A 222,070-nucleotide genomic window follows, 5' to 3' on the forward strand; every position below is an offset into this window, starting at 1 on the left:
TCTCAAGCATGACACGCCCGTTAGCATCGAGAATATAAAATGCAACATCCGGGTTCTGATACGTTTTAACGATTTTGATATCACCCAGCAGGGCCAAGTCAGCATACATTCGGCCGTTTTCGTCCCACTGCGCATATTCCAGATCGCCTACGTATTGGCCTGCAAGATTCCATGATGCAAAAACTTTATTCAGGGCATCTTTAAATCCGATCAGCAAGTCAGGATTGCTGCCATCAAAATGCCGGGCCAGCGCATCAACCGCCTCCTGAGAGGGCATTGCTCGCCCTGTAGGTTCAAGCACTCCGCCATTGTTCATTGCTTCTAATGCCAGGGCTTTTTCGCTAGGACTTCTTATATAGGTCGTCGACCCCTCCGGGATATTAGCGATATCCGCCTGCGCCGCCGCCAGCGTCGCATACTGGCGGCTGAGAGGAATCAGATTCTGTCGTGTCTCCTCTGTAAGGGCTTCATTTTTCGCCATCATTCCGCGCCAGGTATCCAGCTCAACGCCAGCGCGATCTGGCTCAGTCAGCTCGGGCCCATTGACCAGCTTATCCAGACGCTCGGCGTTATCGAGCAACACAGCGGGAGACGTGCTCCCCAGCTCCGGGTTAAAGGCCATGTTTTTTGCTCCAAAAAGAGGCTTCGCCCAAACGAGGGTTTGAGCGAAAAGAGTTAATTAGGGGTTGTTATGGGGTATTACGCGACGTCGCCGGGGTATGTGGCGTCGTCGTACTGGTAGAAAATTTCTTTATATTCAGGTGCAGTAATCTGACAGTTGCTGTCACCTGATGGGGCAACCTCCTGGACTATCCCATGCCGCACCCCCTTTTCACTGTCGCAGAACAATAACTTCGGCAGATCAATATCTGGGTCGTCCATAATCCAGTCGTCGGGATGCAGGTCGTCGTTGTACGGCACCGTGAGCGTGAAATCATCCACCCGCTGCGGCGTAAGCATTCGCGATGATGGACGACCGTTCTGAAACTGTATCCAGCAGCGGGGATTCGCGTAGCTCCAGTCCAGTGGCTCCGTGACGTGCAGCGTGATTTCCTGGAAGTCGTAAATCATCGCGTCAATCAGGCAGCTTTGGGTTTTCCCGGTTGGAATATCGTCTGACAAAATAATGTGATCACCGAAGTCATGACACCATCCCAGCATTGAAGTCGTAGCCGTATACGTTCGGCGTTGGTGGAGATATTTCATTAACCGACGCATCCCGATACGCCAGGCGCGATCTGCAGTCATGGCAACATCAATGGTGTATGCCTCCGTTTTGCGCGGAAAAGGATTTTCCGGCGTCCGGCACTGTACGGTTTCCTCCGCCCAGGTCACAGGGTTGATATATTTCACATCCACGCCATCAAAATCATCCTCCGACGGGACCCTGAATGACGTCTGCATTTCCTCGACGGTATCCTGGGGAGTAATGATTCCGGTCCAGCTTTTGACGCCCTCTCTCCCGACAGAAAGCAACCCGTCAGACAGCATAAAATACCCCATGCCAGCCTCTGCAATTTTGTCGAAAATATCCTTTGCTGACGTGCTGTCACTGCTTGCCTGGTGATCAAAATATTCTCCCCTTGGCGTCCAGTAGGTAGCCTCCAGCGTACTGAGCGCCGCAATGTCGATCTGGTCGTCGCGATATCCCAGACTGCGGGCAAGATGCAGGAACGCACCGCTGATTGTTCTGTCACCACCGCCATCATAGTTTCGCGTGGCGACAACACTCACACGCTTGTCTGACTGCGCCGCCAGCTGGCCGCCGGTTTCAACCGTGATCCCTATTGTTGATATCCCTGCGTAGGAGGTTGGATGGGAAAGCAAACGACCTCTGAGCGCCAGCCAGAACATCGAATCCCTGGCATTGTTTGAGCCCTGCTCATTGCGCCGACGGCAGCGAACCTCCACCAGCCCGGGAGAGGACAGATCAAAACGCTCTGTAAAACCGAGGCCATTAATGTTTTTAAGCGCGTAAACCCCTGGCTTACTCGTCCACCCTGATCCGGAACCATAAACGCGATACTGGATTTCATACTCGACATGGCGGACCCGCTTATTCCCGTTGTTCTGGAACCCGCAAATTCCGTTTGGGAACGCAAAGTTGACCTCGAAGGCATCCACAACTTCATTTTGCGGACAGGCCAGAAAGGGGCCGAGCCAGGTTTCATTATCGTTAATACCAGACGCGGCAAAATCCACGACGGTACGGATCAGAAAGCCTGACCAGGTACTGTCAACGACACCGTTCACCACACGCTGTACGGTCGCAGAAGGGCCATCGGTAGACGCTATCTGGTATTCGTTGCCACGGTGCGCCAGGGAAATCCGCTGAGTACCTTCCGGCAGTCCTGAAAAGGCGGTGCCAGAATCGTAAGCCAGCGTGACGCTGGCTGTTACCGCAGGGCTTCCGCCGCTGGATGCTGTACCAGCTGTAAATACCGGGCTGTCGCCAAATACTGACGCAGGCAGAAATGATGACGTAATGGAACCGCCACGCCAGGGGCTGGAGATCTCGACGATACGTACCACGCCGCCATCATCCTGAGCAATGAGCCCCGAACCATTCAACCCGCCATTAATCGCTGCGAGCAAGCCAGACATTGTGCCGTAGTTGGCGACCAGAGATATGGTATAGGTGATACCCTGCCAGGTCAGAGAAAAGGTCTGGCTGGTTGTCGTAAAGTCATACGTTGACGGCGACGCACTGGCGCGTAATACCGCAGTCGCTCCTCCTGTTCCCGGAACGGCGTCCTGGTGAGGGGTATGCGTGGAGATCTGCAGATCATAGTCAGTACCGTTAAACGTTAGGGTGACAGGCATTCCGCTGAATGGCGCAATCTCTGACACGACGTCGCCTGTCAGCACGTTAAAGCCGCCCTCGATGGATACCTGATAATTCACTGGCGCTTTCAGGGTGACAATTGCACCGGCGATCCAGCCAGGAGGAAGTTTGTTCTCATCCTCGTCTTCATCATTATCATCATCGACATCGAGGCCAGAAAACGAGACAGAGGCACCGCTGACGGTCATGGCATCAGCAACGATATCACTGGCTTCAGGGGCAGTCTGAGCCATATCGAGGCCGCTGCCGCTCGACGTTCCCCCAACTTCCGTTGAGTTGAACCATATCTCACTGCGACGATCCCCGGCCACATTATCGCCAGGCCCATAGCTGGTATATGAAAATCCGGCGCCCAAGGTCAGCGCTGGAGTTTCACCTACCCGAAAATCTCCGCCGGTATAGGAGAAACGCCCATATCCAAGGCAGACAAACATTTCGACCGTCATTCTGGTGGGATCAGCAGGGTCGAATCGCGTTACCGGCTGCACCAGGTAATCCGGGTAAATCCGGTTTCGCCCGAAAGCCTCCCTAACGGGATCGCCAAGCTTCGCTGTATTGGCTTTAGCCGGATTCAGATCCAGCGATGAAGCGTTACTGGATGAAAAGCCGCCCAACTCTGGTTTAGGGGCAAAGAATAATGCATAGGCCGTAGACGCAATGGATACGGCCACCGAAACCCACGCGGCAATTTCAAGACCCGTGCCATACGGAATGGGATATATCCGCACGTCGCTGTCTGGCCGCAACAAACATAACGGCCATTCCGCCGGGGGGACTGCCTGGCCGTTCAGCTCGATCACGACAGGATGAGTTTTATCCTGTGAATAGCTCGGGACATTTCTGCTCATCCACTCATGCAGCGTCAGCACACCATGCTCGTGCGTTTCAAGGGGTTCACCCGGTAGCCGGGACGGGTAAAACTTTATCGTCATTGCCAGAACTCCACGCGGTTAAAGCGACGGATAAATCGCGACAGTGGCAGAAACGTAACCCCCGAGCCTGGATTGCATTCCGCGACCTGCAGCTGGTTATCGAGCATTACAACGATCCCGACATGGGAAACTGTTGAGCCCGAATAGCAAGCCACTCCGGCACCTTCACAGGGTTCACAACGTTTCAGCGAAAGCATCAGCTTTCTCGCTTCCCGGTCGAGGCCCCCGCCGTCTTTGGTCACACCAGCAAAATCCGGCCATTCAGGTAGCCCCAGGTCGCTGCGTATTTCATTCACAATGCCGAAGCAGTCGAGTAGCGGGTAGGCTCTACCGCCCTTCTGCCATTTAACAGAACGGTATTTATCAGGATTAAACATATTTGCCTCAGATTAGTAACGTAAGCCCGGATGCTCGGCGAGGTTGTAACGTTTACGGGGCCAGGCTGTTTTGAGGACATTCATATAGCCTGCCGTGACCTGAACTGCTGTCGGCGTCCAGGAGCCGGATTTGATATCGAGCGTATACGGTGATGATGCCGGAGCAGACAGATCGGATGAAATGTACCGCCGGAATGTCAGCGTGGCTGATTTCATTTCATCCAGGATTTTATCGATCGCCTCAGAAACCCTTCCGTCAATATTGCTGATAGCAAACTTTAAATCCTGTGTCCCGTCGGCGTTCCTGGCTGGTAAGGCGATATCTATCGCGCTGGCTTCAAACGTCGCCGGCTGACCATTTTCCAGCATCACGGAAACGTCATCCCAGCCACTGGTTAGCCAGTAGTTATCATCGCCTGCCGATATCTGCAACGTGTCGTGAATAACCTCCGATCCGCTGCTGGCATATAGTCGCTCAAGAATTGTCATGCTTCGGCCACTCTCTGTTAAGCGCAATATCCAGTAACGACTGGCCCGCCAGCCATTCCGGGTAATTTCCCCAACCAGAAGGCGGTAATGGGCGCTCCCATAATTCCAGCGTTGCGCTGTACTGCCAGTATTTTGGCGCGACCAGCGTCGGCCCTTCGTAAATATCCACGAACCTGGCTTTATAGGGCTTTACCCCGACTGGAGTCTGGAGTTTAAGATAGAACCAGGACTGGCCATCTTTAAGCGCATCCCTGAAAAACGCCTCAAACACCTGCGCCAGAGCATCAGTTTTAAAAATCCATTTAACTGATGCCTGGGTGGGTGTTGAGGTATATCGCCTTCGTTGTTGAGCGCGACCGGACGTCATCTCCGTTCGCACTAAAGGTGATATGGGCTTAAACCCGTACCCGTCCATAAGCGGCATGGGCAGGTATTCATCCGGGTAGAAAATATCTGCCATGAATATTCCCTCCGGGCAGGTCTATCTTGGTTTTTTAGATTGGAGATTTGAATAAATAGCCCGACCGAATTTCTTCTGGGGGTTATTTACTTCGGCGGTTAAGGTGTTAACTATCCGCTGTTCCAGAGCGTCATTCCTTCGCTCAATTGCCTGCATCGTTATGTCATCCGGTTTACCGGTGAACGTACTTCGGGCATCTACGCTGACAGCAATTCGTGGCTGTGCCTGGATCTGCTTCGCAGCGTTCTGTACCGCCGGTGATTCCCGCCCAACAGCTCTGACCCCCAGCGAACCATCAGCGCCACGGGTAAGCGGCATGATGGCTTCCGGCCCGGCCTCGCCGAATACACCTGCCCCTTTCGCAAACGCAAAATATTGGGGAGTGCTGTACACGCCGTTGCTGTAGGCAGAAAGTGACGGAGAATCGTAAACGCCTCCGAGAGCGTTGAATGAAAAATTAGCGCCCGCGCTTTGAATAGCGGTACCACTACTTGCCGCACCGCTGGCACCGCCAAAAAGACTACCGAACAACCCACCCGCTCCGCCGCCGAATGACGCCATAATCGCTTTGGTGATTAATGCCTGTGTTGCCATCTGGATCAGCGTCTTAATCACCGTTTCGCCAAGGGAGGAGAAAATATTCGACATCCCATCTTTAAAAGAAGCAGCGCCTGTCAGGACGTTTGTCAGGTTGTTGGAGATAGAGTTAGTGGTGGCATCCAGAATTTCGCTGGTAGCAGTGGCAGCCATTGAACTCAGATCAGAAGCCTGATCGGCATAGTTCATCAGGGAATCGCTGATCCCTGCCCGCCAGTCTGACTGCTGTTCATCGGTTTTTTTGTAATACTCCTCCTGAATATCCAGGCGTTCGGCAAGCGCTGTTTTAAGCGCTTCCGTTTGCTTTTTATACAGGTCTTCGGAAATCTGCCCACGACTGAAATCACGCTGTAAGTCACGCTGCTGCCTGAGAAAATCAGCGCGAATATCCGCCATTTCCTTCATTCGGTCACGGGCTTTATCCCCCTGTCCTGCGCCGAGGAAATCGATATTCCCCCTTTCCCGGGCGGCAGCATTACTGTCGGCCAGACCTTCGCGGAATGTTTTTAACTGTTCAGCGATATTTTTCTGTTCAATAAGCGCCGCATTGTGCAGCAACGTTTCCTTTTTGGATTTTTCAAGCGAAGATAATTCCCCCTGAGTAACCTGATATTTCATCTTTGCCAGTTCAGTGTTTTGGCTGGAAAGAGCAATTTGCTCCCGTTGCTGTTTAATCAGCCGGGTATAGGTATCTTCGGTTTTCTCCGCCTCGGTTTTCCCATGCCTTCCTTTTGGCTTGGGTTTATTTTCCTGGTTGTTTCTCCATTCATTCAGGCCGTTATTAATCAACTCCTGCCGTCCGGTCTGAAACTGTGGGTCGTTAGTTAACCCCAGGTCATCCGCAGCATAACCCAGTCGTGCGCGCTCTTTGTCCTCACCTTTGAGTTTTGAAAGCGCCAGATCACGACGGCTTTTTTCAAGTGCAGCCGTTTGCTGGGTTGTCAGGTCTACCTGTGGTAAGCGTACTGGTGCGTTTACCAGCCCCTGCCGGGCCATGAGGAGATTATTTCCGAGACCCAGAAGACGGTTAAATTCCGTATGCTCACCGTTCATCATTATTAACGATTGATAAGCCGAATTCTGTTCTGCAGCCTGCTGCCGGATTAATGCTATTCGCCTGTTCTCTATCCCCTCCAGTACCGACTGGATCGACTCAGACTTAGCCTGCATCTGAGCTAACCTCTCCTGTTCAACGGCCAGAGCGGAAGTCGCATCTTCCAGACCACGGGTGACCGCTTCGACCGAGGTCAGGTGGTTTATCATGAAACCGCCACTGGTTGTTGGTCCGGGGTTAGACAGGACATACTGATAGCCCGCGATCTCTTCCTTCAGGCTTTTTACTTTTGATGCCTGTGCATCAACAAGACGGTTTTGCTCCTCCAGCGCCTGACGGGTTTTGGTCTCATTATCAGAAACTTCGGGCAGGGACATTGATTTTGTCTTTTCACGGACTGCATCAATGGTATTTGCATATTCCTGAGCGGATAATCTGGCCTGCTCCTGATTCTGGTACATCGTGTACCAGGCACCGGCACCAAGCAAAACCAGCCCTGGAATACCACCAACGAGGCCTAATGCCCCACCCATGAGCCGGGAACCTACAGCAGTAACCGAGTTCAGTGCAGTCTGAGCGGATACTCTGGCCTGAATATTACGGTTAAGTGACTCCTGCGCCAGTGAGAGCCGTTTTTCTGCGGCGGCCTGCGCATCTGTACCCCGCGCCGCTGCCAGTGCCTGCTGGGCACGATAAACTGCAGCACGCGCACGAGCTGTCGAAACCTGCGTCCCTCTGACCTGGGCTTCAGCTAAAGCTACTTCGCTTTTTGCGGCGTTAATAATCCCAGCCGTTGCAGAGCTGGCACCAAGAGCCATATTTCCCAAATATCGGGCTGCACCAACGGCAACAAGCGCTCCGGCAGCAGTGGCGGCCTGATCAATATTGTTGGCTACGCCATCAAGTAATCCGGTCAGGGTACTTGTCGCGCCACTAGCTTCATTAGCTCCACCGACCCATTGCATAAACGCGTTTTCAACTTTTGTTGCCGACGATGAAACAGTCTGCGGCAATTCACCATATTCATTCCGTAGCTTACCAAGCTGGCTGATGAGGGCTGGCACTACTTTATCAATGGTTAACTGCCCCTGATCCGCCATAGATTTAAGGTCTTTACGCGCAACCCCCATCCCTGCCGCAAGCGCCCGTATAACCCTGTCGCCGCTCTCGTTGACGGCATTGAATTCTTCGCCTCTCAGCACGCCCTGGGCCAGGGCCTGGCTAAACTGAGTGATGACCGAACTGGACTCCTGAGCATTCGCGCCAGAAAGTTTTAAACCAGTAGAAATAGCCTCAGTAATATCCAGCACCTGGCTGGAGCTGTAACCATATTCCCGCATTGAGGCTGCTGAACGGGAAAATAAATTAGCATTGTCAGAAAAAGATGTACCGGTTTTCTGACTGATATCCATCAGCTGTTTTTGAGAGCTGGTAAAATCATCAGTTGATTGAGATGCCTGTTTTAGGCGGGCGTTTACTGAATTCCATTCATCAGCCAGGGATATCAAATGCCCCGTAGCAAAAGCACCAGCAAATGCCCCGGTTAATCCCAGTGCGGTAGCCTTTGCTGACTCCATCTGGTCAGTTAGCTCAGCAACAGAACGGCGAGTTTCCCGAACTGAAGCCGCAGCCTGCCTGCCGCCATTCTGCATTGTCTTATAATAATCAGCCCCCATACGTGACGCGCGGGCTATCTCGGTCTGGAATGACTGAGAGTTAGCAGAAACTTTAATGATAAGTTCACGCAGGGTTGCCATTTCATTTCCTCAGAAACAAAAAGCCCCACAATGTGGGGCTTTTTTATGATTTCAACATTATTAAATTAAACCAGCTTTTTTCCTTGCTTCTTCCAGATAATCTTTTTCTGGTTCCTCTTTTTTATGAGCAAGTGCAATCAGAAGATCAATTTGAGCACTTTGCTTTTCAGAGATTTCTTTAAGCATAGCGATCTGATCATTAGCTCTTACGCTTCCTCTGTTCAGGAAATACCAGATAACAAGATCAATAAGGCGAGCAAAAACAAATAATAATATCCAGCCAGTAGTAGTCATTTAAAGCACTCCGTGTGTCAAAAAAAACAACATAACACCTGTTATGAGTGGCATCCACACGAATTATTACTGGCTATGCTGACGCAGCCAGCAGCGCCGCTTCCAGCCCTGCAAAGGGATCTCCGCCGTCGTTTACCTCAATCTCTTCTGTGCTCCACTGAAGCTGAGCATCTTCAATGGTGACTTTAACGCCCTGCGCTCCGTAAACCGCAGATACCAGCTGAGCATTGAGGATATCGCCGCGAATATCGCCGATTGGGCTGATACGGTCGTACTCAGCCCACATCCTGAATTCGCCAACCGTCATGGCTTGTCGCAGTTCGCCCAGCGTGCGGCCCATCCGGAGCGCCAGCGCCATCAGGAACTGCATGCCAGGCATTTTTACTTTGCTTTAGCATCATCCGCGTCACGAATGAGATCAAGTGCCTGCTTCAACAGCCGGGAATGCACAGGGCCATAGATCGCTTCAACCTGTTCGGTGTCATCGACAGTAAAGACGGGCTGCAGGTCGGTATCCAGCAAAATATCGATGAAAAGCGTGACGTCGGCCCGCATCGTGCGGAAGGCTCGTTCTGAAGGGGTCAGTTCTGGTGCCTCCTGGGGCTCCTGCCCTTCCGGTAGTTTGGGTGGTTCCGGGCTGGCAATGCCCTGCCAGCGAATCCAGGCTTCTGCTGATGGCTCACGAATGATGACTTTGGCGTTATCCCACTCCGGAACGGAGACTTCTTTTTTACGAAAGCCCGCCATCGGTGCCAGTGCCAGTGCTTTAAGACTCGGTTTTGACATTAATTTTATCGCCGGTCTCCCGGCGCTCCGTTAATTGATGGTGACGGTGCAATCAGAAGAAGTGATCACAGTGCCATCGGCATCAGTAACCACGCAGGAATAAACCCCGGCATCACCGGATACAGCGCTGGCTTTCGTAAACGTTGCGCTGGTCTGGCCGCTGACCGTCGAGGTGCCCTTTTTCCAGGCGTAGGTATAAGGTGCCGTACCGCCCTGGACGACCACGCCCATGGTCAGGGCGCTTCCTGCCGCGACCGTTTGGGACGCCGGAAGGTCAGTAGCAAACGACAGAACTCCTGGGGCGTTAATATTGGTGGGTTTACCTTTCAGACGCAGCGAGAACGTTGCAGCAACCACGCCATTGGTTTGAGAATCCCAGGTGTGCTGACGTACCTCAGCACGCATCAGGAATCCATTACCAGACGGGAAAATAACCTTAAACCCATAAACCCCGTCGTTATCATATGCTTCACGAAGTGCATCCTGCGCCGGGTTGCGGTAGAAGTTACCGGAAAGTGACATTTCAGACGGAGCAGGAAGGCCGTTGATATTTTCCGTTTCATCCGAACAGAGCGTTGTCACGTCAATATCGTTTTTCTGACCAGCGGTAAAGCTTGCCTGTTTGATAGTGCAACTCAGGTTTAACCAGGTTGCGGTATCCAGCTCTGCCGCGGTGACCGGCACAGAGGTAATCATTACTACCGTTTTTTGGGCACGTTCAAATTGTGCTGACATCGCAGCCTCCATAAATGAAAAAACCGCCAGCGGCGGTCGGATTGGAATGGTTTTTGTCAGGCAATGACCGTTATTTCGAGGGTTGCCCGATGAAGATGGGTTGTCGTGTCGTAGCCAGGAATTTTTGTCACCTCGACAGGTGAAAGAACCTGCAGGCGAGCCAGGGCGTCCAGGCGTAACGCCCGGGCTTCGTCATTCGTTTCAGCCCATACATCAACCTGAATACGCAACGTTGACTCTGCCTGACCGCAGAAAACATCCCCGGATACATCAGTCGGTATCGAGAAAATGATGTAAGGAGCGGCCACCGCGGGTAAATCGTCGCTGCCAAGCGGCACCACATACGGATAAACCCGCCCGTCTGCCAGCGACGACAGCAGGTCATAGAGATCATCTTCTGTCATTTAGCCAGCACCTCATCAATAGCCTGATTCATCCGCTGCATCGCCACCTGCGCAGCCTCTTCCATGCGGGTATCAAAGGCAGGACGAACAAACGGATGTGCTGGCGCCGTAGATGTTCCCAGCTCCACGAAGCGCCAGTAGAAAGCATTCCGAGTGTTACTTGCCTTCATGGTGTTATCGCTGTTCCCCGTTCGCGGGTTAACGCCACGAATATGCACCCCGGATGCGATTTCCCCACGGCGGCGGCTTTTCTGGGTGACGACAACAACGTTTTTCTTCAGCTTACCGGTCTGTTCGGGAGCACGATCAATCACTTCCTGCCGGAGAACTTCAGCCCCGGCGCGGGTCGAATCCCGGAGGACTTTATTGTTTTCGGCTTTGCTGAGGGTTTGCAGGTCTCGGGCGATATCCTGCAAACCGGAAAAATCCAGATTCACATCAATCATTTTTCGGTCCCCTGTTTGCAGAGAATTTCCAGCCGGGTACCTTTGATATCCGGAACCGGAGGGCCGGTAACGTTAAGAACGGCACCTTTAAACGGGCCGATGCGTACTTTCAGGCGGGAAGAAGCTGAGATATCTGTACGAAAACGCACCCAGACTCGAATGGTGGCATCGGCACGCTCAGCGCCAGCGGCTAAAAGTTCACGACCGCTTATACCCTTAACCTCGGCCCAGATGGTTTTCCCATCTTCCCATTTTTCAACCGGCTGACCTGAAGGCGTTCTGGAGGTTGTGAAGTTTTGGATGGTGACCCGGTGCCGTAATCGTCCTGCCTGCATAATTCCCCCGCTTAAATACCATAAATTTTGTAAGGCTGGAGAAGTGCCTCGACAGTAAACGGAATATCTGTAGCAGCCTGACCGACAGAGACCGTTTCACGGTTTTCGTACCAGTGACTGATAAGCAGAAGCATTGCTGCTTTCACATCATCGCCAGGGAGAATTGAATCAGGATCATCTGCATACCCCTCGCTGGTTTCGGACTCATAAATTTTGCGACGAGTCCATGTTTCGACGTAACGAGAAGCAGCTCCGATGTAGAGGGTCAATAGTGAGTCTTCATCGGTAAAGTCAGGCTCAATGCGACAGTGCTCTTTAACCACTTCAAGTTCTAACATTATTTTTTAGCCTTCTTCTCTGGCACGGTTTCCGGCTGTTCCGGCTGTTCCGGCTGTTCCGGCTGCGCAGAATTATCAACATCCACCAGCCGTGCATAACCTTTTTGAACCAGCTCACGTCCATGCTGTTCCAGCGTCTCCAGTGACTCGCCTTCCGTCACCACTACCCCGCCAAAATAAATCGGTTTCACCGCGATAAGTTTCATCGTATTACCCCGAAAATTGCGGCCCGGAGGCCGCCAGAGAAATTACTGACCGCCGGAAGCCGGTACAGTAAAGGAGCCATAAATAAATGCCTCAGGCCGTTTTACCGCTAATGCCAGTCGTTCTTCGCAGCGGATCGAGATCATGTTTTTCTCGAAGTCGTCGGCGTTCTCAGTGGAAATAACCACGTTGGCATCTTCACGATCGAAGAGTTGTGCCGCTGCGTTGAATGCACCTGTCAGGAACTTGCCCTGGAATGCCGGAGCTTCGGTCGCTACCACCGGAAGCCCCCACAAGGTGGGTCCGGTCAGCGCCGCCGGGTTAGCCAGGATATAGCGGCCCAGCGTGTCCTTGGTGAGCTCAATTTTCGCCCAGTCGATAAAGTGCAGAACGTGACCGGATGCCGGGAAGCGCGCCAGTTGCGCCTGAAGCATGGCGAGACGCAGATCATCAATGCCGTTCTGCTGCTCGACTTCAAAAGCGCCAGCAAAGGCAGTGGCCTGGGGAACAATACCGTGCAAATGAACGCCGGTACCGTCACCGAACAGAATTTCCTGTTCTTCAACATACTTCAGGCCGTAGCGCATTTCCGCGTCGACCGTCGACTGCAACTGGGCAAAGTCATCCAAGATCTGCTTGGACGCCTTGAACATGTGCGCGATGGTGGTGACTGGGGTAATTTTGGTGGCAAACTGAATATCGCTGTACGACTTGGTGGTCCCCTCAGCGACAACTTTTGCCGCATTAGTAAACCCGGTTTGCTGCACCCAGAAAATTGCAGGCGCGCCGGTACGACCTGGAGCAATCAGATCACGGATAAACAGTCGCTGTTTGGGCGTGGTATCGATACCCGGCAAACGCTGAGGTTCAACAACACCATCAGCAACGCCTGTTGAGAGCAGGGCTGCGTTAACCGGAATACTGAGGCGCTTTCCGCCTTCAACGCTCGCCGAGAAAGTTTTCAGAGCTTCGGAGTTAATCACCACCTGGCCAACGGTTTCGACCACTTTTGCAGCATTTGACAGCGGCATCTGAGCTACGTGCTGCTCCAGTTCTCCGAGTGCGGCTTTGAGGGACTTTTCTGCTTCGCGCATGGCGTTCAGTTCAGTCGCCATCTTATCCACTGAAGCCTTTGTCTCTTCAGAAAGCTTGCCGGATTTCTGCGCTTCCTTCAGCGCATCCTCAGCCTTGGCGTTGAATTTGCTAGTCGCATCTTCAATGGAGGCTGTAACTTTTTTCAAAATCTCGTTTACATCAGACATAAAAGGTCCTTATTTGACTAACGCCGCAAGGGCGCTTTCAAGTGAATTGAGGGTTTCAGGTTTGATATCTTCGGCAGCGCCCGGCGTACCGTCTTTGGTGGTGACAGCGCCAGGCATGCCACCTGATAAGGCTTTAATGAGTTTTCTGCGCTCAGCGCGTGGGGTGTTGGTCTTGGCCAGCAATGCATCAAGTTTGCGAAGCGCAGCTGCAGGTGATTCGTCGCCGTCGCTGACCGCATCAGCAGAAAGCAGGCTGTCTGCCAGTCCCTTCGCCACAGCATCGCTGCCACCGATATAACTTTCGCCGTCCATTAGTTTCTGAACGGCGGCAATATCAAGGCCGGATCGCGCCGCGTAAATATCAGCCATTGCGGTATCGAATGGCTCCAGTGACTGCGCCAGTTCAGCGAAGTCATGGCGGTTTCCCATCGCGTACACCCAGCAGTTGTGGATCATCAGAAAGGCACCGCGGCCAATCTGAATATCATCCCCGGCCATCGCAATTATTGAGGCGGCACTGGCGGCAATGCCCAGCACCTTCACCGTTACATGGCCTTCGTATTCGCGGAGAAGGTTATAAATAGCCAGGCCTTCGAACATGTCGCCGCCCGGGGAGTTGATATTCACCGTAACGTCGGCACCGTTCATCGCCCGAAGCGCACCGGCAATACGTTTGGCTGTTATCCCTTCGCCCCAGTAGTCCTGACCGATAACATCAAAAACAGAAATGCTGTTATCGTCAGTAGCCGCCGCTTTGATACCACCGTCCCAGCGGTCCAGTGCGGACGGTAATGTTTCACAGGTAACGCGCGCGCAGGGGCGACCCGCCGGCGCTACCGGAAGTTGTTTTTTGCTCATCAGGAAAGTGCTCCTAAGCGGCCTGTTTCAGCGGAGATTGCTCAAAGGAAATATCGGGGAATACGTGGTTATGCAGCTCTCGCAGAGCCAGCGCCTGAACAGCAGGGTTGCTGCTTTCGAGATTTTTCAGTTGGGTCAGGTTGAGCTGAACGGTGTAAATATCGCCCCCTTCAATCGGCGGCATGTTCTCAAGACGGCGAACGTCATTGCGAGACATCCAGCCATTCTGCAGTGCGCTGGTATAGTAAGCAGCACGACCCGCGCTATCGGCGCGCAGAAGCCCTTCAACGGAGAACTCAGCAAACAAGTCCTCATCACTGTTCAGAAGACAACGCGATATTTCCTGCTCAATATTGACCAGGAGAGGGCGCAGGGTATGAGTCAGGAACAGCATGTTCATTCCTTCAAGACTCGATGCCCAGCTGGATTGTTTTGTTGTATGGCCGACCATAAATGGCGGTACACGAAACCAGCGACAAATTTCCTCAATACTGAATGAACGGCTTTCAAGGAGCTGCGCGGCCTCCGGGTTCATAGTGACATTCTGGTAAGTCAGTTCATTTTCCAGAACCATCAGTTTCCCGGCGTTTTTAGAACCAATAAAAGACTGAAGGTTTTGACGCAATCTTTCTCGCTGTTCCTTATTAAGCGCCGTTTTTGAAGACAGGAAACCAGTACTTTGCAGGCCATTTTCGAAGATTTTTGCCGCGGCTTCATCAACCGACATAGCAGCGCCGAAAACGTCAACCCCGGCCATTGTCGGCATCATGCCGCACACGCCATCGAGACCAAACCCACGAATATGCATCATCCTGTCTACAGGAATGATCCGCGGAACGCCATTTTCCGTGTAGGTGTACTGTAATTTTCCGCTATCGAGTCGCTTTACAACCATTTTCTGAGGAAGAAGCGGAACCATTGATACCAGCTTGTTACCAATGAAAAACTTTTCGACAAAAGCGTTACCACGCAGACAAATACTGGCCACGATCATCAGCATGAAACGGGAAGGTGTCATTTCCGGGTTAGGGCGCCTGCATAATATCTGGTATGCAAGATTATTCTGGGCCAGCTTTCGCGATCCATCAGCCTGCCGCTCGTAAATTTTTAGCGGAAGTGTGGATACCGACTCACTCAATAGCCTCACGCACGCCCAGACGGTAGAAAGCCTGATAATTTTGTCAGCGGTGACCACTTTTCCGCTACTGCTGGTCCCGAACCACTCCTGCCAGAATTCACCGGTAGTCAGGCCTATGGGAACACCAAGCCAGTTTAAAAGGGCGCTCTTAACGCGCCCTGGTTGCTGTTTATTCTTAGCCATCAGATACCCACTATGATCGGATCGTCAAAAAAGCCCTCAATATCACCATCATCAGGCTCGTAACCTTCCGCAGCACCAATTGCCATCGCTGACGCAACCACACCATCTATTCGACCAGTACTCTTTTTCTTGGCGAATATGCGGTTTTCTTTTTGGTCGGCTTCGGTTACGGCGGAAGCAGCGTTCCATCGGAGGCAGGGGTTAGTTTTAATAATGATTACGCCATCATCCAGCATCTGTTCAAAGAGTTCGATGGAATGAGGCATCCACAGTCCTGAATCCTGCGCCTTGTAGTATCCCTGCCCGTGAGGAATAAGCGGTACTGATACAGAAGCGTTTTCCAGTTCCGGTTCAAGATATTTGATGCGGTACTGGTCGAAGGCGATCGCCTTGATATCGAACAACATGGAAAGATCAGCAATGCGCTCGGCAACAAAGCCATATTTCACCGCCTTTCCGGGAGTGGTATGAATATGGCCTCCCCGTTCCCATGCGTCATAAGGTACGCGGTCTGTTTTCGCTCTATCCAGCAAAGTATCTTTTGGTGTCCAGAACTCCACCAGCAGCTTTCTTTTTTTAGGGAAAAAGAGCGCCAGAGACGTAAGGTCGCGAGTTCCTGAAAGGTCCAGGCCGCCATAACATTCTTCTCCCTGCAGCTCCTGCAGGTCAAAGTCCTCTTCGCACCCCATCCACACATCGCTACTCATCCAGGGGTTATCGGCATCCACCCACTGACAGAAGTTTAACCGCCGAACAATGCTTTCTTTCGACGGCATCCCCCGAGCCTGAGTAACCTGCTCACGCAGGTAGCGATCGGTAAAAGTATGACCAAGAGAGGGGTTTGCTTTTTTCCAGCAGGACTCGTCCTTGAATGGGTCTTCTCCTTCGTCCAGGGAGCAAATGAAAGAAAAGAAACTGTCATCCTCAATCGAGCCTTCGGCAACTTTACGCCCATACTCGTGATAGTCGTAGCAGACGCTGGTTTTGTCGTGGCCGCTGTTAGTGATCATGAAAATCAACGCCTGGCGACGACCTTTCGTCCCGGCGCGCATCATTTCCACAACCTGGTTGTTTTTGTGCTCGTGAATTTCGTCAATCAGTGCACAGTGTGGGCGTGGCCCTGACTGCCCATCATCCGAACTGATAGGCCGGAAAAATGAGCCGGTCTGAAGAAACGCAAGGTTCCACTCTTTCCCGGCGCCGCCTGATTTATTTATTCGCTGTGCTAACGCAGGGGACTGATCCACCATCGCGACAGCATCACGAAAAAGGATCATGGCCTGGTCTTTTTTCGTTGCTGCTGCATATATCTCGGCACGAGGCTCCTTATCTGCTGTTAGACAGTAAAGCCCCACTCCGCCAGCCAGTGGTGATTTGCCGGAACCCTTACCAGATTCAACGTACACCATGCGAAATCTACGATAACCATCCGAGTTCTTCCAGCCGAATATCGACCCTACAATAAAGCACTGCCACGGTAGCAGGTTGAAGGGTTTTCCCTCATGCTCACCGCCGTTGAGCTTCAGTACCTTGGCAAAAAAGTCGATGGCGCGCTGCGCCGCTGCAACATCCCATACCAACCCGCGAGCATGGCAGGATTCCAAATCTTTGAGATGTCGCTTACAGGAATTCCTGATGTCAGGCCCGGCGATTTCTTTGCCGGAGTCTACATCCCGCGCATATTGCGTGGCGGGATCAACCGAAGAACTGGTTGAGCGGGTCTTCTTCTTTTTCTCCACCATCCACTTTCACCTTCGTTCTGGCGGCCGGAGTCAGACCGAATTCAACCAGGTAACTTTTAAAACGTCGATCAGCATCCGCCAACATTGCTACTGCCGGGTTAGCCTTAATCAAAAAACCGCCCTCGGTCTGCACGGTGTAAGTTCGCCCCTCGTCAGCAATAGTCAGGCGAAGCTGCAGAATGTCGGCGTAAATATCGCAGAGTCGTTCGAGCGCCAGCGTATCGGCAATGGTTAAAATGCCCATGCCATCCAGCAGCACGGTCAGCTTCCCCCACGCCACCTTTCCCCAGTCAGTGAGGTGCTCTGGAGGGCTTGGTATTTCTCGCGCTGGCGATGGTTCTTTGTCGTTAAGTTTGCGTTTGCCCGGGTTGCCGGTAACCACTTTGAGGTGGGTCGGTTTCGGGCGTCGTCCTGCCATCGGAACCTCCCGGAAAAAAACTTTTCATTTCGCGGTTGTGCACAAAAAGGACTGGCGGCGGTCATTTGGGTTCGAGGTTCTGAACTTTTGACCCGCCCCTCCCACTCAGATGAGAATCGATATCATTTGAATGCTAATGATTTCAAATGACAATCAATTTTGAGATGTATTGATAATGGTTATCACTTAAACCAATGAGAAGCCGGGTCCAGTGGCATCCCGTTTTCATCGCAGCCGATCACGGTGCCACGCTTCTCCATTCGCTGCTTCGTTGAGTCGTGGTGCTGCTTACACAGCCCTTGCCAGTTCTTCCGGCTCCAGAAAAGCTTTTGTGCCTTCGCTATTGCCTGGCTGTCAGCAGAGCGCAGAGCCTCTTTCAGTTTGTGCGGGATGATATGGTCAACCACCGTTGCAGCTGTCACCCTGCCTTGCTCCTGGCACATGACGCATAAGGGGTGCGCACGCAGGAAGATAAGACGCTCTCGGTCCCACTTGCTGCCGTAGATGCGGGGCTCTTTGTTCACGTAATCGCTCCTTGAGCATTATCACAGGCGCTCAACGAGTGCCTGCTGTAATGCCTTAGCTGGCCTGCTCAGCGCCGGTATCAAAAAGCGCTAACGCTTCCGTCGACTCCTGAAGCGCTTTGATAGTCCGTGCCACCACTTCAGTTTCAGTTACCACGCGGTTGTACTGCTGGATGAACAGCTGATATTTGAGCGGGCTATCCTGGACGAACTCAATAGCCTTAGCAGCGGCTGCGGTGTCGTAGTTCAGGGTGGAAAGCAGATTCAGTCGAATCTGTTCTGCTGGTGTAATCTCTGACATGTCTTACCTCTGTGCGATGTGGGGAGCATTATTGAAGCCACTCGGCAGAATGGCTCCTGTAATGCCTTACTTAACTGTTTCGATGGTCGCGCCGTGGCTGTTGGTGATGTAAATCTGATCGCCTTTGTAAAGAAATTGGTATCCAACACCACCAAGCTCATGTATGTCCGGGAAAGCTGGCGAAGGAATCCCTGAACAAATAATGGCAATGCAATCAGCCCGGTTTGCTCCAGTACGCTCGACCGTTAATTGATGCTCATCGCCAACTGGTTTCGTCATATCTTGGTCCTCATAGGACATCGGGATATGCTCAATGATGTCAGGCGCCATAACATCCAGTTCATCAGCAAGAGCAAAAGCCTGACGCCATTGCTCAGAGCCAGGGCGAGCAACGGTGATTTCTTTTGCCTCATACAATGAGGTGGCGTTGTTAATAATCTGCTTAACGGTAAACATTGTCTTCTCCTGCTTCTGGTAATAAAAAGCCCCGCTATTGCGAGGCATCGTATTTACTTGTATTTGATATTCATTGCCAACGAATCAACCTGGTAATCCGTCGATGTAGCTAAATATAAAACTGGCATCCATCATATTACTTTGATTAAAGCGGCTTCTTTTTATTGCCTCAAACCCTTCCTGCTTACTAGGCCAATTATTGCAACAATCATTCATATTGTTGTTTTTTTCAAACCACAGTTTTTTGAAACTGAACTCTTCAGCAACCTTTTCAAAAGCAACAACTGTTTTCTTCTGAGTTCGTGTAGCAGTGATGATCACGTTGCATCCCATCTCAGCTAACTCTTTGGTAGATTTTTCAACCTGAGAGCCCAAATCCCCCAAAGTGGATATCCCAATCTTAAGTCCATCACGCTCAAATACAGCTATAAGATCCTTTTCTCCACCAGGGTGGGGTTTTGCTGCCATAAAGGATGCATAGCGATCACTTTGCTCAAACAGTTTTATCAGAAATATTAGCGTTTCACTTTTTCCCCTGTTGCTGGAACCGAATACACCCATCATTAAGTTCATCTTGCAGCACTCCTTACTGTGTCGTCTTCCCTGATATAATGCTCATGCTGTGTTGATGCAACAGTTTTTATTAGATATTAGTAGCCTTGTCGGTTTGTTGCGGGCAGCTCACCAGCACTGATTTGTTGTGCGCCAGAATGTCGCGCTTGGTCTGCTTATCCAGCACGTCGATATCGTGGTCGGTCAGGTAGATGATCCGCACCCAGCTGCAGCCGGTATCAACGGATGCCGATAGCTCAAGATATCCTCCGGCATTTTCATGAACCGATTGTTACCGTCCTTCGCTGTTACAAAAAAGCTATGAATGCCGCATACGTCCGTTTTGATTTTGTCGTTATACTCAAACAGCAGATCTGCTTTCTAACCTTGCCACACTGCAGGCATGGCCTCCATGAAAACGCAGGGCATCACGCAGAAGCTTGCATACGACAAACCAAACCACAATTGTAGGTCTTTACGTGAATTATCATTCATCGTCTTAGCTCTTCCTTTGGGTTATGATAGTCTTGCAAAACAGACATGATTTTTTGTTTTCATCAAAATTAATGAGGCATGAAAATGGAAGAAAAATTCGAACCTGGTACCCTTGTGCAGTTGAAGTCTGGTGGTCCAATAATGACAGTGGAAAGATTCGATAAAAGTCTTGATAAATATTGTTGCGAATGGTTCTCTAATGGAAAAAGAAATAGCGAAATGTTTAAAGGAACATCAATTCAAAAATTTAAACCATCTGTTGGTATCTTGTAATTTCGCCAAGGGAGCTCTGCTCCCTATTTCAGGCACTGGTTTCTGATGTATTCTTGCAAAACCCTTAAGGATGACTGGTCTTGTTTGATTCCGGATCGGATACCGAGAACGTTTCGTCCAGCAACTGCAGAGAGTTCGACGGTGACATCATCGCCCATGCTGGCGGCGCCGGGGGCTTGGGTTGTGGCTGACACTGGACACTTGCCTTTGACGAGCACCCGACCACCATTATCAAGCTTGCGCTGCAGAGCATCATTTTCAGCTTTTGCATCGGCTAATTCCTTCGTGTATTTGGCATCGAGCGCTGCGACGTCTCTCTGCCTTACATGCATGTCAGCGATGGTGTCTTTCGCCAGGCTGAGCTGCTCGGTCGCTTTATCGCGCTGCCTTTTGAACTCTGTGGCGTTGTCGTGGTAGTGACTGACCAGCCAGCCGAGGCTGACTATCAGGCAGATCACAACAGCGATGATAATGGCGGTTAATCGGCTCATTGTTTTATCCGCCTGTCGAAATAGATTCCCACGTAGCCAGCGCCCCAGCGGGTGTACATCCACAGACGCAGCCCATATGAGGGGCTGCAAACTGCGATCGGCACTAGCCCGAAGGAAACCCAGCGCCACCACGGCCATTTCTGGGGGCCATGCGTCGGTCTCAGGTCTTTGGCGAAATGCGCAACAGAATGCTCAAGCTTTATCTTCATTTTTGCCCCCAAAGACAAACTTCGCGCTCAATCTCTCGGCGAGTTACCAGGCCTTTCCACTGCCTGCCTTTGGCGTAGGTCCAGCGGCGCAACTGGTCGCATGCACCTTTCTGGTCGCCCTGGTTGATTTTGCGCAGCAGAGTGGAGGTCTGGAAGTTTCCGGCGCCGACGTTATAAGCGAACGAGTACAGAGCCCCGCGCATTGTTTCGGGGATCGGCTTCTGGATGTACGGGTTGATCTGGCGAGCGACGGTGTTCAGATCTTTGTTGAGCAGCGCGCGGCATTCAGCCTCGGTGTACTTCTTGCCGAGCATGATGTCTTTGCCAGTGTGGCCATAACAGACAGTCCAGACCCCTACCACATCCTGATAGGGGTCGTATCGCACACCCTCAAGGCCATCGTTACCGGTCGGGCCGGTGATGAGCGCTGAAGCAATGGCAATCGCCCCACCACCCACAGCGGATAAAACATATTTTCGCAGTGCAGGACTCATCATTCACCTGCCTTTTGCAGCGCCTTCACTACCACCATCGCGGCAGCCGGGCGCTCATCGTGAGGTTTATCGCTAACACCCTCCAGATAGTCATTGACCATTTTTGTGCGCTTCTCATCTTCTTTGCGCTTACGCCTGGCATCTACACGGCCGTTGATGTACGAGGCCAACGAGAGAATCAGCCCAGCAGCACCAAAGAGCATGTAAATGAGATCCTGCGTGGTAAAACCAAATGCCGCAGCGAAGGCCGCCACCCACGCAAAAAATTGCGTAAAAATGTTCCCTTGCTGATCGTGCATTTTCATAGTCTCCACCTCCGTTTATCGCGGGGTGCTGTGTTTGAAAAGGGTCAGGCCCGTCGGGCTGGATTTAACAACGAAACGTGTCGATGATGATTCTCGCGGGCCTGAAAATAGAAAAAGCCAGCACGGCGACTGGCAGAGGGTAAGCAAGAGGCGCTTAGAAATTGGCGCACCATTCAGGACTCGAACCTGAAACCGATAGCTTAGAAGGCTATCGCTCTTTCCGGTTGAGCTAATGGCGCAGAATGAAAAAGGCCACGCTAATGCGCAGCCTGTAATTGTCGTGGGTAATATTTTTACGTCACTTAAGGAAAGCTACCACTGAAATAGCCAGCATGTAGGTTCCCTTCCCGATTACTTACCAAGTGCTTTTTTTACCTCTTCTGGCATGGAATCACGAAGTTTTATCGCTTCCAATAAATATGATGTCAGCATTTTGGTTACATCCAATTCCAGCATGCTTTCTTCACCGCCTCGTCGAACCCTGGCAATAATCTCCTTTACCTGGGCCATTGGGGGAAACACCGGAGCCAGATGTTTAACCATTGCTTCTGCTGCTATCTTTGCAGTTTGATTCGGATCTGATGGTTTATTTTCCATAACTGATATCTCCTGATCTGGGAGAGTTTGTTATAGCGCGTAATCTGTCCCCAGAAAAGAAAAAACCCCGCCGGTTGGCAGGGTTCAGAATCAGTTTCATTTGGATGTAAGTGTCAATGATTAGAAGCATACAGGACACTATTATGCAAAGTCAACTCTATCGTGCAAAGATTTGCCGCCATTTGCTCCGATCACTTTAGTAAGTTGTTGCCTTCTCGAATTCTACCGCTGCTTGTCGCTCACCCTGACGCAGCATATCCACCAGCACCTCATAGAACGGTTTCCAGTTGCGTGACCACGAAGACTGATGAAGATCCGGGAGACGCTTCAGTATGGTGCGATGTACCGTCGCTGAGGGTACTACAGAGAAGCCATTACCAGAGCAGCGTTCACATGTTTTGAAAACCGGCGCGCCAAGTTCTTTGGTCGCTTTACGATCTAACACCTCCCCTTTACCACCACACCTGCATCGCGCATGGATAACTTTCTTTCCTCCGCACACTCCACAGACCCTTTTTACCAGTTCATTTTTAATTTTTGGGGCCTTCACTTCGACACCGTCAGCATCGAAAATACCCGGGTGCTTAATTACATCTTCATGCCGGGAAATAAACCCGGTTCCGCTGCAGCTGTGACACGTTGCGCTGGTGGCCGCCGAACGTGAGTATTCCGCAAAGGCAAATTGCGCCAGCGTCGACATGCAGGCTCCGAGCTTGTCACCAGCAGCTTTGCGGACATTTTTAGGAGCGTTTTTGATGGCGAACTGCGCCAGCGCCTGAACCGCCAACTGCTCATCTGTCTTACTGATGCCAGCCTTACCGAAGAACGCCGCCAGCCCGAACCGTGCCCGGCTGCTGGTCACCCCGATCCCGGTCATAACGTCGGTACCGTTCAGGCGATTCGGCGATGTGCTTTTCACGTCGTCGCTGATATGCATGCCCTGCGGGCTGAAATGCTTTAACGATGCTTCAAGTTTCATGCAGCCACTTCTCCGATATCAGAAATTAAAATTTGTCCGTATTCACCCCAGATTTTTGTGACACGAAAGTCCCAGATATGTGCATCATCAGTAAACAGAGCATCCATCAGCGCTTTAATCATGTTATCGGCGTCTGGTTTCTGCTGGTGTGCCTGCCCATTCATCGTTACTCGCTTCTTCTGGCTCCAGCTCTTTGGCATGGGAACTACGAAGGTTATGTGTCCGCCCTGCTCCGGCATAGCAACGTTCTTCAGGCGGATCTCATCGCAGAATGCCCGGTAGCGCATGACCACTTCCCGCTGTTTCCATTTGTCTGCCCGGGTCATCCTCGGTTTGCCCATTGGTGTAATGTTAAAAATCTTCATGACCAGCCCGGCTCCCTTTCGTGTAACGGCGTTGATGTGCCTTTGGTTGCGGCGTCGATCGCTGGCGAGCTTCCTCCTGATCAATTGGCAGGAAATGACCGTTGTAGAACCGACGGTAGATAGTCCCCAGCTCCCCATTCCGCTGTTTTGTCACGTTAATTTCAGCAATTCCCTTTGCTGGCGATTCAGGGTTATAAACCTCGTCGCGGTACAACATCAGGATCAAGTCAGCATCAGCCTCAATTTCTCCCGAGTTTTTCATATCGGAGTTCATTGGCCTCTTATTGGGTCTGGATTCCACACCGCGCGACAACTGGCTCAGCGCGAGTACGGGGGTTTTATTGGCTTTAGCCAGGCTTTTAAGCCCCTTGGATACTTCGCCAACGGCCAGGTCGTACCGCGCAGCACTCTGAATTTTGATAAGCGCCAGGTAGTCGATGACCACCAGCGCGATTTCAGGATGCGCTATCTGATAGTGTGTTGCGGTTTGCTGGATCTGGTCGATAGTTAGGCCGGTGGCGTCGGTGATCCAGATATTGCGGGTAGCCATTCGCTCCATGCCGTTAAAAAATCGAGCCCAGTCTTCGTCCTCGAATTTATCCACTGCTTTCAGGCGGGACATCGGCATGCCCCCTGCGGCGGATACCATACGTTTGGCAATCTGGGTATCAGACATCTCCATGCTGAAAAACAGCACCCCATGCCCCTGAGCGGATACTTTGTCGATGATATCCAGTGCCAGTTCGGTTTTGCCCATCGATGGCCGCGCGGCAATAAACACCAGATCAGTGGATTCAATACCGCCGGTCTTGGCATCAAGCTCCTCAATTCCGGTAAGCAGGCTTAGGGTCTCTTCTTTCCCCTGGCTACGGGATTCCGCTTCATCGGCCACCGCGGTGAGTAGTTCAGAGATGTGAACGGGCTGAACGGTATCCGCTGAAATATCGATAGCCGATACAGCCTGTTTAGCGGCTTCCAGTGCCACCAGGGCTGCATCGCCGTTGTTAGCGTTTCTGATTTGTTCCAGCACTTTTTCCAGTGCTGCTTCAGCATCACGAACGCCAGCATTGCGACGCAGAACATCAACGTAAGATAACAACGCGGATTTCGCCCAGCTGATACGGGTGGCTGCAAGAATTGTGGTTTGAAGCGCGGGCAGCGATTCGCACAACAGCAGTGGATCAATCACGCCACTACTGCGAGCCTGTCGGCAGATACCAGTGTAAATCTCCCGATACTGGCGAACTGAGAAGGTGCCCGCAGGCAGCCGGGAGAGAACATCCAGCACCTCAGGATCAGCTCCGCGCAAAAACAATGCGCCGATAACCGCCTCTTCAAGTTCGTCGTTACGCCAGACTGGTGTCATGCATGCCCCCGTTATTCCCACGAAAACTCGTCCAGTTGAAAACCAGGTAGTTGCGCCCACCATCAGTAACTCGGTCAAAAATGCGGTCGCTGATAAACTCTTTCAGTTGCTCACGCGGCAGGTTGCTAATCAGGATCGTTGGCAGAACACTTTCATAGCGGGCGTTAATGATCTCATGCAGGATTGTCATCTCTGTCGGGCTACCAAACTGCACACCCACCTCATCGATAATCAGCAGATCCAGCGAAGCGTAGTGATCCAGTACGCTCTCTTCGGTTGTGTCCGCATTGTGGCGCCAGGTGCTTTTCACCGCGCGAGTCAGACGCATCACGTCGGTCAGTTCCACACTGGCGAGATGGTTGCGGATGATGTTTTTAGCCAGTGATACCGCCAGATGGTTTTTCCCCGTCCCGCAGCTCCCTGTTAGCACAAGGCTTTTCCCGGCCTCCAGAACAGCTGGCCAGTTGTTTGCGTAGCGCTTGCAGGCTGCGAGGTTGCGTGAGGCTTCCTGATTGATCTCCAGGTAATTATCAAACTCGCAATCACCAAAGCGTCGAGTGATACCTGCGTCGTCCAGCAAGCTGCTAACGCGAAGCTCTCTCAGTCCAGACTCAACACTTGCCTGCTCCGACCGGATGCACGCAGGGCAGCGGGAATGCTTGAATGTCTCCCTACCGCGAAAATCCTTACCCACCAGCGTGAATCGCTCGTAGTCTCCATGCTCCGGACATGAAGCCATGCTGGTGTGGTTCGAGTTCCAGCCCCCGAACCCCCAGGGAAGTGTATGCACTTCGGCGAAAGCGAGTTCATCGCCGAGTTTTGCCTGCTGCGCCATCAGGTCTTCACGCTCTTTGAGCTGATTTAAATTCAACATATCCACCTCACTCAAAAATTCAGGTTCTCACCAGATTCGCCAAAATCGTCAGACATGCGCCCCAGTCCAGACAGGCGGGCAATAGTGCCGTTGTGCCCACCTCCGGGAGCGGATGGCGCCTGCCAGGATTCTTCGAAATGGCGATCTGGCCCAAAGAACGACGCGGCCTGCTTGACGTACTGGGTGCCAACACTGCCGGTTGCACGTGCGTAGGCTGCGTAGCGTTTAACACCCGCCAGCATGACCTCAGGTTTAACCCCTTCTTTCAGACGAGTCTTCCACGCCTTGAAGGCCGCAGCCTTGGAATTACCACCGGCGCGTTTTGGGTATGCCTGCCAGGCTGTCTCAAACTCAGGGGAATAATCCTGTTTTGCAGAACGAGCCGCTGCAGAGGCGGTAGCCGAAGCGCCGGTATGTTTTATAGGTTCATTGACTGGTTCATTGACTGGTTCAAAAGAGTGACTGATTCTGGGTGCAGCTCCTGCACTACCCCCTGGTGAATCTCCTGCACCAGGTAGTGAATCTGTTGCACCAGGTAGTGAACGATTTGCACCCCCCCTTGGTGAATCTCCTGCACTACGTAAATTGAGCTGATACACGTTGCTGGAATTCCCCTTTGGTCCCGTCCGTAGCTCTTTTTTTATCAGGCCGCACTCACATAGCGCCTCGATGTGATTCATCACCGAACGCTTGCTAATTTCACACTGGTCAGCAATGTGCTGGTAACTAGGCCAGCACTCACCGAGATCACTGGCGTTATCCGCCAGCTTAAGAAGAACCAATTTGCGCAAAGGGTTTCCGACCTTAATTTTCATAGCCTGAACCATCAGATCCATGCTCATACCAAAACCCTCGTGAAGTACTGTTGAAACTTCCAGACCGGCTGCATGCATTCATGCGGATAATCCGGCCTGGTAAAATAAACTTGCTGCTTTTCGCGATCCCAGCCGGTGACATGCACGACAACACCTCGCGGATCGTGATACAGCCTGTCCAACGCCTTAATGCTGCCAGTTTCTGGAAACACTTGGCTCACCTGCGCTTGATTTGTAATCAAATTGTCTGCTAAGGTCTTTCATGAAATCTCCCTCCAGGTCATTTCAAATCAAATGCTGTGTTGGAAGTCAGAACAGGCCGGGAGAAGTGCCACCACCTTTTCCCGGCTTTTTCTTTGCAGCTTTCCGCTCTGCCGTTGTTGTCTGCCCAAGAGCCCACTGACGGGCACGATACAAACAGTCATCAAAACAACTCCCTTTTTTGGTTGACTGCGACATGCAGCGGTAATGTTCCAGCCCCTTTGCTACCCCCCCCCCCTGAACCACCGACGGTGAGAAGCCTTCAGCTGTCAGAGCGGCTGTGATGTGCTTACGGATAAAATCAGTCGGGTTCACAGTGATCCTCCAGTTGGTGCCGAACCTTCCCCCGGTATATCCTCATGGTTCCTACACCTTAGGGCCGAGGAGGTTCGACATGTCTGAAAAAGCCATTCCCCTGTTTTGCTACAGAGATGAAAGCCAGTACGAAGAATTTCTGTCAGTTTTTGCCGACGCACACGCGCTGCCAGTGACCTTTGAGGTCTGGAAAAGAAACGCCGAAATAACTATTCAGGTGCTCCAGCACCAGGGAATTGTCGTTAATCGCGCGTATGCAGACAGCAAAGAGGAATTCATCGAATTTTGTCGGATCTTTGGGTACGTCCCCGATAGCAAGGCCCGATTCAATTTCGCTTTCCTCAAGTCCCAGCAATAACTGACTCGAAGCAGCAAACGTCACCGGGGAGACAATTAACAACTCCCCGCCACACTTCCCGAAGTAGCTAATCGTTACTTCTCCGCTCATGTGGGCTCCTGTTGTTTGGCTTTAGGGATCAGGTAATACACCCTACTTATCGGGTCGTACCTGATGCTGCGTGGCAGCAGCGGCTGGAAGTAGCGCGGATCAGGCATAGCGGTTGACTGTTGTGACATGTCACACCCTTTTATTTCGTTACAGCCCTGGGTGGCTGTAGGGAATGTCCTCGTCAAGATGGCAAAGGATTGCGACATCTTCCGGAACCCCGCGACTTTCCCATTTCCCAACCGCCTGACTACTCCTTGGTTTGCCCTTGCGAGGGAACCTTCTTCCGATTGCAGTGTTTGTTTTGAATTTCTGCTTGAGGATTTCAAACAAAGTCATATTCATTTTCCGTTAGCGAAACTATTGTATCAATAGATACTAGCAAATAGAATCCAAAGTATCAAAAGTAAATGTTACTTTAGTTTCTTTCGGGAGGGACTATTCATGAGCTCGTTAGCAGACCGTTTGATAAGCCGACGTGAATTGTTGGGTTTAACGCAAGAAGCTCTCGCCAAGAAGGCTGGCGTTACGAGAGTGGCCATCAGTAAGGCTGAATTGGGGCTAACCAAAAATTTTAACAGCAATACTCTCTTCAAGATCTCGTCAGCACTTGGGTGTGAACCAGAGTGGCTTTCGACAGGCAAGGGAACACAAGAGAAACTGCCAAGAGCCCCACAGCAACAGAAGCCTGTTAGTGATACGTCTTGGATTAACAATGTAGCTGAGACCGTGCAGCCGCAGCGCAGATATAGCTATCCGAAGTTGAATTGGGTTCAGGCCGGACAGTTTGCGCAATGTGGTGATAACTATAATATGTATGACATTGAAAATTGGATTGATTCTGTAAAATACGCGGGCGAGAGAGGTTTTTGGCTGGAAGTAAAGGGCGATTCAATGACCTCTCACACTGGCATTACCTTCCCTGAAGGTATGTCCATACTCATCGATCCGGAAAAAGAGCCATACCCTAACTGCTATGTCATCGCACAAAAGAGAAGCAGCAAGGATGTCACATTTAAAAAATTCGTAACTGACATGGGGTCTGGTTATCTGAAACCACTTAACCCCCAATATCCAATGATCCCCCTTGACGATGAATGCGAAATTATCGGTGTAGTGGTCGATGCGAGATGGGATATCTTTTAATTATTTATCAAATACATGCCGGGCCTACCGGCTTTTTTTTGGCTCATGAGCGAAAATAAAGTATCAAAAAGACTTGCACGCATATGATACTTTAGTTACCTTTAATTCACCGATTAAACACACTCGTGGTGAATATGAAGATGATCACAGAAACCGAAAAGGTAATTTGCTGCTCGGAAGGCTTGAGTAAACTTGGACATATTTTGTCGATGCTGTGTCATGCTGTAAAAGATAACAGCTGTGATCCCGATGATATTGAGGGGTGTCTTTGTATCGCATGGGATATAGTGAACTCAATGCAGCAAACTATTAAAAACGAAAATAAAGAGGTGGCAGAATGAAAGCTAATACCACCAACCACCCCAACATCATTAGCGCAATGGAGTTCACTAATAACGTATGCGCCCTTCTTGTGGCAATTGAGTTAAGCGCTGAGCAACTCGATACGGATACAATTAAAGACGCGTCTAATGGTATTCGTTACCTGGCTTCGCGTGCATATGAAGAACTCGAACACCTTAAGAATTTAGGGACGGAAAAATGAAGACTCCATTCCCAATTGAAATACTTGAGACTATCGCAGCGGGTATTGCAGAAAACACCGTGCTTCTTGAACTGATTTATAAAAACAGCAATGAAGATCACGAAACTGATTGTGCAATAGCTTGCTTAATTCGCTCAATGAAAAAGACACTAGACACAACTAACGAATATATCAAATCATTAAGCGACGCACCTGCCCCCCCCCAACGGGAACATGGTGAAAGCGATATTACTGATGACATTTTTCACGCGACCATCACAGCCAGAAAGCTCGAAGAGCTTGCGCATGTTTATAACGAGGTTTACTTCACAGATGGCGATAATGGTAAACCCGCCATGTATATGGCCTCTGCAATTTTCGACTATGCGATTAAGGTTTGCAGTGAACTGAAAAACATCGAAGCAAAACTGAATTAATCAAAGCAAGTTTAATTAACACCATAATCGGTGGGGAACCTTACATTCTAAATTTATCGAGAGGTCTATTATGAGCTTCATCGTCGACCGTAATGCATATAAAACAGCCCTGCTTTTTGCAGCCAATTGACACGAAATCATAGCAGGACTTTATCTGCGCAAAGCCTATGGGTGGTAATTATGTGGGACCCTGAAAAAGATACAGGCATTGAGGAGGCGGTAACTCAAGCCAATAGCCTGAACGAACTGTTGGATTTGATGCATCTTTGCTTTAGAAAAATGAATTCGTGTCAAACCGAGGCATTAATCGGTCTTGCGCTGAATATGTCGTCTGACATTTTCACCTGGATTAGCGAAGAGGAAAAGCGGCGTGAAAATAAATCTGATTGAAACACGCCGCCGTCACCTTGTGCGGGCAAAGCTCGATTCAATGATGCGAAGGACTGGGAGTTACTTTCAGATAGTAGAACTGGAAGATGGCGCAACGTTACCAGTCGAACTCGATGAAGATATTTTAACGAAAGCATTAATCAAGCTGTTTGAAACAATGATTTATGACAACCACAAGCGCGAACAGGCAGAGCATTTAATTGCTGAGCATTATTCGAATTGTATGGGTGTTAATAAATTAACACCTGACGGTGTGGATTTTATGAATGCGCTTATTGCAACACTGGCTGAGCAGTCATTAAAAGCGGAGGAATCAATTAATGGCTAATTTACCCCCCCCCCATTACACACGAAAAAGTGCAGGTCGTTATGACGATTGAAAACGGCCAGGTAATAGATACCCGCAAAGTTCGCGATAACGAACTGATCGCCAGTATGGATACGTTCTTCTGGATGGCAAAGAAAGCAGGTTATCAGGTAATTGCCCCTCACCAGGAGGAAATCAGTGGCACTAACAGCAATACGCATTCCTGAGCGGGTACACCTGCAGGCGCTGCAGGTCCTGCTGCGGTACCGGAGGAAGCGCGTCTACGCACGCCGCATGCGCCGCACCGGCTACCTCAGCCTGAAGGTTAACCCACGCTGGCGGCTGTTATCGAAAGACGACGGCCGGAACTGGGAAGTTATGAGTCATGAAACCTATAACCGGGAGAAAGACAAATGATCGACAACCGCACTGCCAGCGCTATTGATCTGGCGTTACAGAAGCACCACACGCCAGTCGGCGACCTTTTCGTCGCTATTCGTCACGGCCGAATGAAGCGCTGCTTCAGCCGCGGTACCGCTATTAGCTGGCTGGCCCACTTTCTGACGTCGCATGCTTTCGCCCGATCCGGCTTTACGCAACGTCATCCGGATGTACAGGTAGTCCATCCGCTGAAACCTGAGTTGACTCACTGGCAACGTGGCGCCGTCACCCTGGAATATTTTAACGCCCACCAGCGCACCGTTCGCCGGGTGCGCCGCATCCTCGCCCGCAAACGAGAAATGCAGAAGTGGTGCGAAAAGTGGGATGCCATGCACGACCGCTACGTGAAAGAGCGCGAAGAACTTAAAGCCAGCAAACCAGTAGAGGTGCGCAATGCTTCACAACTTTCTTAACCCGGAACCAACCTCAAAAGGGATCCGTTCTGGAAACCGGATGATTGGTTACTCTGCTGCCATTCGCCTGCTGGATAACGGTCGCTATGACAAACACCTCGCCAAAGGAATGGAGATTCTGGCCTGCATCATGGAAGCGGTAGAAAGCAGCTGGATCACGCTTAATATCGAGAAGCAAATCATCGTCTGGCGCTGGTTGCTTGCCGCAGTATTCATCACTGAGGAGCGGGAGAAGAATGGGAATGTCGACGTTCCGAACGACGAGGGCGGTGTTGACACTGCTGTTATCTATTCCGGCGAGCATGGTGCCATTAGCGTTTACCCAGGGCCGGAACGCTTTGCGCTCGCAAACCACATTGAGGCTGGCGCCATTGAGAAGTACGGGCCTGATGTTGGCCTGCAGCTGGCGCTGCGGATGTATCAGGACATGGTTGTTGCTGATGAAGAACACGGCTTCAGGTTGTCGGCCATGGGTCGGGAAGGTTTCAACATGCTACACGATGGCTTTATCGAGCAAATCCAGACCGAAGGTGTGCCAGAAGCACCAATTATACATTGAGGGTAATGATTGATGACTGCAAACGATGAGTAACGTGGTCGGCTGGAACTGGAACTACCGGGAATTAGTTATGAAGTCTGGTGCCACTGTTGTGGCCTGAAAGTGGTGTGAGGTTGATATGATTTATCTGGATGTCGTACCGATTACAAAGTACTGCGAAGAGATGGGTGAGACGCTGGATGCCGTTAACAAACGGTTACAACGTGGAGTGTGGCAGGAAGGTGTTCATGTTTTAAAAGTCGATGGTTCCAAAGAACGTTGGATCGACTTAAAGGAGATTGCAAATTGGGCAAGACAAAACAAGTATCACTATCTCTCCCGAGAGGGGTAACAATCCGTCAGCATAAAACCGGTGCCACGCTGGTCATCACCTTCACGTACAAAGGGGTTCTCTGTCGAGAGCCCCTATCCCGGATGGAAGCCAATGCGCGCGGCATTAAATATGCCGAGCGCCTGTTGGGGGAGATACATAACCAGATCGCCAGCGGCACATTCGATTATGCGAAATACTTCCCCACCTCCAAAAAACTGGAGCTGTTCGGGGTAGTGAAGAAAACTAAAAATATTAAGTCCTACCTGGACGAGTACCTGAAAATCTGCCAGAACCGCAACCTGTCCCCGTCGACTATCAACGGTTATGAAAAATGCCTGTCGGCGCTGTCAGCTCTGCATAAACTCCACGTGTCAGAATTGACGCCAGCGGTTCTAAAAAACTGGATAGCCAGCCGGAAAACAAAGCTGAAAACGACCCGGAATAACCTTTCGTTTCTGCGCAGCGCCATAGATGAAGCGGTGACAGACGGCCTGCTGACCATTAACCCGGTAAGCCTCGTCAGCGCCAGCCGGTACCACGTGATCGACAGCAGCCCGAGCGCCGACGATTACGAGGTTGACCCGTTCACGCCAGCGGAAACACTCGCTATTTACCAGTGCTGCAGGTACCCGGAATGGGAAAACCTGTTCCGCTTTGCCTTCAATACCGGTCTACGGAGCTCAGAACTGTGCGCGCTGCGCTGGCCTGATCTCGACACCATAGGGAACACTGCTCACGTTCAGGCGGCCAGTGTCGTAGGGGTACTCAAAGGCACAAAGACAAAAGCCGGTACCCGCAAGGTTGAGCTGAACAGTGAGGCGCTGGCAGCCCTGCAGGCGCAGAAACAATACACCTTTATGAAAAGTGAGTTCATATTCAGCGATCCGAAAACGGGGGAACCCTGGGCGAACGCCGACGCTATCCGTAAAAAAGCATGGGTGCCGACCCTGACAAAAGCTGGCGTGCGCTACCGTAACCCTTACCAGACACGGCACACATTCGCCACCAAGCATATCAGCCAGGGTGTTAACCTATTCTGGCTTGCCGGACAGATGGGCCACAAAGGGCCGGAAATGTTGTTCCGCAATTATGGTAAATACCTTGCAGTATATGATGGAAAGACGTCTATAAAGGTAGTGTCAACCTGAGTAATACTGCCTGCGTCTGAAGAAAATTAAGAATGAGGCTACCATTGCTTTTTGTGAAATGAGCTATCATCTATGTAATTGATAGTTGTACTATTGCGTTTACATAAACGTAAGTGTTTTAAAAACAACAAGTTAGGCCATAGCAATAAACGCAACGCAAATATTTACCTTGACAATATATAACATATTGATTTTTGTGTAGTTAAAATTTCATTAGGACAGCGCAGGGATACTGATAGTACTTGAAGAGTTACGGTACAAACTGTTATCCTGTGCTCCACTAATACAAGAAATTTTATGTTTTTTTAATTTTCAATAGCTTAACGTAGGTACTGGCGCAGTATTACAACTGGAGTGACCACTATGAAAAACACACTAACTGTAGGTTTCGGTGAAGGTTAACTACGACCTAAATTTGTAACACAAACCTCCATTAGCACAATAAGGCCTCCCTTGCGGAGGTCTTTTGTTATAGGAATCAATAAGATGGCGAGAACACTTGTAAACGTCAGCGCTACAATTTTTGCTCTCATGTTGATTGTCAGAGCACTATTTACTTATATCTACCCTGGAAGACTCCCCTTTAACCTGGCCATAATTGATTGGCTGGTAGTCATTGCTGGATCTGGCGCTGCCATTTCTTCTATCTTCTGCTTTATCAAAAAGCGCTACCCAGACACTGCAGAATTTCTTCCAATGTTCAGTACTGTTTGTTATGTGATAGTCCTGATCGGGTATGCAATCCTGAGATACACTCCTGCTTATCAAACATCTCTTTCGATTATGGTTACAGGTATGCTCGTTGGGATGGGGTGGTGGATCCAGTGCATAACGTCAGCAGCGAATACGCGCAGGTCACATACCCTTAACATGATCATTAACACGCGCACCAGTCCCGAATACCAAAAACAGTTACGGAACAGCACAAAATTTTATCGGGGTATGCGTTATGTGCCGCAAGAACTCTCTGAGTGGCGCTGCAACCCGGATAAAGAAGAATACAAGAACATGAAGGTACCCGACGAGTATAGAGATGCCATTAACGGACTTCTGTACATTCTTAATTATTTCGAGTTTCTTGCGCAGGGAATCAAGTTCAAGGATTTGGATGACGAGTTGCTGAAGGAGTGTTTTTCCAGCTTCTTACGCGGAATAGAACGCCGTGGATTCCACATGATTTTAGAATCTCAGAAACAGGATCCAGCGGCCTTTGAAGGAATTATTTATCTTTCGAAAAAATGGAACGGAACCTCGTTTGTTGAAACCCACCGTTCAAACCCAAACACAGTAGAACTCGGGGTTCCATATCCTTCAAACGAAACTGTAGAAAAAATGGTTCAAGGTCAGCCGTTAATTGATAGCGACACGGGTCCAGAGCTTCAAGTGGCCACTTAACATTGATGCATGGACTTGGAGCGGACAACAAAATGCACTTAAAATGCACGCGCTGGAAAGTAAAATATACATAACAATATTTTTCAGTAAGTTATATCGTTTTCGGACGCGAGTTCAACTCCCGCCAGCTCCACCAAAATTCTCCATCGATGATTACCAGAGTCATCCGATGAAGTCCTAAGAGCCCGCACGGCGCAAGCCCTGCGGGCTTTTTTGTGCCTGTTGTTGTTCGAGAACATCCGGCTAAATCCTGTGATTATTGGTATACGATTTCACAAAGGAGTGTCTGTCGATCACGGCTGCTTTCGGTATTTCAGGTGTTCAGGTCACGCATATTCTGGACAGCATCGCACTATTTCGGGGCTACCCGGCGACAATAAGAACCGATCAGGGCCCGGAATTTACCTGCAGCGAACTGGATCAATGGGCCTTTGAACATAGTGTTGAGTTACGCTTAATCCAGCCGGGCAAGCCAACTCAGAACGGATTTATTGAGAGTTTCAACGGTCGCTTTCGGGATGAATACCTGAATGAGAACTGGTTCAGCGAAGTTCTTCATGCCCGGAAAATAATTCATGACTGGCGGCATGACTATAACGAGTCCAATCCTCATTCATCGCTGAATTACCAGACGCCAGCTGAATTTGCAGCAGGCTGGCGAAACAGGAAACATGAAGAAAAATCAACCTGAAGGTTATATCTAATACTGGAGGCAGATCAATAAAACGAAACACCAGCAGGCAGATGATTTCCCAGATAAAAGCAACAGCCATTCAGGTTACAGCCTGGAATTGCGATCATTTATCCCCAGAGATATCTATAGATTTAATTTTTTCAATAGCAACAACATTTCCAGACATCGCTTCATTGAGAACTTGTACAGCAGAACTAGCATCGCGGTTCTTAATGGACATGTAGACCTTAATATGAGCCTCCACGCTCTCAAGAGTAATACCCAGTGCACGGTTGAGCTCTTCAAGATAATAGTAATAGATATCTTTAATTGAGCTCATAACATTGTAAAAGACACTATTATGAGAGGCCTTGACAATGGCCAGATGGAACTCGTAATCCGCTTCTGAATACTTTTTATAGTCACCCTTGTTGATCAGCATATTGTTCAATGCTTCTTCGAGCTGACGAATATCGTCTTCGGTAGCGTTCAAGACCGCGAGTTCCACACATTTAAATTCCACGGTTTGGCGGAAAATCATCATATCGTGAAATTCTTCGCGACTCAGGTGCATGATTGGGCGGGGCTCGTTACTCAACATGTGTGGAGTGAAGTTTTCGCTCACGTAGCTGCCGCTACCCTGCCGTGTCACCACTATCCCAAGATCACGAAAACGCTGTACCGCACTACGTACACTGACACGGCTAACGTTAAATGAGGCAGTTAGCTCCGCTTCCGAAGGTAAACGACTACCTGGCGCCCAGCTGCCGTCCAGCAGCTTGCTGCATATCTGATCATAAATTTCATTTACAACATTTTGTTTTTGAATGGATTTTATGCTCAAGATGGGTATCCGTAATCTGTTCAGGAACTCTATACAATATAACATTTTTAAAATTAAAGCGCCCCGAAAGGCGCCCTAACTTAGCAAGTTTGTGCTTTCGCTTGCCTGGATTCTTTACTACTAAACGAAGTAAGGGAGGTGAGCAGCACTGCCAGCACCAGTGAGATTCCCATAAAGGCATAAGAAGCACCTGGGCCGCCAGTTATACCATTCAGATAACCCACTATCCATGAACCTACAAATGACCCCAACGCGCCAAAACTCACGATAAATGCCATCGCGCCAGCCACAACATTACGCGGGATCATATCTGGAATGGCCGCAAAGAATGGTCCATAAGGGGTATACATCGCGCCGCCAGCAATCATCAGCAGAACATATGAGAGCCAGAAGTTTGATGCTCCAATGGTAAACGAGCCAATAAAGCAGATAGCACCAAGTCCTAAAAACAACAGAACAATAATTTTACGGTTAAGAAATTTATCTGAATACCATGACGCAGCTAGCATCAGTGGAACGGCTAATAAATAGGGTGCTGCTGATAGCCAACCTGTTGCGACTATGCCCAGCCCAGAAGCCGATTTCAAAATAGAGGGTAACCACATGATGAAACCATACATCCCAATATTCCAGAAAAAATGAACAAATGAAAGGGACAAAACTTTACCGGAGCGAAATGCTTCAGTGTAGTTTTTTATTTCTTTAATATTGGTTTGTTCTGCTGCCAACGCTGCTTCAATATCTTCTTTTTCTTGCGCTGTTAACCATGTTGCATCTTTAGGTCGGTCAACAAATATCACCCACCAGATAATTGCCCAGATAATCGCAGGTACGCCTTCGATAATAAACATACCACGCCAGCCAAAAGCATCCACGAGATACCCTGATAATACCGACATCCAGAGTACCGTGATGGGGTTACCCAGAAAAAGGAATGTATTGGCTTTGGACCTTTCTTTCTTGGTGAACCAATGACTTAAGAAAACAAGCATAGCGGGCATTACCACACTCTCGGCAACACCAAGCAAGAATCTGATGACTGCCAGGGTTTTAACATCATGAACCATACCGGTTGCCGTGGCTAATATCCCCCAAAGAATTAAACTCCAAAAAATAAGTTGTTTAGCACTTCTTTTTTCAGCGTAAATCCCGCCAGGCACCTGAAAGAAAAAATATCCTAGGAAAAACAATGCACCTAATAATGAGGAAATCCCTGGCGTGATATTAAGATCTTCAGCCAGACCGGCAGCAGCACCAAATCCGTAATTGGCACGATCGAGATAGGCAAGGCTATAGGTAATGAAAGCCAGTGGAATCAGTTTCTTCCAGCGAATCGGAGCTAATTTTTTTTGCATACTATGAATCATAATTTTTTCCCGTGTATTTACTGCTGGGCAAAAAAAAGGATAGTAAAAAATATTAATTACAGCACGGCGAGCCAGCCACCATCGACGTAAATAATCTGCCCGTTGATATAATCGGATGCTCTGGATGATAAGAAGACGGCCGTGCCGATAAGCTCATCCGGACGACCCCAGCGCTGAGAGGGGTTGCTGCTTTTCACCCAGGCGTCGAACTGTTTGTCTTCGATAAGTGCAGTGTTCATATCCGTCAGAATGTAGCCCGGCCCAATGGCGTTGGTCTGGATATTAAACTGCGCCCATTCTGCGGCCATCGAGCAGGTAAGCATTTTGATACCGCCTTTTGCCGCCGTGTACGGGGCAACGGTCGGTCGTGCAGCCTGGCTGGTAAGCGAGCCAATATTTATGATTTTGCCGCCACTGTTGCGGGCCATCATCCGTTTTGCCGCCGCGCGGGACACCAGAAATGCGCTGGTCAGGTTAGTGTCGATCACCTTCTGCCACTTTTCCAGCTCCAGTTCGACCATCGGTTTACGGTACTGAATACCGGCGTTATTGATCAGGATATCCACACTGATCCCTTCTGCATCGAGTTTGCTAAAAGCCGCCTCAATCGCCTGTTCATCGGTGACGTCAAAAGCCACGCCTTGTGCGTCGTAACCCTTGCTTGTCAGTGTATCCACGGATTCGGCCAGCAGTGTGTCGCGAATATCATTCAGGATGACCCGTGCGCCTGCAGCGGCAAGGCCCTCAGCGTAGGCAAAGCCCAGTCCGCGTGCAGAACCCGTCACCAGCGCCGTTTTCCCGGTTAAATCAAATAAAGCGTTCATGTTGTTTCCTCATTCGTTTAATTTGTATGACGACTGTCTTTTTTAAGGTTGAATTTTCGTCCTGATAAAATCAACAGTTCACCTATGAATTTGCAACAAGGATCACAAACAGCTCCACTTCGCGATCATATTATTACGATTAACAAATTGAATTATAAGTGTTTGTTTAATTTTCATTGAACGCAATTTGATCGCTATCACAGAATGGCACTCTAAGCGATCCTTTGTAAAAGAAGCGTGATATAACAGCACCAAGTTGTAGGACAACTTACAAATATGCACCATGTCATCCACAACGGTATGACATGCGGTAAATTCGCTGAGTTGAGGAGAGAAAGTGAGTAACCTGAAAATCACCAATGTGAAAACGATTCTGACGGCGCCGGGCGGCATTGATTTGGCGGTCGTTAAGATAGAAACCAATGAGCCGGGGTTGTATGGGCTGGGATGCGCGACCTTTACGCAGCGTATCTTCGCGGTAAAAAACGCGATCGATGAGTACATGGCGCCTTTTCTGATTGGCAAAGATCCGACCCGTATTGAGGACATCTGGCAGTCAGGCGCGGTGAGCGGTTACTGGCGCAATGGCCCGATCATGAACAATGCATTGTCCGGCGTGGACATGGCGCTGTGGGATATCAAAGGTAAGCTGGCGGGGATGCCGGTTTATGATCTGCTGGGCGGCAAATGCCGTGATGGGATCCCATTGTACTGTCACACTGACGGTGGCGATGAAGTTGAAGTGGAAGATAACATCCGCGCCAGAATGGAAGAAGGCTACCAGTACGTTCGCTGCCAGATGGGAATGTATGGTGGTGCGGGGACCGATGACCTCAAACTGATCGCCACGCAGCTGGCACGTGCGAAGAACATTCAGCCGAAACGTTCACCGCGCAGCAAAACGCCTGGCATCTACTTTGACCCGGATGCCTACGCCAAAAGCGTTCCGCGTCTGTTCGACCACCTGCGTAACAAGCTCGGTTTTGGCATCGAATTTATTCATGATGTCCATGAGCGCGTCACCCCGGTGGCCGCCATTAACCTTGCAAAGACACTGGAACAATATCAATTGTTTTATCTCGAAGACCCAGTCGCACCGGAAAATATCGACTGGTTGAAAATGCTGCGCCAGCAGTCTTCCACGCCAATATCCATGGGCGAACTGTTTGTCAATGTTAATGAGTGGAAGCCGCTCATCGACAACAAACTGATCGACTACATTCGTTGTCATGTGAGCACCATCGGCGGTATCACGCCGGCGAAGAAACTCGCTGTCTATAGCGAACTGAACGGCGTGCGTACCGCGTGGCACGGTCCTGGTGATATTTCACCAGTCGGGGTCTGCGCCAATATGCATCTGGATCTGAGTTCACCGAACTTCGGCATTCAGGAATACACGCCCATGAACGACGCGCTGCGTGATGTCTTCCCGGGTTGCCCGGAGATTGACCTCGGCTATGCCTACCTGAACGATAAGCCTGGCTTGGGTATCGACATTGATGAAGCCGAGGCGGCGAAATACCCGTGCGAGGGGGGGATCCCTTCCTGGACAATGGCGCGCACACCTGACGGCACGGCTTCAAGACCGTAAATAATAAAGACCCGGCTTAAATCTGCCGGGTCTTTATTAGAGCTAGCCACTCACAATAATGAGTCCGACGAATCACCATAAAAATCCAACGCATAAATACGCTTTTCCCTATCAATACCGTCACCACTCTTTTTGCGCCTTCCCTTCTAAGCAACCTATAAACATCCCCAACAGAATTGATCTACTCCTGCACTAATTACGCCGCTGCCAGCCCATCGGTGATTACCAGAGTCATCCGATGAAGTCCTAAGAGCCCGCACGGCGCAAGCCCTGCGGGCTTTTTTGTTACCTGTGCGGTCATATTCTCTGTATAAATCTCGAGCATCATCTATGCTTGTTTTGCACTACGATGCCATATCGTAAAAAACCATGGTGCAAAAAGATACCTAACCAATTGAAATACCAAACTAATACCGAGTAGCAACTACGCGATGGCGACGGGCTGGCGTTGTTGATTAAGCCATTCGGCAGAAAGATCTGGTTCTTCAAATACACTCCCCCGGCGCTGAAAAAAAGGGCCACCATCAGCATTGGCCCCCACCCCGCTTGGTGCCAAATGCCAACGCTGCAGCCATAATGTCAACATGGCGTGATGTAACAGATGCGACTGATGGTTATCTTCGTCAGGTACGTGCTGGTTCTAAAGACAAAGAAAGGCGAATCATGGGCAGATTTCAAGGTAAACGCATCCTTATCACTGGCGGTACCAGCGGTATGGGATTTGCAGGCGCACTGCGCATTGTTAGTGAGGGCGGCAATGTTGCCATTACGGGCCTCAATGATGAAAGGCTGAAGCGCGCCCGTAGTCTACTGCCTGAATCATCTCTCATTCTGAAGAACGATGCAGCCAGCGAAGCAGATATAAGCGTTCTTCAGGCAGCGATAAGCGGCTGGGGTTCACTCGACGGACTATGGCTTAATGCTGGCTTCGCAGAAGTAGGTGCTCCGGAATCGGTGACAGCGGATGCTTTTAACCGCATGATGAATGCTAACGTCCGCGGCCCGATGCTGCAGCTTGCCGCTCTTTCTGGATCCCTCAATTCAGGCGCATCTGTTCTTGTCACCTCATCTTCATCTGTATATGAAGGTGCGGCAATGACCAGCCTCTATGCAGCAACGAAAGGCGCAGTTGTCGCAATGGTTAAAAGCTGGGCCTCTGCGCTGGCTGTGCGGGGTATTCGCGCCAATACGCTGGTACCGGGTCCGATCGAAACGAACTTTAGACATTTCATGCCGGAAGAGTCGCGTCAGCAGTTTGAAGATTTTGTTGTCAGCCAGGTCCCCCTCGGCCGGGCAGGAACCGCGGAAGAAGCCTCTGCTGTCGCACTTTTCCTGCTTTCTGATGATGCATCCTATGTCACCGGCAGTCAGTACGCGGTAGATGGCGGGCTGGTGCATTACTAGATATGGCAACACCGGCATCATTTCCTGATACAGATCCTCAAACCCCCACTGTAGAAGTGGGGAAAATAACGGCCCCTGCATACATCAATAAACAATCCGTTACTCCAGAATCGTCCATTTTTCGCTTAAAACAGCCCGGCAACATCCGAACGCAACGAACAGATTCAATGTGCAATATCTCCCGTTACCCAGACAGCCCATCAAACCGGGAAACACCAAAATGATTCATTTGAAAGGATAAACGTGGTATTCAGGCATGGCGGGCGCGTGAAGAATCACTGACTGTTGATGCAGCGATGACATATCAGGCCAGCGACAGCAGTGTTATGTCCCTACCGCAATCTCAACTGGGCGGGGCGTTTATTCGGATGAGAAGGACTCACTCGGGGAGGGAGGCAATAATGGCAGATTCAGAACGCGATAAACCAGCTGCGTTGTCATTAAACATCGGCAGTAAAATAAGACGACTACGGCAGTCCCGGGGGATTTCGTTAAACGATCTGTCTAAATTGTCAGGGGTTTCAAAGGGAGCGTTATCCAAACTGGAATCAGGATCTTCCAGTCCCCGAGTTGATACGCTGGACGCTATCGCCACCGCGTTACGTTTACCGGTCGGTGATTTGCTAAGCGGCAGCAGGATGTATCCCCGCTTTGAAAAATATCGCCCTGTGCCGGGCGAGTATTCGCAAATGATGAAATTCCGCATCGGCCCCGGCAATACCTCCGAGATATGGTTGCTGCAAATGGAACCGCGGGTCACCATCCACAGCCCCGGACATTCAGAGGGGGCGCATGAACATATTCTGGTACACAGCGGAACTCTGCGCCTGCGCTTGAGCCAGTATGAAGTCATCACCCTGGAGCCCGGGGATTTTTATGCCTTCTCTGCGGAGATTGCGCACACGTACAGCGCAACGGAAACGGCGGTTAGCGCGACGGTGGTGATGACTCACCTCGAGCCCGGTTAACTCCGCCGCGCCATTATCGAACCTGGAGACCTGAGATATGGCGCCGGCGTTTCGGGCATCTGTTCACTTAAAGAAACAAAAACGGTCCGCTGAATGCCTGAGGGAAAATTATTTTAAAAATAAAATTAATTAAATTCAGTCGATTGATTGCGAACTGATCAATATCTTCCCCCGTCATAGGGAAACCCGTTGTTCAGTTTGCGGGTTAACTGTATTGTTATTTCGAACAGCAGAACCGGCCTGCTTGCGCTGTATTTTCCCACAAAGCAAAGCAGGCGTAATAGCCGGAAAGCTGGCCATAATACGGTCACTTTCCTGATGATCCTGGCGTCTTTTTATTAGCGATCAATATCGCCTAACCCGGCTGTGCGCCGTGCGGCCCAATGCCTGCTCTTTTTTTATGACGAAATCAACCCACCCGCATTAAATATGTGTGACGGAGAAGATGAATGCGTAAAGTTAATTTAAAAGACAGTTTTGCTCTGTTCAGCGATTACTGGAGCCCGAAAATTGTCGGCGAAATGAATAACGAATATGTCAAACTGGCTAAATTATCCGGAAAATTTGACTGGCATCATCATGAACAGGAGGACGAGCTTTTTCTTGTGGTCAGCGGCCGCTTGCGAATGGGCTTAAGAACAGGCGATATCATTCTTGATGCCGGTGAGTTTATTATTGTGCCGAAAGGAACTGAGCATTGTCCTGAAGCGTTAACCGAAGAGTGCTGCGTCGTTTTACTGGAGCCAAAATCGACCCTGAATACGGGTAATATCGTCAATGAACGTACGGTGCGTGAACTGGATAAACTCTAATCGTCTGGCGGTGCGGAGCAAACCGGGCCAGGGGAAGTTTTAGCGTTACCGGTTACCCGGCCCCCTCTCAGGATAAGCCCCCCCACGACATCTCGCGCCCCCCCTTACACACTCCGGCCGCGTCAGCGGCCGGAGGGATAGATTTACTCCTTGTCAGAATAGGCGTCCAGCATGGCAAAGACCGCCCACCGCGCCGCATCGTCTGCAATATTGTCAGGCAGCGCATCAGCCCGCAGATTGACATAAGCGTCGGCAGCCCTTCGGATGGCAATCCAGACAGAGTGACGATCGTGCGTTGCCAGAGTGGAAGTCAGCAGGCCATCGGGATCAATGCCGAGGGCTTCTATTCGGCGAACCCCGCGTTGCGGTAGATTGGCGCGACGGAACAGCATCGGTCCCAGCACTTGTTCGCGGAAGAAGGACAGCATCCCCAGCGCTTCGAAGAGTTCGCCCCGGCCCAGTTTAACCCCGGCATAATGCAGCCAGATCCAGGCTCGGGACTCAAACCACTCCGGCGTCATGTTCGGCCAGTAAGCGCTAAATTTTGCCAGCTGGCGCTTGAGAGCATCGCTATCACGGGTAAATAGCACGGCAGGCTCCTCAACGCGCTGAGTGAGCATGTCCAGGGTGATAAATTTGAGATCGACATGCAGAAGTTGCGGGCCAAACAGACAGATCAGCAGGCGAGGCTCGCCGACGTGTTCCCCGGTGAAAGCATGTAGCAGATGGCCGAGGGTTCCGGCGAACGCCATACGCTGAGCCATGATTTCGTCATAATAGAGAGGGTCGACCACCACCACGAAATCGAGATCGGAGTATTGATCAAACCCGCCATGGATAAACGAGCCGCCGGCGAGAAGGGCGAGGATCCGCGGGTCAGACTGTAATTTAAGCTTCAGTTGCTCTGCAAAACTTCTGTGTAAATCGGGGAGCGTATTAAACATACTTTTTCCTGTTCACAAAAAAGACAAAGCATTACAGAATATCGAGTGATTGATCGGCAGACCAGATATTTCTACAGGAGCCCTGCGCTCCCATGAGGGGCTCCCGAAACGATAATCCCCTCAAACCACCTCGCTCATCCACTCAGCAAACGCCCGCACGGCGGGAGAGAGAAAGCGCTGGTGCGGATAGAGCAAAGTGACGGGTACCGGGGGCGGCTGCCAGTCCGCCAGCACTTCCACCAGCCTCCCCTCCCGCAGGTGGTCAGCCACGATATTCTCCGCCAGCTGCGCCAGCCCAAATCCTGCCAGGCACATTTTTATATAAAGCCCCGTTTCATTCACCGCGGCGGTGCCGCTGACGGGTACAGAAAAAGTCTCGCCGTGGCGAAGGAAGCGGAACTCATCGGCCCGCCTCGCCTGGCCGGAGAAATAATGCACGGCCCGGTGCTGAGAGAGCGCCTCCGGTGATGGCGGCACGCCATATTCCCTGAGATAGTCCGGTGACCCGCAGGTGACCCAGCGAAAGCGGCCCAGAGGCCGGGCCACCAGGCTGGAGTTGTTCAGCTCTCCCGTGCGTATCACGCAGTCGACGCCTTCCTGAATGAGATCGACCTGCCGATCGCTGACCCCGATCATCAGGTAGATATCAGGGTAACGTCGGTAAAAGTCTTGCAGATGGGGCATGACGATGAAATGCGCGATGCCCGCGGGCATATCAACCCGCAGGCGCCCCTGAGGCCGCGCGACAGACTCGCTCAGGCTGGATTCGCTATGTTCGATGAGGGCGAGAATTCCCCGGCACTGCGCCAGATACTGCATCCCTTCCGGAGTCAGGCTCACCCGCCTTGTGGTCCGGTTCAACAGTCGCACCTTCAGGTATTTCTCAAGGTTTTTAATGGTACTGGTGACAGTGGAGGCCGGCAGGGAAAGGGTTTCCGCGGCACGCACGAAGCTCCCTGCCTCCGCGACGCGCATAAACATCTGCATAGCCTGGATACGATCCACCTTCTTTCTCCCCTGTAGCGAGCAGCCTACCGACAGGCGGCATGATTATTCGTTGATTATGAATAATGAAAACAATTTACGCATCTTTTTGCGCTTAATCGCCTGGCGTATCGTTGCGCTGTGGATATCGCGTGAGGGGCCAAAGATGACCATGCCCTCAATAAATATCCATAGAATCAACACGTTAAATAACACGCATAAAGGAAAAATAATGTCCGTTCAGCCTGTCGAATTACGTAAGGCGTATCGTTTATTGCAGGTCGGGTCCACCACCATGATTTCCGCAAAATATGATGGCGTCGAAAATGTCATGTCAGCCGCCTGGGTTGGGCTGGCAGGCGAGCGAAAAGTGGTGGCCTATATCGGCCCCCAGGCCTTCACTCGTCAGCTGGTGGAAAAGAGCGGCTATTTCGTCGTGCAGATCCCCGTAGTCAGCCAGATGGCAACCGTCCTCTACGCTGGCGGGCGCAGCTATGCCGACGCGCCGGATAAAAATGACACTATCCCCTTCTTTTATCAGCCGGGGTTCGATCTCCCCCTTGTCGCCGGCTGCGCGGGCTGGCTGGTGTGCAAAGTGATGCCTTACCCGGACATCCAGCAACAGCACAATCTGTTTATGGGCGACATCGTCGCCGCCTGGAGCGATGACCGGGTATTCCGCAACGGACACTGGATCTTTGATGATGCGCCGGACGAGCTGCGGACCGTTCACTATGTCGCAGGCGGGCAGTTCTATGCCATCGGCAAAGGCAGCAAATTCGATCATGGACCGGGTAAGGACTGACCCTCCCCGGTCATGAGCATCACTGACGAGATGTCTGCGCGGCAGAGCGGCTGATACTCCGGCGCCAGACGCCGGGCGCCTGGCCAAACTGGCGCTTGAAGCTGCGGTTGAAGGACTGCTGGGAGTCAAAGCCGAGGGCGATCGCCACGTTGAGGATCGGCTCGTTGCTGTGGGCTAAGCGTTCGACCGATTTTTGCAGCTTTTGCGCCCGGATATACTCCCCGAGGGGGTGCCCGGTATGTTCTTTGAAGATCCGCTGCAGGTGCCACTTCGAATAGCCGGCTCGCCGGGCAACGGTATCAATATCCAGACGGCTATCAAGATGGTTGTCGATCCAGTCGATCAGATCCTGAATGATGGCGCCAGTGTTCATCATATTTCCCCCTCGCGGCCGGTTAAAAGCATCTTTAGCAGTTGCATTAAAAGGTGGCCTGGTTTTACACAAAATGCAAGTTTTATTGTTGCATTTAAAACCCTGCCAGGATCGCGCCTTTTTTCTCCGGTGAGGATCGCACATAAAGTGCAACAATTATTCTTGCACTTAGTTAAGCGCCTTCCTACAATCGCCGCGATAGTGTATTCGAAATTGTTACAATTTTGTGGCGATGATCGACACAAATGGCCTTAAGCCAGCCCGGACAAAGGAAGTGGCGCAGCCTCTCAGGCTGCGTCTTGCCCGGCGGCTACAATGACTGGAATAAAAATAATGAGCCTGCAAAAAACCTGGGGAAACATTCACCGGACCGCGCTCGGCGCGATGATGCTCTCCTTTCTGCTCGTCGGCTGCGACGACAGCGTCGCGCAAAACGCCGCGCCGCCCGCGCCGGCCGTCAGCGCCGCTAAGGTGTTGGTGAAGTCGATCAGTCAGTGGGATAGTTTCAACGGTCGCATTGAAGCGGTGGAGAGCGTTCAGCTCCGTCCCCGCGTCTCGGGATATATAGATAAAGTGAATTATACCGACGGCCAGGAGGTGAAAAAGGGCCAGGTGCTGTTCACGATAGACGACAGAACCTATCGCGCCGCGCTGGAGCAGGCGCAGGCGACGCTGGCGAGAGCCAAAACGCAGGCCAGCCTGGCGCAAAGCGAGGCGAACCGCACCGATAAATTAGTCCATACCAACCTCGTCTCCCGTGAAGAGTGGGAGCAGCGCCGGTCAGCCGCGGTACAGGCGCAGGCCGATATTCGCGCCGCGCAGGCGGCGGTGGATGCCGCGCAGCTTAACCTCGACTTCACCAAAGTGACCGCCCCTATCGACGGCCGCGCCAGCCGCGCGCTGATCACCAGCGGCAACCTGGTCACGGCGGGCGACACCGCCAGCGTGCTCACCACCCTGGTCTCGCAGAAGACGGTGTACGTCTACTTTGACGTCGACGAGTCAACCTACCTCCACTATCAAAATCTCGCCCGCCGCGGGCAAGGCGCGTCCAGCGATAATCAGGCGCTCCCGGTGGAGATTGGCCTGGTTGGCGAAGAGGGCTACCCCCATCAGGGCAAAGTGGATTTTCTCGATAATCAGTTAACACCGAGCACCGGCACCATCCGCATGCGCGCCCTGCTGGATAACTCGCAGCGGCTGTTCACGCCGGGTCTGTTTGCCCGCGTGCGTCTGCCGGGCAGCGCGGCGTTCCAGGCTACGCTTATCGACGACAAAGCGGTGCTCACCGATCAGGATCGTAAATATGTCTATATCGTTGATAAAGATGGCAAAGCGCAGCGACGTGATATCACGCCGGGGCGGCTGGCCGACGGTTTACGCGTCGTGAAGCAGGGTCTGAAGCCTGGGGATAGCGTCATCGTCGACGGCTTACAAAAAGTGTTTATGCCGGGTATGCCGGTTAACGCCAAAACCGTTGCCATGACCCCCAGCGCCGCCCTCAACTGATCCCTAATCAGAGAATCCAAGACATGGACTTTTCCCGCTTTTTTATCGACAGGCCAATTTTCGCCGCGGTGCTGTCGATTTTAATTTTTATCACCGGGTTAATCGCCATCCCGCTGCTGCCGGTGAGCGAATATCCTGACGTCGTTCCCCCCAGCGTGCAGGTGCGCGCGGAGTATCCCGGCGCCAACCCGAAAGTGATTGCCGAGACCGTGGCGACGCCGCTGGAGGAAGCGATCAACGGCGTTGAAAACATGATGTACATGAAATCGGTCGCCGGCTCCGACGGCGTGCTGGTGACCACCGTGACCTTCCGCCCGGGTACCGACCCGGATCAGGCGCAGGTTCAGGTGCAGAACCGGGTCGCGCAGGCGGAGGCGCGTCTGCCGGAGGATGTGCGCCGTCTGGGGATCACCACCCAGAAACAGTCCCCGACGCTGACCCTGGTGGTGCATCTGTTTTCGCCAAACGGTAAGTACGACTCGCTGTATATGCGCAACTACGCCACGCTGAAGGTGAAGGATGAGCTGGCGCGCCTGCCCGGCGTCGGCCAGATCCAGATATTTGGTTCCGGCGAATATGCGATGCGCGTCTGGTTGGATCCCAATAAGGTGGCGGCGCGCGGGCTGACCGCCTCGGACGTGGTCACGGCGATGCAGGAGCAAAACGTCCAGGTCTCCGCCGGGCAGCTTGGCGCCGAGCCGCTGCCGCAGGAGAGCGACTTCCTGATCTCCATTAACGCCCAGGGCCGTCTGCATACCGAAGAAGAGTTTGGCAATATCATTCTGAAAACAGCGCAGGACGGCTCGCTGGTCCGCCTGCGCGACGTGGCGCGCATCGAGATGGGTTCCGGTAGCTATGCGCTGCGCTCCCAGCTCAACAACAAGGACGCGGTCGGGATCGGTATCTTCCAGTCCCCGGGGGCTAACGCCATCGATTTGTCGAACGCCGTGCGCGCCAAAATGGCCGAGCTGGCCACCCGCTTCCCGGAAGATATGAAGTGGGCGGCGCCGTACGACCCGACGGTGTTCGTGCGCGACTCCATCCGCGCGGTGGTGCAGACGCTGCTGGAGGCGGTGGTGCTGGTGGTGCTGGTGGTGATCCTGTTCCTGCAGACCTGGCGCGCGTCGATTATCCCGTTGATCGCGGTGCCGGTATCGGTGGTCGGTACCTTCAGCATTCTCTATCTGCTGGGCTTCTCGCTGAATACCCTGAGCCTGTTCGGGCTGGTACTGGCGATTGGTATCGTGGTGGATGACGCCATCGTGGTGGTGGAAAACGTCGAGCGCAATATCGAAGAGGGGCTTGCGCCGCTTGCCGCGGCGCATCAGGCGATGCGAGAGGTCTCCGGGCCGATTATCGCTATTGCGCTGGTGCTGTGCGCGGTGTTCGTGCCGATGGCGTTTCTCTCGGGCGTGACCGGTCAGTTCTACAAGCAGTTTGCGGTGACCATCGCCATCTCCACGGTGATCTCGGCCATCAACTCGCTGACGCTCTCCCCGGCGCTGGCGGCCCTGCTGTTAAAGCCGCACGGCGCGAAAAAAGACCTCCCTACCCGGCTGATCGATCGTCTGTTCGGCTGGATTTTCCGTCCGTTTAACCGCTTTTTCCTGCGCAGTTCGAACGGCTATCAGGGGCTGGTGAGTAAAACCCTCGGCCGCCGTGGCGCGGTGTTTGTGGTGTACCTGCTGCTGCTCTGCGCCGCAGGGGTGATGTTTAAAGTCGTCCCCGGCGGGTTTATTCCCACCCAGGACAAACTGTACCTGATTGGCGGCGTGAAGATGCCGGAAGGTTCGTCGCTGGCGCGCACCGATGCAGTGATCCGCAAAATGAGCGAGATCGGGATGAATACCGAAGGGGTCGATTATGCGGTCGCCTTCCCCGGTCTTAACGCGCTGCAGTTCACCAACACGCCGAATACCGGGACGGTCTTTTTTGGCCTGAAACCGTTCGACCAGCGCAAACACTCGGCGGCGGAAATCAACGCGGAGATCAACGCCAAAATTGCGCAAATCCAGCAGGGATTTGGCTTCTCCATCCTGCCGCCGCCGATTTTAGGATTGGGTCAGGGCTCCGGCTACTCCCTTTACATCCAGGATCGCGGTGGGCTGGGCTATGGCGCGCTGCAAAGCGCGGTGAATGCCATGTCCGGGACGATTATGCAGACGCCGGGGATGCACTTCCCGATCTCGACCTACCAGGCTAACGTGCCGCAGCTGGATGTCCAGGTCGATCGCGATAAGGCGAAAGCGCAGGGGGTATCGCTGACCGATCTGTTCGGCACGCTGCAGACCTATCTCGGCTCGTCTTATGTCAATGACTTTAACCAGTTCGGGCGTACCTGGCGCGTGATGGCCCAGGCTGACGGGCCGTACCGCGAGAGCGTGGAAGATATCGCCAATCTGCGCACCCGCAATAATCAGGGCGAAATGGTGCCGATCGGCAGTATGGTGAATATCAGTACCACCTACGGGCCGGATCCAGTGATCCGCTACAACGGTTATCCGGCGGCGGACCTGATTGGCGATGCCGATCCGCGCGTCCTCTCCTCCTCGCAGGCGATGACGCTGCTGGATGCCATGTCTAAACAGGTGTTGCCGAATGGGATGAATATTGAGTGGACGGATCTGAGCTTCCAGCAAGCCACCCAGGGCAATACGGCGCTGATCGTCTTCCCGGTGGCGGTGCTGCTGGCGTTCCTCGTGCTGGCGGCGCTGTATGAAAGCTGGACCCTGCCGCTGGCGGTGATCCTTATCGTGCCGATGACGATGCTCTCCGCGCTGTTTGGCGTCTGGCTGACCGGGGGCGATAACAACGTCTTCGTGCAGGTGGGGCTGGTGGTCCTGATGGGCCTGGCCTGTAAAAACGCCATTCTGATCGTCGAGTTTGCCCGCGAGCTGGAGATTCAGGGCAAAGGCATCATGGAAGCCGCGCTGGAGGCGTGCCGCCTGCGACTGCGCCCGATTGTCATGACCTCCATCGCCTTTATCGCCGGGACCATTCCGCTGATCCTCGGCCACGGCGCAGGGGCGGAAGTCCGCGGCGTCACCGGGATCACGGTGTTCTCCGGGATGCTGGGGGTGACGCTGTTCGGTCTGTTCCTGACGCCGGTGTTTTACGTGACGCTACGGAAACTGGTGACCCGCAGTAAGCCGGTCGAGGAGGATCTGCCCGCCTAGCCTGCGGCAAATAACAAAAAACCGTCTTCAAGCTGAAGGCGGTTTTTTTTCGTCAGGACCAGGATTAATGCGCTTTTTTAAAGCGGGCGATCATTTCCGGTACCGGGTCGCAGCCGCTGGTATCGGCGTTTTTAAGCGCCTCCAGCGCGCTGGCCACGGTATGGCGAGCGAGGACGTTTAGCGAAGCCTGCTCCGCTTCGTCAGCGACCGATTTGAAGTACCAGCAGGCGTTGGCGCTGACCACGCAGCGGGCCGGGACGTCAGGGCGCGACGCCCACAGTTTTTTATCTTCGATAACGGAAAGATAGATATCACGCAGAGTGATTTTGTCCGCCGGGCGGCCAAGATGAATAGAGCCGTTGCGGCCAAGCGTGGAGACAATGATGCCGTCACGGGTGAGCGGAACCATTAATTTGCGGATAAAGCTCGGGTTGGCTTCCAGGCCGTAGGCCAGAATCGCACTCGTCGAACGTTCACCCATCTGCTCCGCCATTGCTACGCTGAGAACCATCTGCAAAGCTGTCGGGAAGCGGTAATCTAACATGGTATTGTCCTGGGTTGCGGTGAATCTTGTTCTTTTTGGCACCGCAGAGGTGAGTAATCAATGAACAACAATATAACAAATACGGGAATTTTTTTGAAGCAATCTGCGGTTAGCCTGCGAAGTAAATTTTCCTATTTCGTCTGCACAGGCGGGCTGGGAAACCGCGCTCTTCCGAAGCGGTTTGACTGGACGGCAATCTCCTCAGCGCTGCCCGGTGGCTGCCCGGTGGTATAGAAATCCGCTGCCATAACGGCAGCGGATCTGCGGGAGGTTACGCCGTTAACTCCAGCTCGGTTTCAAAGGTGGTCACCGGCACAAACGGCAGATAGGAGATCCGCAGCCTCTCGGCCACCTTCAGGCGATGCCAGCCGGCCGGCAGGCCGCCGGGTTTGAGCACCGTGATGGTCGCCTTTTCACCGAAGTTCCACCGGTCGTCGTAGACGCTCTCCAGCTCGTCGAGCGTCCACTCCCGGCCGCGCAGCGCCAGGCGGATCGCCTGCCGCGGGATGGCTTCGCCGTTGAGGGTCACGGCAATATCTTCCACCATCGACAGACCCAGACCGCGGTAGTAAGGCAGACGGGCCAAAAAGCGCACGCCGATAATTTCCCCGTCGCGGGTGACGTTGCCGAAACCTTCGCGGCAGATAATATGCTGATCAAACATGATAATGCTCCTTACTGACCCAGCAGCGCCGGGGGTGGGGTTTCATCTAACAGGCGACAGAACATCAGCTGCTGGCGGCGGACCTGCTCCAGGCTGTCCACCTCCTGCGCATCTTCCACCCAGCGGTTGCCTTCATACTCGGAGCACACATACCCCTCATAGCCGCCCTTCTGCAGCACGCGGAAGATCTCATCGTAGGGAATTGACCATTCGCTTATCTCGTCGGTCATTTCGTAGAATTTGGCATGAATGTTGTGGATCCGCGGCATAAAATCGAGCATCCGCTTCGGCTCGAACGCCGCGTTGTGGCGCAGCGTTTCCGCCATCGCCAGCTGCGGGCCCGGCCCCCATTTTTGCATCACATCCAGGATCACGTATTCGCTGAGCGTCCGCTCCTCATAGGCTTTCTCGATAAAATCCGCCGCCGCCTGCGGGCAACCATTACGAATAAAGCGCTCTTTCCACACCCGCGGGAAGCGGGCTAAAAACATCCCCATATCCGGCAGGAAGCCCAGCGCCCGGGTGTTGGCTTTTTCATAGGCTTCGGCATGGCGAATAATCCACGGATGGTCGAAATGCAGCGGGGCGTGCACCTCCAGCAGAATGGTGATCCCTTTGTCTTCCGCATAAGGCGCCGCCGCCACCAGCACCTCCGGCGCCACGGAAACCAGAGAGCGGATAAAGCGCATGCCCAGCCGGGCGGCAAAATCGATGTCGTTTTGCACGCTGCGCACCTGCTCGTCAAACGGCATCGGCCGGTCTTTATAGCGTTTATAGTCGAGCATAAAGTCATGGCACACCGGCACCGTGTCATGGCGCTGCATCAGACGGTGCCAGTCGGCGATCGCCGCCTCCGGCATGCCGCACTCCGGCCAGCCGGCGAAGGTCTGTTCGCCGACGACTTCAATGCCGCGGGCGCCGAACGCCGCGCAGTGACCGATCGCCTGATCGAGGGACATCTTGCCGAGATAGGTCTCATTCTGAAAGCTGTACAGACTGACGCCGCGTTTTATTTTCTGAGTCATAAAAGTACCAGGTAAGTTGGTTAACAGGATAAGCCGGTCGCTTCGCGGGCGCGGGCCACCGAGGCCGCTGCGGGCAGCGACGGTTTATACTCCAGGCCAATGGCCCCGTTGTAGCCCAGGCGTTGCAGCCGGGCGATCACTTCTGGCCACTCGCCGCTGCGCGGATCCGGTTCGTTACGTTCCGGCGCCTGCGCTATCTGCACGTGTCCCACCCGGTGCATTCTGCCGCCGAGCACCTCCTCCATCTCCTCTTCCATCACCAGCGAGTGATAGACGTCAAACAGCAGCTGCAGCCGCGGGCTGTCGACCGCCTCGATAATGTCCAGCGCCAGCCGGGTGTCGTTTAAGAACATCCCCGGATGATCGATGCGGGTGTTGAGCGGCTCCAGCAGCAGAGTGACCCCGGCGGCTTCCGCCAGCGTCGCCGCCTGGCGCAGGATGTGGATCGCCTGCGCCTGCTGTTCGGCGATCGCCACCCCTTCGCGGCTGAAGCCGGAGGCCACCACCAGCGGCGGCGACCCCAGCTGGCGCGAGGCCGCCAGGCTGTCGCTCACTGCCGCCAGAAACTGCTCATGCTCCGCCGGATCCACCAGGCTGCGCCGGGGCTCCACCACGAAGCTCGACAGCCTCACGCCGGTCTCCTCCAGCGCCTGCGCCAGCGCCGTCAGCGGTTTATCACGCCAGAGATGAAACTCAACGTGGCTGAATCCCTGCGCTTTCGCCGCCCGGACCCGATCGCTGAAATCGGGATACTCTTCACGAAACAGCCATTCAATACATGCGGACAAATACATCCGACCCCCTTCTCTACTTGCCAGATCAAAACAAACAAAATTAGAATAAGAATTCTTATTCTGTTTCGGAGCGGCAGTGTGACGCCTTCCCTTCTGGCTTCGCGGTCAACAGCAGGATCTGACGCGGCATAACCAGAATGAGTGCTCTAATTCTAATCTCTGGTTGCTATAAATTGTCAATATTATTTAACAAGTTTTTAACCAAATCTGAAGGTACATCATGCTCAATAACGCTTCGGCGGCCGCGGTTCAGGCGCCTCCCTATACCAGCGAGCGGCAGCGCACGCTGGCCACGCTGGTGGTTTCGATAGCGCTGGTGCTGGAGATCATCGACGTCTCGATCATTAATGTCGCCATCCCGGTGGTACAGCGGGATCTGCTCGCCAGCCCGCGGCAAATTGAATGGGTGGTCACCGGCTACCTGTTCTTTTTCTCCATTCTGCTGCTCACCGGCGGTCGGCTCGGCGATCTGTATGGCTACCGGCGGCTGTTTATCAGCGGACTGCTGGCGTTTGGCGCTGCGTCGGCCGGCTGCGGGCTGGCCGCCAGCCCGGAGATGCTGGTGGCGATGCGTATTGCGCAGGGGGCCAGCGGGGCGATGATGGGCCCGCAAATCCTCTCCCTGATGCAGGTTCTGTATCGCCCGCACGAACGTTTCCGGGTGATGAGTATTTTCGGCCTGCTCGGCGGCGCCGCCGGGATCCTCGGCCCGGTGCTCGGCGGGATCATCATCGAAAGCAATATTTTCGGCCTCAGCTGGCGGCCGATCTTTTTGATCAACGTGCCAGTGATCGTCGTCGCCGTGATACTGGCCTGGCGGGCGCTGCCGGCGGTGCGCAGCCCGGCGGCCAAAGGTATCGATCCGCTGGGTACCCTGCTGGCGGTGGTGGGCGGCGGCGCGCTGCTGCTCACTCTGATCGAAGGCCCCGCCCTGCGCTGGCCGCTATGGATGGCGCTGCCGCCGCTGCTGTCGCTCATCACGGTGGCCCTCCTCTGGCGTCATCTGCTGGGCCGTGAACGCCGGGGCGGCACGCTGTTGTTACCCCCCGCGGTGCTGCGCGACCGCTTCTTTCGCGCCGGGATCGTCATCACCCTGCTCTATCAACTGACCACCGCCTCGCTGCTGCTGGCCACCGCGCTGGTGCTGCAGAGCGGGCTGGGCTTCAGCCCGTTCCATACCGCCCTGCTGCACATCCCCTTCGCCCTCGGGGCGATGTTTTCCATCGCCGTCGCCGGCCGCCGGCTATCGCCTCGTCTTGGGCGTAACGTGACGCTGGTCGGGGTGGCCGTGCAGATGAGCGGCCTGCTGCTGATGGGCTACGGGATCGCCGCGGCGCCGGGGACGCTGCTGCTGACCGCGCTGGGTCTCGGGTTCGGCCTGTGCGGCTGTGGGATGGGGCTTATCTCCGCCCCGCTGCCGGCCTTTGCCATGGCGGCGATCCCGGTGGCCCACGCCGGCGCGGCGTCGGGATTATTTCGCACCGGCCAGCAGTTTGGCGCCGCCCTCGGCATGGCGACCCTTGGCGGTTTCTATCTGGCGCAAAGCGCCTCCGCGCCGGACGCCTGGCGCGGGGCATTTATCACCCTGCTGACCCTTGGCGCCCTGATCCTGCTGGCGATTGCCGCCCTCAGCCGCCTGCTGCCCGTCTCGGTGCTTCCCCCGCCAGGGAAGCCATGACCTATCGCGTCCGGCAATGGCTGCTATCATGAGGAACCATTTATCAGGACGCACAAAGCTGTAGTACCTATTTTCTGTACACCTGCAACGGGCATGCGCCCGGAGAACAACAAAGGCAAGGACTGATATGGATGAGAACATCGATGTACTGATTATTGGCAGCGGCCCGGTAGGCGCCGCTTTCGCGCGGCGGATTGCCGACCGCCGCGCCGCGCGGACCCTGGTGGTGGAAGCCGGCGAAGCGCTGACGCCCGCCACCGGGGTTAATATCCGCAACCTGGCGCCAGCGCAGCGGGAAACGGCCTACGACCGCGCCCGGGCGTTTCCGCTGGCCGCCCTGCCGGAAAACCTGCCGGCAGACGCCCTGCAGGCGCGGCCCGGCACCCATCTTCTCGACCCGACGGCGCCCCACAGCGGCATGCCAGCCGCCGCGCTCTCCACTAACCTCGGCGGCATGGGCGTCCACTGGACCTGCGCCTGTCCGCGACCGGGCGGCAGCGAAGTCATTCCCTTTCTCGATCCCCGGGAGATGGCCGACGCCTGGGAGTCGGCAGAGCATTATCTGCAGGTGACCCGCGAAGGATTTCCGGCCACCGCCATCGGCCGGCAAATCGTCGATGCCCTTAATCAGCACTTCGCCAGCGACCGTCCGCCGGCGCGGCTGGCGCAGCCCATGCCGCTGGCCTGCGCCGCGACGCCGGAGGGCAAGCCGCGCTGGTCCGGCGTCGACGCGGTGCTCGGCGAGCTGGCAGAGGAAGAGACCCGCCGCCAGCGCGGGGTGGAGATCCGCACCGCCACCCTTTGCACGCGGATCCTCAGCGAGGACGGCGTCGCCCGCGGGGCGGAGCTGCGCGATCTGCGTACCGGCGAGCAGTATGTGGTGATGGCCAAAGCGGTAGTGGTCGCCGCCGATGCGCTGCGTACGCCGCAGCTGCTGTACGCCTCGGGCATCCGTCCGCGGGCGCTGGGGCGCTGGCTCAACGATCAGCCGCAGGTGATCGCCCTGATTGAAGTGGACGCCCCGCCGGCCGCCGTCGCGCCGACCTCCCCGGTGCGCGACGGACGGGACAATGTCTCCGGCGTCACCTGGCTGCCGTTCCATGAGCCCGATTTTCCGTTCCACGGTCAGCTGATGCAGATGGATACTTCGCCGATCGCCTTTGCCCAGCCGTCGGGTACCCCGGCGAAGCCGGTGGTGGGCCTGGGGCTGTTCCTCGCCAAGGAGCTGCGCGAGGAGGATCGGATCGTCTTCAGTGATGACACCGACGCCGTAGGGCTGCCGAAAATGCAGCTGAACTATCAGTTAACCGACGGCGATCGCCGCCGTTTACAGCAGGCGGTGGCAGTGACTGAACGCGTCGGCGCCGCGCTGGGCCGCGTGGCGCCCGGCGGGGAGGCCATGATCCTGCCGGCGGGCACCTCGCTGCATTACCAGGGAACCTGTCGCCTGGGAGAAGCGAACGACGGCAACAGCGTGGCCGACCGCCGCTCGCGGGTCTGGGGTTTTCACAATCTGTACGTCGGCGGCAACGGGGCGATCCCCACCTCAACCGCCTGCAACCCGACGCTGACCAGCGTCGCGCTGGCGATCCTCGCCGCTGACGATATCGTGACGCGGCTGCTGTAGCGCCTCTGGCTCACCGGGGCACAAGCGGCCCCGCTCCCCGCGAAAGGCGACACCGGTCGCCTTTTTATTGCCGCAATAACCACATAAAACCAATGGTATTTTTGTTTGTGATGGATCACATACGTAATCACAATTTTTCCCCGCGCCGTTCCTGCTCCTACTCTTAAATCCGCGGCTATTCCCGCCGCCACCTGTATCCCTGACCTGCATACTAAAAAACCGCGCCGCCGCCAACGACAGGCGACCCGCGCGATAAAAGGAGAACGTCGTGAGCCATAGTCTGAATCCGCCCCACGCGCCGCAAGCCGGCGCGATCCAGGGCATCATCATCGCCCTGACCGCCTTTCTGCCCATCCTGGCGATCGTTTCCCTGGCGCCGGCGGTCCCGACGCTGATCCAGCACTTTGCCGGCGTGCCTTATGTCGAAACCCTGGTGCCGCTGATGCTCACCGCGCCCGGTCTGGTGATCGCCATCGCCGGGCCCTGCACCGGCTGGCTGGCGGATAAATTTGGCCGCCGCAAACTGCTGCTCAGCGCCACGCTGCTGTATGGCATCTGCGGCACAATGCCGCTGTACATCACCTCCCTGACCGGCATCTTTTGCAGCCGCCTCGGCGTCGGACTGGCGGAGGCGGTGGTATTGACCATCGCCAACACCATGCTGATCGATTACTTTGACGACAAACAGCGCCGCTTCTGGCTGACGGTGCAGGGGGTGATTGGCCCGGCGCTGGCGGTGCTGGTGCTGGCCAGCTCCGGCTATCTGACCGCCCTGCGCTGGAACGGCGCCTTTATGATCTACTTTGTCGCCATCCTGCTGTTTCTGGCGATGTACTTCTGGATGTTCGAACCCGCTCAGGCGGCCCGTCCGCAGCACGCCGCCCAGGCGGCGCAGCATAATCCGTTTCCGTGGCCGCGAGTGATCGCCCTCAGCGTGCTCACCTTTGTCTGCGCCATCATTTATTACGTGTACACCATCAACGGCGCCAACGCCTTTCATACTCTGCAAAACACCAGCCCGCAGCGTATCGGCCTGATTATGTCGCTGGTCAGCCTCGCCGTGCCGGTCGGTTCGCTGCTGTTCGGTCTGGTCTCCCGCCGCTTTACGCCGGAGCGCGTGCTCGCCATCATGCTCTGCCTGATGGGGATCGGAATGCTGGTGGTGGGCGAATCGCGGACGCTGATCGCCATGGGGATCGGCTCCGCCATCCAGCAGCTGGGTGCCGGCATGGCGATTAATGCGATGATTTACTGGGTAGGATCGTTGATTCCGCCCGCCTACTGCGGCCGGGCGATGGGCGCCTGGTCCGGGGCCTTCTTCGCGGGCATGTTCGTCAGCCCGATTATCGTCGGCGCGATCCGCCTGCGGGCCGGGAACGATGTGCTGAGCGCCTTCCTGACGCTCGGCATCGCGGCGCTGGTGCTGGCCGCCGCGATATTTCTTTATACCTTCTCCCGCCATAGCCAGCGCCTGCGTCAGCACAAGCAGGCCAGCGCCTGGCAGTTAGCGAAGTAAAATCCCGCGGCTTAGCCGGCCTCGACGGGGGTAACCAGATAGCTCAGACACATCATGCCCAGATGGCGTTTGAGCTGTTCCCAGTCGCCCTCGCCGGCGGCTTCTGCCGCCGACCCCAGGCCGAGGAAGCGCGCCAGCACGGCATACGAAACCGTAAAGCAGAAGCGGGCGGCCTGCTCTGGCTCCGGGTGGCGGATCTCCGCCGCGGCGTCGAGCAGCTGATCGATAAAGGTCTGCTCATTTTTCTGGTAAGCGGCTTTACCAATCCCCGCCACGCGCTCATCATCCGCCCGCGCCATAAACGGCCGCAGGATCCCGGCATGGCGACGCAGATACTCCGCCTGGACATCCATCAGCGCCGGAAGCCGCTGGCGCAGCGGCAGATTGCGCGCGTGCAGCTGCTGGATCAGCTGCTGCCATTCGGCGTCCAGCTCCTGCATCACCTCCATCATGACGGCGATAAACAGATCTTCTTTGCCGCCGAAGCGGGCATAGATCGAGCCGACAGAAACGCCCGAGCGTTTACTGATTTCAGCAATGGTCAGCAGCTCAAAGGTGCCTTCATGCAGGATTTCACGGCTGGCGGCCATCAGCCGCTCCAGCGCCACCCGGCTCCGGTCCTGTTTCGGCTGGCGCATCGCGGGAAGATCGGTCATCGCAGTTCTCACCTCTTTATCCATAGAAAACCCCCGCAGTGTATTGCAGTTAGCGACCACGCTGCAAATTGCCCACCCGACTCCCCCGTCGGCGATGTGACAAAAGTGTGATGGCGGTCATTTTCATTCTTTGATAAACAACTAGAATCATAATTCTAGTTCTATTTAATAATAACAACCACCACACAACCCAGGAGTTGCTATGCGTTTCTCTGTTTTCCTCGTCGGCCGTTCCACCGCCCCCGAGCAGGATCGTTTTGTCATGCAGTCGCTGATCGATCATGCGCGCCAGGCCGAAGATCGCGGCTTCGATGCGGTCTTTATGCCAGACCATCACTTCACCGGCTATGCGCCGATGTCCAGCGATCCGTTTGTCTTCGCCGCCTACCTGGCCGGCCAGCTGAAAAAGATCCACTTCGGCATGTCGGTGACCACCGTCCCGCTGCACCACCCGGTGCGCTTCGCCGAGCGCGTTAACCTGCTGGATCAACTCACCGAAGGCCGCCTGCTGGTGGGCATCGGCAGCGGCACCACGCCGGAAGAGATGATCGGCTTTGGCGTGAACTACAAGGACGCCTCCAGCTTGCTGCAGGAGAACCTCGATCTGGTCCAGCGGCTGTGGGAGAAAAATATTGAAGACGATCCGATCATTTTCGAAACCGGTCACTATAAGGGCGCGGTAGTCCAGCGCATCGTTCCTGCCCCCTGGCAAAAACCGTTCAACCGCATTATGCCGGTGGCGCTGCGTGAAACCAGCATGCAGCGCGCCGCCGATAACGGCTGGCCGGCCTTTATCCCCGCGTTTACTCCGCCGATCCCGGCCAGCAACGATCCGTTTGGCCAGCTGACCCACTATTTCACCCGCTACCGCGATGCCCTGCTCAACGCCGGCCATAGCGACGAGGTGGTGAACCACTGCCTCTCGTGGACCACCCACACCTGGCAGTGCGTCCATATTGCCCCCACCGACGAGCAGGCCCGCGAAGAGATGCTGCAGATCATGGGCTGGTACCAGCAGGCCATCGACCGGGAATATGAGTACAACAAGCGGGCGGAAGAGTTCAGCGGCGTTACGCTGCACCGCCATCCGGACTGTTTCAGCGAAGAGTGGATCAAAACCTGGTGCCTGTACGGCAGCCCGGAGACCGTCGCCGAGGAGCTGGAACGCCATCAGCAGCTGGGCATCGGCAACGTGCTGCTCGGCTTCACCAACGGCCCGCTGACCGAGGAACGCCTGCGCCTGAGCCAGCAGTCGATCTCGTTGTTTGCGGACCAGATCCTGCCGCGCTTTCGCTAATCCGACCGGGAGATCCTGCTATGAATAAACCTGCTTTCTCACGCCCGCCGCTGCTGATCGGCATCGGCGGCACCACCCGCCCGGGCTCCAGCACCGAGCGCGCCCTCGCCGCCGCGCTGGCCCACGCCCGCACGCTCGGCGCGCAGACCCAGCTGTTCGGCGGCGCTGAACTGGCGGCCCTGCCGCCGTTTAACCCGGAAGTCACCACCCGCACGCCGCAGGAAACGGCGTTTGTCGACGCCGTGCGCCAGGCCGACGGCATTCTGCTGGCCTCGCCGGGCTACCACGGCGGGGTGTCTGGTCTGGTGAAGAACGCCATCGACCTGCTGGAAGATTTGCGCGGCGACAGCCGGGTCTATCTTGATGGCCGGGCGGTGGGCTGCATCGTCACCGCCGCCGGCTGGCAGGGTTGCAACACCACCCTCGGCGCCATGCGCGGGATCGTTCACGCCCTGCGCGGCTGGCCGACTCCGCTGGGGGTGACCCTCAACACCGCCGGCGTGTCGCTGTTCGACAGCGAGGGCCGCTGCACCGACGACGCGGTCCAGCGCGCACTGGCCACCGTAGCCGAACAAGCGCTGGCCTTCGCCCCCGCCGCCCCCTTACGGAGACATGCCGATGCCTGCGCTCAGTCTGTCGCTTAGCGTTGCCGAAAAAGCGCGGCTCACCGCCGGGATGGGGATGTGGTCCACCCACCCTATCCCCCACTCCACGCTGGGTTCAGTCACCCTGTCCGACGGCCCGATGGGGATCACCGGCGGCCGGGTTGACGAGCGGGATATTGCCCTGCTCAGCCCCTGCGGGCTGGCGCTTGGCTCCAGCTGGGACCGCCAGCTGGTCAGCCGGGTTGGCGGCGTCATCGGCGAGGAGGCGCTGCGCACCGGAACGCAGGCGCTGCTGGCGCCTAACCTGAACCTGTTGCGCAGCCCCCTTGCCGGCCGCGCGTTTGAGCTTTTCGGCGAAGACCCGCGGCATATCGCCGAGCTCGGCGCGGCGTGGATCGACGGCGTCCAGCGCCAGGGGGTAGGCTGCATCGTCAAGCATATGGTCTGCAACGATTCGGAAACCGATCGGCGGACCATGAACGTGGTCGTCGATGAAGCCACCCTGCGCGAAGTCTATTTCTGGCCGTTCGAAGTGGCGGCCAGCCGCGGCGTCTGGGGCATGCTGACCGCCTATAACCGGGTGAACGGGATCTATTGCGCCGAGCAGCATCAGGCCATCAGCCAGTGGCTGAAGCGCGATCTCGGCTGGGACGGGCTGGTGATGTCCGACTGGTTCGGCACCCAGAACGGCCCGGCCAGCTTCCGCGCCGGGCTGGATCTGGAGATGCCGGGCCCGGCCCGCCATATGGGCGAGCGCCTGCTGCCCGCGCTGATGGACACCGACAGCGACGCCCGGCGGCTGGACGATGCCGCCGTCCGGCTGGCACGGCTGGCCGAACGGGTCAGCCATCCCCTGCCCTGGGATGGCTCTGCCGCCGCCGAGGCGCAGCGGCGTCACACCCTCGAAGAGGCGGCGGCGGCGGGGTTTGTCCTGCTACACAATCGCCAGCGGCTGCTGCCCCTCGCCGCGCAGGCGGGACAGCGGCTGGCGGTGATTGGCCCCAACGCCACGACGCCCTGCTTCCAGGGCGGGACCTTTGCCAGAGTGGCGCTGATGCCGGGGCTGATCTCTCCTCTGGAGGCCATTCGCCAGCGCTTTTCCGCCGCCGGGGTCGAAATAAGCTATGCCCAGGGGGTGGAGAGCGATTACCGCATCCCGCCTCTGCATCATCTGCCGCTGCGCACCGCCACCGGCGAGCGCGGCCTGGACGTTGCCTACGCCACCGCCGACGGGGGCGTGGTTCATCAGGAGGTGCGCGACGCCTCCTCGCTGATCTGGTTCCGCGATATGCCGGGCGTCGGCGACATGCTGCGCCTGACCGAACGCGCCACCGTGACGGTAAGCTGCCATTTCACCGCGCCGGTGAGCGGCCGCTACGGCTTCTGGATCGGCGGCACCGGGGAGATCGCCCTGCAGCTGAACGGCGAGCGCATGGCGACCTTTAACGGCGAGGCGCTGGAGGGGGATATCATGGGCAAGCTGATGCAAGCCCCGCATACCCGTCTCGACTTCCCGCTGCAGGCGGGGGAAACCCTGACCTTCCGGGCCGAGATGGCGCTGGGCAGCAGTATCGCCCACGGCATCTGGTTCGGCTGCCAGCCCCCGCAAACCATCGATCTGCTGCAGCAGGCGGTCGACCATGCCCGGGCGGCCGACAGCGTGGTGCTGGTGATCGGCGAAACGGCCGATGCCGGTCTGGAGAGCATCGACCGGGACGCTACCGCGCTGCCGGCGCATCAGGTCGCCCTGATCCGCGCCGTCTGCGCGGCGAATCCGCGGACGGTGGTGGTGCTCAACGTCGCCCATCCGGTGGATACCGGGTGTCTCGCCGACGCGGCGGCGGTCATGGTCGTCTGGTATCCGGGCCAGGAGTTTGGCCCGGCGCTGGCCTCGGTGCTGGCCGGGGATCGTGAGCCTGGCGGTCGCCTACCGGTGACCTTCGCCCAGCGTCTGGACGACTATCCGGTGCGCAGCCTGACGCCGGACGCCGCAGGGGACCTCTGGTACCACGAGCGCCAGCAGGTGGGCTATCGCTGGTTTAACGCCCGCGAACGCCCCGCCGCCTGGGCCTTTGGTCACGGTCTGGGGTATGCCGATATCACCCTGAGCGCCGCCGCGCTGACAGGCGACGAGGTGGATGCTATGCAGCTGCGCTGCCGGCTGGAAAACCGCGCCGCCCGCGCCGGAAAAGCAGTGGTCCAGCTCTACCTGCGGGGGCCGGAGACGGCCTGGTCGGCGCTGGCGGAGTTTGCGGCGGTCAGCGTCCCGGCGCACGAGGAAGCCTCCCTGACCCTTGCCCTGCCGCGTCACGCGCTGCAGCGCTGGCAGGTGCCAGCCCAGGAATGGCGCCTGGCCAGCGGCCCCTGGCAGCTGGCGGTGGGTTTCGCCAGCGACGATATCCGGGCAACCTTCGATTTCGTGCTGACTCCCGACGGGAAAATCAGCCACCGGGGCTAAGCCCGGATCGATGTCAAAGAGGGTCGGCAACATGCCGGCCCTCTTTTTTTATTCCTGCGCCAGCCGATTCGCGAAAAAAAACCGCCCGGCGGCAGCGTACCGGCGGGCGGGGTTAAAAGCCTGAGGCGATCGGTGTCAGAAGTTCCAGTACATCGAGGACTGCCAGAGGACCGCCGACTCATGCTTCGGCACCAGCGTCGGGTTATCCTGCCAGGTGATACCGTTGATCCAGTAAATACCTTTCGTCACGCGCAGGGCGTGCGACAGGGAGATGGCGTTGATGCTCTGCGGCGCTTCCATCCCCGCCTCGCCGACATAATCGCGGAACTTTTTACTGATAAAGGAGCGGGTGTAGCCCAGCGAGGTCATATCCTGCTCGCGGCCGGGAAACAGGCCGATGTCAAAGAAGGTCACCTGAAAGTCGCTGGTGTAAGCATTGCGATCGTCCGGCGCGTAGTCCGCTTTCACATCGAGATACAGCCCCAGCGGAAGCCCTTTTTTCGGCTGGGTCAGCTGCATGGTGTTGGCGACGTAGAACGCATAGTTACTACTGCTGTCGCCGGGCTGGTCAAAATACTGGTAGTGCGAGGTGTTATAGATAGCCCCGGCGCGGAACCACAGCGATCGCTGCGACTCGCCCGCCGCCTGCTTAAAGCCAAACTCATTCACCAGGATCGGGTTGGCGCCATCGACGTGCCATTTCAGCCCCGAGGGGTTCTGCTCCACGTCGTCGAGATGTCCGGCAGGCGACATACTGCGGCTGACGGCAAAGTTGTTATAGAACTTCTTATCGCTGTCGCGGACGATGGCGGTGAAGGTCGGCGTCGGCGCGTTGAGGCTGATCCCCACCTGCACCGGGATCACGCTGGTCGGCCCCAGCGCGGCGGAGGAGGAGTTCCCCCCCAGCACCATGCCGTAAAACTGACGAATTAACGGATAAAAACCATACTGCAGTTCCAGCTGGCCGTTTAATAAGGGCTGGTTCACCGCCAGCACCGCAATATTATGCAGTTCCGGATAGCTATCATGATAATTCGAGGTCGCCCACTGGGGAGAAAAGGTAAATTGCGCGTCTTTGCTAAAACCAATTCGGCTTAAATCGTAGGTGACGTTCAGCGACATATTTTGCGACCAGGTAAAATTCTGCCCGGCATATTGTTGCGGGTCAGCGGACTGGCCTTTCAGATCGTACATCACCATCGGGTTCCAGCTTAACTGGACGCCCCACCCGCGGTCGGCCAGCGCGCTGCGAAAGCCGCCAATATCGCCGATGAGCGATTCGCAGGTCGACGGAGGGCTGACGACCTGCGCGGAGCGGGTATTCAGTTTATCCAGTTGCTCACAGGTCCAGGTATCGGCCAGCGCGGTGCTGGAGAATATCGCCAGCGTCAGCGCCGAAAGTGGAAACACTATTTTCTTACTTACGTCGGTACAGCAGAGACTCATAATAAACCCTCATTTTTATTTTTTGCAGGTAAGATGCGCCATATCGTGAAAAATAAATTAGTCACAATACGTTTATTTACAGGGATTAATTAGGCTGAAAGTTAACGCTAAATAAGGTGTACGCTTTTTCTAAATAATGGCCTCCCCTTCCCGCCGGGAGACCGGCGGGCGTGTGGTAATCATGTCGTCAGGTGAAATTAACGAGCCAGCGCGCGGCGGCCCCCCATCCGGGCGCTGGCGATACCCGTCGCGCCGGCGATAGCCAGCGTCAGCAGCGCAAACAGCAGCAGGCTGTCCTGCATGCTGCCGGTCATGCCGTTCAGCAAGGTCATCAGAACCGGGCTGATGAACATGCCGAGGAAAAAGAAGGTGTGCCAGATGCCGATCCCCGTCGCCCGGTGCGGCGCCGGCAGGGCTTCCAACATCCAGGCCAGCATCAGAGGGATCAGCATTCCGTTACCAACCTGCGCGACGAACGCTGCCGCCACGCCGGCCAGCGGATTGTGGGCCACGGCGATAAACAGCAGACCGAGGCCAAAAATGGCGTAAAAAAGGAAAAACTGCCTGTCGACACGCTGCCTGGCGCTACGGCCATACAACCAGGCGCCCAGCGGCACGCCAATGCCCGCAACGGCGGTGGCGATGCCGATCTGGCTGCTGGAGGTCAGCCCGAGCTGACTGAACACCTGGCTTATCTGCAGCGGCTCGAGAAAGTAGAGGATCGCGCTGGCGAGGGTAATCAGGCCGATCGTCGCCATTTTGCGCCGTGGAAAAGCGACAGGCTCCTCGTCAGCGACGCTGTCCGCGCGACGGCGGGTCGCCGGCTCAGCGGTGAACAGGCACAGGCCGATAAAGACCGGGATCGCCAGCGCATACAGGTAGATCGGGCCATACCAGCCCAGGGTGCCCAGCAGGCCAGCGCCCAGCACGATCAGCGTCGACAGTATCGAACCGATGCCGCTCTGCACCGCCAGCCATTTGCTGCGCGCCTCGCCGGCAAAGTAGTCGCCAATCAGCGCATTGGCGGTGGTAAAAATAAAGGCGTCGGCGATGCCCATCACCAGTCGCGCCAGCAGAATGGCATACAGATCGTCGAGCATCACCGGCAGCAGGCCAAACCCCGCGTACAGAGCGGTGGCGGCAATCAGCAGGCGACGACGGCTCAGGCGATCGCCCACCCGCCCCGCCAGCGGAGCCAGCAGCGCCATGCTCACCGCCGGTATGGTGATGATCATCGGCACCAGCAGCTGGGCGTGCGGCTGCGCGGCAAAATGGCCGAACAGGAGCGGCATCACCGGCAGCATGGTCAAGGTCCCCATGATCGGTAACAGGGCCGCCAACATCAGTAAAATCGCCTGTACGGCCCCCGCCTCGCGCGGGGTTGCTGAAACCTTGTGCATCACCATCTTCCGCTCTCCGTCACTGCTTTTTATTTAGAATATGAATTACAGTTCTATTTTTTATCGATAAAGAAAGGCGCTCTGTCGCCCCGGTATCCTGGCTGAACACGCCGCAGCGAACTCAGCACACATACCGTTCTACCCTACCGGATGCAGGTGGCATGGACTGCGATTGCTATCACAATTAATACAATGCATTCACATTAAATTAACATAACCATCGACTCCCTCAGGCGTCGACAATCGCCACCGCGCGGATAAAACCGGCCGAGCCGCGGCGGATCTTGTAGGGAAAACAGCTCACCCAGAAGCCGTGGTCGGGAAGCTGCTCCAGATTGCTCAACTTCTCCATTTGCCCATAGGCGATCTCCCTGCCGGCTTTATGTCCTTCCCAGATCAGCCCGGCGTCGCCGCTGGCCTGAAAGCGTTCGCGGGTAAAGTGGAAGGGCGCATCCCAGCTCCAGGCGTCGGTGCCGACCACCCGTACCCCCTGCTCCAGCAGCCACAGCGTTGCCGCCCGGCCAATGCCGCAGCCGCGCTGCAGATAATCCGGCTGGCCGTAGCGGGCGCCGGCGGCGGTATTGATTAACACGATATCCAGCGGCGACAGGCGATAATCGATCCGCGCCAGCTCGCGCTGCAGATCCTCCGGCTGCAGGATCGCCCCGTCGGCGACATGGCGAAAATCCAGCCGGACGCCGGGGCGCAGGCACCACTCCAGCGGCAGCTCATCGATGCCAAACGCCGGTTCGCCGCCGTTGGTGGTTGAGCTGTAGTGCCAGGGAGCATCCATATGGGTGCCATTGTGCGGCGTCACGGTCAGGCGCTCCGAGGCCCAGGCCTCCTCTCCCGGCATCTGCGTTTTTTCCAGTCCCGGAAACATCGCCGCCATTTCCGGCCATCCCTGCTGATGATCCTGATACTCAATGTTCGGCAGCAGCGGCGGCGGGTCGGTCCAGGGATTGTTATCCAGGGTGACGGAGAGGTCGATCAGCCGACGCCCCTGTAAAAGATTGATCATGGTTTACTCCGTTAACATCACAACATGTTGATCCAGCACGCCAAACAGCGGCCGGCCATCGGGGGCGTGGGCTTCCATCGTCACCCGCTCCCCCGGGGACAAAAACGGCGTGCGCGGCTCGCCGAAGGCCAGCATCTCTATGGCCCGCACCTCGGCGATACAGCTGGCGCCGCGGCTGGCGTCCGGCCCGGACACCGTACCGGAACCCACCACCGTCCCGGCGCGCAGGCGGCGGGTCTGCGCCGCATGGGCAATCAGTTCGCCAAAATGGAAATGCATCTCGCTGCCCGACTGGCAGCCAAACGGCTCGCCATTGCGGGTCACCTGCAGCGTCAGCGCCGCCCGCCCGTGCTGCCAGGCCTCTCCCAGTTCATCCGGGGTAAGGGCCACCGGCGCAAAGGCCGAGGCGGGTTTGGCGTGAATAAAACCAAACCCGGTCTGCATCTCGCGCGGCGCCAGCGCCCGCAGACTGATATCGTTGAGCAAGACGATCAGGCGGATACAGCTCAGCGCCTGCTGCGGCGAGCACCCCTGCGGCACCTCGTCCACCACCACCGCGAACTCGCCCTCAAAGTCGAGACCGTCCTCGACCCGGCGGCAGACTATCCCGGCGTGGGGAGCAAGAAAGTCGTCCCCGCTGCCCTGATACATCAGCGGCGTCTGGTCGGCGCCGGCAATCGGCGGCAGATGAAAGGCCCGCTGCATGCGCTCGCCATGGCTGAGGAAGGCCGAACCGTCCAGCCACTGCCAGGCGCGGGGCAGCGGCGCCAGCAGGCGCCGGGGATCATAGGGCTGCGCCGCCGGGTATCGGCGCGCATTGAGCGCCTGATAGCGCGCCTGCAGCGCAGGCCAGACCCGCGCGGCCTGCTCCAGCGCCTGCTGAAGCGTCGGTGCGATATCCGCCGCATCGGCCATCAGCGTCAAATCGCCCGAGACCACCACCAGGCAGCCGTCGCGTTCACCGTTATCTCGTGTTGCCAGTTTCATAACCTGCCTCCTCCAGCAGACAGAGCCAGCCGTCGGCGTCCACCTCGCCAGCCAGCGGACTCAGACGTTGGCCTACGCAGGCGCCCTGCACGCAGAGGCCGCTGTCCGGCATAAAAATCGCCCCGTGGGCGAAGCAGACCAGCCGGTCGCCCCGGGCGTTGAAAAAAGCGTCCTGCCGCCAGTTCATCGGGGTATCCAGATGCGGACAGCGGTTACGCCACAGATAGAGCGTTCCCTGATAGCGGCAGGCAATCACCGTCGCCTGCCCGCTGCCCGTAGGGTCAAATCCCCGCGCCTGGCCCTCGGCCAGGCTGTCGGCACGGCACAGGCGAACCATCAGCGGGCGTTATCCGGACCGGGGGCCCACTTCTCGCGATACCCCAGCAGGAAATATTGCGAGTTATCGGCTCCCGGCAGCGCTTCGCGCGGCTGCCAGTGGTCATCGTGCTGATCCATATCGGCGTCGTATTCGATGTGACACCCGAGCGGGCTGTTGAAGTACCAGAACCAGTTCGATCCCAGCTGATGGCGCCCCGGCCCCCAGAAGGTCTGATACCCCTTCTGCTGAAAGCGGCTGCCGGCCATCATCAGCTCGGTGGGGCCGCCGAGATGAAAGGTAAAGTGTTCAATACCGGTCATAAACGGCGGGGCCTGGATCAGAAACAGGGTATGGTGATCCTGGGTGCCGGCGGGCCGCAGGAAGGGGCCGACGTGGGTGAAGCGATCGGTACAGACAAAGCCCAGCCGTTGATAGAAGGCTTCCGCGCGCGCGGCGTCCGGCACAAAATAGACCACATGGGAGAGCGAGCGCGGCTCTGCCGCCATGTCAGCGCTGGCCCCGGTCTGGTTGACCGGCCGCCCGGCGCGATCCCCCGGGGCGTTGATTTTCTCCCCTTCCCGCTGCAGCGGCTGGCGCTGGCTGACGCGAAACCCGAGGGCAAAGCCGGCATCATCGACGCAGCGCAGCACGCCGTCGGCGCCGAGCTTCACCTCGCGATCGCGGCGCAGCGTCTCGGCGATCGCCTCAAGGGTGGCGCTATCCGCCACGCCATAGACGGTTTCCCGCAGCTGGCTGCCGCTGGGCAGCGCCGCGGGCAGCGACGGATCGTCACGCTCCCGCAGCAGCACCCCGGTGCCATCCAGCGCGCTAAAGAAACCGTTCTCCTGCTCCCGTAAACCGTAGTCGAGAAGAAACTGTCGGCAGCCCGCCAGGTCATCGACGCCAAATACCAGATAATCCGGACCAAGAATATTCATCGCGGTTGTTCCTTATGCGTGTTCAGGCCACCCGGCCGCCGAGGGCTTCCGCCACCCAGTCAGCGATGTAGTGCCCGGCGTTAATCGAGTTGTCGAAGCTGGAGTGCTGCACACCGCCCTCGCGGTCAGTAAAAATTTTCAGCTCGCGGCGTGGACTGTTCACCAGCTGGTCGTAGGTGCGCTGCGCCCATTTCACCGGGATCTGCGAGTCCTTTTCACCATGGGTGACGAGGAAAGGCACCCGTATGCGGTCGAGAATGCCGTCGAGATGGACGTTCTCCGCGATGCGCATAAAAGCGTCGATATCCTCGCCCCCCCACACCCAGCGCACATGCTGCCAGTAGTGCGGTACCGGAAAATCGCCTTCGCGTTCGCGGCGGCGCTGCTGTACCTCCCGCCAGTCGTGATTGGCGCCCCACACCACGCCGCAGGCGAAGCGCGGCTCAAACGCCACCGCCCGCGGGCAGTAATAGCCGCCCAGCGAGACCCCTTCCATGCCGATACGCCCGGCATCCACCTCCGGGTGCTGTTCCAGCCAGTCAACGATCCGGCTGGCCCAGTGCTCGCTGTCATAGCGGGCCTGCATGCCGTGAAGACGCAGCGCTTCGCCGGTTCCCGGCTGGTCGACCACCAGCGAGGAGACCCCGCGCCGCGCCAGCCACTGCGGCAGCCCCACCAGATATTTCATCTCTTTGGTGGAGTCGAGACCGTTGACCTGCACCAGCAGCGGCGCGCGGCCGGTCGCCCCTTCGGCGCGGACGTAAAGCGCCGACAGGGTTTTGCCCTCGTAGGGAATAGTCACCCGCTGACAGTTGGCATGGGTATGGTGCAGCCCGGCGGCAAAGACATCGAGAAAGCGGCGGTACAGCGCATCGCGGTCCGGCGCGCCATGCGCCTGCAGGCGCTCGCAGGTCAGGTAATAGTTGGCCGCCCGAAGATATTTCTCTCCTGCCGACAGCCGCCGCCCCCGCGCCTCATCTTCGCCGGCCAGCGCGCATAATTTATCGGCCATGCGGGACCAGGTTTCCCGGAACGCGCGGGTGCCTTCGGCGTCGGGATGCTCGGACGCGGCCAATAGCGGCGCGCACATCTCTTCGATCTCACCGATGCGGGCGCCCATCTCGATGGAGAGATCCACCGACAGGTTCCAGACATAGTTTTTAGGGAAATAGCGAAACATAGGGTCATCCTTCAACATTCAGTCGCAATCGCTGTAGCGCAGGCACTGTCACATAAAGCACCTGCGGGCGACCAATCATGTCTCAGGATGTCAGGTATCGACGGGAGCAATACCAGTGGGTTAGCGTGCGCTGGCGACGATTTTCGCTTTCAGCCAGCCGAAGATAGGATCGTTATCCAGCGAGCGGTGCCAGCCGATAAATTCGCGCATGACCGGCAGCGTCACCGGGACCGGGAAAAGACGCAGCGGCAGCATCGCCGCGTACTGCTCCGCCAGCCGCCGGTGCAGCGTGGCGATCCGCGAGGTGCCGATCAGCAGCTGCGGAACGCAGTGGTAGCTGTGGGTCACCACCTCGATACGGCGGCTCAGCCCCGACTCGGCAAACAGATTGCCCTCCAGCCCCGGCTGCCGCTCGCGGCCAAAGACCACCGACACATGCCCCAGCTGTTGCCAGGCTTCAAGGGTCAGCGCCTCGCCGGTGTGGGGATTGTCCGCCCAGGCCAGGCAGACAAACTCTTCGTCAAACAGCGCTTCGGCGGGATGGTCGGCGGCCATAAAACGCTCCGGCGCCACGATGATATCCAGCTCGCCGCGGTTGAGCATGCCGGTGGACTGGGCGTCCGGCGAGAAAAACTCAAAGGTCATATTCGGCGCCTGCAGATGTACCGCCTGCAGCGCATCCTTCAGCATCACGTTGATAACGTAATCCGAGGCCATAATGCGGAAATGGCGCTTACTGGTTGCCGGCTCATCCACCGGCCGGCGGGCAATGGAGGTCTGAATTTTCATCAGCACGTCGCGGACCGGCTCCCGCAGCTCTTCCGCCAGCGGCGTGGGCCGCATCTTTCTGCCCACCTGGGTGAGCAGATCGTCCTCAAAGTAGGTGCGTAGCCGGTTGAGCACCCCGCTGGTGGCAGACTGGGTCATATGCAACCGGCCCGCGGCGCGGGTGATGTTCTGTTCATCGAGTAACACATCCAGTGCCACCAGTAAGTTCAGATCAAGATGTTGGTAACGCATGGGTCCCCCGGCGAGAAATGGCGTGCTTATCCTGTGGCTTAATTTAACTTTTCTGCAACTTTTTGTTTTCAATTTCCACGGCGATATCGTTTTTTGCGATAGCGATCATTCTTTATCGCGATTAGTCAGCGCGCCGCTGGCCTGGTTAACGTCCTCTACTCTGTACCCTGGAGAAAACAGCTACGATGAACATCAATAACGTATTAATCGTTGGCGGCGGCATCGGCGGTCTGTGCACCGCCATCGCCCTCCGCCAGGCCGGCGTCGCCGTCGACGTGGTGGAGATCCAGCCGCAGTGGCGGGTCTACGGCGTCGGTATCATTCAGCAGAACAATGTCGTGCGGGAAATGCAGCGGCTTGGGGTGCTGGAACGCTATCTGGACGCCGCCTGGCCGTTTGACAGCGTCTCAGTGCACACCCTGAGCGGCCACCAGCTGGCCAGCTTTCCCGGCCAGCGGCTGGCGGGTGAACAGTTCCCGGCCAACGTCGGCATCTCCCGCCTGGCCCTGCACAACGTCCTCTGTTCCACCGCCCGGGAGCTGGGGGTCCGACTGACCACTGGCGAGAGTATTGACGCCATCCGTCAGGTTGACGATGCCGTGGAGGTGAGCTTCAGCCGCGGCGGCCAGGGGCGCTACGATCTGCTGGTAGGCGCCGACGGGATCTACTCCCGGGTGCGCGGCATGCTGTATGGCGAGCGCTATCGTCCCCGCTTTACCGGTCAGGGCGTTTGGCGCTACAACTTTCCGCGTCCGCCGGAGGTGGACCATCTGATGTGCTTTATGGGCGAGAGCTGCAACTGCGGGCTGGTGCCGCTGGGGGAAGATCTGATGTATCTGTTTATCACCTCCCACGAAGCGGATAACCCCCGCTACGCCCGCTACCAGCTGGCGGCGGAGATGCGCCGCCGTCTGCCGCCCGGCGCGGGGTTACCGGGGAGCCTGCGGGAGCATATCGTTAACAACGACGAGGTCGTCTATAAGCCGCTGGAGGAGCTGTTCGTCGACGATCCCTGGTATCAGGGACGAGTCGTACTGGTGGGCGACGCGGTTCACGCTACCACCCCACATCTCGGTCAGGGGGCGGGCATGGCAATTGAGGATGCCATCGTGCTGCGCGAAGCGCTGCAGCAGACCGACAGCGTCGCAGCCGCGCTGGCGCATTTTGACGCCCGCCGTCGGCCGCGCTGTCAGCAGATCTGGGCCGCCTCGCTGCAGGTGGGCGAGAGCGAGATCCACCGCGATCGCCATTTTGACCGTCAGCGGGCGATCGGCGATATGATGACCCTGACGGCGAGACCGATATAAACGACGCCCCCTCCGCCGGCCAGGCCGGCGGAGTATTCTCTTGTTCATTCGTCGACACGACCGCCCTCTCCCCTCTTTCACCAGACGCTCACCTTTCGCCATGGAAAATATACCGGCGTGCCTCGTGATATTTGACACCCCTCCATCATGATGGCTAAGGTATATTTCAGCCCGCCTTTATCATGGATAAGGAAAATACGGAGATGAATATTATTCCGACTGTGATCTTAAAATATGCTATCGCTATTATCCCGCTGATTATTCAAATTTTTGCCGTGCGTTCTGGCTGGGTATTCCCTAAAGATAAAATATTCACCTCGCGCAAAAACATCAGTGAGTTCGCCGCTGCGCTGCATAAAAACAGCGACGACCCCGATCTGCAACGGATCGCGTACGAATATGGTATCGCCGCGCTGACCAAAGATAAAAACCTGACCATGGAACAACGAAAAATACTGTTGAAATGCAAAAATCCGGTCAGCGATATTGATAATTACAGCAAGTGCCAGCATTTAATTTCCGTCAATAATGAAAAGCGGATATTCAAATGGAAAAAGCGGGGCTATCGCTTCTGGCTCTATCGCAAATGCGTCGAAGTCATCAGTCTGGCGCTCTATTTTATTGGCGGCTTCTTAACGGCTCTGCCTTTCCTCTATGAAGGCCTCGCCAGCCCGGCGGTGATTGAGCGGATTAATCATTTATCCCGTCTGCAAAAATTCTGTATGGCAAGTTATCTGTTCGCCTGCGGGGTTTGTCTGGCGCTGATCTGCCTGCATAAACTCTCCACCCTCTCGATCGCGGAAAAAACCATCAAAGCGAATCGCTAACCCGCCCACCGCCCGGCGACCTGTCCACATCAGCGGCCCCTAACCCTGTGGATAACCTGGAGGCAGTTGCCCGGCAGCCCCAGCACAAGCGGGCTACCGGCCACCGTTCGTTTTTTGAACAGGAAAACACCCCCGCCGGACCGCGCGCTGAGCGCGAACCCCGCCACCACGGCGGAGGGAAGCGTCCGCCCCGCTTAATAATTCCACTTCGGCCGCGCCACCGTGTTTTTCTTCAGCAGATCGCGGAACGCTTTCAGATAGGGTTCATTACTGCGCCCGCGCTTACAGATGGCCGAGAACGGCGACTGAAAGCCAAACTCGTTGGGCAACAGCACCCGCAGGCGGTTCTCTTTGATCCACGGCCAGGCGTAATGCTCCGGCAGATAGCCAATATATTTCCCCGAGAGGATCAGCAGCAGCTGGGCGTCGACGGTCTCAACGGTGGCGCTGCCTTTGCTGAAGCCCCGGCGGCGGAGATCGCTGGTGTTCCAGTAGCTGCGGGTCACCAGCGGACACTGGCTGATCTGCTCTTTATCGAGCTGGCGGCTGAAGAACATCGGGTGCAGATCGCTGCAATAGAGCCAGTGCTGCTCGCGATACAGTGGCTCGCTGATGATGTTATGCACCTGCGAGTTGTAGCTGCCGATGGCCAGGTCGATATGGTTGTTCAGCACCCCGTTCAGTTGCTCCGCCGGGGTGCGAATAATCAGTTTGATATGCACATGGGGAAATTTGTCGCTGAAGCTGCGCAAGACCACCGGCAGCGAGAGCGCCGTTTCGGTCTCGATGGAGTCGAGCGTCGAAATGCACAGGGTGCCGCTGTGCTCCCCTTTGAGCAGGGCCGACTGCCGCTCCAGCTCATTGAGTTCGCTCAGCACGCGGATCGCCTGCTGTAAAAACTGCTGTCCTTTTTCCGTTAAGGAAAAGCCGCCGCGCCCGCGCTGACAGAGGGTGAAGCCGAGCTGCCCCTCCAGTTGCGACATCGCATTGCTGATGGCGGAGACGGAAATGCCCAGCTTCTGCTGGGCCCGGCTGTAGCTCTCCAGGCGGGCCACCGCCTCGAAAACCTGCAGCTGGCGAATATTGAGGCTGGCGTCGTGATGCATCGTATTTAGTTCACCAATAAATGAACTGAGTATTTACGCCAGACGATGTAAAGTCCAGCGCGGCTTGCGCACTATCTCTCCTGTTACGTTTCATCCGTCAGATTCAGGAGCAGACATGGATAACCTCTTTCACCAACCGCAGGGTGGCAATGAGATGCCACGCTTCGCCGGCCGCGCCACGATGATGCGCCTGCCGTTTATCGAAGATTTACAGGGACTTGATGCGGCATTTGTCGGCATTCCGCTGGATATCGGCACCTCGCAGCGCTCAGGCACGCGCTACGGACCGCGCTATATTCGCGCCGAATCGGTGATGATCCGTCCGTACAATATGGCGACCGGCGCCGCGCCGTTCGACTCGCTGTCGGTAGCCGACATCGGCGATGTGCCGATCAATACCTACAGTTTGCTCAAATCGGTGCAAATTATTGAAGATTACTACACCGGTTTGAATAGTTATACGCTGATCCCCCTCACCCTCGGCGGGGACCACACCATTACCCTGCCCATCCTGCGGGCGCTGACCAAAAAACATGGGCCGGTGGGGCTCATCCACGTCGACGCCCATACCGACACCAATGATGAGATGTTCGGTGAGAAAATCGCCCACGGCACCACCTTCCGCCGCGCCGTTGAGGAGGGACTACTCGACCTCAAGCGGGTGGTGCAGATTGGCCAGCGCGCCCAGGGCTATGCCGCCGGGGACTTCCAGTGGGGCGTCGACCAGGGCTTTCGCCTGGTGCAGGCGGAGCAGTGCTGGCATACCTCGCTGGCACCGCTGATGGCCGAAGTCCGCCAGCAGATGGGCGACGGGCCGGTGTATCTCAGCTTTGATATCGACAGCCTCGATCCTATCTGGGCCCCGGGAACCGGGACGCCGGAAGTCGGCGGCCTGACCTCCATTCAGGCGCTGGAGATCGTCCGCGGCTGCCGCGGCCTGAACCTGATTGGCGCCGATCTGGTTGAAGTCTCGCCCCCCTATGACGTGAGCGGTAATACCTCCCAGCTGGCGGCCAACCTGCTGTACGAGATGCTCTGCGTCCTGCCCGGCGTGAAGTACGCCTGAGGAAGCCGCCATGGAGCTGAAATGCTTTCGCACCCTCTGGGGAGTGACGACCCCCTGGCCGCAAACGCTGGATGAACTGCAGCGCGTCGGCTGCTGCGGTATCGAAGCCCGCGTCCCGTTAACGGCGGAGGAGCGGCGGCAGCTCGCCGACCGCCTGCAGGCGTCGGGGCTGGAGTATGTCGCCATTCTCTTCAGCGGCGGCGGGGTGCTCCCCGCTCAGCATGAAACGCCGGAGCAGCATCTGGCACGCCTGCGGATCCGCTTCGCCGAGGCCAGCGGCCTCAACCCGCGCTTTGTCAATCTGCTGGCGGGCAACGATCGCTGGCCGCTGGCGCAGCAGGTCGATTTTCTCGGCAAGGCGCACGAGCTGGCCGCCGGGTTTGGGTTGACCTGCAGCTTTGAAACCCATCGCGCCACCTCGCTGTACAGCCCGTGGCTCACCCTGGAGATCATTCAGCAGCTCCCCCAGCTGCGCTTTACCGCCGACATCAGCCACTGGGTGGTGGTCAGCGAGCGCCTGCTGGATGACCCCTGCGATGACTTCAGCGCCTTTATCGACCGCGTGCATCACGTGCAGGCCCGGGTGGGCTACGACCAGGGGCCGCAGGTGCCGCACCCGGCGGCGCCGGAGTATCAGCCGGCGCTGTCCTTTGCCGAGCGCTTCTGGGAGCAAATCTGGCATTCGCAGCGCCGGCGCGGCTACCCGCAGACCACCCTGACGCCGGAGTTTGGCGCCGACGGCTATCTGCACCATCTGCCGTTCACCAACGTTCCGGTGGCCGACCTATGGTCGCTCAACGCCTGGATGGCCGCGCGCCAGCAGGCCCACTTTCAGCAGTTTTTAACGCTCACTGAACAGGAACCGCAGCCATGACCGCCGTGAAGCACGCTTTTACTGAACTCCCGACCATCGATATCCGCGATCTGGCCGGCGACGATCTCGCCAGGCGCCAGGCGGTGGCCGACGCCATCGGCCGCGCGGCGCGCGAGGTGGGCTTTTTCTACATCACCGGCCACGGCATCGACCCGGCGCTGATCGCCGGCGTCCGCGAGGCGGCGAAGCAGATCTTCGCCCTGCCGATGGCGGAGAAGATGAACTATTACATCGGCCGCTCCAAAAGCCATAAGGGCTACGTCCCGGAAGGAGAAGAGATCTACGGCGCCGGCAAGCCGGACCATAAAGAGGCCTTCGATATTGGCTTCCAGGCGGCAGACGACCATCCGCTGGTGCTCGCCGGTACGCCGCTGATCGGCGCCAACGAGTGGCCCGACCTGCCGGATTTCCGCGCGCGTGTGCTGGCCTACTACGACGCGGTCTTCGCCCTCGGCCACCGCCTGTTCGACGCTTTCGCCCTCGCGCTCGGTCTGCCGGAAGGGTATTTCAAACCGATGGTGACCTGCCCGCCGGCCAAGCTGCGGCTCATCCATTACCCGTTCGACGCCAGCGTCGAAGATGTTCCCGGAATTGGTGCACACACCGACTATGAGTGCTTCACCCTGCTGCTCGCCGACCAGCCCGGGCTTGAAGTCCTCAATGAAGAAAGCGTGTGGATCGACGCGCCTCCCGTCACGAACGCCGCCGGAGAAGAGGCGTTCGTGATCAATATCGGCGACATGCTGGAAGTGCTCAGCGCTGGCACATTTGTTGCTACAGCCCACCGGGTGCGCAAAGTGCCGCAGGAGCGGTACTCCTTCCCGCTGTTTTTCGCCTGCGATTACCACACGCTGATCCGCCCGCTGCCGACCTTTCTCGCCGCCGGCGAAGCCAGCGAATATCAGGAGCTGAGCATCGGCGAGCATATGTGGAGCCAGGCGCTGCAAACCTATCGCTATCTGCGCGAGAAGGTCAATCGCGGCGAGCTCCAGCTGCCGGCGCGCGCGCGCGGCACCCATACCTTTGGCCATCTGAAAAAACAGGCACAGCAAAAAAAACCCTAACCACCCGTGAGGATCCATGATGACTAGCACCCTGAAAAAAATCTCGCGCCGCGTCGCGCTTACCCTCGCCGTCAGCGCCTGTTTCTCCTCTGTCACCCAGGCGGCGGAACTGCTGACCGAGGGCGTCTTTAAGGTGGGGATGGAGGTCACCTACCCGCCGTTTGAGTCCTATGACAGCAATAACAATATCGTCGGTCTCGACCCGGAGTTCGCGACGCTGATTGCCGAGCATCTGCAGGCCAAACCGCAGCTGATCGACACCAAGTTCACCAGTCTGATCCTCGGCATCGGCAAGAAATATGATGCGGTGATCTCCGGGATGTACGTGACGCCGGAGCGCCAGAAGCAGGCCGACGCCATCCCTTACGCCCTCTCCGGCGCGTCGATCATTGCCCTGAAGGGCGGCGCGGCGCAGCCGAAAACCGAAGATGAGCTGTGCGGCGTGAAGGTCGGCCTGCAGGCAGGCACCACCTGGGTGACCAGCCTGAAAAAACACTCCGATGAGTGGTGCCTGAAAAACGGCAAACCGGCCATCACTATTCAGGAGTTCCCGACGGCGCCGGAAGCCTCCCAGGCGCTGCTGTCGAAGAACATCGACGCCCAGCTTGAGATAGCCCCGGCGGCGCAGATTATCGTCGATAAGAGCCGCGGTCGCCTGGGGATAAGCTCGACGCGCCTCGTCTACCCGCTGCCGCTGGGGATCTATGTCGCCAAAGGCAACACCGAGCTGGCGGAGGCGATCAAGGCCACCCTCGCCACGCTCAAAGCCAACGGCAAATATGCCGCGCTGATCAAAAAATACAACTTAGAAAGCATCGATTAAGACAATAAGCACTGCGCAACAGGAGTCAGTATGGCGTTCGATTGGGGATACTTTTTTTCATTATTTAGCATTGGGGCATTCTGGCAGGCGTGCGTGACGGTTATCGTGATCAGCACCTTGTCCTGGGGGATCGGCCTGGTGGTCGGTTTTCTGCTAGCCTGCGCGAAGCTCTCGGCGCCGCGCTGGATCAAGATCCCCGTCGAACTCTATATCTGGTTTTTCCGCAGCGTGCCGCTGATGGTGCTGCTGGTGTTTGTCTACAACCTGCCGCAGCTGTTTCCGCTGACCCAGCCGCTGCTCGGGGTGCCGTTTATCGCCGGGCTGGTGTCGATGACCGTCACCGAAGCGGCCTATATGGCGGAGATCCACCGCGGCGGGCTGTTGTCGGTGGCCAAAGGGCAAAGCGAGGCGGGCCATGCGCTGAGCTTCAGCTTTATCGGCATCCAGCGGCTGATTGTTATTCCTCAGGCGTTTCGCATCTCGTTGCCGACGCTGATCAATGAATACATCACCATCATTAAGCTGAGCTCGATTTTATCGGTGGTCTCCTTACCCGAGCTGCTGCTCACCGGCCAGCGCTTGTATGCGCAAAATTTCCTCGTGATGGAGACGCTGCTGGCGGTGGCGGTGTACTACGTCATGGTGGTTACCGTCTTCACCTGGCTGTTCCGGGCGCTGGAGAATAGCCTCGATATTCAGCGCAAGCGTCCGCAAACGCTCAGCGAGGCGGAATGCCAGGCGCAGCGCCAGAGCCTGCCGGCGCTGACGGAAGCGATCAACACCCCGGCCGTCAACGGCGCGCCGCCGGCGCTGGATCTGCGGGGCATCCGCAAATCCTGGGGCCAGCATGAGGTGCTGAAAGGCATCGACCTGCAGGTAGATAACGGGGAGGTGATCAGCATCATCGGCCCGTCCGGCTCCGGCAAAACAACCCTGATCCGCACCATCAACGCCCTCGAAAGCATTGATGGCGGGGAGATCATTCTCTACGGCGAGGACTATCTGAAAGGCGGAGCCATCGTCGATAAGCGCCAGATGCGCGCCGGGGTGCGGCGCATCGGCATGGTCTTCCAGAGCTTCAACCTGTTCCCCCACCGCACGGTGCTCGACAACGTGATGCTGGCCCCGCGCTACCACCAGCTACTGGATCAGCCGGTCGCCCGCGAGCAGGCCCTGGCGCTGCTCGACCGCGTCGGTCTGCTGGCCCATGCCCACAAGTACCCCGGACAGCTCTCCGGCGGCCAGCAGCAGCGCGTGGCGATCGCCCGGGCGCTGGCGCTGAAGCCGGACATCATGCTGTTTGACGAACCGACCTCGGCGCTGGATCCCGAGCTGGTGGGCGAGGTGCTGAAGGTTATTCAGTCGCTGGCCCGCGAAGGTATGACCATGCTGATTGTCACCCACGAGATGGACTTCGCCCTGTCGATTTCCGACCGCGTGGTGCTGATGGAGAACGGCGTGGTGCAGGCCGACATCGCCCCGCAGGTGATCCGCAGCCCGCTGGAGGCCCCTTCTCTGCAACGAATCCGTGAATTTATGGGAGTGCACTAAATGGCAACTGAGCAACACCTGCGCCAGCAGCTGGCCGCCGCCTACCGTCTGGCGGCGCTGTTCGGCTGGGAGGATACCCTCTACACCCACTTCTCCGTGCGCCTGCCCGGCGACGGCGAGCCGCGCTTTTTAATTAATCCCTTCGGCATGATGTTTGATGAGGTCACCGCCAGCAATCTGATCGTGGTGGATATGCAGGGCAAGGTCGTAGAGGGCGAGGCGCCGGCTAACTCGGCGGGCTTCACCATCCACAGCGCGGTGCATATGGCCCGGGAAGACGCCCACTGCGTGATCCACACCCACACCCTGCCGGGGATGGCGGTGGCCGCCTGCGAGGACGGCCTGCTGCAGCTCAACCAGATCAGCACTGAGTTTTACCAGCGCGTCGGCTACCACCCCTATGAAGGGGTGGCCTTTGACCTCGACGAACGGGCGCGCATTCAGCGCTCGCTGGGGAATAATATCGCCATGATCCTGCAGAGCCACGGCCTGCTGTCGGTGGGCCGTACCGTGGCTGACGCCTTTTACATCATGTTCTACCTCAATCGTGCCTGCGAGATCCAGATGGCCGCCGCCCAGCTGGCGGCCCTCAGCCCGATCCACACCATCGCCCCGCACCTCAGCCAGCACGCCTGCGAGCAGCTGATGGGCGTGGAGCATGAACGTCAACAGGTCTGGCAGGCGTGGTTGCGCCGTCTTGACCGTCTCGATACTTCTTACAAAGACTAACGCCTATGTCCGATATCACTATCGTGGTGGATTGTAACGACGCGGATTTCGCCCGCGATATCTGCGCCGCCCTGCAGCAGTTTCCCGACGTCACCGCGCTCCTGCCCCATCACCAGGCGGCGCGCGACGCGCAGTACGCCAGCTGCTGGTTCCCTAGCCCGCAGCTGTTGACCCGCTCGCCGGGGCTGAAGCTGATCCAGGCCGCGTCCGCCGGGGTCGATCATCTGCCGCCCGCGCTGTTCGCCAGCGATATCCCGCTGTGCCGGGTGATCGATGAGGACTTTCGTCACGGCATGTTCGAATATGCCCTGTGGGGCGTGCTGTGGTTCCAGCGTTATTTTGACCGGGCGCTGGCCCACCAGCGGACCCAAACCTGGAAGCTCTATCCCCAGCGCGCCGCCGCCGACTTCCATATCGGCATTATGGGCCTCGGCGAAATTGGCGGCTATATCGCCGACCAGCTGGCCCGCCTTGGCTATCGGGTCTCCGGCTGGTCGCGCAGTGAGAAGCAGCTGGCTGGCGTCACCTGCTACCGCGGCGAGGAGGCGCTCGACAGCTTCCTCGGGTCGCTTGACGGGCTGATTAACCTCCTGCCGCTCACCGCGCAGACCCGGGGTATTCTCGCCGCGCCGCTCTTCAGCCGGCTTCCCGCCGGGGCGGTGTTAATCAACTGCGGGCGTGGAGAGCATATGGTCAATGAGGATGTGCTGGCGGCGCTGGAGAGCGGCCAGCTCGCCGGAGCGGTGCTCGACGTCTTCCCGCAGGAGCCATTGCCGGCGGACGATCCGCTGTGGCGCCATCCGCAGGTGGTGATCACCCCGCATATGGCCTCTGCGGCCCCCGCCGAGGTGATCGCCCGCCAGCTGCTGGAGAACATTCAGCGCCAGCGTCGCGGGCTGCCGCTCAAAAACCTGGTCAATAAGTACGCCGGTTACTGATCCCCACCGATACCGCCGCTGCTACGCTTAATGGGAGATCCACAACCAGAAGGCAGGAACATGAAGATTGATTTATCGGGGAAAGTCGCGCTGGTCACCGCCTCCACGGCGGGTATTGGCTTTGCTATCGCCAAAGGCCTGGCGGAGAGCGGCGCAGAGATTATCCTTAACGGGCGCAGCGAGCAGAGTGTGAACGCCGCGATCGCCCGCTTGCAAAATGAGGTGCCGGGGGCGAAAGCGCGCCCCGCCGTCGCCGACCTCAGCGGCGCCGACGGCGCGGCACAGCTGCTGCAGGCCGTGACCGGCGTCGATATTCTGGTCAATAACGCCGGGATCTACGGCCCGCAGGATTTTTACGCCACCGATGACGCGACCTGGGAAAACTACTGGCAGACCAACGTCATGTCCGGCGTGCGCCTGTCGCGAGGGCTGCTGCCGGCGATGGTCAGTAAAGGCTGGGGGCGGGTGGTGTTTATCTCCTCGGAATCGGCGCGCAATATCCCGGCGGACATGATCCACTATGGCGTCACCAAGACCGCCCAGCTGTCGCTGGCCCGCGGCCTGGCGAAATATGTCGCCGGCAGCGGAGTGACCGTTAACAGCGTGCTGCCGGGGCCGACGATTTCCGACGGCTTTGCCGAAATGCTGAAAGACGAAGTGGCGAAAACCGGCCAGTCGCTGGAGGAACTGGCGAAAGCGTTTGTCATGACCCATCGTCCGAGTTCGGTGATCCAGCGGGCGGCCTCGGTGGAAGAGGTCGCCAATATGGTGGTTTACGTCTGCTCGCCGCAGGCGTCGGCCACCTCCGGCGCCGCGCTGCGCGTTGACGGCGGCGTGGTGGATGATATTCTCTGACGTCCTCTCATTCAGGGGAGTCCCCCTCCCCTGTCGTCTTTCCCGGCGCTAAAAAGCGCAAAACGTTAAAAAACAGCCGCAAAGTCGCACAAAGTGAACAGGAACATGTATTCCCAAAACTTATGATATTTGTTTTAAAAATAAGTTGTGGTGTTAATGTCTCTGTTACGAAGCTTGCTTTTCTTTCTCGGCGCGGCGGTCGCGGCCGCCATCGCGGTACTCTGCCTGTGGGTGGATATTCGGGTATTTGGCAACGACATCCCGGAGGTGTCGCTCACCGAAGTGGTTCAGGAGAGCGTGCTGGCCGTCATCGTGCTGGTTCATCTTCTGCTGGCGCGCAAATATGCCCACCTGCGCTATAGCAATATCCTCATCGGCGGCTTCTTCCTCGCCATGCTGATCCGCGAACTGGATGGCCTGTTTGATTTACTCTCCCATGGCAGCTGGGTGTGGTTTGCCCTGCTGGCTACCGCAGGGTCCCTGCTGATGCCGCTGCGCCATTTGCGCCAGACCCTGTCGCAGCTGGCGGATTATACCCGCACCCCGTATTACGGGATGATGATCAGCGGCCTGCTGGCGATTCTGGTCTTCTCGCGGCTGTTCGGTATGCACGGCCTGTGGTACGCCGTGCTGGATGAGAACTACGCACGGGTGGTGAAAAATACGGTGGAGGAAGGCAGCGAGTCGTTTGGCTATATGCTGTGCCTGACCGCCACCCTCGGCTACGCCTGCTACTTCCGCGACCTGGCGCGACAGACGCTGTCGCCGCAGCGCTGACCGCGGCTGACAACCACCGCCGGACGCGCCCGTCGGCGGTGGGTGCCTCAGCGCTTAACCGCGAATTTTCCACTTCCGTTTGAGAACCTCTTTATCCTGGCTATCCAGCCACTGGTTCACTTTCTCCAGCAGCGCCGGATTATCTTTACTCATCATATACACCTTGTCGCTGGCGGTGCCGGCGAACGGCGTCTCGTTGGCGACGCAGAACACGCCGGGCTCTTTGCTCTGGTAATAGTCGCCTTCGATCAGATCGGTCACCATCATATCGGCCGTTTTCTGCCGCAGCGCCTCCAAGTTATCGACGTTGTTCTTCACGCGAATGATCTGCGCCTGCTTAATATGCTCATCGACAAAGCTCTGGTTGGTGCCGCCAGGGTTGACGACCACCTTCACCTCCGGACGGTCTATCTTCGCCAGCGATCCAAGCCGGGGGGCGGCCTGACAGTTGGCTAAGGCGATTTTACCGTTCGCCACCACCGGGTGGCTGAGGGCGAAGTCCTTCGCCCGCGCCGGGGTCTGCGTCACGCCGCCCATCGCAATATCAAACTTGTCCGCCTGCAGATCGGCGGCGAGCGCCGGCCAGCTGGTGTAGACGAAGCTCACCTTCAGCCCCAGCGTGCGCCCGAGATCGCGGGCCATGTCCACGTCATAGCCCTGCAGCTCGCCGGCGGTATTGCGAAACGCCAGCGGGGCGTAGTCGCCCGGCACGCCGACCTTCAGTTCACCGCTGCGCTCAATGGTTTGCATATCGCGCGCCTGGGCGCCGCAGGTCATTATCGCCAGCGTCAGCGCCAGCCCCACCGTCAGTTTCATCTCGCCATCCTTATTGTTATCGGGTTTTCGCGCCGGGGTGGCCGGCCGCTTCTCAGTCAACATCATCCGCAGCGCGTAACAGGGAATTCATCCTATTTTTAAACATCGGGACATACAACCCGACGATCGGGTTGCCGATCGCAAATCTGACAACGAAACAGGGCTATCGCCCGGTGAATGATTTCTCATCCGCCGGGCGTAGCTTTACGCCAGCGATCGTATTTTCCAGACTGACATCGTGCCGAATTAAGCACAAAAAACAGCAGCAAGAGAGAAGTAACTAATTGAATTAATGAATAATTTATTTAAATGCACGATATTTCGCGTTCAGACACCGATAACTACCGTCTTATTTACTCCAGCATTCCTCCACAGTACTATCCCGGAAAACGCAGGTAATAAATAACAAGCATATATTAATTCCAGGCGACAATATATTTGCCAAATAAATGAATTAATAAAAAACATGCCCGATTAAAATCATTTTGTGCCGTATCTGACCCGTAAAATAATGACCCTGGCGCCAGGTTTACCGGCACGACAGGAGGAATGAACATGAAAATAACCACCCTGGGTCTGGCAATGCTCTTCGTCGGACTGGCCGTCGGCCCGGTTTACGCGGCAGACGGTACGCTAAATTTCATCGGCAGGGTCGTGAACGGCGCCTGCAAACTCGAAGGGGCGGGCAATAACGGAGCCATCGACATCAGCATGGGCAATATTCCGCTGTCGAGACTGAAAAATAGCCAGTCGGGTACCGGGCCAGCGGTCGGCGTCGATATTCGCGTCAAAGATTGCGAGAAAGGCACCTACTACATTGTGGTGGATGGCCCCTCTCCCACCGCCACGCCTGAAAATCATGTGCTGGCCCTCAACGATAGCGGTAAGCCGGCCGGCAGCGTGGGTATTCTGCTCACCGACCGTACGGGGACGCCGCTCGGCCTTGATGCACACCTCGATCCGCAGCACGATCCCCGCATCGAGATCCCGGTGGACGGCGGCTCCGGCACCTTCAGGCTGAAAGCCTTCTATTATACCTGGGATAAAGCCCACGTCCTCCCCGGCGACGGCAACGCAACGGCCCGGTTCACCATTATGCAAGAATAGCTTCCCGGTCAGGGATGAGACGCAAAGGGAGCGAAGATGAAAATACAGCTGGCTGTTCTGTTTAGCGTCATGACCTTTCAGGCCTGCGCCGGGATCTCCATCGATGCCACGCGGGTGGTCTACTCAGGAAAAGACAAAGCCGCCACCCTGAACATTCATAACCGCAGCCGCACACCTTATAAAGTGCAGATCTGGCTGGACGCCGGGCTCAACAGGTCGCGCGTCGACCTGCCGATGGTGGCGACCCCGCCGCTGGTCTATTTATCCCCCCAGCAAAGCGCCCAGCTGCGCTTTATCTATCACGGCGGCGGGCTCCCCGCCGATCAGGAAAGCCTGTACTGGGTCAATATTCAGGAGAATCCGCCGCCGTCAGACGCTAACCATACGCTGCAGTTTATCGTCCGCACCCGCCTGAAGCTGTTTTATCGTCCTCCTGCCATCGCCACCACCCTCGCCAGAGAGGTGCAAAAGCTGCAGTGGCAGCAGAGCGGCAATAACCTGCGCTTGACTAACTCAGGCCCACTGCATATCACCCTGGTCAACGGGGCGCTGATCGATAATAAAGGCCACATTTCGCCAATGAGAAACGTGATGCTCCGGCCGTACAGCAGCTATACCGTGTCAACGACCGACAGCGCTCGCCTGTACAAGCTGAACTATATCGACGATGACGGCGCGGTGGTGGCGATCCCCCTTCTGGCGGCCTATGCTCCGGCCCCACGCTAGTTATACTCGAGGGCGAAGGTCACCATGCTGTCGGCTGTGCCCGCCGTCACCGTGGCGTCAGTTTGCACATACTGGGCGTTAAAATTAATGGCCTCAGCCGTGCCGGCGTTACTGCCGGTTACCCTTTTCAGGATCGGCAAGTTGCTGGCCTCATTGATTTTAACGCTGGCGCCATCGGACACGGCCGCGCCGGGGTTATTGCCGTAGGTCAGCTTCACGCCGACGCCGCTGGCGCTGTTGCTGGCCTTGCTTAGCGCCAGGGTATCACTCTCCACGCTGACGCCGAAAAAGCCGATGCGCACATCGGTCGGCGTCGGACAGAACACCGGGATCGAAAAGCGCTTCGCCTGGCCGCCGGTGCTCCCTTTACCGTGAAACTCCGCCCGATTTACCGTGCCCAGACTGACCTGGATCGTTGAGGTCGCCACCTGGCAGCTGCCGCTGCTGCCAATGTCCACGTTCAGGGCGGCGATATCAATGCTGACCGGCGCGCTGGCGACAAAGCCGGTGTTCCCGTTGGCCTGCTGTTCAATGGTCACCTCCCCCACCTGCGGCAGCGGCGGCGAGTTGGTATGCGTCCCGTCAGCCAGCTGTACCGTACCGGTCTTATAGAAGGTTACCGCGATCCTGACCGTCGTCTGCTGCTGCGTCATGAGCGCCGGGAGCATCGTGCTGTCGCAGACCACCACCGACTCGCCGCCAGCGGAGTGGCTGCCGTCGATAGCGCGCATCGGGCCGCCGGCGCACTGGAAGCTAAGCGCGTAGCCGATGCCGTCGATGGCGCTGGGGTAGACGTGCTGTCCGTTAATCACCACAGGCGAGCCGCCGGTTTTCAGTTGTTTGTAGACAATGCGTTTGGCACTCGCCGTCGGCAGCTGCAGGTCGCAGGAAAAGGGGATCCCGCTGCCGTTATCCGCCATCGCGCTGGTCATCTGGGTATTGACCGGCAGCGTGGGCAAATACTTGATATTGGGAATATTGACGGTGGTCTGGCCGATATTCGCGCGGCAGTTTTCAGCCCGCGCGCCGGGAAGATAGCCGCTCAGCGCCAGCAAAAAGAGAAAAGGAAGTAGACGAAAAACAGATTTCATAGCCGCCTCAGCGTGACTGGCACAGCCCGGAGACGGTTTTCACCGTATTCAGACTCTGCTGTGGGTTATCCGCAAGATGAAAATGCATCGTGCAACTCTGCGACTGGTTATTGACGACCCAGCTCACCGCCAGGGTTCCCTCCTGCGGCACGCCGCTGAGGTACACCTGACCGCCGTCGGCTACCATGCCGCCCGGCGCATTGCCGCTCTCCTCCGTCCCGACCAACCGTGCGCTGGCGCCAAAGGGTAACGGCCCCTGCGCGTTGCGCAGGGTAAATAGCACCCGGTTGCCTATGCGGGTCCGGTAGTTGGCCATCACCACCGCGCCGCCGCCGGGGATCACCGTCTGACCCTGCTGGTCGACGTCGGTATCATCCGCCATCGACTCCGTGTCGAGGGTAATGACATTTTTCCGGTAGGTGGTCAGAGACGGCACCACGGCATAACCGCGCCAGTCGGTGTGCACATTGTTGCCGTTTTGCACCGCCACGCCGGCAGCCCCCGGCGCGCGGACGATGGCGAAGCTCTCGCCCACCGTCTGACCGAAGGTCACGCCGTGCGGATGCGCGACCACCGAGCCGGCGCCTCCCCAGGTCAGCTGATTACTGGCGGCGTCATGGCGATAGCCGAGCTGCGCGTTGCCGAAGCCGCCGTGGTAGTCCAGGGCGACGCTGCTGTTGGTGCCCCGCCCCTGGTTGCCGTAGCCCTGCTGAACCGAGTAGAACAGATTCGGCCGCGTCGGCACCGCGCCATACAGCGACACCTGCTGCGAGGTATAGCCATTGCTGTCCGAGGTGGTGTTGTAGCTCACCGCGCTGTCGGACAGCGGACCGCCCAGCGGAATATTGATATTGAATGACCAGGAGCGGTCATTTTTTTGCTGGCCGCTGGCGCGAGTGTAGTAATAGCCCACGCCCCAGGAGATCCCTTTCCAGGCGCTGTAGAACCCGAGATGCACCGTCTCATCCCGACTCTGCCGGTGCCAGTATTCCTGCGACCAGGCGGAAACCGCCAGACTGCCCAGACCGCCGAGGCGTTGTGACACCGACACTTCCTCCCGGCGGCGCCGGTTGTCCACCTGCCCCTGCGCGCTTTCGAGGGCGCTGGCTTCGGCAAAATCGTAATAGCCGCTGGAGGAGTAGCGATAGCTGGCGAGGCTGAACGTGGTGCCCGAGCTGACGAAATCTTTCTGATACTGAGCGCGCAGCGAATGGCCCGCATAGCGCTTGCCCGACGGCGTACGGGTGACGGCCTGGGTGACGTCGCCCCCCAGCGAACCGAACTCGCCAAAGCCGCGGCCCAGGCCCAGCGCCCACGACTGATAGTCCTGGGCCAGCTGCGTGCCGCCGTAGAGGGTAAATCCCGCCGACAGACCATAGAACAGGGTGCCCTGCAGGAATTCCGGCGAGCGCACCGAATCCGCCCCGGAGTGGTAGCGACCGGCGCTGAGGCTGAATTTGCCGCGCCCTTCGCGCAGCATATACGGCACGGCGGAATAGGGCTGGGTAAAGGTGCGCACCGAACCATTGCTCTCGGTCACCTTCACCTCCAGATCGCCGCTCTGCGAGGTGGGATAAAGATCGCTGATGGCGAACGCCCCCGGCGACACGAAGGTTTCGTAGATCACATACCCGTGCTGGGAGACGGTCACTTTGGCATTGCTGTGCGCCACGCCGCGGATGGTAGGGGCAAAGCCGCGCTGGCTGTCCGGGAGCATCTCATCGTCAGACATCAGCTGGACGCCGCGAAACGGGATGCTGTCAAACACATCGCCGGTGGTGTAAGTATCGCCGATCCGCAGCAGACTCTTCAGCGAGCGGACGTCGCGCTGCAGCCAGGTGCTCTGTGAATCCCAGTGCCGGCGCTGCTGGTCGTACTGCATTGAGGAGATATTGCGCAGCCGCCAGGCGCCCAGGTTCACGCCGCTGCGTAAATTGAGATAGTTTGAGCGGCTGCTCTCCCCTTCATCGGCATTCTTTATTTGCGCGCCGGAAAAATAGTAATCGACAAACGCGGCCGGCACGCCATCGTCCCAGCGCGAGGGATCGACATAGCCGCGGCTTTGCACGTTCATCGCCGCCTGGGGAATGCTCAGCGTCAGGCGCTGGTTAGCGAAGGTGAAGCGGCTGCTGGCGTCGGGAATAAACTTCTCGATCCGGGTGAAGGTCTCACCTTCATGCAGCGTTTGAAAAGCCGGAAACGCGCTGACGTTGACCCCATAATCCGCCAGCTGCCCGGGCGTCAGCACAGGCTGCAGCTGCCCGCCATCGTCAACAAAGGTGATATTGGCCTGGCCCAGCTCCTGGTCGTTAACCACCACGGTGACAGGATAAGTCCCCGGCTGCTGCCCGCCGGGTTTGGCGAAGTAGTGCAGATCGGAGGTTTGCTGCTGCGGGTCGGCAAACTCCAGCGCCGCCGGATCAAAATAGTCGTCGGCCAGCGCCCGGCTCAGCGGGCTGAGACAGCACATCATCGTCGGCAGCGTCGCCAGCGCCAGCGCCCGTCCGGCGGTGACGGGCAACGCGGCATACTCCCGCACCCTGGCTGTTGTTATTCTTTTCATGCTGGCGCCGTCCGGTAAGCTCATCACAAAGGGGAATTACTGCTGGGCGTAATCGCTGACGCCGCCGTAGTCGTTAATCGCCCGCCATTTGACGGTGCCGTGCCCGCTCACCGGCCACGTTTTCTCGCCAAAGGGGGCCACCATGCCAGGCTCGTCGATTGCCTGCCCGCCCACCTCGACGGCGTAAAAAGAGACAAAATAGGGAGTGGGGTTTGCCACCGTCAGATGGCCGCCGGACTGGCTAAACTTCAGCTGCTGCCAGGCTTTAGCCGGGTCGCCCACCAGGCCGTTGGGGCGATAAAAGATTTTGAATTTCGACTTAATATTGACCTGCAGCTTGTTCACCTCGCCCTTGGGCGTCGGGGCGATACTTTTGACGTTCAGCCAGTAGACCGATTCACGGTCGCTGGGCAGCGAGGCGCCAATAAAGTTAATGCGCAGGACGTTATTTTGCTCCGGATCGAGACGGAATAAGGGCGGCGTAACAATAAAGGGCACCTTGGCCTTATCGTTTTCCGCGTAATTTTCCACCCACGACTGCACCAGATAGGGCGTATGGGTATCGGCATTAGTGACTGAAATAGCGGCTTCACGCTTCCCTTCCTGATAAATCACACGGGTTCCACCCATGACAATACCGGCCTGCGCTGCCGTGGAGCACAGCAGAAAGGCCGCAACGGCAATTATTTTCTTCATCATGACTTACCATCAGGTAAAGGTTGAACAAACAGTAAAATAAAGCAGGGATTATCAGAGCCAGTACCCGTCGGGATAATTAGCAAAAACAACTATACCGTCACGAATATATTTCGTGACTTTATGACAGTTATCACTTTAGCTATCTGCAATTAATCAGGACGCAGTGGACTGACTCTGAATAGCGCGCAATATGATTAGTTATAAATCATATTGAAATTAGCCGTACCGTTGGCATTGCCAGCCTTCACCGCACCGGTGGAGATATAGTTGGCGAAAAACTCGAGGTCGGCAGTGCCGGTGCCGGCAGTCGCGCCCGCAACGACATTTTTGGCTTTCGACACGCTGCCGAGGCTGACCGCCGTAGACTTGTCATCTTCATACAGCTTGATCGCCACGCCAGCGGCGCCGCCGGTGGTCGCCAACAGCGTGTTATCAGACTGATCGCGCGCGCCGTCAAACAGCACCGCGACATTTGTCACGCTGGCAGGGCAATCTTTTACTTTGATATGGAAAGGCGTTTTGGTGGTTTCAAAACCTGTGCTGGTAAAATAGGTGCTGGCCCATTTGCCCAGATCCACCGTCTGGCTGGTGGATGCGCTGTCGATATTGCAGGAGCTGTCGGTGATTGATCCATTGAAGATAACCTGTCCGCCGGTACCCTGGGTACCCGCGTTGGAGCCAGGGTTAACGTTAATGGTTGGCGTAGTAACAGAAATTGCAGCGCCAGAAACCAGCGCTCCCATGAGAATTGCCATAATACGAAGTTGCGTTTTCATTATTTATCTCATCGTTAACGAATATATTTTCCCGTGATCGACAATAGCCCCATGGCTATCGCGAAACGGCTCGTCCGTTCCTCCCTGTAAATGTTCATTGCGTTCCTTCCGCAGGATAATCGGCACACGTCCTTTAACTCCGCTTTATTTCGCCGAAAGGTGGCCATGAATAACAAGCAGAAGAAAAAGAGTTATTTTGATGTGCGAAATAAATATATTACCCGATGTAAAAAAAGGCAACCTGATGAAATGTTACATACAGGTTAACGACTATACTCGGCATAAAGTTATTTTTTGAAATGGCATTTCAATGTTAATTTACATATCTATACAAAAGAAAATTAAATACCTCTCAATAACAACACGTCCATTTTATTAACAAATTTAAAGGTAATTGCTCAAAAAAGCGTCTTGTTTTATTGTGCCCAAACCCGTTGCCACTAAAAAATTAGGAATTTTCCTGGTATTAATCTTCATCATTTCTACACAAATTAAGGCAAAGCGCTCCTGACCCGCGCTGTAATTTCTTGTTCTGGAAGTGTTTTTGTTTTCAAATGAAAACCATTACTTCATTAACCCAAATGTATTGCCGTTATCCGCCACCGTAACCGCTCGCTTTCACAGGGTTATTTTGACGCAAAAAAAATCCGCAACCCGAACGGATTGCGGACTGAGGATCAATCAGTAATGAGATGGGCTTCAGAACAGGCCCAGCGGCGCGGTGCCGTAGCTCACCAGCAGGTTTTTGGTTTGCTGATAGGCATCCAGCGCCATCTTATGCGTTTCCCGCCCGACGCCGGACTGTTTATAGCCGCCGAACGCCGCATGTGCCGGGTAGACATGATAACAGTTGGTCCATACGCGACCGGCCTGAATACCGCGCCCCATGCGATAGGCGAGATTGGTATCGCGCGTCCACACCCCAGCGCCGAGGCCAAACTGGGTCTCATTGGCGATAGCCAGCGCTTCCGCTTCGTCCTTAAAGGTGGTCACCCCGATCACCGGCCCAAAGATCTCCTCCTGGAAGGAGCGCATATCGTTGCGACCTTTAATCAGCGTGGGCTGAATATAAAAACCATTATCCAGCGCCGGCGCGATCGCCGCCCGCTCGCCGCCGGTGAGGATTTGTCCGCCCTCTTCCCGGGCAATCTGAATATAGGAGAGGATCTTGTCGAACTGCTGGCGGGAAGCCTGGGCGCCGATCATGGTGTCGGTATCTAACGGATCGCCGCGACGGATCTGCGCCACCTTCTCCATGACCCGCGCCATAAAGGGCTCATAAATGGATTCATGGATCAGCGCCCGCGACGGGCAAGTACAGACCTCACCCTGGTTGAAGAAACCGAGCACCAGCCCCTCCACCGCCTTCTCAATAAACTCCTCTTCCCCCTCCATCACGTCGGCGAAGTAAATATTGGGCGATTTGCCCCCCAGCTCGACGGTGCAGGGGATAATATTCTCCGCCGCGCAGGCGAGAATATGTCGCCCGACCGGCGTGGAGCCGGTAAACGCCAGCTTGGCGATACGCTTGCTGGTGGCCAGCGCCTCGCCCGCCTCTTTGCCGAAGCCCTGCACCACGTTCAGCACCCCCGCCGGGAACAGATCGCCGATCAGCTCCAGCAGCAGGGTAATACTCAGCGGCGTCTGTTCCGCCGGCTTGAGCACCACGCAGTTACCCGCCGCCAGGGCCGGAGCCAGCTTCCACGCGGCCATCAGCAGCGGGAAGTTCCACGGGATAATCTGACCAACCACCCCCAGCGGTTCATGGAAATGGTAGGCCACCGTAGTTTCGTCAATTTCGGCAGTGCTTCCCTCCTGGGCGCGCAGGCAGCCGGCGAAGTAGCGAAAATGATCCACCGCCAGCGGCAGGTCGGCATTCAGCGTTTCGCGGATCGGTTTGCCGTTGTCCCAGCTCTCCGCCACCGCCAGATATTCCAGATGCTGTTCAATACGGTCGGCGACCTGCAGCAGCAGCCTGGAGCGCTGTTGCACCGAGGTTTTGCCCCACGCCGGCGCCGCACGGTGGGCGGCGTCGAGGGCGAAGTCAATGTCTCTGGCATCCGACCGGGGAAACTGCGCAATGTTGCTGCCGTCTACCGGGGAGGTATTCATAAAGAATTCACCGCTCAGCGGCTCGACAAATTTACCGTCAATAAAGTTGCCGTAAGCGGATTTCAATGAAACCAGGGCGCCGGGCTGGCCAGGGTGTGCATAACGCATCGCAAATCTCCTTCTGTAGGGTTGAGACGCAGCGGCATATTGATTTTTTAAACTTGCCGCCGAACGCTTCTCACTTTGCAGGGGTTATGCCAGTTTTTCATTTTCTCTAAATAGGTTTATTTATTAACAGGTTGTATTCACTGGCTGGGCAGATGGTCAGCCACTGTCGCACGGGTTTCCACTTATGTGTTGCAAATCGCAACACCAAATAAACCAAATAGCTACAATATTGCAACACAGCAACATCGACCCAGAGGTGCCCTGTGCCAGGCAATCCCTTTCTTCTCGCCCCAGAGGTTAACGCCAATCCCCTGCTGAGCGATTCATGGTCTCGCTGCCAACGCTACGGTCTGGATCCCGCCACCGAGGATTTTCCCCGCCTCGACGCCGGCGAGCTGGCGGACCGGCTCGCCAGCCACCGCAGCCTGCAGCAGCTGGCGCAGCCGGTGGTGGAAGCCCTGTCGCGCCAGGTAGCGGACCTGCAGTCGGTGGTGATCCTCTCCGACCCCGGCGGCCTGGTGCTCCATACCGTCGGCGATACCCAGGCGATGCAGAAGGCTCAGCGCGCCGCGCTGGCGCCGGGCAATCTGTGGAGCGAAAGCGGACGCGGGACCAACGCCATCGGCACCGCGCTGGCGATTGACGACGGCTGCGAAATCGATGGGCGTCAGCACTTTCTCACCCGCAACCAGAATTTGTACTGCGCGGCGATGCCGCTCCAGCGGCCGGACGGAAGCATCGCCGGCGTGCTGGATATCTCCGGCCCGGCGGATTTACCCCACCAGCACACCTTTGGCTGGGTGAAAGCGGCGGCAAAGCAGATTGAGTATCTGTGGGTGAAGCAGAGCCTGCATCCTGAGCAGTGGCTGATGAGCCTCCACCGGCAGGTGGACAAACTCGACAGCGTGGAGGAACTGCTGTTGGTCTTTTCCGACAACGTCCTTACCGCTGGCAACCGGCTGGCGATGCGCGAGTTCGGCCTGAGCGCGGCGCAGTTTGGCCAGCTCACCTTTGCGTCGCTTTTTCCGACGCTGACGCAAACGGCGGTCAGCGTTCCCCTGCCCCTGACCACCCCGCAGGGCCGCTATCACTATCGCCTGCGCGAGCCCACCCGCCGCCGGGTGGCGGTGAGTGCCCCGCCGGCCATGCAGCTCCCCTTCACCAGCCCGCGGGAAGGCGAAAAGCTGCTCCGGCTGCTTAACGCCGGCATCGCGCTCTGTATTGAGGGGGAAACCGGCAGCGGCAAAGAGTATGTCAGCCGCACGCTGCACCAGCACAGCCGCTGGCGCAGCGGTAAATTCGTCGCCATTAACTGCGCCGCCATTCCGGAATCGCTGATCGAGTCCGAGCTTTTCGGCTACCAGCCAGGGGCGTTTACCGGCGCCAGCAAAAACGGCTATATCGGCAAAATCCGCGAGGCCGAGGGCGGGGTGCTGTTTCTTGATGAGATCGGCGATATGCCGCTGGCGCTGCAGACCCGCCTTCTGCGAGTACTGCAGGAGAAAGAGGTCGCCCCGCTCGGCGCCAGCCGCAGCGTGCCGGTGAACTTCGCCCTGATCTGCGCCACGCACCGCAACCTGACCCAGCGGGTCAGCGCCGGCGAATTTCGCGAAGATCTGCTGTGGCGCCTGCGGGAGTACGCCCTGGCGCTGCCTCCGCTACGCGAGTGGCCGGCGCTGGAAACCTTTATCGCCACCCTGTGGCGCGACCTGGGCGGCGCTTCGCGCCGGGTGACGCTGTCCACCGCGCTGCTGACCCACCTCAGCCAGCTGCCGTGGCCGGGAAACGTGCGCCAGCTGCAGAGCGTCCTGAAGGTGATGCTGGCTCTGGCCGATGAGGGCGACACGCTGACGCCCGATGCGCTGCCGGACGCATACCGCGCTGCGCCTGCGCCGCTGCCGCGCGGGGGGTTACAGGCCCATGACGAGCAGTTGATTGTCGATACCCTCGCCAGGGTCAACGGCAACGTCAGCCGGGCGGCGCAGATGCTGGGCATCGCCCGCAGCACGCTATACCGCCGCGCCGCCCGTGCCGGACGGCCACGCCGCTGAGGCGATGGCGTAAAGCGCGCCGGGCGCGGACGCTACGCCAGACCCAGCCCCGCCCGCAGGGCATCGATCATCACCCGCGTTTTTTGCGGCAGCCACGGCCCTTCCGGCCACACCGCGTGGATGGCGAAACGCACACGGTCGCTGGGCGCCAGAACCTGCTGCAGCGTCCCGTCGGCGAGCGCCTGCGCCACCAGCCAGTCCGGCAGCCAGGCGATGCCCATTCCCTGCTGCGCCGCCGCGGCGATGGCGGCAAAGTCATCCTGCACCAGCCACGCCTCCGGGGTGAAGCGCACTTCGCCCTGCTGCGGGTCGTAAAGTTGCCATTTTTGCAGCTGACCGTTATGCAGATAGCCGAGGGTGCGGTGCTCGCTCAGCCCGGCGATGGTCCCCGGCGCCGGCTGGCGACGCAGGTACTCCGCCGCCGCGCACAGCACCATGCCATGCTCCCCCAGCGCCCGCGCCCGTAGCGACCCGGTGTCGGCCAGGCTCCCGATACGCACCGCGAGATCAAACCCCTCTTCCAGCAGATTGACCTGCCGGTCGCTGTAGTGGAGCTCGAGCTTCAGCAATGGATAGCGCTGGCTCAGGCGGAACAGCAGCGGCGCCACGCAGCGCTGGCCAAACAGCACCGGCAGCGAAATCCGCAGCCGTCCCTGCACCTCGCCTTTGCCGCGCTGCAGCGCTTCTTCGGCCTCGCGAATGCGTCCCAGCGCCTCCCGACACTGGTGATAAAATTGCTCTCCCTCTTCCGTCAGCAGTTGCCTGCGGGTGGTGCGCTGGAATAACGCCACGCCGAGACGCGCTTCCAGCCGGGCAATGGTTTTTCCCACCGCCGATCGCGTCACGTGGAGGATCGTCGCCGCGCTGGCAAAGTTACCGCTCTCGACCACAGTGACAAACACCGGGATCGCGTTCAGATCGTCGCGCACAGATTGGTTCCTTACGGGATACAATAGAGGAAAATAATGTCACTCCAGAGAGAAAAAAGACAGTGTTAGTCTCTGCTTCTATCCTTCACTTGAGGCACTCATCATGGCTAACGTTCTGGTATTAAAGTCCAGCATTAATGGCGAAACTTCCCTGACCAATCAGCTGATTAACGAATTTATCGCAGCGCGCCAGGCGGCGGGCCGCCACGATCGGATCCGCGAACACGATCTCAGCGCTATGGCGCTGCCGACGCTGGATGGCGCGCTGTTTGCCGCCCTGCGCGGGGCGGCGGATCCGCGGCCGGCCATCCGCGCGGCGGTAGCGCTCTCCGACCAGTTTATCGCCGAGTTAAAAGCCAGCGACCTGCTGGTGATCGGCGCCCCGATGTATAACCTCAACGTCCCGACCGATCTGAAGAAATGGTTCGACCTCGTGGCGCGGGCGCGGGAAACCTTTCGCTACACCGACAACTGGCCGCAGGGGCTGGTCGAGGGCGTCCGGGCGGTGGTCGTCAGCAGCCGCGGCGGTGTTCACCAGGGAGAAACCACCGACGCCGTTACCCCCTATCTGCGCGCGGTGCTGGGGCTGATGGGGATCCATGAGGTGGAATTTATCTATGCCGAAGGGCTGGATAACCGCCCGCACGGTCGCGACGCCGGGATCGCCAGCGCCCGGGCGCAGATAGCCGATCTCGCCGTTCCGGCCTGAGTCGCGGGGAAAAAGGGCTGGCGCTGGCGGCTTTTTTATTTTAGAGTTATCTAAATTTAGAAAAAGCTAAAATACATGACCACACCCGAAGACCTGCAGGCCCGCGCCGGCGAAGCCGCCGCGCTGATGAAAGCGATGAGCAACCCTCACCGCTTGCTGATCCTGTGCATGCTATGCGACGCGCCGCGGGCCAGCGCCGGTGAACTGGCCCGCGCTACCGGCCTGAGCCCTTCCGCCACCTCGCAGCACCTCGCGCGGATGCGTGACGAGGGGCTGATCGACAGCGAACGCGACGCTCAGCGCATCCACTATTTCATCACCCATCCTGCGGTACAGCAGGTGATCAACACGCTGAAAACGCTCTATTGCCCGTGAGGATCCTATGACCATCGCCACCTTAACCCCTGCCGAAGCCCGGGTGCAGATTGCCCAGGGCGCCAGACTGATAGATATCCGCGATGCGGATGAATACGCGCGCGAACATATTCCCGATGCCGAGCTGGTGCCGCTCGCCACCCTGAACGGCGGCGCGACCCTAAACGCCCGGGCCGGCGAGCGCGTGATCTTCCACTGCCAGGCCGGCTCCCGGACGCAGAATAACGCCATTCGTCTGGCCGCCGCTGCCGCGCCGGCGCAGGTCAGCCTGCTGGCGGGGGGGATTCAGGCATGGAAAGCCGCGGGGCTCCCGGTTGAGGAAGATAAATCGCAACCGCTGCCGCTGATGCGCCAGGTGCAAATCGCCGCTGGCGTTCTGATTTTACTGGGGGTGCTGCTGGGCTATACCGTGAACGGCGGCTTTTTCCTGCTCAGCGGCGCGGTCGGCGCCGGGCTCACTTTCGCCGGGATGACCGGCTTTTGCGGCATGGCGCGCCTGCTGGCGATCATGCCGTGGAACCGGCGCCAGGGGAGTTAAAACGCACTCCAGATAAGCCAGGCAATGCCGCCGAAAAGCAGCCATTTGACGACGTAATAGACCGTCTTATTCCATTTTTTCAGCCGCTTGCCGACAATGCGGATCTGGTAAATATAGCGAAACGCCCGGTTAATTCCGCCGGTGCGATCGCTGGCGTCGTTGGGCGCCGAGGCGGCGCTCATCAGATAGCGCCCCAGCCAGTGGTTGACCTTCTGCGCCCAGCGGTAGCGCATCGGCCGTTCAATATCACAGAACAGAATCAGCCGATTCTCACCGCTGGTATTTTCCGCATAGTGGATATAGGTCTCGTCAAACAGCACCCCTTCCCCGTCGCGCCAGCTGTAGCGCTGACCATCCACCTCGATAAAGCAGCGGTCATCGTTCGGCGTCGCCAGGCCAAGATGAAAGCGCAGGGAACCGGCGTAGGGGTCGCGATGGCGCGGCAGACGGCTGCCGTCCGGCAGGGTGGCGAACATGGCCGCTTTCACCGACGGAATATCCCGCAGCAGCGCGGTAGTTTGTGGGCAAAGCTGGCTGGCGGAGGGATGGGCATCCTCATACCATTTCAGATAAAAGCGTTTCCAGCCGGTTTTAAAAAATGAGTTAAATCCGGCATCGTTATATTTATCGGCCGCTTTAATCTGCTCCAGCTGCTGGAGGCGGATGCCTTCCTCGCGAATAACCAGCCAGTTTTGTTGCAATATCGCCAGCTCGGGAAACATCTCCGGGCGCAGATAAGGCGTATTCGGCACGCGGGAAAATAAATACATAAATCCATTCAACGGCGCGGTAAATGTGGAATGGTCGGAGAGCTGTCGCCAGAAACGATAGCGCACCCGTCCGCGGTAATGGACATACAGCACAGCAATAACAATGATAAACAGAATGATATACTTCATGGTGTCTTTCCTGACCTGATTGATGGTAACCCTACCCTCGCCGTCCCCCTTGTCAGCAGCGGTATGGCGCCAGCAAAACATTAACAACATTAATACATATACCTCCAAATTGTTTTAACAAAAAAGAGCACACCCGGTGTTCAGTGCGCGGGCGTTGAGCTATGGTTTAGGTTCATCCGTGGTATTAACAGTGAGGAGTGAATGATGTTTTCTGTCGGCGATCTGGTACAACCGCGTGCGGGCGGGCCAAAACTGAAAGTGGTCGAAGTGCAGGGCGAGGCTCTGGTGGTGGTTCAGGCCGCGCAGGAGCAGGGAGAACGCTATACGCTGAAGTCAGACGAGGTGACGTCCTATCAGGAAGAGGGGGACTTCGGCGTCTGCTGAAGCCCCTCGCTGCAGGTCATAAGGCCAGGCCGGGCGGTGGGTCTCCCCGCCGTCGTGGCGCTGGCCGCATCGGTTTTAAATCAAAAAGCTGTCCAGCGATTTCCCCTCGGCGACCGCCTGGGCAATCGGCTTCGGCATTCTTCCCTGGCCGGTCCAGGTTTTCTCGGCGCCGGTATGATCGGTATAACGATATTTCGCCGGGCGCGGTTTCCGCTTTTTACCGCCCGCCATCGGCGGCTGAATATCGGCCACCAGCTCGTCAGGAGAAATACCGTCGGCGCGCATCAGCTCAAGCCAGGTATTCACTTTTTCCTGATATTCCGCCTGCTGCTGCGCCGTCAGCTGCTGTTGCGTACGTATTTCTTCAGTGACGATCCTGAGCTTTTCCAGCATCTCTTCAAGCACGTCAATGGAGAATTCACGGGACAGCGCGCGCAGTGAACGGATATTATTCAGTTTGTGTAACATTGAAGACATAAAATTAAAAATTTCCAAATAGCAAATTAAAAGACACAACGCGGCAAGTGTAATAGAAACGTTTATTTATTTCCAGCCTTCGGTTATCCAGATAAATATATTATGCAGAGAGTAAACCTTTTCCACTTACTTTATATCGGGAAATCCCCGGTTCTTTTTCGCCAGCACAGGCCAATAAGACCCTGAATAAATAAAAGCGGCGGATGGTGAGATAGGAAAATATATCAAGAAGGCGATATTACCTTTATAGTCAGCGGGTTATCCTCTTATCGTCAGTGAAGGCGCAGGCCCTCTCCGCGTGGCCGAATGAATAGTTACTCAGTCATTAAGAATAAAACGCCACATACCATTTTAGAATTTTTCACCACAAAAACCGGCATAATGGCATAAAAACATCTAAACATGACACTAATCACAGACTAACGCGATTTTGCGCCACAGCGGGCGGTCAGATGCCGACCCCCTGGTCAGATACCATGGCGAAAAACAACACAACCATTTGAAATTAAAGGAATTTAACAAATCCAGCAATAAATGTAGCGTAACGGGCAAAAAACCGACCTTCGCAGAGTATTTTATCGACAAAAAGGCAATAAATAAAAATTTATAGCTAGTTGCCACTTTTAATGCAGAGATATACTCTACGCACATCAAAACAGGCAGCCCAAAAACGCTATACCAACGCGCATTTTTCGGCGTTATTGACTTCATTTTCGAGGAGCACTCCGATGTTCTCTGCGCACTCCCGCTTGCGGCATGCGGTTGCAGACACCTTTGCGATGGTGGTTTACTGCACCGTCGTCAACATGATGATCGAAATTTTTCTCTCTGGTATGACGTTTGAGCAGTCGTTATCGTCGCGCCTGGTGGCGATCCCGGTCAACATTATTATCGCTGTCCCTTACGGGATTTATCGCGACTTCGCGATGCGTCAGGCCCGGCGCATCACTCCGGCCGGCTGGATGAAAAATATGGCCGACGTGCTGGCCTACGTGACCTTTCAGTCGCCGGTTTATGTCGCCATTCTGTGGAGCGTGGGTGCGGACTGGCACCAGATTGTCGCTGCGGTGAGCTCGAACCTGGCGGTTTCAATGATGATGGGCGCCGCTTACGGCTACTTCCTCGACTATTGCCGCCGCCTGTTCCGCGTGGCGCCCTACCAGCAGGCAAAAGCCTGACCGACACGTTAACAGCGACTGGCTCTGCCAGTCGCTTCCTCCCGCCAGCCAGCTTCGCCCGGGTCTTTATCCAGCGAATTAATTCGTCGACATGGCCGGCTGGGCTTCGCCAAACAGTCCATTAAGAAAACGCTCAAGCGCCATGCGTGAGCTAAAGCCGTGCGGAATACCATAATGCTGCTGCGCATCCCCGGCTAAATACAGCGGAAACTGTTCATAATGGTCGCAGGTTTTGATATCTGAAGCCGGTTCAGCCAGCATATTGCTGCGCTCTTTTAACGCTGGATGAATAACTAACGCTGTTCGCCCCATGCGCGCTTCGCGGTTCACATAAACATAATTATCGCCGCGGCGATAGCCGTACGCTTTTTGCGTCACAACATCCATGGTGAAGCCGGCTTTTTCAAGAACACGCGCCACCTCATCGGGTCTTAAATACATACTGATTCCTCGTTATCTTTTACCGCACATTGACCTTACCTTATTCATTAAGGGCAGTGCTTTCGGAATATTCCAGAAACCACAGCAGTAAGCATAATTCAAAATCTTGTCCTACACTTACTCACTCGATGGAATTAAGGGAGATAACGATGGCTAACCATGTGAACCGCAACAATTTTGACGAGAACGCCGAAGATATTCATAACGATGTCAGCCAATTAGCGGACACGCTGGAAGAGGTGCTGAAATCGTGGGGCAGTGACGCGAAAGAGGAAGCGGAAGCGGCGCGTGCCAAAGCGCAGTCGCTGTTAAAAGAGACCCGCGCCCGCCTTAATGGCCACAACCGGGTGCAGCAGGCGGCGCTGGATGCGCGCCAGGCAGCGTGCGATGCGCTGGGCTGCGCCGACACCTACGTGCGCAATAAACCGTGGCACAGCGTGGGCGCCGCCGCCGCCGTCGGGGTATTTATTGGCGTATTGCTCAATTTACGTCGATAATAGCTATAGCGTTTGCTGCCGCCGCGCGATAAGCGCGCGGAAGCCCGCCAGCTTCACGGAAAGCAATGAAGATAACAAATACGCGTCAGCCCCTGCGCGCCTCTGGCCGCAGGGGTTTTTTATGCGCCAGCGGGCGTGACGCCGCCGACGCCGATCGCCTCCCTCAGCCGCCGGGCCAGCGCGCCAGCCATTGCCGGCGAGCGAATATTGGTAAAACTCATCAGTAATCCCCCCTCGCCGGTATGGCGCATCCGCCAGTCGCTCAACGCCTGTACCGCCAGCCCGGCCGCCACCGCCCGTTGGGCCAGCAGGCGATCGTCGCCGTTGACCGGCATGACCAGCTGAATCCCCCCCTGCTGCGGCGTGACCTGAAAGCCCTGCGCCTGCAGAGCCGACTCCAGCCACTCCCTGCGCTGGCTGTAGCTGGCGCGCATTTTTTTCAGATGACGCCAGAAATGGCCCTGCTGGATAAAATCCGCCAGCGTCTGCTGCCACAGGGTGGGAACGGTGCAGGGCTGGCGCTCCACGGTCTGGTGAAAGCGCGCCGCCAGCGCGGTCGGCACCACCAGCCAGGCGGTGCGCAGCGCCGGAAACATCGACTTACTGAAGGTGCCCGCGTAGATGACCCGCTGTGGCGCATCAAGGCTTTTCAGCGGCGGCAGCGGTTTGCCGCGATAGCGAAACTCGCTATCGTAATCATCCTCAATTATCCAGGCGTCACGCTCTGCGGCCCATGCCAACAGCTGGCGACGCCGGGGCAGCGAGAGCGCCACTCCCAGCGGACTCTGATGCGCCGGGGTGAGCAGGGCAAACCGCGCCTGCGGGTGATGGCGCTGGCCCCAGGCGATATCCATCCCTTCGTCGTCCACCGGGATCGCATCCACCACCAGCTGCCCGGCCTCGACCACCGGGCGGATAAAGGGATATCCCGGATCCTCCATCCACATATGCTGCCCCGGCTGCGCCAGGGTACGCAGGATCAGGTTCATGGCGGTGGCATAGTTGCCGGCGATCAGGACCTGCTCCGGCTGGCAGTCGATACTGCGCGACAGGCGCAGATAGTCGACGATCGCCTGACGCAGAAGCGGGTCGCCGCCGGGATCGCCGGGCGCCAGATCGAACCGCGACTGCGTCCGCAGCCGGCGCCCCATCACCCGCGCCCACAGCCCGCGCGGAAAGAGATCCAGCGCCGGGAGCCCCATCTGAAACGGCAACGGCTCCGCCGGCGCGGCAGGCTGCGCTGGCGGCACAGGCGCCAGCTGGCGCGGACTGAGCCGCTCGCTAACAAAGGTTCCCGCCTGCCCGCGTCGCTCGAGCCAGCCCTGGGCGACCAGTTCGCCCCAGGCGTTTTCGATGGTCGCCCGGGAGACGCCCTGCTCCTGGGCAAACACCCGGCTGGCGGGCAGACGGCTGCCCGGAGCCAGTTCGCCACGTTCAATGGCGGATTTCAGCTGGCGGGCGATGCGTTGATAAAGAGGGAGGTGGCTGGCTTCCATTATGGTCTGCTTTTTTCATCACAATATGGCTATCTTTTGCAGTCCATTATAGTGCTATTTTGGCTGCCGTATTAGAGAGGAGAACACCATGAGCCAATTACGTCAGCCATTCAGTGAACTGAGCCCGGAAGTCTATAAAGGGCTGGTGCAGGCCAGCCTCGCGATGGAGAAAAGCGAGCTGGGCAGCGCCCTGGTGGAGCTGGTCTATTTACGCGTGTCGCAGATCAACGGCTGCGCCTTCTGCCTTGAGAAGCACAGCCAGGCGCTGCGCAAAGGCGGCATGGCGCAGAGCAAGCTGGATGCCCTGGCCGGCTGGCGGGTGAGCGACCATTTTACCCCTGGCGAACGCGCGGCGCTTGCCTGGGCCGAGTCGGTCACCGACATCGCCGCCAGCCATGCGGAAGATGAGGTTTACCTGCCGCTGCGCGAACATTTTACCCCACGTCAGATAAGCGATCTCACCTTCGCCATCAGCCTGATGAACGCCTTTAACCGCCTCGCCGTCGCCATGCGTCTGTAGTTTCGCGCAGCCTTCCCCCTCCTCCGCCTGGCCACCCCGGCGGGGGAATACTTTGCTAAAAACGCTATATATTGAGTGGTTGAAGTTTTAAATTACTACATCTAGTATTTCCTTATCGAATGGCCCACAACGTTCGACGCTACGTTTAGCGCCGTGTTGTTATCTTAAATGGAAATACGAATCATGCGCATTATTATTTACACTCGAAATGACTGCGTGCAGTGCCATGCCACCCGACGAGCCATGGAGAGCCGGGGACTGGCCTTTGAAATGGTCAACGTCGACCAGCAGCCGGATGCCGCCGACACCCTGCGCGAGCAGGGGTTTCGCCAGCTGCCGGTGGTGATCGCCGGCGACCTGCGCTGGAGCGGCTTCCGCCCGGATATGATCAATCGCCTGCGCCCCTCCGTCGCGGCGGCCAGCGCATGAGCCTCATCGTCTACTTCTCCAGCCGTTCGGAGAACACCCATCGCTTTGTGCAGCGCCTGGGGCTGCCGGCGGTGCGCATCCCGCTGAACGAGCGTGAACCTCTGCAGGTAGACGAGCCCTATATTCTCATCGTTCCCAGCTATGGCGGCGGCGGTACCGCCGGCGCCGTGCCGCGTCAGGCGATCCGCTTTTTAAACGACGTACATAACCGTCGGCTGATCCGCGGGGTGATTGCCGCCGGCAATCGCAACTTTGGCGACGCCTGGGGGCGCGCCGGGGATGTCATCGCGCAGAAATGCGCCGTGCCCTATCTCTACCGCTTCGAGCTGATGGGAACCCCCGACGATATCGATAACGTGCGTAAAGGAGTCAGCGAATTTTGGCAACGACAACCGCAGAACGTATAACCGCCGCCGTGGATTTTCACGCCCTCAATGCGATGCTGAATTTGTACGACAGCGAGGGCCGCATCCCGTTTGAAAAAGATCGCCAGGCGGTTGAGGCTTTTATGGCGACCCAGGTTCAGCCCAACACCCTCGCCTTTGCCAGCCAGGAGGATAAACTCAGCTGGCTCGTCCGCGAGGGGTATTACGATCCCCAGCTGCTGGCCGGCTATGATCGCGGGTTTGTGCTGGCGCTGTTCGCCCATGCCCGGCGCGCCGCGTTTCGCTTCCAGACCTTCCTCGGCGCCTGGAAGTTCTATACCAGCTACGCGCTGAAGAGCTTTGACGGCAAGCACTACCTCGAGGATTTCGCGGAACGCAGCGTAATGGTGGCCCTGACGCTGGCCCGGGGCGATGAACAGCAGGCGCTGCAGCTGACGGAGGAGATACTCAGCGGCCGCTTCCAGCCGGCTACGCCCACCTTCCTTAACGCCGGCAAACAGCAGCGCGGGGAGCTGATCTCCTGCTTCCTGCTGCGCATTGAAGATAATATGGAGTCCATCGGCCGGGCGGTGAACTCGGCGCTGCAGTTGTCGAAGCGCGGCGGCGGCGTGGCCTTTTTACTCTCCAATCTGCGCGAGGCCGGGGCGCCGATCAAGCGCATCGAAAATCAGTCCTCCGGCGTGGTGCCGGTGATGAAGATGCTGGAGGACGCCTTCTCCTATGCCAACCAGCTCGGCGCCCGCCAGGGGGCGGGGGCGGTCTGGCTGCACGCTCACCATCCCGATATTTTGCGCTTCCTTGATACCCGGCGTGAAAATGCCGATGAGAAAATCCGCATCAAAACCCTGTCGCTGGGGGTGGTGATCCCTGACATCACCTTCCAGCTGGCGAAAGAAGACGCGCAGATGGCGCTCTTCTCGCCGTATGATGTCGAACGGCTGTACGGCAAACCCTTCGCCGACTGCGCCATCGGCGACCTCTATCCACAGCTGGTAGCCGACGATCGGGTTCGCAAACGCTGGATCCGCGCCCGCGACCTGTTCCAGCGCCTGGCGGAGATCCAGTTTGAATCCGGCTACCCGTACATCATGTTTGAAGACACGGTGAACCGCGCCAGTCCGGTGGCCGGGCGGGTCACCATGAGCAATCTGTGTTCCGAGATCCTGCAGGTCAGTACGCCGTCCGCCTATAATGAAGACCTTAGCTATGCCCATATCGGGGAAGATATCTCCTGCAACCTCGGCTCGCTGAACATCGCCCACACCATGGACTCGCCGGATTTCGGCCTCACTATCGCCACCGCAGTGCGCGCCCTGACCGCCGTGTCCGACATGAGCCACATTCAGTCGGTCCCCTCCGTGGCGGCTGGCAACGCCGCCTCCCACGCCATCGGCCTGGGGCAGATGAATCTTCACGGCTACCTGGCGCGGGAAGGCATTGCCTACGGCAGCCCGGAGGGGCTGGACTTCACCAATATCTACTTCTACACCGTGACCTGGCACGCGCTGCACACCTCGATGCTGTTGGCCCGCGAGCGCGGCCAGCGCTTCGCCGGCTTCGGGCAGTCGCGCTACGCCAGCGGGGAATACTTCGACAAATATCTGCAGGAGTCGTGGCAGCCGAAAACCGAACGGGTCCGCGCGCTGTTCGCCCGCGCCGGCATCTCCCTGCCCGACCGGGAAAGCTGGCGCCAGCTGCGCGACGACGTCATGCGCTATGGCATTTACAACCGCTATCTGCAGGCGGTGCCGCCCACCGGCTCGATCTCGTACATCAACCATGCTACCTCCAGCATTCACCCGATCGTCTCGAAGATTGAGATCCGCAAAGAGGGGAAAACCGGACGGGTGTACTACCCCGCGCCGTTTATGAATAACGATAATCTGGCCCTCTACCAGGATGCGTACGAGATAGGCCCCCGGAAGATCATCGACACCTACGCCGAGGCGACGCGCCACGTCGATCAGGGGCTGTCGCTGACCCTGTTCTTCCCGGATACCGCCACCACCCGCGATATCAACAAGGCGCAAATCTACGCCTGGAAGAAAGGCATTAAGACGCTGTACTACATCCGACTGCGCCAGCTGGCGCTGGAAGGCACTGAAATTGAAGGCTGCGTGTCCTGCGCGCTGTAAGGAGAACAGGATGACCCATTTAACGCGCGTCAGCGCGATCAACTGGAACCGTATCGATGACGATAAAGATCTGGAGGTGTGGAATCGTCTCACCAGCAACTTCTGGCTGCCGGAGAAAGTGCCGCTGTCGAACGACATTCCCGCCTGGCAAACCCTCAGCGCGGCGGAGCAGCAGTTGACCATTCGCGTTTTTACCGGGCTGACCCTGCTCGACACCATTCAGAACACCATCGGCGCGCCGGCGCTGATGGCGGACGCTCTGACCCCGCATGAGGAGGCGGTGCTGTCGAACATCAGCTTTATGGAAGCGGTTCATGCCCGCTCTTACAGCTCCATCTTTTCCACGCTGTGCCACAGCAAAGAGGTGGATGCCGCCTTCGCCTGGAGCGAAAGCTGCGAACCCCTGCAGCGCAAAGCGCAGCTGATGCTGGGCTACTATCAGGCCGACGAGCCGCTGAAGAAAAAAATCGCCAGCGTGTTCCTCGAATCCTTTCTCTTCTATTCCGGCTTCTGGCTGCCGATGCACTTCTCCAGTCGGGGAAAACTGACCAACACCGCGGATCTGATCCGCCTGATCATTCGCGATGAAGCGGTGCATGGCTATTACATCGGCTACAAGTATCAGAAAGGACTGGAGATCGTCAGCCCCGGTAAGCGCGAAGAATTGAAAAACTTCGCCCTCGATCTGCTGATGGATCTGTACGACAACGAGCTGGCCTACAGCCGGGAACTGTACGGCGAGAGCGGCTGGTTCGACGACGTCAGCGCCTTCCTGTGCTACAACGCCAACAAAGCGCTGATGAACCTCGGCTACGAGGCGCTGTTCCCGGCGGAGATGGCGGCGGTTAACCCGGCGATCCTCGCGGCGCTGTCACCCAACGCCGATGAAAACCACGACTTTTTCTCCGGCTCCGGCTCCTCCTACGTGATAGGAAAAATGGAAGAGACCGCCGACGACGACTGGGACTTTTAACCGTACTTTCATCAGGAATATCGCCCGCATATTCCTGGTGATCAATTTCACAGAATCGCGATTAATCCACCAAATATTCTCTCCATGGTCTAACCGTCATCACTTCGTCATATTTAGCAGAAAACCGGTCCATTTCAGTCGAATTATCCAAAGATAATCAAAAAATATTACCCACAACAAATTACCGCTCAGCCCTTATATCACGGGGGCTGTGCCGCCATGTCCCTCACTCCATTTTGCCGAGAGTTCGCCATTGAGGGTTGTCACAGAATCTGAGTATGTTAGGGTGTAAAAAGATCATTATCACCATTGGGTACCATATCGCAATAAACAAATAACAGGAACTTCTCTATTGCATGGCAATTAAATTAGAAATCAAAAATCTTTATAAGATATTTGGCGAGCACCCTCATCGTGCTTTCAAATATATTGAGAAAGGACTCAACAAAGCGCAAATACTGGAAAAAACGGGGCTGTCGCTTGGCGTCAAAGACGCCAGTCTGGCCATTGAAGAAGGCGAGATATTCGTCATCATGGGGCTCTCGGGCTCGGGGAAATCCACCATGGTTCGCCTTCTCAATCGCCTGATTGAACCCACCCGCGGCCAGGTGCTGATTGACGGGGTCGATATCGCCAAAATGTCGGACGCCGAGCTGCGCGAGGTGCGTCGTAAAAAAATTGCGATGGTTTTTCAGTCCTTTGCGCTAATGCCGCACATGAGCGTGCTCGACAATACGGCGTTTGGCATGGCGCTTGCCGGCGTCCCGGCCGCTGAGCGAGAGCAAAAAGCGCGGGAAGCGCTGCGTCAGGTGGGGCTGGAGAATTATGCCCACGCCTGGCCGGATGAACTCTCCGGCGGGATGCGTCAGCGCGTCGGTTTAGCCCGCGCCCTGGCGATTAATCCCGATATTCTGTTAATGGATGAAGCCTTCTCCGCGCTCGATCCGCTCATTCGCACCGAAATGCAGGATGAGCTGATCAAATTACAGGCTAAGCATCAGCGTACTATTGTCTTTATTTCCCATGACCTTGATGAAGCCATGCGAATTGGCGATCGTATCGCCATTATGCAAAATGGCGAAGTGGTTCAGGTCGGCACTCCGGATGAAATATTGAATAATCCGGCCAATGATTATGTCCGCACCTTCTTCCGCGGCGTCGATATTAGCCAGGTCTTCAGCGCAAAAGATATTGCCCGTCGTAGCCCGGTCGGCCTGATTCGTAAAACGCCAGGTTTTGGCCCCCGCTCTGCGCTGAAATTATTACAGGATGAAGACCGGGAATATGGTTATGTCATTGAGCGCGGTAATCGCTTTGTCGGGATTGTCTCGATCGATTCTCTGAAAACCGCGCTCAGCGCCGGCCAGGGGATCGAGGCGGCGCTGATCGACGCCCCGCTGGCGGTGGAGGCGCAAACGCCGCTCAGCGATCTGCTCTCCCACGTCGGCCACGCCCCGTGCGCCGTCCCGGTGGTGGATGAAGAACAACAATATATTGGCATCATTTCCAAACGAATGTTGCTCCAGGCTTTAGATCGCGAGGGGGTGAATCATGGCTGATCAAACCAATCCGTGGGACAGCGCCCCGGCAACCGACAGCGCCGCTCAGGCTGCAGACGCCTGGGGTGGCGCCTCAACTGCCGCGCCGACTAATGGCGGCGGCGCCGACTGGCTGCACAGCGCCCCGGCGCCGCAGCCGGAACAGTTCAATATCATGGATCCGTTCCATAAGACCCTGATCCCGCTCGACAGCTGGGTGACCCACGCCATCGACTGGATCGTGCTGCACTTCCGCCCGCTGTTCCAGGGGATCCGCGTGCCGATCGACTACATCCTCAGCGCCTTCCAGCAGCTGCTGTTGGGGATGCCGGCGCCGGTGGCGATTATCGTCTTCGCGCTGATCGCCTGGCAGATCTCCAGCCTCGGCATGGGGGTCGCCACCCTGGTCTCGCTGATTGCCATCGGCGCCATCGGCGCGTGGTCGCAGGCGATGGTCACCCTGGCGCTGGTCCTCACCGCCCTGCTGTTCTGCATGATCATCGGCCTGCCGCTGGGGATCTGGCTGGCGCGCAGTCCGCGAGCGGCGAAAATTATCCGCCCGCTGCTGGATGCCATGCAGACCACGCCGGCCTTCGTCTACCTGGTGCCGATCGTGATGCTGTTCGGCATCGGCAACGTGCCCGGCGTGGTGGTGACGATTATCTTCGCCCTGCCGCCGATCGTCCGTCTGACCATCCTCGGGATAAACCAGGTGCCTGCGGATCTGATCGAAGCGTCGCGCTCGTTTGGCGCCAGCCCGCGCCAGCTGCTGTTTAAAGTTCAGCTGCCGCTGGCGATGCCCACCATTATGGCCGGGGTTAACCAGACGCTAATGCTGGCCCTGTCGATGGTGGTGATCGCCTCGATGATCGCCGTCGGCGGTCTTGGCCAGATGGTGCTGCGCGGCATTGGCCGCCTGGATATGGGCCTGGCCACCGTCGGCGGCGTGGGGATCGTGATCCTGGCGATTATTCTTGACCGCCTCACCCAGGCCGTCGGCCGCGACGCCCGCAGTCGCGGCAACCGCCGCTGGTACACCACCGGCCCGCTGGGGCTTCTTACTCGCCCTTTCTGTCGATAAGTCGATAACAGCGCCGCACCCCGGCACCAGCCGATGCCGGGGTGCCGCCTTCCCGTTAAACAATAAGAGGAACCACCATGCGACATAGCACGATGATGGCCACCGCCGCCTTTGCCACCCTGATCGCCACCAGCGCCTTCGCCGCCGACCTGCCGGGCAAAGGAATTACCGTCAAGCCGGCGCAGAGCACTATCTCCGAAGAGAGCTTCCAGACCCTGCTGGTCAGCCGCGCGCTGGAGAAGCTTGGCTACACCGTCGAAAAACCGAGCGAAGTGGACTATAACGTCGCCTATACCTCGATTGCCGCCGGGGATACTACCTTTATCGCCACCAACTGGCAGCCGCTGCACGATGACATGTACGCCGCGGCGGGCGGTGATAACAAATTTTACCGCAAGGGGGTGTACGTCTCAGGCGCCGCCCAGGGCTATCTGATCGATAAAAAAACCGCCGAGCAGTACCACATCACCTCTATCGATCAGCTCAAAGATCCGCAGATCGCCAAACTGTTTGATACTAACAACGACGGTAAAGCGGACCTCACCGGCTGCACCCCGGGCTGGGGCTGCGAAGCGGTGATTAACCACCAGATTGACGCCTATGGCCTGAGCAAAACCGTCACCCATAACCAGGGCAACTACGCGGCGATGATGGCCGACACCATCGCCCGCTATAAAGAGGGTAAACCGGTGCTCTACTACACCTGGACGCCGTACTGGGTTAGCGACGTGCTGAAGCCTGGCAAAGACGTCGTCTGGCTGCAGGTGCCGTTCTCCTCCCTGCCGGGCGAGCAGAAAAACATCGATACCAAACTGGCCAACGGCGCCAACTATGGCTTCCCGGTCAACACCATGCACATTGTCGCCAACAAAGCCTGGGCGGAGAAAAATCCGGCCGCCGCCACTCTGTTTAGCGTCATGAAGCTGCCGATCGCCGACATCAACGCCGAGAATGCGATGATGCACGAAGGCCATGCTTCCGAAGCCGACATTAACGGTCATGTTGATGGTTGGATCAAAGCCCACCAGCCGCTGTTCGACAGCTGGGTGAAAGCCGCACTCGCCGCGCAGCAGTAACCCGCCCCCGGATAAGGCCCGGCGCCTTATCCGGGCCCCTTCCCCGCCTTTCATCCCGTCAGGGTCATGGAAAAGCGGATTGCGGGCATTTTCATAGTGTTAAGGCGCGTCGCGCTCTGTTAAGGTGGGGACATCGGTCAATTTGCCACCTTCACATGGATCCAGCGATAAGTTATTCATATGGAAAACCCCGCGCCCTTAACCTGTGCCTTATCTGAACGTGTCGCTACCGTCGGCGAAGGCATTAAAGACAGTCTCCCCATCGTCATCAGCTACCTTCCGGTGGCATTCGCCTTCGGACTGAACGCCACCCGGCTGGGTTTCACCCCGCTGGAAAGCCTGTTTTTCTCCTGCATTATTTACGCCGGCGCCAGCCAGTTTGTGATCACCGCCATGCTGGCCGCCGGCAGTTCGCTGTGGGTCGCCGCCCTGACGGTGATGGCGATGGACGTCCGCCACGTGCTATATGGCCCCTCGCTGCGCAGCCGCATTCATACCGCGTTGGACAAAAAGAAGACCGCCCTCTGGGCCTTCGGCCTGACCGATGAGGTTTTCGCCGCCGCCACCGCCAGGCTGGTTCGCGACAACCGACGCTGGAGCGAAAACTGGATGCTCGGTCTCGCGTTTACCTCGTGGGCATCGTGGGTGTGCGGCACGCTGGCCGGCGCCTGGTCCGGCAACGGCCTGCTGGTGGATTATCCGGCGGTGGAAGCCGCGCTCGGCTTTATGCTGCCGGCGCTGTTTATGAGCTTCCTGCTGGCCTCTTTCCAGCGCCAGCAATCGCTGTGCGTCACGGCGGCGCTGGCGGGCGCGCTGGGCGGCATTCTGTTATTTTCCATTCCGGCGGCGATCCTCGCCGGGATTGTCTGCGGGTGTCTGACGGCGCTGGTCCAGGCCATGCTGAAGGGGATGCCGGATGAACAGTGAGGTCCTTCTGCTCGGAGTGATTGTCGGCGGCGTGAACTATCTGTTTCGTTATCTTCCCCTGCGTCTGCGCGCGGGTCATGCCCGGCCTGCCCGTCGTGGCCCGGTCAGCGTGCTGCTGGATACCATCGGCATCGCCTCGATTTGCGCGCTGCTGGTGGTCTCCAGCGTGCCGGAGATCCTCGCCGATGCCCATCGCCTGGCGCCGACGCTGATCGGCTTCCTGGTGCTGGGGGGCGCCTTCTGGAAAACCCGCAGCATTATTATCCCGACCCTGCTGTCGGCGTTGGCCTACGGTCTGGCCTGGAAAATCGCCAGCGGGCTCTAAGCTTTGCGTATCAATTTTGGTCAATAATTCATTTGATTTATTTGTCACAATAGTTATTATATCGGCTGTAATTAATGAGGTCATACCCAAATGGATAGTTCGTTTACTCCCATTGAGCAAATGCTCAAGTTCCGCGCCAGCCGCCATGAAGATTTCCCGTTCCAGGAGATTCTGTTAACTCGTCTTTGCATGCATATGCAAGGTAAGCTGCTGGAAAATCGCAATAAAATGCTTAAAGCGCAGGGAATTAACGAGACATTATTTATGGCGCTGATTACGCTGGAGTCGCAGGAAAACCACAGCATTCAGCCGTCCGAGCTGAGCTGTGCGCTGGGCTCGTCGCGTACCAACGCCACCCGTATCGCTGATGAACTGGAAAAACGCGGCTGGATTGAACGCCGCGAGAGCGATAACGATCGTCGCTGTCTGCATCTGCAGCTGACCGAAAAGGGCCATCAGTTTTTGCGTGAAGTCCTGCCGCCGCAGCATAACTGCCTGCACCAGCTGTGGTCTTCACTCAGCACCAGCGAAAAAGATCAGCTCGAACATATTACCCGCAAACTCCTGAGCCGCCTTGACCAGATGGAAGAAGAAGGCGTGCTGGCGGACTCTCTACGCTAAGGGCGGCGTCGCTCAGCCCATTTTTACGTTGCAAGGAAAACAGCCAGGCCAGCAGATCTCTGCTGGCCTTTCTGATAAACAGGTCGGCTCAGCCGATGTGAAATAATAAGATCGTGGAGAATAACATGAGCGCAAATGCGGAGAGCCAAACCCCGCAGCAACCAGGCAGCAAAAAAGGGAAGCGTAAAGGCGCCCTTCTGTTGCTGACATTGCTCTTCATTATTATTGCCGTGGCATATGGGATTTACTGGTTTCTGGTACTGCGTCACTACGAAGAGACCGACGATGCCTACGTGGCAGGGAACCAGGTACAAATTATGGCCCAGGTCTCGGGCAGCGTGACCAAAGTCTGGGCAGACAACACGGACTATGTGCAGAAAGGCGATCCGCTGGTCACTCTCGATCAGACCGATGCCCAACAGGCGTTTGAGAAAGCCAAAACGCAGCTGGCCGCCAGCGTGCGTCAAACCCGTCAGCAGATGATCAACAGCAAGCAGCTGCAGGCGAATATTGACGTCAAAAAGACCGCCCTCGCCCAGGCGCAGGCTGACCTGAACCGCCGCATCCCGCTGGGCGCTGCGAACCTCATCGGCCGCGAAGAGCTGCAGCACGCCCGCGACACCGTCGCCAGCGCGCAGGCCGAGCTTGACGTGGCGATCCAGCAGTACAACGCTAACCAGGCGATCGTGCTGGGTACCAAACTGGAACAGCAGCCGGCGGTGCTGCAGGCGGCGACCGAAGTGCGTAACGCCTGGCTGGCCCTGCAGCGTACGCAGATCGTCAGCCCGATTAGCGGCTACGTTTCCCGCCGCTCGGTACAGCCTGGGGCGCAGATCGGCACCACCACGCCGCTGATGGCGGTGGTTCCGGCGACCAACCTGTGGATCGACGCTAACTTTAAAGAGACCCAGCTGGCGCATATGCGCATCGGCCAGCCGGCCACCGTAATCAGCGACATCTATGGCGATGACGTGAAATACACCGGCAAGGTGGTTGGTCTGGATATGGGAACCGGGAGCGCCTTCTCCCTGCTGCCGGCGCAGAACGCCACCGGCAACTGGATCAAAGTGGTACAGCGCTTGCCGGTCCGCATCGAGCTGGATGAAAAACAGCTGGCGGAACACCCGCTGCGCATCGGCCTCTCGACGCTGGTGGAAGTTAACACCACCGATCGCGATGGCGAAATGCTGGCAAGCCAGGTGCGGAGCTCCCCGGTCTACGAGAGCAATGCCCGTGAAATCGCTCTCGATCCGGTCAATAAACTGATAGACGAGATCATTCAGGCCAACGCCGGATAATTCGGGGTGAGTGTAATGCAACAGCAAAAACCGCTGGAAGGCGCGCAACTGGTCATCATGACCATTGCGCTGTCGCTCGCGACGTTCATGCAGGTGCTGGATTCCACTATCGCCAACGTGGCGATCCCGACCATCGCCGGTAACCTTGGCTCATCGCTGAGCCAGGGGACCTGGGTCATCACCTCGTTCGGGGTCGCTAACGCCATCTCCATTCCGATCACCGGGTGGCTGGCCAAGCGCGTGGGCGAGGTGAAGCTGTTCCTGTGGTCCACCACCGCTTTCGCCATCGCCTCCTGGGCCTGCGGCGTCTCCAACAGCCTGACGATGCTGATCTTCTTCCGCGTCATTCAGGGGATTGTTGCCGGGCCGCTGATCCCGTTGTCGCAAAGTCTGTTGCTCAGCAACTATCCGCCGGCGAAACGCTCTATCGCCCTGGCGCTGTGGTCGATGACGGTGATCGTCGCTCCCATCTGCGGCCCGATCCTCGGCGGCTATATCAGCGATAACTACCACTGGGGATGGATCTTCTTTATCAACGTGCCCATTGGCGTGGCGGTGGTGCTGATGACCCTGCAGACCCTGCGTAACCGGGAAACCAAAACCGAACAGCGGCGTATCGACGGCGTCGGCCTGGCGCTGCTGATCATCGGTATCGGTAGCCTGCAGGTGATGCTGGACCGGGGTAAAGAGCTGGACTGGTTCTCCTCCAATGAAATTATCATTCTGACCATCGTGGCGGTGGTGGCGATAAGCTTCCTGATCGTCTGGGAGCTGACCGACGATAACCCGATTGTCGATCTGTCGCTGTTTAAGTCGCGCAACTTCACCATCGGCTGCCTCTGTATCAGCCTGGCCTACATGCTCTACTTCGGGGCCATCGTGCTGCTGCCGCAGCTGTTGCAGGAGGTCTACGGCTACACTGCGACCTGGGCCGGCCTGGCGTCAGCGCCGGTGGGGGTGATCCCGGTCATCCTGTCGCCGATTATCGGCCGCTTTGCGCATAAGCTCGATATGCGACGGCTGGTCACCTTCAGCTTTATCATGTACGCCGTCTGCTTCTACTGGCGCGCCTGGACCTTCGAACCGGGGATGGACTTTGGCGCCTCGGCGTGGCCGCAGTTTATCCAGGGCTTCGCGGTAGCCTGCTTCTTCATGCCGTTGACCACCATCACCCTCTCCGGCCTGCCGCCGGAACGGCTGGCGGCGGCGTCGAGCTTGTCGAACTTCACCCGTACCCTTGCCGGCTCCATCGGGACCTCGATCACCACCACCCTGTGGACCAACCGCGAGGCGCTGCACCATGCGCAGCTCACCGAATCGGTGACGCCGTTCAACCCCAACGCGCAGCAGATCTACGATCAGCTGCAGGGGATGGGAATGACGCAGCAGCAGGCGTCCGGCTGGATAGCGCAGCAGATAACCAACCAGGGGCTGATTATCTCCGCCAACGAAATCTTCTGGATCTCAGCGGCCATTTTCATCCTGCTGTTGGGACTGGTGTGGTTCGCCAGACCCCCGTTCAGCGCCGGCGGCGGCGGCGGCGGCGCGCACTAAGCCTCACATTAAGGGACCTGCGGGTCCCTTTTTTACGGCGTCAGGTTGTCCAGTTCTCGCTAGTTTCTGTCTTGTTTGCGAAAGCCCGCCAGCCGGCGCTCGGGCAGGATAGAGGCTGACTATTAAGGAGAACACTATGCTGAGCCATCCTGCTGAAAAGTACCGTCCCTATCCGCCGATTACCCTGCCCGACCGCCGCTGGCCGGACCGGCAAATCAGCCACGCCCCGCGCTGGCTGTCGACCGACCTGCGCGACGGCAACCAGGCGCTGGCGGAGCCCATGGACAGCGCCCGCAAACTGCAGTTCTGGGATCTGCTGCTGGAGTGCGGCTTTAAAGAGATTGAGGTCGCCTTCCCTTCCGCCTCGCAAACCGATTTCAACTTTGTCCGCCGGCTGATTGACGAACAGCGCATCCCGGAGGAGGTCACCATCCAGGTGCTGACCCAGGCACGGGACCCGCTGATCCTGCGTACCTTTGAAGCGCTGCGCGGCGCCCGCCGGGCCACCGTCCACCTCTACAACGCCACCGCGCCGCTGTTCCGCGAACTGGTTTTCGGCATGGACAAGGCCGAGGTGATCGCCCTCGCGACCCGCGCCACCCGGCTTATCCGCCAGCAGTGCGAACAACAGCCGGAGACCCGCTGGCAATATGAATATTCGCCTGAAACCTTCTGCTTCACCGAACCGGCGTTTGCGCTCGAGATTTGCGAAGCGGTGGCGGACGTCTGGCAGCCCTGCGCCGAGCGACCGATGATCGTCAATCTGCCGGCGACGGTGGAGGTCAACACCCCCAACGTCTATGCCGATCAGATCGAGTACTTTTGCCGCCACTTCTCCCGCCGCGGCGAGGTCTGCATCAGCGTGCATCCTCACAATGACCGCGGTACCGGCGTCGCCAGCGCCGAGCTGGCGGTGATGGCCGGCGCCGACCGGGTGGAAGGCTGCCTGTTCGGCAACGGCGAACGCACCGGCAACGTCTGCCTGGTGACGCTGGCGATGAACCTCTACAGCCAGGGCGTCGACCCTGAGCTTCGCTTCGAGCAGATGAACCGGGTGGTGGAAGTGGTGGAAAACTGCAATCAGATCCCCGTGCACCCGCGCCACCCGTGGGCGGGAAGTCTGGCCTACACCGCCTTCTCCGGTTCCCATCAGGATGCGATCAAAAAAGGGTTTGATGCCCGTCAGCCTGGCGACCCATGGCGAATGCCCTACCTGCCCATTGACCCGCAGGATATTGGCTGCAGTTATGAGGCGGTGATCCGCGTCAACAGCCAGTCGGGGAAAAGCGGCAGCGCCTGGCTTATCGAACAAAATCATGGTCTGAAGCTGCCCCGCGGGCTGCAGCAGGACTTCAGCCAGCACGTTCAGCAGGCCACCGATAGCGACGGCAAAGAGATGACCCACCATGCGCTGTGGCAGCTGTTCCGCACGCGCTACGGGCTGCAGGCGCAGCCTGCGCTGACGCTGGTCGATTATCAGAGCGCCAGCCAGCAGGATGGCCAGCTGTCCCTGCAGGCGACGCTGCGTCACCACGGCGAAACCCGACGCCTGCAGGGCCAGGGCAACGGCCTGCTCTCCGCCGCCGCCAGCGGCCTCAGCGCGCTGTTTCGGCAGCCGTTTATGATCAAGGACTATCATGAGCATACCCTCGGCGCGCGCAGCGACAGCCGGTCGGTGGCCTATATCCGCTGCGTTTTTCCGCAAGGAGAAAGCTACTGGGGCGTGGGTATCGATAATGACGTGGCGCGCGCCTCGCTGCAGGCGCTGTGCAATGCGCTCAGCGCCGCCGATCAGGCCGGCGGACGAAAATAGTCGCTGGGGGCGACGCCCATTACCCGACGAAACATGGCGCTGAAGGCGCTGTGGCTGCCGTAGCCCAGCTCCAGCGCCACCCGCAGGACGGAGTGGCCCTGCGCCAGGCGAATCAGCGCTTCCATTAGCTTCGCCCGTCGCACCCACTCGCGCCACGTCAGGCTAGTCTGCTGCTGAAAATGGCGGTTCAGGGTTCGCTCGCTCATGCTGCACGCCTTCGCCGCCTGGCTGCTGCTCCAGACGTCGCCCGGCGCCTCGCGCACCTGCTGACACAGCCGGCGCAGCGTTTCGCTTTGCGGCTCCGGCAGGCCAAACGGCAGGATCGCCATCCCGCGGATCTCATCGAGGATCAGCTCATAAATCCGTTCGTCGCGGCTGGCGGGGGCATAGCGCTCGGCCAGCGCCAGCGAAGAGACGATCAGTTCCCGCAGCAGCGGCGTGATCTGTACGATCTGGCAGCCCGCCGGAAGATCGGCGCGCGCCAGCGGATCGATAAACAACGTGCGCGCCGCGACGTTGCCGGTCATGCGCAGCGCGTGGGGCGTTCCCGCCGGCAGCCAGACGCCGCGCCCGGGCGGCACCACCCAGTAGCCTGCCGGCGTCGCCACCCGCACCACGCCGCTTAAAATATGCAGCAGTTGGGCGCAGTCATGCTGATGCCAGTCTTCCTGGTCACCGTGAGCGTAATCATGGGCAAAGGGCACCAGCGGGCGGTGCTGAAAGGAGAAGGTGGTGGTGGTCGTCATGGCGGCGTCGGGAGAGCGGCCCGGCGACAGGCGTCGGGCCGCGGCGGAAGCACTAGATGTGCAGTTCCTGCAGTTTTTCTTTCGGCAACGCCAGTTCGTCGTTGCTGTTGATGCGCACATCGCGCTCAATGATATGACGAGCGATCTCCTGCGCCTCTTCCAGCGAGTGCATGGTATAGGTCCCGCACTGGTAGACGTTCAGCTCCGGGATCTGGTTCTGATCTTGCACCTTCAGCACGTCGGCCATCGCCGCTTTCCAGGCGTCGGCGACGCGCTGCTCGTCCGGCGTACCAATCAGGCTCATATAGAACCCGGTGCGGCAGCCCATCGGCGAAATGTCGATAATTTCCACGCCATTCCCGTTCAGGTGATCGCGCATAAAGCCGGCGAACAGGTGCTCCAGGGTGTGGATACCGCGCTCCGGCATCACTTCCTGGTTCGGCACGCAGAAGCGCAGATCGAATACGGTGATTTCATCGCCATGCGGCGTGTTCATTTTCTTCGCGACACGCACCGCTGGGGCTTCCATTCGGGTATGGTCGACTGTGAAACTATCTAACAACGGCATTCGTCACCTCCGGGAGTGAATTTTTTTAAAATAAAATGAACTCTTTGTTCAGCCGCGAGTCTCAGTATATGAAATACGCGCATTTATTATCATCATCATCCCTGAATCAGAGATGAAAGTTTGGCCACAGTGATGTGGCCTTTTTCTTTTCCAGCGCTACGCGTGCCGCGCCAACAGCGCCTCAAACGGCTCGCTGTCTTCCGCTTCTACTTTCTTCTGTCGCGCCACCGACGCGTCGCGCTCGGCGATGAAATCTTCTTCGCTCAGAATCTCCAGCGGCTCTTCACGCAGCTGGGTCCGGTAACGATCGGCCAGCGCACGGCCGGTTCCGCCAATCCCTTCTTCAATCATAGAACGCAGAATGCGGGCTGAGAAGGTTAATTCCGGATCGTCAAAACAGGCCAGCAGCTCATCGCAGACCTGTTGATAGGCCTCGCCGCCGTGAATGCTGTCCAGCGTCTGCGCCACGCGGCGTAAATCGCGGAACAGATCTTTACCTACCTGCGCCAGCGGGAACTGCGCGCTTTCGCAGCCGATGCCCAACGTTAAGCCCGGCTTACGGCCTTCCAGAATCACCCGATTCCAGTTGGTGCGGGTGCACAGCAGCTCATCGCTGCTCATCTCCGGCGCGTCGGCCAGCGCGCACCAAACCATAAACAGATCGAGGAAACGCACCTGCTGGGCGTCAACGCCGATCGGCGAGAACGGGTTGATATCCAGCGAACGCACTTCAATGTACTCAATGCCGCCGCGCAGCAGCGCATCGGACGGGGTTTCGCCCCGACGGGTGACGCGTTTCGGGCGGATCGGCGCATAGAGTTCGTTTTCAATCTGCAGGATATTGCTGTTGATCTGCAGATACTTACCGTCTTTTTCCAGCCCGATTTTGGCGTACTCTTCCGACGGCGTTTTAATCGCGCGCTTCAATCCTGCCACATACTCGTGCAGATCGTTAAACGTAATTCCGAGATTGCTTTGCGACTTATTGGTATAACCGAGGTCGCTGAGGCGCAGCGAGGTGGCGTACGGCAGGTAGTACATGCCGTTGCCCGTCTCCTCAAAGGGCAGCGTCGTCGGCTTTCCTTGCAGGAATGAAGAGCAAATCGCCGGCGAGGCGCCGAACAGATACGGGATCACCCAGCCAAAGCGATAGTAGTTACGAATCGTGCGGAAATAGCCTGCCGAAATGGCCTCTTTCCCGCTTTCAGCGTCTTCCACACCGCACTTCGCCTGCCAGAACGTCATCGGCAGCGAGAAGTTATAGTGCACGCCGGAGATAGTCTGCATCAGCGCGCCGTAGCGGTTCTTCAGCCCCTCGCGATACAGCGTTTTCAGGCGTCCCACGTTAGAGGTGCCGTACTGCGCCAGCTCAATATCCTGACCGGGGGCGATATAGCAGGGCATGCTCAGCGGCCACATCCGCTCGTCACCAAGCTGACGCGCAGTATAGCGATGGACATCGCGCATAAAGGTCAGCATATGCTCAATATCGCCGTCCACCGGCGTAATAAACTCGAGTAAAGCTTCGGCAAAATCGGTGGTAATCCATTTATGCGTCAGCGCTGAGCCTAACGCCAGAGGGTGACCGGTCGTCGCCAGCGTACCGTCTGCGTTCACGCGCAGCGTCTCCCGCTCCAGACCACGTTGAATACCCTGCAGGGCCTGCGGATGTTTTTCCAGCCAGGCCAGCGCCTGTGATACGTCCGGGATCAATTTGACCTCCCGCCTGTCGAAATCGTTTGAATAAGCATAATTGTAATGGATGAACTATCAGTCCAATTAGTGCCACCACGTCATGCCCTGAAGCGTCGCTGCCGCAATGACCATATAGCGCAGCGCCTTTCCAAGGCATAAGAAAAAGAGTACCGGTCCCCAGGAAATGCGCATCCATCCCGCCAGCAAACACAGTAAATCGCCGACAACCGGCGCCCAGCTTAGCAACAGCGTCACCGCGCCGTAGCGCTTAAGCCAGCCGGCCGCCCGCTCCTGCCAGCGCGAGGTTTTACGCAGCGGAAACAGGCGCCCCAGAATAACGTTAGTTACCCCTCCAAGGCTATTGCCGATTGTTGCTATTAATACTAACCACCACGGATGACTAACCCCCGTAAGAAGCATCGCAACCAGCACAACCTCCGAATTGCCGGGAAGCAGCGTGGCGCTTAAAAAGCTACTGGCAAACAGCGAGAGGAGTGACAGCGCGTCACTCACAGCAAACGCACGTCTACAGCGTCCATTCCCGCGCGCTTCGCCGCCTGCAGACCAAAGTCGGCATCTTCGAAGACCACGCATTTTTCCGGCGCGACGCCCATGCGCTCGGCGCACAGCAGGAAGGTATCGGGCGCGGGTTTATGGTTGACCACATGATCGGCCGCCACCACCGCGGAGAAGTAATGACGCAGGCCCAGGTGCGCCAGCAGCGCTTCGGCGACGGCGCTTTCACTACCGGTGCCGACCGACATCGGGCGACGGCCGTGCCACGTTTTGACCACCTCGATCAGCGGCAATGGGCGTACGCTATCCAGCAGCATCGCCTTAACGGCCAGGGTTTTTTCCTGCGCCAGGCGATGTGGATCGAGATCCGCCTGGTTGAGTTCAATAATCGCTTGGGCAATCCGCCAGGTCGGTGAGCCATTGAGGGCGACCATCGCCTGTTCGTCGAAACGCATACCGTAGCGGCCCAGCACCTCGTTCCATGCCTGACGGTGGGTCGGCTCGGTATCGAGGATGGTGCCATCCATATCAAAGATCAGTCCTGCGTAACCTTCGTACATCGTCTTCTCACCAACCGGTTAATGAATGGTTACTGTAACGCAAAAGCCGGTCGTTGTCGCGGCCAGCGGCGCAGACGACAAAGGCGCCCACAGGCGCCTTCAGGCATCAGACCGGATAGCCGGCCTTATTTAATACGCAGATCGTTTTCGACCATTCGCACACCCTGCACCCGACGGGTGACTTCCACCGCCCGTTTAGCGCTTTCCGCGGAGGAGACAAATCCGCTCAGCTGGACGCGGCCTTTAAAGGTCTGGACGCTGATTTCAGAGGACTTGATGTCTTTATCGTTAAAGAGCGCCGTTTTCACCTTAGTGGTCACCACGGTATCGTCAATGTAACCGCCGGTACTTTCTTTGGTGGACGAACCGGCACAGCCAGCGAGGACCGTCGCCACCAGCAGCGTCGCGCAAAAAGCAGGTATTGCTTTGAACCATTTCATGGATTTCTCTCCTTGCATTTATCTCAGCCTGATAACGCTGATATACAAGGATAAATTATAGTGGAAAGCGCGGCTTGCCAATAAAAAAAGTCGGATGAAACTGGGATGGAAAACGCGGTTATCGGGATGGTGAGAGAAGAGTGAAGATGATGCATTCAGAACGGGTGCTGCGATAATTTCGCAGCCTATGTAACAACATCGTCGCTGTTATTAAGGAGAATATGGTGCATCCGGGAGGATTCGAACCTCCGACCGCTCGGTTCGTAGCCGAGTACTCTATCCAGCTGAGCTACGGATGCATCGGGAAAGCTATTTTACTGCGGGGTTACTCTCCTGGCACTTACGATGGTTTCGCAAACCAGATAACAACAATGTTGCTGTTACTAAGGAGAATATGGTGCATCCGGGAGGATTCGAACCTCCGACCGCTCGGTTCGTAGCCGAGTACTCTATCCAGCTGAGCTACGGATGCATCGGGATTACTGCTGTAATTCTGATATCAAATTTCGCGATTTGCCATTCTTATTAAAGAATGGTGCATCCGGGAGGATTCGAACCTCCGACCGCTCGGTTCGTAGCCGAGTACTCTATCCAGCTGAGCTACGGATGCATCGGGAAACTTGCTTTACTACGCGTCAGTGTCACAACTAACACATGCCACACTGAGTATGACGGCCTAATCGGTAGAGTGACTCGATTATGCCTCGCACTGCGGGCCGCTGCTTTCACAGCGCTCTTCTCTCTTCATTCAGAAAGAAGATGGTGCATCCGGGAGGATTCGAACCTCCGACCGCTCGGTTCGTAGCCGAGTACTCTATCCAGCTGAGCTACGGATGCAAAATGGCGGTGAGGCGGGGATTCGAACCCCGGATGCAGCTTTTGACCGCATACTCCCTTAGCAGGGGAGCGCCTTCAGCCTCTCGGCCACCTCACCACACACGCCTCTTTCGAGTGCTTCGAAGAACTTGTTTCTGCTCTTCGTCGCTGCGATGGCGCACATATTACTTTCTGGTACTTATAAGTCAAACACTTTTTCGAGACCTTTTTTCGTTTGCACACTTCGCACGCAATTCGCGTGCAAAAACGGCAAAAAGGGCAATTTATCAACAGGAAATCCGCCCTGAAGCAGGCATAACGCCAAACGACCAAAGCAGCAAAGGGTGATGAAAAGCGGTATGGCGCAGGGGAAAAACAGAAAAAGGGAAAAAGCGGCGGTAAGTGATGCGCCTCACTGAACAGCGAGGCGCGGAAACCTTAGTAACTGGACTGCTGGGATTTTTCAGCCTGAATACGCTGGTAGATCTCTTCACGGTGAACAGATACTTCTTTAGGGGCGTTTACGCCAATACGAACCTGGTTACCCTTCACCCCTAAAACTGTCACAGTGACCTCATCTCCAATCATGAGGGTCTCACCAACTCGACGAGTCAGAATCAGCATTCTTTGCTCCTTGAAAGATTAAAAGAGTCGGGTCTCTCGTATCCCGGCATTATCCATCATATAACGCCAAAAAGTAAGCGATGACAAATACCTTGCGGTATAAGCAGTCATGGCATCACATTCTGTTAAACCTAAGTTTAGCCGATATACACAATTTCAACCCGACTTTATCGTTATCGGTGTTTCTCGCGCAAGGTGCCATTTCCCTGAGGTTACGGCACCTATACCCGTTATACTTCAGGTTGCATGTGTGTTGGCTTTCCTCGCTCCCCCCAGTCACTTACTTGAGTAAGCTCCTGGGGATTCGCTGCGTCGCCGCCTTCCTGCAACTCGAATTATTTAGGGTATATGCGCTTATAGTTATTACAGTTTTGCGCTGACCCAGCCTTTCACACTGGCTAACGCTGCAGGGAGAGCAGACGCATCGGTACCACCGGCCTGCGCCATATCCGGACGACCGCCCCCTTTACCGCCCACCTGCTGAGCGACCATACCAACCAGCTCCCCAGCCTTCACGCGATCTGTCACATCCTTAGACACACCGGCAATCAGGGAAACTTTACCGTCTGCGACCGTAGCCAACACCACAACCGTCGAACCCAGCTGGTTCTTCAGGTCGTCAACCATGGTACGCAGCATCTTCGGCTCCACGCCGGCCAGTTCGCTGACCAGCAGCTTAACGCCGTTAATCTCTTCCGCTTTGCTGGAGAGGTTTGCGCTCTCCTGCGCCGCAGCCTGCTCTTTCAGCTGCTGCAGCTCTTTTTCCAGCTGACGGGTACGCTCCAGCGCGGCGCGAACTTTCTCTCCGAGATTGTGGCTGTCGCCCTTCAGCAGTTGTGCGATATCGCTGAGCTGATCGCTCTGCGCGTGCAGCATGGCTATCGCGCCCTCACCAGTCACCGCTTCGATACGGCGCACGCCAGCGGCGGTACCGGACTCAGACGTGATGCGGAACAGGCCGATATCACCGGTACGCGCCGCGTGAGTCCCGCCGCACAGTTCAGTGGAGAAGTCGCCCATCTGCAGCACGCGGACGCGGTCATCGTATTTCTCGCCGAACAGCGCCATGGCGCCGGATGCGCGCGCGGCATCGATATCCATAATGTTGGTTTCGATAGCCAGGTTACGACGGATCTGCGCGTTGACCAGATCTTCCACTGCACGAATCTCTTCCGGCTTCATCGCTTCGAAATGCGAGAAATCAAAGCGCAGCGCTTTATCGTTGACCAGCGAGCCTTTCTGCGCCACATGGGTGCCGAGCACCTGGCGCAGCGCCGCGTGCATCAGGTGCGTCGCGGAGTGGTTCAGACGGATACGCTGACGGCGAGCCTCGTCCACATCGGCCTGCACCGCGTCGCCCACTTTCAGGGAGCCGCTGGCGACTTTACCGATATGACCAATGGCCTGGCCGTACTTCTGCGTGTCGCTGACCGCGAAGGAGAAGCCCGCGCCTTTCAGTTCGCCTTTATCGCCCACCTGGCCGCCGGACTCCGCATAGAACGGGGTCTGGTCGAGGATCACCACGGCTTCCTGACCCGCGCTGACGCTATCCACCGCTTTGCCGTCGATAAACAGCGCCGTCACTTTGCCGTTCAGCTCCAGACGATCGTAACCTTTAAATTCAGAGGCGCTGTCAACGCGGATCATCGCGTTGTAGTCCGCGCCGAAACCGCTGGACTCGCGCGCGCGGCGGCGCTGCTCTTCCATGGCGGCCTCAAAGCCGGCTTCGTCAACCTTGATGTTGCGCTCGCGGCAGACGTCCGCGGTCAGGTCGACCGGGAAGCCGTAGGTGTCGTACAGACGGAAGGCGGTTTCGCCATCCAGGGTGTCGCCTTTCAGCTTCGACAGCTCTTCATCCAGCAGCGCCAGTCCGCGCTCCAGAGTACGGGCGAACTGCTCTTCTTCGGTTTTCAGCACCTGCTCAACCTGAGCCTGCTGCTGCTTCAGCTCTTCGCCGGCGGAGCCCATCACGGCAATCAGCGGGGCAACCAGTTTCCAGAAGAAAGTGTCCTTCGCGCCCAGCATGTTGCCGTGACGGATCGCGCGGCGAATGATGCGACGCAGCACGTAGCCGCGGTTTTCATTCGACGGGATAACGCCGTCAGCGATCAGGAAGGCGCAGGAGCGAATGTGGTCGGCGATAACGCGCAGCGACTTGTTCGTCAGATCGGTGGCGCCGGTGACTTTCGCCACGCTGGCGATCAGATCGCGGAACAGGTCGATGTCATAGTTGGAGTTAACGTGCTGCAGCACCGCGGCAATACGCTCCAGGCCCATACCGGTGTCGACGGACGGCTTCGGCAGCGGCTCCATGGTGCCGTCAGCCTGACGGTTGAACTGCATGAAGACGATGTTCCAGATCTCAATGTAGCGGTCGCCGTCTTCTTCCGGGCTTCCCGGAGGGCCGCCCCAGATGTGATCGCCGTGGTCAAAGAAGATTTCGGTGCACGGGCCGCACGGACCGGTGTCGCCCATCTGCCAGAAGTTGTCTGAAGCAAACGGCGCGCCTTTGTTGTCGCCGATGCGGATGATTCGCTCGCGCGGGACGCCTACTTCATTGGCCCAGATGTCGAATGCTTCGTCATCGGTCTCGTAAACGGTGACCCACAGCTTCTCTTTCGGCAGCGCGAACCAGTTCTCACCGGTCAGCAGTTCCCACGCGTATTTGATGGCATCCTGCTTGAAGTAGTCGCCGAAGCTAAAGTTGCCCAGCATTTCAAAGAAGGTGTGGTGACGCGCGGTGTAACCGACGTTTTCCAGATCGTTGTGTTTACCACCCGCACGCACGCAACGCTGCGCGGTGGTCGCACGCGAATAATTACGTTTGTCGAGACCAAGGAAGACATCCTTGAACTGGTTCATCCCTGCGTTGGTAAACAGCAGGGTCGGATCGTTGTGCGGCACCAGGGAGCTGCTGGCAACTACCTGATGTCCCTTGCTATGGAAAAAGTCGAGAAACGCCTGACGGATCTCAGCGGTGCTCTTGCTCATAATTATCCTGAAATCAAGCTACACGTCATCCTTCAAGTCGCCTCTGTCCTGGCTGCGCTTGCTCTTCCGGCACCGAACTGACGTGCGCTGCGGAAGATAGTCTCTCTTGCCGCCCTGATGCAGCTTGAATGATTTTGTGTAAAGGAATAATCGCCCAGGACGCTGCCTGCACTGTCACAACCAGCGGCCCGACGGAATAAAGTGGGAATAAGATAAGTTTTCTTTACGGCGAAGTAAAATCCCGGATGGGTCAATCTGCAAAATTTCGCCAGATTTCCTGGATATCTTCCATCAGGTAGCCACGGTACAGCAGGAATCGCTGGATTTTCACTTTTTCAGTAAAGGCGGATGGTAACGGTTCACCGTATTTACGCTGCGCCTGCGCCCTGGCAAGGCTCACCCAGTCGATATCGCATTCGCGCATCGCCTGTTCAACGGCCTGGCGCGCAATGCCTTTCTGGCTGAGCTCCTGACGAATGCGCGCGGGGCCATAGCCTTTGCGGCTCCGGCTGGCGATGAACTGGCCGACAAAACGATTATCGTCGAGATAGCGGTTTTCGATACACCAGGCCACCACCTGCTCCAGCTCTTCAGGGGTGACGTCCAGCGCCTCGGGGCCGTTTTTGCTCATCACCGGAGCGGCCAGTTTGCGCCGCAGCTCCTGTTCGCTGTGGTCGCGCATCGCCAGGATACGGATAGCGCGGTCCAGCAGACGAGCATAGCCGGATCGGCGTGATGAAGGTTCAGTCACAGGCACCTCAATAATCTAAGAAAAGCAAAAGGGCCGCATAAGCAGCCCTTTATCACTCTGTTAGACGATATCAGAAATCTTGTTCCGTTTCTTCTGCGTCGTTGCCGTCAACGGCGAAGTCCGGCGTAGAGTCCTGGTTGTTGAGCAGCAGTTCGCGCACTTTCTTCTCAATCTCTTTCGCCGCCGCCGGGTTCTCTTTCAGCCAGGTGATAGCGTTCGCTTTACCCTGACCAATTTTGTCGCCGTTGTAGCTGTACCAGGCGCCCGCTTTCTCAATCAGCTTCTCTTTCACGCCGAGGTCAACCAGCTCGCCGAAGAAGTTGATGCCTTCGCCGTAGAGGATCTGGAATTCAGCCTGTTTGAACGGCGCCGCAATCTTGTTCTTCACTACTTTGACGCGGGTTTCGCTGCCGACGACGTTATCGCCCTCTTTCACCGCGCCGATGCGACGGATATCCAGACGCACGGAGGCATAGAACTTCAGCGCGTTACCGCCGGTGGTGGTTTCCGGGTTACCGAACATCACGCCGATTTTCATACGGATCTGGTTGATAAAGATCAGCAGCGTGTTGGACTGCTTCAGGTTACCCGCCAGTTTACGCATCGCCTGGCTCATCATACGCGCCGCGAGGCCCATGTGAGAGTCGCCGATTTCGCCTTCGATTTCCGCTTTCGGCGTCAGCGCCGCGACGGAGTCGACGACAATAACGTCAACCGCGCCGGAGCGCGCCAGCGCGTCACAGATTTCCAACGCCTGCTCGCCGGTATCCGGCTGAGAACACAGCAGGTTGTCGATATCCACGCCCAGTTTGCGCGCATAGACCGGATCCAGCGCGTGTTCCGCATCGATGAACGCACAGGTTTTACCTTCGCGCTGCGCTGCGGCGATAACCTGCAGCGTCAGGGTGGTTTTACCGGAGGATTCCGGCCCGTAGATCTCGACGATACGGCCCATTGGCAGACCGCCGGCGCCCAGCGCGATATCCAGAGAAAGCGAGCCGGTGGAGATGGTTTCTACGTCCATAGAACGGTCTTCACCCAGGCGCATGATGGAGCCTTTACCGAATTGCTTTTCGATCTGGCCCAGTGCAGCCGCCAACGCTTTCTGTTTGTTTTCGTCGATCGCCATTGTTACTCCTAATCATGCAGGGTGAAGCCTGTTCGCTTCGCCGTTAATATTTGTTCAGTTGAGGCAATTATACTGTATAGTCATACAGTATCAAGTCTTTTGTAGAAATTGTTGCCAGAGCAGATTGAGCGCGTAGGCCGTCGCCTGACGACGCACCGCTTCGCGGTCTCCGGCAAAGCATTCCCGCCGCGTCACCCCTTGCCCGCTGACGCTGGCGACGCCAAACCACACCGTCCCGACCGGCTTTTCGTCGCTGCCGCCATCCGGCCCGGCGACGCCGCTTACCGAGATGGCATAGTCCGCGCGCGCGGCGCGCAACGCGCCGATCGCCATCTCCACCACCACCGGTTCACTCACCGCGCCGTTGTCCCGCAGCGTCGCTTCGCTGACGCCGATCATTTGCGATTTGGCCTCGTTGCTGTAGGTCACAAAACCGCGTTCAAACCACGCTGAGCTGCCGGCAATATCGGTGATGGCTTTCGCTATCCAGCCGCCGGTGCAGGATTCCGCCGTGGTCACCGTCGCGCCCTGCGCCTTCAGCGCCCGGCCGACCTCCTCGCTTAGCTGCATTAATTCTGAATCGGTCATTATCGCCCCGCTTTGCTCCGGATAAAGAGGCCATCAAAGATAGCACTTTCCACAGAGATATGGGGACGAGGTGTGGAATTTACGAGGGGACATCCAAAATGAATCATCCCGGCGGCGCCGGGATGAGAAATCGCAAAACTACTTCATGCTGGCGGCGATCAGCGCCACGTTATGACGCATCATTTTGACATAGCTATCCGCGACGCCACCCGGGGCGGAGAGCGCCTCAGGATAGAGTTCTCCGCCGGGCTGCGCGCCGGTGGCGCTGGCGATCTGCTTCACCAGTCGCGGGTCAAGCTGGTTCTCCATAAACCAGGTATGGACGCCGTCCGCGTTGATTTGCTTAATCAGCGCCGCCACCTGCGCCGCGCTGGCCTCGCTCTCTGAAGAGAGCCCCTGCGGCGCGAGGAAGGTCACGTGATAAGCGCGGCCAAAATAGCCGAAGGCGTCATGGCTGGTGAGAACTTTGCGCTTTGCCTGCGGAATGGCGCTGAACTGCCCTTTCGCCCAGCCGTCGAGGGCCGTCAGTTGCTCGATATAACGCTTGCCGCTGTTCGTCAGCGCCGCTTGATCTTCCGGGTCGGCTTTCACCAGTCCATCGAGGATATTCTGCGCATACAACGCGCCGTTCGCCGCGCTGTTCCAGGCGTGGGGATCGGTCACCGTTTTGCCATCTTCATCGAGGGTATGGGTCTTGACGCCCTTCGACGCCACCACCAGCTCGCCCTTAAAACCAGAGGCCTTAATCAGGCGATCCAGCCACCCTTCCAGTCCCAGACCGTTAACCACCACCACGTCGGCCTTGCTGAGCAGCGCGCTGTCCTTCGGCGACGGCTCGAAGGTGTGCGGATCGCCATCCGGGCCGACCAGGGTGTCCACATGAACATGCTCCCCGCCGACCTGCTGCACCATATCACCCAGCACCGAAAAACTGCTTACCACATTCAGCGTTTTCGCCATCGCCCCCTGCGCCATCAGGCCGAAGGCCAGCGCGACCACTATTGCACTACGTTTCATCATTTCCTTACCCCATCAATTTGCGCCAGCCGACCAGCAGCCGGCTGCGCGTGCCAAAAAACAGCGAAATAAAAAACAGCGCGCTGGCGGTCAGCACGATGGCGGGCCCGGCGGGAAGACTGGCCGCCCAGGAGAGACTCAAACCCAGCCAGGCGCAGAGCGCGCCGGAGAGCGCCGCCAGCAGCAGGATGCCCGGCAGCGTTCGCGCCCAGCAGCGCGCGGCGACCGCCGGCAGCATCATCACCCCTACCGCCATCAGCGTGCCGAGCACCTGAAACCCCGCCACCAGGTTAAGCACCAGCAGCGCCAGAAAAAGCCCATGCAGCAGCGCCGGCAGCCGGCGGTGGTTCACCTGCAGCCAGGCGCTGTCGAACGCCTCGCTGACCAGACCGCGGTAGCACAGCGCGATGCACAGCAGCGTCAGGCTGGCGACGCCGCTGACAAACAGCGCCGCGTCACGGTCCACCGCCAGAATGGAGCCAAACAGCAGATGCAGCAGGTCGACGCTGGAGCCGCGCAGCGACACCAGGGTGACGCCCAGCGCCAGCGATCCCAGATAAAATCCGGCAAAGCTGGCGTCCTCTTTTAACGGCGTCCGCCGGCTCACCCATCCCGCCACCAGCGCGACCGCGATGCCGGCGACAAAGCCGCCCAGGGTCATGGCCAGCAGCGACATGCCGCTCAGCAGATAGCCCACCGCCACGCCGGGGAGAATGGCGTGCGACAGCGCGTCGCCCATCAGGCTCATGCGCCGCAGCAGCAGGAAGACGCCCAGCATGGTGGTGCTTAGCGACAGCGCCAGACAGACCACCAGCGCCCGGCGCATAAAGCCGAATTCAATAAAAGGCTGAAAGAAGGTGTGCCAGATCATGCCGACCTCGCCTGGCTGAAGGCCGGGAGAACCGCCCGGGTGGCGCCCCAGCAGGCGCGCCGGGGGGTCAGCAGCAGCGTCTCCGGGAAAAAGTCGGCTACCCGCTGGTTATCATGCAGCACCGCCAGGATGGTCTGCCCCTGCCGGTGCATGTCGAGGATCAAATCCATCAGTTCGCGACTGGTCGCTTCATCAATGCCAGTGAAGGGCTCGTCGAGCATCACCAGCGGCGCCTGCTGCACCAGCACCCGGGCAAACAGCATGCGCTGAAACTGGCCGCCGGAGAGCGCTTCGATCGGGGTTTTCGCCAGGCTCGCCAGCCCGACCCGCTCCAGCGCCGCGCCGATGCGTCGCCGGGTATCGCCGCCTAGACCGCGCAGCAGCGACACGCCGGGCCATGCGCCCTGGCTCACCACATCCTGCACGTTGAGAGGAAACTGCGACTCGAGGGCATGGCGCTGCGCCAGCCAGCCAATCACCGGCCGCTTTCCCTGCCAGCGCAGACAGCCACTGACCGGCGGAAGAAACCCGGCGAGGGTTTTCAGCAGGGTCGATTTTCCGCAGCCATTGAGGCCAACGATTGCCGTCAGGCTGCCGGGGCATATCATCCCGCTCAGCGGAGGGGTGATCGCCACCCCGCCATAGCCGGTTACCAGTTGTTCCAGTTCAATCATGGTAGCGTCACCGCCCACCAGGTCGCCAGCCATAGCGCCGCCAGCAGCGTTCCCGCGATGGCCAGGCGCGCCGCGCCGGATGCCATAAAAACCGATGTGAACATATCCCACCTCTATTGAATGTTATAACATAACAATACAGAGGCGGAATAAGATTGTAAATCAGCGTCGGGAGCGGAAATGTAACAAAGGTCGACAAGCGGCAGGCAAACGGGAAAAAGCAGGAGGATAAACGAGAAGTCCACCGGTCGCGCTGCGCTTACCGGGGCTGCCAGCCGGATAACAGACCATAGCCCGGATAAGGCGCTACGCGCCGCTATCCGGGGAGGCTCGGGATCGGTCAGCCGGATGACAGTATTAATAACCGCCGCGGGCCTGAGAAACCGCCAGGCCAAGCTGCCAGACGGCCATGGCGTAGTGGGTGCTGTGGTTGTAGCGGGTGATGGTATAGAAGTTAGGCAACCCGTACCAGTACTCATAGCCGGTGCCGACGTCCAGGCGCAGCAGGCTGGCCTGCTGATGGTTGCCCAGCGGCTGGGTCGGGGTTAATCCCGCCGCCGACAGCTGCGAAACGCTGTATTTGGTTTTGAAACCATTCTCCAGCCCCGGCGCCTGGCCCAGCGCCTGCACCGCCACCAGATCGCCGCTCACCCAGCCGTGCTGTTTGAAGTAGTTGGCCACGCTGCCGATCGCATCCACCGGGTCCCACAGGTTGATATGGCCGTCGCCGTTAAAGTCCACCGCGTATTGCTTATAGGAGGACGGCATAAACTGGCCGTAACCCATCGCCCCGGCGAAAGAGCCTTTCAGATCCAGCGGGTCGTCGCTTTCGCTGCGCGCCATCAGCAGGAAGGTTTCCAGCTCGGAGGAGAAGTACTCAGCACGGCGCGGATAGTTAAACGACAGGGTCGCCAGCGCGTCGAGGATGCGGGTTTTGCCCATCACCCGGCCCCAACGGGTCTCCACGCCGATAATGCCGACAATGATTTCCGGCGGTACGCCGTAGACCTGATAAGCGCGGTTGAGCGCGTCCTGATACTGATTCCAGAACACCACGCCGTTCTGCACGTTATCCGGGGTAATAAACTGTTTCTTGTAGCGCAGCCAGGCGCCGGTCGGCCCGGTCGGCGGCAGGCCGGTCGGCGCCTGACGATCCATCAGCCGCAGAACGTAGTCCAGACGCTTCGCCTGCGACAGGATCTCCTGCAGCTGCTGCCTGTCGAAGCCGTGCTTCGCCACCATCTTATCGATGAACTGCGCCGCTGCCGGGTTGTTGGCGAAGTCGCCGCCCATCTGCATCACGTTATGCTGCGGTTCCAGCAAAAAGCCGCCGGTTCCACTCGCCATCTCCGTTTCCGCGGGAGTCTTGGGTTTGCTGCTGCAGGCAGCGAGGAGCACACAAAGGGGAAGTACAGCCAGAGAGCGACGCTTCAACATGGGAATTCCGTTTAACAAATTCAGCAAGGGATAATTATGGTAAAGCATGCGACGACCAACAAGAAAGCGACAATCTGTTTGTAGACAAAATAGTCCTTCACCGCCCCCCTTCCTGGATGCTGTCATGCGCCTCGTGATTTCATCCTCTCAACGCCAATCTTTCGAAATAAAATATTTATCTTTCATTTTGCGATCTATTTAACACTTTAAAACCTTTCAAAGTGATTAAAATCAGCCTGCAGTTAGCAAGAAAAATAACATGCTGAAGGAGAGAACAATGATTGACGTCGTGACCCACGGCGCAGAGTGGTTTATCGGCCTGTTTCAGAAAGGCGGCGAGGTATTTACCGGAATGGTGACCGGGATCCTCCCCTTGCTGATCAGTCTGCTGGTGATCATGAACGCGCTGATCAACTTTATCGGCCAGCAGCGGATCGAAAAACTGGCGCAGCGCTGCGCCGGGAACCCGATCTCCCGCTACCTGCTGTTGCCCTGCATCGGCACCTTTGTGTTTTGTAATCCGATGACCCTGAGCCTGGGCCGCTTTATGCCAGAGAAGTACAAGCCCAGCTATTACGCGGCGGCGTCCTACAGCTGCCACTCGATGAACGGCCTGTTTCCGCATATCAACCCCGGCGAGCTGTTCGTCTATCTCGGCATCGCCAACGGCCTCACCACCCTCGGCCTGCCGCTTGGGCCGCTGGCGGTGAGCTATCTGCTGGTCGGGCTGGTGACCAACTTCTTCCGCGGCTGGGTCACCGACCTGACCACCTCGATTTTCGAACGAAAAATGGCGATTCAGCTGGCTCAGAAAGTGCATCTGTCAGGAGCGACATCATGACCCGGATTCGTATTGAGAAAGGTACCGGCGGCTGGGGCGGCCCCCTTGAGCTCGACGTCGTCGAGGGCAAAAAGATCGTCTATATCACCGCCGGCACCCGCCCGGCGATCGTTGACCGCATCGCCAGCCTGACCGGCTGGCAGGCGGTGGACGGTTTTAAAGAGGGCGAACCGGCGGAAAGCGACATCGGCGTGGCGATTATCGACTGCGGAGGCACCCTGCGCTGCGGGCTCTACCCCAAGCGTCGCATCCCGACGGTGAATATCCATGCCACCGGCAAATCGGGGCCGCTGGCCCAGTACATCACAGAAGATATCTACGTCTCCGGCGTAAAAGAGGAGAACATTCAGCGCATCGCGACCGACAGCGCGGTAGCTCCCGAGCCGCCGGCGGAGAACAACCGCGCGGGTCGTGATTACGACGCCAGCAAAAAGATCACTGAACAGAGCGATGGCCTGCTGGCGAAGGTCGGGATGGGGATGGGCTCGGTGGTGGCGGTGCTGTTCCAGGCCGGGCGCGACACCATCGATACGGTGCTGAAGACCATCCTGCCGTTTATGGCCTTCGTCTCGGCGCTGATCGGCATCATCATGGCCTCCGGCATCGGCGACTGGATCGCCCATGGCCTGGCGCCGCTGGCCAGCCATCCGCTGGGTCTGGTGACCCTGGCGCTGATCTGCTCCTTCCCGCTGCTGTCGCCATTTCTCGGCCCCGGCGCGGTTATCGCCCAGGTGATTGGCGTACTGATCGGCGTGCAGATCGGCCTCGGCAATATTCCCCCGCACCTCGCCCTGCCGGCGCTGTTCGCCATTAACGCCCAGGCCGCCTGCGATTTTATCCCGGTAGGCCTGTCGCTGGCTGAAGCCCGCCAGGATACCGTGCGCGTCGGCGTGCCGTCGGTGCTGGTCAGCCGCTTTTTGACCGGCGCGCCAACGGTGCTGATCGCGTGGTTCGTTTCCGGATTTATTTACCAGTAAGAGGGGCCAGAAGATGACCGTGATTTACCAGACCACCATTACGCACATCGGCGCCTGCGCGACGATGGCGCTGGAAGAGCAGATGCTGATCACCTTCCGCGAAGGCGCCCCTGCCGATATCGAAGCGTACTGCTTTATTCACAACCACGGCGAGCTTGCCGGCGCGCTGCAGCCGGGCGCAGAGCTGCAGCTTGGCGAGCTGCGCTACCCGGTGACCGCCGTCGGCGAGGTCGCCGAACAAAACCTGCGCGAGCTGGGCCACATCACCCTGCGCTTTGACGGCCATCGTGAAGCGGAGTTCCCGGGTACCGTCCATGTGGCGGGCCCGGTGCCGGACGCCATCGCGCCCGGCTGCGTACTGAAATTTGTTGCTTAACAGGAGAGAAAGATGAATCAGGTTGCTGTTGTCATTGGCGGTGGACAAACCTTAGGAGAGTTTCTGTGCCGCGGGCTGGCCGCCGAGGGCTACCGCGTGGCGGTGGTCGATATTCAGAGCGAAAAAGCCAGCCGCGTCGCCCAGGAGATTAACGCTGAATATGGCGAAGGTATGGCGTATGGCTTCGGCGCCGACGCCACCAGCGAGGCCAGCGTCACCGCGCTGGCCCACGGAGTGGATGAGATTTTCTCGCGTGTCGACCTGCTGGTGTACAGCGCCGGCATCGCTAAAGCGGCGTTTATTAGCGACTTTGCGCTGGGGGATTTCGACCGCTCGCTGCAGGTCAATCTGGTGGGCTACTTCCTCTGCGCCCGCGAGTTTTCCCGGCTGATGATCCGCGACGGCATTAAGGGACGCATCATTCAGATCAACTCGAAATCCGGCAAAGTGGGCAGCAAGCACAACTCCGGCTACAGCGCGGCGAAGTTCGGCGGCGTCGGCCTGACCCAGTCGCTGGCGCTGGATTTGGCGGAGTACGGCATTACCGTACACTCACTGATGCTCGGCAATCTGCTGAAGTCGCCGATGTTCCAGTCGCTGCTGCCGCAGTACGCCACCAAGCTCGGTATCGATGAGAGCGAGGTCGAGCAGTACTACATCGACAAGGTGCCCCTGAAGCGCGGTTGCGAATATCAGGATGTGCTGAACGTCCTGATGTTTTACGCCAGCCCGCAGGCGTCGTACTGCACCGGTCAGTCGATCAACGTTACCGGCGGCCAGGTGATGTTTTAAAGGGATCCCGGATGGCGCCGCGCTTATCCGGGCTACAAAACGGTAGGTCGGGTAAGGCGTTAGCCGCCACCCGACAAAAATACGGCACCGCGGGTCGCTCGGGTTAGGCGCTCGCGCCGCGACCCGGGTTGTTCCCGGCCCCCTTAAGGAGACACCTATGGTTACCGCACTCATCACCGTCGCCGCCATCGCCTGGCTTACCCAACTGGCCTTCGGCGGCTGGCAGATCCGCCGCTTCAATCGCGCCTTCGACAGCCTGTGCCAGCAGGGTCGGGTGGGGGTCGGCCGCTCCGCCGGGCGCTTTCAACCGCGCGCCATCGTCGCTATCGCCGTTGATGATGACAACCGCATCTGCGACACGCTGCTGATGAAAGGCTTCACCATTTTCGCCCGACCGCAAAAAATCCCCGCGCTGGATGGCAAACATATCGGGGAATTGCAGCCTGATGTGATCTTTCCCCATGATCCGCGCTGTCAGAATGCACTATCATTAGCGCTTAATCCGAAACATGGATAATTTCGTTGTAAAAGTAAATATCTTGCGAAATTATCACTTCGAAACTTAAACGCAGGATAGACGCCTATGAAACCACGTCAGCGCCAGGCAGCCATTCTCGAGTTCCTGCAGTCGCAGGGAAAATGCTCGGTCGAAGAGCTGGCGCAACACTTCGATACTACCGGCACCACCATCCGCAAGGATCTGGTCACGCTGGAAAACGCCGGCACCGTCATTCGCACCTACGGTGGCGTGGTACTCAACAAAGATGAAGCCGATCCGCCGATCGATCATAAAACGCTGATCAACACCCATAAGAAAGCGCGCATCGCCGAAGCGGCGGTGCGCTTTATTCATGATGGCGACTCCCTCATCCTCGATGCCGGCAGCACGGTGCTGCAGATGGTCCCACTGCTCAGCCGCTTCAATAACATCACGGTGATGACCAACAGCCTGCATATCGTCAACGCTCTGGCCGAACTGGATAATGAACAGACTATCCTGATGCCCGGCGGCACCTTCCGCAAAAAATCGGCCTCCTTTCACGGCCAGCTGGCGGAAAACGCTTTCGAACAGTTCAGTTTCGACAAGCTGTTTATGGGCACCGACGGCATCGATCTGAACGCCGGCGTCACCACCTTCAATGAGGTGTATACCGTCAGCAAGGCGATGTGTAACGCCGCCCGCGAAGTGATCCTGATGGCCGACTCGTCAAAGTTTGGCCGTAAAAGCCCCAATATCGTCTGCGGCCTGGAGCGCGTGGATAAATTGATTACCGATGCCGATATTGACCCTGCATTCCAGCGGGCGCTGGAAGCCAAAGGCATAGAAGTCATCATTACTGGAGAACATCATGAGTAACTTTTTGTTAGAGGCCGGACGCCAGACCCTGATGCTGGAGGTACAGGAGGCGAGCCGCCTGCCGGAACGCCTGGGCGACGACTTCATCCGCGCGGCGGAAACCATCATCCACTGCGAGGGCAAACTGATTGTCTCCGGTATCGGTAAATCCGGTCATATCGGCAAAAAGCTGGCGGCGACCTTCGCCAGCACCGGCACCCCGGCCTTTTTTGTCCATCCGGCGGAAGCCCTGCACGGCGATCTTGGCATGCTCGACGGCCGCGACGTGATGCTGTTTATCTCCTACTCCGGCAGCGCGAAAGAGCTGGATCTGATCGTGCCGCGGCTGGAGGAAAAAGGTATCCCGCTGCTGGCGATGACCGGCAAATCCACCTCGCCGCTGGCGCTGGCGGCGAAAGCGGTGCTGGATATCGCCGTCGAGCGAGAGGCCTGTCCGATGCACCTGGCGCCGACCTCCAGCACCGTCAACACCCTGATGCTTGGCGATGCGCTGGCGATGGCGGTCATGCAGGCCCGCGGCTTCAATGAAGAGGATTTTGCCCGCTCCCACCCGGCAGGGGCGCTCGGCGCGCGTCTGCTGAACAAAGTGCATCACCTGATGCGCCGCGACGACGAAGTGCCGCGCGTCGGCACGGACGCCAACGTCATGAACGCAATGCTCGAGCTAAGCCGCACCGGGCTCGGCCTGGTGGCGGTCTGCGATGAGGCCAACCGCGTGCAGGGGGTCTTCACCGACGGCGACCTGCGCCGCTGGCTGGTGGGCGGCGGCACCTTAAACGACGGCGTCGCGCAGGCGATGACCCGCAACGGCGTGACGCTGCAGGCGGAGAGCCGCGCGGTGGAAGCCAAAGAGCGGCTGATGAAGCACAAAATCAGCGCCGCGCCGGTAGTCGATGAAAACGGCCAACTGGTCGGCGCCATCAACCTGCAGAACTTTTACCAGGCCGGGATCCTTTAAGCCCCAGACGTTTCGCCAGCCGGTGCAGGTTGGCGACGTCGAGTTCCAGCGCGCGGGCGGTCGCCGCCCAGTTGCCCTGATGTGCCGCCAGCGCGCGGGCAATCGCCTCGCGCTGGAAATTATCCGTGGCTTCGCGCAGATTCACGTTGCCCATTGCCGGCGCCGCTGCCGCCGCCTCGGTCGGCAACGTCGGCGCAGTCGCCGTAAACTCGAAATGCTGCGGCTCCAGTACTACGTCATCGCCAGCCTGAGTAGCCCGCGCCAGCACCACCGCGCGGTGAATGGCATGCTCCAGTTCGCGCACGTTGCCCGGCCACGACCACTGCTGCAGCCTGTTTCGCGTTGCCTCACTTAAAATTACCCGCGCCAGCCCCATCCGCAGGCGGCACTGCTCGCAAAAATAGCCAGCCAGCAGCACCACGTCATTTTCCCGCTCGCGCAGCGCCGGAATCGACAGCGGGAAGACGCTCAGCCGGTGATAGAGGTCGGCGCGAAAGCGCCCTTCCACCACCTCCTGGCGCAGATCGCGGTTGGTGGCCGCCAGCACCCGCACATCGACCCGCAGGCTGCGGTCATCACCGACACGCTGAATATCGCCATACTGCAGGACGCGCAGCAGCTTCGCCTGCAGCGCCAGCGACAGCTCGCCGATTTCGTCGAGGAACAGCGTGCCGTTATCGGCCATCTCAAATTTGCCGCTGCGATTGCTGATAGCCCCGGTAAACGCCCCTTTCACGTGACCGAACAGCTCGCTCTCCGCCACGCTCTCCGGCAGCGCCGCGCAGTTGAGGTACACCAGCGGGTTAGCCGCACGCGGCGATCCCTGATGCACCGCCTTCGCCACCAGCTCCTTACCGGTCCCCGTTTCGCCGCTGATCAGCACGTTCAAATCCGAGGCGGCGACAATCTCGATCTCTTTTTTCAGCTGCAGCATCGGCGCCGACAGGCCGATGATCTCCTGACGCTCCGGCTGCGGGTAATTCACCACCTGCGCGGGCAGGACGTTTTGCGCTTCAAGGCGGGCGATAAGCAGCGCGTTATTCAGCGCCCCGGCCACCAGCGCGGCAATCAGTCGCAGCTCTTCATCGCTGAAGCTGTCGAAGCGGTCGGCATCCATACCGTCAAGAGTTAGCGCGCCGATCAGCGTTTGCCCGGCAAACAGCGGCAACCCCACGCAGGCGTGAACCTTGAGGCTCTCCTGGCCGGGGATCAGGCCGTCATAGGGGTCCGGCAGGTCGCTGTCCGCCGGGAAGCGCACCACATCGCCGGCGCGGGCGATCGCCTCCAGCCGCGGATGCCCATCCAGTGCAAAGCGCCGGCCAAGCACATCCTGCGCCAGACCATCGATCGCCAGCGGCACAAACTGATGGGCCTCATAGCGCAGCAGCGCCGAGGCGTCGCAGCCAAGGATCTGCCGCAGGGTGGCGATCAGGCGCGAAAAGCGGTCGACGTGGCCGATATCGCTTTGTAAATCAATGGCGATTCTCGCCAGCGCCTCGACGGAAAAACTCATCATCGCTCCATTGTCATTTTGACAGCCAATATAGTCATATCGACTATTTTAATCATTGTCATTTTGACAGCAACTAAAATCATGAAAATTTAAAAAATGATTTTATTCAATAAGTTAAAAAACTGGCACGCAACTTGTAATACATCAATCAACTGACTTTGAACACACTGTATTAATTGAGGTTGCTATGTCTATTGTGGTGAAAAATAACATTCTTTGGGTTGGCCAACGTGACTGGGAAGTGCGTGATTTCCACGGCACCGAATATAAAACGCTGCGCGGCAGCAGCTATAACAGCTATCTCATCCGCGAAGAGAAAAACGTGCTGATCGATACCGTCGATCATAAATTCAGCCGCGAGTTCGTGCAGAATCTGCGCCGCGAAATCGACCTCGCCGACCTCGACTACATCGTTATTAACCACGCCGAAGAGGACCACGCCGGCGCGTTGACTGAGCTGATGATGCAGATCCCGGATACGCCGATCTACTGCACCGCCAACGCCATCGACTCCATCAACGGCCACCACCACCATCCGGAGTGGAACTTCCACGTGGTGAAAACGGGCGACACCCTCGATATCGGCAACGGTAAGCAGCTGATCTTTGTGGAAACGCCAATGCTGCACTGGCCGGACAGCATGATGACTTACCTGACCGGCGACGCGGTGCTGTTCAGCAATGACGCCTTCGGCCAGCACTACTGCGACGAACATCTGTTCAACGATGAAGTGGACCAGACTGAACTGTACGAACAGTGCCAGCGCTACTACGCCAACATCCTGACGCCCTTCAGCCGCCTGGTGACGCCGAAAATTAACGAAATTCTCGGCTTCAACCTGCCGGTAGCGATGATTGCCACCTCCCACGGCGTGGTCTGGCGCGATAACCCGACGCAAATCGTCGAGAAATACCTCGAATGGGCGGCGGATTATCAGGAAGATCGCATCACGATTTTCTACGACACCATGTCCAACAACACCCGCATGATGGCGGACGCCATTGCCCAGGGGATCACCGAGGTCGACCCACGGGTGGCGGTGAAAATCTTTAACGTCGCCCGCAGCGACAAAAACGACATTCTGACCAACATTTTCCGCTCAAAAGGCGTGCTGGTGGGCACCTCCACCATGAACAACGTCATGATGCCGAAAATTGCCGGGCTGGTGGAAGAGATGACCGGGCTGCGTTTTCGCAACAAACGCGCCAGCGCCTTTGGCTCCCACGGCTGGAGCGGCGGCGCGGTAGACCGCCTGTCCACCCGACTGCAGGATGCCGGGTTTGAAATGTCCCTGAGTCTGAAGGCCAAATGGCGCCCGGATATCGACGCGCTCGAACTGTGCCGCCAACACGGGCGCGACATCGCCCGCCAGTGGGCGCTCGCTCCATTGCCGGTTGCTGAAGCGACAGTCACGCCGGAACAACAGGAGTGCGCCTGTGCCGCCGCCGCGGCCGCCGATCTCGGTCCCATGATGCAGTGCGGCGTCTGCCAGTGGGTGTATGACCCGGCGAAGGGCGAACCTAACCAGGATGTGCAGCCGGGTACGCCGTGGAGCGACGTGCCGGATAACTTCCTCTGCCCTGAATGTTCGCTGGGTAAAGATGTGTTTGATGTTCTGGCGACGGAGGCAAAATGAGTGATGGCATCGTCATCATCGGCTCGGGCTTCGCGGCCCGCCAGCTGGTGAAAAATATTCGTAAGCAGGATGCCGAGATCCCGCTGACCCTCATCGCCGCCGACAGCATGGATGAGTATAACAAGCCCGATCTCAGCCACGTCATCAGCCGCGGACAGCACGCCGACGATCTGACTCTGCAAAGCGCCGGCGAGTTCGCCGAACAGTACCACCTGCGCTTGTTTCCCCATACCTGGGTGAGCGATATCGACGCTGAAAACCATCGGGTGAAAAGCCTGGATAAGCAGTGGCGCTACGACAAACTGGTGCTGGCCACCGGCGCCACGCCGTTTATCCCCCCGGTGCCGGGCCGCGAGCTAATGCTAACGCTGAACAGCCAGCGCGAATATGGCGCGGCGCAGAGCCAGCTCCGCGACGCCAGGCGGGTGCTGATCGTCGGCGGCGGCCTGATTGGCTGCGAGCTGGCGATGGATTTCTGTCGCGCCGGTAAAGCGGTAACGGTGGTCGATAATGCCGCCAGCGTGCTGGCGGCGCTGATGCCGCCGGAGGTCAGCAGCCGTCTGCAGCATCGCCTCACCGGGATGGGCGTCCATCTGATGTTAAAAACGCAGCTGGAAGGGCTTGAACACACCGCCGACGGCATCCGCGTCAGTCTCGACCGCCAGCGCGCGATAACCGTCGATGCGGTGGTGGCCGCCGCCGGCCTGCGCCCGGAAACCTCGCTGGCGCGCCACGCCGGACTGCAGATTAACCGCGGGGTGGTGGTCAATAGCCAGCTGCAAACCAGCGACCCGGCGATTTACGCCCTCGGCGACTGTGCGGAAATCAACGGTACGGTAATGCCGTTCCTGCAGCCGATTTTGCTCAGCGCCATGTGCCTGAGTAAAAACCTGCTGGCGCAGGCAGGCGAACTCAAGCTGCCGCCAATGCTGGTGAAGGTGAAGACCCCGGATCTGCCGCTGCATCTGGCCGGCGACACCCGCCGCGAGGATCTGACATGGAACATCGTAGCCGCCAAAGAGGGGCTGGTGGCAAAAGGGCTGGATGCGGCGAATCAACTGCGCGCCTTTGTGGTCAGCGAAGACAAGATGAAAGACGCCTTCGCGCTGCTCAAACAGCTGGTGAGTGAATGACCTTCCAGGCAGCCCTGTTTTGCCGTTAGTTTGCCGGGTGGCGGCTGCACCTTACCCGGCCTACGGATGTAGCCCGTAAGCTCAGATACGGTAGGCCCGCGCAAGCGCAGCGCCGCCGGGCACGCGTTGATTACCTCCAAGGCAACCCTGTTGCACGGTTAGTTTGCCGGGTGGCGGCTGCGCCTTACCCGGCCTACGGATCGTGCGACCTGTCGTTGATTTACCCACTTGCGCGACTGAAACTGCCGGTGCTGACGGCCTCAAAATCGCTGAGACGTTCCCGGAAGGCCGGGGCAGCCCGCATGGATGCGGGCTGAGGGCCGTGTTTTGCACGGACGCTGCCTCGGCCCGACCCGAAGCCTGCAGGGATAAGTCGAAGGTACCGCGTAGCGGCGATTTTGCTGGCCGGAGCCCGGGGGTACAGGGGGCGGCGGCGACTGGCCGCCCCCTGTGCGCTCCCTGCGCCATGCCAGGCATAACGCAGACGATTAACCGGGAGCGCAATGTACGCTGAAATCACACGCGACAGACGCTTTTTGCCGGAGTGAGAAAATGGCAATCCAATAACCGTATCTGCAATACACGCATCCCTGTTGCGCCGCCATTTTGCCGGGTGGCGCTACGCTTACCCGGCCTACGGATGTAGCCCGTAAGCTCAGATATGGTAGGCCCGCGCAAGCGCAGCGCCGCCGGGCACGCGTTCATTACCTCCCACGCAGCCCTGTTGCGCCGCCAGTTTGCCGGGTGGCGCTACGCTCACCCGGCCTGCGGATGCCGCCCGTAAGCTCATCAGGGCGAAATAATTAACCGGAAGCGCAGGTTCGATTAACACTTAATACGTTGTTTCTGTCTGAGCCGACTCCTGCAGCGCCTGCAGAATATTGGCCGCGGCAGCGGTCCCCATTTTCACGTAAGAGGCATCGCTTACGCCGCCCACATGCGGAGACAGAATCACATTATCGATCGCCTGCCAGATGTGGGGCGTGGTTAATGGTTCACTGTTAAAGCTGTCGAGCGCCGCCCAGCGCAAGGTCCCCGCTTTTAATGCCGCGGCCAGCGCCGCATCGTCAATCAACCCGCCGCGCGCGGTATTGACCAGGATGGCGCCCGGCTTACACTGCGCCAGCGTGGCGGCATTGATCATTCCCCTGTTTTGTTGCGTCAAGGGGCAATGAAGGGACAGCACATCGGCCTGCCTGAGCAGATCGTTAAGTTCAGCAACACGTTCACATCCCGGCGGGACCGCTTTCGCATAGGGATCGTAAGCCAGAACCTTCATACCAAAGGCACAGGCAATCTTCGCCACCCGGCTGCCAATGGCGCCCAGGCCGATGAGTCCCAGCGTTCTGCCCTCAAGCTCAAGCGATTTATGCGTGGATTTATCCCAGTGCCCTTCACGCAGGCGGCGGTCGAGCGGAATGACCGACTTAGCACAGGCCAAAATTAATGCCCAGGTATGTTCGGACACCGCGGCGGCATTCGCCCCGATCGCTGCGCGAACCAGAATGCCGCGCGCGGCAGCCGCCTCGGCGTCAATAACATCAATGCCGCTGCCATGTTTGGCAATCACCTTCAATGCCGGGGCCGCATCCATAACGGCGGCAGTAATGTGGCCATAGCGCACCAGGATCGCGACGGGATTGTGCTGCTGGCACAAAGCGATCAGCTGGGCCTCTGTAGGCTGGCGGCCGGCAAAGACAAGTTCGTAATTTTCCAGCATCCCCAGCGCCGCGTCAGCCAAATCGCTGCCGGTAATCAGTACCACGTTTTTAGCACTCATGGCAGCGTCTCCCCTTCGCTCAGCATCCCCGCCTGACGCAGGGCGCCCTCCAGCCAGTGCGGACGTAGATCGCCATCGCGGATAGCAACCAGACGTTTTGCTTCCATCTCCAGTTTGCCTTTCGCCAGTTCGATGATGGTGCGGACTTCCTCGCGTGGGATAACGACCACGCCGTCAATATCCCCGACCACTAAGTCCCCCGCCTGCACCGCGGCGCCGCCGACCGAAATGGCATGATTGACCCGGCCTGGAATGAACTTGGTCGGGCCGCACGGGTTCAGGCCGGCAGCGAACACCGGGAAGCGTTGTTTGCTTAAGGTCTCCGCATCGCGAACGGCGCCATCGATAACGATCCCGGCGATACCGCTGGCCTGCGCCTGCGTGGCCATGATCTCCCCCAGCAGCGCGCAGGAGAGATCGCCTTTCCCGTCGATCACTAATACATCGCCAGGTTTAGCGACAGCCATCGCGGCGTGAATAGCCAGGTTATCCCCCGGGCGGACCTCGACGGTAATCGCCGGCCCGGCGACCGCCATATGCGGCGCCAGCGGCTTGATGCGGCCATGTAATGTGCCACGGCGTCCGGCCACGTCAGCCAGAATGGCGGCCTGAAATTCGGCGGCCTGACGGACTTCTTCCGCGGTAACACGCGCAATAGCAAAATTGATGAGTTTCTGTTGCGAAGCAGGCATGGTGACTCTCCATTTGTTTTACTAGATACAACTCATGTGTACTATATAAAATAACTATACGTGCATTGCTTCGCTTTTCGCCAGTGTTGCGAAGTTGTTTGTGATGTAAACACGAAGTTACTCACAAAATTCAGGTACAATTTTGTTCGGCAAAAAGGAGAACATGATGGGGAATGAAGGCGTAATTGCCGTTGAAAAGGCGCTGGCTTTACTTGATTGCTTCCGTCCCGGTAATGACAGTCTGACGTTAACGGAGCTGGCCCAGCTTTCGGGATATCACAAAACAACCGTTTATCGCCTGATGAATTCGCTTGAGCGAATGAACTACATCATCCGGCACGACGATGGCACCTATACGCTCGGCCACCGTCTGCTCTATCTTGGCAAGCTCTATGAGCAATCATTTGAACTTGCCAGAGTGGTACAGCCGGAATTGCAGGCGCTGTCACAGGCCTCCAGCGAAAGCGCAAGCTGGTATGTGATTGAGGGGGGGCAACGCCTGTGTCTGTTCCGCGCCGAAGCCTCCCAGGGATTGCGCCACAGCAACCTGCCTGGCAGCCAGTTCCCGCTGGATGGTTCCGCTATCAGCAAGGTTTTACGCCGCTGGGGATTGGGTGAATCGTTGCCGGAAGACGAACCGACGCTGCCGTTCTATACCTCCGGCGCGCGCGACCCGCACACCGCGGCCTTCGCCATGCCAGTGTTTGGCGTCCACGATAAACTGATCGCGGCGCTGGCCCTGACCGGGCCGGCATCGCGTCTGACGGAAGATCGTAAAGCGAGCGGCATCAGCCAGCTCATGCAGGAGACAGCCAACCGCCTGTCGCTCAAGCTAGGCGCCAGCAAGACATTCTGCGAAACGTTTTACGGTGTGAAAGAGTAAGCTTTGCTGAGAAGGCGGGAAAAATCCCGCCTTTGCTTATTAATGGGTCATCTGTTTTTCCTGCCTGGCCGTCTGCGAGTAACGGCGCCCCATGGCCAGCACCGCAATGCCGCCTGCCAGACACAAGCCTGCCAGCGGGAGCATCGCCAGCGTATGGCTTCCTGTCCGTTCGCTAATCATGCCGTAGGCATTCACCATCACCGCGCCGCCAATCAGGTTGGCGATCGCCCCGATGGCCGCCAGCCCGGCGGCGGCTGAGGTGCTGCTCATCCAGCCCGACGCCAGCGCCCAGAAAGGCCCCTTCATCGCATAAGCGCCAATCAGAATGGTGCTGAGGATCGCAATGGTGGCCGGCAGCGACAGATTGATAAACGCCGCAAACACACCGCCCGCGATCATAAAGAGGGTGAGCGCCGTGTGCCAGCGGCGTTCATTACTTCGATCCGAACTGCGCCCCCAGACAATCATCAGCACCGAGGCCAGACCATAGGGGATGGCATTAAGCAGCCCGGTGGTCAGGTTATCCAGATGGAACGACTTCAGCAGCTGGGGAGACCAGACGCTAAGGGTCGTGCCGGCAGAAGAGGCGCCGGCGTAAATCAGCGCCATGAGCCAGATTTGACGATGCTTCAACAGTTGCCAGGTGGAGGTGTGGCCGATCTGTTTCTGCTGTTGGCGCTCCGCCTGAAGCGTGTTTTCCAGCCATGCTTTCTGACGATCGTTTAACCAGCCAGCCTGGTGTGGACGGTCCCGCAAGATGAAAAACGCGGCTATCCCCAGCAGGACCGCCGGCAGCCCTTCAATAATGAATAACAGATGCCAGCCGCGCAGGCCTAACCACCCATCCATCATCAGTATCAACCCGGAAAGCGGGGAGCCGATAAAGTTAGCCAGCGGAATGGCCACCATAAACGAGGCGATGATCCGCGCCCGGTAGCGCGACGGGATCCACCAGGTAAGATAGAGCACCACGCCCGGGAAAAAGCCCGCTTCGGCAGCCCCCAGCAAAAAGCGTACGATGTAAAGGGAGGTGGAATTTTGCACCAGCGCCATACACATCGATACCACTCCCCAGCTGATCATAATGCGCGGGATCCACAATCGTGCCCCCACCTTCTGCATCGCCAGGTTGCTGGGTACTTCAAAGATAAAGTAGGCCACAAAATACAAGCTGCTGGCGAAGCCGAAAGCCGCCTTACTCAGGCCCAAATCCTGATTCATCTGCAGCGCCGCCATGCCTATGTTGCCGCGGTCAATAATCGATACCAGGTAGCTCACCACCAGGAAAGGCAGGATGCGCCAGATAACCCGTCGCATGGTTTCTTTTTCCAGCGCGTCGTTATCGCTCGCGCGGTGCGGTAATTGATCGGTCATGGTTTCCTCGCAGGGTTTCATTATGTTTATCAGGAAAACGATGTAGAGAAGAAATAAGTTACTTCAGCTTGATGCCTCTGGTTTCCGGCGCTCGCCACACCACCAGCATCGCCGCAAGGAACGCAACCACGGTCGTCGCCAGTCCCGCGGTGAAACCGCCAGCGTTGGCGACAGCGCCAATTAGTAGCGGCGCAATAAATCCGCCCAGACGGCCTCCGTTATAGGCGAGCCCCATCAGGAAGCCCCGGGATGAGGTGTCCCCGATGATTTCCGCCAGGAAGGGTCCCGAGCCCGCAAAAATACCGTTAACCCCGAAACCGGCCATGAAAATCGCCACCATCAGAATGAAGGGTTGCGTGGTCACAAGGTACAGCGCGACGGCAATGGCGCCGGTTAACAGATAAATCAGGAACATCGGACGGCGTCCCCACTTATCCGCCAGCACCGAAAACACCAGAAAACCCGCGATGGCCCCAGCCTGCAGCGCAAGTACAAACTTCAGGCTGTGCAAAAAATCCAGATGTTTGACTTCCCGCAGATAGGTGGGTGTCCAGGTAAATACGCCCCAGAACAGATACTGAATAAAAAAGATAAAGACAAAGGCCAACAGCAGACCTCGCAGATTCTGTTTACCCAGCTTTACGGCAGGTTGACGACTCGTCGCCTTCGCCTGTTGACGAGCAAGCCAAACCTGCGATTCCGGTGTGAACCAGGCGACCACACTCATAATGAATACCGGCAGCGCGCCGATCATAAACAGATAGCGCCATGCACCCTGCTCCAGGCCGCCGTTGACCGAGCTGACGATTGCCGTCAGGCTGATAGCCAGAATCGCGCCAACAGGTAAGCCCATTTGCATCAACGCGCCGCCGCGCGCGCGCCGTTCAGGTCGCCAGGTTTCAGCAATCAGCGCCGCGCCCGAGGTCCACATTCCGCCCATACCCAGCGCGCCGCAAAAACGTAAAAGCGCGAAATGTTGTTGATCGTGCGTAAAGGCTAACAGGCCGGAAAAGAGTGAATAGATGGCGATACAGATCAGCGCCGTTTTCACACGCCCAATTTTGTCGGCGATAAAACCAAACAGGATCCCGCCAATAATCTGCCCCCCGGCCGTGACGCTGATAAACAGCCCAAGCTCGGCTTTATTAATACCGAACACCACGCCCAGCACTGGTAACAGCAATGAAAGGAGAAAGGAGTCGTAGCTTTCAAATGTCCAGCCAAGGCCGCCCAGCGCCAGCGTACGCCTCTCAGCGACGCGTTGTGGCAATGCGTCAGGCGTCGCTTTAGTCGCAGTAAATTGATTTAGCTCGCTTTTACTGGTCATTGATATTCTCCACAGAGGTTAACCGATAACAGGTTGCGGCGGTACGCCAGAACAACTGCGCCTGTTCGTCAGGGGACGCCTGTTGCGCCAGGCGTTTGCAGGCGTTCCAGAAAACGCCGTAGCTGAACATGCCTTTATCGACGGGAAAGTTGCTGGCGAACATGCAGCGTTCGGCACCGAAAAGAGAAACGATGGTCTCAAACCACGGCATCCATGCCTGTGCCAGCATTTGCGAATCCGGCGGCGTCTCTGCCGCTGCGAAGTGAAACCCCCTGACCGTCATCCCAAAGCCGCTAATTTTTACGCATACGTTCGGCAGTTCCGCCAGACGTCGCATACCGTTTCGCCACTGCTGAAACATGTCCGGATCCCGTTCTGAACAGGGTCCAACGCCGACCGGCCCGCCGCAGTGATCGATCACAATCTGTAACGTTGGTATTTCCCGCGCCAGATCGGCAATCTCCTCCAGCTGCGTGTGGTAAACCCATACATCGAGCGACAATGCATGCCTCGCGAGACAGGCAGCGCCCCGGCGGAACGGAGCGGTCTGCGCCAGGCCTGCCGGTGGCGTAACCGGGCTGGAGGTTACCCGCGGATCGGGATGCCAGGCCAACGGATTGCGCATCCCACGCAGCCGCCCGCCGGATAACGCTATCGCGCGCTCAATGGCAGGCTGCATCGCGTCCCCCGCCAGTAAACTGAGCCCGCCGATGATGGCTTCGCATCCGAGCGCGTTTGCATAATGTCCGCTGGCGAACATCGCGGCGATACCGCTGGCAAACTCGATTTCACCAAGCGGTTTAAGCGTCTCCGGCCCGTCGCGACGCAACATAGAGCGGCATTGCACATAGACCGATGAGACAACGCGATGCCCTGAGGTCTGGATATCGTCGCTGAACTCATGGGTGAGATAGCGGCCGGTTTGCCGATCCCAAAGATGATGATGCGCATCAATGATGGGCAGCTCGGGTTGTAATGGCGCTTCACGATGTAACGCAAGCCACTCGTTTCTGACCGCAAGGTGCGGCGCGGTAACGATCTCCATGAACACCTCGTTTTGTTTTACCTTGTACAACAGTGTTTTATTTTACAAAACTACTATAACGAGGCTGCCGTGTTTTTATCCAGTTAACGATTGGTTTAAATGATGTAAATAAGAGGTGAATCACAGATGTATAAGGTCGTTAAAAGCGGGGGAAGGGAGGGGCTAACAGAAATTAATATGTTTTCAAGAAGTTAAAAATCAGCCTGAGAGACACCGATACAATGCCTCACCACGAGCAGCAGGCTCCTGCGTAAAACAGTGCGGGCAGCATACGCCACGCAGGCCCACGTAGCGCCGCCGGACAGTTGTTGTCGCCCGGCTTAGCGCAGCGCAAGCCGGGAAAATGCTGAACCTAACGCGCCAGATTATCGTAGCCGCGCCAGCGATAGTTGAGCACCGACAGCGCCCAACAGGCGACAAACAGCCCGACCACCACAAACCCGGCGTCGCCGAGGTTGTCGTTTAACACCCCGACCCAGCGCCATATTCCGCCGCTGAGCGCAAACTTATCCATCAGCAGACCCAGCGCTTCCAGGCCGCCGATAAACAGCGCCACCACCACCGAAGTGCCGGTGATGGTCATGTTGTAGTAAAGCTTGCGCTGCGGCTTGCTGAACGCCCAGCCGTAGGCGCCGACCATCAGCACGTTATCGAGGGTGTCCACCAGCGCCATGCCGCTGGCGAACAGCGCCGGGAAGACCATAATCGACCAGACGGAAATCCCGCTCGACGCGCCGGCGGCGGAGATGCCCAGCACGCCGATTTCGGTGGCGGTATCAAACCCGAGGCCGAACAGGAAACCGACCAGGTACATCTGCCAGCTGCGGCTGACCAGACGAAAGGTTTTGCCAAACAGCCAGCTCATCACCCCGCCGCCGCTGACGATCTCGTCGCTCACCGGCTCACCGCGCTTCCACGCCCGAAAGCTGCGCCAGACGCTGCGCAATATCACCAGGTTGATAAAGGCCATCGCCAGCAGAAACAGCGCCGACACCGCGGTGCCGATGACGCTGCCGGTGTCGTGCAGCCAGCTCATCTGCGCGCTGAAGGCCGTGGCGGTCGCGGCAATCGCCGCCGAGGCCAGCACCACAATCGACGAGTGGCCCAGCGAGAACCAGGCCCCGACGGCGAAAGGCCGCCGCCCCTGCTGCATCATCTTGCGGGTGACGTTATCAATCGCCGCGATATGGTCGGCGTCCACCGCGTGGCGCAGACCGTAGCCCCAGGCCAGCAGGCTGGCGGCCATCAGCGCGCCGCTGTCGCCAAAGGCCTGCAGCGCCCAGCTCCAGGCCAATAGGTTCGCCGCGATCAACCCCAGCACCAGTCCCGCAGCGCGCGGCTGCTGGCGTAAAACTGTCATTATCATTGTTGTGTTCCTTGAGCCTGTCCGCGGGCGGCGGCGATCACCGCCTGACCATAGGCGATTGCGCCGTCGCCGGCCGGCAACTGCTGCGCAAACAGCAGAGTAAAATCCGCCAGATAAAAGGTCAATCGCGCCGCCAGCAGGCGGTTATGCAGCACTCCGCCGCTGCAGACCATCGTGTCGATGCCGCGGGCGGTGGCGCAGTCGCGGGCCATCGCCGCCAGTCCGCTGGCCAGGGCGTCATGGAATGCCCAGGCTTTTTGCGCCGGGGTCGCCTGCCAGCGCAGCCACTGTCGCCAGAAGGTGGCTAAGTCCAGCGCATTGCCGCGCCACGGCAGCGTGACCGGATGGCAGACGCCGGAGCAGCTGGCGGCCAGCGCCTCCAGCCGACAGGCCGCCTCGCCCTCATAGCTCAGGCTCTCCGGGGCGCAGTCCAGCGCGCAGGCGACGGCATCAAACAGCCGTCCGCAGGACGAGGCGCGCGGCGCGTTAATGCCGCGATCGATGGCCTGCGCCAGCAGCGGCCAGTTGCGCTGGCGCAGCGTACCGGTCTGCGGGTAATCCTGCCAGTCAGGGATAAAGGCCAGGCACTGAGCCAGCAGATTACGCCACGGCTGACGCGCCGCCAGGTCGCCGCCCGGCAGCGCGACGGCCGGCAGCCCGCCGAGATGTTCGCACTGGCGATAGTTAACCCGCAGGCACTCCCCGCCCCATAGCGCGCCGTTCTCCCCCATGCCGATTCCGTCGAGGATCAGGGCGATGACGTCTCCGCCGTCGAGCGGCCAGCGGTGCTCCGCCAGGCACGCCGCGGCGTGAGCATGGTGATGTAGCACTGTCTCTATCGGCAGCGGCAGAGTCGCCGCCCACTGCGTCGAGCGATAGCCGGGATGGGCGTCAACCACCACCCGCTGCGGCATAAAGGCGTAGATGTTCTGCATCAGCTGTAGCGCGCTGCGCCACTGCTGCTCGACGCCCTCCTCGCCAAGATCGCCAAAGTGCTGGCTGAGAACCGCTTCGCCCCCGCGCGCCAGGCAGAAGGTGTTTTTCATGTCCGCGCCCAGCGCCAGCAGCGGCGGAACCTTCTCCAGACCCGGCGGCAGCGGTAGCGCATCCGGGACATAGCCCCGGGCGCGGCGCAGCATTTCTCCGCTCGAGCGCACCAGCGAATCATCCATCCGCTGCACGATGTCGCGGTTATGGAGCAAAAAGCCGTCGGCGATGTCGGCTAAGTCGTTGAGCGCCTGAGTATTACTTAACGCCGGCGGGCGGCCGCTAAGGTTGCCGGAGGTCATCACGATAGGGCGCGCCAGCGCCTGCAGAAGCAAATGCTGCAGCGGATTAGACGGCAGCATCACCCCAACTTCCGCAAGCCCTGGCGCAATCTCGTCGCACAGGCCGGAGACCTGCGCTTTGCTAATCAGTACGATGGGCGCCGCCGGGGAGCCCATCAGCACCGCGGCGTCGGCAGGTAACCCCGCCGCAGAGGGCAGCATCACCGCCAGCGGTTTCGCCGGACGGTGTTTCCTCGCCCGCAGCGTGGCAACGGCAGCGGGGTTGCCGGCGTCGCAGGCCAGATGAAAGCCGCCGACGCCTTTTATCGCCACGATGTCGCCTGCCGCCAGCCGGGCGATAGCCGACTGCAGCGCCGCCTCGCCGTCCAGCGTTTCCCCTTGCGCCCGCCATTCCAGTCGCGGCCCGCAGTCGGGGCAGGCCACCGGCTGGGCGTGAAACCGGCGATCGGCAGGAGCGCAGTATTCCGCCTCGCAGGGCGGACAGAGCGGAAACGGCGCCATCGCGGTAAATGGCCGGTCGTAAGGCATCGCGCGAATAATGGTTAACCGCGGCCCGCAGTGGGTGCAGTTGATAAAGGGGTAGCGGTAGCGGCGCGCCCGGGGATCATTCATCTCCGCGAGGCACGCCGGGCAGGTCGCGGCATCGGGCACGATCTGGGTGCGCATCCGTCCCGCCCCGCTCTCGCGGATGGTGAAATCCTGCGGCGGAGCCGCCCAGCGATAAGGGGCGCAGACGACGCTGTCGATCCGCGCCAGCGGCGGGCAGTGGGCAGCGAGGGCGGCAGTAAAACCATCATCGTCCCCGGCCAACCGCACCAGCACGCCGTCGCCGTCGTTACAGACATCGCCGCAGCGCGCCTGCCCCTGAGCCAGCTGCCAGACAAAGGGGCGGAACCCCACCCCCTGCACTTTACCGCGAATGCGGATTTGCACCCCGTTCATGCCTGAGCTTACCAGGCCAGCGCCGTGCGGCGACGTTTTTCCTGGTTCATCTGCTCCAGCTTGTTGCGGTCTACGCAGACCAGGGCGTGCGTCGGGCAGACCTCCATGCAGGCCGGGCCGCTGTCGCGGTGGAAGCAGAGATCGCACTTGTTGGCTTCGGCTTTTTCCGCCACGACGTTCAGTCCGGCGCCGCTATGGCGGATCACCGGCCGCACCACTACCTCCATCGCCCCGTACGGGCAGGCGACGACGCAGGTTTTGCAGCCGATGCAGCGCTCCTGCATCACATGAACAAAGCCTTTATCGCGGCTGATGGCGCCGTTCGGGCAGACGTTGGCGCACGGGGCGTCCTCACACTGACGGCAGGCGGTGGCCGTGGAGACATTGACCCCTTTGATGACGTGAATACGCGGCTGAAAGGTGTGCGGCGTCAGGGAGGCGCAGTCCTGATGTTCCTGATGGGAGACCACGCAGGCTACTTCGCAAGTGCGACAGCCGATGCATTTGCTCGCATCGGCGATAATGAAACGGTTCATCCATTTCTCCAGCAGTAAGAGGGTTAGGCGCCGGAGTATGCATAATACGTTCCAGTTTTTATCTTATTGATAATAAGTAAAATTTAATGGTTAGCGCGCTGTCATCGTCAGTAGTGACGATGACAGCTGACGACGTCAGGCGCAGGGACCTGACACCAGCGACTCACGCTCGATCAGCGCCCCGGGGAAACTCTGCTGAACATTGAATTCCCCGCCATCGAGCATAAATATCAGGCGATTAATGCTCTCTTTAATCATCTCCGTCACCGGCACCCGGACGCTGGCGAGCGACGGCACCATGTACGGCGCCAGCACAATATCGTCAAACCCCACCACCGAGACCTGCTCCGGCACCTTAACGCCCAGCTGGTGAAGCTGCTTCATCGCCCCGATGGCCATATCGTCATTGCTCGCCACCAGCGCGCTGTAGGTCACCCCGCGCTGACGCAGGCTCTCCACCGCCGCCGCGCCGGTTTCCGGCGTCCAGCGCCCTTCGGCGATGAGCGCCTCGTTGAGGGTAATGCCGTGGCCAGCCAGCGCGTCTTTATAGCCAGCAAGGCGCTCGACGCCGGTGGGCGAGTCAAGGGAGCCGGTAATAAAGGCGATATCGCGGTGACCCAGGGCAATCAGCCGCTCCAGCACCCGCATCGCCGACGCTTTTTGATCGGACCAGACGCAATGGCTGGCGTGGCGGCGCAGCCGGCGGTTCAGCACCATGATCGGCTGCGAGTGGTTCTCAACGATCTCGTCCATCTCGTCGACGGTGAGAAAGCGCGGGTAGATGATGATCGCATCGCAGCGCAGATCCAGCAGATACTGGATCGCTTCCCGCTCCTCTTGCGCGCTGTGCTTGCCGTCGGCGAGGATCAGCTGCCGCCCTTTATCCTCCGTCATCCGCGCCACGTGGTACAGCAGCTCGCTGAAATAGACGCCGTGGTAGAGGGTGTTGGTCACCACCAGGCCAAGGGTTTGCGTGGTTTTGGTCGCCAGGTTGCGCGCCAGCAGATTCGGTCGGTAGCCGCTCTCCGCCACCGCCTTAAACACCCGGTCTTTGGTCTCCTGGCTGACATAGCCGTTGCCCGACAGCACCCGCGACACGGTCGCCTTCGATACCCCCGCGCGCTTTGCGACCTCCAGCATCGTTGCCATGTGATTCTTCCTGTTGCAAAAGTTGCAGGCAGTGTACTGCACGTTTCTGGCTTTTACAGCATCCCCCGCTCACCACCGCGATCCTGCTCGCCGCGACGCTTCGCGATCAAAATCACAAAAATGAGATCATCTTTTTTTATTTCTTGTGCAATCAAATGAAACTCACCATGATTTTGTGGAACCGGTTTCCTATAAAGCATGGTATCGCCCGACGATGCGGCGCGGTAACAGATCAGTACCCTATTGATAAACAGGATAAAATCCGATGTCGAAAAATTATGCAGCCCTGGCGCAACAGATAGTCGCGGCATTAGGCGGAGTCGATAACGTCGTCGCCGTGACCCACTGCATGACGCGTCTGCGCTTCGTGGTCAAAGACAACGAACAGGTCGATAGCCCTACCCTGAAAGGCCTGACCGGGGTGCTCGGCGTCGTGCGCAGCGATAACCAGTGCCAGGTGATCATCGGCAACACGGTCTCTCAGGCCTATCGCGAGGTAGTGAATCTGCTGCCTGGCGACCTGCGCCCGGTCGAGCCGCAGGGCAAAGCGCCGATCACCCTGAAACGCATCGGCGCCGGGATCCTCGACGCGCTGATCGGCACCATGTCGCCGCTGATCCCGGCGATTATCGGCGGATCGATGGTCAAGCTGCTGGCGATGATCCTTGAGATGAGCGGCGCGTTGCCGAAAGGCTCGCCGACGCTGACCCTCCTGACGCTTATCGGCGACGGCGCGTTTTTCTTCCTGCCGCTGATGGTGGCCGCCTCCGCGGCGGTGAAATTCAAAACCAATATGTCGCTGGCCATCGCTATCGCCGGGGTGCTGGTACATCCCGGGTTTATCGAATTAATGGCCAAAGCCGCCCAGGGCGAACACGTCGAATTTGCCCTTATTCCGGTGACCGCGGTGAAATACACCTACACGGTGATCCCGGCGCTGGTGATGACCTGGTGCCTGTCGTATATCGAACGCTGGGTGGATCGCATTACCCCGGCGGTGACGAAAAACTTCCTTAAGCCGATGCTGATCGTGCTGATCGCCGCCCCGCTGGCGATCCTGCTGATTGGCCCGCTCGGCATCTGGATCGGCAGCGCCATTTCCGCGCTGGTCTATACGATCCACAGCTATCTCGGCTGGCTGTCGGTGGCGATCATGGGCGGGCTGTGGCCGCTGCTGGTGATGACCGGCATGCACCGGGTCTTTACGCCGACAATCATTCAGACCATCGCCGAAACCGGCAAAGAGGGCATGGTAATGCCGTCGGAGATCGGCGCCAACCTGTCGCTCGGCGGCTCGTCGCTGGCGGTGGCGTGGAAAACGAAAAACCCGGAATTGCGCCAGACGGCGCTGGCCGCCGCGGCATCGGCGATTCTGGCCGGGATTTCCGAACCGGCGCTGTACGGCGTGGCGGTGCGCCTGAAACGCCCGCTGATCGCCAGCTTAATCAGCGGCTTTATCTGCGGCGCGGTGGCGGGAATCGCCGGTCTGGCCAGCCATTCAATGGCGGCGCCAGGGCTGTTTACCAGCGTGCAGTTTTTCGATCCAGCCAATCCAATGACCATCGTCTGGGTGTTTGGCGTGATGGCGCTGTCGGTAGTGCTGTCGTTTGCCCTGACGCTGATCCTCGGCTTTGAAGATATTCCCGTTGAACAGGCCGCCGCCGACGCCCGAGCGCGCCAGGCCCAGGCCCAGGCAACCCACGCCTGAACACACCATTGATAACGAGGTAACGCATGGCGAGTTTCCCACAGGGATTTTTATGGGGCGGCGCACTGGCCGCCAACCAGTCAGAAGGCGCATGGCGCGAAGGGGGGAAAGGGATGGCCACCGTGGATACCCTCCCCCACGGCGCCCACCGTCTGCCGGTAAAATTAGGCCTGGAGAAGCGCTTCACGCTTCGCGAAGACGAATTCTACCCCAGCCACGAGGCGATCGATTTCTACCACCGCTACAAGGAAGATATCGCCCTGATGGCGGAGATGGGGTTCAGCGTCTTTCGCACCTCCATCGCCTGGAGCCGCCTGTTCCCGCGCGGCGACGAGCAGCAGCCGAATCCGCAGGGCATCGCCTTCTATCGTTCGCTGTTCGAGGAGTGCAAAAAGCACGGTATCGAGCCGCTGGTGACGTTGTGCCATTTTGACGTGCCGATGCACCTGGTGATGGAGTACGGCTCCTGGCGCAACCGCAAAATGGTCGATTTCTTCAGCCACTACGCCCGCACCTGCTTTGAAGCTTTTGACGGTCTGGTGAAATACTGGCTCACCTTCAATGAAATCAACATTATGCTGCACAGCCCCTACTCCGGCGCCGGGCTGGTGTTTGAAGAGGGAGAAAATCAGGAGCAGGTGAAGTACCAGGCGGCGCATCACGAGCTGGTGGCCAGCGCGCTGGCGACAAAAATCGCCCACGAGATAAACCCGCAGAATCAGGTCGGCTGCATGCTGGCGGGCGGTAATTTCTACCCATACTCCTGCAAGCCGGAAGATGTATGGATGGCGCTGGAGAAGGACCGCGAAAACCTGTTCTTTATTGACGTCCAGGCGCGCGGCGCCTACCCGGTATGGGCCGCGCGGGTATTCCGGGAAAAGGGGGTCACCATTGTGAAGCAGCCGGGCGATGATGAGATCCTCAAAAACACCGTCGATTTCGTCTCCTTTAGCTACTACGCCTCGCGCTGCGCCTCGGCGGAGATGAACGCCAGCAACACCAATGCCGCCAACATCGTCAAGTCGCTGAAGAACCCGCACATTCCGGCCAGCGAATGGGGCTGGGGCATCGACCCGCTGGGCCTGCGCATCACCATGAACATGATGTACGACCGCTATCAGAAACCGCTGTTCCTGGTGGAAAACGGGCTCGGCGCCCGGGACGAGATTGACGCCAGGGGGGAGATCAATGACGACTATCGCATCAGCTACCTGCGCGAGCACATCAAGGCGATGCGCGACGCCATCGGCGATGGTATTCCGGTGCTGGGCTATACCAGCTGGGGCTGCATCGATCTGGTCTCGGCGTCAACCGGCGAGATGAGCAAGCGCTACGGCTTTGTCTATGTCGATCGCGACGACGCCGGCAACGGCACGCTGGCGCGCAAGCGTAAAAAGTCGTTCTTCTGGTACCAGAAGGTGATAGCCAGCAACGGCGCCGACCTCGACTAAGCGCGTCTCCCGCGCTCGCCCGTCTCTCCGCGCTAACCGGGGGACGGGCGCTGCTTTCTGTTGCATCTATTACATGTTTTTTTCTCGAGCCTGATTCCAGTTTCTGGTTTGCCTCCCGTTCACAACAACTGGTATTTTATCCAGTATATTTTCAGGGGTATCTTCAGCAAGGAGCACATCATGAACGCACAGCACACCACCGCAGCCGGAGGGATCGCCAGGGCCATTCGCCAGTTAACCGTGGGATATGTCAGAAAACGCCATGAGAACCGCAAAACGCGGGAGACGCGGCGCTACACCCGCCATGCGGCGCTGAGCCTGAACGGCGACTGGCTGGAGCAGGCGGGATTCCCGGTCGGCACGCAGGTCAGAGTCTCGGTGTCGCCCGGTAAATTAGTGATAGAGAATCTTGAGCTGGCGCCGCCGGTAACGGGGCTCCCGGCCGGTCAGTCGCGCGCCGTCGGGGAGCCCTGAGCACCGCTGGGTTAATCGTCTGCGGCGTCCAGCCGGGCAAAGCCGCCGTGGCCCTGCCAGCCTGCCAACTGCTGGTACACCCGGGCAACGGCCTCTTTCACCGGCTGGGTCATCGGATAATAAAAACCGACAATATCCGGCTGAATGCCGAGGAAGATCACTTCGCCGACGTCCTCTTTCAGCTGATCGACCAGATAGTTGAGCGGCATGTTATGGGTGGTCATCATAAACATCTCGGCGATGTCGTCGGGGTCGATGACGCGAATGTCGCCGGGGTTTAGGCCCATATCGGTGGCATCGACGATCAGCAGGCGTTCGGGGCGTAATTCGCGGATCGCCACGATGTCGTTTTCCGGCGCGCTGCCGCCGTCGATGACTACCCACTGGCCGGCCGGGTTCGCCGCACACATCTCCGCCAGCAGCGGGCCGGCGCCGTCGTCGCCCATCATACTGTTGCCGACACAGAGTAAAACGTCAGTCACGTAATCTCCTCACCATCAGGTAGATGGCGCTTTCCTGGTGAATATCATGCAGCATGCTGAGCATTGTTTTGCTCCACGCCTGCTGCTGCGGGGTCTGCGCGGACTGCGCTTTATCAAAGGCGTTGGCCAGCATTGCCACATGGCTGCTGTCGATGACGATTTCGCCATACTTCGGCACCCCCTCCATTTTGCGTCGCGCGACGCTGCCGGCCTCAAGGGTGGCGATCCATGCCAGATACGCGTCCCACGGGCAGCTCAGCGCCGCCTCAAGACAGTCGATAACGCCGAGGTGGTGGCCAATCGCCAGGCTGTAATAGACCACCTGCTGCGCCTGATCCGGCGTGGCGTCGTTCTCATCAATAAATTTACGGCTCAGCTGACTGAACACCACCGTCTCGCTCATCGGATACGCGCCCCCTCGACCACCTGGTTGAGATGGGTGACGATCTCGGTCAGACGCGGATCTTTCTCCGCCTCCAGCCAGCGCAGCACCTGGCTGTCGCCCTGGCCGAGCAGACGCATATAGTCGTCGGCAATCTGCCGACCATAGCGATAGCCCGCCAGACGGCGCGCTTCACGATCGATGCGCACCCGCAGGGGTTGCACCATATCGGCGTGCAGCAGCTCGGTCGGCTGTTCGTCAAGCTCGCCCGGCAGGCGGGCGTGAATTTTCTGCTCCAGCAGGCCGAGGGCCATGGCGAAGCCGTACAGGGTGGCGGCGGGCGTCGGCGGGCAGCCCGGGATATAGACATCGACCGGTACGATTTTATCGGTACCGCCCCAGACGCAGTACAGATCGTGGAAGATGCCGCCGCTGTTGCCGCAGGCGCCGTAGGAGATACAAATCTTTGGATCCGGCGCCGACTGCCAGGCGCGCAGCGCCGGGGAGCGCATCGCGCGGGTCACCGCCCCGGTAAACAGCAGGATATCGGCATGGCGCGGCGAAGGCACCACCTTAATCCCGAAGCGTTCCGCGTCGAACAGCGGCGAAAGGGTAGCGAAAATTTCGATTTCGCAGCCGTTACAGCCGCCGCAGTCGACGCGATAAACGTAGGCGGAGCGTTTGATTTTCTTCAGCAGCGAGGCCTTCATGCTGGCGATGGATTCATCCACCGTCATCGGCACCGGAATGCCGTTTTCATCGCGTGGGCCAAGTAAAGTGCTCATCAGCTGGCCTCCCTCATGTGGCGGGTCAGTTCAATACGATCGGACGGCACCAGGCATTTCTGGCGCTTGCATTCCGGGCAGGTTTCGAAGCTTTCGCGGTGCAGCTCGGCGCGGGTGTCGCCGTTATGCTTGAGCAGCGCGATGGCGTAGTCGATCTCCTTCTGCACCGCGAACGGCCGCTGGCACTCCCGGCAGTGGCAGATAGCGAAGCGCGACTGCTGGAGGAAATCCTCTTTCTTCCACACCGCCAGCTCATACTCCGGCGACAGCTTAATCGCCGCCGTCGGGCAGACCTCTTCACAGCGGCCGCAGAAGATGCAGCGCCCGAGGTTGAACTGCCACGCCAGCTGGTTAGTGGCCAGATCGGTCTCTACCGTCAGGGCGTTCGACGGGCAGGCGTTCACGCAGGCCGCGCAGCCGATACACTGCTGCGGGTTATGCTCCGGCTTGCCGCGGAAGTTTTTATCTACCGGCATCGGCTCCAGCGGATAGGCGTGCGTCGCGGTGCCGGTCTTAATCACTTTTTTAATAAAGGTAAACATGGCGATTCCTTATTTCAGCGGCGAGTTTTTACGCTCGATGCTATAGCGCTCCAGCTCTTTGTACGGCACCACTTTGCTCTTCTTCTTGCGGACATCGACCACGGTCATGCGGTCGGTACAGGAGTAGCACGGGTCAAGGCTGCCGATGATCAGCGGCGCATCGGAAACGGTATTGCCGCGCAGCATATAGCGCAGAGTCGGCCAGTTGGCGTAGGTCGCCGCCCGGCAGCGCCAGCGGTACAGCTTCTGGTTGTCGCCGGTCATGCTCCAGTGGATATCATCCCCACGCGGCGCTTCTGAGAAGCCCAGCGCGAAGCGGTGCGGAATATAGGTGAAGCCCTCCACCATCAGCGGACCGCCCGGCAGATTATCGAGGCCAAAGTCGATCATGTTCAGCGCGGTATAAACCTCGTTGATCCGCACCTTGAGGCGGGAGATCACGTCGCAGCCCTGCTCGCTGTGGACTTCCATCGGCAGCAGGCCGTAGCCGACGAACGGATGGTCGGCGCGGGTGTCGCGGGCGTGGCCGCTGGCGCGCACCATCGGGCCGACGTTGCTGAAGTCGCGGGCGATTTCCGGGTCCAGACGGCCAATGCCGACAGTACGCTGCTCCATGTTCGGGGTGCTGAGCAGCATATCCACCAGCTCCTGCACGTCGCGACGCATCTGCTGCGCCAGCTGGCGGGTCTGGATCATGTCCTCTTTCAGCAGGTCGCGGCGGATCCCGCCGATCAGGTTCAGACCGTAGGTTTTCCGCGCGCCGGTGAGGATCTCGGCCATCTTCATCGAGGTTTCGCGCACGCGGAAGAACTGCATAAAGCCGGAGTCGAAGCCGGTGAAGTGGCAGGCCAGACCGAGGTTCAGGAGGTGCGAATGCAGGCGTTCCACCTCCAGCAGAATGGCGCGGATCATCTGCGCCCGCTCCGGCACCACGATGCCCATCGCATTCTCCACCGAGGTGGTATAAGCGGTGCTGTGGGCGAAGCCGCAGATGCCGCACACCCGGTCCGACAGGAAGGTGACTTCGTTATAACCCATGCGGGTTTCCGCCAGCTTCTCCATCCCGCGATGGACATAGAACAGACGGTAATCGGCATCGATAATATTCTCGCCGTCAACGAACAGGCGGAAGTGGCCGGGCTCATCGGAAGTGACGTGCAGCGGGCCGATCGGCACCACGTTGTTTTTCTTGCTGCCCAGCTCGTTGATGAACTCGTAGGTTTCGGCGTCGGTGGTCGGCGCCGGACGCTGGCGATAGTCCATGCTGTCTTTACGCAGCGGATAGAGTTCGTCCGGCCAGTCGTCCGGCAGCACCAGACGGCGTTCGTCAGGCAGGCCAACCGGCACGAGGCCGTACATATCGCGCACTTCGCGCTCGCCCCACACCGCCGCCGGCACGCGCGGCGTCACCGATGGGTATTCCGGTTTGTTGGCATCCACTTCCACACGCACGGTGATCCAGCATTTGGTGCCCTGCTCCATCGACAGCACGTAATAGACCGCGTAGTGGCCGTTCAGCTTACGTTCATCGTTACCGAACAGCACCGACAGCCAGCCGCCCTGCTGGTAGTAGAGAAACTCCACGACTTCCGGCAGGTAATTGACCTTCACGGTGATGGTTAACTGGTCTTTGGTCTGCCAGGCTTCGTCCAGCACCACGCCCGGAAAGGCCTGGTGCAGCGCCGCAAGATAGTGTTGACCGATTTTTTCTTCAGACATGCTCAAACTCTCTTAATCACGCCACCAGCAAGGAGACGAAAGCTAAAAAGGCGAAACCAAACCCGGCCCAGGTGACGCGGGAGGTGGCACAGAAGCGCAGACGCGCCATGCTGTTTTCAAACAGCGCGATGATCAGCACGCCAACCACCAGCTTGACGACGGCCACCACCAGCGCCAGCAGCAGGCCGCCGACGCTGAAGCTAGTCATCTGGCCCCACGGGAAAAAGACCCCGACAAACATCTGCAGCACCACCAGCTGTTTGAGGCTGATGCCCCACTTCAGGATGCCAAAGCCGCTGCCGCTGTACTCGGAAAGCGGCCCCTCCTGCAGCTCTTGCTCCGCTTCCGCCAGATCGAACGGCAGTTTGCCCATCTCGATAAAGGTGGCGAAGGCGCAGGCGCACAGCGCCAGAATTAGTGGAATGCTGCGCGCTGCCGGCCAGTGATAAAGGGTGTCGGTGATACTGCTGATATGGGTGGAGCCCGCCACCTGCGCGGCGACCCACAGGCCCAGCAGCAGGATCGGTTCCACCAGCACGCCGAGCATCGCTTCGCGGCTGCTGCCCAGCGCGGTAAACGGGCTGCCGGTGTCCAGACCGGAAATCGCGAAGAAGAAACGGGCGATGGCGAACAGGTAGATCAGGGTGATGAGATCCCCAAGCACCGGCAGCGGAGAGTCCACCGTCACCACCGGCAAGGCGGTGGCGATGGTCAGCATCACGCCCACCATGACGTACGGCGTCAGGCGGAACACCCAGCCCGAGGCGTCGGGACCGACGCTCTGGCGGCCCAGCAATTTCAGGATATCCCGATACTCCTGCAGCACGCCCGGTCCGCGGCGGTTATGCAGCCGCGCGCGGGCGACGCGGACGATCCCGGATAACAGCGGCGCGACGGCAAACAGCGCCAGCGCCTGTAGCAATGCAATTAACAGACTCATTCTCAGGCTCCTCGGGAAATGACAATCACCACCAGCACCGCCAGCTCAACCAGCGCCATTCCGCGCAGCAGCGCCGGCGCCGAGGCCGATTGCCAGCCCGGCACCAGACGCACCGGATTCAGCCAGTGACGCAGCTTCAGCAGCGGCGCAAAGGCCTCTTTCACCGGCATGGCGAAACCGTGGGCGGTGACCACCATCGACTGTTCGTGATCGTAGCCGCAGACCCAGGCCGCGCCGCGCGAGCGCGCCGCCAGGCGATCGCCTTTAAAGAAGATCATCAGCAGGAACGGCAGCAGCGGGCAGGCGATAAGCAGCAGCGCGATCATCGGCTGCGACACCACGCTCGACACCTGGGCCTGCAGCGGGAAGGCGCCGCTCACCAGCGGCAGCAGCCACGGCGCGGCAATGCCGCCAACGAGGCAGAAGACCGCCGCCATGACCACGCTCAGGGTCATCAGCCAGGGGGCGCAGGTGGCGTTTTCCGCCTCTTTGCTCCGCGGCGCGCCGAGGAAGGTGACACCATAGACTTTGGCCATACACATCACCGCCAGCGCGCCGGTGATCGCCAGGCCAACCGCCAGCAGCGGCCCCAGCAGACGGCCAATAAACAGGTCACTGGTGCTCATTTTGAAGAAGGACTGGTAGATGACCCACTCGCCGGCGAAGCCGTTCAGCGGCGGCAAGGCCGCCATCGCCATCAGCCCCACCAGCATGGCGAGGGAGATCAGCGGCATTTTTTTACCGATGCCGCCGAGCTTTTCGATATCGCGATGGCCGGTGCGGAACCACACCGCCCCGGCGCCGAGGAACAGCGTAGTTTTGAACAGGCTGTGGTTAATCAGGTGATACATGCCGCCGATGAAGCCCAGCACCATCAGCGTGCTGTTGCGGGTGGCCACGCCGGTGACGAAGGCGCCCAGCCCGAGCAGGATGATGCCGATATTCTCCAGGGTGTGATAGGCCAGCAGGCGCTGAATGTTATGCTCCATCAACGCATACAGCCCGCCGATGAAGGCGGTGATCATCCCCAGCACCAGCAGCATCACGCCCCACCACAGCGGCGGCACGCCGCCGGCCAGCGAAACGGTTAACATGCCGTACAGACCGACCTTCATGACCACAGAGGAAAACAGCGCGGCGGCCGGCGCGCTGGCCCCGGCGTGAGCCTGCGGCGCCCAACCATGCAGCGGGATCGCCCCCGCCAGCAGGGCGAACCCCGCCAGCCCCGGCAGCCACAGCAGCGGGTTCTGCATCATATCCACCGCCCGGAGATTGATCTGCGCCAGCTCGAGGGTGCCGTAGGTCGACCACACCAGCCAGCAGGTCCATGCCATCAACAGCGTGCCGAGACGACCCAGCGCAAACCACAGCTTGCCGGAGGCGGCGCAGCCGGTGAGAAACGCCGCGCAGAGCGCCATGATCTCCGCCATCACCACCAGCGAACCGATGTTGGTCACCACCACCGCGCAGGTGGCGGCGGCCAGCAGCAGGTTGACCAGCAGGCCGTTGGCCTTCACCTGCGGGTGGCGATGCCAGCTAATGTTAAACAGCGACACCGGCAGCGCCGACAGGCCGATGGCCAGCAGCCACAGGGCATTGACGCCGCCCACCCGCATCGTCAGATGGAGAAATTGCAGCATGCCGCCGTGGATCCGATCCGGCATCAGCAGCGCGGCGCCGCCGGCAACCACCAGCATGGCGCTGGCCACCGCGCCGCCGATCCCGGCAATGGCGCCGCTGAGCGGTTTACGCATGGCAAACACAAAGGCCAGCACAGCGCTGGCGGCGTACCATGTCACCGCCTGATTGACTAATCCAATTACACTCATTCCCTCTCCCCCTGTTGCGCCTGGAACAACGACAAGTCGCCAAGGTCGGTATTAAAGGTCAGCTGGCGTTTACGCTTGCTGGCCTGGGCGATATCACGGCTATCCACCAGCATCAGCGCTTTGGTCGGACAGGTCCGCACGCAGGCCGGGCCCTGGTCATCGAAGTGGCAGAGGTCGCATTTCACGGCAATGGCGCGCACGCCCGGCACCCAGTCGAGCAGCGAGCTGACGCGGGCCGGCGCCGGCGGCGCGGGGGGCGCCAGCCGGGTATTGGCATTGGCCGGAATATCCAGCGGACGGCTGCCGGAAAATTCGATCGCGCCAAACGGGCAGGCGATGCCGCACAGTTTGCAGCTTACGCACAGGCTCTCGTTGAGCTGGACGGCGCCATCGACGCGCTGGATGGCGTTTACCGGGCAGACAGCGGCGCAGGGGGCGTCTTCGCAGTGGTGGCACATCTGCGGTGCCGATTCTTTTTCATTACGCATCACCTGCAGCCGCGGCATAGCCTGCAGGCCGTGCTGGCGATGCGTCTCAGAGCAGGCGGCTTCGCAGGTGCGGCAGCCGATACAGACAGTGGAGTCAGCAATTACAAAACGGTTCACCGGGTCATCCTCGGGTGAAAGTCACTTTTGACGAAATCAGGTTGCGCAGGTGTCATTTTCGACACGTGTCGACACCTTGCGATCAGTGGGTCAGGGCCAGATGGCTTAAGTCCACCGGTTGGTCTTGCTCCATGGCGTCGTACAGACGGTCATAGACGGTGGCGATAATCGCCAGATAATGCTCCAGCACCTGGTCGCGGGAGCGGTTGCTGATCCGCCCGTCCACCGTGCCATCCGCGGCGAGCGTGGCCTGAGCAATCAGATACTTATCGCCGCCGCCTTTGTTTTCGACGTAGTATTCAATGGTGTGGCTGTTGAAGCCTTCCGCCAGGGCGACGAACACCTGAAAATGGCCGAACAGCACGAAGCACAGCTCTTTGTCCGGCGCGCAGCTCATCGCGTGATGCAGGCGGGCTTTCGACAGGGTGATCCCCTGAACCAGCGAGTTACAGTAGATATGCCACTGCTCCTGCTGCTGCCGGTGACGGTCGGCGATGTAATCCGCCTTTTCACTTATTTCCCAAATAGTCATATCGGTTTCTCCGTAGCATGAGATGCACCGTCTAAGCATTTTCCGTGCCACATTTTATTTATTTGATTTAATTATATTTTTAAATTTATTCCCTGCCGACGCGACATGTCGATGACAGCCCCGGCGCGTCGTCATCGACATTTCCTGCCACTACGAGTCCGTTCTGGCACCGTTATTGCATAAAAGGCGCATCGCGATACGGAGGCGACTATGCACGAAATCACCCTCAGCCAGCGGGCGCTGGAAATTATTGAACAACAGGCGCAGCAGGCCGGCGCGCGGCGGGTGACCGGCGTGTGGCTTAAGGTGGGAGCGTTTTCCTGCGTGGAAGCCAGCGCCCTGACCTTCTGCTTTGAGCTGGTCTGCCGCGGCACGCTGGCGGAGGGGTGCGAACTGCATATCGCCGAACAACAGGCTGAATGCTGGTGCGAACGCTGTCAGCAGTACGTCCATCTTGTCTCGCAGCACGTCCGCCGCTGCCCGCACTGCAATAACGACCAGCTACAGATCGTGGCGGATGACGGCTTACAGATTCAGCGTTTAGAATTGGAGTAAATTATGTGTACAACATGCGGCTGTGGAGAAGGCAACCTCTATATTGAAGGAGACGAACGAAACCCGCATTCCGCGTTCCGCAGCGCCCCCTTCGCGCCCGCCCCACGCCAGACGATGACCATCACCGGCGTAAAAACCGACCACTTCGCCCCCACCCGCACGACAGAGGGCGATCTGCATTACGGCCATGGCGAAGCGGGGACTCACGCCCCGGGCCAGAGCCAGCGGCGCATGCTGGAAGTGGAAATCGACGTGCTGGATAAAAACAACCGTCTGGCGGCGCGCAACCGCGCGCGCTTTGCGGCTAAGCAGCAGCTGGTGCTGAATCTGGTTTCCAGCCCCGGCTCCGGCAAAACCACCCTGCTCACCGAAACCCTCACCCGGCTGAAAGGGCGTGCCGACTGCGCAGTGATTGAAGGCGACCAGCAAACGGTCAATGACGCCGCCCGCATTCGCGCCACCGGCACCCCGGCGATTCAGGTCAACACCGGGAAAGGCTGCCATCTCGACGCCCAGATGATCGCCGACGCCGCCCCGCGCCTGCCGCTGGCTGACCACGGCATTCTGTTTATTGAAAACGTCGGCAACCTGGTCTGCCCGGCGAGCTTTGATCTCGGCGAACGCCATAAGGTGGCGGTGCTGTCGGTCACGGAAGGCGAAGACAAGCCGCTGAAGTATCCGCATATGTTCGCCGCCGCCAGCCTGATGCTGCTCAACAAGGTCGACCTGCTGCCGTATCTCAATTTCGACGTCGAGAAGTGCCTGGCCTGCGCCCGCGAGGTCAATCCGCATATTGACATTATCCTCCTCTCCGCCACCAGCGGCGAAGGCATGGATCAGTGGCTCACCTGGCTGGAGACGCAGCGATGTGCATAGGCATTCCGGGACAAATTTGCGCCATCGACGGCGTGCTGGCGAAGGTGGAAGTCTGCGGCATTCAGCGCGACGTCGACCTGACGCTGGTGGGCGCCGTTGACGAGCAGGGCCAGCCGCGTCTCGGCCAGTGGGTGCTGGTGCACGTCGGGTTCGCCATGAGCGTGATTAATGAAGCCGAAGCCCGCGACACTCTCGAAGCGCTGCAAAATATGTTTGACGTAGAGCCGGACGTCGGCGCCCTGCTGTACGGCGAGGAGCGATAATGCGTTACGTTGACGAATACCGCGCCCCTGAGCAGGTCATGCAGTTGGTGGCCCATCTTCAGCAGCGTGCCCATCTGCTGCCGCACACCGCCGCGCGACCGCTGCGCATCATGGAGGTCTGCGGCGGTCATACCCATGCCATTTTTAAGTTCGGTCTCGACCAGCTGTTGCCGGAGAATATTGAATTTATTCATGGGCCCGGCTGCCCGGTGTGCGTCCTGCCGATGGGGCGCATCGACGCCTGCATTGAGATTGCCAGTCGTCCGGGGGTTATCTTCTGTACCTTCGGCGACGCCATGCGCGTACCGGGCAAAAACGGCTCACTGCTGCAGGCGAAAGCCCGCGGCGCCGATGTCCGCATCGTTTATTCGCCGATGGACGCCCTGCGGCTGGCGCAGCAAAACCCGCAGCGTGAAGTGGTCTTTTTCGGTCTCGGTTTCGAAACCACCATGCCCGCCACCGCCCTCACCCTGCGTCAGGCGCGGGAGCGCAACGTCGATAATTTCTTCTTTTTCTGCCAGCACATCACCCTGCTGCCGACCCTGCGCAGTCTGCTGGATCAGCCGGACAACGGTATCGACGCCTTTCTCGCCCCCGGCCACGTCAGTATGGTGATCGGCACAGAAGCCTACGGCTTTATCGCCAGCGACTATCATCGCCCGTTAGTGGTCGCCGGTTTCGAACCTCTTGATCTACTGCAAGGCGCGGTGATGCTGGTTGAGCAGACAATAGCGCAGCGTAGCGAGGTGGAAAATCAGTACCGCCGCGTAGTGCCGGATGCCGGCAACCCGCTGGCGCAGGCGGCGATGGCCGACGTGTTTTGCCTTGATGGCGACAGCGAATGGCGCGGTCTGGGGGTCATCAGCGACTCCGGCGTGCACCTCACGCCGGCCTATCAGCGCTTCGATGCCGAGGCCCATTTCCGCCCGGCGCCGCAGCGCGTGTGCGACGACCCGCGCGCCCGCTGCGGCGAGGTGTTGACCGGCCGCTGTAAACCGCACCAGTGCCCGCTCTTCGCCAGCACCTGCAACCCGCAAAGCGCCTTTGGCGCGCTGATGGTCTCCTCGGAAGGGGCCTGCGCCGCCTGGTATCAATATCGCAGTCAGGAATATGAAGCATGAAAAGCGTCCAGTTAGCCCACGGTAGCGGCGGTCAGGCAATGCAGCAGCTGATCGGCGACCTGTTTATGCAGGCTTTCGCCAACCCCTGGCTGGCGGAGCAGGAGGATCAGGCGCGTCTCGATCTGGCGGCGCTTGCCGCCCAGGGGGATCGTCTCGCCTTCTCCACCGACAGCTATGTGATTGACCCGCTGTTCTTTCCCGGCGGCAATATCGGCAAGCTGGCCGTCTGCGGTACCGCCAACGATGTGGCGGTCAGCGGCGCCATCCCCCGCTATCTTTCCTGCGGGTTTATTCTCGAAGAGGGGCTGGAGATGGCTACCCTGGAAGCGGTGGTCGCCAGCATGGCCGATACCGCCCGGGCGGCAGGGATCGCCATCGTTACCGGCGACACCAAAGTGGTGCCGCGCGGCGCGGCGGATAAGCTGTTTATTAACACCGCCGGCATCGGCGCCATCCCGGCAGACGTTCGCTGGGGGACGCAGCAGATCAGCGCCGGCGATGTGCTGCTGGTCAGCGGCACGCTGGGGGATCATGGCGCCACCATCCTTAATCTGCGCGAGCAGATGGGGCTCGACGGCGCGCTGTCCAGCGACTGCGCGGTGCTGACGCCGCTGATCCAAACCCTGCGGCCGCTGCGCGGCGTCAAAGCCCTGCGCGACGCCACCCGCGGCGGCGTCAATGCCGTCGCCCATGAGTTCGCCGCCGCCAGCGGCTGCGGCATTGAACTGCACGAGGCGAAGCTGCCGGTCAACGACACCGTGCGCGGAGTCTGCGAGCTGCTCGGGCTGGACGCCCTGAACTTCGCCAATGAAGGCAAGCTGGTGATCGCCGTCGCCCGCGAAGAAGCGGAAAACGTGCTGGCGCATATACGGTCTCACGCCCTGGGACGCGAGGCGGCGATAATCGGCGAGGTGGTCGCCCGCCCGGGCGTGCGTTCCGTCGGGCTGTACGGCGTGAAGCGGACGCTCGATCTTCCCCACGCCGAGCCGCTGCCGAGAATTTGTTAACCACGGCGTCGGGTCCCGGATAGCGGCTGGCGCCTTATCCAGGCTACAACACGGCGCGCACATGTAGCCCGGCTAAGCGCAGCGCGAGCCGGGAAAAGCCAGCATGATTGTCCCGCCCAAACCAGCGGGCGCCCACGGATGGGTTAAAGCGGCAATAACCGCTTTATTAACATACTATTATTTGTACCATCATTTTCTTATGCGCCGCGTTGCCGGCGCGTTTTGGATGTAAGCCATGTCGTATACACCGATGAGCGATCTCGGCCAGCAGGGTCTGTTTGATATCACCCGGCTTTTATTACAGCAGCCCGATCTGGCTGCGCTGAGCGAAACCCTGACCCGCCTGGTGCAACAGTCCGCACTGGCCGACGAAGCGGCCATTATCCTGTGGAACGCAGGCAACCACCGCGCGGCCAGATACGCCTGCGATGAGGCAGGCCAGCCGGTGAGCTACGAAGATGAAACCGTGCTCGCCCACGGACCGGTGCGCCGCTTACTCTCCCGGCCGGATGCTCTGCATTGCGATCATGAGACCTTTGCCGACACCTGGCCGCAGCTTATCCGCAGCGGGATCTATCGCCCGTTCGGGTACTACTCGCTGCTGCCGCTGGCGGCCGACGGGCGGATCTTCGGCGGTTGCGAATTTCTGCGCCGTGACAACCGGCCATGGAGCGAGAAAGAGTTCCAGCGGCTGCATACCTTCGCGCAGATCGTCGCCGTCGTCAGCGAGCAGATTCAGAACCGGGTCAGCAATAACGTCGATTACGATCTGCTGTGCCACGAGCGCGACAACTTCCGCATCCTGGTGGCGATCACCAACGCGGTCCTCTCACGTCTGGATATCGACGAGCTGGTCAGCGAGGTGGCGAAAGAGATCCATCGCTACTTCCGGATCGACGCCATCAGCGTGGTGCTGCGCAGCAACCGCAAAGGGAAGCTCAACATCTATTCCACACACTATCTCGATGCCAGCCATCCGGTTCACGACCAGAGCGAGGTAGATGAAGCGGGCACCCTCACCGAGCGCGTGTTCAAAAGCAAAGAGATGCTGCTGCTTAATCTGCACGAGCATGACACCCTCGCGCCGTACGAGAAAATGCTCTTCGAAATGTGGGGCAACAAGATCCAGACCCTGTGCCTGCTGCCGCTGATGTCCGGCAACACCCTGCTCGGGGTGCTGAAGCTGGCGCAATGCGACGAACAGGTATTTACCACCACCAATCTCAAGCTGCTGCGGCAGATCGCCGAGCGGGTGTCGATCGCTATCGATAACGCCCTCGCCTACCGTGAAATTCAGCGCCTGAAAGAGCGACTGGTGGATGAGAACCTCGCCCTCACCGAGCAGCTCAACAATGTCGAGAGCGAATTCGGGGAGATCATCGGCCGCAGCGAGGCGATGAACAATGTGCTCAAGCAGGTCGAGATGGTGGCCCATAGCGACAGCACCGTGCTGATCCTCGGTGAAACCGGCACCGGCAAAGAGCTTATCGCCCGCGCCATTCATAACCTCAGCGGACGAAACAGTCGGCGGATGGTGAAGATGAACTGCGCCGCGATGCCCGCCGGTCTGCTGGAGAGCGATCTGTTCGGCCACGAACGCGGAGCCTTCACCGGGGCCAGCGCCCAGCGTATCGGCCGCTTCGAACTGGCGGACAAAAGCTCCCTGTTCCTTGATGAAGTGGGCGATATGCCGCTGGAGCTGCAGCCCAAGCTGCTGCGCGTTCTCCAGGAGCAGGAGTTCGAGCGCCTGGGGAGCAACAAGCTGATCCAGACCGACGTCCGACTGATCGCCGCCACCAACCGCGATCTCAAGCAGATGGTTATCGACAGGGAATTCCGCAGCGATCTCTACTACCGGCTCAACGTGTTCCCGATCCACCTGCCGCCGCTGCGCGAGCGCCCCGACGATATCCCGCTGCTGGTGAAGGCCTTTACCTTCAAAATCGCCCGCCGCATGGGACGCAATATCGACAGCATTCCGGCGGAGACCCTGCGTACCCTGACGCGCATGGAGTGGCCGGGCAACGTGCGCGAGCTGGAAAACGTCATCGAACGGGCGGTGCTGCTGACCCGGGGTAACGTGCTGCAGCTCTCCCTGCCGGAGCGGGATATCGTCGAGCCTCCACGGTCGCCAGAGGTCCTGCCTGAGGAAGGCGAAGATGAATATCAGCTGATCGTCCGGGTGCTGAAGGAGAGCAACGGCGTGGTGGCCGGGCCGAAGGGCGCCGCCCAGCGGCTGGGGCTGAAGCGCACCACGCTCCTGTCGCGCATGAAGCGGCTGGGCATTAATAAAGACGAGCTGGTGTAGCCTCGCCTGCTATTTATTTATCATCGCAGGTGTTGCTGGCCGGGCAAGGCGTCGCCGCACCCAGCACACACGCAGCACTTTCCCCCGAAGGCGCCCGGCTTGCGAGCCGGTAAACCGAATACCGCATGTCACCCGGGTCAGCACAATGCAGCCCGGGTTAATTTAAATCCCCGTGACAAAATCGTTCTCGCTCTAATCATTACCCACGCATGCAAATAAGAATTATTTTCATTTATAAATAGCTTGTGCTATATAACATAGCAATGGCTATAAACGCTGAGAAATTAACCACATCATTGCGAGGGATCCTATGCTGCACCTGACACCGCTGAAATCATGGCTGCTGGCCAGCGCGCTGGCCCTGCTGGCCGCGGCGCCGGCCTCGGCGCAGGAGAAATTCAGGGTTATCACCACCTTCACGGTTATCGCCGATATGGCGCAGAACGTGGCCGGCGATGCCGCCGTCGTCAGCTCCATCACCAAACCGGGCGCGGAGATCCACGACTACCAGCCTACTCCCGGCGATATCAAACGCGCGCAGGGGGCGCAGCTGATCCTCAGCAACGGTCTCAATCTCGAACGGTGGTTTGCCCGCTTTTATCAGCACCTGCAGGGCGTCCCGGAGGTGGTGGTCAGCGAGGGGATCCAGCCGATGGGCATCAGCGCAGGCCCCTATAGCGGGAAGCCCAATCCCCATGCCTGGATGTCGGCAGATAACGCCCTGATCTATGTCGATAATATTCGCGATGCGCTGGTGAAATACGATCCGCCTCACGCCGACACCTATCGCCGCAACGCCGAGGCCTATAAAGAGAAGATCCGCCAGACGATGGCGCCGCTGCAGGCCAGACTGGCGCAACTGCCCGAGGATAAGCGCTGGCTGGTCACCAGCGAGGGGGCCTTCTCCTATCTGGCCCGCGACTATGGTCTGCGCGAACTGTATCTGTGGCCGATTAATGCCGACCAGCAGGGCACTCCGCAACAGGTTCGCAAGGTTATCGACACCATGAAGAAAGAACGCATCCCGACCATCTTCAGCGAAAGCACCATCTCCGATAAACCGGCGCGTCAGGTGGCGCGCGAAGCCGGCGCCCACTACGGCGGCGTGCTGTATGTCGATTCGCTGAGCGCCGCCGACGGCCCGGTGCCGACCTGGCTCGACCTGCTGCGCGTCACCACCGAAACCATCGTCAACGGTATCCAGGACGGGATGAGGAAACAGCCATGAATACAGCGCAAGCGGGTCTGTATGTCGACCAGCTCACCGTTACCTGGCGCAACGGCCACACCGCCCTGCGCGACGCCTCGTTCAGCGTACCGCGCGGCGCCATTGCCGCGCTGGTGGGGGTTAACGGCTCGGGTAAATCCACACTGTTTAAAGCGCTGATGGGCTTTGTGCGCGTCGGTCACGGCGAGATCGCCATCCTCGGCCAGCCGGTCAACCGCGCGCTGCGCCAGAACCTGGTCGCCTATGTCCCACAGTCGGAAGAGGTGGACTGGTCCTTCCCGGTGCTGGTGGAGGATGTGGTGATGATGGGCCGCTACGGCCATATGGGCTGGCTGCGGCGGGCAAAGCCGCGCGATCGCGAGATTGTCGATGCCGCGCTGGCCCGCGTGGGCATGAGCGAGTACCGCCATCGGCAAATTGGCGAGCTCTCCGGCGGGCAGAAAAAGCGCGTCTTCCTTGCCCGCGCCATCGCTCAGCAGGGCCAGGTGATCCTGCTGGATGAGCCTTTTACCGGCGTCGATGTGCAGACCGAAGCGCGGATCATCAGCCTGCTGCGCGAGCTCCGCGATGAGGGCTGTACCATGCTGGTCTCCACCCATAATCTCGGGTCCGTAAGTGAATTTTGCGATTACACGGTGATGGTTAAAGGCACCGTGCTGGCCAGCGGCCCGACAGAAACCACCTTCACCGCCGAGAATCTGGAGCGGGCTTTCAGCGGCGTACTGCGCCACGTCGCGCTCACCGGTGCGGAAGCGCAGATTATCACCGATGACGAGCGGCCGTTTATCAGCCGGCGCGCGGCGGGAGGCCCACGATGAGCTGGCTGCTGGAGCCGTTTGGCTATCACTATATGCTCAATGCGATGTGGGTGGCGGCGCTGGTGGGCGGTGTCTGCGCCTTTCTCTCCTGCTACCTGATGCTCAAAGGCTGGTCGCTGATTGGCGACGCCCTTTCCCACTCGATTGTGCCCGGCGTCGCCGGGGCCTATATGCTCGGCCTGCCGTTTGCCCTCGGCGCGTTTCTCTCGGGCGGCCTGGCGGCGGGCAGTATGCTGTTTTTGCAGCAGCGATCGCGGCTGAAAGAGGATGCGATTATCGGCCTGATCTTCTCCTCCTTCTTCGGTATCGGACTGTTTATGGTGTCGCTGAACCCGACGTCGGTGAATATCCAGACCATTATCCTCGGCAATATTCTGGCCATCGCCCCGGAGGATATTATCCAGCTGGCGGCGATCGGCTTTATCTCGATGGCGATCCTGCTGCTGAAGTGGAAAGATCTGATGGTGACTTTCTTCGATGAAAACCACGCCCGCTCGATTGGTCTGAATACCCGCGGCCTGAAGCTGCTGTTCTTTACCCTGCTGGCGGCCTGCACCGTAGCGGCGCTGCAGACCGTCGGCGCCTTTCTGGTCATCTGCCTGGTGGTCACTCCCGGGGCCACCGCCTGGCTGTTAACCGACCGCTTCCCGCGCCTGCTGGCCATCGCCGTCGCCATCGGCAGCCTGACCAGCTTCTTCGGCGCCTGGCTCAGTTACTACCTCGACGGCGCCACCGGCGGCATTATCGTGGTGGCGCAAACGCTGCTGTTCCTCATCACCTTTATCTTCGCGCCAAAGCATGGCCTGCTGGCCAACCGCCGCCGCGCCGGGGAGGCCGCATGCTGAATCTGTTCCTGGCCCCGTTCCAGTTTCCTTTTATGGTCAACGCGATAACAGTATCGATGGTCGTTGCCGTGCCCTGCGCGCTGCTGTCGGTCTTTCTGGTGCTCAAAGGCTGGGCGCTGATGGGCGACGCCATGAGCCACGCGGTCTTTCCCGGCGTGGTGCTGGCCTACATTATCGGCATCCCCTTCGCCATCGGCGCGTTTATCGCCGGGCTGCTCTGCGCCGTGACGACCGGTTTTCTCGACGATAACAGCCGCCTCAAACGCGATACCATCATGGGGATTGTCTTCTCCGGCATGTTTGGCGCCGGGCTGGTGCTGTACGTAGCGATCCAGTCCGACGTCCATCTCGACCATATTCTGTTCGGCGACATGCTCGGCATCTCCCTCAGCGATATTGGACAAACGGTGGCTATCGCGCTGGTGATTGCGCTGATTATCGGGCTGAAATGGCGGGATTTTTTGTTGCACGCCTTCGATCCGACGCAGGCCAAAGCCAGCGGCCTGCGCGGCGGACTGCTGCACTACGGCATGCTGTGCATGATCGCCCTGACCATCGTCGCGACGCTGCAGTCGGTAGGGATTATTCTGTCGATTTCGCTGCTGATTGCCCCCGGGGCGATTGCGCTCCTGCTGGTACGGCGCTTTATCCACGCCCTGCTGCTGGCGGTGGCGGTAGCGGTCTGCTGCTCGGCGGGAGGGGTGTGGCTGGCGTTTTATCTCGATAGCGCGCCGGCGCCGACTATCGTGGTGCTGTTCAGCGCGCTGTTTGTGTTCGCCTTTGTGACAAGCACGATCCGGGATAGTCAGAAACAGAAGGCTTCAGCAACCATCCCCGGTGGCGGCTAACGCCTTACCGGGGCTGCGCTTGTCCCCCGGCCGCGCGCAGCCCAGGCCGGGGAAAGCCGCTATTTTTTCGGTCGATATTTTTCCGGCAGCGGCGGCACCGGCCGCCTGTCATCCAGCAGATGGCGAAGGGTCAGGATCGGGTGGCGCCAGAGCATTCGTGGCCCGGCCCAGCGCATAATCTGCTTCATCTCTTCGCGCTTCGCCGGCTGATAGCAGTGTACCGGACACTGCTTGCAGGCCGGTTTATTGTCGCCAAACACGCACTTATCAAGCCGCTTGTCGGCATAGGCCTTCAGCGCCTGATAGTGCTCGCCGTCGTCGCGGGCATCCGGACAGCGGCGCTGATAAAGCCCAATCATCCGTCCGATCGTCTGCTTTTCACGTTCGATACGTTTGCCCACCGTCAACTTCCCTCCCCACAAAAAGATGCATCAATAATACACCTTTTAAACGGGCCACGCAGCCGCTTTCCTAACGATTAGGTCGGGTTAGCGGGTTTATCAACATGCCCCAATGCTTTTTCCGGGAAGCAGACATCGCGCACCCGGCGTTTCAGCTCTGCCGCATCCGGAAAGCCGCCATCCTGCTTGCGCTCCCAGATCTGCTGGCCGTCGATATCGATAGTAAAGATCCCGCCGGTGCCCGGCACCAGCGTCACCGAGGCGATATCGGTGCTGAAGGTGTGTAACAGCTCCTGCGCCATCCAGCTGGCGCGCAGCATCCAGTTGCACTGGGAACAATAGGTGATGGTGATAGCCGCTTTTGAATTCATCGTCGTCTCGCTCAGGCTGAAAGGGCAAATTGTAAACAAAGTGCAGTTTAAATGAAGAACACATGATTATTTTGTTGCAAACGATAATACCTATCATTACCATTCGCAATCAACAAATGGAGTAAGACCCCATCCGCAACGGAAAAGACGGAGCAACCTGCAACTCTGGAAGTAACGCGTGAGCCGATACTAATAACGATCAAGGCGTGGCGACTATGTACAAATCGACTCCGTCAGCAGCAGGGTGTAAAAAACGCCTGCTGGTGACCTCTTTGCTTGCAGCAATTTATCAAACTTCTGCCGTCGCGGCAGGCACTTCCGCCGTTAGCGGCGAGGCGGTGGATGACACCTCGGAACAAATGACCGTCACCGCTCCCGCGCCGGCGCAAAAAGCCGGTAACGAGCACAGCATCAGCGCCCGGGATCTGGAGGATAAAGGCGCTAACGATTTCGGCTCGATCATGCGTTATGAGCCGCTCATCAGCGCCACCGGGGCCAGCGGCGGCTCCGGCAACGGCAAAAGCGGCTTCGACCGCGGGGGCTACACCGGCTACAACATTCGCGGCATGGAGAGCAACCGCGTCGGCATCGACGTGGACGGTATCGCCCAGCCCAACGCCACCGGCCGCGGCTACGTCGGCCGCGCCGGACTCAATACCTTCGGCATCGGCCGCGATTATATCGATCCGTATATGTACGGCAGCGTGGATATCCAGTCCGGCGCCACCTCGACGGAAACGGCCAACAGCGCCATCGGAGGGAATGTCTCCTTCCGCCCGAAATCGGCGGATGATTACCTGCGCCCGGGCAAAACCAGCGCCTTCGGCTATCGCAGCGGCTACGACTCCGCGGATCGCAGCTGGCACAACGGGGTGACCGTCGCCGGCGGCGATGAGTTCCTGCGCGGCATTTTGGTCTACAGCCGCCGTGACGGTCAGGAAACCGAAAACAACAGCGGCACCGTCGACGCCTACCCGGCGAACTGGCACTCCGATGCCTTTCTGGCCTCCGGGATCTGGCAGCCCAACGACGAGCACAAGCTAACCAGCACCTTCGACTATTACCATAAAACCAACCACACCCACTACGATACCTGGGACTCCAGCGGCAACAGCACCATCGGCACCGCCAACCAGACCAGCCAGACCCGACGCTGGGGCCTGAGCCTGAAGGATGACTGGACGCCGATGAATGACTACCTCGACAGCGTCTCCAGTAAAATCTATTACCAGCATACCGAAGCCCATGACTGGACGTATATGCCGGACAGCGTCACCCGCAGAATGCAGACGGTGAACTCCAACTACGACACCGACACCTGGGGCCTGCAGACCGCGCTGGCGAAAACCCTGGGCCGCCACGATCTGAGCGCCGGCTTTAACGCCAGCACCAGCAAAACCCAGCGGCCCTTCAGCCAGTCGCCGATCCCCAGCGTTTACAGCGAGATCATGCAGCCGGAGGCGGACAGCCGCAGCTACACTCTCGGCGGCTTTGTCCAGGATAAGATCAACTTCGACCTTGATAGCCACAACTTCGCCATTATTCCCGGCGTGCGCGTGGTGCATCAATCGACGAAGCCGGAAAATCTGTCCGACCTTGCCGCCAACAGCAGTGCGCTGACCGAATCGTCGGTGGCGAATCTGTACGGTAAAAACAGCGATACCCAGGTTCTGCCGTCGTTGACCTTCCAGTACGACCTCACCCCGCGCCTGATGACCTACCTGCAGTACCAGCGCGGCGCGCAGTTCCCCAACGCCAGCCAGCTGTATGGATCCTGGAACCTTGGGTCCAGCTACGCCGGCAGCCAGCAGTATGCCCTGATCGGCAATACCGATCTGAAGACGGAAACCAGCGATAATCTCGAGTGGGGTCTGAAGGGGGAAGTTACCGAAGGCATCACCCTGCGCACAGCGCTGTTCTACAACAGCTATAAGAACTTTATCGCCTATACCCGCTATACCCGGGCGAATAATCCGGGCCAGTTCACTAACGTGCCGTCGAACATCTACACCATTTATCAGGCGGAAAACCGCGATAAAGCCTATATCTACGGCGGTGAGATCAGCACCAAATTTAACTTTGGCACCTGGTTTGAGCAGGTGAACGGCCTGAGCGCCACCCTCGCCTTCGGCTATAGCGAAGGGAAATCGAAATCCAGCTACAGCGGCGATAAATACGTCGACCTCGACAGCGTAGCGCCGATGAAAGCTATCGTCGGCGTGGCGTGGGACGATCCGGCGAAACGCTACGGCACCGCCCTGACGGCGACCTTCGTCAAGGGGAAACAGGCGACCGCCACCAACCGCGAAAGCTACAGCAATAGCGGGTCCGCCATCGCCGATGCCAGCAGCGACTATATGCGCGTGCCGGGCTACGGCATGCTGGACTGGACCGCGTACTGGCAGGTAGCGAAAAACGTGCGCCTCAATGGCGGGGTCTACAACCTCACCGATCGTAAATACTGGGATTACCTGAGCAGCCGCAATATCGAGACCGGCACCAGCCAGGACGCCAATGATAAAGCGCTGGCGGTCATGCCGGGCCGCACCTGGCAGCTTGGGGTCAACGTCGACTTCTGATTGCCCGAATAACAACTCACCTGCCCCGGCCCGCCGGCCGGGGATATTGAACATTGAGAAGGATATGATTATGCCCAATGCCCACCCCGATCTGTGGCAGCGCTACCAGGCCACCAAAGCGTCCAGCACCGCGAAATATGCCCGCGATATCGCCGCGGAAATGGGGATCAGCGAAGCCGAGCTGACCGCCGCCCGCCTCGGTCACGATGCCGTGCGCCTGATCGATGACGCCCGGGCGCTGATTGCCGCCCTGGAGCGCGTCGGTGAAACCAAATGCATCTGTCGCAACGAGTATGCCGTCCATGAGCAGGTGGGCCAGTTCACGCACCAGCACCTCAGCGGCCACGCCGGGCTGGTGCTCAACCCGCGCGCGCTCGATCTGCGTCTGTTCCTCAGCCAGTGGGCCAGCGCCTTCCATTTGAACGATAACGGTCGCCAGAGCATTCAGTTTTTCGACCACCACGGCGACGCCCTGCTGAAAGTCTATGCGACCACGCAGACCGACATGGCGGCCTGGGACACCCTGATCGCGGAACATCGGGTGGCGGCCCCGGCGCCGCTGGCCCTGCGCCCGCTGGAGCCGGTGAAATATGCCGAGAGCGCCGACGGCGCCGCCCTGGAGAACGACTGGCGCGCGATGACCGACGTACACCAGTTCTTCGGTCTGCTGCGTAAATATCAGCTTTCCCGCCAGCAGGCCTTCCGCCTGGTGAGCGACGACCTCGCCTGCCGCGTTGATCGCCATGCGCTGCCAGCGTTACTGGAGACGGTGCGCCAGGAGGGCAATGAAATCATGATCTTCGTCGGCAATCGCGGCTGCGTGCAGATCTTCACCGGCGCCCTGGAAAAGCTGGCGCCGATGCGCGGCTGGCTGAATATCTTCAATACCACCTTTACCCTGCATCTGCGTGAAGAGAGCCTCGATGAAGTGTGGGTGACCCGTAAGCCGACCTCAGACGGACATGTCACCAGCGTCGAGCTGTTCGCCAAAGACGGCACCCAGATCGCCCAGCTCTATGGCCAGCGCAGCGAGGGCCACCCCGAGCAGGCGCAATGGCGCCAGCAGGTGGATCGTCTGACCCGCGAAGGACTGCCCGCATGATGCGCTGGTTACTGCTTCTCATCGCCTTCCCGTTGCTGAGCCACGCCGCCGTGGAGCGGCTCGTCACCCTCGGCGGCGATGTCACTGAGATCGTCTATGCCCTTGGCGCGCAACAGAGCCTGGTCGCCCGGGACAGCACCAGCAGCTGGCCCCCGGCGGCGCAAAAGCTGCCGGATGTCGGCTACCTGCGGCAGCTGAACGCCGAGGGGATCCTCGCATTACGTCCGCAGCTGGTGCTAGCGAGCGCCCAGGCGCAGCCCTCGCTGGTTTTACACAAGGTGCAGGCGAGCGGCGTGAAGGTGGTAAACGTGCCGGGCGGCGAAAGCCTGGCCGCGATCGATAGCAAAGTGGCCGTCATTGCCGAAGCGTTAGGCAAAACCCCGGCAGGCGACGCGCTGCGCCAGCAGCTTCAGCAACAGATCGCCGCCATTCCAACGCAGCCGGTTACTAAGCGGGTGCTGTTTATTCTCAGCCACGGCGGAATGAATACCCTGGTGGCCGGGCAACGCACCGCGGCCGATGGCGCCATTCGCGCCGCCGGTCTGCAGAACGCGATGCAGGGCTTCGACCACTATCGGGCGATGTCGCAGGAGGGGGTGGCCGCCAGCCAGGCGGATCTGGTGGTGATCTCCGCCGATGGTCTCAAAGGGATGGGCGGCGAAGCCGGGCTGTGGAAACTGCCCGGCCTGGCGCAGACCCCGGCGGGGCGTCATAAGCAGCTGCTGACGATCGACGATATGGCCCTGCTCGGTTTTGGGCCGCGCACCCCGCAGGCGATTATCGCGCTGCGTGAAAAAGCGGAGCATCTGCCCTGATGCGCCCTGCCCTCGCCCGCCGTTTGCTGTTGATGACGCTGCTGCTGGTCCTGCTGACGCTGTTCGCCACCACCCTTGGCGCGATGCGTTTGCCGCTGGCCAGCCTGCTGCCCGCCGGGGATGAGATGCTGCGCCACATCTGGCTGACCATCCGTCTGCCGCGGGTGCTGCTGGCCCTGCTGGTAGGCGCGGCGCTGGCCCTCTCCGGCTGCGTGATGCAGGGGTTGTTTCGCAACCCGCTTGCCGACCCGGGCCTGCTGGGCATCAGCAGCGGCGCCGCCCTGGCGGTGGCCTGCTGGCTGGTGCTCCCGCTCTCCGCAACGGGGCTGATCGCCTTGTATATGCCGATGCTGGCGGCGTTTATCGGTAGCCTGGCGGTGATGGTGGTGATTTTTATCCTCAGCCGGGCGGAGGAGGGGTCGCTGTCGCGCCTGCTGCTGGTGGGGATCGCCATCAACGCGCTGTGCGGGGCGCTGGTCGGCGTGCTGGCCTGGCTGAGCAACGACGCCCAGCTGCGCCAGCTGTCGCTGTGGGGCATGGGCAGCCTGGGCCAGGCCGAGTGGCCGACCCTGTTGGTGGCTGCGACCCTGATCATCCCGGCGGCGCTGGCGGTGTGGTGGATGGCCTCCCGCCTCAATCTGCTGCAGCTCGGCGATGAAGAGGCGCACTATCTCGGGGTCAACGTGCGGGCGCTGCAGCGCTGGCTGCTGCTGTGCAGCGCGGTGCTGGTGGCCGCGGCGGTGGCCATCAGCGGCGTCATCGGCTTTATTGGCCTGGTGGTGCCGCACCTGATGCGCCTGTGGCTGGGGCCGGACCATCGCGGGCTGATCCCCGGCTCGCTGCTGGCCGGTGCGATCCTGCTTCTGCTGGCCGACACCCTGGCCCGCACCATGGCGGCGCCGGCGGAGATGCCGGTCGGTCTGCTCACCAGCCTGCTGGGCGCCCCCTGGTTTCTGTGGCTGGTCTTTCGTCGGGAGAACCCCAAACATGGCTAATGAATATTGCGCGCAGGGGCTGGCGCTTCGCCTCGGCCAGCGGCAGATTATCGACAACATCTCCGTCGCGCTGCGCGGCGGCGAGATGACGGCGCTTATCGGGCCGAACGGCGCTGGCAAATCCACCCTGCTGCGGCTGCTGACCGGGTACCTGACCCCGGATAGCGGTACCCGCCGTCTGGCGGGCACGCCGCTGGAGGCGTGGTCACCCGAGGCGCTGGCGCGCCGGCGGGCGGTCATGCTACAGCGCACGGCCCTGCAGGCCGACTGGACGGTGGAAACGGTCATCGCCATGGGGCGCTCGCCGTGGGGCCCGACCGCGGACCCGGCGGAGCTGGCGGCGGTAATGGCCGTCACCGGCTGCGATGACCTTGCCGGCCGCCGCTATCCCGCCCTCTCCGGCGGCGAGCAGCAGCGGGTGCAGCTCGCCCGCTGTCTGGCGCAGCTGTGGCGCGACGGCGCGCCGCAGGGCTGGCTGTTTCTCGATGAGCCCACCTCGGCGCTGGACCTTTACTATCAACAGCATCTGCTGCGCTTGCTCAAACGGCTCACCGCCGGCGGGCAACTGCACGTGTGCGTGGTGCTGCATGACCTTAACCTCGCCGCCCTGTGGGCCGACCGCATCCTGCTGCTTCACCAGGGCCGCCTGGTCGCCCAGGGGACGCCGCAGGAGGTGATCCAGCAGTCGGTTATCCATCGCTGGTACGGGGCGGATGTCCGCCTCGGCCAGCATCCGGACAACGCGGCCCCCCAGGTCTATCTGGCGCCGTAACCCCCGCGCGGCGCAACTGGAATCCGGATCGCGCCGCGCGCGTTCGTCAGTTTCCCTCGCCTGCCCATCTCCGTTATCATGTCTCATCCATGTGATAACGACGAAAACAACAAAATCGCAGCCATTTCAAATCAGGGATCTGGATAACACCCCATGAGCACAATTGACAATCTCGACGCCCATACGCCGATGATGCAGCAGTATCTCAAGCTGAAGGCGCAACATCCTGACATTCTGCTGTTTTACCGGATGGGGGATTTTTACGAGCTGTTTTATGACGATGCGAAACGCGCGTCGCAGCTGCTCGATATCTCGCTGACCAAACGCGGCGCCTCCGCGGGCGAACCCATTCCCATGGCCGGCATCCCCCACCACGCGGTGGAAAACTATCTTGCGAAACTGGTTAATCAGGGCGAGTCGGTAGCTATTTGCGAGCAGATAGGCGACCCGGCCACCACCAAAGGGCCGGTCGAGCGTAAAGTGGTGCGTATCGTCACGCCGGGCACCATCAGCGATGAAGCGCTGCTGCAGGAGCGTCAGGACAACCTGCTGGCCGCCATCTGGCAGGACAGCAAAGGCTTTGGCTACGCAACGCTGGACATCAGCTCCGGCCGCTTCCGCCTGAGCGAACCGGCCGACCGCGAAACCATGGCGGCAGAACTGCAGCGCACTAATCCGGCGGAGCTGCTGTATGCGGAAGATTTTGCCGAATCGTCGCTGATCGAAGGCCGCCGCGGCCTGCGCCGTCGCCCGCTGTGGGAATTTGAAATCGACACCGCGCGCCAGCAGCTTAACCTGCAGTTCGGCACCCGCGATCTGGTCGGCTTCGGCGTGGAAAACGCCCCCCGCGGCCTGTGCGCCGCCGGCTGCCTGCTGCAGTATGTCAAAGACACCCAGCGCACCTCGCTGCCGCATATTCGCTCCATCACCATGGAGCGCCAGCAGGACAGCATCATTATGGATGCCGCCACCCGCCGTAACCTCGAGATCACCCAGAATCTCGCCGGCGGCACCGATAACACTCTGGCCTCGGTACTCGACTGTACGGTGACGCCGATGGGCAGCCGGATGCTCAAGCGCTGGCTGCATATGCCGGTCCGCGATACCGCCGTGCTGGTGGAGCGCCAGCAGACCATCGGCGCGCTGCAGGAGCGTTATACCGAGCTGCAGCCGGTGCTGCGCCAGGTTGGCGATCTGGAACGTATTCTGGCGCGTCTGGCGCTGCGTTCCGCCCGTCCTCGCGATTTAGCCCGCATGCGTCATGCCCTGCAGCAGTTGCCCCTGCTGCGCGAGCAGCTGGCTGACGTTGACAGTCAGCCGGTGCAAAAATTGCGCGAAAAAATGGGCGAGTTTAGCGAACTGCGCGAACTGCTGGAGCGCGCGGTGATCGACGCCCCGCCGGTGCTGGTCCGCGACGGCGGGGTCATCGCTCCAGGCTACAGCGAAGAGCTGGACGAGTGGCGGGCGCTGGCCGATGGCGCCACCGATTATCTCGATAAGCTGGAGATCCGCGAGCGCGAGCGGCTGGGCCTCGACACCCTGAAGGTCGGCTACAACGCCGTCCACGGCTACTACATCCAGATCAGCCGCGGCCAGAGCCACCTCGCGCCGATCCACTACGTGCGACGCCAGACGCTGAAAAACGCCGAACGCTATATTATTCCTGAGCTGAAGGAATACGAAGATAAGGTGCTGACCTCCAAGGGCAAAGCGCTGGCGCTGGAAAAGCAGCTTTATGACGAACTGTTCGACCTGCTGCTGCCGCACCTTGCCGACCTGCAGGCGAGCGCCAGCGCGCTGGCCGAGCTGGACGTGCTGGTCAACCTGGCGGAACGCGCGGAAACCCTCAACTACTGCTGCCCGACCTTTAGCGATAAGCCGGGCATTCGCATCAGCGAAGGCCGCCATCCGGTGGTCGAGCAGGTGCTGAAAGAGCCGTTTATCGCCAACCCGCTGCAGCTGGCGCCGCAGCGGCGGATGCTGATCATCACCGGGCCGAACATGGGCGGTAAAAGTACCTATATGCGCCAGACCGCGCTGATTGCGCTGCTGGCCTATATCGGCAGCTACGTCCCGGCGCAGAAGGTGGAGATAGGCCCCATCGATCGCATCTTTACCCGCGTCGGCGCGGCGGATGACCTGGCCAGCGGCCGCTCGACCTTTATGGTGGAGATGACTGAAACCGCCAATATCCTGCACAACGCCACCGAACACAGCCTGGTGCTGATGGATGAGATTGGCCGCGGCACGTCCACCTACGACGGTCTGTCGCTGGCATGGGCCTGTGCGGAAAATCTCGCCAACAAAATCAAGGCGCTGACGCTGTTCGCCACCCACTACTTCGAGCTCACTCAGCTGCCGGAGAAAATGGAAGGCGTCGCCAACGTCCATCTCGACGCGCTGGAGCATGGCGACACCATCGCCTTTATGCACAGCGTGCAGGATGGCGCGGCCAGCAAGAGCTACGGCCTGGCGGTCGCCGCGCTGGCCGGGGTGCCGAAAGAGGTGATCAAGCGCGCGCGGCAGAAACTGCGCGAGCTGGAGAGTATCTCGCCCAACGCGGCGGCGACCCAGGTCGACGGCACGCAGATGTCGCTGCTCGCCGCTCCGGAAGAGACCTCGCCTGCGGTTGAGGCGCTGGAGAATCTTGATCCGGACTCCCTGACCCCGCGTCAGGCGCTGGAGTGGATCTATCGCCTGAAGAGCCTGGTGTAGGTCTCTTTTAACGTGAAAAAACGGCAGCGCCCTGCGGTGCTGCCGTTTTAACAAATGCAAAATGGGTGCGAGAGGATGCGTCCTGACAACCAATACGCGGGGTTTCCCCCGCGCTGATGCTATTTCTTCGATTCGTAAGCGAGAACAGCTTTAAACTCCATACTACGCTCTTTAATACTGAGTTCGCACAGCGAGCTGCGCACCAAAAGCGTAAATCCCAGTACCGTAATACACAGTACGACGATTGCCACAAGGGCATATTTTGTTAGCATGTCTTGCCTCCCTGCAAAGAAGAGACTAACATCTGAATTGTTCAGGTTCATCCGTCAGCCTCAGTTGATAGAAATATCTCCTGGGGCTTTCGTCTGTCTGGGGTCCTGGTCTTGCTCAAGGCCAGACAGCCTCAAGCACCCGCCGCTATTCTATACTCGTCATGGCGTGAAATTTATCTGCAAGGAATTAATCAGACGGATTTTATATTAATCTGGAAGCCGACTCGCAAAGTCGCCCCATTATATTACCCCTTTACATAATTTCTGGATTTAATGAGTAAATAACTTTTATCATTTTGCGAAATATAAAAAAGCCGACGGAGAGATTATCCCAGTCGGCGTGATGGTCGCAGGCAGTTTGCGCACGACCCAGTTTTAAAATGGCAGGTAAAATAGCCCTAACAGGATAAGCCTTTAGCGGGCTCTTTTCATTAACGCTTATCTTCCGGCAATAGCGGCGGGACGTGCGGCACCTGCGGCGCCTCATCAATATCTTTCTGCGTCATCCGGAACGCTTCGGGATAGTGCTCACGGCTGGTGCGGCGCAGCGGCTCGGTATCCCGCCAGGTATACAGACAGTGCTGGCACTGATACACGGTCCAGACTCCTTTCACCGGCGATTTCGCCATGACGTCAATCTTTTCATCGGCGCAACGTGGACAAATCATCTTCTGCTCCTTATTTACGGTTGGCCAGCATAGCGGTCAGTTTTTCAGCCCAGGCTTTGGTTTCCGGCAGATCCTGCACCGGCTGGCTGTAGTGGCCGCGAAGGTCCGGCGCAACCGGGGTGGTGGCGTCGATAATTAGCTTGTCGGTGATGCCCGCCGGGCTGGAGCCTGGGTCAAGTTCAAGGACCGACATGTTCGGCAACTGCACCAGGTCTCCCGCCGGGTTAACCTTCGAGGAGAGCGCCCACATCACCTGCGGCAGGTTGAACGGGTCGACGTCTTCATCAACCATGATCACCATCTTCACATAGCCGAGGCCGTGGGGAGTGGTCATCGCCCGCAAACCCACCGCGCGGGCAAAACCGCCGTAGCGTTTTTTGGTGGAGATAATCGCCAGCAGACCGTGGGTGTACATGGCGTTGACCGCCTGCACTTCCGGGAACTCTGCCTTCAGCTGCTGATACAGCGGCACGCAGGTGGCCGGGCCCATCAGATAGTCGATTTCGGTCCACGGCATACCGAGATAGAGCGATTCAAAAATCGGTTTGCTGCGATACGAGACTTTGTCGATGCGCACTACCGTCATGTTACGACCGCCGGAGTAGTGGCCGGTAAACTCACCGAACGGCCCCTCTATCTCACGCTTACGGCCTTCAATCACCCCTTCGAGGATCACTTCCGAACCCCAGGGCACGTCAAAGCCGGTCAGCGGCGCGGTGGCGATGGGATACGGGCTCTCGCGCAGCGCGCCGGCCATTTCATATTCTGACTGATCGTATTTCAGCGGCGTGGCGCCCATCAGGGTGATAATCGGGTCGTTACCGAGGGTAATGGCGATCGGCAGGTCTTCCCCGCGCTCTTCCGCTTTATGCAGATGCAGGGCGATATCGTGCATCGGCACCGGCTGCAGGCCGAGCTTACGCTTGCCTTTCACTTCCATACGGTAGATACCGACGTTTTGCTTACCGAAGTTGTCAGGGTCAAGCGGATCGCGCGAAACGACACAGGCTTTGTCGAGGTAGAACCCGCCGTCGCCATCGTTGAGGCGAAACAGCGGCAGAATATCGAACAGGTTGATATCATCGCCATCCACGGTGTTTTCCGCCCATGCCGGGTTGGCGCGGCGCTCTGGCGTCACCGGGAAGTTATCCCAACGGCGGATGAATTCATCAATCTGCTTTTTCACCGGCGTGTTGGGCGGCAGGCCCAGCGAGATGGCATGGTTCTGCCACGAGCCGATGGTGTTCATCGTCACCCGGGCGTCGGTAAAGCCGCGAATATTATCGAACCACAGCGCCGGGGCGCCGTCGCCGATGCGTCCGGTGGCATTGGCTGCCGCCGCCAGGTCTGGCTCAGCGTTCACCTCCTCACTGATTTTCAGCAGTTGTCCCTGGTCATCCAGCGCCTGCAAAAAGCTGCGCAAATCATCAAAAGCCATTATTCGATCTCCTGTGCTAATTGTTCTGCCGTGCGCAAGCCGTTCCAGCGGCGCGCTTTGTGATAGTCGAGGCCAAACTGATCCAGCACCCGGGTCACAATGTGGTTGGTGATATCGTCAACCGTCTCCGGGTGGTTATAGTAAGCCGGCATCGGCGGCACCATCGCCACGCCCATACGGGACAGCGCCAGCATGTTCTCCAGATGGATCGTGCTGAGCGGCATTTCCCGCGGGACCAGCACCAGCTTGCGCCCCTCTTTAAGCACCACGTCCGCCGCGCGTCCCACCAGCCCCTCGGCATAGCCTGCGCGAATACCTGCCAGCGTTTTCATACTGCAGGGAATCACGATCATGCCGTCGGTACGAAATGAACCTGATGAGATGGTGGCGGCCTGGTCGGCCGGGCTGTGGGAAAAGTCCGCCAGCGCGGCCACTTCCCGTGCCGTCCAGGGCGTTTCCAGCTCGATGGTGGTTTTGGCCCACTTCGACATCACCAGATGGGTTTCCACCTCCGGCATATCGCGCAGCGCCTGCAGTAATGCCACCCCAAGCGGAGCCCCGGTGGCCCCCGTCATCCCAACAATCAGTTTCATTCCAGACCTCATTCAATTTGTTCGTACACGAACTTTATGCTTAAATTACCCTCTCCTGAGTCGAATGACAAGATCGTTCGTATACGTGCGCATTTTTAATCAAACAGGGAAATGGTATAAAAAGGCGTACGAACGGCTATCATAGAGGTGACAGTTTTGTTACGGAGTATCCATGGAGTTACGAAACGAAGCATTCCACCTGCTGCGCCAGCTTTTTCAACAACATACCGCCCGCTGGCAGCAGGCGTTACCGGACCTGACTAAGCCTCAGTATGCGGTGATGCGCTCGGTTGCGGAGCAGCCGGGGATCGAACAGGTGGTGCTGATTGAAGCGGCGGTCAGTACGAAGGCCACGCTGGCGGAGATGCTCAGCCGGATGGAAGCGCGCGGCCTGGTGCGCCGGGAGCACGATCCGGCCGATAAACGCCGCCGTTTTGTCTATCTGACCGACGAAGGCGAGGCGCTGCTTAACCGTTCCATTCCGCAAGGCAATGAGGTCGATGACGAGTTTCTTGGCCGCCTGAGCGATGATGAACGCGAACAGTTCTCCCGGCTGGTGCGTAAAATGATGGTTCCCTGAGCAAGCGCCTAGCCGAGCTGCTCGCGCAGGAAGTCGATAAACGTCCGCACCCGGGTCGGCATATGCTGCGCATCGGGATAAAGGGCATACACTCCCTGCGGCGGGAAATGGTATTCCGGCAGGACAGCCACCAGCTCCCGCTGCGCCAGTTTACCGGCCACCAGCCAGGCTGGCAGCAAAGCGATGCCGCATCCGGCCAGAGCAAAGCTCATCAGCGCCGTGGCGCTGTCGGCTGAAAACCGTGGCGCGTTGACTATCGTAAAATCCACCTCTGCCTGTTCATCCGTTCGCAGCTGCCAGCGCAGCGGGGCCGGCAGACGCTCGTGAATAATCCAGTCAGCTTGCGCCAGATCGGACAGCGTCAGCACCGGATGGCTCGCCAGCCAGGCCGGGGAGGCGACGGGCAGGATCGCGAAACTGGCTATCCGCGTCGCCCGATAGCGGGAATCGGCCAGCGTACCGAGGCGTATCGCCACGTCAAATCGTTCGGAGATAAGATCCGCATGATGGGAGGACGAGACGTGCCGCACCCGTAGCGCCGGATGATGACGGGAAAACGCCGCCAGCGCCGGGATGATGACCTGCGCGCCATACTCCGGCGTGGTGGTGATCCGCAGCTCTCCGCTTAAACCGCTATGGCTGGCCCTGACCTCATCCTGCAGATTTTCCGCCGCTTTGAGCAGCGCCACCCCACGCTGATAGAACAGCGCCCCGGCGTCAGTGAGCCGCAGACGGCGCGTCGAGCGCAGCAGCAGCGTCACCCCCAGCTCATTTTCCAGTTGCCGTACGTTAAAGCTGACCACCGCCTTGGTCTGCCCCAGCGCCGCGGCGGCCTGGGTAAAGCTGCCGGCGTCCACCACGGCGATAAACATGGTCACGCGCTGAAGGTTTAGCATCGTCGTCCGGATGATTGTCAAAAATATTCAGACAGTATATCCCGATTCGCCCCGTTTATCCCCCGCGGCGCCGGGTTTACAGTAGCCGCCTGTCTGAGGGAGTGAATCATGACCTATCGCCACCGCGTTGCCACCGTTTTTCTGTTCGGCTTTTTTCTCGACCTAATCAATATGTTTATCGCCAGCATTGCCTTCCCGGCTATCAGCCACGAGCTGGCGGTGTCCGTCTCGCAGCTGGCGTGGGTCAGCAATGCCTATATTCTTGGCCTGACGGCCGTCGTACCGTTCAGCGCCTGGCTCAGCCAGCGCTGTGGGCCAAAACGGCTGTTTTTACTCTCGCTGGGGCTGTTCAGCCTCGGCGCGCTGGCATCGGGGCTGGCCCATAGCCTGGGTGAGCTGATTTTCTGGCGTACGCTGCAGGGGATGGGCGGCGGGCTGTTAATCCCCCTCGGCCAGGCGCTGACGTGGCCGCTGTTTCAGCCGCAGGAGCGGGCGAAGCTGTCGGCGGCGGTGATGCTGGTCGGCCTGCTGGCGCCCGCCTGCTCGCCGGCGATCGGTGGCCTGCTCGTCCAGGCGTTCAGCTGGCGCTGGGTCTTTTTCGCCAGCCTGCCTGTCGCCCTGCTTACCTTTATATTGGCGGCGCGATGGCTAAACGACAGCCCCGCTCCCGTCCGGCCGACCCGCTTTCTCCCGCTGTCATTGCTGGCCGATCCTCTCCTGCGCTTCGCCATGCTGATATATCTCTGCGTACCGGGGATGTTTATTGCCGTCAACGTGGTGGGAATGTTCTACCTGCAACGCGTCACCGGGATGGCGCCGGGGGCCACTGGCGCCCTGATGGTGCCGTGGTCGCTGGCCTCGTTTGCCGCCATCACCTTTACCGGCAGGTATTTCAACCGCTTCGGGCCGCGGCCGCTGGTGATGGTCGGCTGCCTGCTACAGGCGGCGGGGATCCTGCTGCTGCTGCAGGTCGATGCGCACAGCCCGTTGGCGCTGTTGATTCTGGCCTTTACGCTAATGGGCGGCGGAGGCAGCTTATGCAGCAGCACAGCGCAAAGCAGCGCTTTCCTGCATACGCCTGGCGAAGAGATGCCTGACGCCAGCGCGCTGTGGAACCTTAACCGCCAGCTCAGCTTCTTTGCCGGCAGCGCGCTGCTCGCCCTGCTGTTGAGGGTATTCCCGCCGGCCTACGCCTGGCAGGGCGCGTTTAGCTGCGCCGCCGCCATAACCCTGTTGCCGCTGCTGTTTTGCCTGCGGCTGAATAATCGGGCGATTATCCATCGCCTGCACACTACTCTGGAGAAGTCATGAACCCTTATCTGCAGGAAGTCGTCGACGCCCATGTCCTTATCGAACGCTGGTTAAGCCACGGGGAAGGAAGCGCTGAGGCGCTGATGAGCCGTTTTGCCGCCGAATTCACCATGATCCCTCTGAGCGGCGAGAAGATGGACTACCCGACGGTGAGCCGTTTTTTCCACCAGGCGGGCGCAAGCCGTCCGGAATTACACATTGTGGTGGATCAGGCGAGAATCATCAGCGAGTGGCACGACGGCGCCGCCGTGCTGTACCGTGAACGCCAAACGCTGGCGAATGGCAGTGAGAACGTGCGCTGGTCGACGGCGATTTTTCAGCAAGCGGAAGGGAAAATTGTCTGGCGCCATCTGCAGGAAACCCGCCTCGGCTAGCGCAAAGAAAAAGGCCCCGTCTTTCGAGGGGGCCTTTTTGAGAGAAAAGATCTTATTCGCGGAAGAGCGCTTCGATATTCAGTCCTTGCCCCTGCAGAATTTCCCGCAGGCGACGCAGACCTTCCACCTGGATCTGACGCACACGCTCGCGAGTGAGGCCAATTTCACGGCCCACATCTTCCAGGGTGGCGGCTTCATAACCCAGCAGACCGAAACGACGCGCCAGAACCTCACGCTGCTTGGCGTTCAGTTCGAACAGCCATTTAACGATGCTTTGTTTCATATCATCGTCCTGCGTGGTGTCTTCCGGGCCGTTCTCTTTCTCATCGGCCAGAATATCCAGCAGCGCTTTTTCTGAATCGCCACCCAGCGGGGTATCCACCGAGGTGATGCGCTCGTTCAGACGCAGCATACGGCTGACGTCATCGACCGGTTTGTCCAGCTGTTCGGCAATCTCTTCCGCGCTCGGCTCGTGGTCCAGCTTGTGGGACAACTCGCGCGCGGTACGCAGATAGACGTTCAGCTCTTTGACAATGTGGATCGGCAAACGGATCGTACGGGTTTGGTTCATGATCGCCCGTTCAATGGTCTGGCGGATCCACCAGGTCGCATAGGTCGAAAAACGGAACCCACGTTCCGGGTCAAACTTCTCAACGGCGCGGATCAGGCCGAGGTTACCTTCTTCAATCAGATCCAGCAGCGCCAGACCACGATTGCTGTAACGACGGGCAATCTTCACCACCAGACGCAGGTTGCTTTCAATCATGCGACGGCGTGAAGCGACATCACCACGCAGTGCGCGACGCGCGAAATAGACTTCCTCTTCCGCGGTCAGCAGTGGGGAATAACCAATCTCTCCAAGATAAAGCTGAGTGGCGTCAAGCACGCGTTGCGTTGCGCCTTGCGACAGCAGCTCTTCCTCAGCCAGATCGCTATCACTGGGTTCCTCTTCTACTAAGGCCTTCTCGTCGAAAACCTCAATTCCGTTCTCATCAAATTCCGCGTCTTCATTTAAATCATGAACTTTCAGCGTATTCTGACTCATAAAGGTGGCTCCTACCCGTGATCCCTGAGCAAAGCACCTTCCACGGCGCATCAACAAAAGACGCCAGGACGATTTCCCCTACTCCTCTCAGCGAGAGGCGCATAGACACCGCCCTGGCGCCTGTTAGCTAATGCTTCGCTTATCCGTACTTTGCCAAATTATCGCTGCGGTAAGTACTGCAGCGGGTTGACGGATTTCCCCTTGTAACGAATTTCAAAATGTAATCTTGTTGAGCTGGTTCCGGTGCTACCCATGGTAGCGATTTTCTGCCCCGCTTTGACTTCCTGTTGCTCCCGAACCAGCATGGTATCGTTATGAGCGTAGGCACTCAGGTAATCATCGTTGTGTTTGATGATAATAAGATTACCGTAGCCGCGCAGTGCGTTACCGGCATAGACGACGCGCCCATCGGCGGTCGCGACAATAGCCTGTCCCTTACTGCCTGCAATGTCGATACCTTTATTGCCGCCTTCCGCGCCACTAAAGTTCTCGATAACTTTGCCATCAGTCGGCCAGCGCCATGATGAGATCGGCGAACTGGTTGACGTACTGCTTGCAGTCGGCTGGGTTGTGCTCACCGTTGTAGGTGCCGTCACCGGCGCGACAACCGTCGAGGTCGTGGTCGCTGGTTTATTATTAGGCAACATCTTGGTAGCACTTTGTTCACCTGAGGATTCAGAATACGTAATAGTCGGTTGTGAAGCAACCACCGCGGTCGATTTTTGTGCAGAAGTTGTGGTGGCCGTCGCACCGCCGCTCGCCCTTGCGCTGGCCTGAGAAACGGCGTTTTCACCGGTGATCGGCTGGCCTGAAGCGTTGCCGACCTGCAGCACCTGACCGACGTTCAGGGCGTACGGGGCCGGGACATTGTTGCGTTGCGCCAGGTCACGGAAATCGTTGCCGGTGACCCAGGCGATATAGAACAGGGTGTCGCCGCGTTTGACCGTATAGGTACTGCCGCCGGTATAGCTACCTTTCGGAATATCGCCATATTTGCGGTTGTAAACGATCTTGCCATTCACCGTCTGCACCGGCTCCTGCGCCATTGGCTGCGGCTGAATGGTCTGGGTCTGCACCGGCTGGATCGGCTGCGTCTGAGGAGCTGACTGGACGCCGGAGGATGGCGGCGTAATCAACATGCCGGAATTGGTGCTGGAAGAGGCGGCACCGCCGGCAGAGCTAACCGGCGCAGGCGGATTATTGGTGTTGGTACATCCGGCCAGCCAGAGTGAAACCAGTGAAAGAGCCGCAATACGGCTGACGGTAAATTTGGTGCTTCCCGCGCTCATTTATCCCCCAGGAATATGTTAACTGCCAATATCTTGCTTACCGGGCGACGCCCGGCCAGGACACTGAAAAATGTGTCCACCCTACGCCTAAAGTCAGGCAAAAAAAACCTGGAATAATCCGGGTCTCAGGCCAGCTCCCCTTTCACCAGGGGAACAAAGCGAACGGCCTCGACGGTATCAATGATAAATTCGTTGCCCCGGCGACGGATCCGTTTGAGAAACTGATGCTCCTCGCCGACCGGCAGTACCAGCACGCCGTCGTCATCCAGCTGCGCCAGCAGCGCGGTCGGTATTTCCGGCGGCGCCGCCGTCACAATAATGGCATCAAACGGCGCCCGCGCCTGCCAACCTTGCCACCCATCGCCATGACGGGTTGAAACATTATGTAAATCAAGTTGTTTCAGGCGACGACGCGCCTGCCACTGTAAACTCTTAATTCGCTCTACCGAGCAAACGTGATGCACCAGGTGCGCCAGGATGGCCGTCTGGTAACCGGAACCGGTGCCGATCTCCAGCACCCGCGACTCCGGCGTCAGCGCCAGCAGCTCGGTCATCCGCGCCACCATGTACGGCTGGGAGATGGTTTGCCCCTGGCCAATCGGCAGCGCGGTGTTTTCCCACGCTTTATGTTCAAAGGCTTCATCAACAAATTTTTCGCGCGGGACGCGCGCGATCGCCTCGAGGACACGTTCATCGACGATGCCCTGCGTGCGCAGTTGATTCAACAAACTTTCAACACGTTTACTTACCATTGCCTGTCAACCCCGACACGTTCCAGCCAATCGGTGACCACCTCATGCGCCTGATGGGCGGTTAAATCGACGTGCAATGGCGTAACGGAAACATAGCCTTCATCCACTGCCGCAAAATCGGTGCCCGGCCCGGCGTCGCGCTTATCGCCCGGCGGGCCAATCCAGTAAAGGGTATTGCCGCGCGGATCCTTTTGCGGGATCACCTGGTCGGCAGGATGGCGGTTGCCGCAGCGGGTCACGCGGATACCTTTGATCTGGTCAAGGGGCAGGTCCGGGACATTGACGTTGAGGATCCGCCCGGTGCGCAGCGGTTCACGGCTGAGTCCGCGCAGGAGAGTGCAGGTCACCGCCGCGGCGGTGTCGTAGTGTTGATAGCCATTGAGCGACACGGCCAGCGCGGGGAACCCCAGATGGCGGCCTTCCATCGCCGCCGCCACGGTGCCGGAGTAAATGACGTCATCGCCCAGGTTGGGCCCGGCGTTGATTCCGGAAACGACGATGTCCGGACGCGGGCGCATCAGCGCGTTCACGCCAAGGTAGACGCAGTCCGTCGGCGTCCCCATCTGGACGGCGATATCGCCATTTTCATAGGTAAAGGTGCGCAGTGACGATTCCAGCGTCAGCGAATTCGAAGCTCCGCTGCGGTTACGATCGGGTGCAACCACCTGGACCTCGGCAAACTCCCTTAAGGCCTTCGCCAGGGTCTGTATCCCCGGCGCATGGATCCCGTCATCGTTACTCAGCAATATTCGCATAGTCACCCGTTGTATTGATAAGCTCCCTGACCACGCTGGTGGCGAAGCTGCCCGCCGGCAGCCAGAAACGCAGTTCAACGGTTACATCATCCCACCAGTTCCAGCTCAGCTGCTGCGGATAGAGGAGCATCGACCGGCGCGCCGCCTCGACTTTCTCCCGCACCAGCAGTGTCTGCAGCAAGGTTTCCTCGGCGATGGCGGCCTGCTCGGCGGCCAGGGCATCGCGCTGGCTTCCCCAGTCGCCGCTGCCCGGCAGCGCAGCCGTGATCATCAGTTCGCGGTTATGCACCCGCGCCTGCGAAACCTCGAGTTCTTCCGGTGTGACGACAAACCAGCTCCCACGCCCCGCTAATTGTAGCGCATCGCCATCAACAACCTGATTAAATTCCGTTTTTTTTAATCTAATACTGACTTGCTGATTAAACAACGCGCTGCGGGCCGCCGACAACCAAAAACTGCGCTTATTGCGATCGCGCACCGGCGCGCCGCTCTCCGCCCAGCGCAGCGCGCCCTGCAGATTGCTGCCGCCGATGCCAAAGCGCTGAGCGCCGAAATAGTTCGGCACGCCCCGTTCAGCGATGGCCTGCAGACGCGTCTCCACCTCCTGGCGATCGCTTACCTCGCGCAGGATCAGGGTAAACTGGTTGCCCTTCAGCGCGCCTAATCGCAGCTTACGCTTATGGCGGGCATATTCCAGTACCTGGCAGCCCTCGAGCTGAAATTTGCTCAGATCCGGCATCTCTTTGCCGGGCCCCCGGGCGCACAGCCACTGCTCGGTGACGGCGTGCTTATCTTTTTGCCCGGCGAAGCTCACTTCACGGGCATGGATTTTGAGGAATTTCGCCAGTGCATCGGCGACAAAGCGCGTATTACAGCCGTTTTTGAGGATCCGCACCAGCACGTGCTCGCCTTCGCCGTCCGGGGCGAAGCCCAGGTCTTCCACCACCAGGAAATCTTCCGGATTGGCTTTCAGCAGCCCGCTGCTCTGCGGCTTGCCGTGCAGCCAGGTCAGTTGGTCAAAGGCGATCATTTGTCGGCCTTACGCAGCAGCGCGACCGCTTCGCAGGCGATCCCTTCCCCGCGGCCGGTGAAGCCCAGCTTCTCGGTGGTGGTCGCTTTCACGTTGACGTCGTCCATATGGCAGCCGAGATCTTCAGCGATAAAAACGCGCATCTGCGGGATATGCGGCAGCATTTTCGGCGCCTGGGCGATAATGGTGACGTCGACGTTGCCGAGCGTATAGCCTTTGGCCTGGATGCGGCGCCACGCTTCGCGCAGCAGTTCGCGGCTGTCGGCGCCTTTAAACGCCGGATCGGTATCCGGGAACAGCTTGCCAATATCGCCGAGCGCCGCGGCGCCCAGCAGCGCATCGGTCAGCGCATGCAGCGCGACGTCGCCGTCGGAGTGGGCCAGCAGCCCTTTTTCATAAGGAATGCGTACCCCGCCAATGATGATTGGGCCTTCACCGCCAAAAGCGTGTACGTCAAAACCATGTCCAATTCGCATTAAGCTTTCTCCTGGTGTCGGGAACGGGTGAGGTAAAATTCCGCCAGCGCCAGATCTTCCGGGCGCGTCACTTTAATATTATCAGCGCGTCCGGAGACCAGCTGCGGATGGAAGCCGCAGTACTCCAGCGCCGAGGCTTCATCGGTGATGGTGGCCCCCTCGTTCAGCGCCCGGGTGAGGCAATCCACCAGCAGCTCGCGAGGGAAAAATTGCGGGGTGAGCGCGTGCCACAGGTCATTACGATCGACGGTATGGGCGACGGCGGTTTTGCCCGGCTCGGCGCGCTTCATGGTGTCGCGCACCGGCGCTGCGAGGATCCCGCCGACGCGGCTGGTTTCACAGAGTGCCAGCAGGCGGCTGAGGTCATCCTGATGCAGGCAGGGGCGCGCGGCGTCATGCACCAGCACCCACTGCGCCTCCGGCAACGCCTGCAGGCCGGCGAGCACCGAATCGGCGCGCTCGGCGCCGCCATCCACGACGGTAATTTGCGGGTGCTGGGCCAGCGGCAGCTGGCTGAAGCGCCGATCGCCGGGGCTGACGGCAATCACCACGCGCTGGACGCGCGGATCCGCCAGCAGCGCGGCGACCGCATGTTCGAGAATCGTTTTGTTACCGATTGAGAGATATTGTTTCGGGCATTCCGTTTGCATGCGGCGGCCGAAACCGGCTGCCGGCACCACGGCGCAAATGCCCGGAAAAGTGGCTGCCATGTTGTAATCCTGGGCCTGGTTATCGATTGTTCTGCTGTTGCCCCGATGCCTGGTTGCGTTTAGACGCATCCGGTACCAGACGATAGAAGGTTTCGCCCGGGCGGGTCATGCTGAGTTCATTGCGCGCACGCTCCTCGATCGCTTCCTGACCGCCGTTGAGGTCGTCAATTTCGGCAAACAGCTGATCGTTGCGTGCTTTTAATTTGGCGTTAGTCGCCTGCTGGGCGGTGACGTCGTCGTTAACCCGCGTGTAGTCATGCAGGCCGTTTTTACCGAACCACAGCGAATACTGTAGCCAGACCAGCAAAGCTAATAATAGCAGCGTTAGTTTACCCATCCTGCCCCCTGAAAAACGGCATCATCATCCCAAAACTCGCCCGGGTACGCTACCGGGGCGCGCGGACGATGCCGCGTAACGCGGGGACTGTACCATATTTTTGCTGCTGATACCCATGCTTGATTCATACCAGAAACGGGTTATCCCAACAGCCAGAGGAAGAGGAGCGCAAACATCAGCCCGACGGTCAGGATGGTCGCGCTGGCGCTATAGAGCAGTTTGCCATTGAGCAGAGAGTGCAGCGCAATACCGACCACCACCGCCACCGGCATCAACGCAAGGAAGAATGGCCAGGTGTAGAGGAGGAAGAAAAGTGTATTACTGCCATAGAGAAGGAAGGGAATACCCAGCGCCAGCAGCCATGAAATAAAGCCCACGGCAGCGCCCGACAAAGACCAGGTGGTCTCGTCGCCGGTCGCCGGAGGCGGTTCTGAACGAATAATACTGAGGTTCTGGGTATTGCGCATATCGAATCCTGTAGACCGGGCAACCGGCACCCCTCGATGCCGCTGCCGTTTCAGGATCTGATAATATCGCTCTGTTGCAGCAGGTCTAATAGTTGGTGCACCAAATTTGTTACCAATTGTTCACCATCCAGATGAATTTCCGCCTTTTCCGGTGCCTCATAGACCGAGTCTATACCGGTGAAATTGCGTAATTCCCCTGCCCGCGCCTTCTTATACAATCCTTTCGGATCCCGCGCCTCGCAGATGGCCAGCGGGGTATCGACGAACACTTCGATAAAGCGTCCCTCCCCCAGGCGCTCGCGCACCATCTGTCGCTCCGCGCGGTGCGGAGATATAAATGCCGTCAATACAACCAGCCCGGCATCGACCATCAGCCTGGCCACTTCACCGACGCGGCGAATGTTCTCTCTGCGATCCTCATCACTGAATCCCAGGTCGCTGCACAAGCCATGACGTACGTTATCGCCGTCCAGCAGATAGGTGCTGACGCCGCGCTCATGCAAGGCTTCCTCCAGCGCCCCGGCGACAGTGGATTTACCCGACCCCGAAAGGCCGGTAAACCACAGCACCACGCCGCGATGGCCGTGATGCTGTTCCCGCTGCTGCTGGGTCACAGGATGGGCATGCCAGACGACGTTTTCGTCATGCTGGGCCATTATTTGCCTCCCAGCAGGTCGCGGGCGTCCCAGTGCGGGAAGTGTTTGCGGATCAGCTGGTTCAGTTCCAGCTCGAAAGCGCTGTACTGCGATGCCGACGTCGGCGCCTGCAGGTGCGGCTCGTTGACCATCCCGGCGCCGACGGTGACGTTGGTCAGACGATCGATAAAGATAAGCCCGCCGGTCACTGGGTTTTGCTGATAGGGATCCAGCACTAAAGGTTCGTCAAAGATCAGCTCCACCAGCCCGATGCCGTTCAGCGGCAGAGACTCGACTTCACGCTGGGTCAGGTTGTTAATATCTACCTGGTAACGGATAGCATCCACGCGGGCGCGGGTCTTCTTACCGGCGATTTTGATGTCGTAGCTCTGCCCCGGGGTCAACGCCTGCTCGGCCATCCACACCACGTCGATGCTGGCGCTTTGCACCGCCGGCAGCGTGGCTTGCGCGTCAACCAGCAGGTCGCCGCGGCTGATGTCGATTTCATCTTTCAGCACAATGGTAATGGCTTCCCCGGCGGCGGCTTCCTGCAGATCGCCGTCGAAGGTGACGATACGCGCCACGCTCGACTCGACGCCCGACGGCAGCACCTTCAGACGCTGGCCGACCTGCACGGTACCGGAGGCGACCGTACCGGAGAAGCCGCGGAAATCGAGGTTCGGACGGTTAACATACTGCACCGGGAAGCGCAGCGGTTGGCTCTCCACTACCCGTTGGATCTCCACCGTTTCGAGGACTTCCAGCAGAGTCGGGCCGCTGTACCACGGCATGTTCGCGCTCTGGCTGGCGACATTATCGCCCTCCAGCGCCGACAGCGGCACAAAGCGAATATCGAGGTTGCCCGGCAGCTGCTCGGCAAAAGTCAGGTAAGCTTCACGGATCTCGTTGAAGCGCGCTTCGCTAAACTCGACAAGATCCATTTTGTTGACCGCCACCACCAGGTGTTTAATGCCCAGCAGGGTGGAGATAAAGCTGTGACGGCGGGTCTGGTCGAGCACGCCTTTACGCGCGTCGATCAGCAGGATCGCCAGATCGCAGGTGGACGCGCCGGTGGCCATATTGCGGGTGTACTGCTCGTGCCCCGGGGTGTCGGCGATGATAAATTTGCGTTTTTCCGTCGAGAAGTAGCGATAGGCCACGTCGATGGTGATGCCCTGCTCGCGCTCGGCCTGCAGGCCATCCACCAGCAGCGCCAGGTCCAGTTTTTCGCCCTGGGTGCCGTGACGCTTGCTGTCGTTGTGCAACGAAGAGAGCTGATCTTCATAGATCTGGCGGGTATCGTGCAGCAGACGGCCAATCAGGGTGCTTTTACCGTCATCGACGCTGCCGCAGGTCAGAAAACGCAGCAGGCTTTTGTGCTGTTGCGCGTGCAGATAAGCTTCTACGCCGCCTTCATTGGCAATTTGTTGGGCAATGGTCGTGTTCATGGCGGCTCCTTAGAAATAACCCTGACGTTTCTTCAGCTCCATCGAGCCGGCCTGGTCGCGATCGATGACGCGCCCCTGACGTTCGCTGGTGGTGGATACCAGCATCTCTTCAATAATTTCCGGCAGCGTCTGCGCTTCAGACTCCACCGCGCCGGTCAGCGGCCAGCAGCCGAGGGTACGGAAACGCACCATCCGTTTTTCAATCACTTCGCCCGGCTGCAGATCGATACGGTCGTCGTCGATCATCATCAGCATGCCGTCGCGCTCCAGCACCGGGCGCTCAGCGGCCAGATACAGCGGCACGATTTCGATGTTTTCCAGATAGATGTACTGCCAGATATCCAGCTCGGTCCAGTTGGAGAGCGGGAAGACGCGGATGCTTTCGCCTTTGTTAATCTGGCCGTTGTAGTTGTGCCACAGCTCCGGACGCTGGTTTTTCGGGTCCCAGCGGTGGAAGCGGTCGCGGAAGGAGTAGATGCGCTCTTTAGCGCGGGATTTCTCCTCATCACGCCGCGCGCCGCCGAATGCGGCGTCAAAGCCGTATTTGTTCAGCGCCTGCTTCAGCCCTTCGGTTTTCATGATATCGGTATGCTTGGCGCTGCCGTGGACGAACGGGTTGATGCCCATCGCCACCCCTTCCGGGTTTTTATGCACCAGCAGCTCGCAGCCATAGGCTTTGGCGGTACGGTCGCGGAACTCATACATCTCACGGAATTTCCAGCCGGTATCGACGTGCAGCAGCGGGAACGGCAGGGTTCCCGGATAAAACGCTTTGCGCGCCAGATGCAGCATTACGCTGGAATCTTTCCCGATGGAGTACATCATCACCGGGTTAGCAAATTCGGCGGCCACCTCACGAATAATATGGATGCTTTCCGCCTCCAGTTGCCGCAGGTGAGTGAGTCGTTTTTGGTCCATAACCGTTCCTTAAGCCAGATTGACCACCGAAGAGTTAAACCCCTCGGCGGATGATGTATGTTGAAACCAGGCGAGCTGCTGATGCAGCTGCACCACTTCGCCGACCACCAGCAGGGCGGGCATCGGGGCGTCTTTCGCCAGGTGTTCGAGTTGTTGCAATGTGCCGGTTATCGTCTGCTGATCGTCGCGGGTACCGCGGGAAATCACCGCTACCGGCGTATTGCTGTCGCGACCGTGGGCGATCAGCTGGGCGCTGATTTCCGCCGCCTTCATGGTGCCCATGTAAATGGCCAACGTCTGTTGGCTCTTCGCCAGCAGCGCCCAGTCGAAGGGAGCGCTGTCCGGCTTATAGTGCCCGGTGACAAAGACGGCGCTTTGCGCATAATCGCGATGGGTCAGTGGAATACCGGCGTAGGCCGTCGCGCCGGCGGCGGCAGTGACGCCAGGCACCACCTGGAACGGGATGCCCGCGGCGGCGGCAGCCTGCAGCTCTTCTGCGCCGCGGCCAAAAATAAACGGATCCCCGCCCTTCAGACGCACGACGGTTTTTCCCGCCTTCGCCGCCTCCACCAGCAGCTGATTGGTTTCATGCTGCGGCACCGAGTGCTCGCCGGCGCGCTTACCGACGCAAACCAGCTCGGCATCACGGCGCACCAGTTCGAGAACCGGCTGGGTCACCAGATGGTCGTGGAAAACCACGTCCGCCTGCTGGATCGCCTGCAGGCCACGCAGGGTCAGCAGCCCGGCATCGCCCGGTCCGGCCCCCACCAGAATAATTTCACCTGTTTCGCGTTCAGGCTTATCCAGCTCATCCTGCAGCGCTTTTTCCGCCTCCGCAGCGTTGCCCGCCACCATCAGGCTGGCGAAGCGGCCGGTAAAGACCCGCTCCCAAAAGCGGCGACGCGCTTCGGTGGTCGTCAGACGGGTTTTCAGATGATTGCGCCAGTAGCTCGCCGATTCCGCCAGACGCCCGAGGTTCGTCGGCAGCAGCGCTTCGATTTTTTCGCGCAGAATACGCGACAGCACCGGCGCTTTCCCGCTGGAGGAAATCGCCACCAGCAGCGGCGAACGGTCGACGATAGAAGGGAAGACAAACGAGCAGAGCGCCTGGTTATCCACTACGTTGACCAGCCGGTAACGCGCGTTAGCCGCCGCAAACACCCGCTGGTTAAGCGCCTCGTCCTCCGTGGCGGCAATCACCAGAAAGACATCATCCACCAGAGCGTCGCTAAATTCCGTCGCCCGCCAGCTAAGCGCCTGGCGCGCCGCCAGATCGGCCAGCGCCGGAGACAGCGTCCCGGCGACCACCTGCACCTGCGCCTGGGCGCGCAGCAGAAACTTGATCTTGCGTTCGGCAATCTCTCCGCCGCCGATCACCAGCACGGGCCTTTGTTTCAGTTCGGCAAAAAGGGGCAAGTAATCCACGGGGTAACAACTCTCTTACAATCAGCGATACTGCGACTATAGGGTGCGCCTTAGAGCAAATGAAATTACGAAATGGAATGAGTTGTGACACAAAGGAATAACGCGGTGGAAATCTAAATATCAAAAAGTGCTTAACACGCTATTTTTCCGCTATTTAAGAGCAATTGAAATTGTTTAACCGCGGTCACAGTTTCATACTGTACGCGTCAAATTGTCTCGTTCGTGTAAGGACCCCTTATGTTTTCCGCGTTGTGCCGCCGTCTGCTTCCGCTGGCGCTCGGCACCGGTTTTGTTTTCGCCGCCGCCCCCGCATTCAGCGCGCTGGGCGACACCGCCAGTAGTCAGGCTCGCCATATCGCCACCGTCTTCCCGGGACGAATGACCGGAACGCCCCCGGAAATGCTCTCAGCTGACTATCTGCGCCAGCAGTTCGCCCGGATGGGCTATCAAAGCGACGTGCGGAGCTTCAATACCCGCTACATCTATACCGACAGCAACCAGCGTAAAAACTGGCATAACGTCACCGGCAGTACGGTGATCGCCGCCCATGAAGGCCAGTCTCGCCAGCAAATCATCATCATGGCGCACCTCGATACCTACGCGCCGCAGAGCGATAAAGACGTCGAAAACAACCTCGGCGGCCTGACGCTGCAGGGAATTGACGACAACGCGATGGGGCTCGGGGTGATGCTGGAGCTGGCGGAGCATTTAAAGAACGTCCCCACCCGCTATGGCATTCGCTTTATCGCCACCAGCGGCGAAGAGGAAGGTCGTCTCGGCGCGCAAAACCTGCTGCAGCGGATGAGCGAAGCGGAAAAGAAAAATACCCTGCTGGTGATCAATCTCGATAACCTGGTGGTGGGCGATAAGCTTTACTTCAACAGCGGCCGCCGCACGCCGGCCTCGGTGCGCAAGCTGACCCGCGATCGCGCGCTGGCTATCGCCCGCAGCAAAGGCATCGCCGCCTACACCAATCCGGGACTCAATCCGGCTTACCCGAAAGGCACCAGCTGCTGTAATGACGCCAGCGTCTTCGACAACGCGGGGATCCCGGTGCTGTCGGTCGAAGCGACCAACTGGTCATTAGGCAAGAAAGATGGCTATCAGCAGCGGAGCAAATCGCGCAGCTTCCCGCAGGGAATCAGCTGGCATGACGTTCAGCTGGATAATCAGCAATATATCGACAACGCGCTGCCGGGACGGATCGAGCATCGCGGGCGCGATGTCGTGAAAGTGATGCTGCCGCTGGTGAAAGAGCTGGCGAAGGTGGAGAAGAAAAGCTGACGGGTGCAAATGAACACGCGGCATCACCCGCGTGTTCTCTTTCACACTATTCCCTGAGGAAGCGCTAATCAACCCTCGTGCAATCCGCACTCGCGTTTAAGCCCGAAGAACCGGGTCTCTTCTTCTGCCATGCCCGGCTCCCATTTGCGGGTGGTGTGGGTATCGCCTACCGACAGATACCCCTGATCCCACAGCGGATGGTATTTCAGCCCATGCTTTTGCAGATACTGATACACCGTCCGGTTATCCCAGTCGATAATCGGCAACACCTTGAACACCCCGCGCTGGACCGCCAGCACCGGAAGCGTCGCCCGACTGCCCGACTGCTCGCGGCGCAGACCGGCAAACCACGTCTGCGCGTTTAGCTCTTTCAGCGCCCGGTTCATCGGTTCAACCTTGTTGATCTCATTGTATTTCTCAATGCCCTCAACGCCCTGCTCCCACAGCTTGCCGTAGCGCGCCTCCTGCCAGGCCGCGCTTTCAGCCGCGCGGTAGACCTTCAGGTTCAGCTTGAGCTTGTCCGTCAGTTCGTCAATAAACTGGTAGGTTTCCGGGAACAGGTAACCGGTATCGGTGAGGATCACCGGAATGTCCGGGCGGATTTGATTTACCAGGTGCAAACTCACCGCCGCCTGAATACCAAAGCTTGACGACAGCACATAGTCTCCCGGCAGGTTTTCCAGCGCCCAGGCCACACGCCCTTCGGCGTCGAGCTTTTCCAGTTGGGCGTTGGTTTCCGCGAGAGCCAGAATACGTTCCACTTTCGGCAATGCATTAAGCGCGTTTAGATCGAGTACGGACATAAGAACCTCGTTTGCCTGTTTTGCCGGGCGGCACTGCGATTGCCCGGCCTACGGGTTTTACAGGCCCGGATCGCTACGCGCCACCGGGCACCAGGATGTTACTCCCAGAAATCGCGGGCTGGATCGAGCACCGGGCGAATGATGCCCGCACGCACCGTAAAGTCGCCGAAGCCTTCACCCGCTTCGCGCTCTTTCGCCCAGCGCCCTACCAGTTGGTCTAGCGAGTCGAGAATTTCCGACTCGGTAATGTTCTCACGGTACATCCGCGGGATGCGGGTGCCGCTGCGGTTACCGCCGATGTGCAGGTTATAGCGGCCTGGCGCTTTCCCCACCAGCCCCACTTCCGCCAGCATCGCGCGGCCGCAGCCGTTCGGGCAGCCGGTGACGCGGGTGACGATATGCTCATCGCTCACGCCGTGCTTGCTCATCACCCCTTCCACCTTGTCGATAAACGACGGCAGGAAACGCTCGGCTTCCGCCATCGCCAGCGGGCAGGTCGGGAAGGAGACGCAGGCCATTGAGTTTTCGCGCTGCGGGGTGACGGCATTCATCAGACCATGATCCCGCGCCAGCTTCTCGATCCGCGCCTTCTGATCTTCCGGTACGCTGGCGACGATCAGGTTCTGATTGGCGGTGATGCGGAATTCGCCCTGATGGATCTTAGCAATCTCCAGCAGACCGGTTTTCAGCGGGCGCCCCGGATAATCCAGAATGCGGCCGTTTTCAATAAACAGCGTCAGGTGCCATTTATCATCAATCCCCTTCACCCAGCCGATGCGGTCGCCGCGGCCGGTGAATTCGTACGGGCGGATCGGCTCAAACTTAATGCCTGCCCGGCGCTCCACTTCCGCCTTAAAGGTTTCAACGCCAACGCGCTCAAGGGTGTACTTGGTTTTCGCATTCTTACGGTCGGTACGGTTACCCCAGTCGCGCTGGGTAGTCACGACCGCTTCCGCCACCGCCAGAGTATGCTCCAGCGGCAGATAACCGAATTCGCTCGCCGTGCGGGCGTAGGTTTTTTTGTTACCGTGTTCGATAGAAAGACCGCCGCCCACCAGCAGGTTAAAGCCCACCAGCTTGCCGTTTTCGGCGATCGCCACAAAGTTCATGTCGTTGGCGTGCAGATCGATATCGTTCTGCGGCGGGATCACCACCGTGGTTTTAAACTTACGCGGCAGATAGGTCTGACCGAGGATCGGTTCTTCGTCAGTGGTGGCGACCTTTTTCTGATCCAGCCAGATCTCGGCATAGGCGCGGGTGCGCGGCAGCAGATGCTCGGAGATCTTTTTCGCCCACTCGTAGGCCTCAGCGTGCAGCTGCGATTCGTACGGGTTGGAGGTGCACAGCACGTTACGGTTCATATCGTTGGCGGTGGCCAGCGCGTCCAGCCCCACCGAGTGCAGCATCTGATGCACCGGCTTGACGTTCTTTTTCAGAATGCCGTGAAACTGGAAAGTCTGCCGGTTGGTCAGGCGAATACTGCCGTAAATGGTGTTCTCGGCGGCAAACTTATCGATCGCCTTCCACTGGGTGGTGGTGATCACCCCGCCCGGCAGACGGCAGCGCAGGAGCATCGCATGACGCGGCTCCAGCTTCTGAGCGGCGCGCTCCGCGCGGATATCGCGATCGTCCTGCTGGTACATACCGTGGAAACGGATCAGCAGGAAGTTATCACCTTTAAAACCGCCGGTCAGACCGTCGTTTAAATCTTCCGCAATGGTGCCGCGCAGGTAGTTGCTCTCGAGCTTCATACGCTCGGCATCGGTCAGTTTACCTTCGACCACTAAAGGCCCCGGATGTTTTTCGCTCATTAGTAGACATCTCGCTGATAACGGCGCTCAACGCGCAGCTCACTTAAAAATTCGTCCGCCGCTTCGGCGTCCATCGCGCCGTATTCGGCAATCACTTCCAGTAAAGTCTGTTCCACGTCTTTCGCCATACGATTGGCGTCGCCGCAGACATAAATGTGGGCGCCATCATTGATCCAGCGCCACAGCTCAGCCCCCTGCTCACGCAGTTTATCCTGCACATAGATTTTTTGTTGTTGATCGCGGGACCAGGCCAGATCGATACGGGTCAGCAGACCCTCTTTCACATAGCTCTGCCACTCCACCTGATAGAGGAAATCTTCGGTGAAGTGCGGGTTGCCGAAGAACAACCAGTTCTTACCTGGCGCCCCGTCCGCTGCGCGCTGCTGCATGAAGGCGCGGAACGGCGCAATACCGGTGCCCGGGCCAATCATGATCACCGGCGTCTCCGGGTTAGCCGGCAGACGGAAGTTGTCGTTGTGCTCGATAAAGACGCGGACTTCGCCATCCTCTTCCACGCGGTCGGCGAGGAAGCTGGAGGCGCCGCCAGCCCGAGCGCGGCCTTCGATGTCATAGCGCACCACGCCCACGGTGACATGCACTTCGCTCTCCACTTCCGCCTGCGAGGAGGCAATAGAGTACAGACGCGGCGTCAGCGGGCGCAGCAGACCGATTAACGCCTCGGCGTCCAGCTGCGCGGGGGAGAAACGGACCATATCGACGATTGGCGTCGCGGCGGCATACTGCTGCAGTTGAGCTTTATCGCCCACCAGCGGCAGCAGCGATTCGCTGCGGGTCAGGGTGGCGTAGTTTTCGACGATAGTCGCGGTGTTAACCGTCAGCTCAAAATGCCACTGCAGGGCTTCCGCCAGCGGCAGGGTTTTGCCCTCGACGGTCACCGGCTCGTCGCCTTTCAGCCACAGCAGCTCCACCAGCTCTTTCACCAGCTGAGGATCGTTTTGATACCAGACGCCCAGGGCGTCGCCCGGCTGATAGCGCAGACCGGAATCACCGAGGTCAATTTCGATATGGCGTACATCTTTTTCTGAATCGCGGCCGGTGATTTTCTGGTTGACCGACAGGGTCGCCGTCAGCGGAGCCTCTTTGGTGTAGGGACTGGTGTGAATGTCGTTCACTGCGCCGCTGGCGGACAGCTGAGCGGGCGCGGCGACCGGCGCACGGGCCTTCAGCACCTCAACGACGCGCGCGCGCCATTCAGCGGCCGCGGCCTGATATTCAACGTCGGCGTCGACGCGATCGAGCAGGCGTTCCGCGCCAAGTTCAGCCAGCTTGCTGTCGAAATCTTTGCCGGACTGGCAGAAGAATTCATAAGAGGTATCGCCGAGGCCAAAGACGGCGAATGCGGTTCCGTCCAGCTTCGGCGCTTTCTTCGAGAACAGGAACTTATGCAATGCGACCGCTTCTTCCGGCGGCTCACCTTCCCCCTGGGTGGAGGTCACGACCACCAGCAGTTTTTCAGCAGCAATTTGTTTGAATTTATAATCGCCTGCATTCACCAGCTTCACGTTCAGCTTCGCCGCCAGCAGATCGTCGCGCAGCGCTTCGGCGACGCGGCGAGCGTTGCCGGTTTGCGAGGCGGAAATCAGCGTGATCGTCGGGACCTCGGCGGCCGGGGCGGGAGCGGCGGCTGCCGCGCCGGACTGCTGATTCAGCACGCCCCAGAAATAGCCAGACACCCAGGCGAGCTGAGTGGGCGTGAAGTCAGTGGTGGCCGCCTGAAGGCGCGCCAGTTGCTCCGGGTTGAGCGGCAGCAAGTTGGAAGGTGGGGCCTGTGTCGTCATGCGTCGTTTGTTCCAGTAAGCAAAGCTGTTATTCGCACCCTGTCAGCGCGACAAAAACAGAAGAGAATAGAAGGTTAACGGCGGGCATAGTAACAATTAAAGAAGGGATGGAAATAATAAATAACCAAATGGACTAACCTGTTTTAGTTGTAGTTATTAACAACAAAATCGATTAAATAACTATTTGAAATATCACAACTTAATTCACTTAACCCAGATAAATGTGTCGATTTTCTGTTCAGGGCCGTTTTAGTTAATGCGAAAAAATGTACTTTCCGGTACCCTACGGCGGTTTTTTTCGTCCTGTTGAGAGTCAATGATGTCCACCACGCTGTTTAAAGATTTCACCTTCGAAGCCGCCCACCACCTGCCGCACGTCCCGGAAGGACACAAATGCGGTCGCCTGCATGGCCACTCCTTTATGGTGCGTCTGGAGATAACCGGTGAAGTCGATCCCCATACCGGGTGGATCATGGATTTTGCCGAGCTGAAGGCCGCCTTCAAGCCGACCTACGATCGCCTGGACCACTATTATCTGAACGATATCCCCGGTCTGGAAAACCCTACCAGCGAAGTGCTGGCCAAATGGATCTGGGATGAGATGAAACCGCGGGTACCGCTGCTGAGCGCGGTGATGGTGAAAGAGACCTGCACCGCCGGCTGCGTCTATCGCGGCGAGTAAGCGAAAAAAAGCCCGGTCAGTACGCTGCCGGGCTTTTTTATCAGGCGATATTCAGATATTTATGCGTCTGCATGGACAGGCGCCAGTTACGGGCGATGCAGGTGTCGATACACAGGCGCGTCGCGTCTTCTTTCTGGCTGATTGGCTGCAGGGCGATGATCCGCGGTTTGTCATCGCTCAGCGTTTCCAGCAGCTCGTCCAGCGCTTCGATGTCGCGGACGCGCCCTACCGGATGTTTGATCTCATCCGCCCGCTGCAGGGCCTGAGACAGCACGTCATACCCGCCGCGCATATTCACCTTCGGCGATACCGTCACCCAGGTATGAGGCGTACAGCGAACTTCGTGAGTGCCGCTGGTTTCAATCTGGCAGCTAAAGCCGTTTTGCTCCAGCAGTGAGGTTAACGGCGTTAAATCATGAATGCAGGGCTCACCGCCGGTAATGACCACGTGGCGGGCAGTCCACCCCTGACGACCGATAATCGCCAGCAGATCTTCACTGCTTGCCGGCCCCCACTTATCGCTCTCTTTGGTTTTCGCCAGGATGCTGAACAACGACACTTCCCGATCGGCCAGTTTGTCCCAGGTATGCTTGGTGTCACACCACGCGCATCCTACCGGGCATCCCTGCAGACGAATAAAAATGGCAGGCACGCCGGTGAAGTAACCCTCGCCTTGCAGGGTCTGGAACATCTCGTTAATCGGGTACTGCATAGTCATCTCTGTTTAGGGTGATAAACGCTTATTATCGCAGATTTCACTGTCCAGGTCTTGTCCTGCGCTGCGATCGTTTTTTCCATCACGGCGTCGCTTTCTCTCCCCGGAGGTTATTCATTGTTAATTAAAAGCATGCTTCTGTTTTCGTTTATTTCATTAGTGTGGTAAGGATTAAAATAAACGTCGCGCCATGCCACCGTAAAGAAAGATGTAACAGAAGATGTTTTTCGCGTTATAAACCAGAATATATTAAATGTCAGTGTAAACACAAAAATATCTTTAAATACAGCAGTGTACAAATTGATACATGAAAGAGTGAATTATTTATCTGGTCTGATAGTCGAATCCAATCCACCGCCAAAAATAAGCTTAAGCTCCTCTTAATAAAGCCCTGTTGCCCGCCATTTTTTATTTAATCGTCGTTTACTTTGTCCCTCCTAGAATCCCGCAGACCAACCATAATGAGATAGCATTTATGACCACATTATTCATTACCGGCGTCACCGGTTTTCTGGGCGGCGCGGCGTTAGAGAAAATACTCCATCAGGATAGCCAGTTAGAGCTGCTGCTGCTGGTGCGTGCCGACAGTCCCGACGCAGGCCTGGAGCGGGTCAAGGAGAACATGCGTAAGTTCAACATCGCCGAGGAGAAACTGGCGATGCTGCGCCCGCAGCAGATCCTGCTGGGCGATCTCGCCTCTCCGGAGCATTTTCTTAACGACCCGCGGCTTGAGCAAGTCACCCATGTCCTCAACTGCGCCGCTGTCGCCTCGTTTGGCAGCAACCCGCTCATCTGGAAGGTTAACGTTGCGGGTACGCTGCGACTGGCGCAACGGATGGCGCAGGTGGCGGGTCTGCAGCGTTTTCTGCACGTCGGCACCGCAATGTCCTGCTCACCGGAGCCGGATTCGCTGGTCGCCGAGAGCGCGGAGTTTCGGCAGCGCGCCGAGCATCTGGTGGAATATACCCACTCGAAATCGGCCATCGAGCAACTGATGCAGCAGCACTGCCCTACGCTACCGCTGGTCATTGCCCGCCCTTCTATTGTGGTGGGCCATACCCATCATGGCTGCCGGCCTTCCAGCAGTATTTTCTGGGTGTTCAGCATGGGGCTGATGCTGCAGAAATTTATGTGCGCGATGGAGGATCGGATCGATGTTATTCCGGTGGACTACTGCGCCGATGCCCTGCTGATGCTGCTTAACCAGCCGCTGGCCCGCGGCGAGGTGGTGCATATCTCTGCCGGCGAGGAGAACAGCGTGAAGTTTGCCGAAATCGACCGGGCGATGGCCCTGGCGCTGGAGCAGGCGCCGGTGGGAGACAAATACGCCCAGGTGAGCTATGAAACGCTGGTCAAAATGCGTCGCGAACTGAAAGGAATTTTTGGGCCATGCAATGAGCGACTGATGCTGAAAGCGATGCGTTTATATGGCGCGTTCGCCACGCTGAACGTGCGCTTTAGCAACGACAAGCTGCTGAGCATGGGGATGCCAAAACCGCCGCGCTTTACCGATTACATCGACCGCTGCGTGGAAACCACTCGCGGGCTGTCGATCCCTCAGCAAATGGCCGTCGACTTTAAATAATGGCCGCAGGCATAAAAAAAATGCCAGCCCGAAGGCTGGCATGGTTATTTCACAAAGACAGGATTAAGCCTGGCCTTTGATCTCTTTACGACCGTTGAACGGCGCTTGCTCACCCAGCGCTTCTTCGATACGAATCAGCTGGTTGTATTTAGCAACGCGGTCAGAACGGCTCATAGAACCAGTTTTGATCTGGCCTGCAGCGGTACCCACAGCCAGGTCGGCAATGGTCGCGTCTTCAGTTTCGCCAGAACGGTGAGAGATGACAGCGGTGTAGCCAGCGTCTTTCGCCATCTTGATAGCCGCCAGAGTTTCGGTCAGAGAACCGATCTGGTTGAATTTGATCAGGATGGAGTTAGCGATGCCTTTTTCGATGCCTTCTTTCAGGATCTTGGTGTTGGTTACGAACAGGTCGTCACCAACCAGCTGGATTTTGTCGCCCAGTACTTTGGTCTGGTAAGCGAAACCTTCCCAGTCAGATTCGTCCAGGCCATCTTCGATGGAGACGATCGGGTACTGTTTGGTCAGCTCTTCCAGGAAGTGAGTGAACTCTTCAGAGGTGAACGCTTTGTTGCCTTCGCCGGCCAGAACGTATTTACCGTCTTTGTAGAATTCAGACGCTGCGCAGTCCATCGCCAGGGTGATGTCTTTGCCCAGCTCGTAGCCTGCAGCTTTAACCGCTTCAGCGATAACAGCCAGCGCTTCGGCGTTGGAACCCAGGTTCGGCGCGTAGCCGCCTTCGTCACCAACGGCAGTGTTCATGCCTTTGGACTTCAGCACTTTCGCCAGGTGATGGAACACTTCAGAACCCATGCGTACTGCTTCTTTCAGGGTCGGCGCGCCAACCGGCTGAATCATGAATTCCTGGATGTCGACGTTGTTGTCAGCGTGCTCACCGCCGTTGATGATGTTCATCATCGGAACCGGCATGGAGTATTTGCCCGGAGTGCCGTTCAGTTCAGCGATGTGCGCGTACAGCGGCAGGCCTTTGGAGGCAGCTGCTGCTTTGGCGTTCGCCAGAGAAACGGCCAGGATTGCGTTCGCACCGAAGTTAGATTTGTTTTCAGTACCGTCCAGGTCGATCATGATCTTGTCGATGCCAGCCTGATCTTTGGCATCTTTGCCCAGGATTGCCTGAGCGATCGGGCCGTTTACCGCAGCAACAGCTTTGGTTACGCCTTTACCCAGGAAACGGGATTTGTCGCCATCGCGCAGTTCCAGCGCTTCGCGGGAACCAGTAGAAGCACCTGACGGAGCAGCTGCCATACCGACGAAACCACCTTCCAGGTGTACTTCGGCTTCAACAGTCGGGTTACCACGGGAGTCGATGATTTCACGACCGATGACTTTAACGATTTTGGACATTAGGTTTTCCTCAGTACAAGTTAAACTAAAACTCCAGACAAACAATGCACCCGAATGGGTGCATTGCCGTTCTAACTCTTTTTACTTCGCCTGGCGTTTCTGGTACTCGCTGGCGGCTTTCACAAAGCCGGCAAACAGCGGGTGTCCATCACGCGGCGTCGAAGTAAACTCCGGGTGGAACTGGCAGGCCACAAACCACGGATGGTTCGGCACTTCGATGATCTCGACCAACTGATCATCCCCGGAACGGCCCGCAACGCGCAGACCGGCAGCTTCAATCGGTTTCAACAACATGTTGTTGACTTCGTAGCGGTGACGATGGCGCTCGGTGATGGTCGGCTCGCCGTACAGCTGGCGTACCAGAGAATCATCATCCAGCTGGCACTGCTGCGCGCCCAGGCGCATGGTGCCGCCCAGATCGCTCTTCTCGGAGCGGACTTCGACGTTGCCATCTTCGTCACGCCATTCGGTAATCAGGGCCACAACCGGGTATTTACAGTCTGGCACAAATTCCGTCGAGTTGGCGTTTTCCATACCCGCTACGTTGCGCGCGAACTCAATCAGCGCAACCTGCATACCCAGGCAAATGCCCAGATAAGGAATATTGTTCTCACGCGCATAGCGCGCGGTGGCGATCTTACCTTCCACACCGCGGTAGCCGAAGCCGCCCGGGATAAGGATAGCATCTAAATCCTTGAGGATTTCGACGCCGCGCGTTTCCACATCCTGCGAATCGATCAGCTTGATGTTGACGGTAACGCGGTTTTTCAGACCACCGTGTTTCAGCGCTTCAATCACCGACTTGTAGGCATCCGGCAGTTCAATGTACTTACCGACCATACCGATGGTGACTTCGCCTGCCGGATTGGCTTCTTCATAGATTACCTGTTCCCATTCGGCCAGGTTTGCTTCCGGACAAGTTAAGCTGAATCGTTTACAAATATAATCGTCCAGCCCCTGAGATTTCAACAGGCCTGGAATTTTATAAATGGAATCGACGTCTTTCAGAGAAATAACAGCCTTTTCCGGAACGTTACAGAACAAAGCAATTTTCGCCCGTTCGTTGGCCGGAACAGCGCGATCGGAGCGGCAGATCAGGATGTCAGGCTGAATACCGATGGAGAGCAGCTCTTTCACGGAGTGCTGAGTCGGTTTGGTTTTGACTTCGCCCGCGGCGGCCATGTACGGCACCAGAGTCAGGTGCATAAACAGGGTATGCTCGCGGCCAATCTCTACCGCCATCTGACGAATGGCTTCGAGGAACGGCAGGGATTCGATATCGCCGACGGTACCGCCAATCTCCACCAGCACCACGTCATGGCCTTCGCCGCCCGCCAGCACACGCTCTTTGATAGCGTTGGTGATGTGCGGAATAACCTGAACGGTCGCGCCCAGGTAGTCGCCACGGCGCTCTTTGCGCAGCACGTCAGAGTAGATACGGCCGGTGGTGAAGTTGTTGCGGCGAGTCATCTTGGTACGGATGAAACGCTCGTAGTGGCCCAGGTCCAGATCGGTTTCTGCGCCGTCTTCAGTAACGAACACTTCCCCATGCTGGATTGGGCTCATGGTGCCCGGATCGACGTTGATATACGGATCCAGTTTCATGATGGTCACGTTGAGACCACGGGCTTCAAGAATGGCTGCCAGGGAGGCTGCGGCAATGCCTTTACCCAGAGAGGATACGACCCCGCCGGTCACAAAAATATAGTTCGTTGTCATGCTGAACCTGAGAAGTTAGGGTAAAACGATGGAATAACCAGGACGGGAAAGTAGTATACCCGAACATGCGTGACGCCACAAACTTTCATTCTTCCCCTCCCCTTCGTTCTTCAAGTTGCACCTGTGTTGCGACCCGAACAACTCGAAGAGGCAGGCTACATGGTGTTTCAACGACATAACGGAAAGAGAAAATAGACGCTTTTGGCGAAATGTTTTTGACGTAAATCAAGCGCTTGTTATTTATAAAATCACACAAATCGCGCTTGATCACGAAAACTCGTTAGAGATCAGTTTCCTGGCGTTTTACCTGTTGCCATACTTCTTCCATGGTATCGAGGTCGACGCCGGTCATTTCCAGGCCGCGGGCAGCGACAATGCGCTCGACTTCGCGGAAGCGGCGCTCGAATTTGAGGTTCGCCTTCTGCAGCGCCACCTCGGCTTTGACCCCTAAATGGCGGGATAAATTCACCGTGGCGAACAGCAGATCGCCCACTTCCTCTTCCAGTTTCGCTTCATCCACCACCGCCTGCTGCGCTTCATGCATCACTTCATCAATTTCTTCATGCACCTTGTCGAGCACCGGGCCCAGCGAGGTCCAGTCAAAACCGACCGCCGAGCAGCGACGCTGGATTTTATGCGCGCGCATCAGCGCCGGCAGGCTATGCGGAATGTCGTCCAGCGCCGAGTGCTGGGCTTTTTCCGCCCGCTCCGCGCTTTTGATCTGCTCCCAGCGGGCCAGGACTTCGCTGCTGTTTCCCGCGGTGGCATCAGCGAAGATATGGGGATGGCGGCGCTCCAGCTTGTCGCTGATGGCGGCGCAGATATCGTCAAAGTTAAAACGTCCCTCTTCCTGCGCCATCTGCGCATAGAACACCACCTGGAACAGCAGATCGCCCAGCTCACCGCGCAGGTCGTCAAAATCCTCTCGCGAAATGGCGTCCAGCACTTCATAGGTTTCTTCGAGGGTATAGGGGGCGATGGTGGCAAAGGTCTGCTCTTTATCCCACGGGCAGCCGTTTTCCGGGTCGCGCAGGCGGCGCATGATGCCGAGCAAGCGGTCGATTTGGGTCATGTGACAATCCTGGAAATGTAAAAAATAGTCGGCCGGATAAGGCGTTTCGACCTTATCCGACGTGGCGAAATTGCCGGATGGCGGCTTCGCCTTATCCGGCCTGGAGACGAATTAACCGCCGTGCAGACGGCGCGCGTCAATGACATCGGGCACCTGGTTCAGCTTACCGAGCACCCGGCCCAGCACCTGCAGGTTGTAAATCTCGATGGTCATATCGATGGTGGCCAGCTGCTGACGGGTATCGCTGCGGCTGGCAACGCCCAGCACGTTCACCTTCTCATTGGCGAGGATGGTGGTGATATCGCGCAGTAACCCGCTGCGATCGTTCGCCTCCACCCTGACCACCAGCGAATATCCGGCCGAGTAGCTTTCGCCCCATACCGCATCGACGATGCGCTCCGGGGCATGCGACTGCAGTTCAGCGAGCTGATCGCAGTCGGCGCGATGCACGGAAATCCCGCGTCCCTGGGTGATAAAGCCGACGATCTCATCGCCCGGGATCGGCTGGCAGCAGCGGGCAATATGGTGCATCAGATTGCCAACCCCTTCAACCACCACCCGGCCATTGTCCTTGGTGCGGTTCTGCGGAGCATAGGTTTTCTGCTGCAACTGCTTCAGCGCTGCCGCATCCTGCTCGGCGGCGCTCGGTTTATTGAACTGCGCCTGCAGGAAGTTGACCATCTGGTTGAGACGGATATCGCCGCCGCCGACGGCCGCCAGCAGTTCATCGAGCTCGTTGAAGTTGTAGCGCGGCAGCAGGTGCTTTTCCGCATCCTTCAGGCTGATGCCCAGATGCTCCAGCTCGTCGTCAAGGATCTGTCGGCCGGCAAGAATGTTCTTGTCGCGGTCCTGCTTACGGAACCAGGCGTGAATTTTGGAGCGTCCGCGGCTGGTGGTGACATAGCCGAGGTTAGGGTTGAGCCAGTCGCGGCTCGGGTTCGGCTGCTTCTGGGTAATGATTTCGATCTGATCGCCCATCTGCAGCTGATAGGTGAACGGCACGATGCGGCCGCCAATTTTGGCGCCGATGCAGCGATGACCGACGTCGCTGTGGATATGGTAGGCAAAATCGAGCGGCGTCGACCCCGCCGGCAGGTCCACCACGTCGCCTTTCGGCGTAAAGACATACACCCGGTCGTCAAAGACCTGGCTGCGCACTTCGTCGAGCATTTCGCCGGAGTCGGCCATCTCTTCCTGCCAGGCAATCAGCTTGCGCAGCCAGGCGATACGGTCCTCATAGCCGCGGCCGCCGCTGGTCCCCGCTCCCGCGCCCTCTTTGTACTTCCAGTGCGCGGCCACGCCCAGCTCGGCGTCTTCATGCATCTGCCGGGTGCGGATTTGAATCTCCACGGTCTTGCCGCTCGGCCCCAGCACCACGGTATGGATAGACTGGTAGCCGTTGGGTTTCGGGTTGGCCACATAATCATCGAACTCATCCGGCAGGTGACGGTAGTGGGTATGAACGATCCCCAGCGCGGCATAACAATCCTGCAACCGCTCGGCCACGATGCGCACCGCGCGTACATCAAACAGCTCGTCAAAGGCGAGGTGTTTTTTCTGCATTTTGCGCCAGATGCTGTAGATATGCTTCGGCCGACCATAGACCTCGGCCTTGACCCCTTCGGCTTTCATTTCTGCCCGCAGGTGGCCGACGAACTCGTCGATATAATGCTCGCGGTCGATACGGCGTTCGTGGAGCAGTTTGGCAATGCGCTTGTACTCTGCCGGGTGCAGGTAGCGGAAGCAGTAATCTTCCAGCTCCCACTTCAGCTGGCCGATACCTAAGCGGTTAGCCAGGGGAGCATAGATATTGGTGCACTCTTTCGCCGCCAGCACCCGCTCATCTTCCGGCGCGTCCTTGACCTCGCGCAGATGCGCGATACGTTCGGCAAGCTTGATAACCACGCAGCGGAAATCGTCAACCATCGCCAGCAGCATGCGGCGAATGTTATCCACCTGCTCGGAAGATACCGAGTCGGTATGAGTGGCTTTCAGCTGACGGATGGCGGCCATGTCCCGTACCCCGTGAATCAGGGTCACGACCGATTTACCCACGCTTTCCTGCATGACCTCTTCGCTGACGACTTCGCCATCGGCCAGCGGGAACAGCAGCGCCGCGCGCAGAGTATCGATATCCATACTCAGGGTGGAGAGGATCTCCACCATTTCGACGCCCCGCCACAGCAGCAGGTCCGCCAGCGGGTGTCCTTGCGTTTTTTCGCGACAATAATCCCAGGTTTCGGCTAAGCGCTCACACGACTGCTGGCTGGAAATCCCCAGACTCGCGATCCATTTCTTCGGGTCAAATTCACCAGCTTTATTAAGATGTGCACTTCTTACCGCAACCATTGTCCTCTCCTTAAGGGACCGGCCTGCCGAAGTCGGCAAGCCTCAACTTTCTACATGTCATCCTGCAGGTCGCGTCAGCATTGATGGCCGGGGCGGCTCTTCTGCGACGTTGTGAATGACCTTATGTAAGCCTGCGCTCAAACAACACCATTGATTCCAGATGACCGGTATGCGGGAACATATCCAGCATCGCCAGGCGTTGAATCTGATATCCAGCCTGCAACAGGGTTTCGCTGTCTCGCGCCAGCGTCGCCGGGTTGCAGGAAACATACACCACCCGCCGCGGCGCCAGTTTTATAATATGCGGCATCACGCCCGGCGCGCCGGCGCGGGCCGGGTCCAGCAGCACTTTATCAAAGCCATGCTTCGCCCAGGCCTGGCGGGTGACGTCCTCTTCCAGATTTTCATGGAAGAAGGTGACATTTGATAAACCATTGAGGGCGGCGTTTTCCCGCCCCTTCTCCACCAGCGCCGGCACCCCTTCCACCCCAACCACGTGGGCGGCGCGAGTCGCCAGCGGCAGGGTAAAATTGCCCATCCCGCAGAACAGATCCAGCACCCGGTCCTCCGGCTGCAGATCCAGCCACGCCAGCGCGGTACGCACCATCTGCTGATTCACGCCGTCGTTGACCTGGATAAAATCCCGCGGACTGAACACTAAGCGTAGTCCGTCTGAGGTATACCATGGCGCTTCGCCGTGAATATGTTCCAGTATCTCGCTTTGCGGCGCGAGGTACAGGGAAAGACCGTGAGTTTGCGAAAAACGTTCCAGTTTTTCCCGGTCAGCCGCCGGCAGCGCAGCGGTATGGCGCAGCACCATCAGTGGGCCGTTGTCCGCCAGCACCAGCTCGACGTGGCCAAGATGGCGTAATGCGCTCAGCGCGCTTAAGCACTCGCGCACGGCGGGCAGCAGCGCCTCAAGTTGGGGCACCAAAACAGGGCACTGCACCACATCGACGATCGCTTTATCGCTGGCCTGACGAAAACCCATCTGCAATTGTTGGGTCTTTGGCTGATAATTCAAGCTTAAGCGCGCGCGCCGGCGATAGCCCCACGGCTCGCCGGCGATGATCTCATCCACCTCGCGCTTCATCAGGCGCGCCAGCGCGGCGCGTTTACTTTGCTGCTGAAGCGTGATGCTGGCATGCTGCTGTTGGCAGCCGCCGCAAACGCCAAAATGGGGGCAGCGCGGCGCCTGGCGCTGCGGGCTGTCGGTCAGACGGCGTTTCACCTGGGCGCGGGCGTACTGCTTTTTGTCTTCCACCAGCACCACCTCTGCCTGCTCCTGCGGCAGCACGCCGCCGACGAACAGCGCTTTCCCCTGGTGGCGGGCCACGCCCTGGCCAAAGGGATCGAGGTCGTTGACTGTAACGGTTATGATCTGGCGCGTCGTCACACGCCGTTTTGCAGAGTAGAATTGCGCCATCGTAGAGAGTTGTCTCAATCAAATAAAACGAGCTCGTTCAGAGCGGCAGCGCCGCGAGGCGCACCGACGCGCACCGAACGATGATGTCTATATTCTCCCATAATGGAACCGCATGACCAACTACAGCCTGCGTGCTCGCATGATGATTCTGATTCTGGCGCCAACCGTCCTGATAGGGCTGTTGCTCAGTGTTTTCTTTGTCGCTCACCGTTATAACGACCTGCAACGTCAGCTGGAGGACGCCGGCACCAGCATTATTGAGCCGCTGGCGGTCTCCAGCGAATATGGCATGAATCTGCAAAACCGCGAATCTATCGGCCAGTTGATCAGCGTTCTGCATCGTCGCCACTCGGAGATCGTGCGGGTCATCTCGGTGTACGATTCGCATAACCGCTTGTTTGTCACCTCCAATTATCAGCTCAACCCCAGCGACCTGCAGATCCCGAAAGGCGAAGCGTTTCCCCGTCGTCTCAGCGTCATCCGCGACGGCGACATGATGATCCTGCGCACGCCGATCGTCTCGGAAAGTTATTCCCCGGATGAATCCCCCGAATCCGATGCCAAAATGCCGGGCAATATGCTGGGCTACGTCGCGCTGGAGCTGGATCTCAAATCGGTGCGCCTCCAGCAGTACAAAGAGATTTTTATCTCCAGCGTGATGATGCTGTTCTGCATCGGCATCGCGCTGATCTTCGGCTGGCGCCTGATGCGCGACGTCACCGGCCCTATC

General features: G+C 58.3%; 228 protein-coding genes, 6 tRNA genes and 5 pseudogenes (1 of these 239 cut by a window edge). 99 read left to right on the forward strand and 140 right to left on the reverse strand.

Annotation, left to right across the window (positions count from 1 at the left end):
* The 26 genes and pseudogenes from ACOI7Z_RS10535 to ACOI7Z_RS10660 form a co-directional block, all read right to left on the reverse strand.
* A pseudogene (locus ACOI7Z_RS10535) lies at positions 1–622 on the reverse strand (flagellar biosynthesis protein); the annotation flags it as partial.
* Between the two features lie 77 nt (positions 623–699).
* Positions 700–3,777 (reverse strand): host specificity factor TipJ family phage tail protein, encoded by a 3,078-nt coding sequence (locus ACOI7Z_RS10540; protein WP_205847276.1) that lies wholly within the window; start codon positions 3,775–3,777, stop codon positions 700–702.
* Positions 3,774–4,154, reverse strand: a complete 381-nt coding sequence (locus tag ACOI7Z_RS10545) for a nitrite transporter (RefSeq protein ID WP_022615519.1) — start codon at positions 4,152–4,154, stop codon at positions 3,774–3,776. Before ACOI7Z_RS10545 ends, ACOI7Z_RS10540 begins: the two co-directional genes overlap by 4 nt.
* Before the next feature lie 12 nt (positions 4,155–4,166).
* Positions 4,167–4,643 carry a DUF1833 family protein gene (locus tag ACOI7Z_RS10550; protein WP_023302606.1) on the reverse strand — a complete coding sequence of 159 codons (477 nt, stop codon included), beginning with the start codon at positions 4,641–4,643 and terminating at the stop codon, positions 4,167–4,169.
* Positions 4,630–5,103 carry a hypothetical protein gene (locus tag ACOI7Z_RS10555; protein ID WP_101862658.1) on the reverse strand — a complete coding sequence of 158 codons (474 nt, stop codon included), beginning with the start codon at positions 5,101–5,103 and terminating at the stop codon, positions 4,630–4,632. The genes ACOI7Z_RS10550 and ACOI7Z_RS10555 overlap by 14 nt, the downstream gene beginning before the upstream one ends.
* 21 nt (positions 5,104–5,124) lie before the next feature.
* Entirely contained in the window at positions 5,125–8,511 is a 3,387-nt protein-coding gene (locus ACOI7Z_RS10560) for a phage tail tape measure protein (protein ID WP_101862657.1), read from the reverse strand.
* 60 nt (positions 8,512–8,571) lie between these two features.
* Complete coding sequence (locus ACOI7Z_RS10565; protein WP_016530182.1) at positions 8,572–8,805, reverse strand: YebO family protein; 234 nt, start codon at positions 8,803–8,805, stop codon at positions 8,572–8,574.
* A gap of 73 nt (positions 8,806–8,878) precedes the next feature.
* Positions 8,879–9,175 (reverse strand): phage tail assembly protein T, encoded by a 297-nt coding sequence (locus tag ACOI7Z_RS10570; protein ID WP_172969418.1) that lies wholly within the window; start codon positions 9,173–9,175, stop codon positions 8,879–8,881.
* An 11-nt stretch (positions 9,176–9,186) separates the two neighbouring features.
* Positions 9,187–9,591: a phage tail assembly chaperone gene (locus ACOI7Z_RS10575; RefSeq protein WP_021313622.1), complete on the reverse strand. Its 405-nt coding sequence runs from the start codon at positions 9,589–9,591 to the stop codon at positions 9,187–9,189.
* Positions 9,592–9,621: 30 nt separating this feature from the next.
* Entirely contained in the window at positions 9,622–10,326 is a 705-nt protein-coding gene (locus ACOI7Z_RS10580) for an immunoglobulin domain-containing protein (protein ID WP_101862655.1), read from the reverse strand.
* Positions 10,327–10,382: 56 nt separating this feature from the next.
* Positions 10,383–10,730 carry a DUF3168 domain-containing protein gene (locus ACOI7Z_RS10585; RefSeq protein WP_049013587.1) on the reverse strand — a complete coding sequence of 116 codons (348 nt, stop codon included), beginning with the start codon at positions 10,728–10,730 and terminating at the stop codon, positions 10,383–10,385.
* On the reverse strand, positions 10,727–11,176 hold the full coding sequence (locus tag ACOI7Z_RS10590) for an HK97-gp10 family putative phage morphogenesis protein (RefSeq protein ID WP_023313509.1): 450 nt from the start codon (positions 11,174–11,176) through the stop codon (positions 10,727–10,729). The genes ACOI7Z_RS10585 and ACOI7Z_RS10590 overlap by 4 nt, the downstream gene beginning before the upstream one ends.
* Entirely contained in the window at positions 11,173–11,511 is a 339-nt protein-coding gene (locus tag ACOI7Z_RS10595; protein ID WP_080795207.1) for a phage head closure protein, read from the reverse strand. Before ACOI7Z_RS10595 ends, ACOI7Z_RS10590 begins: the two co-directional genes overlap by 4 nt.
* A gap of 11 nt (positions 11,512–11,522) precedes the next feature.
* A complete protein-coding gene (locus ACOI7Z_RS10600; RefSeq protein WP_101862654.1) occupies positions 11,523–11,849 on the reverse strand; it encodes a head-tail connector protein in 327 nt (108 codons plus the stop codon).
* Entirely contained in the window at positions 11,849–12,055 is a 207-nt protein-coding gene (locus ACOI7Z_RS10605) for a hypothetical protein (protein WP_023317647.1), read from the reverse strand. Before ACOI7Z_RS10605 ends, ACOI7Z_RS10600 begins: the two co-directional genes overlap by 1 nt.
* Before the next feature lie 42 nt (positions 12,056–12,097).
* Positions 12,098–13,315, reverse strand: a complete 1,218-nt coding sequence (locus ACOI7Z_RS10610; protein ID WP_205847275.1) for a phage major capsid protein — start codon at positions 13,313–13,315, stop codon at positions 12,098–12,100.
* A gap of 9 nt (positions 13,316–13,324) precedes the next feature.
* Positions 13,325–14,173 (reverse strand): head maturation protease, ClpP-related, encoded by an 849-nt coding sequence (locus tag ACOI7Z_RS10615; RefSeq protein WP_071010295.1) that lies wholly within the window; start codon positions 14,171–14,173, stop codon positions 13,325–13,327.
* Between the two features lie 13 nt (positions 14,174–14,186).
* The gene (locus tag ACOI7Z_RS10620) at positions 14,187–15,494 is read right to left on the reverse strand and encodes a phage portal protein (protein WP_080925167.1); all 1,308 of its coding nucleotides are present in this window, start codon (positions 15,492–15,494) and stop codon (positions 14,187–14,189) included.
* Positions 15,494–17,236: a terminase large subunit gene (locus tag ACOI7Z_RS10625; RefSeq protein WP_080795221.1), complete on the reverse strand. Its 1,743-nt coding sequence runs from the start codon at positions 17,234–17,236 to the stop codon at positions 15,494–15,496. Before ACOI7Z_RS10625 ends, ACOI7Z_RS10620 begins: the two co-directional genes overlap by 1 nt.
* The gene (locus ACOI7Z_RS10630) at positions 17,190–17,654 is read right to left on the reverse strand and encodes a phage terminase small subunit P27 family (protein ID WP_004177162.1); all 465 of its coding nucleotides are present in this window, start codon (positions 17,652–17,654) and stop codon (positions 17,190–17,192) included. Before ACOI7Z_RS10630 ends, ACOI7Z_RS10625 begins: the two co-directional genes overlap by 47 nt.
* A gap of 182 nt (positions 17,655–17,836) precedes the next feature.
* Entirely contained in the window at positions 17,837–18,178 is a 342-nt protein-coding gene (locus ACOI7Z_RS10635; protein ID WP_032426433.1) for an HNH endonuclease, read from the reverse strand.
* A 55-nt stretch (positions 18,179–18,233) separates the two neighbouring features.
* Positions 18,234–18,479: a DUF2560 family protein gene (locus tag ACOI7Z_RS10640; protein ID WP_101862653.1), complete on the reverse strand. Its 246-nt coding sequence runs from the start codon at positions 18,477–18,479 to the stop codon at positions 18,234–18,236.
* Positions 18,480–18,545: 66 nt separating this feature from the next.
* Complete coding sequence (locus ACOI7Z_RS10645) at positions 18,546–18,935, reverse strand: hypothetical protein (RefSeq protein WP_031592520.1); 390 nt, start codon at positions 18,933–18,935, stop codon at positions 18,546–18,548.
* Positions 18,936–19,019: 84 nt separating this feature from the next.
* The gene (locus ACOI7Z_RS10650) at positions 19,020–19,508 is read right to left on the reverse strand and encodes a hypothetical protein (RefSeq protein WP_031592522.1); all 489 of its coding nucleotides are present in this window, start codon (positions 19,506–19,508) and stop codon (positions 19,020–19,022) included.
* A 70-nt stretch (positions 19,509–19,578) separates the two neighbouring features.
* Positions 19,579–19,710 (reverse strand): hypothetical protein, encoded by a 132-nt coding sequence (locus ACOI7Z_RS10655; RefSeq protein WP_101862652.1) that lies wholly within the window; start codon positions 19,708–19,710, stop codon positions 19,579–19,581.
* A pseudogene (locus ACOI7Z_RS10660) lies at positions 19,692–19,982 on the reverse strand (hypothetical protein). Before ACOI7Z_RS10660 ends, ACOI7Z_RS10655 begins: the two are co-directional and overlap by 19 nt.
* A gap of 84 nt (positions 19,983–20,066) precedes the next feature.
* Between ACOI7Z_RS10660 and ACOI7Z_RS10665 the strand changes: the two are divergent.
* Positions 20,067–20,255 (forward strand): YodC family protein, encoded by a 189-nt coding sequence (locus ACOI7Z_RS10665; RefSeq protein ID WP_101862651.1) that lies wholly within the window; start codon positions 20,067–20,069, stop codon positions 20,253–20,255.
* Between the two features lie 23 nt (positions 20,256–20,278).
* Here ACOI7Z_RS10665 and ACOI7Z_RS10670 read toward each other — a convergent pair whose 3' ends face one another.
* From ACOI7Z_RS10670 to ACOI7Z_RS10735, 14 genes are all read right to left on the reverse strand, one after another.
* Positions 20,279–20,746 carry a lysis protein gene (locus ACOI7Z_RS10670; protein ID WP_151819698.1) on the reverse strand — a complete coding sequence of 156 codons (468 nt, stop codon included), beginning with the start codon at positions 20,744–20,746 and terminating at the stop codon, positions 20,279–20,281.
* 205 nt (positions 20,747–20,951) lie between these two features.
* Entirely contained in the window at positions 20,952–21,449 is a 498-nt protein-coding gene (locus tag ACOI7Z_RS10675; RefSeq protein WP_151819858.1) for a lysozyme, read from the reverse strand.
* On the reverse strand, positions 21,449–21,754 hold the full coding sequence (locus ACOI7Z_RS10680) for a hypothetical protein (protein ID WP_050486222.1): 306 nt from the start codon (positions 21,752–21,754) through the stop codon (positions 21,449–21,451). Before ACOI7Z_RS10680 ends, ACOI7Z_RS10675 begins: the two co-directional genes overlap by 1 nt.
* 162 nt (positions 21,755–21,916) lie before the next feature.
* Positions 21,917–21,993, reverse strand: a tRNA-Arg gene (locus ACOI7Z_RS10685).
* 112 nt (positions 21,994–22,105) lie between these two features.
* Positions 22,106–22,351 (reverse strand): hypothetical protein, encoded by a 246-nt coding sequence (locus tag ACOI7Z_RS10690; RefSeq protein WP_101862082.1) that lies wholly within the window; start codon positions 22,349–22,351, stop codon positions 22,106–22,108.
* Positions 22,352–22,547: 196 nt separating this feature from the next.
* Positions 22,548–23,330 carry an antitermination protein gene (locus ACOI7Z_RS10695; protein ID WP_101862083.1) on the reverse strand — a complete coding sequence of 261 codons (783 nt, stop codon included), beginning with the start codon at positions 23,328–23,330 and terminating at the stop codon, positions 22,548–22,550.
* A complete protein-coding gene (locus tag ACOI7Z_RS10700) occupies positions 23,327–23,695 on the reverse strand; it encodes a RusA family crossover junction endodeoxyribonuclease (RefSeq protein ID WP_101862084.1) in 369 nt (122 codons plus the stop codon). Before ACOI7Z_RS10700 ends, ACOI7Z_RS10695 begins: the two co-directional genes overlap by 4 nt.
* Entirely contained in the window at positions 23,682–25,061 is a 1,380-nt protein-coding gene (locus ACOI7Z_RS10705; RefSeq protein WP_101862085.1) for a replicative DNA helicase, read from the reverse strand. Before ACOI7Z_RS10705 ends, ACOI7Z_RS10700 begins: the two co-directional genes overlap by 14 nt.
* Entirely contained in the window at positions 25,042–25,935 is an 894-nt protein-coding gene (locus ACOI7Z_RS10710) for an ATP-binding protein (protein WP_101862086.1), read from the reverse strand. Before ACOI7Z_RS10710 ends, ACOI7Z_RS10705 begins: the two co-directional genes overlap by 20 nt.
* Before the next feature lie 11 nt (positions 25,936–25,946).
* Positions 25,947–26,777, reverse strand: a complete 831-nt coding sequence (locus ACOI7Z_RS10715) for a helix-turn-helix domain-containing protein (protein WP_101862087.1) — start codon at positions 26,775–26,777, stop codon at positions 25,947–25,949.
* The gene (locus ACOI7Z_RS10720) at positions 26,774–26,971 is read right to left on the reverse strand and encodes a DUF4222 domain-containing protein (protein WP_372588443.1); all 198 of its coding nucleotides are present in this window, start codon (positions 26,969–26,971) and stop codon (positions 26,774–26,776) included. Before ACOI7Z_RS10720 ends, ACOI7Z_RS10715 begins: the two co-directional genes overlap by 4 nt.
* Before the next feature lie 88 nt (positions 26,972–27,059).
* Positions 27,060–27,326: a hypothetical protein gene (locus ACOI7Z_RS10725; RefSeq protein WP_133124698.1), complete on the reverse strand. Its 267-nt coding sequence runs from the start codon at positions 27,324–27,326 to the stop codon at positions 27,060–27,062.
* Positions 27,327–27,468: 142 nt separating this feature from the next.
* Positions 27,469–27,774, reverse strand: a complete 306-nt coding sequence (locus ACOI7Z_RS10730) for a hypothetical protein (protein WP_133124699.1) — start codon at positions 27,772–27,774, stop codon at positions 27,469–27,471.
* A 147-nt stretch (positions 27,775–27,921) separates the two neighbouring features.
* A complete protein-coding gene (locus ACOI7Z_RS10735) occupies positions 27,922–28,110 on the reverse strand; it encodes a hypothetical protein (protein ID WP_101139625.1) in 189 nt (62 codons plus the stop codon).
* Positions 28,111–28,215: 105 nt separating this feature from the next.
* Here ACOI7Z_RS10735 and ACOI7Z_RS10740 point away from each other — a divergent pair, with 105 nt between their 5' ends.
* The 14 genes and pseudogenes from ACOI7Z_RS10740 to ACOI7Z_RS10805 form a co-directional block, all read left to right on the forward strand.
* Positions 28,216–28,917, forward strand: coding sequence for a LexA family protein (locus ACOI7Z_RS10740; RefSeq protein ID WP_101139626.1), 702 nt, complete (start codon positions 28,216–28,218; stop codon positions 28,915–28,917).
* 140 nt (positions 28,918–29,057) lie between these two features.
* Positions 29,058–29,258, forward strand: coding sequence for a hypothetical protein (locus ACOI7Z_RS10745; protein WP_133124700.1), 201 nt, complete (start codon positions 29,058–29,060; stop codon positions 29,256–29,258).
* On the forward strand, positions 29,255–29,461 hold the full coding sequence (locus tag ACOI7Z_RS10750) for a hypothetical protein (protein ID WP_101139627.1): 207 nt from the start codon (positions 29,255–29,257) through the stop codon (positions 29,459–29,461). The genes ACOI7Z_RS10745 and ACOI7Z_RS10750 overlap by 4 nt, the downstream gene beginning before the upstream one ends.
* Positions 29,458–29,877 carry a hypothetical protein gene (locus ACOI7Z_RS10755; RefSeq protein ID WP_172969376.1) on the forward strand — a complete coding sequence of 140 codons (420 nt, stop codon included), beginning with the start codon at positions 29,458–29,460 and terminating at the stop codon, positions 29,875–29,877. Before ACOI7Z_RS10750 ends, ACOI7Z_RS10755 begins: the two co-directional genes overlap by 4 nt.
* Before the next feature lie 180 nt (positions 29,878–30,057).
* The gene (locus tag ACOI7Z_RS10760) at positions 30,058–30,267 is read left to right on the forward strand and encodes a hypothetical protein (RefSeq protein WP_101862089.1); all 210 of its coding nucleotides are present in this window, start codon (positions 30,058–30,060) and stop codon (positions 30,265–30,267) included.
* On the forward strand, positions 30,248–30,595 hold the full coding sequence (locus tag ACOI7Z_RS10765; RefSeq protein ID WP_227549701.1) for a hypothetical protein: 348 nt from the start codon (positions 30,248–30,250) through the stop codon (positions 30,593–30,595). The genes ACOI7Z_RS10760 and ACOI7Z_RS10765 overlap by 20 nt, the downstream gene beginning before the upstream one ends.
* A 41-nt stretch (positions 30,596–30,636) precedes the next feature.
* A complete protein-coding gene (locus ACOI7Z_RS10770; RefSeq protein ID WP_004146414.1) occupies positions 30,637–30,801 on the forward strand; it encodes a hypothetical protein in 165 nt (54 codons plus the stop codon).
* Positions 30,773–30,991 (forward strand): hypothetical protein, encoded by a 219-nt coding sequence (locus ACOI7Z_RS10775; RefSeq protein WP_020948182.1) that lies wholly within the window; start codon positions 30,773–30,775, stop codon positions 30,989–30,991. The genes ACOI7Z_RS10770 and ACOI7Z_RS10775 overlap by 29 nt, the downstream gene beginning before the upstream one ends.
* Positions 30,988–31,428, forward strand: coding sequence for a hypothetical protein (locus ACOI7Z_RS10780; protein ID WP_023313532.1), 441 nt, complete (start codon positions 30,988–30,990; stop codon positions 31,426–31,428). The genes ACOI7Z_RS10775 and ACOI7Z_RS10780 overlap by 4 nt, the downstream gene beginning before the upstream one ends.
* Before the next feature lie 40 nt (positions 31,429–31,468).
* Complete coding sequence (locus tag ACOI7Z_RS10785) at positions 31,469–31,987, forward strand: hypothetical protein (RefSeq protein ID WP_101862090.1); 519 nt, start codon at positions 31,469–31,471, stop codon at positions 31,985–31,987.
* Between the two features lie 118 nt (positions 31,988–32,105).
* Positions 32,106–32,318, forward strand: coding sequence for an excisionase (locus tag ACOI7Z_RS10790; protein WP_101862091.1), 213 nt, complete (start codon positions 32,106–32,108; stop codon positions 32,316–32,318).
* The gene (locus ACOI7Z_RS10795; protein WP_101862092.1) at positions 32,273–33,448 is read left to right on the forward strand and encodes a site-specific integrase; all 1,176 of its coding nucleotides are present in this window, start codon (positions 32,273–32,275) and stop codon (positions 33,446–33,448) included. Before ACOI7Z_RS10790 ends, ACOI7Z_RS10795 begins: the two co-directional genes overlap by 46 nt.
* A gap of 486 nt (positions 33,449–33,934) precedes the next feature.
* A complete protein-coding gene (locus ACOI7Z_RS10800; RefSeq protein WP_072122145.1) occupies positions 33,935–34,843 on the forward strand; it encodes a DUF4760 domain-containing protein in 909 nt (302 codons plus the stop codon).
* Positions 34,844–35,105: 262 nt separating this feature from the next.
* Positions 35,106–35,534, forward strand: a pseudogene (locus ACOI7Z_RS10805) (integrase core domain-containing protein); the annotation flags it as partial.
* Positions 35,535–35,640: 106 nt separating this feature from the next.
* Here the strand turns inward: ACOI7Z_RS10805 and ACOI7Z_RS10810 are convergent.
* The 3 genes from ACOI7Z_RS10810 to ACOI7Z_RS10820 form a co-directional block, all read right to left on the reverse strand.
* Positions 35,641–36,360 carry a FadR/GntR family transcriptional regulator gene (locus ACOI7Z_RS10810; RefSeq protein WP_048325388.1) on the reverse strand — a complete coding sequence of 240 codons (720 nt, stop codon included), beginning with the start codon at positions 36,358–36,360 and terminating at the stop codon, positions 35,641–35,643.
* Positions 36,361–36,440: 80 nt separating this feature from the next.
* Positions 36,441–37,727, reverse strand: a complete 1,287-nt coding sequence (locus ACOI7Z_RS10815; protein WP_240513452.1) for an MFS transporter — start codon at positions 37,725–37,727, stop codon at positions 36,441–36,443.
* 56 nt (positions 37,728–37,783) lie between these two features.
* On the reverse strand, positions 37,784–38,551 hold the full coding sequence (locus ACOI7Z_RS10820) for an SDR family oxidoreductase (protein WP_049013856.1): 768 nt from the start codon (positions 38,549–38,551) through the stop codon (positions 37,784–37,786).
* A gap of 337 nt (positions 38,552–38,888) precedes the next feature.
* Between ACOI7Z_RS10820 and ACOI7Z_RS10825 the strand changes: the two genes are divergently transcribed.
* The 5 genes and pseudogenes from ACOI7Z_RS10825 (at position 38,889) to ACOI7Z_RS10845 (ending at position 43,326) form a co-directional block, all read left to right on the forward strand.
* On the forward strand, positions 38,889–40,142 hold the full coding sequence (locus tag ACOI7Z_RS10825; RefSeq protein WP_048325396.1) for an enolase C-terminal domain-like protein: 1,254 nt from the start codon (positions 38,889–38,891) through the stop codon (positions 40,140–40,142).
* A gap of 424 nt (positions 40,143–40,566) precedes the next feature.
* A pseudogene (locus ACOI7Z_RS10830) lies at positions 40,567–40,686 on the forward strand (integrase arm-type DNA-binding domain-containing protein); the annotation flags it as partial.
* Positions 40,687–40,805: 119 nt separating this feature from the next.
* A complete protein-coding gene (locus ACOI7Z_RS10835; protein ID WP_048335038.1) occupies positions 40,806–41,546 on the forward strand; it encodes an SDR family oxidoreductase in 741 nt (246 codons plus the stop codon).
* A gap of 401 nt (positions 41,547–41,947) precedes the next feature.
* Complete coding sequence (locus tag ACOI7Z_RS10840) at positions 41,948–42,514, forward strand: helix-turn-helix domain-containing protein (protein ID WP_049003977.1); 567 nt, start codon at positions 41,948–41,950, stop codon at positions 42,512–42,514.
* Between the two features lie 449 nt (positions 42,515–42,963).
* The gene (locus ACOI7Z_RS10845) at positions 42,964–43,326 is read left to right on the forward strand and encodes a cupin domain-containing protein (protein WP_023290697.1); all 363 of its coding nucleotides are present in this window, start codon (positions 42,964–42,966) and stop codon (positions 43,324–43,326) included.
* Positions 43,327–43,469: 143 nt separating this feature from the next.
* Here ACOI7Z_RS10845 and ACOI7Z_RS10850 read toward each other — a convergent pair whose 3' ends face one another.
* On the reverse strand, positions 43,470–44,270 hold the full coding sequence (locus ACOI7Z_RS10850) for a hypothetical protein (protein WP_087849581.1): 801 nt from the start codon (positions 44,268–44,270) through the stop codon (positions 43,470–43,472).
* A 120-nt stretch (positions 44,271–44,390) separates the two neighbouring features.
* The gene (locus ACOI7Z_RS10855) at positions 44,391–45,275 is read right to left on the reverse strand and encodes a LysR family transcriptional regulator (RefSeq protein WP_087849582.1); all 885 of its coding nucleotides are present in this window, start codon (positions 45,273–45,275) and stop codon (positions 44,391–44,393) included.
* A gap of 211 nt (positions 45,276–45,486) precedes the next feature.
* On the opposite strand from ACOI7Z_RS10855, the gene ACOI7Z_RS10860 reads away from it, so the two are divergent.
* Entirely contained in the window at positions 45,487–46,059 is a 573-nt protein-coding gene (locus ACOI7Z_RS10860; RefSeq protein ID WP_044524415.1) for a flavin reductase family protein, read from the forward strand.
* A gap of 19 nt (positions 46,060–46,078) precedes the next feature.
* Here the strand turns inward: ACOI7Z_RS10860 and ACOI7Z_RS10865 are convergent, their stop codons facing one another.
* Positions 46,079–46,432 (reverse strand): helix-turn-helix domain-containing protein, encoded by a 354-nt coding sequence (locus tag ACOI7Z_RS10865; protein WP_032429203.1) that lies wholly within the window; start codon positions 46,430–46,432, stop codon positions 46,079–46,081.
* Positions 46,433–46,765: 333 nt separating this feature from the next.
* Here ACOI7Z_RS10865 and oqxA point away from each other — a divergent pair, with 333 nt between their 5' ends.
* Together oqxA and oqxB are read left to right on the forward strand one after the other, a co-directional pair.
* Positions 46,766–47,941 carry a multidrug efflux RND transporter periplasmic adaptor subunit OqxA gene (oqxA, locus tag ACOI7Z_RS10870; protein ID WP_087849583.1) on the forward strand — a complete coding sequence of 392 codons (1,176 nt, stop codon included), beginning with the start codon at positions 46,766–46,768 and terminating at the stop codon, positions 47,939–47,941.
* A 23-nt stretch (positions 47,942–47,964) separates the two neighbouring features.
* Complete coding sequence (gene oqxB / locus ACOI7Z_RS10875; protein ID WP_044524417.1) at positions 47,965–51,117, forward strand: multidrug efflux RND transporter permease subunit OqxB; 3,153 nt, start codon at positions 47,965–47,967, stop codon at positions 51,115–51,117.
* A 64-nt stretch (positions 51,118–51,181) separates the two neighbouring features.
* On the opposite strand, the gene ACOI7Z_RS10880 is transcribed toward oqxB, so the two are convergent.
* The 4 genes from ACOI7Z_RS10880 to ACOI7Z_RS10895 form a co-directional block, all read right to left on the reverse strand.
* Positions 51,182–51,661, reverse strand: coding sequence for an RrF2 family transcriptional regulator (locus tag ACOI7Z_RS10880; RefSeq protein WP_023290703.1), 480 nt, complete (start codon positions 51,659–51,661; stop codon positions 51,182–51,184).
* Positions 51,662–51,932: 271 nt separating this feature from the next.
* Positions 51,933–52,325 (reverse strand): C-glycoside deglycosidase beta subunit domain-containing protein, encoded by a 393-nt coding sequence (locus ACOI7Z_RS10885; RefSeq protein ID WP_050533619.1) that lies wholly within the window; start codon positions 52,323–52,325, stop codon positions 51,933–51,935.
* An 11-nt stretch (positions 52,326–52,336) separates the two neighbouring features.
* Positions 52,337–53,350 carry a sugar phosphate isomerase/epimerase family protein gene (locus ACOI7Z_RS10890; RefSeq protein WP_023290705.1) on the reverse strand — a complete coding sequence of 338 codons (1,014 nt, stop codon included), beginning with the start codon at positions 53,348–53,350 and terminating at the stop codon, positions 52,337–52,339.
* Positions 53,351–53,370: 20 nt separating this feature from the next.
* Entirely contained in the window at positions 53,371–54,144 is a 774-nt protein-coding gene (locus ACOI7Z_RS10895; RefSeq protein ID WP_049013850.1) for a TIM barrel protein, read from the reverse strand.
* Positions 54,145–54,364: 220 nt separating this feature from the next.
* On the opposite strand from ACOI7Z_RS10895, the gene ACOI7Z_RS10900 reads away from it, so the two are divergent.
* The 3 genes from ACOI7Z_RS10900 (at position 54,365) to ACOI7Z_RS10910 (ending at position 58,965) form a co-directional block, all read left to right on the forward strand.
* Positions 54,365–55,822, forward strand: coding sequence for an MFS transporter (locus ACOI7Z_RS10900; protein WP_087849584.1), 1,458 nt, complete (start codon positions 54,365–54,367; stop codon positions 55,820–55,822).
* A 127-nt stretch (positions 55,823–55,949) separates the two neighbouring features.
* The gene (locus ACOI7Z_RS10905) at positions 55,950–57,449 is read left to right on the forward strand and encodes a GMC oxidoreductase (protein ID WP_087849585.1); all 1,500 of its coding nucleotides are present in this window, start codon (positions 55,950–55,952) and stop codon (positions 57,447–57,449) included.
* Between the two features lie 268 nt (positions 57,450–57,717).
* Positions 57,718–58,965, forward strand: a complete 1,248-nt coding sequence (locus tag ACOI7Z_RS10910) for an MFS transporter (RefSeq protein ID WP_087849586.1) — start codon at positions 57,718–57,720, stop codon at positions 58,963–58,965.
* A gap of 11 nt (positions 58,966–58,976) precedes the next feature.
* Here ACOI7Z_RS10910 and ACOI7Z_RS10915 read toward each other — a convergent pair whose 3' ends face one another.
* Positions 58,977–59,621: a TetR/AcrR family transcriptional regulator gene (locus tag ACOI7Z_RS10915; RefSeq protein ID WP_087849665.1), complete on the reverse strand. Its 645-nt coding sequence runs from the start codon at positions 59,619–59,621 to the stop codon at positions 58,977–58,979.
* A gap of 202 nt (positions 59,622–59,823) precedes the next feature.
* Here ACOI7Z_RS10915 and ACOI7Z_RS10920 point away from each other — a divergent pair, with 202 nt between their 5' ends.
* Genes ACOI7Z_RS10920 through ACOI7Z_RS10930 form a run of 3 tightly spaced genes read left to right on the forward strand, consistent with a single transcriptional unit; the run spans position 59,824 to position 63,981 of the window.
* Positions 59,824–60,918, forward strand: a complete 1,095-nt coding sequence (locus tag ACOI7Z_RS10920; protein ID WP_014907086.1) for an LLM class flavin-dependent oxidoreductase — start codon at positions 59,824–59,826, stop codon at positions 60,916–60,918.
* A gap of 20 nt (positions 60,919–60,938) precedes the next feature.
* A complete protein-coding gene (locus ACOI7Z_RS10925) occupies positions 60,939–61,562 on the forward strand; it encodes an NADPH-dependent FMN reductase (RefSeq protein ID WP_048298064.1) in 624 nt (207 codons plus the stop codon).
* Complete coding sequence (locus tag ACOI7Z_RS10930) at positions 61,537–63,981, forward strand: beta-glucosidase family protein (protein ID WP_087849587.1); 2,445 nt, start codon at positions 61,537–61,539, stop codon at positions 63,979–63,981. Before ACOI7Z_RS10925 ends, ACOI7Z_RS10930 begins: the two co-directional genes overlap by 26 nt.
* Positions 63,982–64,116: 135 nt before the next feature.
* Here ACOI7Z_RS10930 and ACOI7Z_RS10935 read toward each other — a convergent pair whose 3' ends face one another.
* From ACOI7Z_RS10935 to ACOI7Z_RS10970, 8 genes are all read right to left on the reverse strand, one after another.
* Positions 64,117–65,427: a carbohydrate porin gene (locus ACOI7Z_RS10935; protein ID WP_043521376.1), complete on the reverse strand. Its 1,311-nt coding sequence runs from the start codon at positions 65,425–65,427 to the stop codon at positions 64,117–64,119.
* A 197-nt stretch (positions 65,428–65,624) separates the two neighbouring features.
* On the reverse strand, positions 65,625–66,827 hold the full coding sequence (locus ACOI7Z_RS10940; protein ID WP_240513459.1) for an MFS transporter: 1,203 nt from the start codon (positions 66,825–66,827) through the stop codon (positions 65,625–65,627).
* A 229-nt stretch (positions 66,828–67,056) separates the two neighbouring features.
* Positions 67,057–67,848 (reverse strand): cyclase family protein, encoded by a 792-nt coding sequence (locus ACOI7Z_RS10945; protein WP_023290715.1) that lies wholly within the window; start codon positions 67,846–67,848, stop codon positions 67,057–67,059.
* Positions 67,849–67,851: 3 nt separating this feature from the next.
* Positions 67,852–68,835 carry a fumarylacetoacetate hydrolase family protein gene (locus ACOI7Z_RS10950; protein ID WP_032454935.1) on the reverse strand — a complete coding sequence of 328 codons (984 nt, stop codon included), beginning with the start codon at positions 68,833–68,835 and terminating at the stop codon, positions 67,852–67,854.
* Positions 68,813–69,172, reverse strand: coding sequence for a Rieske (2Fe-2S) protein (locus ACOI7Z_RS10955; RefSeq protein ID WP_048298070.1), 360 nt, complete (start codon positions 69,170–69,172; stop codon positions 68,813–68,815). Before ACOI7Z_RS10955 ends, ACOI7Z_RS10950 begins: the two co-directional genes overlap by 23 nt.
* The gene (locus ACOI7Z_RS10960) at positions 69,172–70,092 is read right to left on the reverse strand and encodes a VOC family protein (protein ID WP_044524437.1); all 921 of its coding nucleotides are present in this window, start codon (positions 70,090–70,092) and stop codon (positions 69,172–69,174) included. Before ACOI7Z_RS10960 ends, ACOI7Z_RS10955 begins: the two co-directional genes overlap by 1 nt.
* Before the next feature lie 22 nt (positions 70,093–70,114).
* On the reverse strand, positions 70,115–71,272 hold the full coding sequence (locus ACOI7Z_RS10965; protein WP_023290719.1) for an alpha/beta hydrolase family protein: 1,158 nt from the start codon (positions 71,270–71,272) through the stop codon (positions 70,115–70,117).
* 120 nt (positions 71,273–71,392) lie between these two features.
* A complete protein-coding gene (locus ACOI7Z_RS10970; protein ID WP_023290720.1) occupies positions 71,393–72,292 on the reverse strand; it encodes a LysR family transcriptional regulator in 900 nt (299 codons plus the stop codon).
* A 185-nt stretch (positions 72,293–72,477) separates the two neighbouring features.
* On the opposite strand from ACOI7Z_RS10970, the gene ACOI7Z_RS10975 reads away from it, so the two are divergent.
* A complete protein-coding gene (locus ACOI7Z_RS10975) occupies positions 72,478–73,599 on the forward strand; it encodes an FAD-dependent oxidoreductase (protein ID WP_087849589.1) in 1,122 nt (373 codons plus the stop codon).
* Positions 73,600–73,802: 203 nt separating this feature from the next.
* Positions 73,803–74,426, forward strand: coding sequence for a hypothetical protein (locus ACOI7Z_RS10980; protein ID WP_087849590.1), 624 nt, complete (start codon positions 73,803–73,805; stop codon positions 74,424–74,426).
* A gap of 194 nt (positions 74,427–74,620) precedes the next feature.
* Here ACOI7Z_RS10980 and ACOI7Z_RS10985 read toward each other — a convergent pair whose 3' ends face one another.
* Complete coding sequence (locus ACOI7Z_RS10985) at positions 74,621–75,532, reverse strand: LysR family transcriptional regulator (RefSeq protein WP_420702229.1); 912 nt, start codon at positions 75,530–75,532, stop codon at positions 74,621–74,623.
* 115 nt (positions 75,533–75,647) lie between these two features.
* On the opposite strand from ACOI7Z_RS10985, the gene speB reads away from it, so the two are divergent.
* The 9 genes from speB to ACOI7Z_RS11030 all read left to right on the forward strand — a co-directional run bounded on the left by speB (position 75,648) and on the right by ACOI7Z_RS11030 (position 84,209).
* Positions 75,648–76,598 carry an agmatinase gene (gene speB, locus ACOI7Z_RS10990; RefSeq protein ID WP_087849591.1) on the forward strand — a complete coding sequence of 317 codons (951 nt, stop codon included), beginning with the start codon at positions 75,648–75,650 and terminating at the stop codon, positions 76,596–76,598.
* A 10-nt stretch (positions 76,599–76,608) separates the two neighbouring features.
* Positions 76,609–77,472: a sugar phosphate isomerase/epimerase family protein gene (locus ACOI7Z_RS10995; protein WP_087849592.1), complete on the forward strand. Its 864-nt coding sequence runs from the start codon at positions 76,609–76,611 to the stop codon at positions 77,470–77,472.
* Complete coding sequence (locus ACOI7Z_RS11000) at positions 77,469–78,536, forward strand: isopenicillin N synthase family dioxygenase (RefSeq protein WP_023290725.1); 1,068 nt, start codon at positions 77,469–77,471, stop codon at positions 78,534–78,536. Before ACOI7Z_RS10995 ends, ACOI7Z_RS11000 begins: the two co-directional genes overlap by 4 nt.
* A 19-nt stretch (positions 78,537–78,555) precedes the next feature.
* A complete protein-coding gene (locus ACOI7Z_RS11005) occupies positions 78,556–79,359 on the forward strand; it encodes an ABC transporter substrate-binding protein (protein ID WP_023290726.1) in 804 nt (267 codons plus the stop codon).
* Between the two features lie 30 nt (positions 79,360–79,389).
* Positions 79,390–80,910 (forward strand): amino acid ABC transporter permease/ATP-binding protein, encoded by a 1,521-nt coding sequence (locus ACOI7Z_RS11010; protein WP_087849593.1) that lies wholly within the window; start codon positions 79,390–79,392, stop codon positions 80,908–80,910.
* Positions 80,911–81,639, forward strand: a complete 729-nt coding sequence (locus ACOI7Z_RS11015; protein WP_032453783.1) for a class II aldolase/adducin family protein — start codon at positions 80,911–80,913, stop codon at positions 81,637–81,639.
* Between the two features lie 5 nt (positions 81,640–81,644).
* Positions 81,645–82,577 (forward strand): 2-hydroxyacid dehydrogenase, encoded by a 933-nt coding sequence (locus tag ACOI7Z_RS11020; protein ID WP_087849594.1) that lies wholly within the window; start codon positions 81,645–81,647, stop codon positions 82,575–82,577.
* Positions 82,578–82,637: 60 nt separating this feature from the next.
* Positions 82,638–83,432 carry an SDR family NAD(P)-dependent oxidoreductase gene (locus ACOI7Z_RS11025; RefSeq protein WP_048335058.1) on the forward strand — a complete coding sequence of 265 codons (795 nt, stop codon included), beginning with the start codon at positions 82,638–82,640 and terminating at the stop codon, positions 83,430–83,432.
* A 156-nt stretch (positions 83,433–83,588) separates the two neighbouring features.
* On the forward strand, positions 83,589–84,209 hold the full coding sequence (locus tag ACOI7Z_RS11030; RefSeq protein ID WP_023290731.1) for a hypothetical protein: 621 nt from the start codon (positions 83,589–83,591) through the stop codon (positions 84,207–84,209).
* Between the two features lie 54 nt (positions 84,210–84,263).
* Here the strand turns inward: ACOI7Z_RS11030 and ACOI7Z_RS11035 are convergent, their stop codons facing one another.
* Complete coding sequence (locus ACOI7Z_RS11035) at positions 84,264–85,088, reverse strand: transporter substrate-binding domain-containing protein (RefSeq protein ID WP_369821817.1); 825 nt, start codon at positions 85,086–85,088, stop codon at positions 84,264–84,266.
* 492 nt (positions 85,089–85,580) lie between these two features.
* Here ACOI7Z_RS11035 and ACOI7Z_RS11040 point away from each other — a divergent pair, with 492 nt between their 5' ends.
* Positions 85,581–86,132 carry a fimbrial protein gene (locus ACOI7Z_RS11040; protein WP_087849595.1) on the forward strand — a complete coding sequence of 184 codons (552 nt, stop codon included), beginning with the start codon at positions 85,581–85,583 and terminating at the stop codon, positions 86,130–86,132.
* Between the two features lie 36 nt (positions 86,133–86,168).
* Complete coding sequence (locus tag ACOI7Z_RS11045; RefSeq protein WP_087849596.1) at positions 86,169–86,858, forward strand: molecular chaperone; 690 nt, start codon at positions 86,169–86,171, stop codon at positions 86,856–86,858.
* On the opposite strand, the gene ACOI7Z_RS11050 is transcribed toward ACOI7Z_RS11045, so the two are convergent.
* From ACOI7Z_RS11050 to ACOI7Z_RS11070, 5 genes are all read right to left on the reverse strand, one after another.
* Positions 86,855–87,949 carry a fimbrial protein gene (locus ACOI7Z_RS11050; RefSeq protein ID WP_087849597.1) on the reverse strand — a complete coding sequence of 365 codons (1,095 nt, stop codon included), beginning with the start codon at positions 87,947–87,949 and terminating at the stop codon, positions 86,855–86,857. The two genes, ACOI7Z_RS11045 and ACOI7Z_RS11050, sit on opposite strands and share 4 nt — an antisense overlap.
* A 7-nt stretch (positions 87,950–87,956) precedes the next feature.
* Positions 87,957–90,512, reverse strand: a complete 2,556-nt coding sequence (locus tag ACOI7Z_RS11055) for a fimbria/pilus outer membrane usher protein (protein WP_049013863.1) — start codon at positions 90,510–90,512, stop codon at positions 87,957–87,959.
* A gap of 36 nt (positions 90,513–90,548) precedes the next feature.
* A complete protein-coding gene (locus ACOI7Z_RS11060) occupies positions 90,549–91,211 on the reverse strand; it encodes a molecular chaperone (protein WP_087849598.1) in 663 nt (220 codons plus the stop codon).
* A gap of 194 nt (positions 91,212–91,405) precedes the next feature.
* Positions 91,406–91,987, reverse strand: coding sequence for a fimbrial protein (locus ACOI7Z_RS11065; protein WP_087849599.1), 582 nt, complete (start codon positions 91,985–91,987; stop codon positions 91,406–91,408).
* Between the two features lie 699 nt (positions 91,988–92,686).
* The gene (locus ACOI7Z_RS11070; RefSeq protein WP_032453792.1) at positions 92,687–94,207 is read right to left on the reverse strand and encodes an aldehyde dehydrogenase family protein; all 1,521 of its coding nucleotides are present in this window, start codon (positions 94,205–94,207) and stop codon (positions 92,687–92,689) included.
* Between the two features lie 263 nt (positions 94,208–94,470).
* On the opposite strand from ACOI7Z_RS11070, the gene ACOI7Z_RS11075 reads away from it, so the two are divergent.
* The gene (locus ACOI7Z_RS11075; protein WP_087849600.1) at positions 94,471–96,258 is read left to right on the forward strand and encodes a sigma-54-dependent Fis family transcriptional regulator; all 1,788 of its coding nucleotides are present in this window, start codon (positions 94,471–94,473) and stop codon (positions 96,256–96,258) included.
* Between the two features lie 32 nt (positions 96,259–96,290).
* Here the strand turns inward: ACOI7Z_RS11075 and ACOI7Z_RS11080 are convergent, their stop codons facing one another.
* On the reverse strand, positions 96,291–97,187 hold the full coding sequence (locus tag ACOI7Z_RS11080) for a LysR family transcriptional regulator (RefSeq protein WP_087849601.1): 897 nt from the start codon (positions 97,185–97,187) through the stop codon (positions 96,291–96,293).
* 103 nt (positions 97,188–97,290) lie between these two features.
* Between ACOI7Z_RS11080 and ACOI7Z_RS11085 the strand changes: the two genes are divergently transcribed.
* The 3 genes and pseudogenes from ACOI7Z_RS11085 (at position 97,291) to ACOI7Z_RS11095 (ending at position 98,825) form a co-directional block, all read left to right on the forward strand.
* On the forward strand, positions 97,291–97,896 hold the full coding sequence (locus tag ACOI7Z_RS11085) for an FMN-dependent NADH-azoreductase (RefSeq protein WP_086076419.1): 606 nt from the start codon (positions 97,291–97,293) through the stop codon (positions 97,894–97,896).
* A 75-nt stretch (positions 97,897–97,971) separates the two neighbouring features.
* On the forward strand, positions 97,972–98,271 hold the full coding sequence (locus ACOI7Z_RS11090) for an ArsR/SmtB family transcription factor (RefSeq protein WP_002914277.1): 300 nt from the start codon (positions 97,972–97,974) through the stop codon (positions 98,269–98,271).
* Between the two features lie 7 nt (positions 98,272–98,278).
* Positions 98,279–98,825 (forward strand): annotated as a pseudogene (locus tag ACOI7Z_RS11095) (rhodanese family protein).
* Here the strand turns inward: ACOI7Z_RS11095 and lpxO are convergent.
* On the reverse strand, positions 98,806–99,708 hold the full coding sequence (gene lpxO, locus ACOI7Z_RS11100) for a lipid A hydroxylase LpxO (protein WP_087849603.1): 903 nt from the start codon (positions 99,706–99,708) through the stop codon (positions 98,806–98,808). The pseudogene ACOI7Z_RS11095 and the gene lpxO overlap by 20 nt on opposite strands.
* Before the next feature lie 204 nt (positions 99,709–99,912).
* Here lpxO and ACOI7Z_RS11105 point away from each other — a divergent pair, with 204 nt between their 5' ends.
* Positions 99,913–100,092 carry a hypothetical protein gene (locus ACOI7Z_RS11105; RefSeq protein WP_065883406.1) on the forward strand — a complete coding sequence of 60 codons (180 nt, stop codon included), beginning with the start codon at positions 99,913–99,915 and terminating at the stop codon, positions 100,090–100,092.
* A 75-nt stretch (positions 100,093–100,167) separates the two neighbouring features.
* Here the strand turns inward: ACOI7Z_RS11105 and stpA are convergent, their stop codons facing one another.
* The gene (gene stpA, locus ACOI7Z_RS11110; protein WP_086076428.1) at positions 100,168–100,569 is read right to left on the reverse strand and encodes a DNA-binding protein StpA; all 402 of its coding nucleotides are present in this window, start codon (positions 100,567–100,569) and stop codon (positions 100,168–100,170) included.
* Positions 100,570–101,297: 728 nt separating this feature from the next.
* Here stpA and alaE point away from each other — a divergent pair.
* Positions 101,298–101,747, forward strand: coding sequence for an L-alanine exporter AlaE (gene alaE, locus ACOI7Z_RS11115; RefSeq protein ID WP_004205719.1), 450 nt, complete (start codon positions 101,298–101,300; stop codon positions 101,745–101,747).
* 78 nt (positions 101,748–101,825) lie between these two features.
* Here alaE and ACOI7Z_RS11120 read toward each other — a convergent pair whose 3' ends face one another.
* Positions 101,826–102,188: a DUF2002 family protein gene (locus ACOI7Z_RS11120; protein WP_002914291.1), complete on the reverse strand. Its 363-nt coding sequence runs from the start codon at positions 102,186–102,188 to the stop codon at positions 101,826–101,828.
* A 149-nt stretch (positions 102,189–102,337) separates the two neighbouring features.
* Between ACOI7Z_RS11120 and ACOI7Z_RS11125 the strand changes: the two genes are divergently transcribed.
* Positions 102,338–102,685, forward strand: coding sequence for a DUF883 family protein (locus ACOI7Z_RS11125; RefSeq protein ID WP_032432206.1), 348 nt, complete (start codon positions 102,338–102,340; stop codon positions 102,683–102,685).
* A 119-nt stretch (positions 102,686–102,804) separates the two neighbouring features.
* Here ACOI7Z_RS11125 and ACOI7Z_RS11130 read toward each other — a convergent pair whose 3' ends face one another.
* On the reverse strand, positions 102,805–104,181 hold the full coding sequence (locus ACOI7Z_RS11130) for a PLP-dependent aminotransferase family protein (protein ID WP_048335065.1): 1,377 nt from the start codon (positions 104,179–104,181) through the stop codon (positions 102,805–102,807).
* An 88-nt stretch (positions 104,182–104,269) separates the two neighbouring features.
* On the opposite strand from ACOI7Z_RS11130, the gene ACOI7Z_RS11135 reads away from it, so the two are divergent.
* From ACOI7Z_RS11135 to leuA, 14 genes are all read left to right on the forward strand, one after another.
* Positions 104,270–104,701 (forward strand): carboxymuconolactone decarboxylase family protein, encoded by a 432-nt coding sequence (locus ACOI7Z_RS11135; RefSeq protein ID WP_087849604.1) that lies wholly within the window; start codon positions 104,270–104,272, stop codon positions 104,699–104,701.
* Positions 104,702–104,884: 183 nt separating this feature from the next.
* Complete coding sequence (gene nrdH, locus ACOI7Z_RS11140; protein ID WP_048332140.1) at positions 104,885–105,130, forward strand: glutaredoxin-like protein NrdH; 246 nt, start codon at positions 104,885–104,887, stop codon at positions 105,128–105,130.
* Positions 105,127–105,537, forward strand: a complete 411-nt coding sequence (gene nrdI, locus ACOI7Z_RS11145; protein WP_023290751.1) for a class Ib ribonucleoside-diphosphate reductase assembly flavoprotein NrdI — start codon at positions 105,127–105,129, stop codon at positions 105,535–105,537. Before nrdH ends, nrdI begins: the two co-directional genes overlap by 4 nt.
* On the forward strand, positions 105,510–107,651 hold the full coding sequence (gene nrdE / locus ACOI7Z_RS11150) for a class 1b ribonucleoside-diphosphate reductase subunit alpha (protein WP_087849605.1): 2,142 nt from the start codon (positions 105,510–105,512) through the stop codon (positions 107,649–107,651). Before nrdI ends, nrdE begins: the two co-directional genes overlap by 28 nt.
* 10 nt (positions 107,652–107,661) lie before the next feature.
* Positions 107,662–108,624, forward strand: coding sequence for a class 1b ribonucleoside-diphosphate reductase subunit beta (nrdF, locus tag ACOI7Z_RS11155; protein ID WP_032453806.1), 963 nt, complete (start codon positions 107,662–107,664; stop codon positions 108,622–108,624).
* A 356-nt stretch (positions 108,625–108,980) separates the two neighbouring features.
* On the forward strand, positions 108,981–110,183 hold the full coding sequence (gene proV, locus ACOI7Z_RS11160) for a glycine betaine/L-proline ABC transporter ATP-binding protein ProV (protein ID WP_002914328.1): 1,203 nt from the start codon (positions 108,981–108,983) through the stop codon (positions 110,181–110,183).
* Positions 110,176–111,243 (forward strand): glycine betaine/L-proline ABC transporter permease ProW, encoded by a 1,068-nt coding sequence (gene proW, locus ACOI7Z_RS11165; RefSeq protein WP_023290754.1) that lies wholly within the window; start codon positions 110,176–110,178, stop codon positions 111,241–111,243. The genes proV and proW overlap by 8 nt, the downstream gene beginning before the upstream one ends.
* Before the next feature lie 77 nt (positions 111,244–111,320).
* Positions 111,321–112,319, forward strand: coding sequence for a glycine betaine/L-proline ABC transporter substrate-binding protein ProX (gene proX / locus ACOI7Z_RS11170; protein ID WP_023290755.1), 999 nt, complete (start codon positions 111,321–111,323; stop codon positions 112,317–112,319).
* 180 nt (positions 112,320–112,499) lie between these two features.
* Entirely contained in the window at positions 112,500–113,246 is a 747-nt protein-coding gene (locus ACOI7Z_RS11175) for an AzlC family ABC transporter permease (protein WP_023290756.1), read from the forward strand.
* On the forward strand, positions 113,236–113,571 hold the full coding sequence (gene ygaH, locus ACOI7Z_RS11180; protein WP_004205699.1) for an L-valine transporter subunit YgaH: 336 nt from the start codon (positions 113,236–113,238) through the stop codon (positions 113,569–113,571). Before ACOI7Z_RS11175 ends, ygaH begins: the two co-directional genes overlap by 11 nt.
* A gap of 90 nt (positions 113,572–113,661) precedes the next feature.
* The gene (gene mprA / locus ACOI7Z_RS11185) at positions 113,662–114,192 is read left to right on the forward strand and encodes a transcriptional repressor MprA (protein WP_002914337.1); all 531 of its coding nucleotides are present in this window, start codon (positions 113,662–113,664) and stop codon (positions 114,190–114,192) included.
* 125 nt (positions 114,193–114,317) lie between these two features.
* A complete protein-coding gene (emrA, locus tag ACOI7Z_RS11190; protein WP_004205697.1) occupies positions 114,318–115,490 on the forward strand; it encodes a multidrug efflux MFS transporter periplasmic adaptor subunit EmrA in 1,173 nt (390 codons plus the stop codon).
* A 15-nt stretch (positions 115,491–115,505) separates the two neighbouring features.
* Positions 115,506–117,044 (forward strand): multidrug efflux MFS transporter permease subunit EmrB, encoded by a 1,539-nt coding sequence (emrB, locus tag ACOI7Z_RS11195; protein ID WP_002914342.1) that lies wholly within the window; start codon positions 115,506–115,508, stop codon positions 117,042–117,044.
* A gap of 136 nt (positions 117,045–117,180) precedes the next feature.
* Positions 117,181–118,857: a 2-isopropylmalate synthase gene (leuA, locus tag ACOI7Z_RS11200; protein WP_087849607.1), complete on the forward strand. Its 1,677-nt coding sequence runs from the start codon at positions 117,181–117,183 to the stop codon at positions 118,855–118,857.
* Here the strand turns inward: leuA and ACOI7Z_RS11205 are convergent.
* The 20 genes from ACOI7Z_RS11205 to mltB all read right to left on the reverse strand — a co-directional run bounded on the left by ACOI7Z_RS11205 (position 118,836) and on the right by mltB (position 134,280).
* The gene (locus tag ACOI7Z_RS11205; RefSeq protein ID WP_032456498.1) at positions 118,836–119,603 is read right to left on the reverse strand and encodes an AraC family transcriptional regulator; all 768 of its coding nucleotides are present in this window, start codon (positions 119,601–119,603) and stop codon (positions 118,836–118,838) included. The genes leuA and ACOI7Z_RS11205 overlap by 22 nt on opposite strands.
* 52 nt (positions 119,604–119,655) lie before the next feature.
* A complete protein-coding gene (luxS, locus tag ACOI7Z_RS11210; RefSeq protein WP_023290759.1) occupies positions 119,656–120,171 on the reverse strand; it encodes an S-ribosylhomocysteine lyase in 516 nt (171 codons plus the stop codon).
* Positions 120,172–120,327: 156 nt separating this feature from the next.
* Positions 120,328–121,884 carry a glutamate--cysteine ligase gene (gene gshA / locus ACOI7Z_RS11215; RefSeq protein WP_049013824.1) on the reverse strand — a complete coding sequence of 519 codons (1,557 nt, stop codon included), beginning with the start codon at positions 121,882–121,884 and terminating at the stop codon, positions 120,328–120,330.
* A gap of 66 nt (positions 121,885–121,950) precedes the next feature.
* Complete coding sequence (locus ACOI7Z_RS11220) at positions 121,951–122,379, reverse strand: YqaA family protein (protein WP_086076426.1); 429 nt, start codon at positions 122,377–122,379, stop codon at positions 121,951–121,953.
* Positions 122,376–122,942, reverse strand: a complete 567-nt coding sequence (gene yqaB / locus ACOI7Z_RS11225; protein ID WP_065883426.1) for a fructose-1-phosphate/6-phosphogluconate phosphatase — start codon at positions 122,940–122,942, stop codon at positions 122,376–122,378. The genes ACOI7Z_RS11220 and yqaB overlap by 4 nt, the downstream gene beginning before the upstream one ends.
* 125 nt (positions 122,943–123,067) lie before the next feature.
* Complete coding sequence (locus tag ACOI7Z_RS11230; RefSeq protein WP_023290762.1) at positions 123,068–123,382, reverse strand: BON domain-containing protein; 315 nt, start codon at positions 123,380–123,382, stop codon at positions 123,068–123,070.
* A gap of 222 nt (positions 123,383–123,604) precedes the next feature.
* Positions 123,605–123,681: transfer RNA gene (locus tag ACOI7Z_RS11235), tRNA-Arg, on the reverse strand.
* 96 nt (positions 123,682–123,777) lie between these two features.
* Positions 123,778–123,854: transfer RNA gene (locus ACOI7Z_RS11240), tRNA-Arg, on the reverse strand.
* A gap of 61 nt (positions 123,855–123,915) precedes the next feature.
* Positions 123,916–123,992, reverse strand: a tRNA-Arg gene (locus ACOI7Z_RS11245).
* A 150-nt stretch (positions 123,993–124,142) separates the two neighbouring features.
* A tRNA-Arg gene (locus tag ACOI7Z_RS11250) sits at positions 124,143–124,219 on the reverse strand.
* Positions 124,220–124,223: 4 nt separating this feature from the next.
* Positions 124,224–124,316 (reverse strand) — tRNA-Ser (locus ACOI7Z_RS11255).
* Positions 124,317–124,636: 320 nt separating this feature from the next.
* Entirely contained in the window at positions 124,637–124,822 is a 186-nt protein-coding gene (gene csrA, locus ACOI7Z_RS11260; RefSeq protein ID WP_000906486.1) for a carbon storage regulator CsrA, read from the reverse strand.
* Between the two features lie 363 nt (positions 124,823–125,185).
* A complete protein-coding gene (gene alaS, locus ACOI7Z_RS11265; protein WP_065883428.1) occupies positions 125,186–127,813 on the reverse strand; it encodes an alanine--tRNA ligase in 2,628 nt (875 codons plus the stop codon).
* A gap of 250 nt (positions 127,814–128,063) precedes the next feature.
* Positions 128,064–128,564 (reverse strand): recombination regulator RecX, encoded by a 501-nt coding sequence (recX, locus tag ACOI7Z_RS11270; RefSeq protein WP_023290764.1) that lies wholly within the window; start codon positions 128,562–128,564, stop codon positions 128,064–128,066.
* Between the two features lie 70 nt (positions 128,565–128,634).
* On the reverse strand, positions 128,635–129,693 hold the full coding sequence (gene recA / locus ACOI7Z_RS11275; RefSeq protein ID WP_004205686.1) for a recombinase RecA: 1,059 nt from the start codon (positions 129,691–129,693) through the stop codon (positions 128,635–128,637).
* A gap of 90 nt (positions 129,694–129,783) precedes the next feature.
* A complete protein-coding gene (gene pncC, locus ACOI7Z_RS11280) occupies positions 129,784–130,281 on the reverse strand; it encodes a nicotinamide-nucleotide amidase (protein ID WP_065883429.1) in 498 nt (165 codons plus the stop codon).
* Positions 130,282–130,419: 138 nt separating this feature from the next.
* Positions 130,420–131,298 carry a metal ABC transporter substrate-binding protein gene (locus ACOI7Z_RS11285; RefSeq protein WP_032453816.1) on the reverse strand — a complete coding sequence of 293 codons (879 nt, stop codon included), beginning with the start codon at positions 131,296–131,298 and terminating at the stop codon, positions 130,420–130,422.
* Between the two features lie 7 nt (positions 131,299–131,305).
* Positions 131,306–132,169 carry a metal ABC transporter permease gene (locus ACOI7Z_RS11290; RefSeq protein WP_023290767.1) on the reverse strand — a complete coding sequence of 288 codons (864 nt, stop codon included), beginning with the start codon at positions 132,167–132,169 and terminating at the stop codon, positions 131,306–131,308.
* The gene (locus ACOI7Z_RS11295) at positions 132,166–132,876 is read right to left on the reverse strand and encodes a metal ABC transporter ATP-binding protein (RefSeq protein ID WP_074442673.1); all 711 of its coding nucleotides are present in this window, start codon (positions 132,874–132,876) and stop codon (positions 132,166–132,168) included. Before ACOI7Z_RS11295 ends, ACOI7Z_RS11290 begins: the two co-directional genes overlap by 4 nt.
* 324 nt (positions 132,877–133,200) lie before the next feature.
* Positions 133,201–134,280 (reverse strand): lytic murein transglycosylase B, encoded by a 1,080-nt coding sequence (gene mltB / locus ACOI7Z_RS11300; protein ID WP_023290770.1) that lies wholly within the window; start codon positions 134,278–134,280, stop codon positions 133,201–133,203.
* A 277-nt stretch (positions 134,281–134,557) separates the two neighbouring features.
* Here mltB and srlA point away from each other — a divergent pair, with 277 nt between their 5' ends.
* The 7 genes from srlA (at position 134,558) to gutQ (ending at position 139,581) form a co-directional block, all read left to right on the forward strand.
* Positions 134,558–135,121 carry a PTS glucitol/sorbitol transporter subunit IIC gene (gene srlA, locus ACOI7Z_RS11305; protein WP_004205677.1) on the forward strand — a complete coding sequence of 188 codons (564 nt, stop codon included), beginning with the start codon at positions 134,558–134,560 and terminating at the stop codon, positions 135,119–135,121.
* Positions 135,118–136,098 carry a PTS glucitol/sorbitol transporter subunit IIB gene (gene srlE / locus ACOI7Z_RS11310; RefSeq protein ID WP_032453820.1) on the forward strand — a complete coding sequence of 327 codons (981 nt, stop codon included), beginning with the start codon at positions 135,118–135,120 and terminating at the stop codon, positions 136,096–136,098. The genes srlA and srlE overlap by 4 nt, the downstream gene beginning before the upstream one ends.
* Positions 136,099–136,111: 13 nt before the next feature.
* Positions 136,112–136,474 (forward strand): PTS glucitol/sorbitol transporter subunit IIA, encoded by a 363-nt coding sequence (gene srlB, locus ACOI7Z_RS11315; RefSeq protein ID WP_050533591.1) that lies wholly within the window; start codon positions 136,112–136,114, stop codon positions 136,472–136,474.
* A 12-nt stretch (positions 136,475–136,486) separates the two neighbouring features.
* On the forward strand, positions 136,487–137,266 hold the full coding sequence (gene srlD / locus ACOI7Z_RS11320; protein ID WP_002914815.1) for a sorbitol-6-phosphate dehydrogenase: 780 nt from the start codon (positions 136,487–136,489) through the stop codon (positions 137,264–137,266).
* Between the two features lie 157 nt (positions 137,267–137,423).
* Complete coding sequence (gene gutM, locus ACOI7Z_RS11325) at positions 137,424–137,783, forward strand: transcriptional regulator GutM (protein WP_023290773.1); 360 nt, start codon at positions 137,424–137,426, stop codon at positions 137,781–137,783.
* Between the two features lie 66 nt (positions 137,784–137,849).
* Positions 137,850–138,623, forward strand: a complete 774-nt coding sequence (srlR, locus tag ACOI7Z_RS11330) for a glucitol operon DNA-binding transcriptional repressor SrlR (protein ID WP_004205671.1) — start codon at positions 137,850–137,852, stop codon at positions 138,621–138,623.
* The gene (gene gutQ, locus ACOI7Z_RS11335; RefSeq protein ID WP_087849608.1) at positions 138,616–139,581 is read left to right on the forward strand and encodes an arabinose-5-phosphate isomerase GutQ; all 966 of its coding nucleotides are present in this window, start codon (positions 138,616–138,618) and stop codon (positions 139,579–139,581) included. The genes srlR and gutQ overlap by 8 nt, the downstream gene beginning before the upstream one ends.
* Here gutQ and norR read toward each other — a convergent pair.
* On the reverse strand, positions 139,544–141,094 hold the full coding sequence (gene norR, locus ACOI7Z_RS11340; RefSeq protein ID WP_087849609.1) for a nitric oxide reductase transcriptional regulator NorR: 1,551 nt from the start codon (positions 141,092–141,094) through the stop codon (positions 139,544–139,546). The two genes, gutQ and norR, sit on opposite strands and share 38 nt — an antisense overlap.
* Positions 141,095–141,281: 187 nt before the next feature.
* On the opposite strand from norR, the gene norV reads away from it, so the two are divergent.
* Both norV and norW read left to right on the forward strand, forming a co-directional pair.
* Complete coding sequence (gene norV, locus ACOI7Z_RS11345) at positions 141,282–142,730, forward strand: anaerobic nitric oxide reductase flavorubredoxin (RefSeq protein ID WP_087775243.1); 1,449 nt, start codon at positions 141,282–141,284, stop codon at positions 142,728–142,730.
* Positions 142,727–143,863 carry an NADH:flavorubredoxin reductase NorW gene (gene norW / locus ACOI7Z_RS11350; RefSeq protein WP_060591921.1) on the forward strand — a complete coding sequence of 379 codons (1,137 nt, stop codon included), beginning with the start codon at positions 142,727–142,729 and terminating at the stop codon, positions 143,861–143,863. The genes norV and norW overlap by 4 nt, the downstream gene beginning before the upstream one ends.
* 832 nt (positions 143,864–144,695) lie before the next feature.
* Here the strand turns inward: norW and ACOI7Z_RS11355 are convergent.
* Complete coding sequence (locus ACOI7Z_RS11355; protein WP_087849611.1) at positions 144,696–145,643, reverse strand: hydroxyacid dehydrogenase; 948 nt, start codon at positions 145,641–145,643, stop codon at positions 144,696–144,698.
* Positions 145,640–146,335, reverse strand: coding sequence for a diguanylate cyclase (locus ACOI7Z_RS11360; RefSeq protein WP_032453868.1), 696 nt, complete (start codon positions 146,333–146,335; stop codon positions 145,640–145,642). The genes ACOI7Z_RS11355 and ACOI7Z_RS11360 overlap by 4 nt, the downstream gene beginning before the upstream one ends.
* A gap of 166 nt (positions 146,336–146,501) precedes the next feature.
* On the opposite strand from ACOI7Z_RS11360, the gene ACOI7Z_RS11365 reads away from it, so the two are divergent.
* Positions 146,502–147,218 (forward strand): IclR family transcriptional regulator, encoded by a 717-nt coding sequence (locus ACOI7Z_RS11365; protein WP_023290781.1) that lies wholly within the window; start codon positions 146,502–146,504, stop codon positions 147,216–147,218.
* A gap of 39 nt (positions 147,219–147,257) precedes the next feature.
* On the opposite strand, the gene ACOI7Z_RS11370 is transcribed toward ACOI7Z_RS11365, so the two are convergent.
* From ACOI7Z_RS11370 to ACOI7Z_RS11405, 8 genes are all read right to left on the reverse strand, one after another.
* Positions 147,258–148,592 carry an MFS transporter gene (locus ACOI7Z_RS11370; RefSeq protein WP_064155047.1) on the reverse strand — a complete coding sequence of 445 codons (1,335 nt, stop codon included), beginning with the start codon at positions 148,590–148,592 and terminating at the stop codon, positions 147,258–147,260.
* A 58-nt stretch (positions 148,593–148,650) separates the two neighbouring features.
* Positions 148,651–149,919 (reverse strand): MFS transporter, encoded by a 1,269-nt coding sequence (locus tag ACOI7Z_RS11375; RefSeq protein ID WP_032453870.1) that lies wholly within the window; start codon positions 149,917–149,919, stop codon positions 148,651–148,653.
* Positions 149,909–150,964, reverse strand: a complete 1,056-nt coding sequence (locus ACOI7Z_RS11380; protein WP_065881936.1) for an amidohydrolase family protein — start codon at positions 150,962–150,964, stop codon at positions 149,909–149,911. The genes ACOI7Z_RS11375 and ACOI7Z_RS11380 overlap by 11 nt, the downstream gene beginning before the upstream one ends.
* Before the next feature lie 352 nt (positions 150,965–151,316).
* Complete coding sequence (locus ACOI7Z_RS11385; RefSeq protein ID WP_023290785.1) at positions 151,317–152,330, reverse strand: HoxN/HupN/NixA family nickel/cobalt transporter; 1,014 nt, start codon at positions 152,328–152,330, stop codon at positions 151,317–151,319.
* Positions 152,327–154,561, reverse strand: coding sequence for a carbamoyltransferase HypF (hypF, locus tag ACOI7Z_RS11390; RefSeq protein WP_137916156.1), 2,235 nt, complete (start codon positions 154,559–154,561; stop codon positions 152,327–152,329). The genes ACOI7Z_RS11385 and hypF overlap by 4 nt, the downstream gene beginning before the upstream one ends.
* An 8-nt stretch (positions 154,562–154,569) precedes the next feature.
* Positions 154,570–155,097, reverse strand: coding sequence for an electron transport protein HydN (gene hydN / locus ACOI7Z_RS11395; protein ID WP_004205658.1), 528 nt, complete (start codon positions 155,095–155,097; stop codon positions 154,570–154,572).
* A 135-nt stretch (positions 155,098–155,232) separates the two neighbouring features.
* A complete protein-coding gene (locus ACOI7Z_RS11400; protein WP_087849613.1) occupies positions 155,233–156,246 on the reverse strand; it encodes a LacI family DNA-binding transcriptional regulator in 1,014 nt (337 codons plus the stop codon).
* 53 nt (positions 156,247–156,299) lie between these two features.
* Complete coding sequence (locus ACOI7Z_RS11405; protein WP_158238858.1) at positions 156,300–156,446, reverse strand: hypothetical protein; 147 nt, start codon at positions 156,444–156,446, stop codon at positions 156,300–156,302.
* Between the two features lie 65 nt (positions 156,447–156,511).
* On the opposite strand from ACOI7Z_RS11405, the gene ascF reads away from it, so the two are divergent.
* The 3 genes from ascF to ACOI7Z_RS11420 all read left to right on the forward strand — a co-directional run bounded on the left by ascF (position 156,512) and on the right by ACOI7Z_RS11420 (position 159,879).
* Complete coding sequence (ascF, locus tag ACOI7Z_RS11410) at positions 156,512–157,954, forward strand: PTS cellobiose/arbutin/salicin transporter subunit IIBC (protein WP_049014476.1); 1,443 nt, start codon at positions 156,512–156,514, stop codon at positions 157,952–157,954.
* A 26-nt stretch (positions 157,955–157,980) separates the two neighbouring features.
* Entirely contained in the window at positions 157,981–159,405 is a 1,425-nt protein-coding gene (locus tag ACOI7Z_RS11415) for a 6-phospho-beta-glucosidase (RefSeq protein ID WP_065881942.1), read from the forward strand.
* A 180-nt stretch (positions 159,406–159,585) separates the two neighbouring features.
* Complete coding sequence (locus ACOI7Z_RS11420) at positions 159,586–159,879, forward strand: SymE family type I addiction module toxin (RefSeq protein ID WP_023290790.1); 294 nt, start codon at positions 159,586–159,588, stop codon at positions 159,877–159,879.
* A gap of 11 nt (positions 159,880–159,890) precedes the next feature.
* On the opposite strand, the gene hycI is transcribed toward ACOI7Z_RS11420, so the two are convergent.
* The 9 genes from hycI to hycA all read right to left on the reverse strand — a co-directional run bounded on the left by hycI (position 159,891) and on the right by hycA (position 167,695).
* Positions 159,891–160,361, reverse strand: coding sequence for a hydrogenase maturation peptidase HycI (gene hycI, locus ACOI7Z_RS11425; protein ID WP_087849614.1), 471 nt, complete (start codon positions 160,359–160,361; stop codon positions 159,891–159,893).
* Complete coding sequence (locus ACOI7Z_RS11430) at positions 160,354–160,764, reverse strand: formate hydrogenlyase maturation HycH family protein (protein ID WP_023290792.1); 411 nt, start codon at positions 160,762–160,764, stop codon at positions 160,354–160,356. The genes hycI and ACOI7Z_RS11430 overlap by 8 nt, the downstream gene beginning before the upstream one ends.
* Positions 160,761–161,528 (reverse strand): NADH-quinone oxidoreductase subunit B family protein, encoded by a 768-nt coding sequence (locus tag ACOI7Z_RS11435; protein ID WP_002914891.1) that lies wholly within the window; start codon positions 161,526–161,528, stop codon positions 160,761–160,763. The genes ACOI7Z_RS11430 and ACOI7Z_RS11435 overlap by 4 nt, the downstream gene beginning before the upstream one ends.
* Positions 161,528–162,070 (reverse strand): formate hydrogenlyase complex iron-sulfur subunit, encoded by a 543-nt coding sequence (locus tag ACOI7Z_RS11440; protein WP_023290793.1) that lies wholly within the window; start codon positions 162,068–162,070, stop codon positions 161,528–161,530. The genes ACOI7Z_RS11435 and ACOI7Z_RS11440 overlap by 1 nt, the downstream gene beginning before the upstream one ends.
* A gap of 9 nt (positions 162,071–162,079) precedes the next feature.
* Positions 162,080–163,789 (reverse strand): formate hydrogenlyase subunit HycE, encoded by a 1,710-nt coding sequence (hycE, locus tag ACOI7Z_RS11445; protein WP_004151044.1) that lies wholly within the window; start codon positions 163,787–163,789, stop codon positions 162,080–162,082.
* A 16-nt stretch (positions 163,790–163,805) separates the two neighbouring features.
* Positions 163,806–164,729: a respiratory chain complex I subunit 1 family protein gene (locus ACOI7Z_RS11450; RefSeq protein ID WP_023290794.1), complete on the reverse strand. Its 924-nt coding sequence runs from the start codon at positions 164,727–164,729 to the stop codon at positions 163,806–163,808.
* A gap of 2 nt (positions 164,730–164,731) precedes the next feature.
* Positions 164,732–166,558: a formate hydrogenlyase subunit 3 gene (hycC, locus tag ACOI7Z_RS11455; RefSeq protein ID WP_087849615.1), complete on the reverse strand. Its 1,827-nt coding sequence runs from the start codon at positions 166,556–166,558 to the stop codon at positions 164,732–164,734.
* Positions 166,555–167,163, reverse strand: coding sequence for a 4Fe-4S dicluster domain-containing protein (locus ACOI7Z_RS11460; protein WP_023290796.1), 609 nt, complete (start codon positions 167,161–167,163; stop codon positions 166,555–166,557). The genes hycC and ACOI7Z_RS11460 overlap by 4 nt, the downstream gene beginning before the upstream one ends.
* A gap of 82 nt (positions 167,164–167,245) precedes the next feature.
* Positions 167,246–167,695, reverse strand: a complete 450-nt coding sequence (gene hycA / locus ACOI7Z_RS11465; RefSeq protein WP_004205645.1) for a formate hydrogenlyase regulator HycA — start codon at positions 167,693–167,695, stop codon at positions 167,246–167,248.
* Between the two features lie 210 nt (positions 167,696–167,905).
* Here hycA and hypA point away from each other — a divergent pair, with 210 nt between their 5' ends.
* The 10 genes from hypA (at position 167,906) to ACOI7Z_RS11515 (ending at position 177,564) form a co-directional block, all read left to right on the forward strand.
* The gene (gene hypA / locus ACOI7Z_RS11470) at positions 167,906–168,250 is read left to right on the forward strand and encodes a hydrogenase maturation nickel metallochaperone HypA (RefSeq protein WP_004205644.1); all 345 of its coding nucleotides are present in this window, start codon (positions 167,906–167,908) and stop codon (positions 168,248–168,250) included.
* 3 nt (positions 168,251–168,253) lie between these two features.
* On the forward strand, positions 168,254–169,126 hold the full coding sequence (gene hypB / locus ACOI7Z_RS11475; RefSeq protein WP_023290798.1) for a hydrogenase nickel incorporation protein HypB: 873 nt from the start codon (positions 168,254–168,256) through the stop codon (positions 169,124–169,126).
* The gene (locus ACOI7Z_RS11480; protein ID WP_002914934.1) at positions 169,117–169,389 is read left to right on the forward strand and encodes a HypC/HybG/HupF family hydrogenase formation chaperone; all 273 of its coding nucleotides are present in this window, start codon (positions 169,117–169,119) and stop codon (positions 169,387–169,389) included. Before hypB ends, ACOI7Z_RS11480 begins: the two co-directional genes overlap by 10 nt.
* On the forward strand, positions 169,389–170,510 hold the full coding sequence (hypD, locus tag ACOI7Z_RS11485; protein ID WP_048335098.1) for a hydrogenase formation protein HypD: 1,122 nt from the start codon (positions 169,389–169,391) through the stop codon (positions 170,508–170,510). The genes ACOI7Z_RS11480 and hypD overlap by 1 nt, the downstream gene beginning before the upstream one ends.
* Positions 170,507–171,517, forward strand: a complete 1,011-nt coding sequence (hypE, locus tag ACOI7Z_RS11490; RefSeq protein WP_048335100.1) for a hydrogenase expression/formation protein HypE — start codon at positions 170,507–170,509, stop codon at positions 171,515–171,517. The genes hypD and hypE overlap by 4 nt, the downstream gene beginning before the upstream one ends.
* A gap of 235 nt (positions 171,518–171,752) precedes the next feature.
* Complete coding sequence (gene flhA, locus ACOI7Z_RS11495; protein WP_023290801.1) at positions 171,753–173,825, forward strand: formate hydrogenlyase transcriptional activator FlhA; 2,073 nt, start codon at positions 171,753–171,755, stop codon at positions 173,823–173,825.
* A 310-nt stretch (positions 173,826–174,135) separates the two neighbouring features.
* Positions 174,136–175,053, forward strand: a complete 918-nt coding sequence (locus ACOI7Z_RS11500; RefSeq protein WP_087849616.1) for a metal ABC transporter substrate-binding protein — start codon at positions 174,136–174,138, stop codon at positions 175,051–175,053.
* Positions 175,050–175,871 carry a manganese/iron ABC transporter ATP-binding protein gene (locus ACOI7Z_RS11505; protein WP_032453885.1) on the forward strand — a complete coding sequence of 274 codons (822 nt, stop codon included), beginning with the start codon at positions 175,050–175,052 and terminating at the stop codon, positions 175,869–175,871. The genes ACOI7Z_RS11500 and ACOI7Z_RS11505 overlap by 4 nt, the downstream gene beginning before the upstream one ends.
* Positions 175,868–176,716, forward strand: a complete 849-nt coding sequence (gene sitC, locus ACOI7Z_RS11510) for an iron/manganese ABC transporter permease subunit SitC (protein WP_087849617.1) — start codon at positions 175,868–175,870, stop codon at positions 176,714–176,716. The genes ACOI7Z_RS11505 and sitC overlap by 4 nt, the downstream gene beginning before the upstream one ends.
* On the forward strand, positions 176,710–177,564 hold the full coding sequence (locus tag ACOI7Z_RS11515) for a metal ABC transporter permease (protein WP_087849618.1): 855 nt from the start codon (positions 176,710–176,712) through the stop codon (positions 177,562–177,564). Before sitC ends, ACOI7Z_RS11515 begins: the two co-directional genes overlap by 7 nt.
* Before the next feature lie 59 nt (positions 177,565–177,623).
* Here the strand turns inward: ACOI7Z_RS11515 and ACOI7Z_RS11520 are convergent, their stop codons facing one another.
* The gene (locus ACOI7Z_RS11520) at positions 177,624–177,965 is read right to left on the reverse strand and encodes a nitrous oxide-stimulated promoter family protein (RefSeq protein WP_087849619.1); all 342 of its coding nucleotides are present in this window, start codon (positions 177,963–177,965) and stop codon (positions 177,624–177,626) included.
* A gap of 77 nt (positions 177,966–178,042) precedes the next feature.
* Positions 178,043–178,336 (reverse strand): SelT/SelW/SelH family protein, encoded by a 294-nt coding sequence (locus ACOI7Z_RS11525; RefSeq protein ID WP_004205627.1) that lies wholly within the window; start codon positions 178,334–178,336, stop codon positions 178,043–178,045.
* Positions 178,337–178,551: 215 nt separating this feature from the next.
* Between ACOI7Z_RS11525 and ACOI7Z_RS11530 the strand changes: the two genes are divergently transcribed.
* The 6 genes from ACOI7Z_RS11530 (at position 178,552) to mutS (ending at position 187,314) form a co-directional block, all read left to right on the forward strand.
* The gene (locus ACOI7Z_RS11530) at positions 178,552–180,915 is read left to right on the forward strand and encodes a TonB-dependent receptor domain-containing protein (RefSeq protein WP_087849620.1); all 2,364 of its coding nucleotides are present in this window, start codon (positions 178,552–178,554) and stop codon (positions 180,913–180,915) included.
* A 70-nt stretch (positions 180,916–180,985) separates the two neighbouring features.
* Positions 180,986–182,017, forward strand: a complete 1,032-nt coding sequence (locus tag ACOI7Z_RS11535; RefSeq protein WP_065881976.1) for a hemin-degrading factor — start codon at positions 180,986–180,988, stop codon at positions 182,015–182,017.
* The gene (locus ACOI7Z_RS11540) at positions 182,014–182,832 is read left to right on the forward strand and encodes a heme/hemin ABC transporter substrate-binding protein (protein WP_087849621.1); all 819 of its coding nucleotides are present in this window, start codon (positions 182,014–182,016) and stop codon (positions 182,830–182,832) included. The genes ACOI7Z_RS11535 and ACOI7Z_RS11540 overlap by 4 nt, the downstream gene beginning before the upstream one ends.
* On the forward strand, positions 182,832–183,827 hold the full coding sequence (locus ACOI7Z_RS11545) for a FecCD family ABC transporter permease (RefSeq protein WP_048335122.1): 996 nt from the start codon (positions 182,832–182,834) through the stop codon (positions 183,825–183,827). Before ACOI7Z_RS11540 ends, ACOI7Z_RS11545 begins: the two co-directional genes overlap by 1 nt.
* A complete protein-coding gene (locus tag ACOI7Z_RS11550) occupies positions 183,820–184,599 on the forward strand; it encodes a heme ABC transporter ATP-binding protein (RefSeq protein WP_060591945.1) in 780 nt (259 codons plus the stop codon). The genes ACOI7Z_RS11545 and ACOI7Z_RS11550 overlap by 8 nt, the downstream gene beginning before the upstream one ends.
* 153 nt (positions 184,600–184,752) lie before the next feature.
* Complete coding sequence (gene mutS, locus ACOI7Z_RS11555) at positions 184,753–187,314, forward strand: DNA mismatch repair protein MutS (RefSeq protein ID WP_065881992.1); 2,562 nt, start codon at positions 184,753–184,755, stop codon at positions 187,312–187,314.
* 119 nt (positions 187,315–187,433) lie between these two features.
* Here mutS and ACOI7Z_RS11560 read toward each other — a convergent pair whose 3' ends face one another.
* The 4 genes from ACOI7Z_RS11560 to ACOI7Z_RS11575 all read right to left on the reverse strand — a co-directional run bounded on the left by ACOI7Z_RS11560 (position 187,434) and on the right by ACOI7Z_RS11575 (position 190,285).
* Positions 187,434–187,586, reverse strand: coding sequence for a Hok/Gef family protein (locus ACOI7Z_RS11560; RefSeq protein ID WP_009651623.1), 153 nt, complete (start codon positions 187,584–187,586; stop codon positions 187,434–187,436).
* 431 nt (positions 187,587–188,017) lie between these two features.
* Complete coding sequence (locus ACOI7Z_RS11565) at positions 188,018–188,254, reverse strand: non-oxidative hydroxyarylic acid decarboxylases subunit D (RefSeq protein ID WP_017899174.1); 237 nt, start codon at positions 188,252–188,254, stop codon at positions 188,018–188,020.
* A gap of 10 nt (positions 188,255–188,264) precedes the next feature.
* The gene (locus ACOI7Z_RS11570; RefSeq protein ID WP_004205612.1) at positions 188,265–189,692 is read right to left on the reverse strand and encodes a non-oxidative hydroxyarylic acid decarboxylases subunit C; all 1,428 of its coding nucleotides are present in this window, start codon (positions 189,690–189,692) and stop codon (positions 188,265–188,267) included.
* Complete coding sequence (locus tag ACOI7Z_RS11575; RefSeq protein WP_023290814.1) at positions 189,692–190,285, reverse strand: non-oxidative hydroxyarylic acid decarboxylases subunit B; 594 nt, start codon at positions 190,283–190,285, stop codon at positions 189,692–189,694. Before ACOI7Z_RS11575 ends, ACOI7Z_RS11570 begins: the two co-directional genes overlap by 1 nt.
* Positions 190,286–190,457: 172 nt before the next feature.
* Between ACOI7Z_RS11575 and ACOI7Z_RS11580 the strand changes: the two genes are divergently transcribed.
* Entirely contained in the window at positions 190,458–190,865 is a 408-nt protein-coding gene (locus tag ACOI7Z_RS11580; RefSeq protein ID WP_023290815.1) for a MarR family winged helix-turn-helix transcriptional regulator, read from the forward strand.
* Positions 190,866–190,873: 8 nt separating this feature from the next.
* Here the strand turns inward: ACOI7Z_RS11580 and ACOI7Z_RS11585 are convergent, their stop codons facing one another.
* On the reverse strand, positions 190,874–191,761 hold the full coding sequence (locus ACOI7Z_RS11585) for a LysR family transcriptional regulator (protein ID WP_032453901.1): 888 nt from the start codon (positions 191,759–191,761) through the stop codon (positions 190,874–190,876).
* A 108-nt stretch (positions 191,762–191,869) separates the two neighbouring features.
* On the opposite strand from ACOI7Z_RS11585, the gene ACOI7Z_RS11590 reads away from it, so the two are divergent.
* Positions 191,870–193,072, forward strand: coding sequence for an MFS transporter (locus tag ACOI7Z_RS11590; protein WP_087849622.1), 1,203 nt, complete (start codon positions 191,870–191,872; stop codon positions 193,070–193,072).
* A complete protein-coding gene (locus tag ACOI7Z_RS11595; RefSeq protein WP_087849623.1) occupies positions 193,069–193,446 on the forward strand; it encodes a DUF4440 domain-containing protein in 378 nt (125 codons plus the stop codon). The genes ACOI7Z_RS11590 and ACOI7Z_RS11595 overlap by 4 nt, the downstream gene beginning before the upstream one ends.
* Before the next feature lie 52 nt (positions 193,447–193,498).
* On the opposite strand, the gene rpoS is transcribed toward ACOI7Z_RS11595, so the two are convergent.
* From rpoS to cysG, 13 genes are all read right to left on the reverse strand, one after another.
* Positions 193,499–194,491, reverse strand: coding sequence for an RNA polymerase sigma factor RpoS (gene rpoS / locus ACOI7Z_RS11600; protein ID WP_002915106.1), 993 nt, complete (start codon positions 194,489–194,491; stop codon positions 193,499–193,501).
* A gap of 158 nt (positions 194,492–194,649) precedes the next feature.
* Entirely contained in the window at positions 194,650–195,780 is a 1,131-nt protein-coding gene (gene nlpD / locus ACOI7Z_RS11605; RefSeq protein ID WP_087775297.1) for a murein hydrolase activator NlpD, read from the reverse strand.
* A gap of 125 nt (positions 195,781–195,905) precedes the next feature.
* Positions 195,906–196,532, reverse strand: a complete 627-nt coding sequence (locus ACOI7Z_RS11610) for a protein-L-isoaspartate(D-aspartate) O-methyltransferase (protein WP_023290820.1) — start codon at positions 196,530–196,532, stop codon at positions 195,906–195,908.
* Positions 196,526–197,287 carry a 5'/3'-nucleotidase SurE gene (gene surE / locus ACOI7Z_RS11615; RefSeq protein WP_004205600.1) on the reverse strand — a complete coding sequence of 254 codons (762 nt, stop codon included), beginning with the start codon at positions 197,285–197,287 and terminating at the stop codon, positions 196,526–196,528. Before surE ends, ACOI7Z_RS11610 begins: the two co-directional genes overlap by 7 nt.
* Complete coding sequence (truD, locus tag ACOI7Z_RS11620; protein ID WP_087849624.1) at positions 197,268–198,317, reverse strand: tRNA pseudouridine(13) synthase TruD; 1,050 nt, start codon at positions 198,315–198,317, stop codon at positions 197,268–197,270. Before truD ends, surE begins: the two co-directional genes overlap by 20 nt.
* Positions 198,314–198,793 carry a 2-C-methyl-D-erythritol 2,4-cyclodiphosphate synthase gene (gene ispF / locus ACOI7Z_RS11625; protein ID WP_004181093.1) on the reverse strand — a complete coding sequence of 160 codons (480 nt, stop codon included), beginning with the start codon at positions 198,791–198,793 and terminating at the stop codon, positions 198,314–198,316. Before ispF ends, truD begins: the two co-directional genes overlap by 4 nt.
* The gene (gene ispD, locus ACOI7Z_RS11630) at positions 198,793–199,503 is read right to left on the reverse strand and encodes a 2-C-methyl-D-erythritol 4-phosphate cytidylyltransferase (protein WP_087849625.1); all 711 of its coding nucleotides are present in this window, start codon (positions 199,501–199,503) and stop codon (positions 198,793–198,795) included. Before ispD ends, ispF begins: the two co-directional genes overlap by 1 nt.
* 19 nt (positions 199,504–199,522) lie before the next feature.
* The gene (ftsB, locus tag ACOI7Z_RS11635; RefSeq protein ID WP_002915156.1) at positions 199,523–199,840 is read right to left on the reverse strand and encodes a cell division protein FtsB; all 318 of its coding nucleotides are present in this window, start codon (positions 199,838–199,840) and stop codon (positions 199,523–199,525) included.
* 140 nt (positions 199,841–199,980) lie between these two features.
* The gene (locus tag ACOI7Z_RS11640; protein ID WP_004205590.1) at positions 199,981–200,307 is read right to left on the reverse strand and encodes a DUF3561 family protein; all 327 of its coding nucleotides are present in this window, start codon (positions 200,305–200,307) and stop codon (positions 199,981–199,983) included.
* A 50-nt stretch (positions 200,308–200,357) separates the two neighbouring features.
* Positions 200,358–200,963 carry an adenylyl-sulfate kinase gene (gene cysC, locus ACOI7Z_RS11645; RefSeq protein ID WP_087849626.1) on the reverse strand — a complete coding sequence of 202 codons (606 nt, stop codon included), beginning with the start codon at positions 200,961–200,963 and terminating at the stop codon, positions 200,358–200,360.
* Positions 200,963–202,390: a sulfate adenylyltransferase subunit CysN gene (gene cysN, locus ACOI7Z_RS11650; protein WP_087849627.1), complete on the reverse strand. Its 1,428-nt coding sequence runs from the start codon at positions 202,388–202,390 to the stop codon at positions 200,963–200,965. The genes cysC and cysN overlap by 1 nt, the downstream gene beginning before the upstream one ends.
* Before the next feature lie 9 nt (positions 202,391–202,399).
* Positions 202,400–203,308 carry a sulfate adenylyltransferase subunit CysD gene (gene cysD, locus ACOI7Z_RS11655; RefSeq protein ID WP_048335130.1) on the reverse strand — a complete coding sequence of 303 codons (909 nt, stop codon included), beginning with the start codon at positions 203,306–203,308 and terminating at the stop codon, positions 202,400–202,402.
* 9 nt (positions 203,309–203,317) lie between these two features.
* On the reverse strand, positions 203,318–204,724 hold the full coding sequence (gene cysG / locus ACOI7Z_RS11660; protein WP_072096587.1) for a siroheme synthase CysG: 1,407 nt from the start codon (positions 204,722–204,724) through the stop codon (positions 203,318–203,320).
* 246 nt (positions 204,725–204,970) lie between these two features.
* Between cysG and ACOI7Z_RS11665 the strand changes: the two genes are divergently transcribed.
* Positions 204,971–206,017 (forward strand): aminopeptidase, encoded by a 1,047-nt coding sequence (locus ACOI7Z_RS11665; protein WP_032453906.1) that lies wholly within the window; start codon positions 204,971–204,973, stop codon positions 206,015–206,017.
* 68 nt (positions 206,018–206,085) lie between these two features.
* Here the strand turns inward: ACOI7Z_RS11665 and cysH are convergent, their stop codons facing one another.
* From cysH to cysJ, 3 genes are all read right to left on the reverse strand, one after another.
* The gene (cysH, locus tag ACOI7Z_RS11670) at positions 206,086–206,820 is read right to left on the reverse strand and encodes a phosphoadenosine phosphosulfate reductase (RefSeq protein WP_004205586.1); all 735 of its coding nucleotides are present in this window, start codon (positions 206,818–206,820) and stop codon (positions 206,086–206,088) included.
* A gap of 98 nt (positions 206,821–206,918) precedes the next feature.
* Positions 206,919–208,631 carry an assimilatory sulfite reductase (NADPH) hemoprotein subunit gene (gene cysI / locus ACOI7Z_RS11675; protein WP_004205585.1) on the reverse strand — a complete coding sequence of 571 codons (1,713 nt, stop codon included), beginning with the start codon at positions 208,629–208,631 and terminating at the stop codon, positions 206,919–206,921.
* Complete coding sequence (cysJ, locus tag ACOI7Z_RS11680) at positions 208,631–210,430, reverse strand: NADPH-dependent assimilatory sulfite reductase flavoprotein subunit (RefSeq protein WP_048335134.1); 1,800 nt, start codon at positions 210,428–210,430, stop codon at positions 208,631–208,633. The genes cysI and cysJ overlap by 1 nt, the downstream gene beginning before the upstream one ends.
* 316 nt (positions 210,431–210,746) lie before the next feature.
* On the opposite strand from cysJ, the gene queD reads away from it, so the two are divergent.
* The gene (gene queD / locus ACOI7Z_RS11685; RefSeq protein WP_004174641.1) at positions 210,747–211,112 is read left to right on the forward strand and encodes a 6-carboxytetrahydropterin synthase QueD; all 366 of its coding nucleotides are present in this window, start codon (positions 210,747–210,749) and stop codon (positions 211,110–211,112) included.
* Positions 211,113–211,152: 40 nt separating this feature from the next.
* Here queD and queE read toward each other — a convergent pair whose 3' ends face one another.
* A complete protein-coding gene (gene queE, locus ACOI7Z_RS11690; protein ID WP_023290825.1) occupies positions 211,153–211,824 on the reverse strand; it encodes a 7-carboxy-7-deazaguanine synthase QueE in 672 nt (223 codons plus the stop codon).
* Positions 211,825–212,302: 478 nt separating this feature from the next.
* Between queE and ACOI7Z_RS11695 the strand changes: the two genes are divergently transcribed.
* On the forward strand, positions 212,303–213,412 hold the full coding sequence (locus ACOI7Z_RS11695; protein ID WP_086075085.1) for an SDR family oxidoreductase: 1,110 nt from the start codon (positions 212,303–212,305) through the stop codon (positions 213,410–213,412).
* A gap of 63 nt (positions 213,413–213,475) precedes the next feature.
* On the opposite strand, the gene eno is transcribed toward ACOI7Z_RS11695, so the two are convergent.
* The 5 genes from eno to rlmD form a co-directional block, all read right to left on the reverse strand.
* Complete coding sequence (gene eno / locus ACOI7Z_RS11700) at positions 213,476–214,774, reverse strand: phosphopyruvate hydratase (protein ID WP_002915213.1); 1,299 nt, start codon at positions 214,772–214,774, stop codon at positions 213,476–213,478.
* Positions 214,775–214,855: 81 nt separating this feature from the next.
* Positions 214,856–216,493 (reverse strand): glutamine hydrolyzing CTP synthase, encoded by a 1,638-nt coding sequence (gene pyrG / locus ACOI7Z_RS11705; protein ID WP_023290827.1) that lies wholly within the window; start codon positions 216,491–216,493, stop codon positions 214,856–214,858.
* Between the two features lie 280 nt (positions 216,494–216,773).
* The gene (mazG, locus tag ACOI7Z_RS11710) at positions 216,774–217,565 is read right to left on the reverse strand and encodes a nucleoside triphosphate pyrophosphohydrolase (protein WP_032453910.1); all 792 of its coding nucleotides are present in this window, start codon (positions 217,563–217,565) and stop codon (positions 216,774–216,776) included.
* Between the two features lie 111 nt (positions 217,566–217,676).
* Entirely contained in the window at positions 217,677–219,914 is a 2,238-nt protein-coding gene (relA, locus tag ACOI7Z_RS11715; RefSeq protein ID WP_087849628.1) for a GTP diphosphokinase, read from the reverse strand.
* A gap of 121 nt (positions 219,915–220,035) precedes the next feature.
* Positions 220,036–221,340: a 23S rRNA (uracil(1939)-C(5))-methyltransferase RlmD gene (gene rlmD, locus ACOI7Z_RS11720; RefSeq protein WP_023290830.1), complete on the reverse strand. Its 1,305-nt coding sequence runs from the start codon at positions 221,338–221,340 to the stop codon at positions 220,036–220,038.
* A 112-nt stretch (positions 221,341–221,452) separates the two neighbouring features.
* Here rlmD and barA point away from each other — a divergent pair, with 112 nt between their 5' ends.
* Positions 221,453–222,070 carry the beginning of a two-component sensor histidine kinase BarA gene (gene barA, locus ACOI7Z_RS11725; RefSeq protein WP_087849629.1) on the forward strand. 2,133 nt of this gene lie beyond the right edge of the window, so the window shows 618 of its 2,751 coding nt (coding positions 1–618); it begins with the start codon at positions 221,453–221,455; the stop codon falls past the right edge of the window.

The organism is Klebsiella sp. C283, from assembly GCF_048822555.1.
Taxonomy (GTDB): domain Bacteria; phylum Pseudomonadota; class Gammaproteobacteria; order Enterobacterales; family Enterobacteriaceae; genus Klebsiella; species Klebsiella quasipneumoniae.

What these genes read in the sequence shown, in the direction of transcription:
- ACOI7Z_RS10540 (WP_205847276.1), bottom strand. Translation starts at nt 3,777, where the DNA reads ATGACGATAAAGTTTTACCCGTCCCGGCTACCGGGTGAACCCCTTGAA.
- ACOI7Z_RS10545 (WP_022615519.1), bottom strand. Translation starts at nt 4,154, where the DNA reads ATGTTTAATCCTGATAAATACCGTTCTGTTAAATGGCAGAAGGGCGGT.
- ACOI7Z_RS10550 (WP_023302606.1), bottom strand. Translation starts at nt 4,643, where the DNA reads ATGACAATTCTTGAGCGACTATATGCCAGCAGCGGATCGGAGGTTATT.
- ACOI7Z_RS10555 (WP_101862658.1), bottom strand. Translation starts at nt 5,103, where the DNA reads ATGGCAGATATTTTCTACCCGGATGAATACCTGCCCATGCCGCTTATG.
- ACOI7Z_RS10560 (WP_101862657.1), bottom strand. Translation starts at nt 8,511, where the DNA reads ATGGCAACCCTGCGTGAACTTATCATTAAAGTTTCTGCTAACTCTCAG.
- ACOI7Z_RS10565 (WP_016530182.1), bottom strand. Translation starts at nt 8,805, where the DNA reads ATGACTACTACTGGCTGGATATTATTATTTGTTTTTGCTCGCCTTATT.
- ACOI7Z_RS10570 (WP_172969418.1), bottom strand. Translation starts at nt 9,175, where the DNA reads ATGCAGTTCCTGATGGCGCTGGCGCTCCGGATGGGCCGCACGCTGGGC.
- ACOI7Z_RS10575 (WP_021313622.1), bottom strand. Translation starts at nt 9,591, where the DNA reads ATGTCAAAACCGAGTCTTAAAGCACTGGCACTGGCACCGATGGCGGGC.
- ACOI7Z_RS10580 (WP_101862655.1), bottom strand. Translation starts at nt 10,326, where the DNA reads ATGTCAGCACAATTTGAACGTGCCCAAAAAACGGTAGTAATGATTACC.
- ACOI7Z_RS10585 (WP_049013587.1), bottom strand. Translation starts at nt 10,730, where the DNA reads ATGACAGAAGATGATCTCTATGACCTGCTGTCGTCGCTGGCAGACGGG.
- ACOI7Z_RS10590 (WP_023313509.1), bottom strand. Translation starts at nt 11,176, where the DNA reads ATGATTGATGTGAATCTGGATTTTTCCGGTTTGCAGGATATCGCCCGA.
- ACOI7Z_RS10595 (WP_080795207.1), bottom strand. Translation starts at nt 11,511, where the DNA reads ATGCAGGCAGGACGATTACGGCACCGGGTCACCATCCAAAACTTCACA.
- ACOI7Z_RS10600 (WP_101862654.1), bottom strand. Translation starts at nt 11,849, where the DNA reads ATGTTAGAACTTGAAGTGGTTAAAGAGCACTGTCGCATTGAGCCTGAC.
- ACOI7Z_RS10605 (WP_023317647.1), bottom strand. Translation starts at nt 12,055, where the DNA reads ATGAAACTTATCGCGGTGAAACCGATTTATTTTGGCGGGGTAGTGGTG.
- ACOI7Z_RS10610 (WP_205847275.1), bottom strand. Translation starts at nt 13,315, where the DNA reads ATGTCTGATGTAAACGAGATTTTGAAAAAAGTTACAGCCTCCATTGAA.
- ACOI7Z_RS10615 (WP_071010295.1), bottom strand. Translation starts at nt 14,173, where the DNA reads ATGAGCAAAAAACAACTTCCGGTAGCGCCGGCGGGTCGCCCCTGCGCG.
- ACOI7Z_RS10620 (WP_080925167.1), bottom strand. Translation starts at nt 15,494, where the DNA reads ATGGCTAAGAATAAACAGCAACCAGGGCGCGTTAAGAGCGCCCTTTTA.
- ACOI7Z_RS10625 (WP_080795221.1), bottom strand. Translation starts at nt 17,236, where the DNA reads ATGGTGGAGAAAAAGAAGAAGACCCGCTCAACCAGTTCTTCGGTTGAT.
- ACOI7Z_RS10630 (WP_004177162.1), bottom strand. Translation starts at nt 17,654, where the DNA reads ATGGCAGGACGACGCCCGAAACCGACCCACCTCAAAGTGGTTACCGGC.
- ACOI7Z_RS10640 (WP_101862653.1), bottom strand. Translation starts at nt 18,479, where the DNA reads ATGTCAGAGATTACACCAGCAGAACAGATTCGACTGAATCTGCTTTCC.
- ACOI7Z_RS10645 (WP_031592520.1), bottom strand. Translation starts at nt 18,935, where the DNA reads ATGTTTACCGTTAAGCAGATTATTAACAACGCCACCTCATTGTATGAG.
- ACOI7Z_RS10650 (WP_031592522.1), bottom strand. Translation starts at nt 19,508, where the DNA reads ATGAACTTAATGATGGGTGTATTCGGTTCCAGCAACAGGGGAAAAAGT.
- ACOI7Z_RS10665 (WP_101862651.1), top strand. Translation starts at nt 20,067, where the DNA reads ATGGAAGAAAAATTCGAACCTGGTACCCTTGTGCAGTTGAAGTCTGGT.
- ACOI7Z_RS10670 (WP_151819698.1), bottom strand. Translation starts at nt 20,746, where the DNA reads ATGAGCCGATTAACCGCCATTATCATCGCTGTTGTGATCTGCCTGATA.
- ACOI7Z_RS10675 (WP_151819858.1), bottom strand. Translation starts at nt 21,449, where the DNA reads ATGAGTCCTGCACTGCGAAAATATGTTTTATCCGCTGTGGGTGGTGGG.
- ACOI7Z_RS10680 (WP_050486222.1), bottom strand. Translation starts at nt 21,754, where the DNA reads ATGAAAATGCACGATCAGCAAGGGAACATTTTTACGCAATTTTTTGCG.
- ACOI7Z_RS10690 (WP_101862082.1), bottom strand. Translation starts at nt 22,351, where the DNA reads ATGGAAAATAAACCATCAGATCCGAATCAAACTGCAAAGATAGCAGCA.
- ACOI7Z_RS10695 (WP_101862083.1), bottom strand. Translation starts at nt 23,330, where the DNA reads ATGAAACTTGAAGCATCGTTAAAGCATTTCAGCCCGCAGGGCATGCAT.
- ACOI7Z_RS10700 (WP_101862084.1), bottom strand. Translation starts at nt 23,695, where the DNA reads ATGAAGATTTTTAACATTACACCAATGGGCAAACCGAGGATGACCCGG.
- ACOI7Z_RS10705 (WP_101862085.1), bottom strand. Translation starts at nt 25,061, where the DNA reads ATGACACCAGTCTGGCGTAACGACGAACTTGAAGAGGCGGTTATCGGC.
- ACOI7Z_RS10710 (WP_101862086.1), bottom strand. Translation starts at nt 25,935, where the DNA reads ATGTTGAATTTAAATCAGCTCAAAGAGCGTGAAGACCTGATGGCGCAG.
- ACOI7Z_RS10715 (WP_101862087.1), bottom strand. Translation starts at nt 26,777, where the DNA reads ATGAGCATGGATCTGATGGTTCAGGCTATGAAAATTAAGGTCGGAAAC.
- ACOI7Z_RS10730 (WP_133124699.1), bottom strand. Translation starts at nt 27,774, where the DNA reads ATGAGCGGAGAAGTAACGATTAGCTACTTCGGGAAGTGTGGCGGGGAG.
- ACOI7Z_RS10735 (WP_101139625.1), bottom strand. Translation starts at nt 28,110, where the DNA reads ATGACTTTGTTTGAAATCCTCAAGCAGAAATTCAAAACAAACACTGCA.
- ACOI7Z_RS10740 (WP_101139626.1), top strand. Translation starts at nt 28,216, where the DNA reads ATGAGCTCGTTAGCAGACCGTTTGATAAGCCGACGTGAATTGTTGGGT.
- ACOI7Z_RS10745 (WP_133124700.1), top strand. Translation starts at nt 29,058, where the DNA reads ATGATCACAGAAACCGAAAAGGTAATTTGCTGCTCGGAAGGCTTGAGT.
- ACOI7Z_RS10750 (WP_101139627.1), top strand. Translation starts at nt 29,255, where the DNA reads ATGAAAGCTAATACCACCAACCACCCCAACATCATTAGCGCAATGGAG.
- ACOI7Z_RS10755 (WP_172969376.1), top strand. Translation starts at nt 29,458, where the DNA reads ATGAAGACTCCATTCCCAATTGAAATACTTGAGACTATCGCAGCGGGT.
- ACOI7Z_RS10760 (WP_101862089.1), top strand. Translation starts at nt 30,058, where the DNA reads ATGTGGGACCCTGAAAAAGATACAGGCATTGAGGAGGCGGTAACTCAA.
- ACOI7Z_RS10770 (WP_004146414.1), top strand. Translation starts at nt 30,637, where the DNA reads ATGACGATTGAAAACGGCCAGGTAATAGATACCCGCAAAGTTCGCGAT.
- ACOI7Z_RS10780 (WP_023313532.1), top strand. Translation starts at nt 30,988, where the DNA reads ATGATCGACAACCGCACTGCCAGCGCTATTGATCTGGCGTTACAGAAG.
- ACOI7Z_RS10785 (WP_101862090.1), top strand. Translation starts at nt 31,469, where the DNA reads ATGATTGGTTACTCTGCTGCCATTCGCCTGCTGGATAACGGTCGCTAT.
- ACOI7Z_RS10790 (WP_101862091.1), top strand. Translation starts at nt 32,106, where the DNA reads ATGATTTATCTGGATGTCGTACCGATTACAAAGTACTGCGAAGAGATG.
- ACOI7Z_RS10800 (WP_072122145.1), top strand. Translation starts at nt 33,935, where the DNA reads ATGGCGAGAACACTTGTAAACGTCAGCGCTACAATTTTTGCTCTCATG.
- ACOI7Z_RS10815 (WP_240513452.1), bottom strand. Translation starts at nt 37,727, where the DNA reads ATGATTCATAGTATGCAAAAAAAATTAGCTCCGATTCGCTGGAAGAAA.
- ACOI7Z_RS10820 (WP_049013856.1), bottom strand. Translation starts at nt 38,551, where the DNA reads ATGAACGCTTTATTTGATTTAACCGGGAAAACGGCGCTGGTGACGGGT.
- ACOI7Z_RS10835 (WP_048335038.1), top strand. Translation starts at nt 40,806, where the DNA reads ATGGGCAGATTTCAAGGTAAACGCATCCTTATCACTGGCGGTACCAGC.
- ACOI7Z_RS10840 (WP_049003977.1), top strand. Translation starts at nt 41,948, where the DNA reads ATGGCAGATTCAGAACGCGATAAACCAGCTGCGTTGTCATTAAACATC.
- ACOI7Z_RS10845 (WP_023290697.1), top strand. Translation starts at nt 42,964, where the DNA reads ATGCGTAAAGTTAATTTAAAAGACAGTTTTGCTCTGTTCAGCGATTAC.
- ACOI7Z_RS10850 (WP_087849581.1), bottom strand. Translation starts at nt 44,270, where the DNA reads ATGTTTAATACGCTCCCCGATTTACACAGAAGTTTTGCAGAGCAACTG.
- ACOI7Z_RS10860 (WP_044524415.1), top strand. Translation starts at nt 45,487, where the DNA reads ATGTCCGTTCAGCCTGTCGAATTACGTAAGGCGTATCGTTTATTGCAG.
- ACOI7Z_RS10865 (WP_032429203.1), bottom strand. Translation starts at nt 46,432, where the DNA reads ATGAACACTGGCGCCATCATTCAGGATCTGATCGACTGGATCGACAAC.
- oqxA (WP_087849583.1), top strand. Translation starts at nt 46,766, where the DNA reads ATGAGCCTGCAAAAAACCTGGGGAAACATTCACCGGACCGCGCTCGGC.
- oqxB (WP_044524417.1), top strand. Translation starts at nt 47,965, where the DNA reads ATGGACTTTTCCCGCTTTTTTATCGACAGGCCAATTTTCGCCGCGGTG.
- ACOI7Z_RS10880 (WP_023290703.1), bottom strand. Translation starts at nt 51,661, where the DNA reads ATGTTAGATTACCGCTTCCCGACAGCTTTGCAGATGGTTCTCAGCGTA.
- ACOI7Z_RS10885 (WP_050533619.1), bottom strand. Translation starts at nt 52,325, where the DNA reads ATGTTTGATCAGCATATTATCTGCCGCGAAGGTTTCGGCAACGTCACC.
- ACOI7Z_RS10890 (WP_023290705.1), bottom strand. Translation starts at nt 53,350, where the DNA reads ATGACTCAGAAAATAAAACGCGGCGTCAGTCTGTACAGCTTTCAGAAT.
- ACOI7Z_RS10895 (WP_049013850.1), bottom strand. Translation starts at nt 54,144, where the DNA reads ATGTATTTGTCCGCATGTATTGAATGGCTGTTTCGTGAAGAGTATCCC.
- ACOI7Z_RS10900 (WP_087849584.1), top strand. Translation starts at nt 54,365, where the DNA reads ATGCTCAATAACGCTTCGGCGGCCGCGGTTCAGGCGCCTCCCTATACC.
- ACOI7Z_RS10905 (WP_087849585.1), top strand. Translation starts at nt 55,950, where the DNA reads ATGGATGAGAACATCGATGTACTGATTATTGGCAGCGGCCCGGTAGGC.
- ACOI7Z_RS10915 (WP_087849665.1), bottom strand. Translation starts at nt 59,621, where the DNA reads ATGACCGATCTTCCCGCGATGCGCCAGCCGAAACAGGACCGGAGCCGG.
- ACOI7Z_RS10920 (WP_014907086.1), top strand. Translation starts at nt 59,824, where the DNA reads ATGCGTTTCTCTGTTTTCCTCGTCGGCCGTTCCACCGCCCCCGAGCAG.
- ACOI7Z_RS10925 (WP_048298064.1), top strand. Translation starts at nt 60,939, where the DNA reads ATGAATAAACCTGCTTTCTCACGCCCGCCGCTGCTGATCGGCATCGGC.
- ACOI7Z_RS10930 (WP_087849587.1), top strand. Translation starts at nt 61,537, where the DNA reads ATGCCTGCGCTCAGTCTGTCGCTTAGCGTTGCCGAAAAAGCGCGGCTC.
- ACOI7Z_RS10935 (WP_043521376.1), bottom strand. Translation starts at nt 65,427, where the DNA reads ATGAGTCTCTGCTGTACCGACGTAAGTAAGAAAATAGTGTTTCCACTT.
- ACOI7Z_RS10940 (WP_240513459.1), bottom strand. Translation starts at nt 66,827, where the DNA reads ATGCACAAGGTTTCAGCAACCCCGCGCGAGGCGGGGGCCGTACAGGCG.
- ACOI7Z_RS10945 (WP_023290715.1), bottom strand. Translation starts at nt 67,848, where the DNA reads ATGATCAATCTTTTACAGGGGCGTCGGCTGATCGACCTCTCCGTCACC.
- ACOI7Z_RS10950 (WP_032454935.1), bottom strand. Translation starts at nt 68,835, where the DNA reads ATGAAACTGGCAACACGAGATAACGGTGAACGCGACGGCTGCCTGGTG.
- ACOI7Z_RS10955 (WP_048298070.1), bottom strand. Translation starts at nt 69,172, where the DNA reads ATGGTTCGCCTGTGCCGTGCCGACAGCCTGGCCGAGGGCCAGGCGCGG.
- ACOI7Z_RS10960 (WP_044524437.1), bottom strand. Translation starts at nt 70,092, where the DNA reads ATGAATATTCTTGGTCCGGATTATCTGGTATTTGGCGTCGATGACCTG.
- ACOI7Z_RS10965 (WP_023290719.1), bottom strand. Translation starts at nt 71,272, where the DNA reads ATGTTTCGCTATTTCCCTAAAAACTATGTCTGGAACCTGTCGGTGGAT.
- ACOI7Z_RS10970 (WP_023290720.1), bottom strand. Translation starts at nt 72,292, where the DNA reads ATGCGTTACCAACATCTTGATCTGAACTTACTGGTGGCACTGGATGTG.
- ACOI7Z_RS10975 (WP_087849589.1), top strand. Translation starts at nt 72,478, where the DNA reads ATGAACATCAATAACGTATTAATCGTTGGCGGCGGCATCGGCGGTCTG.
- ACOI7Z_RS10980 (WP_087849590.1), top strand. Translation starts at nt 73,803, where the DNA reads ATGAATATTATTCCGACTGTGATCTTAAAATATGCTATCGCTATTATC.
- ACOI7Z_RS10985 (WP_420702229.1), bottom strand. Translation starts at nt 75,532, where the DNA reads ATGCATCACGACGCCAGCCTCAATATTCGCCAGCTGCAGGTTTTCGAG.
- speB (WP_087849591.1), top strand. Translation starts at nt 75,648, where the DNA reads ATGGATAACCTCTTTCACCAACCGCAGGGTGGCAATGAGATGCCACGC.
- ACOI7Z_RS10995 (WP_087849592.1), top strand. Translation starts at nt 76,609, where the DNA reads ATGGAGCTGAAATGCTTTCGCACCCTCTGGGGAGTGACGACCCCCTGG.
- ACOI7Z_RS11000 (WP_023290725.1), top strand. Translation starts at nt 77,469, where the DNA reads ATGACCGCCGTGAAGCACGCTTTTACTGAACTCCCGACCATCGATATC.
- ACOI7Z_RS11005 (WP_023290726.1), top strand. Translation starts at nt 78,556, where the DNA reads ATGACTAGCACCCTGAAAAAAATCTCGCGCCGCGTCGCGCTTACCCTC.
- ACOI7Z_RS11010 (WP_087849593.1), top strand. Translation starts at nt 79,390, where the DNA reads ATGGCGTTCGATTGGGGATACTTTTTTTCATTATTTAGCATTGGGGCA.
- ACOI7Z_RS11015 (WP_032453783.1), top strand. Translation starts at nt 80,911, where the DNA reads ATGGCAACTGAGCAACACCTGCGCCAGCAGCTGGCCGCCGCCTACCGT.
- ACOI7Z_RS11020 (WP_087849594.1), top strand. Translation starts at nt 81,645, where the DNA reads ATGTCCGATATCACTATCGTGGTGGATTGTAACGACGCGGATTTCGCC.
- ACOI7Z_RS11025 (WP_048335058.1), top strand. Translation starts at nt 82,638, where the DNA reads ATGAAGATTGATTTATCGGGGAAAGTCGCGCTGGTCACCGCCTCCACG.
- ACOI7Z_RS11030 (WP_023290731.1), top strand. Translation starts at nt 83,589, where the DNA reads ATGTCTCTGTTACGAAGCTTGCTTTTCTTTCTCGGCGCGGCGGTCGCG.
- ACOI7Z_RS11035 (WP_369821817.1), bottom strand. Translation starts at nt 85,088, where the DNA reads ATGTTGACTGAGAAGCGGCCGGCCACCCCGGCGCGAAAACCCGATAAC.
- ACOI7Z_RS11040 (WP_087849595.1), top strand. Translation starts at nt 85,581, where the DNA reads ATGAAAATAACCACCCTGGGTCTGGCAATGCTCTTCGTCGGACTGGCC.
- ACOI7Z_RS11045 (WP_087849596.1), top strand. Translation starts at nt 86,169, where the DNA reads ATGAAAATACAGCTGGCTGTTCTGTTTAGCGTCATGACCTTTCAGGCC.
- ACOI7Z_RS11050 (WP_087849597.1), bottom strand. Translation starts at nt 87,949, where the DNA reads ATGAAATCTGTTTTTCGTCTACTTCCTTTTCTCTTTTTGCTGGCGCTG.
- ACOI7Z_RS11055 (WP_049013863.1), bottom strand. Translation starts at nt 90,512, where the DNA reads ATGAAAAGAATAACAACAGCCAGGGTGCGGGAGTATGCCGCGTTGCCC.
- ACOI7Z_RS11060 (WP_087849598.1), bottom strand. Translation starts at nt 91,211, where the DNA reads ATGATGAAGAAAATAATTGCCGTTGCGGCCTTTCTGCTGTGCTCCACG.
- ACOI7Z_RS11065 (WP_087849599.1), bottom strand. Translation starts at nt 91,987, where the DNA reads ATGAAAACGCAACTTCGTATTATGGCAATTCTCATGGGAGCGCTGGTT.
- ACOI7Z_RS11070 (WP_032453792.1), bottom strand. Translation starts at nt 94,207, where the DNA reads ATGCGTTATGCACACCCTGGCCAGCCCGGCGCCCTGGTTTCATTGAAA.
- ACOI7Z_RS11085 (WP_086076419.1), top strand. Translation starts at nt 97,291, where the DNA reads ATGGCTAACGTTCTGGTATTAAAGTCCAGCATTAATGGCGAAACTTCC.
- ACOI7Z_RS11090 (WP_002914277.1), top strand. Translation starts at nt 97,972, where the DNA reads ATGACCACACCCGAAGACCTGCAGGCCCGCGCCGGCGAAGCCGCCGCG.
- lpxO (WP_087849603.1), bottom strand. Translation starts at nt 99,708, where the DNA reads ATGAAGTATATCATTCTGTTTATCATTGTTATTGCTGTGCTGTATGTC.
- ACOI7Z_RS11105 (WP_065883406.1), top strand. Translation starts at nt 99,913, where the DNA reads ATGTTTTCTGTCGGCGATCTGGTACAACCGCGTGCGGGCGGGCCAAAA.
- stpA (WP_086076428.1), bottom strand. Translation starts at nt 100,569, where the DNA reads ATGTCTTCAATGTTACACAAACTGAATAATATCCGTTCACTGCGCGCG.
- alaE (WP_004205719.1), top strand. Translation starts at nt 101,298, where the DNA reads ATGTTCTCTGCGCACTCCCGCTTGCGGCATGCGGTTGCAGACACCTTT.
- ACOI7Z_RS11120 (WP_002914291.1), bottom strand. Translation starts at nt 102,188, where the DNA reads ATGTATTTAAGACCCGATGAGGTGGCGCGTGTTCTTGAAAAAGCCGGC.
- ACOI7Z_RS11125 (WP_032432206.1), top strand. Translation starts at nt 102,338, where the DNA reads ATGGCTAACCATGTGAACCGCAACAATTTTGACGAGAACGCCGAAGAT.
- ACOI7Z_RS11130 (WP_048335065.1), bottom strand. Translation starts at nt 104,181, where the DNA reads ATGGAAGCCAGCCACCTCCCTCTTTATCAACGCATCGCCCGCCAGCTG.
- ACOI7Z_RS11135 (WP_087849604.1), top strand. Translation starts at nt 104,270, where the DNA reads ATGAGCCAATTACGTCAGCCATTCAGTGAACTGAGCCCGGAAGTCTAT.
- nrdH (WP_048332140.1), top strand. Translation starts at nt 104,885, where the DNA reads ATGCGCATTATTATTTACACTCGAAATGACTGCGTGCAGTGCCATGCC.
- nrdI (WP_023290751.1), top strand. Translation starts at nt 105,127, where the DNA reads ATGAGCCTCATCGTCTACTTCTCCAGCCGTTCGGAGAACACCCATCGC.
- nrdF (WP_032453806.1), top strand. Translation starts at nt 107,662, where the DNA reads ATGACCCATTTAACGCGCGTCAGCGCGATCAACTGGAACCGTATCGAT.
- proV (WP_002914328.1), top strand. Translation starts at nt 108,981, where the DNA reads ATGGCAATTAAATTAGAAATCAAAAATCTTTATAAGATATTTGGCGAG.
- proW (WP_023290754.1), top strand. Translation starts at nt 110,176, where the DNA reads ATGGCTGATCAAACCAATCCGTGGGACAGCGCCCCGGCAACCGACAGC.
- proX (WP_023290755.1), top strand. Translation starts at nt 111,321, where the DNA reads ATGCGACATAGCACGATGATGGCCACCGCCGCCTTTGCCACCCTGATC.
- ACOI7Z_RS11175 (WP_023290756.1), top strand. Translation starts at nt 112,500, where the DNA reads ATGGAAAACCCCGCGCCCTTAACCTGTGCCTTATCTGAACGTGTCGCT.
- ygaH (WP_004205699.1), top strand. Translation starts at nt 113,236, where the DNA reads ATGAACAGTGAGGTCCTTCTGCTCGGAGTGATTGTCGGCGGCGTGAAC.
- mprA (WP_002914337.1), top strand. Translation starts at nt 113,662, where the DNA reads ATGGATAGTTCGTTTACTCCCATTGAGCAAATGCTCAAGTTCCGCGCC.
- emrA (WP_004205697.1), top strand. Translation starts at nt 114,318, where the DNA reads ATGAGCGCAAATGCGGAGAGCCAAACCCCGCAGCAACCAGGCAGCAAA.
- emrB (WP_002914342.1), top strand. Translation starts at nt 115,506, where the DNA reads ATGCAACAGCAAAAACCGCTGGAAGGCGCGCAACTGGTCATCATGACC.
- leuA (WP_087849607.1), top strand. Translation starts at nt 117,181, where the DNA reads ATGCTGAGCCATCCTGCTGAAAAGTACCGTCCCTATCCGCCGATTACC.
- ACOI7Z_RS11205 (WP_032456498.1), bottom strand. Translation starts at nt 119,603, where the DNA reads ATGACGACCACCACCACCTTCTCCTTTCAGCACCGCCCGCTGGTGCCC.
- luxS (WP_023290759.1), bottom strand. Translation starts at nt 120,171, where the DNA reads ATGCCGTTGTTAGATAGTTTCACAGTCGACCATACCCGAATGGAAGCC.
- yqaB (WP_065883426.1), bottom strand. Translation starts at nt 122,942, where the DNA reads ATGTACGAAGGTTACGCAGGACTGATCTTTGATATGGATGGCACCATC.
- ACOI7Z_RS11230 (WP_023290762.1), bottom strand. Translation starts at nt 123,382, where the DNA reads ATGAAATGGTTCAAAGCAATACCTGCTTTTTGCGCGACGCTGCTGGTG.
- csrA (WP_000906486.1), bottom strand. Translation starts at nt 124,822, where the DNA reads ATGCTGATTCTGACTCGTCGAGTTGGTGAGACCCTCATGATTGGAGAT.
- alaS (WP_065883428.1), bottom strand. Translation starts at nt 127,813, where the DNA reads ATGAGCAAGAGCACCGCTGAGATCCGTCAGGCGTTTCTCGACTTTTTC.
- recA (WP_004205686.1), bottom strand. Translation starts at nt 129,693, where the DNA reads ATGGCGATCGACGAAAACAAACAGAAAGCGTTGGCGGCTGCACTGGGC.
- pncC (WP_065883429.1), bottom strand. Translation starts at nt 130,281, where the DNA reads ATGACCGATTCAGAATTAATGCAGCTAAGCGAGGAGGTCGGCCGGGCG.
- ACOI7Z_RS11285 (WP_032453816.1), bottom strand. Translation starts at nt 131,298, where the DNA reads ATGAAACGTAGTGCAATAGTGGTCGCGCTGGCCTTCGGCCTGATGGCG.
- ACOI7Z_RS11290 (WP_023290767.1), bottom strand. Translation starts at nt 132,169, where the DNA reads ATGATCTGGCACACCTTCTTTCAGCCTTTTATTGAATTCGGCTTTATG.
- ACOI7Z_RS11295 (WP_074442673.1), bottom strand. Translation starts at nt 132,876, where the DNA reads ATGGCTGGCGACCTGGTGGGCGGTGACGCTACCATGATTGAACTGGAA.
- mltB (WP_023290770.1), bottom strand. Translation starts at nt 134,280, where the DNA reads ATGTTGAAGCGTCGCTCTCTGGCTGTACTTCCCCTTTGTGTGCTCCTC.
- srlA (WP_004205677.1), top strand. Translation starts at nt 134,558, where the DNA reads ATGATTGACGTCGTGACCCACGGCGCAGAGTGGTTTATCGGCCTGTTT.
- srlE (WP_032453820.1), top strand. Translation starts at nt 135,118, where the DNA reads ATGACCCGGATTCGTATTGAGAAAGGTACCGGCGGCTGGGGCGGCCCC.
- srlB (WP_050533591.1), top strand. Translation starts at nt 136,112, where the DNA reads ATGACCGTGATTTACCAGACCACCATTACGCACATCGGCGCCTGCGCG.
- srlD (WP_002914815.1), top strand. Translation starts at nt 136,487, where the DNA reads ATGAATCAGGTTGCTGTTGTCATTGGCGGTGGACAAACCTTAGGAGAG.
- gutM (WP_023290773.1), top strand. Translation starts at nt 137,424, where the DNA reads ATGGTTACCGCACTCATCACCGTCGCCGCCATCGCCTGGCTTACCCAA.
- srlR (WP_004205671.1), top strand. Translation starts at nt 137,850, where the DNA reads ATGAAACCACGTCAGCGCCAGGCAGCCATTCTCGAGTTCCTGCAGTCG.
- gutQ (WP_087849608.1), top strand. Translation starts at nt 138,616, where the DNA reads ATGAGTAACTTTTTGTTAGAGGCCGGACGCCAGACCCTGATGCTGGAG.
- norR (WP_087849609.1), bottom strand. Translation starts at nt 141,094, where the DNA reads ATGAGTTTTTCCGTCGAGGCGCTGGCGAGAATCGCCATTGATTTACAA.
- norV (WP_087775243.1), top strand. Translation starts at nt 141,282, where the DNA reads ATGTCTATTGTGGTGAAAAATAACATTCTTTGGGTTGGCCAACGTGAC.
- norW (WP_060591921.1), top strand. Translation starts at nt 142,727, where the DNA reads ATGAGTGATGGCATCGTCATCATCGGCTCGGGCTTCGCGGCCCGCCAG.
- ACOI7Z_RS11355 (WP_087849611.1), bottom strand. Translation starts at nt 145,643, where the DNA reads ATGAGTGCTAAAAACGTGGTACTGATTACCGGCAGCGATTTGGCTGAC.
- ACOI7Z_RS11360 (WP_032453868.1), bottom strand. Translation starts at nt 146,335, where the DNA reads ATGCCTGCTTCGCAACAGAAACTCATCAATTTTGCTATTGCGCGTGTT.
- ACOI7Z_RS11365 (WP_023290781.1), top strand. Translation starts at nt 146,502, where the DNA reads ATGGGGAATGAAGGCGTAATTGCCGTTGAAAAGGCGCTGGCTTTACTT.
- ACOI7Z_RS11370 (WP_064155047.1), bottom strand. Translation starts at nt 148,592, where the DNA reads ATGACCGATCAATTACCGCACCGCGCGAGCGATAACGACGCGCTGGAA.
- ACOI7Z_RS11375 (WP_032453870.1), bottom strand. Translation starts at nt 149,919, where the DNA reads ATGACCAGTAAAAGCGAGCTAAATCAATTTACTGCGACTAAAGCGACG.
- ACOI7Z_RS11380 (WP_065881936.1), bottom strand. Translation starts at nt 150,964, where the DNA reads ATGGAGATCGTTACCGCGCCGCACCTTGCGGTCAGAAACGAGTGGCTT.
- ACOI7Z_RS11385 (WP_023290785.1), bottom strand. Translation starts at nt 152,330, where the DNA reads ATGATAATGACAGTTTTACGCCAGCAGCCGCGCGCTGCGGGACTGGTG.
- hypF (WP_137916156.1), bottom strand. Translation starts at nt 154,561, where the DNA reads ATGAACGGGGTGCAAATCCGCATTCGCGGTAAAGTGCAGGGGGTGGGG.
- hydN (WP_004205658.1), bottom strand. Translation starts at nt 155,097, where the DNA reads ATGAACCGTTTCATTATCGCCGATGCGAGCAAATGCATCGGCTGTCGC.
- ACOI7Z_RS11400 (WP_087849613.1), bottom strand. Translation starts at nt 156,246, where the DNA reads ATGGCAACGATGCTGGAGGTCGCAAAGCGCGCGGGGGTATCGAAGGCG.
- ACOI7Z_RS11405 (WP_158238858.1), bottom strand. Translation starts at nt 156,446, where the DNA reads ATGCTTTATAGGAAACCGGTTCCACAAAATCATGGTGAGTTTCATTTG.
- ascF (WP_049014476.1), top strand. Translation starts at nt 156,512, where the DNA reads ATGTCGAAAAATTATGCAGCCCTGGCGCAACAGATAGTCGCGGCATTA.
- ACOI7Z_RS11415 (WP_065881942.1), top strand. Translation starts at nt 157,981, where the DNA reads ATGGCGAGTTTCCCACAGGGATTTTTATGGGGCGGCGCACTGGCCGCC.
- ACOI7Z_RS11420 (WP_023290790.1), top strand. Translation starts at nt 159,586, where the DNA reads ATGAACGCACAGCACACCACCGCAGCCGGAGGGATCGCCAGGGCCATT.
- ACOI7Z_RS11430 (WP_023290792.1), bottom strand. Translation starts at nt 160,764, where the DNA reads ATGAGCGAGACGGTGGTGTTCAGTCAGCTGAGCCGTAAATTTATTGAT.
- ACOI7Z_RS11435 (WP_002914891.1), bottom strand. Translation starts at nt 161,528, where the DNA reads ATGAGCACTTTACTTGGCCCACGCGATGAAAACGGCATTCCGGTGCCG.
- ACOI7Z_RS11440 (WP_023290793.1), bottom strand. Translation starts at nt 162,070, where the DNA reads ATGTTTACCTTTATTAAAAAAGTGATTAAGACCGGCACCGCGACGCAC.
- hycE (WP_004151044.1), bottom strand. Translation starts at nt 163,789, where the DNA reads ATGTCTGAAGAAAAAATCGGTCAACACTATCTTGCGGCGCTGCACCAG.
- ACOI7Z_RS11450 (WP_023290794.1), bottom strand. Translation starts at nt 164,729, where the DNA reads ATGAGTCTGTTAATTGCATTGCTACAGGCGCTGGCGCTGTTTGCCGTC.
- hycC (WP_087849615.1), bottom strand. Translation starts at nt 166,558, where the DNA reads ATGAGTGTAATTGGATTAGTCAATCAGGCGGTGACATGGTACGCCGCC.
- hycA (WP_004205645.1), bottom strand. Translation starts at nt 167,695, where the DNA reads ATGACTATTTGGGAAATAAGTGAAAAGGCGGATTACATCGCCGACCGT.
- hypA (WP_004205644.1), top strand. Translation starts at nt 167,906, where the DNA reads ATGCACGAAATCACCCTCAGCCAGCGGGCGCTGGAAATTATTGAACAA.
- hypB (WP_023290798.1), top strand. Translation starts at nt 168,254, where the DNA reads ATGTGTACAACATGCGGCTGTGGAGAAGGCAACCTCTATATTGAAGGA.
- ACOI7Z_RS11480 (WP_002914934.1), top strand. Translation starts at nt 169,117, where the DNA reads ATGTGCATAGGCATTCCGGGACAAATTTGCGCCATCGACGGCGTGCTG.
- hypD (WP_048335098.1), top strand. Translation starts at nt 169,389, where the DNA reads ATGCGTTACGTTGACGAATACCGCGCCCCTGAGCAGGTCATGCAGTTG.
- hypE (WP_048335100.1), top strand. Translation starts at nt 170,507, where the DNA reads ATGAAAAGCGTCCAGTTAGCCCACGGTAGCGGCGGTCAGGCAATGCAG.
- flhA (WP_023290801.1), top strand. Translation starts at nt 171,753, where the DNA reads ATGTCGTATACACCGATGAGCGATCTCGGCCAGCAGGGTCTGTTTGAT.
- ACOI7Z_RS11500 (WP_087849616.1), top strand. Translation starts at nt 174,136, where the DNA reads ATGCTGCACCTGACACCGCTGAAATCATGGCTGCTGGCCAGCGCGCTG.
- ACOI7Z_RS11505 (WP_032453885.1), top strand. Translation starts at nt 175,050, where the DNA reads ATGAATACAGCGCAAGCGGGTCTGTATGTCGACCAGCTCACCGTTACC.
- sitC (WP_087849617.1), top strand. Translation starts at nt 175,868, where the DNA reads ATGAGCTGGCTGCTGGAGCCGTTTGGCTATCACTATATGCTCAATGCG.
- ACOI7Z_RS11515 (WP_087849618.1), top strand. Translation starts at nt 176,710, where the DNA reads ATGCTGAATCTGTTCCTGGCCCCGTTCCAGTTTCCTTTTATGGTCAAC.
- ACOI7Z_RS11525 (WP_004205627.1), bottom strand. Translation starts at nt 178,336, where the DNA reads ATGAATTCAAAAGCGGCTATCACCATCACCTATTGTTCCCAGTGCAAC.
- ACOI7Z_RS11530 (WP_087849620.1), top strand. Translation starts at nt 178,552, where the DNA reads ATGTACAAATCGACTCCGTCAGCAGCAGGGTGTAAAAAACGCCTGCTG.
- ACOI7Z_RS11535 (WP_065881976.1), top strand. Translation starts at nt 180,986, where the DNA reads ATGCCCAATGCCCACCCCGATCTGTGGCAGCGCTACCAGGCCACCAAA.
- ACOI7Z_RS11540 (WP_087849621.1), top strand. Translation starts at nt 182,014, where the DNA reads ATGATGCGCTGGTTACTGCTTCTCATCGCCTTCCCGTTGCTGAGCCAC.
- ACOI7Z_RS11545 (WP_048335122.1), top strand. Translation starts at nt 182,832, where the DNA reads ATGCGCCCTGCCCTCGCCCGCCGTTTGCTGTTGATGACGCTGCTGCTG.
- ACOI7Z_RS11550 (WP_060591945.1), top strand. Translation starts at nt 183,820, where the DNA reads ATGGCTAATGAATATTGCGCGCAGGGGCTGGCGCTTCGCCTCGGCCAG.
- mutS (WP_065881992.1), top strand. Translation starts at nt 184,753, where the DNA reads ATGAGCACAATTGACAATCTCGACGCCCATACGCCGATGATGCAGCAG.
- ACOI7Z_RS11560 (WP_009651623.1), bottom strand. Translation starts at nt 187,586, where the DNA reads ATGCTAACAAAATATGCCCTTGTGGCAATCGTCGTACTGTGTATTACG.
- ACOI7Z_RS11565 (WP_017899174.1), bottom strand. Translation starts at nt 188,254, where the DNA reads ATGATTTGTCCACGTTGCGCCGATGAAAAGATTGACGTCATGGCGAAA.
- ACOI7Z_RS11570 (WP_004205612.1), bottom strand. Translation starts at nt 189,692, where the DNA reads ATGGCTTTTGATGATTTGCGCAGCTTTTTGCAGGCGCTGGATGACCAG.
- ACOI7Z_RS11575 (WP_023290814.1), bottom strand. Translation starts at nt 190,285, where the DNA reads ATGAAACTGATTGTTGGGATGACGGGGGCCACCGGGGCTCCGCTTGGG.
- ACOI7Z_RS11580 (WP_023290815.1), top strand. Translation starts at nt 190,458, where the DNA reads ATGGAGTTACGAAACGAAGCATTCCACCTGCTGCGCCAGCTTTTTCAA.
- ACOI7Z_RS11585 (WP_032453901.1), bottom strand. Translation starts at nt 191,761, where the DNA reads ATGCTAAACCTTCAGCGCGTGACCATGTTTATCGCCGTGGTGGACGCC.
- ACOI7Z_RS11590 (WP_087849622.1), top strand. Translation starts at nt 191,870, where the DNA reads ATGACCTATCGCCACCGCGTTGCCACCGTTTTTCTGTTCGGCTTTTTT.
- ACOI7Z_RS11595 (WP_087849623.1), top strand. Translation starts at nt 193,069, where the DNA reads ATGAACCCTTATCTGCAGGAAGTCGTCGACGCCCATGTCCTTATCGAA.
- rpoS (WP_002915106.1), bottom strand. Translation starts at nt 194,491, where the DNA reads ATGAGTCAGAATACGCTGAAAGTTCATGATTTAAATGAAGACGCGGAA.
- nlpD (WP_087775297.1), bottom strand. Translation starts at nt 195,780, where the DNA reads ATGAGCGCGGGAAGCACCAAATTTACCGTCAGCCGTATTGCGGCTCTT.
- ACOI7Z_RS11610 (WP_023290820.1), bottom strand. Translation starts at nt 196,532, where the DNA reads ATGGTAAGTAAACGTGTTGAAAGTTTGTTGAATCAACTGCGCACGCAG.
- surE (WP_004205600.1), bottom strand. Translation starts at nt 197,287, where the DNA reads ATGCGAATATTGCTGAGTAACGATGACGGGATCCATGCGCCGGGGATA.
- truD (WP_087849624.1), bottom strand. Translation starts at nt 198,317, where the DNA reads ATGATCGCCTTTGACCAACTGACCTGGCTGCACGGCAAGCCGCAGAGC.
- ispF (WP_004181093.1), bottom strand. Translation starts at nt 198,793, where the DNA reads ATGCGAATTGGACATGGTTTTGACGTACACGCTTTTGGCGGTGAAGGC.
- ispD (WP_087849625.1), bottom strand. Translation starts at nt 199,503, where the DNA reads ATGGCAGCCACTTTTCCGGGCATTTGCGCCGTGGTGCCGGCAGCCGGT.
- ftsB (WP_002915156.1), bottom strand. Translation starts at nt 199,840, where the DNA reads ATGGGTAAACTAACGCTGCTATTATTAGCTTTGCTGGTCTGGCTACAG.
- ACOI7Z_RS11640 (WP_004205590.1), bottom strand. Translation starts at nt 200,307, where the DNA reads ATGCGCAATACCCAGAACCTCAGTATTATTCGTTCAGAACCGCCTCCG.
- cysC (WP_087849626.1), bottom strand. Translation starts at nt 200,963, where the DNA reads ATGGCCCAGCATGACGAAAACGTCGTCTGGCATGCCCATCCTGTGACC.
- cysN (WP_087849627.1), bottom strand. Translation starts at nt 202,390, where the DNA reads ATGAACACGACCATTGCCCAACAAATTGCCAATGAAGGCGGCGTAGAA.
- cysD (WP_048335130.1), bottom strand. Translation starts at nt 203,308, where the DNA reads ATGGACCAAAAACGACTCACTCACCTGCGGCAACTGGAGGCGGAAAGC.
- ACOI7Z_RS11665 (WP_032453906.1), top strand. Translation starts at nt 204,971, where the DNA reads ATGTTTTCCGCGTTGTGCCGCCGTCTGCTTCCGCTGGCGCTCGGCACC.
- cysH (WP_004205586.1), bottom strand. Translation starts at nt 206,820, where the DNA reads ATGTCCGTACTCGATCTAAACGCGCTTAATGCATTGCCGAAAGTGGAA.
- cysI (WP_004205585.1), bottom strand. Translation starts at nt 208,631, where the DNA reads ATGAGCGAAAAACATCCGGGGCCTTTAGTGGTCGAAGGTAAACTGACC.
- cysJ (WP_048335134.1), bottom strand. Translation starts at nt 210,430, where the DNA reads ATGACGACACAGGCCCCACCTTCCAACTTGCTGCCGCTCAACCCGGAG.
- queD (WP_004174641.1), top strand. Translation starts at nt 210,747, where the DNA reads ATGATGTCCACCACGCTGTTTAAAGATTTCACCTTCGAAGCCGCCCAC.
- queE (WP_023290825.1), bottom strand. Translation starts at nt 211,824, where the DNA reads ATGCAGTACCCGATTAACGAGATGTTCCAGACCCTGCAAGGCGAGGGT.
- ACOI7Z_RS11695 (WP_086075085.1), top strand. Translation starts at nt 212,303, where the DNA reads ATGACCACATTATTCATTACCGGCGTCACCGGTTTTCTGGGCGGCGCG.
- eno (WP_002915213.1), bottom strand. Translation starts at nt 214,774, where the DNA reads ATGTCCAAAATCGTTAAAGTCATCGGTCGTGAAATCATCGACTCCCGT.
- pyrG (WP_023290827.1), bottom strand. Translation starts at nt 216,493, where the DNA reads ATGACAACGAACTATATTTTTGTGACCGGCGGGGTCGTATCCTCTCTG.
- mazG (WP_032453910.1), bottom strand. Translation starts at nt 217,565, where the DNA reads ATGACCCAAATCGACCGCTTGCTCGGCATCATGCGCCGCCTGCGCGAC.
- relA (WP_087849628.1), bottom strand. Translation starts at nt 219,914, where the DNA reads ATGGTTGCGGTAAGAAGTGCACATCTTAATAAAGCTGGTGAATTTGAC.
- rlmD (WP_023290830.1), bottom strand. Translation starts at nt 221,340, where the DNA reads ATGGCGCAATTCTACTCTGCAAAACGGCGTGTGACGACGCGCCAGATC.